We start from the raw sequence: 181,851 nt of genomic DNA, 5'->3' as shown, positions 1-181,851 counted from the left end.
GTGTTGAGAACCTGACGGCTCCCCGCGCACGGCTTTTTTAGGCGTACACCGCGTCTTTCAGCGGAGGGCCTCCTGTCAACGGGCTTGCGACACCCACAGCAGGACCGTGCCCGATCCCACAATCACGACGCCTCGCGAGCGCGCCCCTCAGTGGATCAGGCTGAGGAAGGGTATAGCCAAGATTAGGATCATTGTCAAGAACAAATGCAGAACATAAGAGTGTAGCGGTGTTCCCTCCCCCTTGCGGGGAGGGCCAGGGTGGGGGTGGTCTGGCTGGGCGAGAGATCGAACCAGATTACCCTCACGTCATCACCGGCCTTGTGCCGGTGATCCCGATCATGGTGAGCGCTGCGCTCTTCGCATCGGGATGGCCGGGACAAGCCCGACCATGACATCGTCGGGCTGTTGTGGTGTCTGGATGGCACGAAGTGCTCTGACTTTGCGACCCCCACCCTGACCCTCCCCGCAAGGGGGAGGAAAACATGCGCCTGATCCTGCACCCGATCCCGGATCGGCTCTGCCGTCCGGAATGACAGTCGGGGGGGCCACGCGGTTCAATCCCGCTCCATCTCTCCAAACCCGATGTTGACAGCCCCCTGTCTCTCGCTCATGGCAGAAGCCATGCCGATGATCTCGACCTTCCGATCCTCCGGCGATCTTATCGCCGACCGCCGCTACGATTACGCCAGTGCCGCCTTCGAAGAGCGCGATTTCGAAGCCGCCGCCGATCTGGCCCGGCAGGTGCTGGAGCTTGCGCCTGGCTTCGCTGCGGCCCATGCGATGCTCGGCCGTGCGGCAGCCGAGCTTGGGTTGCGGGAGGAGGCTGTCGGCGCCTTGCGCAAAGCCTTGGAGATCGAGCCCGACGATGCGCTCGGCGTGCGGCTCGACCTCGCCAAGCTCGGAGCGCTCTCTCTCGATGAGGCCATCACCGATGGCTATGTGCGCGCATTGTTTGACGACTACGCCCCCAAATTCGACCGGCATTTAACACAGAACCTCGCCTATCGCGGCCCGGAGCTGATCGCCGATGCGCTACGCCGCGCCAGCTTGAAACAGCGCGGTAATGACCGGTTCGGCCTCACCCTCGATCTCGGCTGCGGCACGGGTTTGATGGCGCAGGCTCTGGAGGGCGTTTGCGCCTCCATCGAAGGCGTCGACCTTTCGCCCCGCATGCTGGAGAAGGCCGAGCAGACGAAGCTTTATGCTGCTCTCCATGAAGGCGAGCTCGTGGGCTTTCTCAGAACGCGACAGGGCAGTGAAGCCGATCTCGTGGTGGCCGCGGACGTGTTCGTCTACATGTCCGGGCTTGATGCTGCCTTCAGCGAAGCGCACCGCGTGCTGAAGCCGGGAGGCTTGTTCGCCTTCACGGTTCAGGCGCACGAGGTCGAAGGCTTCGTTCTCGGCGACGATGCCCGCTATGCCCACAGCGAAGCTTATCTGCGCAATCTTGCGGATGCGGCTGGCTTCGCTGTGGTCGTGCTCGAAAAGGTTTCGACCCGGGAAGATCGCGGCAAGCCGGTTCCCGGGTTTCTCGCCGTCATGCAGCGGTGATTTCCCTCGCATCTCATCACCGGCTTTGTGCCGGTGATCCCGATGCTGTGAGGCGTCGCATTCTTTCAGTCGTCATGGCCGGGACAAGCCCGGCCATGACGGGGAGGCAAGTGCCTTACTCCGCCGGCTTCGTCGGATGCGGCGCGCTCTCGTAGCAGCCCACGACCGATTGATCGAAATCGATCACTGAGCCCGTCATCATGCCGGATTCCGAGCTTGCGAGGAACGCCACCGCGCGCGCCACTTCCTTCGGATCGAGCAGGCGGCCGAAGGGCTGCTCCTTCTCGGCCTTTTCGAGCCAGCCATCCTGAGCGCCGTGGTAGAGCCTGACGATCCGGTCTTCGCCTGGCGTGTTCATCCAGCCGATGTTGAGCGCGTTCACGCGGATGCGCCAGGGCATCAGGCTGAAGGCGGCGTTCTTGCTCAACGTCGCCAGCGCGCCCTTGGAGCCGCAATAGGCCGAGATGAAGGGCTGGCCGCCATGGGCCGACATGGACAGGATGTTGACCATCGTGCCCTCGGTCTTCTCGCGCCGCATGATTTTGGCGGCTTCCTGCATGAGGAAGAACGGCGCGCGGACATTGACCGCGAACATGCGGTCGAACAGCTCCGGCGTGGTGTCGAAGATCGTGCCGCGATCGGTGATGCCGGCGGCATTCACCAGCACATCGACGCGCCCGAACGCGCTGTCGGCCTGTGCAGTGACCTTGCGGGCATCCTCGACCTTTTCGAGATCGGCCTGCACGAATTCCGTGCGGCACCCTTGAGCCGTGATGTCCCGTGCCACGGCCTCGCCGCGCTCCGCATTACGGCCGCAGATCACGAGGCCGGCTGCGCCGCGCTCGGCCAGAGTGCGGGCGATGGTCTCGCCAAGCCCCTGCGTGCCGCCTGTGACCACGGCGATGGCGTTGTGGAACTGGGATGATGGCGTCATGGTTTCCTGCCCTTTGATTATTCCCTGGTTGGGTTGGCCTGAGATGAATCCATCCCGGCACGGATAGCAAGCCGGCAAAGCACTGTTTTCACATCCGAAAACAAGCCCATATGGCGAAACCTTTCCCCTGGCCTTATCTTTAAGGATGTATGTCGAAAGCGCCCGCGTCTCTTCTCCCGCAAATCTTCCGTGACTGGTTCGCAAGCCGTGGCTGGGAGCCGCGCGAGCATCAGTTGCAGCTGCTCGCCAAAGCCAAAAAAGGCAAATCCGTGCTGCTGGTGGCCCCGACAGGCGCAGGAAAAACGCTGGCGGGCTTCCTGCCAAGCCTCGTGGAGCTTTCGGAACGGGCGCCGCGCCGCGGGACAGTGAAGGACAAGCGGGGCCTTCACACGCTCTACATTTCGCCTCTGAAGGCGCTCGCCACCGACATCGCCCGCAATCTCGAAGCGCCGGTGAGCGAGATGGAACTTCCTATCCGCATCGAGACCCGCACCGGCGATACGCCCTCCCACAAGCGCGCAAGGCAGATCGAGCGGCCGCCGGATATTCTCCTGACGACGCCGGAGCAGCTGGCGCTGCTGCTCGCCCATGCGGAAGCGCGGGAATTCTTCAAGGATCTGCGCCGCGTGGTGTTGGACGAACTGCATTCCCTTGTCACCTCGAAGCGCGGCGATTTGCTGTCGCTCGGGCTCGGGCGGTTGTTCACGCTGGCACCCGATGCGACGGCGGTCGGCCTGTCGGCCACGGTGCGCGAGCCGGACGATCTGCGGCGCTATCTCGTGCCGCAGCGCCCATCCTCCCCTGGAGGGGGAGGGTCGGAGCGCATCAGCGCTCCGGGGTGGGGTGGCAGCACTGACATTGCCGAGGTCGCGCTTCCCACCCCCTCCCGCGCCTCTGGCGCGACCTCCCCCCTCAAGGGGGAGGTGAAGAACGCTGCGCTCGCCGACCTCGTCGTCGTGAAAGGCGGCGCGCAGCCTGACATCCGCATGCTCGAACTCGATGAGAGATTGCCGCTCGCGGGCCACACGGCGTCACTCTCAATGCCCGCGATTTACGACCTCATCCGCGAGCACAAGACCACGCTCGTTTTCGTCAATACGCGTCTGCAGGCGGAATACACGTTTCAGGAATTGTGGAAGCTCAACGAGGACGGCCTCGCCATCGCGCTCCATCACGGCTCCCTCGATGTCGCACAAAGGCGGCGCGTCGAGGAGGCTATGGCGGAGGGACGGTTGAAGGCCGTCGTGTGCACCGCGACGCTCGATCTCGGCATCGACTGGGGCGATGTGGATCTCGTGGTGAATGTGGGCGCACCGAAGGGCGCCTCGCGCATCATGCAGCGCATTGGCCGTTCCAATCACCGCATGGATGAGCCCTCGGAGGCTTATCTCGTGCCCGCCAATCGCTTCGAGATTCTGGAATGCCGCGCAGCGCTCGATGCCGTTCATGAGGCGGCGCAGGATACGCCGGATGCGCGCGTCGGCGCGCTTGACGTGCTGTGCCAGCATATCCTCGGCATGGCTTGCGCCGATCCGTTCAGGCTCGAAGACCTTTACGATGAGATCGTCTCAGCAGCGCCTTATGCCGATCTCTCGTGGGAGGATTTCGAGGCCTGCGTCGCGTTCGTCGCGACGGGTGGCTACGCTCTTCGTGCTTATGAGCGGTTCGCCAAAATCGTGAAGGGCAATGATGGCTTGTGGCGTGTTCGCGATGCCAGGATTGCCCAGCAATATCGCCTTAATGTGGGCACCATCGTCGAGGCCACCATGATCAAGGTGCGGCTCGGCAAATCCATGCGCTCGCGGCCCGGAACCGTGCTGCCGCGGGGGCGCATTCTCGGCGAGATCGAGGAATATTTCGCGGAGACGCTGACGCCGGGCGATACGTTTCTGTTCGCGGGCGAAGTGCTGCGGTTCGAGGGCATCGCCGAGGATGAAGTGCTTGCGACGCGCGCGGCCTCCGGCACCGATCCCATGATCCCGTCCTATGAGGGCGGCAAGTTTCCGCTCTCGACATTTCTCGCGGCGCGGGTGCGTGCGATACTGGCCGATCCGTTCGAGTGGGACCGCCTGCCGCCGCAGATGACCGAGTGGCTGTTGCAGCAGCGCCGTCGCTCCATCGTACCGGGGCCACGCGATCTTCTCGTCGAGACATTCCCGCGCGCCAATCGATACTACATGACATGCTTTCCCTTCGAGGGTAGGCTCGCGCATCAGACACTCGGCATGTTGCTGACGCGTCGCCTGGAACGCGCGAAATTGAAGCCTCTTGGATTTGTCGCCAACGACTACGGCATCGCCGTCTATGCCGCCAGCGACATCGCCGCTCGCGCGGCGCGGGATCCGAACTTCTTCGATGACCTGTTTTCCGAGGATATGCTTGGCGACGACCTCGAGGCCTGGCTGGCGGAATCCGCGCTCATGAAGCGCACCTTCCGGCAGGGCGCCGTGATCGCGGGCCTCATCGAGCGCCGCTTTCCCGGCGAGAAGAAGACCGGGCGGCAGGTCACGATCTCCACCGATCTCGTCTATGACGTGCTGCGCAAGCACGAGCCGGACCATGTTCTGCTGCGGGCCGCGCGGGCGGATGCGGCAACTGGACTCCTGGACGTGAAGCGCCTTGGTATGATGCTAGAGCGCATCCGGGGGCGAATCATCCACAAGCCGCTCGACCGGGTTTCTCCCTTAAGCGTGTCCGTCATGCTGGAGATCGGCCGCGAGCGCGTCTATAGCGACAATGCGGACGAGATTCTGGCCGAGGCGGAAGCAGCACTTCTCGACGAGGCTTTGGCGTGACGGCATTGGCGAAGAACAAACAGACAACCCACGAGATCGAGCTCTCCGGGCAGCTGGCGCTGCTCGACTTGACGGGTGCCATGTACCTGCCCGCGCACGATGCGCTGCTCGTGGCCGATCTCCATTTCGAGAAAGGATCGTCCTTCGCCCGGCGCGGCATGATGCTGCCGCCCTATGACACCCGCGAGACGCTGATCGCGCTCACCGATGCGGTGCATCGCTTCAACCCGAAGACCGTCATCGCGCTCGGCGACAGCTTCCATGACATCGGCGGGCCGGAGCGTCTGGGCGATGAAGAACGCGCGACCCTTTCGCGCGCCCAGTCAGGCCGCGATTGGATCTGGGTGACGGGCAACCACGACCGCATCCTGCCCGACAGCATCGGCGGACAGGTTGTCGAGGAGATGATGCTCGGCTCCCTCACCCTGCGCCACGAGCCGCTGGCCGGTGAGCAGGCGGAAGTTGCTGGCCATCTTCATCCGGTAGGCAAGGTGGTGATGCGCGGCCGCACGACCCGCCGCCGCTGCTTCCTGACGGACGGAACCCGCTGCGTCATGCCCGCGCTCGGCGCCTATGCCGGTGGCCTGAACGCTTGCGATGCTGCTTATAAGTCGCTCTTCGCGAAAGGCTTCACCGCCCATCTCATCGGCACGGAACGCATCTTCGCCATCGCGAAGTCGATGCTTTGCAGGGATTGATCTCGTCTGTCGCTAGACCTCCCTATGTCATCACCGGCCTTGTGCCGGTGATCCCGATACTGTTGAGCGCAGCGTCTTTTTGATCGGGATGGCCGGGACAAGTCCGGCCATGACGTGGAGGGCTTGTTCAGTCCCGCCTGAAAATCATGTTCGCCATCCAGCCGAAGAAGAGGGCGATGGCGGCGGTGGCGAGGCCGTAGAACAGGGACCAGTCGCGCGCCACCGAGCCTACCTGCTCCTCGAAGCCGGTTTTCACCAATTCGAAATGGGTGGTCGTTCTCGCCAGGATCACAGTGTCGGCGAAGAGGGCGACCTCCACATTGTACTCGCCGGGTGGCGCGGTGGCGGGAAGTGGGATGCTGGCGCGGAACAGGTCAGCGGTGAGGAAAGTCACGCCGCGCTCTTCTTCGAGATAGAGCCCTTCCTGCGCCTTCAGACGATAGAGCGCCTCGCGGAACTGCCGGTCGGCGCCGCCGCGCTCATTGGTGAAGTCGGTCGCATTGATGATGGCGGCAAGGCCGATCTTCTGGCGCTGGCGCAACTGGGGACTGGTGATCTCGTCGATGGGGCGCGAGGTCATCACGCTCAAATAGGCAGGAGCCGTTGGGAACTTCTGCAGTTCCTGATTGATCCAGACCGGGCCCAGCTTCTCCTTCTCGCGCACCACGAGAAACTGTTTCGGGCCGCGCACCGTCACGACAATGTCGTAGCCGGTGGCGCGCGCAACTGTCTGCGCGTCGCGCTCGATGGCGCCGAACACGGCAATGAACGTGCCGGTATAGTTCGAGTTGATCAGAACCCGATGGTTCGACAGCGACGTGATCAGGTTCTCCGCCCGGGCGGAACAGATCGAGAGCAGCGCGATGAGGATGAGGCCCAGCGTTCTCACTCGCGCACCTCCTGCACCGTGATGGAGAAGGGCTCCTGCGGCTGCAGCACGAGTTCGAGGGCAAAGCGCAGGCCGACCGCGAGCAGAAGGATGGCGAGGAGGAAGCGGAACAGCTCCGCCCTCAAATTGCGCCCGACCCGCGCGCCGAATTGCGCGCCGAACACGCCGCCCACGATGAGCAGGATCGCGAGCACCATGTCGACCGCCTGGTTCGTCACCGCATGGAGGATCAGGGCGACGAGGGTGGTGCAGACGATCTGGAACTGGGACGTGCCCACGACCACGTTGGTGGGTACGCGGAAGATATAAAGCAGGGCAGGCACCACGATAAACCCGCCGCCGATGCCCAGCAGCGCGCCAGCGAAGCCGATGAAGAGGGACAGAAGCAGGATCGGAATGACGCTGATATAGAGCTTCGAACGGTAGAAGCGCATGCGCAAAGGCCAGCCGAGATAGGGCGCATGCTCTCCTGCCTGACGGCGCAGGCGCACCGTTCCGCCCCGTCGCTTGGTCCAGAACTCGCGGATGCTCTCCTTCATCATCAGGCTGCCGACGACGGTGAACAGCGTCACGTAGGAGACGACGATGACGAGGTCGAGCTGGCCCGCGCGCCGTGCCGCGGCAAAGAACCAGACGCCCAGAGCCGAGCCCACGAAGCCGCCCGCCACGAGGATCATCCCCAGTTTCCGGTCGATGGCATCGCGCCTGATCGCGCCGAGCACGCTGGTGGTGGAGGAGGCGACGATCTGCGCCGATTGCGTCGCCACGGCGACGGCGGGGGGAATGCCGAGAAAAATCAAAAGCGGCGTCATGAGGAAGCCGCCGCCGATGCCGAACAGACCAGATATGAAACCGACCGCCGCACCCATCCCCAGGATGAGAAGAACGCTCACGGGCATCTCAGCGATAGGCAGATAGATTTGCAACCTGGTTCCCTTTGCCGGCGTCCCCGCCGGTTCCCACAGCCGGCGCAGCCATGGTGTGGTTATGACATCGCGGAACGCGATTTAAAGGATGGGTTATGAACGCAAGCTGACAGCTTCCGGTCTTTCTTCAACGGCTCTGCCTCAACTCCTTTGGCTCAGCTTCGATCCAGAAACGCCATCTGGCCGGCAGCGGAAGCGGAGATTTCATTGGCTGTCGGATCGATGGGCCGGACGCGCCACTGATCGGCTGAGGCCTTCGCGGCGGCAAGATCGCCCGCATTGAGCCGACCGGCAAGCTCGTCGCGCTTTTTCAAGGCCATGGCGTCACCCTGGGCGGCGGCGAGGGAAAACCATTGATAAGCCTTGGTGAGATCCTGGCGGGTGCCGATGCCGCGCGTCAGCAGGATGCCCATGTTGAACTGGCTGTCGCGTAAGCCCGCCTCCGCAGCCTCGCTGTACCAGCGCAGGGCGGCGGCGTAGTCGGGCTTACCATTGATATTCGATGCGAGAAGCGTCGCCAGATTGTGCATGGCGCGGATGTTGCCGCCCTGCGCCGCCCGCTCGTACCAGATCATGGCCTGCTTGGGATCGCGGGCGGTGCCGATGCCCTTCTCGAGCAGCATGGCGAACCGCTCCTGCGCCGGAGGCAGGCCCGCCTGGGCCGCCCGCTCATAGAGGTGGAGGGCCAGAGCCATATCCTGAGCAAGTCCGCGTCCTTCGGCGGCGCGGGACGCGATTTCATAAAGCGCCGCCGCATCGCCGATCGCCGCCGCCTTGCGAAGGAACGCCGGAGCCTGGGCCGGAATTTCGCCCACCGTTGCAGGATCGATGAGGAACTTTCCTGCCGCCGGCAGCGGAGGCTCCGCCGTCGCTGCGGCCATGCTGGCGGGCTGGAACAGATCGGCATTTCCAGATGCCGGCGTGAGACTTCCCGTCTGCTCGGGGGCTTGTTCGGGCGTCGGCTCAACAGGTACCGCCTGCTGCACCTCAGTGCCGCCGGTCAGCGCCAGGGAGGCCGCGATCTGTCCGTTGGACAGTATCTGCGCGGTGCCCGCCGCGAGGATCAGAAGGCCGATCCCGAAGAGGAGAGGGCGGCGGTGAGCGTCGAAGCTGCGGCGGATGCGCTCGATGAGCGAGGGCGTGGGAGCGGACTGCGGTTCGTCGGAGGTCTCAGGGCTGTTCGGGATGGTCGCCAACAGCCCTCCTCCCCCTTGTGGGGAGGAGTTGGAGGTGGGGGTGTTGGCGACGAACTGGACCAGCGTGCCGCCGCCACCCCCACCCTGGCCCTCCCCACAAGGGGGAGGGGAAGCCGCGTCACATTCTTCATCAATGAGCAATTGCGATACAGCCTCTGGCGTTGCCGCCTGCGCGGCACGGCGTGCCGCCGCGATGAAACCTGCGCGCATGGTGCCGAGATTGACTTCATCGGCCACGGCACTCGGCTCAACCGTCTTCGGTTCCGCAACCGGCGCAGTGAAGGCGACTTCCTCGATTTGGGACAGGGCGGCGGTATGCAGCCGACGCACTGCCGCCTCCAAGCGGTCTGCAGGCGGCATCTGCTCGGGAGCGATAGCAGGCAATGCCTGCGCATTGGTGTGAGCCCGGTGCGCGACGGCGTTCTGCTCGGGGAAGCGCGAGACGAGCGTTTCCAGGGCGGAGGAGACCGTGCGAAGGGTTTCCTGCGTCTTCTTGTCGGAGCGCGTGTGCAGCGCCTTCAACTCGACGAAGCCTTGCTTGAGAGCATCGAGATCGCCTGTATCCGGAAGGCTCGGCTGAATTTCCTTCAAGGCGGCGCGCGCGGCGCGCTCCGCGATTCCGGCGGCCTCGCTCTGGATGTTGCGGAGATGGCCGGTTGCTTCGTCGAGCGTTTTTTGAAGCGTCTCGTCGGACTTGCTGCCGAGCCGCTCGGCCAGGGACATGATCTGCTGTTCGAGCGCATCGAGGCCCGGCGGTTGAGCCGGCGCGCGGTCGAGCTTCTCGTCGATGGAGCGCAGCATCGCCTCGACCTTTTCGGTATCGGCGCGCTGGCCGACATCCTGAAGGCTCTGCTCGATCTTGTCGAACCGCTCCAGCAGCAGCTCGTGGGATGGCGCTTCCTTCTCCGCCACCGCCTGCACCTGCGTGGAAAGCCGCCCGATCATCTCGGTCAGCGCATCCGCCTGCGTGAGGCGGCTGTCCGTGAGGCCCGCCATCTTCTCGGTGAGTACCGCGAGCTGATCCGTGACAGGCGTGAGATCGGTAGGCTCCGGCACCGGCCTGCTGGCGAGCGCGGCGAGGTTCTCGCTGAGGCTATTCAGCCGTTCGGGAACGTCGCTTTCCTCCTGCACGGTGACGCTGCGCTGAAGCGCGGCGCAGACATTTTCGAGCGAGGTCTTCAGCGCCGCGAAATCCGCCCGGCCGACCTGGTGAACACGAAGATCGGCGATCTGGCGACCGAGCGTATTCACTTCCTCGGAAAGACGCTCGATCTGCCGTGGTTCGGCCCTGTTGGCGAGATCCTGGCGCATGTCCACGATCTGGCTGCTGAGAAAATCGACCACCGAGCGGTCAATGCCCACTGCTGCCATGCCGTCGATCTTGGTCTTTAGAATTTCGATCTCGCCGCCGATGCGGCCATGAACGCCTTCATTGACGTCATCGGAAAGAACCTGGACCTGGCGATAGAGCGCTGCCGTCGATTGCGCGAGAACCAGAAGATCCTTGCTGGGTGAGGTCTGTCCGATCTCGCGAACGATGTCCTTCATCGCCTGATCGAGGGCGCCCAATTCGTCGCGCGTGGCAAGGCCGTCGAGGCTCGCGCGCAGGCGCTCGATCTCGATGCGGATATTGCCGATGGCGGGCATCCAGGCGGCATCCGGCTTGTCCATGCGATCAGTGAGCCGCGACACATCCGAGCGCAGGCCTGCGAGCGCGTCCGATACGGCTGACGTGCCGACTTGGTCCTCATGCTCCGTCGCGGCCTGCTGCTCCACGGAATCGAGACGCTCCTTCAGGGTCGAGAGCGCCTGCGAGAGGGCTGTCGCCATGCGGTCCTGATGGTCCGCGGCGGCGCGGGTGGTCTCAACGAGCCGTTCTTCCGTCTGCTCGATCCAGCCGGCCATGGATTGGAGCGCCACATTCGTGCGGGCGGCCTGATCCTGGGATTGGCGCTCGCTCTCGGTTGCGATGGCGGCCATCAGGGTGTCGTAATCCCTGGCAGGCTGCGGGCGCAGATTTCGCGAAAGCCGCGCCACGATGGCATCGAATTCATTCTCGTAGGGCTTTCCGGCCGGGGAAGGCGCGCGGCACTCTTTCGGCGCGGCGAGAATGGAGGCGGCCCATTCCTCCAGGCTTACGCCGGCCCTTTGGGCTGCGGCTGCTGCCAGGTCGCGGGCATCGAGGTCCAGATCGTCAAGGTTCGAAAGGACGTGTCGTCTCATGGCCGTGCCCGCAGGGAATACTAAAACACACTCCGGTGGCCTGGCCCCCGCCCAGCTCCGCCGCACCGGCGCCCTGGACGAGGCGAATCATCATGCCTCCAGGCCAGCGAGCCGATGCGTCAGCTTTTGGCGAACGTAGTAAAAAACCCGTTAAGCTTTGGATATTTAGCTCTCCGTCCGCACCCGGGTGTGAAGGCTTCCTCTGGGTTGCCTCCCCTAGGGAAAGCCTGTCTTCGCATTTCTTAAAGCTGTGCTTTTACGGGGACTTGCAACTACTGACCGAAAGGCATTATCATAACATTACAAAGAGTGCCCTGCTTAGGGCGCTGAGGAAAAAGAGAAAGTCAAAGGGGCAACAATGGATCATTCAGCAGGCGGCACTGCCGACGATACGGCAGAGGGCGCGAAATCGTATACAATCGGGGATCTGGCCCGCGAGTTCAGCGTAACGTTACGTACGCTGCGCTTCTACGAGGATCGCGGGCTTCTCTCCCCACGCCGTGACGGTACGGCCCGCATCTATGATGCCCGCGACCGTGAGCGTCTGTCGGTGATCCTGAAGGGCAAGCAGCTCGGTTTTACCCTCACCGAGATCCGCGCCATGGTGGCTGAGGAACTCTCGGGCAGCGGTCCGGCCATGAACCTCAAGCTGTCGCTGGATCAGGTCGAGGACCAGATCCGCCATCTCGAGCAGCAGAAGAGCGAGATCGAAGAAGCCCTGGCGGAACTCAAGTCCCGCCGTGCCAGCCTCGCCGCAGCCGCCTGATACGCTGCTGGACCAAGTATTTAAGAAAAAGGCCTGCCGGAGGGGGCAGGCCTTTTTCGTTCGAGCGGCCGAAAGTATGCCGCATGAATCCCTCTCCCGTGTGGGAGAGTGGGGCAGGGGTGAGGGAATACCCTCTTCGGATAACGCAGTAACCCCTTACCCACGCCGCTACACTCGTCGGCCTTCCCCTTAAAAGAAGGGAGGCAGCGCCAGACTCACAAGCCTCTTGCCCAGTCCGTCCACTTCGCCCTGGCCCTCCTCGTACAGGGCATGGAGTGAGCGTGGCGCCAATCTACTGCCCTTCGCTACTCTTCCGACCATCCTGAACTTTCGTCGGTTCCGCGCGAGAATTTGCGCCCTACCTCTTCCCTAGCGGAGCATATGGTTTATATGTGAACTATATGGTCGTGGACGGGCCGCATGAGGCCTGTCCGGTTTGGAATAGGGGAGAAGCGCGAATGCCGGTTTACAAGGCTCCTGTCGAAGACGTCATGTTTCTCTTGAATGATGTCTTTCCCATTGAGCGTCACAACAACCTTCCCGGCTTCGGAGACGCGACCCCCGATATGGTGGAGGCGATCCTCGCCGAGGGCGCCAAGCTCTGCGAGGAGGTGTTCGCGCCGCTCAACCGCACCGGCGATCTCGAAGGCTGCACCCGCAACGCGGACGGTTCCGTCACGACGCCGAAAGGTTTCCGGCAAGCCTATGAGGCCTATGCTTCCGGCGGCTGGATGGGTCTGTCGGTTCCGGAAGAATTCGGCGGGCAGGGGCTGCCCTCGGTACTCAACACCATCATGCAGGAATTCGTCTCTGCCGCGAACCTGTCGCTCGGCATGTATCCGGGCCTGACCCAAGGAGCGATCGCCGCGCTTCTGGTGCATGGTACAGAGGCGCAGAAGAAAACCTATCTGCCGAAGATGGTGACCGGCGCCTGGACCGGCACCATGAACCTGACCGAGCCCCATTGCGGCACTGATCTCGGCCTCCTCAAGACCAAGGCCGTGCCGAACGGGGACGGCTCTTACGCGATCTCCGGCACGAAGATTTTCATTTCCGCCGGCGAGCACGACATGGCGGAGAACATCGTTCACCTGGTGCTTGCCCGCATCGAAGGCGCGCCTCAAGGCACCAAGGGCATCTCGCTCTTCGTGGTGCCGAAGTTCATCGTGAAGGATGACAGCACCATCGGCGACGGCAACGGCGTGTCCTGCGGCTCGCTCGAACACAAGATGGGCATTCACGGCAACGCCACCTGCGTCATGAATTACGATGGCGCGAAGGGCTGGCTCGTGGGCGAGGAGAACCGCGGTCTCAACGCCATGTTCGTGATGATGAACGAGGCGCGCCTCGCGGTCGGCGTTCAGGGGCTCTCGCAATCCGAGGTCGCCTATCAGAACGCGGTGGCTTACGCGAAGGACCGGTTGCAGGGCCGTTCGCTGACGGGTGCGAAGTTCCCGGACAAGCCTGCCGATCCGATCATCGTGCATCCGGATGTGCGCCGCACGCTTCTCTCCATCAAGGCATTCAATGAGGCGGCGCGCGCGCTTGTCGTCTGGACGGGCCTCAACAGCGATATCGCGCACCGCTCCTCGGACGATCAGGAACGCCAGACCGCCGAGGACTATATGGGCCTCATGACGCCGGTGGTGAAAGGCGTGCTCACCGACCTCGGCTTCGACAACGCCGTGAAGGCGCAGCAGATGTTCGGTGGTCACGGCTATATCGAGGAATGGGGCATGTCGCAGTTCGTGCGCGATGCCCGCATCGCCATGATCTACGAGGGCGCCAACGGCATCCAGGCCATGGACCTCGTGGGCCGCAAGCTCGGCAAGGATGGCGGGCGCGCCATCATGGCCTTCTTCAACGAAGTCGGCACCTTCTGCCAGGAGAACGAAGGTGACGAAAACCTGAAAGGTTTCACTGCGCCCTTGCAGCAGGGCCTCGGACACCTGCAACAAGCTACCATGTGGTTCATGCAGAACGCCTTGGCGAAACCTGACAACGCGGGTGCCGGCGCCACCGACTATATGCACCTCTTCGGCATCGTCGCCATGGGCTATATGTGGGCCAAGATGGCGAAGGCCGCTCATACGAAGAAGGGGCAAGGCAATGGCGACGCTGAGAAGATGGACGCGAAGCTGTTGACGGGCCGCTTCTTCATGGAGCGCATGATGCCGGAAACGGGAGTACGTCTCGCCCGCATTGCGAGCGGCGCCGATACGACCATGGCGATGCCTGTTGAAGCTTTCTGACGAAGCAATCGTCATCCCGGATGGAATGTAGTGACAATTCGGGATCGCGCGGCAAGTATAATGACGAATTCTGAAAACGATCCCGGGTCGCGCTTCGCTTGCCTGGGATGATCATAACAGTTCTGGGAGGGCCTGATGGCCGAGGCTTTTATCTACGACGCAGTCCGTACGCCACGCGGGCGTGGTAAGCCCGATGGCTCCTTGCATGAAGTGCCCAGCATCGATCTCGCCGTGACGGCGCTCGATGCGATCCGCAAGCGCAACGATCTCGATCCGATGCTGGTTGAGGATGTGGTGCTCGGCTGCGTCGATCCGGTGGGTGAAGCGGGCGGCGACATCGCGCGTGCCGCGGCATTGAAGGCGGGCTTCGGCAAGGAAGTCCCGGGCATCCAGATCAACCGCTTCTGCGCATCCGGCCTCGATGCGGTCAATCTGGCAGCGGCGCAGGTCATGTCCGGCATGAAGGATATCGCCATCGGCGGCGGCGTCGAATCCATGAGCCGCGTCGGCATGGGGGCATCGGGCGGCGCATGGCCGGTCGATCCTGGCGTTGCGATTTCCAGCTACTTTCTCCCGCAGGGCATCTCTGCGGATCTGATCGCCACGAAATACGGTTTCACGCGCGATGACGTCGATGCCTATGCGGTCGAGTCGCAGAAGCGAGCCGCGAAAGCCTGGGACGAGGGACGCTTCTCCAAATCGATGGTGCCGGTGAAGGACGTGAATGGCCTCACCATCCTGGCGGAGGACGAGCATATGCGCCCGAGCACCGATATGCAGTCGCTGGGCCAGCTCAAGGCCGCCTTCGTGCAGATGGGCGAGATGGGCGGCTTCGATGCGGTGGCAATTGCCGCTCATCCTGATGTGGAGTTCATCAATCACGTGCATCACGCGGGCAATTCCTCCGGCATCGTGGATGGTGCGGCGGCGGTTCTCGTGGGCTCGAAGGAGGGCGGCGCGAAGGCGGGCTTGAAGCCGCGTGCGCGGCTCAAAGGATTTGCCTCCATCGGCTCCGATCTCGCGCTCATGCTCACCGGCCCCATCGACGTATCGGAACTGGCGCTCAAGAAAGCCGGCATGACGAAGGACGACATCGACCTCTTCGAGATCAACGAGGCGTTCTCGGCAGTTGTGCTGCGCTACATCCAGGCGCTCGATCTCGATCCCGCGAAAGTCAACGTGAATGGCGGCGCGATTGCCATGGGCCATCCGCTCGGCGCGACGGGCGCGATGATCCTGGGCACGGTGCTCGACGAACTGGAGCGCACGAACAAGCAGACGGCGTTGGTCACGCTTTGCGTCGCCGCGGGCATGGGCACCGCTGCGATTATCGAGCGGGTTTGAGAGAGCGGAAACGGGAGAGCAACATGACGAACTTCACCAATTTCCGCTTCGATGTCGATGCCGACGGTATTGCGCTTGCCACCTGGGATATGCCGGATCGCTCCATGAACGTCATCACTCCGCAGGTGATGGACGAGCTGTCGCAGATCATCGAGAAGGTCGCTACTGACGAGGCCATCAAGGGCTGCGTCATTACATCGGGCAAGGAATCCTTTTCCGGCGGCGCCGACCTCACCATGCTGCAATCCTCCAACACGGAATTCATTCGCGTGGCGAAGGAGAAGGGCGAGGAAGCGGCCAACACGTTCCTCTTTGAACAGTCGCGAAAACTCTCGCTGCTCTATCGCCGCCTCGAGACCTGCGGCAAGCCGTTTGCAATTGCCATTCACGGCGTGTGCCTCGGCGGCGCGTTCGAGCTGGCGCTCGCCTGCCATTTCCGTGTCCTGTCGGATGTGGATTCCACCCGTGTCGGACTGCCCGAAGTGAAGGTCGGTCTCTTCCCCGGCGCCGGCGGCACGCAGCGCGTGGCGCGCCTCATGCAGACGGGCGATGCGTTGCAGATGCTCTTCAAGGGCGAGCAGCTTCGTCCGCTCATGGCGCGCAACATGGGCCTCGTCCATGCCGTCGCGCCGCGTGACGGAATCGTCCAGATGGCGAAGGATTGGATTAAGCAGGGCGGCTCTGCCGTCGCGCCGTGGGACCAGAAGGGCTACAAGCTGCCCTCCAACAAGGTTTACTCCGCCGCAGGCATGCAGATCTGGCCGCCTGCCAACGCCATCTATCGCCGCGAGACGCAGGACAACTATCCGGCGATCCGCGCGATCCTGGAAACGGTCTATCAGGGCCTGCAATTGCCGATGGACCTGGCCTTGAAGGTGGAGTCGCGCTGGTTCGCCAAGATCCTGCGCTCGAAAGAAGCGGCGGCGATGATCCGCACGCTCTTCATCTCCATGCAGGATCTCAACAAGGGTGCACGCCGTCCGAAGGACATTCCGCCCACGAAGCTCAAGAAAGTAGGCGTGGTCGGCGCGGGCTTCATGGGCGCGAGCGTGGCCTATGTCACTGCCAATGCCGGCCTCGAGGTCGTGCTGATCGACCGCGATGTGGAAGCTGCCGAGAAGGGCAAGGCTTATTCGCACAAGCTCATGAGCGACCAGATCATGAAGGGCCGCGCCAAGACGGCGGATCGCGATGCGCTGCTCGCACGGATCAAGGCAACCGCCGATTACAGCGATCTTGCCGATTGCGAACTCGTGATCGAGGCCGTGTTCGAGGATCCCAAGGTGAAGGCTGAGGTGATCGAGAAAGTGGAGGCGGCGATCCGTCCGGATTGCATCTTTGCTTCGAACACCTCGACACTCCCGATCAGCGGATTGGCGAAGTCTTCCAAGAATCCCGGTCAGTTCATCGGCATCCATTTCTTCTCGCCGGTCGAAAAGATGATGCTGGTCGAGATCATCATGGGCAAGGAAACCGGCGACAAGGCACTTGCCACCGCACTCGATTATGTGCGCGCCATCAAGAAGACGCCCATCGTCGTCAACGACGCGCGCGGCTTCTTCGCCAATCGCTGCGTGCTGGCCTATATCCTCGAAGGCCATCTCATGTTCACGGAAGGCCTGCCCGCGGCGATGATCGAGCAGGCGGGCAAGCAGGCCGGTATGCCGGTCGGGCCGCTCTCGCTGAATGATGAGGTCGGCGTCGACCTGGGCCTCAAGATCCTGCGGGCCACCAAGGTGCAGCTCGGCGAGGCTGCAATCGTGCCGCAGCAGGAGGAACTGCTCACCGTGCTCGTGGATAAGGAAGGCCGTCTCGGACGCAAAAACCGCAAGGGCTTCTACGATTACCCCGAAGGCGGGCAGAAGCGTCTCTGGCCCGGATTGAGTGACCTTCAGGAAAAGCATGTGGAACCCGAGCTCGTCGACATGCAGGAGCTGAAGCAGCGCCTTCTCGTCACGCAGGCTCTGGAAGCCGCGCGCACCGTCGAGGAGGGCGTCGTCACCGATCCGCGCGAGGCCGATGTGGGCTCCATTCTCGGCTTCGGCTTCGCGCCCTATACGGGCGGTGCGCTGTCCTATATCGACTTCATGGGCGCGAAGGCTTTCGTGGATCTGTGCAAAAAGCTGCAGGCCAGGCATGGAGACCGCTTCGCTCCGCCGCAGATCGTGGTCGACATGGCGGCATCGGGCGAGACCTTCTATGGTCGTGCCGCTGCGATGAAGGCGGCGTAAGCGCGCTTTTCCTCTGTCATTCCGGGGCCGCGGAGCGGAGCCCGATCCAAAGGGCCGCGCCGCAGGCGTGGAAATCCATAACCACGGCGCCTTTTCATTCTGCGATGGTGGCGGTTATGGATCCTCACCTTCGCGGGGATGATGTGGAATGCGTCGAAGCTGTTACGGAATGATACAGGAAGCCTTTCGATGAATCTCTGGCTGCGCGTCCTTCACCTCATTATCGCGTCGTTCTTCAGGCCAAGGCTCGACCCGGTGCGCGACGTGTCGCGCCTGCGCTTTCGCGTGTGGCCGCACGATCTCGACACGTCGTTCCACATGAACAACGGCCGCTATTGGAGCCTCATGGATCTTGGCCGCAGCGACATCATGATCCGTTCAGGTCTGTGGCGGCCCATTTTCAAGCATGGCTGGGTGCCGGTGGTAAGCGCGGGCCAGATCAGGTTTCGCCGCGAGATGCGCCTGTTCCAGGCCTTTGATCTCGAAACGCGTATTCTCACATGGGGTGAAGGGTATGTGGTGATGGAGCATCGCCTCGTCTCGAAAACGCGGGATGGAAGCCCGGTTCTCAACGCCATCGCGCTCGTGAGGGCAGGGCTTTATGACCGGAAGGCAAAGGGCTTCGTGCCCATGGAGCGTCTTTTCCGTGAAATCGGCCTGCAAGCGCAGCCGCCGGAGGCAGCTCCCGAGGTGCGTGCTTTCCTCGATGCAGAAGAGACGTTGAAGAACGCGGCGTGATGGTCCAAGGTTAGGCCCCTTTTCCTTTGCCTGAACCGTGAAGCTGAAAGCCATGCCCCGGACCATCGACTATTACTTTTCCCTTGTGAGCCCCTGGGCCTATATCGGCCATGCGCCTTTCATGGAGATTGCGCAGAGGCACGGGATCGAGGTGAATTACAAGCCGGTCTTCCTGGGCCGCGTCTTTTCCGAGACCGGCGGCCTTCCGCTGCAACAGCGTCATCCGGCGCGCCAGCGTTATCGCCTGGTGGAACTCCAGCGCTGGCGCGAGAAGCGCGGGCTGGCCTTCAATATCACTCCAAAGCACTGGCCCTTCGACGTAAACCTCGCCGACCGCTTCGTCATCGCCGTGTCGACGACGGGCAAGAGCCCGGACGCTTTCCTGCGCCGGGCGTTCTCCGCCGTGTGGGAGGAGGAGCGCAATCTCGCCGATCCCCTCGTCCTGGCGGAACTGGCCGAACAGGCGGGCCTCGATTCATCGGCCCTCATGGATATCGCCACCGGCAGCACCACGGAGGCGATATATGCGCTGAATCTAGAGAACGCAGTCGGCGGCGACATCTTCGGTTCTCCGGCTTATGTGCTCGATGGTGAGGTATTCTGGGGGCAGGACAGGCTTGAACTGCTCGACGATGCGCTGACGGCCGGCCGCGCGCCCTACACGCCGAATTTCTGAGGGTCCCATGAGTCAGAAGACCATCGGGCTCATCGGCGGCATGAGCTGGGAGAGTTCGGCCGAATATTACCGCATCATCAACCAGGAGACGCAGCGTCGGCTGGGCGGCGTGCATTCCGCGCAGAGCCTTCTGTTCTCGGTCGATTTCGACGAGATCAAGCAGCTGCAGCACGCGGGCGAGTGGGACAGACTTGCAGAGCACATGAAGAGCGCGGCCATCCGGCTTGAGCGGGGAGGGGCGGACTTCATCGTAATCTGCACGAACACGATGCACCGCCTCGCGGATGAAGTCTCTTCGGCCGTGACGATCCCCTTGCTCCATATCGCCGACCCGACCGCCGAGCGCATCAAGGCGGCAGGTCATAAGCGCATCGGCCTGCTCGGCACCGCCTTCACCATGGAGCAGGATTTCTACAAGGGACGTCTCCAGCAGCGCCACGGGCTCGATGTGATCGTGCCCGATGCGGACGACCGGCAGGTGGTGCACGAAGTCATCTACAAAGAGCTGGTCCTCGGCAAGATCAATCCGGAATCCCGGCAGGCCTACCGGAATATCATCGCCCGCCTCATAGAGCGCGGCGCCGGGGCCATCATTCTTGGCTGCACCGAGATCATGCTGCTCGTCTCAGGTGAGGACAGCGCCGTGCCGCTGTTCGACACGACGACCATTCACGCCGTTGCCGCCGTGGATCATGCTTTGAAGGCGTGATCACTCCGCCGCTACGCGTGTCGCCCGCCATTGCGTGAGCAGCGCGCGCAGGGCTGCGGGCTTCAGAGGCTTGTTGAGGACGTGCACGTTCATGCTCGTCGCCAAATCGCGCACGGCAGGCGTGCGGTCGGCGGTGACGAGAACGGCTGGCGTGTCTCCTTGGGTTCGCCACCGCAGGGCCTTGATGAGTTCGAGGCCATCCGTCTCGTCGAGGTGATAATCGGCCACGATGACCTCGGGCAGATTCTTGTGCGAACGCAGCACCTGATGCGCGGTGTCGAGATCGGAGGCGGTCCACACATCGCAGCCCCAGCCGGACAGCAGGAGCCGCATGCCTTCGAGAATGGCCGGCTCGTTGTCGATCACCATCACTCGCAAGCCTGACAAAGCCGTAGGAGGCGCCTTCGGCGGCTCGGGCGCGGCAGCGGTCGCGGGCAGGGCTGCCACGACCGGAACCTCGAAGCGGAAAACCGAGCCGCGTCCCACCTCCGAGTTGAGCGTGATCGGATGCTTGAGCACGCGCCCGATGCGCTCCACGATGGAAAGGCCGAGACCGAGGCCGCGTGCGACCTTCGCGCCTTGGTCGAGGCGCTGGAACTCACGGAACACGATGCGCTGCTTCGAGGGCGGAATGCCGAGGCCCGTATCCCACACCTCCAGCACCAGATGGCCGCCGCGTCGCCGCGCGCCGACAAGCACGCGGCCCTTGGGTGTGTACTTGATGGCGTTGGAGACGAGGTTTTGCAACAGGCGGCGCAGAAGGCGCCGGTCGGAACGCACGGTGAGTGAGGAAGGAACGAAGGTTATCTTCAGCCCTTTCTCGCGCGCGACCGGATCGAATTCCAGCTGCAATTGGCGGAAGAGTTCGTCAATGCGGAAGCTCGACCATTGCGGCTTCATGGCGCCGGTATCGAGGCGCGAGATATCGAGAAGCGCAGTCAGGATTTCCTCGACCGCATCGAGGGATGCGTCGATGTTCTCCGCAAGCTTCGCATCGCCTGCTTCCTTGTCGCGTTCGACAAGCGAGGTTGCATAGAGGCGCGCCGCGTTGAGCGGTTGCAGAATGTCGTGAGAGGCTGCGGCGAGGAAGCGCGTTTTCGAGATGTTCGCCTCGTCCGCTTCCGCCTTCGCACTTCGCAAGGCTTCGTTGAGGCGCGTCAGTTCCTCCGTACGCTCGCGCACGCGCTGCTCCAGCGTCTCGTTGGCGCGGCGGCTTTCCTCTTCGGCCAGAACGGTCTCGGTCACGTCCGTATAGGTGGTCACGTGGCCGCCGTCGGGCAGCGGATTCGAGCGGATCTCGATGACCTTGCCGGAGGGATAAAGCTTGAGGCGCACCGGCTCGATGTCGTGCCGGAACGAATAGATGCGCGCGGCCACCAGCTCGTCGATCCGGCCGGGGCCATAGGAGCCGCGTGCCGCATTGTACTGGACGATGCGATCCATGCCGATGCCCACATGCACGAAGTTGGGCGGCATGTCGTAGAGATCGATGAAGGCCTGGTTCCAGGCGAGCAGACGCAGGTCGCGGTCGAGCACGGTGATGCCCTGCTTGGCGTAGTTCAGCGCGTGCTGCAGCAGGTCGCGGCTGTGCTGGATGGCGGCGGAGGCATCGTCGAGCAGCTTGAGCGCCGCTTCCGTCGAGACGGTGCGGCGGCGCAGCAGAAGCGACAGGGCGAGACGCGAGGAGGCGGTGCCGATGGCCGAGGCCAGCAGGTGCTCCGCATAGCGCAGGAGGTGAATGTCGGCTTCCGCGCGCGGCTCCAGGTTCTGTCCACGGCTGTGGCTGAAGCCTTCGAAGGAACGCGTCGTGCGCTCCTCGCCGAGATAGCGCGAGACTGTGGCGCGCAGCTCGTCCACGGTCACGCTGGCGCGGAACAGGCGGAAGCTCGGTGCGACGGATGTGTTCGGCTCGCCCACGAAGACGGTCGCCTGGATCTGCTCCATCGCCGTGGCCGGGCGCCAGAGCGAAAAGCCGATATAGCAGAGAATATTGAGCGTCAGGCTCCAGACGACGCCATGCGTGAGCTGCGGCAGGTCCACACCGAACAGGGCCGTGGGCTTGAGCGCCATGATTCCGAAGGGGCCGGAGATCACCACATCCGACCAGAACACGCCGTCCCAGACGAGGCTGGGGAGAAGAAGCGTGTAGAGCCATGTTCCGAAGCCGACGATGAGGCCGACACTCGCGCCGAGCGCCGTGCCGCGCGACCAGATCAGCCCGCCGAGGAAGGCGGGCGCAACCTGCGCGATAGCGGCGAAGGACAAGAGGCCGATGGCGGCGAGAGCCGCCTCCCCGGAGGCGCGGTAATAGGCATAGCCCAGCAGGATCACGAAGATGATCGAGAGGCGGCGCACGGTGATGACGAAGTTGCCGGGATCGACGCCCGCGAAAGCGCGGCGACGCAGCACGATGGGCATGACGAGATGGTTCGAGATCATCACCGCCACGGCTACGGAATCCACAATCACCATCGCGGTCGCGGCCGAGAAACCGCCGAGGAAGGTGATCACCGCGATCGTTCCGGCCTGATCGGCGAGCGGCAGCGCGAGCACGGTCATATCCCGGTCGATGCCGCCCGGGAAGGTCGCAAGGCCCGCGAGCGCGATGGGGATCACGAAGAGATTGATGAGAACGAGATAGAGTGGAAACATCCAGGCCGCGCGTTTCAGGTCGCCGATAGCGTGGTTCTCAACCACCGTCACATGGAACTGGCGCGGCAGGAGCAGCGCGGCGCAGCTCGACAGCAAGATGAGCGTCATGAAGCTGCCGAAGCCCGAGGTCCGCTCGAACAGGTCCGCGCTCGCGCCTTGGCTGTTGACGCGCTCGACGATGGAGTCGAACCCGTCGAACATGTAGAAGGTCACATAGCTGCCGACGAGCAGGAACGCGACCAGCTTCACGATCGACTCCACCGAGATCGCCATGATCAACCCATCCTGATGCTCGGTGGCATCGGGATGGCGTGTGCCGAATGCAACCGCGAATCCCGCCAGCACGAGGGCGACGATGAGCGCGAGGTCGCCGAAGAAGAGCAGGTCGGCTGGGAGCGCGCCGTCGGTTTTCGCCAGGAAGACGTTGAGAGACGACGAGACGGCCTTCAGCTGTAGCGCGATGTAGGGAATGGAGCCCACGAGCGCGATGATGCTGACGATGGCGGCAACGCGCTCGCTCTTGCCGTAGCGCGCGGCGACGAAGTCGGCGATGGAGGAAATGTTCTGCGTCTTGGCCACGCGGATCACGCGGGCCACGAGCACATGGCCGACGGTGATGACCAGGATGGGGCCGATATAAATTGCCAGGAAGTCGAGGCCGGAATGGCTGGCAAGCCCGACCGATCCGAAGAAGGTCCAGGATGTGCAATAGACCGCGAGCGCAAGGGCCGAGATCGTGGCGCGCCAGGGCCCTTGTACGAAGCGCCTGCCGGCATTGTCGCCCCAATAGGCTACAGTGAACAGGAAGCAGAGGTAAACCAGCGCCGATAAGACAACCGCCCAGGTGGCGACCATATTCGAAAACCCTCGGAGACTACTCGTGGACAGCTTTACTCCCTGGAGGAAGGGAATGCCACTGGTGGGGAGGGATGCCTCCTGTCGTCATGGCCGGGCTTGTCCCGGCTATCCCGATCAGAAGAGCGAAACGTTTCAAACAATCGGGATCACCGGCATGAGGCCGTGATGATGGCGTCTGAGCAGCGCAATCGCTTATCTCGCTCTCATAGTGTGAATTGATATTCCATTTAAAGTATTATCATCCTCTCAGAACGAGATCATATGAGGGCCACCCAATAGGAGACTTCCATGATCGATATCCGCACCGCCCCCTATGCCGCCTTCATCCTGCGCGTGACGCTTGGCGTCATGTTCTTGGCTCATGCCGGGCTGAAGATTTTCGTCTTCACCCCCGCCGGCGCCGCTCAGTTCTTCGGCAGCCTCGGTCTGCCGCCCTTCCTTGCCTATGTGACGATCCTCGCCGAGGTGGCCGGCGGCGTCGCGCTCATCGCCGGCTTTCTGACCCGCTGGGCCGCTCTTGCGCTCATTCCGATCCTGCTCGGCGCCATCGTGACCGTGCATGGTCCGGCAGGCTTCTTCTTCAACAATCCCAATGGCGGTTGGGAATATCTGGCGTTCTGGATCGCCGCACTCGTCGTTCAGGCTCTTCTCGGCGATGGCGCCTTTGCCCTGCGCGACGGCTCCTCTAAGCTTTCTCCCGCGATGAAGATCCGTTCGGCCTAAGGGGAAACCATGCTCAAGCCCATTTCACCCAATGCCTCCGGCGCGCCTGCGGCGCGCGCCATCGATCCCGGCGTGCGGATCGGCCATGTCCACCTCAAGGTGGCAGATCTCGACCGGGCGCTCGCTTTCTATTGCGGCGTTCTCGGCTTCGAGCTGATCCAGCGCTACGGCACGCAGGCCGCCTTCGTGTCGGCAGGCGGATATCACCACCATATCGGCCTCAACACCTGGGAAAGCAAAGGCGGTTCGCCGCCGCCTCCCGGCACCACGGGGCTCTACCACGTAGCGATCCTCTATCCCACGCGGGCGGCCCTGGCCGATGCTCTCTACCGCCTCGCCGAGGCCGGTATCCAGCTTGATGGCGCGAGCGATCATGGCGTGAGCGAAGCCCTCTACCTGCGGGACCCGGATGGCAACGGGATCGAGCTCTATGTGGATCGTCCGCAGGAGCAGTGGCCGATAGGCCCCAACGGCGAACTCCAGATGGTCACAGAGCGCCTGGACCTGCAGGCTCTCCTCACTGCAAGAGAGACTTGACGATTTTCCTGAACCGGACACCTTTAAGCTTGGCGCACAAGCACAAGGAGTCCGGTCATGTGGAATGAATTCAAGCAATTCGCCTTACGCGGCAATGTGGTCGATCTCGCCATCGGCATCATCATCGGCGCGGCTTTCGGCAGGATCGTCGACTCCCTCGTCGGCGATGTCTTCATGCCGATCGTCGGCGCCGTCACCGGTGGCCTCGATTTCTCGAACTATTTCACGGCACTCTCCGGCAATGTCACCTCCACGGCGCTGAACGAGGCCAAGAACCAGGGCGCGGTTCTGGCGTGGGGCAACTTCATCACCGTCGCCATCAACTTCGTCATCATCGCCTGGATATTGTTTCTCCTGGTCAAGGGCATGAACCGCCTGCGCCGCGCGGAGGACGCCAAGACCGGCACGGCGGAGAAGCCCCCGGAAATTCCCGCCGACGTGAAGCTTCTCACGGAAATCCGCGACCTGTTGAAGACCGGGCGGACGCTCTGATCCATCACGGGATTCGATCGGATTCTTTGCTTGTTTTCATGAGTGCTTCGGCAGGTCTTGCCTTGAGCCGGTGAACAGGCCATGCCTGTTCGTCCGTCTGCAAGGAAATTCCCATGAACGCATCCGCACCGGTTCCGTCCGTTCTCAATCTGCGCCCCGAGGCGGAGCAGGCTCCCACGAGCGGCATCGTCGATGTGTTCAGCTATGGACGCAACAAGCCCGGCATCATTCCGCTCTGGGTGGGCGAGGGCGATCTGAAGACGCCGTCCTTCATCTGCGAGGCGGCGGCCCGATCTTTGAGCGAGGGCGAAACTTTCTACACTTATCAGCGCGGCATTCCGGAACTGCGCCAGGCCATCGCCGCCTATCACGAGCGGGTCTACCGCAAGCCGTTCGACCCCGAGCGCTTCTTCGTCACCTCAGGCGGCATGCCCGCGATGCAGATCGTCTTCCGCATGATCTCCGGCACCGGCGACGAAGTGCTCATACCCACGCCCGCTTGGCCGAACTTCGCGGGCGCGATCACCATTTCCGGCGCGCGGCCCGTGGGCGTGCCCATGACTATCGACGCGAAGGGCTGGCATCTGGATTTCGAGCGGCTCGAACAATCGATCACGCCGCGCACCCGCGCCATCGTCATCAACTCGCCGTCGAACCCCACGGGCTGGACAGCAAGCCATGAGGATCTGCGCCTCGTCCTGAGCATGGCGCGGCGGCATGGGCTCTGGATCGTCGCCGACGAGATCTACAGCCGCTTCGTCCACGATCCCGCATTCGACATCGAGGGACGCACGCCGTCCTTCCGCGATGTGATGGAGCATGAGGACAAGGTGCTGTTCGTGCAGACCTTCTCCAAGAACTGGGCCATGACCGGCTGGCGTCTCGGCTGGCTGGAGGCGCCGCCGGCTCTGGGCCAGGTGATCGAGAACCTCGTTCAGTATCAGACATCGGGAACGCCGGTCTTCATCCAGCGCGGCGGCGTGGCTGCCATGGAGCAGGGCGAGGATTTCATCGCCGATCAGATCGCCCGCGCCAAGCGCGGTCGCGAGATCGTGGCATCTCTGACCGAGACGGGCCTCGTGGAACTGCCGCTTCCCGCAGGCGCCTTCTACGCTTTCCTCAAGATCAAGGGCGCGACCAGCTCCAAGGACATCGCGTTCAGGCTCATCGACGAGGCGAATGTCGGGCTTGCTCCCGGTTCCGCCTTCGGCGAGGCGGGCGAGGGGTATTTGCGTCTGTGCTATCTGCGCAAGCACGAAGACCTGGTGGAAGCCGTGCGCCGCATCAGCGAGGCGTTGCCCCGGCTGGTCGGCTGAGCTGCGTGAAACGCTGCCGAGACAGACCGCATTCGCATGGCCAATGCGCATCAGCCGCATTTGACCAAAGCGTCGCCGGCGTTCATTGAAGCGTTCTCGTCATGCGCCTCATATTCGCTCACCTCACCCAAATCCTCGTGGCAGGCCTCGGCGGCCTCGTCTTCCATTCGCTCGGGCTTCCGGCAGCATGGCTGTCGGGCGCGGCCATCGCGGCTATCCTCTGGGGAATGACACCCTGGGCAGTGCCGATGCCGCGCGGGCTGGTGGATATCGCGATGCTGATCTCGGGATGCGCCATGGGCGCGGCGGTGACGCCTGAGGCCATCGCCGCCATCGGGCGCTATCCGGGAAGCCTGATTCTGCTAGTGATCGGCGTCATCGCGATTTCTGGCGCATCCTCGCTCTGGCTCATGCGCATCTCAGGCTGGCGGAAGGCCGATGCCGTTCTGGCCTCCGCGCCCGGCGCGCTTTCGACGGTGATGGCGGTTGCGGCCGACCAGAAGGCGGATGTGCCTTCCGTCGCCATCGTCCAGAATGTCCGCCTGTTGTTCCTGGTCGTGCTGCTCCCCGCCCTAGTGGTGCTGACGGGAGAAACCGGCACCGGAAGCATGCTCGTGGGTGTCGGGATGCCGATTGCCGGCGCCGCCAGCATAGGCATCATGCTTCTTCTCGGCCTGAGCGTGGGAGAGATCCTCAACAGACTGAATGTGGCTGCGCCCCTTTTGTTGGGCGGCACCATCGTGAGCGCCCTGGGGCATGGGACGGGTGCCATCGACGGCGTCATGCCGCCCGCCATCGCCACCTGCGGCCTCGTGCTGATCGGGCTGTTCATCGCCGGGCGGTTCCGCAACATCCAGCGCTCGGCCCTGAAAAAGGCGCTGGTCGCCTCCATCGGGTCCTTCGCCATGGGCATGACGGTCGCCGCCGTCTTCGCGGCTGTCGCGGCCTGGGTCGCCGGCGTCAGCTTCGCCAACGGCCTCGTCGCCTTCGCGCCGGGCGGCCTTGAGGCCATGACCGTTCTCGCCCTCGTGCTCGGTCTCGATCCGCTCTATGTGGGCATTCACCACCTAGTCCGCTTCCTCGGCATCGCCTTCGCGCTGCCGTTCATGGTGGCGTGGCTGCAGCGAGAGAAGGTTTAAGGAGCGCCGCTCCGCAGCCGCTCGACCGCTTCCATGCGCGGCTTGGCCGTCTCCCACAGGCGCTTGGTGACCGCCGCCACGAGGGCTTCGGTGAGAAGCAGCATGCCGGCGGATGAATCCCAGTTCGACGGCACCACGATATGCGCCGGCAGCACATGGCGCGCGACGCGGGCGATGGGAGACAGCCAGGGGTCGGTGAGCAGGACCACGGTCGCTCCTTGCTTGGCGGCCGTTTCGCAAAGGGCCGTCACATCCTCCTGATACCGGCGGATATCGAAGGCGACGATCACGTCCTTCTTGCCAATCTCGATCACCCGGTCGCGCCAGAGGGCCGGCTGGCCTTCGATGAAATCCACTTGGCTGCGCACGATACGCAGATGGCTCTCCGCATAGCGCGCGAGCGCGCCGGTAAAGCGCCCACCCGTGAAATGGATCGACCGACGCGGATCGCTCAACAGGGCGACGACGGCCTCGAACTCGGCGGGCGCGATGTTTTCCACCGTCGCGCTGAGGTTGCCGATCACCGCATCCGCGAAGGAGGCGAGGGGGGAATCGCCCTGCGTTTTGTCGGTGGGGGCTGCCTTGGCGAGGGGCGACAGGAGTTGTGCTTCCAGTTCCTCGCGCAGGTGTTTCTGGAAGTCCGGAAAGCCGCTGAACCCGAGTCGCGTGACGAACCGCAGGGCCGAGGGCGCGGAAATTCCGGCCCGCGAGGCAAATTCCGCCACGGTATCGAGGCCCGCGAAGGGGTAGTGGCTCAGAAGCAGGTGCGCGGCCCGTTTTTCGCTTGGCGTAAAGGATTCCATCTCCTGGCGGATGCGCTCGGCGAGGCTTGGGGGATCACCGGCACGAATGGCGCTGTGCTCTTTCATGTTGGATTGTTTCACTCTCCCGGCTTGACGGCTTGGAAATCATGTACCAGAAATTTCAGAAGAAGGAAAAAGACCAAGAAACGTATCAAGCGTTCAATCGGGGCTTCACCTGCCTTTAAGGCAGGATAACGGAGGACCGCATGGTGCATGCGAGTCGGATGGCTGCCGGTCTTGATGCCGCCTCAGGGGCGGCGGAGCCCGTTGCCATTGTGGAGAACCCGAACGGGCGTTCCCCGATCCTCCTCATCTGCGAACATGCCTCCAACCATCTGCCAGGTCGCTACGGCACGCTCGGGCTCGATGCGGAACAGCTCGAAAGCCATATTGCCTGGGATCCCGGCGCGCTCGGCGTGGCGCAGGCCTTGTCCCGGCTACTCGATGCTCCGCTGATCCATGCCGGCGTGTCGCGCCTCGTGCTCGATCTCAACCGCGAGCCATCGGCGCCGGATTCGATCTGGACGCTCAGCGAGCGCACCTCCATCCCCGGTAATCAAAACCTTGCTGCGGATGAGCGGGCTTATCGCGTTCGCGAGGTCTACGAGGCCTTCCATAATGCGGTGGAAGACTTCGCCGATGAGCGCAAGGCCGCCGGGACGCTCGCGGCTGTCGTCTCCATTCATTCCTTCACGCCCGTTTATCGCGATGTGCCGCGCCCCTGGCAGATCGGCCTCATTTTCGACGAGGACGAGCGACTGGCGCGCTTTGCCGAAGCCAGCCTGCGCAAAGACGCTTCGCTGAACGTGGGCATGAACGAACCCTATTCACCAGCGGACCGGGTGTTCCACACCCTGGAGCGCCACGCCGTTCGGCGCGGGCTCGCACCGCTGATGATCGAGATCCGCAACGACCTGATCCGCACGGAAGACGGACAGGTGTCGTGGGCTAACCGTCTCGCGCCGCTTTTGAGGGAGGGCGCGGGGACGTTATGACAAAGGTCGCGACGCATAATGCGCCGTGGCTCCAGAGGCAGACTATTCTTGGAGGAAGAGTCGATGTCAGTCGGACAAGGAAGTTCCGGGGTTCATGCCCCGCCAACCGGTGCACAAAGCGCCGGCGTTACCTACACCACCGTCGATGAGAGCTATTTCGAGGCACGTCGCCTCAAGCGGCATGCCCGCGTCTGGTCGCTCTGGGCGCTCGGCGTCGGCGCGGTGATCTCGGGCCATTATTCCGGCTGGAACCTGGGGCTGGCCAACGGCTTCGGCTCTATGTTCTTCGCCGCGATCATCATCGCCATCATGTATCTGGGCCTGACCTTCTCCATCGCGGAAATGTCGCCGGCCCTGCCGCATACGGGCGGTGCCTATTCCTTCGCGCGTACCTCCATGGGTCCGTGGGCGGGATACATCACCGGCATCGCCGAGAACATCGAGTTCGTGCTCACCCCTGCGGTGATCGTGTTCTTCATCGGCTCGTACCTGTCGGCGATTTTCGGCACCGCGCCGGAGTTCCAGCCCGTCTATTGGGTGCTCTGTTATGCCTTGTTCGTGGGGCTCAACATCATCGGCGTCGAGCTGTCCTTCAAGGTCACCGTGACCGTGACCGTGCTGGCGCTTGCATGCCTCGTGGTGTTCTACGTGTCGGTTCTGCTTTCGGGTCAGTTCGACTTCTCGCGCTGGGCACTGAACATCGGCTCCGACGGCGCCGAGCTGCCGAATGGCGGCGGGCCGTTCCTGCCCATGGGCATCGCCGGCATCTTCGCCACCATGCCGTTCGCCGTGTGGCTCTTCCTCGCCATCGAGCAGCTGCCGCTGGCGGCTGAAGAGACGCACGATCCGCAGCGTGACATGCCCAAGGGCATCATCGCCGGCATCTTCACGCTGATCGCCTCGGCCTTCTGCGTGGTGTTCCTGAACTCGGGCATCGGGCCGGGCGCGTTCGGCGTCGCGAAGTCGGGCGAACCGCTTCTCGACGGTTTCCGTACTCTGTTCGGTTCGGACATCGCCAAGATCCTGGCGGCGGTGGCTGTGATCGGTCTCATCGCCTCGTTCCACACGATCATCTTCGCCTTCGGACGGCAGATCTACTCGCTCTCGCGGGCAGGCTACTTCCCGTCCTTCCTGTCGGTGACGCATGGAACGCGCAAATCGCCTCACGTGGCTCTCGTGACCGGCGCGCTGCTCGGCCTGACGGTGATGCTGATCATCTGGTTCGTGCGCGGCTCGGAAGCAGGCGCCACCGTCATCGGCGGCACGCTTCTCAACATGGCGGTCGCAGGCGCGATGCTGGCCTACTTCATGCAGGGCATGTCCTACATCGTCCTCAAGAAGAAGTTTCCGCATCTGGCCCGGCCCTATAAGAGCCCGTTCGGCATCGCGGGCGCTGCGGTCTGCATGATCATCGCCGCCATCACCCTGTACTTCCAGTTCACGGACCCCGTGTTCCGGGTGGCGGTGATTGGCGTCGCCATCTACTACGCCATCATGATGGCGTACTTCCTGCTGATCGGCCGTCACAAGCTCATCCTCTCGCCTGAGGAAGAGTTCGCGCTCACCAAGGGCGAGGCCGAATACAAGTCCTATTGATCGCAATTGGAGAGCGCGCATGATGTGCGCTCCCTTTCATCTTCTCGTTTGGGGTTTCGAGCATGACAGCTCCCAAGATCAAGAATGCCGCCGATGCCGCGGAGTACGTCCGCAGCCGCGATCTTCCTTTCGTGAAGATCGGCGTCACGGACGTGGACGGCATCATGCGCGGCAAGTACATGGCCCGCGACAAGTTCGAGTCCGCTCTCGAAAAGGGCTTCGGGTTCTGCGACGTGGTGCTGGGCTGGGACTCCAACGATCAGCTCTACGACAACACCAAGCTCACGGGCTGGCATACCGCCTATCCCGATGCGACCGCGCGGATCATCCCTGAATCCATGCGCCTCATCCCATTCGAAAACGACCTACCGTTCTTCCTCGCCGAGTTCGAAGGCTATGCCGAGGAGGCCTGTCCGCGCGGCGTGCTGCGCCGGGTGCTGAAGAAAGCGGAGGACATGGGCTTCGCCGTCTCGGCGGCGGCCGAGTTCGAGTTCTTCGTGTTCGAGGAGACGCCGCATTCCGTGCGCGAAAAAGGTTACAAGAACCTCAAGAACATCACTCCGGGTTACTTCGGCTATTCCGTGCTGCGCTCGGGCGTGCACGCGGATTTCTATCACGAGCTTCTCGAACTCGCGAACAAGATGGATTTCGAGATCGAGGGCCTGCACACCGAAACAGGACCGGGTGTGCTGGAAGCGGCGATCCGCGTCGACGATGCGCTTAAGGCTGCCGACAAGGCCGCGCTCTTCAAGACATATACCAAGATTCTCGCCCAGAAACGCGGCTGGATGGCGACCTTCATGGCCAAGTGGTCGAACGACTGGCCCGGCCAGTCGGGCCATCTTCACACCTCGCTGCGCGACATCAACACCGGCAAGGGCGCGTTCTATGACGCCAATGCCAAGCACAACATGTCGGAGGCCATGCGGTGGTTCGTGGGTGGCCAGCAGCAGCTGATGCCCGAGATGCTGGCGATGGTCGCCTGCACGGTGAACAGCTACACGCGCCTCATTCCCGGTTTCTGGGCACCGACCGATTCCGCCTGGGGCGTTGAGAACCGCACCACGGCGCTTCGCGTCATTCCCGGTTCGGAAAAGTCGCAGCGCGTGGAGTATCGCGTCGCCGCCGCCGACATCAACCCGTATATCGCGCTCGCCGCCGCCATCGGCACCGGCCTCTGGGGCATCGAGAACCGGGTCGATCCGGGTGAGCCGATTCAGGGCAATGCCTATGCGGTCGAACACCCCAAGGAGCGGGCTTTACCGCGCTCACTGGGCGAAGCGGCTGCTCGGTTGAGGGCCTCGCAGCCCGCGCGCCAGCTCTTCGGCGACACCTTCGTCGAGCATTATGCGTCAACGCGCGAATGGGAGGAGAGGGAATCCCGCAAGGCCATCACCGATTGGCAGCTCGCCCGTTACTTCGAAATCATTTAATAGTTTCACGAACTTAAAAGAGGAGAGGACTATGATCCGTGTGGATCATAGTCCTTCGAACATTATCATGACTGATACCGATATCGTCCTTATCTCCCCCATCGATGGACGCGAGCTCGTCCGCCGCCCCATCATGTCTGAATCCGCCATCGACGCGGCCATTACGTCGGCGCGCGCTGCGCAAAAGGCTTGGCGCAACGTGCCGATCGCGGAACGCGCTGCGAAGGTCTCGGCCTTCCTCGATGCGCTGATCGCCATGAACCAGGAGGTGGTGCCGGAAATCGCCCAGATGATGGGCCGTCCGGTACGCTATGGCGGCGAGTTCCGCGGCGTGGAAGAGCGTGCGCGCTACATGATCGGCATCGCCGAAAAGAGCCTGCAGAACATCCCTGCGGAGGAAGAGAAGCCAGGCTTCCACCGTATGATCAAGCGTGAGCCGGTCGGCCTCGTGCTCGTCATCGCGCCATGGAACTACCCTTATCTCACAGCGATCAACACCGTCGTGCCCGCGCTCATGGCGGGCAACGCGGTGCTGCTCAAGCATGCCTCACAGACGGTTCTGGCGGGCGAGCGCTTCCAGATGGCGATGGACCGCGCGGGCATCCCGAAGGGCCTGTTCCAGAACATGCATCTTTCCCATGATCAGACGAGCCGCATCTTGGGTAACGGTCTTGTCGATCACTGTAACTTCACCGGCTCCGTCTCCGGTGGACGCTCCATCGAGCGTGCAGCCGCCGGCAGCTTCACCTCGCTCGGCCTCGAACTCGGCGGCAAGGATCCGGCCTATGTTCGTGAAGACGCGAATATCGACCATGCCATCGAGAACCTCGTCGACGGCGCGTTCTTCAACTCGGGCCAATGCTGCTGCGGCATCGAGCGTATCTATGTGCACGAGAAGCATTACGACCGCTTCGTCGAGGGCGCTGTGAACCTCGTCAACACTTACGTGCTCGGCAACCCGTTGGAGGAAGCGACCACGCTCGGTCCGATGGCGCATAAGCGCTTCGCCGATCTCGTGCGCCAGCAGAATGCGGAAGCGGTAGCGAAGGGCGCGAAGGCGCATATCGACACGAAGAAGTTCGCGGCTGACGTGGGCAGCACCGCTTACCTTGCGCCGCAGGTGCTGACGAATGTCGATCATACCATGAGCGTCATGCGCGAGGAGAGCTTCGGTCCCACCGTCGGCATCATGAAGGTGAAGGGCGACGAGGAGGCGATCCACCTCATGAACGACTCGCCCTATGGCCTTTCCGCCGCGATCTGGACCTCCGACGTCGATGCGGCAGAAGCCATCGGCGAGAAGCTCGAGACCGGCACCGTCTTCATGAACCGCTGCGACTATCTCGATCCCGCGCTCGCCTGGACCGGCGTGAAGGATACGGGTCGTGGCGCAAGCCTGTCGCGTCTCGCCTACGAGTCGCTCACCCGTCCGAAATCCTACCACCTCCGTCAGATCTGATTGAAAGCATCATGACCACGTCTCCCCGCTCCAACTGGAATTATCCCACCGCAATCCGCTTCGGCGCAGGCCGCATCTCGGAATTGGCCGAAGCCTGCAAGTCGGTCGGCATGCAGGCTCCGCTCATCGTGACGGACCCGTTCCTCGCGACGCAACCGATGACGAAGGCCGCGCTCGACCAGCTGCTTTCCGCCGGACTGAAGGCCGCGATCTTCTCCGAGATCAAGCCGAATCCGGTCGAGACGAATGTCTACAAGGGTCTCGAAGCCTTGAAGGCAGGCAAGCATGACGGCGTCGTCGCCTTCGGCGGCGGCTCCGCGCTCGATGCGGGCAAGGTCATCGCCTTCATGGCGGGCCAGACGCGTCCCATGTGGGATTTCGAGGATGTCGGCGATTGGTGGACCCGCGCGGACCCCAAGGGCATCCAGCCGATCATCGCTGTGCCGACAACGGCGGGCACGGGCTCGGAAGTCGGCCGCGCGGGCGTGATCACGCAGGAAGCGACGCACACCAAGAAGGTGATCTTCCATCCGCTCATGATGCCGAAGATCGTGATCTGCGATCCGGAGCTGACGGTCGGCATGCCGCCTCACATCACGGCGGGCACGGGCCTCGATGCGCTGGCTCATTGCATCGAAGCCTATTGCGCACCGGGCTATCACCCGATGGCCGACGGCATCGCGGTCGAAGGCATCCGCCTCGTGAAGGAATACCTGCCGCGCGCTTATAAGGACGGCAAGGATATCGAAGCCCGCGCGCAGATGATGTCGGCAGCCGCCATGGGCGCCACCGCCTTCCAGAAGGGCCTTGGCGCGATCCACGCGCTCTCGCATCCGACCGGCGCGCTCTACGACACCCACCACGGCCTGACCAACGCAGTCTTCATGCCGTATGTTCTGGTCTATAACCGCAAAGCTATCGAGCAGCGGATCGAGCGTCTTGCCGCCTATATCGGGCTTGAGCCGTCGTTCCAGGCATTCCTCGACTGGGTGCTGAAAATCCGCAAGGATCTCGGCGTGCCGCATACGCTGGAAGGCCTGAAGGTCGACGCCGCTCGCTTTGACGAGATGTCGGAGATGGCGCCGAACGATCCCACCGCCGGCGGCAATCCGGTGCCGATCACCAAGGAGAGCTCGCGCAAGCTCTTGGAGGATGCGCTCGCCGGACGGCTCTGATCAGTTCAGCCATCTGACAAAAGAAAAGGCATCGCTGTTATTCGCAGCGATGCCTTTTGCATGTGGGGCGTAGCGATTAAGCAGCTTCCGCCTTGCGCTCCAGCGATGCCTTGTGCTTGGAGCGAACGCCCTTCAGGGCCTCGGCCCAGACATGGAGTTCGTCCAGCATCGCGGCAGCCGAGGTCTTGTAGATGTCGGGAGCGTTGAGCTTGCCGTTCTGCAGGTTCTGGAAAACCATCGGCATCGGCACGCCTTCTGGAACCGGCGTCATCCTGAAGGTGGTGAGAATCTGCTTCGCCAGCTGAACGGCGCGCATGCCGCCTGAGATTCCGCCATAGCTGACGAAACCGGCGGGAGTGTAGTTCCACTCCAGCGACAGATAGTTCAGCGCATTGAGCAGCGATGGCGGCGGAGCGAAATTGTATTCGGGCGTCACGAACACGAAGGCATCTGCTTCGGCGACACTGTCGCTCCAGGCCTTTGTGTGGGCATAATGATAGTTGCGCAGGCGCGGATGCTCAGGCTCGTTGAAGACCGGCAGGTTGAAATCGGCGAGGTCCACCAGCACTGGGTCGAACTTGCCATGCTCGGCGGCAAAATCGTTGAACCATGTGGCGATGCTGGGGCCGATCCGGCCAGGGCGGGTGCTGGCGACGATCGTGTGAAGCTTGAGAGCCATCGTATCTCCTGGATTTGCAAAACAAGGGACCTATATTTAAGTTCCCTTTTGTAACCGAGGCTCATTAAGTAACTTATTGGGCCCAGCGCAAGGAGGCACTTTCATGTCACCCAGTCACATTCATGTGCCCACCAGCTGTCATACGGTCACTGAGATCCTGTCCCGCGTCGGCGACAAGTGGAGCGTCCAGGTCGTCGTGCAGCTTGGCGAAGGATCCAAAAGATTCAATGAGTTACGCCGCATCGTCAGCGGCATTTCCCAGCGTATGCTGACGCTGACCCTGCGCGGCCTGGAGCGCGATGGCCTCGTCACGCGCACCGTTTACCCCACGATTCCGCCTCGTGTGGAGTACGAGCTCACAGGGCTGGGTTGCTCCCTGCTCAAGACTGTACGGGGTCTCGGAGCCTGGGCCATCGAGAACAGGGACGAAATTCTCGAGGCGCGGCGGCGTTTCGATGAGACCGGTTCACCAGAGGGCCGGCGGTCGGATGCCGCCTAAGCCCTGGTTTTAGGCGGCGCTTTTCTGCTTCAGAAGGTTCCATAGACCGGCGTCGTGGAAATCGGCGAGCGTGGCATCCGCGCCGGCCTTCATCATTTCCCCAGCGCTGAGGCCGGTCAGCACGCCGAAGGAATAGATCCCGGCGCCTTTGGCGGCTTTCATGCCCGAGGGCGAATCCTCGAAGGCGATGGCCTCGTCGGCGCGCACGCCGAGGCGCTCAAGCGCAGTCAGGTAGGGCAGGGGATCGGGCTTGCCGCGCTCCACCTGATCGATGGTGATCTGGACCGGAAAATATGAGGCAAGGCCCAGCACATCCAGCATGTGGTCCGCGTTCAGGCGCGGTGCGTTGGTGACGAGCGCGATCTTGATGCCCTGCGCCTTGGCCCAGTCCAGAACCTCCATCAGTCCAGCCAAAGGCTCCAGATCGAGCGCGAGGCGGCGGAAGGCGGCTTCCTTCTCGTCAGCGAAGGCTTCGTGATCCTCGACACCGAGATGCGGCAGGAGGGAGGCGAAGATCGCCGGGTTAGTGCGTCCGATGATGGTGGAGTGATAGATCTCATCGTCGATGGCAACGCCCTGCGGCCCCAGAACCTCGGCGAAGGCCCGCAGGTGGATCGGGTCGCTGTGGACCAGGGTGCCATCCATATCGAAAATTAGAGCCTTGAGCATCGGTAAGTCTCTCGCAAAGTCAGGGTGCGACCGTGTGATACGCTGTTTCGCCTAAAAAGGCACCCTGTTGGAAATGCAGGTCTGCCTTATAGATAATGGTGGGGTCAACCACCAGAGAAAGCATGCTCCCGCCCATGGATCGAGCCTCATCCCGCCAAGCTGAAATGCCATCCCGGCCAAGGATCATCAGGAAAATCCGGGAGCTGTACGAAGGTGATACGGTTGAGGCCCACAGTTTCCGCTATGGGCTGCTCGTCTTCGATATGGTGACGATCTTGTTCATCGTCGTCACATCCTTCCTGCCGCGCTCGCCTTTCATGGAATGGGCCGATGTGGTCATCGGTCTCGCTGTCCTCGCCGATTTCGTGGCGCGCCTCGCCATCAGCCGAACTCCATGGCGAGATCTGGCGCATCCGATCACGATTGCGGATCTTGCCTCCATCGTGTCTTTCCTGGCGCCCATCGTCGGAGAGGGCATCGGGTTCCTGCGCATCCTGCGCACCTTGCGACTCCTGCATACCTATCAGTTGCTGGCGCGGTTGCGAAAGGACAGCACGTTCTTCCGGCGCAACGAGGAGCTGATCATCGCCGCCGTCAATCTCGGCGTGTTCATCTTCGTCATGACGGGCTTCGTCTACGAGACGCAGCGCTGGACGAACAGCCATATCGGCAACTACATCGACGCGCTGTACTTCACCATAGCCGCCCTCACCACCACCGGCTTCGGAGACATCACGCTGACCGGCACGCTGGGCCACCTGATTTCGGTGGTGATCATGATCTTCGGCGTGACGCTTTTCCTGCGTCTCGTTCAGGTTCTGCTCAGGCCCAACAAGGTGCGCCATCCCTGTCCCGTCTGCGGGTTGCAGCGGCATGACAGGGATGCGGTTCATTGCAAGGCCTGCGGCACCACCCTCAATATTCCCGATGAGGGCGCGGTTTAGGCATCACGCATTCGGAATGATGGCCACGCCCCGCTTCTTCGCGAAGGAGATCGAGACGGGCGATCCGATGGCCAAGGGCTCCGGCCGCGCATATTGCACGACGAACAGGTTGCCGATGGGGCTATCCACCTCGTATTCCACCTGTGTGCCGAGATAGGACGCCTTCTTCACCTCGCCGGTAATCGCGCCGGGAGCAGCGTCCTCATTCATCAGGATGGCGTCCGGGCGGACGGCGAGCTTCACGGGGCCTTTGCTCACGTTGCGATGAGGCAGATGAAGGGTCGCGGAACCGATCCGCACATGGGCGTCAGCGCCCACCACATCCACGACTTCGCCGGAAATGATGTTGGCATCGCCGATGAAATCGGCAACGAACAGATCGGCCGGCTGCTCGTAAAGCTCACGGGGCGTACCGGTCTGCGCGATGCGGGCGTTCGACATCACGATGATGTGGTCGGAAACGGCGAGCGCCTCCTCCTGATCGTGCGTGACATAACCGACTGTCAGATTGAGGCTCTGCTGCAATTCGCGAATGTCTTCACGCACGCGGCGGCGGAGCTTGGCGTCGAGATTGGACAAGGGCTCGTCGAAGAGAAGCACCTGCGGCTCCAGCACGAGCGCGCGCGCCACGGCCACACGCTGCTGCTGGCCGCCGGAAAGTTCGGACGGTGCGCGCTTCTCGAGACCTTTGAGGCCGATGAGAGAAAGCTTCTCCATGGCCATCTCGTTGGCGTCCTTCTTCGAGATGCCCTGCACGGTCGGGCCGTACGCGACGTTCTCCAGCACCGACATATGCGGGAAGAGCGCGTAGGACTGGAACACCATGCTCACGTCACGGTCGGCGGCGGAGAGATGAGTGACGTCCTTGCCGCCGATGAGGATCTGGCCTTCGCTCGCCATCTCAAGTCCGGCGATCATGCGCAACGTCGTGGTCTTGCCGCAGCCCGAGGGGCCGAGAAGGGTGACGAGCTGACCGGGCTCGATGGTGAAAGACACGCTGTCGACAGCCGTCACGTTTCCGTAGCGCTTCGTCACGTTGCGGAATTCGACCGACGCCGCCTGCTTCTTGGAGGCCGGGGTGCGGGACAGGGTGCTTAAGGATGACATCTGGTTCATGGGATGGCCTGCACGGCAACGGGAGTGGTGGAGGTGCTTGCGGAGCGGCGCCCGAGACGCCGCTCGCCGACGGCCAGCTGGATCGCCGTGATGGCAACCAGCATGACTACGATGAGCACGGTGGAATAGGCGATGGCGAGGCCGAACTCACCGGCCTCGACGCGGCCGACGATGTAGGTGGTGGCCATGTTGTACTCAGCGGTGACCAGGAAGATCACGGCGCTGACCGCTGTCATCGCACGCACGAAGGAATACACCAATGATGCGACGATGGCGGGGCGCAGCAGCGGCAGCACCACGCGGCGCATGGTGGTGGCCGAGCGCGCGCCGAGGGTGAGGGATGCTTCGTCCAGGCTCTTGTCGATCTGGCTCAACGTTGCGATGCCGGAGCGCACGCCCACCGGCATGTTGCGGAACACGAAGCACATGACCAGCACGAAGCCCGTACCGGTGATCTCGATCGGCGGCACGTTGAAGGCGAGGATGTAGGACACGCCCACGACCGTGCCTGGAATGGCGAAGCTGAGCAGCGTGCCGAACTCGAACGAGCGCTGGCCGGAGAAGCGCTGGCGGGTGAGAAGATAAGCCGTCAGCAGGCCGATGGCGGCGGTGAGCGGAGCGGAGAGAGCCGCCACCTTCACGGTCGCGAAGAACGAGTTCCACGCGGAGCCGGAGAAGTAGAGACCCCAATCGGCACGCTCCACGCGGAAGGCGGTGAGGAAGTGCTCGAGGGTCGGCGTGTAGTCGCGGCCCATGGAACGCACGAAGGCGCCGACGACGATGATCGCATAGACGGCAACCGTGAACAGCGCCCACGGAATGGCCGTGAAGTAGGAGGCCATGGCCACACGGCGGGGAAGGGGCAGCGGAATGCCCGCATCGCCCTTGCCGGTCACCGTGGTGTAGACCTTCTTGCCGAGCCAGGCATGCTGCAGCCAGAACGCACCGAGGGTAAAGGCGAGAAGGATCAGCGACAGCACGGCGGCTCGCCCCTGATCCTGCTGCGCGCCGACGACGGCGAAGAAGATTTTAGTGGAAAGAACCTCGTAATTGCCGCCGAGCACGAGCGGATTGCCGAAATCGGCCAGACTCTCGACGAAGCCGAGAAGGAAGGCATTGGCGAGGCCGGGCCGCATGAGCGGCAGCGTCACGGTGAGGAAGGTGGTCCAGCTCTTGGCGCGTAGAGTCTGCGAGGCTTCCTCGAGTGTCGGGCTGATTCCCTGAACCACGCCGATGAGCACGAGGAAGGCGATGGGCGTGAATGCCAGGAGCTGTGCGATGAACACGCCGGGAAGGCCGTAGATCCAGCGCGTGCGCGGAATGCCGAACCATTCGAACATCACGACGGAGAGTGCGCCCGAACGGCCGAAGAGCAGGATCAGCGCGAGGCCGATCACGAAAGGCGGCGTGATGATGGGCAGCACGCTCATGATGCGCAGGAGCTTCTTGTAGCGGAAAGCCGTGCGCGTTGCGATGAGCGCGAAGGCGAGGCCGAGCGCCGTGGTGCCGAAGGCAACGAGCACTCCGAGGAACAGGGTGTTCCAGGCCACGCCGCAGCGCAGGTCGCCTGTCAGGCAGTCCAGGCCCCAGATCGACCTGTCCATGAACTTCGCCACGAATTCGAGAGGCGCGAAATTGCCGTTATTGTCGGCAAACGCGCTGGCGAGGATCGTGGAAACGGGGAAGAAGACGAAAACGAGAATGAGCGCGATGACGATGCCGATGGAGGACGTGACGAAGGCATCGCCCCGGCACCAGCCGCGCGCCGCAAGGCCATGGCAGAGAATGATGAGGAAAGCGGTTGCCGTGAGCGCCGCGCCATAGCCCATGCCGGCCTGACTCGGCCCGGGTTCACCGAAGGCACCCTTGAGGACATCGAAAGTCCAGCCGTTGAGGCCGATGGCGAAGCCTTGAAGGACGATCAGTGCGAGCCCGAGAGCGCCCGATGCCACAAGCCAATTGCTGTTCGAGGAGAGCGAGGGCAGCGCCACGGGGCGCAGGCTTATGAGCAATGGCACGAGGATCGGCAGAAGCCACCAGGTGCCGCGCATGCTGTGCAGGAGTGCTGATCCGCCCACGAAATAATCGATGAAGGTGGGAGCGGCGGCGCGGTCGAATCCATACCAGGGCAGAAGGGCGTAACCGACCCAGCCTAGAACGATCCAGCCAAGGGTTGCCCGTGACATGTCTGTTCTCGCGTAAAGACTGATGCGGGGCTCTGTCGGAGCCCGGCTTTGACAGTGATCATATGAAAAAGAGTTCCCGGCGGAGCGTATCATCGCTCCGCCGGGCCGCATTCAGGCCGACTATTTCGGCAGATTCTTCACCTCGTTGTCCCACTTGGACAAGAGGCGCTTGCGCTCTTCAGACGAGCCGTACTTCGCGAAGTCGAAGTTGATCAGCTTGATGTCGCCGAGCTTCGGAGCCTCCGGCGGGATCGGCGTGGCCTTGTTGGACGGCACTTGGTACGACTTCGTCTCCGCACCGGTCTTCTGAGCATCGGCGGTCAGGGCCCAGTCATAGAACTTCTTGGCGTTGTCCAAGTTCTTGGCGCCCTTGATGATCGACATGGAGCCGATCTCATATCCAGTGCCTTCGCAGGGAGCCACGACCTTCACAGGCGCCTTGTCCACGACCATCGTGACGATGTCGTGCATGAAGGCGATGCCGGCGGTGGTTTCGCCAAGGGCCATGGCCTTCGCCGGAGCGGCGCCCGACTTGGTGTATTGGTTGATGTTCTTGTGCAGGGCCTTCAGGTACTCGAAGCCCTTATCCTCGCCCATGATCTGGACGATGGTGGCGAGCAGCGTATAGGCCGTGCCGGAGGAGTTCGGGTCGGCGACCTGCACTTCGTCCTTCAGTTCCGGCTTCAGGAGATCGGCCCAGCACTTCGGCTCGCCGACGCCGTTCGACTTGGCGAGGTCCGTGTTGTAGCCGAAGCCCAGAGCGCCCGAATAGATGCCGACAGTGCGCTGCTTGGACTGCTCCCACTGGCGTACGGCCCAGTCCTGAAGCTCGCTCATCTTCGGCGACTTGTACTCGACGGTCAGGCCTTCCTCGGCTGCCTGCATGTGCGGATCGCCCGTGCCGCCCCACCAGATGTCGGCGCGCGGGTTGGCCGATTCCGCCTTCACCTGAGCGAAGACCTCGCCGGCGCTCTTGCGGGTCATGGAGACTTTGATGCCGGATTCACGCTCGAAGGCGTTGACCATGGCGCGGCACCATTCTTCCTGCACGCCGCAATACATGACGAGCGCGCCCTGCGCCTGCGCCGCGCCTGCGGACAGGAACGACAAAGCCGTCATGGAGCCTGCGAGCATGGTGGCCGCAATGAGATTCTTCTTCAGTTTCATCAGTATCCTCCCGGTAGATGATTGTTATGGTTTTTGTTGGTCGGCTAAGCTCTCTCCAATGAAGCCCGTGGTCAAGAGCCTTGCCGCCGATAGTCGTGAATTTTCGGAATAGTGTAGCTGTTACGGCTCTTTAGCGATGCCTGTCGCGGCCATGATGGCTTGAGCAAGCTCGGGCGTGCAGCCTAGAACGGGGTTGCCGCTACGCAAGCCGTCTTTGGCGAGGAAGTTGTTCGTCCAGCCACCGGCTTCCTCGATGATGAGAAGCCCCGCCAAAGCATCCCACGAATTGATGTGAAGCTCGCAATAGCCGTCGATGCGCCCGTCGGCCACGTAAGCCAAGCCAAGCGTGCCGGAGCCCGCGCGGCGCACGTTGCAACCGCTCTTCTTCAATTTCTCCACGGAGGCGATGTAGGGTTCCGGCGGCAGGCGCGACGACCAGCCGGCCTCCACCGTGGCCTGGCGCATGTCGGCGACGCCGCTCACGCGGATAGGCTCGCCGTTCAGAAAAGCCCCGCTTCCGCGCTGGGCTGTATAGAGTTCGGCATGCATGACGTTATAGATCACGCCGATCTCCACCCGGTTGTCGCGCACGAAGGCAATGGAGATCGCGAAATGCGGAATGCCGCGGGCGAAGTTGGCGGTGCCGTCGATGGGATCGACCACCCAGACGTCGCGCTCGAAGGAACCGCCGCCTTCCTCGCCGAAGAAGGAATCGGTGGGGAAGAGAGTGGTCAGGCGGCTGCGGATCAGCTCTTCCACTTCTGCGTCTGTCGCCGTCAGGAAGTCCTGATGACCCTTAAAGTCGGGGCGCTGCGAGCGCGGGCGCTCAAGAAAGCGCTTGCGCGCCAGCACGCCCGCCTCACGCGCGATGGCGCAGGCTGCGGCAAATCTCACATCCAGGTCGTTGGTCGTCATAGCGTCTTGGCGCTCCCCAGGGATCAAAAGTCGGGCCGGTTAGTTATCAGGCGTTCATCCAGATATGTGATAATGAAGAGTCACTTAGCTGTCAGAGAAGGACGATACCCTCAATGTTGCTGAATTGATCCTTTATTAGCCGGCTCAAATCAATTACGTTACAAATTATCTCCCTTGGTATCCTACTCTCGTCGAATGCCCCGCATCCCAAAAGAAGAGCTCAGTCAGATCGCAGCGCTTCCCTTCCGCATCAGGGAGGGGAGGGTCGAAGTATTGCTCGTCACATCCCGCGAGACGAAGCGGTGGCTGATCCCCAAGGGTTGGCCGATGAAGGGCAAGAAGCCCCACAAGGCGGCTGCTCAGGAGGCGGAGGAGGAGGCCGGTGTCAAGGGCGAGATCAGGAACGAGCCCCTGGGTTATTACGATTACTGGAAGCGCCGTGCCTCGCATTTCGACCTGTGTCGCGTGAACGTCTACCCCCTTGAAGTCTCCAAGCAACTCAAGTCCTGGCGGGAGAAAGGGCAGCGGGAGGCACGGTGGTTCGCGGTCGAGGACGCCGCTCATCAGGTGCTGGAGCCGGCGCTCGCGGATCTCATCCGCAGACTTCCCGAGCATGTGGGAGACCTTGCTCCCATGAATGTGTAACCGGAAATTTAGGGCGTAAAAGGGAACGCATCGCTCTCCAAGAAGTATTCCAACGGCAAGACCGGCAAGTTTCAAGGCTTGGCCGTTTCCCAAGAGGCTTGAAGGAGAGTTCGATGAAGGCGCTTGTTTGGCACGGCACCACTGATATCCGCTGCGATTCCGTTCCAGATCCAGAGATCGAGCATCCGCGCGACGCGATCATCAAGGTGACGAGTTGCGCCATCTGCGGCTCGGACCTTCACCTTTACGATCATTTCATGCCCGGCATGAAGAACGGCGACATCATGGGCCATGAGACCATGGGCGAGGTCGTCGAGGTCGGCGCGCAGGCCAAGGGGAAGCTGAAGGTGGGCGATCGCGTGGTGATCCCTTTCACCATCATCTGCGGCGAGTGCGATCAGTGCAAGCGCGGCAACTTCTCCGTCTGCGAGCGCACCAACCGCAACGGCCATATCGCGGCGAAGGCCTTCGGACATTCCACGGCGGGCCTCTTCGGCTACACGCATCTCACTGGCGGCTATCCGGGCGGGCAGGCGGAATATCTGCGCGTTCCTTTCGCCGACACCACGCACATCAAGGTGCCGAACGGCATTCCGGACGAGAAGTTGCTGTTCTTGAGCGATATCTTTCCGACCGGTTGGCAGGCCGCCGTGCAATGCGACATCCAGCCGGACGACACGGTGGCGATCTGGGGCGCGGGCCCCGTCGGCCAGATGACGGTTCGCAGCGCGATCCTGCTCGGCGCGAAGCAGGTCGTCGTGATCGACCGCGTTCCCGAACGCCTTGCCATGGCGCAAGCCGGTGGTGCGATCACCATCAACTTCGATGAGGAAAGCGTCATCGAACGCCTGAACGAGCTCACCAACGGAAAAGGTCCTGAGAAGTGCATCGATGCGGTCGGCATGGAGGCCCACGCGGCGGGAACCATCGACGCGATGTATGACCGCGTGAAGCAGGCAGCGATGATGGAGACGGATCGTCCGCACGTGCTGCGTGAGATGGCTTATGTCTGCCGCCCCGCAGGCGTTCTCTCGATTCCCGGCGTCTATGGCGGACTTCTCGACAAAATCCCCTTCGGTGCGATCATGAACAAGGGGCTGACGATCCGTACCGGACAGACCCATGTAAACCGCTGGACGGACGATCTTCTGCGCCGCATCGAGGATGGCCAGATCGATCCTTCCTTTGTCATCACCCACACGGTTGGCCTCGAAGAAGGGCCCGACATGTACAAAATCTTCCGCGACAAGCAGGACGGCTGCATCAAGGTCGTGCTCAAGCCATAAGAGGTGACACCATGCGATACGAAACCGACAGAACCCGAAGGCAGGGTCACGCCGATACGGCCACCGATACCCTGGCACGAGGCCTCGGTCTCTTCTCCATCGCTCTCGGCATCGCCGAGGTAGTTGCGCCGCGCACGCTTGCCCGTGCGCTCGGCATGAAGGGGCAGGAAGGATTGATCGCGGGCTACGGCGTGCGTGAGATCGCGACCGGCATCGGCATTCTTGCGTCGAAGGATCCGACACCCTGGATTTGGGGGCGCGTGGCGGGCGATGGGCTAGACTTAGCGACCCTCGCCACGGCGCTCGAAGGCGACAATCCGAAAAAGAGCAATGTGGGTATCGCCATGGCGGCGGTTGCCGGCGTGACGGCGCTCGATGTTTATTGTGCGCAGACGTTGAGCCGCGAGACCCCGCATCCACTGCCGCCGCTACAGGATTATTCGGACCGTACGGGCTATCCGAGCGGCATCGAGCAATCGCATGGTGCTGCGAGAGATTTCGAAGTTCCCCGCGACTTCCGGATTCCCGATGCGTTGCGTCCCTATACGCAGCCCGAGCTTCCGCAGCGGCCCATGCCAGGCCTTTGAGGCATGGCGAAGCCGCAGGTCTTTACGATCGGCTATGAGGGAGCGGATGTGGACCGCTTCCTCACCACTCTGAAGGATGCAGGCGCGGCGACGCTTGCCGATGTGCGGGCGGTCGCGCTCTCCCGCAAGCGTGGCTTCTCCAAATCGGCCCTGCGCGATGCCTTGGCGAACCAAGGCATCGGCTACGAGCATTTCATCAAGCTTGGAACGCCGAAAGAGGGCCGCCAGGCTGCAAGGGCAGGGGATGCGGACCTCATGCGCCGCATCTATTGCGATGAGGTGCTCGCGACCGAGGATGCGCAGGTGGCTTTTCGTGATCTGGAGGCGCTTGCCGCATCCCGGCCGATCTGCCTCCTGTGCTTCGAGCGGGACCCCGTCAATTGCCATCGGCGTGTGCTGTCGCAGCGACTGGAGAAGCTGGGATTCGAAGCGGTGGACATAACCGTGCTGTGAAGAGAATGCTTTGAGCAGGCTCCGCTTCCGAGTGGTGTCTTACGTTACGGTATTAAATTGCACTTTTTGGAGCTGCGAGTTATTGCTTTGCCCTGATTTAAAAGTTTTGCCCGGATTAGTGATCGCCGGTGCAGCAAATTTATTCGGGGGACTTTGATGAGCGCTAAGGTATTAACTGGTCTGATCTTTTCCCTGCTACTGGGGACGGGGCCCGTTCATTCCGCGGAATTGAAGCCCTATCAGAAGGACGCTCTCGAGCAACTGGAAGAAACCCACGGTAATATGTGGCCCATGCTCAAGCCGCATTTCGAGGGCGTGATCCGGAAATCCTCCGAAGAGGAAGTTAAAGCTCTCGTCAAGGCGGTCACCGAAACAAAGGGTAATGACGGCGCTCCTGGCGGTTCTAAAGCTCCTGCTCCTGCCGATTCCAATGAAGAGGAAACAGCAGACTCTGACGCTCCAGACGCTTGGGAAATGGCCGAGGCAGCCCGCGAGGATCTCAAGATGCAGATCGATAAGCCTTACGAGGCCTTTATCGCGCACGTTGCAAAACTAGACATCGCGCGACGCATGATCAGCGATCAGTCTCGCGACGGAATCTACAATGCCGAAAAGAGTTTTCGCCTGAACGGGGTGACCGACGCCTTCCGGAACAGCAAGTTCATCAGCAGCAAATCCATCGCTGATGGATTGGAAGAGGTTCGCTTGGTACGGGAAAAGCTGGTGGCCAGTAAGAAATACTACAAGGTCAGTCTCCCCACGGGAAATCCGCCTGACAACACAAACGCCATCCGCAGCATCGTCTCCGATGCGACTGCACGGATTACGACTCTCAACAACCAGTACGGCAAGATTGCCGCCACTTTGCAAAAGCAGATGAATGTGAGCTATGTCGATCAGATCAACAAGCTTCTGGCCGAGCGGGAGCGGCACAACAAATCGCTGAGTGCAGAGGTGGCTAAGATCGTGGCCGATATGAACACCAAGATTGCCGAGCAAGACATTGCCCTGTTCAACTGGATGATCAAACCTCTGAAAGAAGCGCAGCCGCAAGCAGGGCCATCCGCGAAACCATAAAGCCGACGCTGTTCTCACCCATCGGTCGCATTGCAGCGGGCTAGTGCTTTCTGGACCCTTAGTCGTGGCCTGCAGGCCTGAAGCCTATCACGACTTCGAGGACTCCTTTCTTGGGTAAGGAGCCTTTTTTCATGCGGCAAGGTTGCTCAAGCTCTGCCTCTCCCCTCTGGACAAGCGGACATAGGGCCCATAAGTGAATCTCATGTTCGAGGCAAAACCGCTCCCGCAGACCGACAGCAAACGCGACTTGTATGCGTCGCTGGCCCAGCAAATGGCCGCCCTTCTGGATGGCGAGCCGGATGCAATCGCCAACGCGGCCAACATGTCGGCGTTGATCTATCAGTTCCTGCCCGATCTCAACTGGGCTGGATTCTATTTCATGCGCGGGCCCGAGCTCGTGCTGGGGCCTTTCCAGGGTAAAGCAGCCTGCGTGCGCATTGCCGTCGGCCGAGGCGTGTGCGGTACGGCCGTGGAGCGGCGGGAATCCATCGTGGTACCGGACGTTCATGCTTTCCCGGGCCACATCGCCTGCGACAGCGCCTCTCGGTCCGAACTCGTGGTGCCGTTGATCCGGGATGGGCGGGTTCTCGGCGTGCTCGATCTCGACAGTCCCAATCCCAACCGGTTCGACGATGAAGACCGCGAGGGCTGCGAGAAACTGGTGCAGATCTATCTCGACGCATGCGAGCTATCCTTCTGAGGCCGGACAGGAGCAATCTCGTGACCGTTGCCGAAGTCACCGCATGACCGCTCCGTCTTCCTCCGGCTACATCGACACCTATTACCGGCGCACGCTGACCTCGTCCGAGGATTATCCTCGCGCGACAGGACACATCGAGGCCGATATCTGCATCGTCGGCGGCGGGCTTGCCGGTCTGACGGCTGCCCTCAAACTTGCGCGGCTCGGGCGTTCCGTCGTTTTGCTCGAGGAGAACCGTATTGCCTGGGGCGCATCGGGCCGCAATGGCGGCTTCGTGGCGGCCGGCTATGCAACGGGGCTCGACAGCATTGCCCGTCATGTCGGTCAGCATCAAGCGCACGAGCTCTACAGGCTTTCCATGGAAGGCGTGGAGATCATGCGGACACATATCGACATGCTGGGGATACGCGAGGCATCGCCTGTTTCCGGCATCGCCAAGGCCTTGCGCTATCACTCCGGTGGTGCGCTGAAAGCTTCATCCGAGAAGCAACGGCGCGATTTTGGGATGCAACTCCGATACCTGAAACGTGATGAGGTGAGGGCGCTGTACAACTCGCCCAAATACCAAGAGGCAGTGCTGGACGAAGATGCCTTCCACTTTCACCCTCTGAACTATGCGCGGGCGCTCGCGCGCGAGGCTGCAAAGCAAGGCTCATCCATCTATGAACAGTCCGCCGCCGTCTCGGCGGAACTGGACGGGGCTCGCAAACGGATTCGAACGAAAGAAGCGATGATCGAAGCCGGGCAAGTACTGTTTGCGACGGGCGGTTATACCGGCCGTGTCGTGCCGGCTTTGCGCCGGGCCTTCCTGCCCATCTCAACTTACGTTCTGCTTACGGAAGAAGCTCCCGATCTGGTTCGCGATGCAATTCGCACCGATGCGGCCATTCTCGACGACAGAAGGGCAGGGGATTATTACCGCGTCGTCGATGAGGGAAGGCGGATCCTTTGGGGTGGGCGGATCACCACGCGCGTCGGCGATCCCCGCAACATCGCGACCCTGCTCCAGCGCGAGATGGTGACGACCTATCCGCAACTGGAACCGCTGAAGGTGGAGGTCGGCTGGTCGGGGCTGATGTCCTATGCCCGCCATCTGATGCCGCAGATCGGGCAGCTGCAACCGGGCGTCTGGTATTGCACGGCGTTCGGTGGGCACGGGATGAACACGACTGCCATCGGCGGAACGATCATCGCGGAGGGCATGGCCGGGGAGAGCGACCGCTATCGTCTTTTCGCGCCTTTCGGTCTATCCTGGAATGGCGGAATCCTCGGAAAGGCTGCGGCGCAGCTCACCTACTGGGCCTATCAGGCAACCGACGCGATCCGCGAGTTCGGTCAGAGATAGAAGTCGGTCCGCACGAGCCGCGAAATACCGGCTAGGACGATCTCAAGATCAGCGATGCCGTCTCCATTTACGTCTCCGGCCACAATGCCGCCTGCAAACCTCAACTCGCCCGCCCTGTCGCCGAACGCATTCTGCCCGATGAATATGAACGCCTGATTGCCGCTCTGACTGACATCGGCATCGATCCTGCGCAGATCGATGTGATCGATCCCACTCAGAAAATCGCGGATAACATCTTTCTCCGCGCCGTAGGAATCGCTGGTGCTCCTGAACACGAAAGTGTCCGCGTCTTTGCCGCCGATGAGCACATCCGCTCCACCCTGTCCGAACAGCTTGTCGTTCCCGCTTCCGCCATAGAGCTTGTCGTTGCCACCACGTCCGTAAAGTGTGTCGTTGCCCGAGCCGCTCTGCAGGATATTCGCCGCAGCGTTGCCCTTGATGACATCGCGTCCCGAACCGCCGATGGCCTTCTCGATAAAGGAGCGTGGGTCATCGTTGTAAAGAAGGGCATTGGCAATGTTGCCGGCCGCGATTTTCCGGCCGCCTTCCTCGAGATTCGCGCGCTGCGCAACCGAGGCTTTTGTCCAGGCGCCTGGATTAAGGTCGATGGAAAGCGCGGTCGCGTAACGCGAGAAATCGTAAGTGTCGACGCCGTTGCCGTCCCACACCGACTGGAAGATCCGGTTCCCTCCGGGCTTCCCCTGAGAGTGCCCATTGATGAGCATTTCGCCTGTCGCCGGCAGCCAGGCGTAGGTGGTGTTACCGCTATTCGTCGCGTAGTTCGCGCCGTACATGTGCTGGATGGCGGCGATGTCGTACATCATCAGGGATTGCGGATAACTCAGTTCCTCGTTGACATATCCCTTGCTGACTGAGGCTCCTGCATATGAGCGATAGCTCATCACCGTGTATTCCAATGAGTCGCGAGCCCACGGCATGATGCTCAAGCCTTCATGCGGGTGCTCGAGGCCGAGCGCGTGTCCCGTCTCGTGGACGATGGTCATGAAGGCATAGGTGCCTTTGATGGGATCGTCGTATTTCCGGCCCGCCTTATTGAGCCAGACATCGCCACCGAAGTCGAAGGAAGAGGGGGAATAGGCCCATGCCGTATAGGGCTCATTCGACAGGGCATAGCGCAACTCCGCATGCTGTGAGCCCGTTTCAGTAACCCTCTGGAAGGTAAGGTTGCTGACTGACGTATAAAGCTTCAAAGCTGCGAATGCCGCGGCTTTGTGGTCCGTATTGAAGGCGCCAAACCCATTCGCGGGCTCCTCACCATAAAAGGCGCCGTATTGGCTCGCGGATGTAGGAAAGCTGTAGGTCAGCCTGTTCGTCGCCCATTTCACGTCGCTGAGGAGCGCATCGACATAGGCGCTGCCGGAACGGCTGAGTGTCGAAGTGTCGGGCATGGGCGTTATCTCTACACGTGTTTCTTCGAGCCGCTCAGAGTATTGCAGACCTGGCGTGAAGAGTGTGTGAGCATGGGCCGCGATGATGCGAGCAATCCCGTAGTGTTCGCCACCAGGCGGCACTACTCATAACTCGCTGTAAGTCTTACATTGCCCCAAAGCTCAGGCGCCTTCAGCGGCCTGCTCTCATTGTGTTTTGTTTGGTCGTTACTTGATGGGTAAAGGAAAACATTTTTCCTTACAGAGGACAAAACGTCGCTTTCGCAGGACATCATTCTCGACTGAGAGCACCTTGGATAGCGGCACGGGCCTCAATACTCTCAAGGGTGGTGCGGGCAGAGCATCTCCCGGTCAACGATGGCAGTCTCGCCCAGCGAAAGAGCTTTGACACTATCGCCGACTTTCAATGTGAAGCGTGATTTCGTCTTGCTCGACAACAGCATGTTCAGGAAGCTGGATCGGGACCCTACGCGAAGACTGCCGTGCATCGCCAAAGTGTCGAAGAACATGACAGTGACGCATCACGACATCTTCGTCGTGTAAGCCGAGCATCAACGACCAGAACCGATCTCCTCGGACCCGGGCCGGGGAGATCCATGTCGATTGTGTCGGCGCAGGAGTTAGTCGATGAGCGCGCCTGACTTCGGCTCATTGCGAAGACGTGCCAGAGAACAAAGGGCGCCACGCACCGCAGGCGACTATCGCCTGCAAGTCTGATTTTTATTGTCTTGAAAGGGTGGTCGCCGACGTGATGAACGGTCGGCCCGGCCTCATGCATTCATGAGGAAGTTCGATGGTGCTGCCAGAGAGGATCGAACTCTCGACCTCTCCCTTACCAAGGGAGTGCTCTACCACTGAGCTACGGCAGCGCGCCAACGAAGAGGGCCGCTTACTGCCACAGCGCGGCCCCATGCGCAAGCTTGAAAAATTATCTTTATTCGGCGGCCTGCACTTTCGGCTCGAGAGGAAGCCTCAAAGCGGTCCAAACTTCCACAAGCGCGGCCCCCAGGACATTGATATGGGCGTCCGAATGGAAGGGGCCGGGTGTGATGCGCAGGCGCTCCGTGCCGCGGGCAACGGTGGGGTAGTTGATCGGCTGGATGTAGATGCCGTGCTTCTCCAGCAGGCGGTCCGAGGCGGCCTTGCAGGCCTCCGCATCCCCCACCATCACCGGAACGATGTGAGTCACCGTGTCCATGACCGGCAGGCCGAGGCCGCTCAGCACCTGCTTGGTCTTGGCCACCTGGCGCTGCTGCTTCTGCCGCTCGGCCGAGGAGTTCTTCAGGTAGCGGATCGAGGCTGTCGCCGCCGCCGCCACAGCCGGGGGGAGGGCCGTGGTGAAGATGAAGCCGTTCGCGAAGCTGCGCACGGCATCGATGACGGCTCTGGTACCGGTCAGATAGCCGCCCATGACGCCGAAGGCCTTGCCCAGGGTGCCCTCGATCACGTCGAGCCGGTGCATGGCGCCGTCCCGCTCGGCGATGCCGCCGCCACGGGGGCCGTACATGCCCACCGCATGGACCTCGTCGATATAGGTCATGGCGTTATAGCGCTCGGCCAGGTCGCAGATCGCGTGGATGGGGGAGATATCCCCGTCCATGGAATAGACGCTCTCAAAAACGATCAGCTTGGGCCGGTCGCCCGCCGCTTTCAGCAGCTCTTCCAGGTGATCGAGGTCGTTGTGGCGGAAAACAACCTTGTCGCAGCCGGAGTGCCGCACACCTTCGATCATCGAATTGTGGTTGAGCGCGTCCGACAGGATCAGGCAGTTGGGAATGAGCTTGGCCAGGGTGGCGATGCCGGTCTGATTCGAGACATAGCCTGAGGTGAAGACGAGGGCCGCCTCCTTGCCATGGAGATCGGCAAGTTCGGCCTCCAGCTCCACAATGGGGTGGCTGGTGCCGGAAATGTTGCGGGTGCCGCCGGCGCCGGTGCCGAGCCGCCAGGCGGCCTCCACCATGGCGCGGGTCACGTCACGGTTCTGGCCCATGCCGAGATAATCGTTGGAGCACCACACGGTGATAGGCCTGGGTCCCTCGGGGCTGTGCCAGAGGGCCTGGGGGAACTGGCCCGCCTTGCGTTCGATATCGGCGAAAACGCGGTAGCGGCGCTCGCTCTGGAGGCGGTCGAGGGCTGACGTAAAGAAGCTCTGATAATCCATCATCTCACCGGGTGGGCAATGTATGCCCGGGGATTGTGCATTGATTATGCCAGACGACATTGATCCCGGTCAAAGCCCGGAACCCTGATATTGCGGTTGAGACCCGCTTGCGAAGCCTCTATTTGATGAAGGCGACGATGGGTCGCGTGAACCATGACTGACGTGAAATCGCAAGCAAAAGCTGACCGGCTCAAGGCCGCTTTGAAGGAAAACCTGAAAAAGCGTAAGGCTCAGGCCCGAGGCCGACAGGCGGCCAAGGCCGTTCCGGGCCCTTCCGATGACGAAAACGGGTCTCCTGAGCGCGACAAGCCGTCCGACTAGCCTATAAAGCTCAAGACGCGCATAAGCTTAAGCTCGCTGAAAGCACAAGGAAAAACGAATAATGGATCGCATTCGCATCAGGGGCGGCGCGCCTCTCAACGGGTTGATTCCGATCTCCGGCGCCAAGAATGCGGCCCTGCCCCTCATGATCGCGAGCCTGCTCACAGAAGATACGCTGGAACTCGGCAATGTGCCGAGGCTCGCGGATATTTCCTCGCTTCTGCGGATCATGAGCAATTTTGGTGTGGATCATTCCATCGCCGGCCGCCGTCCGGGCCAGTCCACCGAGACCGGGCAGACGATCCGCCTGTCGGCCAAGAACATCATCGATACCAGCGCGCCCTATGAACTGGTCTCGACCATGCGCGCCAGCTTCTGGGTCATCGCGCCGCTTCTCGCCCGCTTCGGCCATGCGAAGGTGTCCATGCCCGGCGGCTGCGCCATCGGCACCCGCCCGGTGGACCTGCTGATCATGGCGCTGGCTAAGCTGGGCGCTGCCATTGAGATAGACGCAGGCTATGTTGTTGCGAGTGCCCCCAAGGGCCTCCAGGGCGCCGAGATCGATTTTTCGAAGGTAACGGTCGGCGGCACCCATGTGGCGCTCATGGCGGCGACGCTCGCCAACGGCACCTCCGTGATCCGCAACGCCGCCCGCGAGCCGGAAGTGGTGGATCTCGCCGAATGCCTCATCAAGATGGGCGCCAAGATCCAGGGTCACGGCACCTCCGAGATCGTGGTGGAGGGCGTCGCCAAGCTCAACGGTGCATCCCATGACGTGATGCCCGACCGCATCGAGACCGGCACCTACGCTATGGCGGTCGCCATGACAGGTGGCGATCTGGTGCTGGAGAATACCCGTCCCGAGTATCTCCAGGCAGCCCTCGACGTTCTGGCTCAGGCCGGCGCCGAGGTCTCCTCGACCCATAGCGGTATCCGTGTCCGCCGCAACGGCAACGGCATCCAGGCGGTCGATATCACGACCGACCCGTTCCCCGGCTTCCCGACCGACCTGCAGGCGCAGTTCATGGCTCTCATGACCCGCGCCAGCGGCACGTCCCGCATCCGCGAGACCATCTTCGAGAACCGCTTCATGCACGTGCAGGAGCTGGCGCGCCTGGGCGCCCAGATCCGCCTCGACGGCGACAGCGCCTATGTGGACGGCGTGCCGGGCCTGAAAGGGGCCCCGGTCATGGCGACCGACCTCCGCGCCTCGGTGTCGCTCGTGATCGCCGGCCTCGTGGCCGATGGCGAAACCACCATCAACCGTGTCTATCACCTCGATCGCGGCTTCGAGGCGCTGGAGGCGAAGCTCGCCCGCTGCGGTGCCGAGATCGAGCGCCTGCGGGGCTGAAGTATCGGCCCCCAAAGTGGACACCACTTTTGGGGTCTCATTGATGCATTTCTTAAAAGAAGCGGAGGCCTTGGCCTCCGCTTCTTGCATTATCGCTGAATATTGCCGCGCTTGACCCCGAAGCCCGGGATTTCGCAGGTGCAATTGGCGCCGTTCGACATGGTTTGCGGGTACTGGCAGCTGCCGCGCGAGGTCACGCAGATGCTGCCGCCCTGGGCCCGGCGCTGCCGGTCACCACGAGGCTGCGCATAGCGATAGTCTTGGCGATACTCCTCGCGATAGCCCCGCCGGGGCTCATAGCCGTATCGGGACTCGGGCCTGTATCCGTAATCGGGCCGGCGCTCGTAATAGCGTGGGGCCGGCTCGCGCTCGACCCATTCTTCCTCATAAGGCTGCGAATAGGGATTGCCGTAATACTGCGCCGCAGCGGGCGCGGTGAGGGTGAGAGCCGCCATGGCGGCGAGCAATAGGCGTTTCATCGACCGTTCCTTTATGAGGTCAAGCATCATGGCCATTGAAAGATGAACCGAGCCTGAGCCGAAAGGTTGCGCAGGGCCGGGGTGCTCTCTACCTAAAGCTTAAAGTTCAACAATAGGTTGGCAGACCATGGATCTCCTGAGACTCGTTGCGTTCGACCCCGAAGATCTGGCCGTCATCTCGGCCCACCTGCAGGATTCGCTCCTGCGGCTCGGCGATATCGCCTATCTTCCCAAGGAACGCCGCTTCGCCATCCAGGTGCGCCGGTACGATTGGGAGGCGGCAACGCCCCAGCGCCGGCTTACCTGCATGCATTTCGAGAACGTCACGGGCGTGCGCGTCCGCGGCATCGACCAGACCAGCAAGGATGCTGTTCTTAACCTTCTCGCCATTACGTTCGAGGAGCACGATGCCCCATCGGGCACAGCCACCTTGATCTTTGCCGAAGGCGGAGCCATCCAAGTGGATCTGGAGTGCGTCGAGATGCAGATGAAAGACACAGGCCCCGTCTGGGCCGCCGAGAGCCGCCCGTTGCATGAGGAGCAGCAGCAGGCGGAGCGCCTGTGATGGTGCAAAGGCTCGATGCGCGGGACGCCTCGTTCCCGCTTGCCTTCGCCGCCCTCCTGTCGGCGAAGCGCGAGGTGTCCGAGGATGTGGACCAAGTCGTCCGCGCCATCATCGAGGATGTGGTGGCGAAGGGCGACGAGGCCCTGATCGACTACACCTACCGGTTCGACGGGCTGGCCCTTCAGCCCGAGACCCTGCGCATCTCCGATGCGGAGATCGACGCGGCGGAAGCCCAGTGCTCCAAGGAAGCCTTGGAAGCGCTGGCACTCGCGAAGGAGCGCATCGAAGTCTATCATCGTGCGCAGCGCCCGCAGGATTCCATGACGACCGATGCGCTCGGCGTCACGCTGGGCTGGCGCTGGACCGCGATTGAATCCGTCGGGCTCTATGTGCCGGGCGGACGTGCAAGCTATCCCTCGTCCGTTCTCATGAATGCCGTGCCTGCGAAGGTCGCCGGTGTCCCCCGCATTGCGATGGTAGTGCCGACGCCGCGTGGAGAGACCAATCCGCTCGTGCTCGCCGCCGCGCGTCTTGCCGGGGTGGATGAAGTCTTCCGCATCGGCGGCGCCCAGGCCGTCGCGGCCCTGGCCTATGGCACCCATGCGGTGCAGCCGGTGGCGAAGATCGTGGGCCCCGGCAATGCCTATGTGGCTGCCGCCAAGCGCCGGGTGTTCGGCCAGGTCGGCATCGACATGATCGCCGGCCCCTCCGAGGTGCTAATCCTCGCAGATTCCCATGCCAATCCGGACTGGATCGCCGCCGATCTTCTGGCGCAGGCCGAGCACGATCCCGCAGCCCAGTCGATCCTCATCACGGACAGCGCCTCCCTCGCCGATGCGGTCGAGCAGGCGGTTGAGCGCCAGCTCAAGACCTTGCCGAAGGCCGAGATCGCTCGGGCGAGCTGGCAGGATTACGGCGCCATCATCCTGATCGACACGCTCGAAAACGCGATTCCCCTCGTGGACCGGCTGGCGCCGGAACATCTCGAGATCGAGACGGAGAAAGCCGAGGAATTGGCGGCCAAAGTGCGCAATGCAGGTGCGATCTTCCTCGGCAGCCACACGCCCGAAGCTATCGGCGATTATGTGGGCGGTCCGAACCACGTGCTGCCTACGGCCCGCTCGGCTCGCTTCTCATCCGGTTTGGGCGTACTTGACTTCATGAAGCGAACCTCGATCCTGAAATGCGATCCGGGCTCCTTGAGGGCGCTCGGCCCCGCAGCCATCGCTCTTGGGCGGTCCGAGGGGTTGGAGGGTCACGCGCGATCGATCGCGATCCGCCTGAACCTGTAAGGATTGAGTGGAGAGGGGATGTCGAGCGAAGGGAAAGAGCGGTGCCGGCTGGTCGCAGTCACCCTCGACGAGGCATCCATCGGCCGTGGCAACCCCGATCAGGAGCATGAGCGGGCGATTGCCATCTACGACATCATCGAGGAGAATAGCTTCGCGCTGCCGAACTATGACGGCGGCCCCTATGCCTTGCGCATCTCCCTCATCGAGAAGAAGCTCTGCCTCGAGGTGACGGCGCGGGATGGTGCGCCTCTTATCTCGCATCATCTGTCGCTCACGCCGTTTCGCAAGGCGATCCGTGAATACGAGATGATCTGCGACAGCTATTACCAGGCCATCCGCTCAGCATCGCCTGCGCAGATCGAGGCCATCGATATGGGGCGCAGAGGGTTGCACAACGAGGCCGCCGAGCTTCTGCGCGAGCGCCTCGACGGCAAGATCGTCGTCGATTTCGATACCGCGCGCCGTCTGTTCACGCTCATCTTCGCGCTGCACTGGAGGGGCTGACGCTTGGACGCGGCCCCGAAGAAAATCCACTCCGTTCTGTTCGTCTGTGCGATGAATGCGGTGCGCTCCCCCATGGCGGAGGCTATCGCCCGGCATTACTTCGGCAAGTCGATCTATGTGCAGTCCGCAGGCGTGCGCAAAGGCGAAACCGATGGATTTATGACGACCGCCTTGTCCGAGATCGGCATAGACGGTTCCAAGCACAAGCCGCGCACGCTGGAAGAGCTCGAAGAGTGGGAAGGACTGAACTTCGACCTCATCATCTCGCTGTCGCCCGAGGCTCATCACGCGGCGCTCGAATTGACACGGACCATCGCGGCCGATGTGGAATATTGGCCGACACCCGATCCGACGATCACGCAGGGCTCGCGCGAGCAGATGCTCGATGCCTATCGCAACATTCGCGATGGCCTGACATACCGCATCCGCATGCGGCTCAAGCAGGGATCACAGAAGGGCCCTGATGGCGGAGAGGGCGCCTAGGCCCGTCAGCAGCCCGAGAAGATCGATCCGCGTGATCGCCATCACGGTGATGGCCGCCGTCACGCCGATGATCGCGGGTAACCCATTGTCGATCACGACCGGCAGGATCGTCGCGAGAATGATGGAACCCGGCAGGGCGCGAAGGCCCCGCTCGACCCTAGGCGTGATCCGCACGCGGCTCATGAGCACCACTCCGCCGATACGGCACAGGAAGGTGATGAGTGCCATGCCCGCGATGGCGATAGCGGTGCCCCAGGGCGTGGCGATGAACGCGCTCAATCCGCTCATTCGATCAGCATCCCTGCAATGACGCCCGCGAGCGCGCCGGCGATGATGAAGAGATAGCCCGGCACGAGGGCGTGCACGATGAGCGAGACGAGGCCGGCAATGAGCCAGGGCAGGGCGACGCGCGGACCTTTCCAGAGCGGTACGAGCATGACGCCGAAGAAAATCGGCATGACGAGATCGAGACCGAAGCGCTGCGGCTCCGGCACAAGTCCGCCCGCGAGGTATCCGACAAATGTCGCGATGAGCCAGACGATCCAGAGGACGACGCCCGAGCCCAACAGCACGCCGACATCGCGGCCACCCTCGTTGTGATATCGCGTGGACACGATCCATCCCGCTTCCGTAATGAGGAAGAGATTGAGGGCGCTTCGGGGAAGGGGTTCGTAGCGCAGCCACGGTTGGAGCGTCGCGCCGAGCAGGATCATCCGGGAGTTGACGACGGCAGTGACGGTCATGACCGTAAGGATTGTCGAGGGCGACCAGACCTCCTGCCAGATTTCCATCGCCACCATCTGCGACGCGCCGGCATAGACGAAGGCCGTCAGGCTCATGGCTTCGGCTAGCGACAGGCCCTTCTGGGCCGCGGCGGTGCCGAAGGCTGCCGCGAACATGATGAACCCGGGAAAAGCCGGCAGCGAAGCGCGGGCGCCGTACTTGAAGCCGAGGTAGGAAAAATAGGGGCGGGGCAAGGAGGACATGCGGGAAAATTCTCTGCCTCTCCTCAACTCTTCCGTCAATCGCGAAAGTCTGAGAAATGCGGCATGACAAAGAAAAGGGCCGGCTCCACTTTCGTAGGGCCGGCCCTGAACGCCTTAAGTGACGAGAGGCTTGCTTAGCCCGCCACGCCATTCATCAAGGGATAGATCTCCATGAAGCCCTCGTAGATCATCTTGAGAGACACGTAGAGAATGATCGCCAGGCCCACATAGGCGATCCAGCGGTAGCGCTGGAGCAGGCGGGCTATGTAGGACGCGGCAAGACCCATCAATGCGATGGAGAGCAGCAGGCCGAAAGCCAGGATGTAGGGATGCTCGCGAGCAGCACCCGCGACCGCAAGCACGTTGTCCAGGGACATCGACACGTCCGCGATGACGATCTGCCAGGCGGCTTGCGAGAAGGTCTTGCGAGGAGCGCCGCCGGCAATGGTGCCGTCCTGGTTCAGGTCCTTGCCTTCGAGCGCCTCTTCAGCGGCCTCTTCCTCAGCATGGGTGGTGCGCAGCTCGCGCCACATCTTCCAGCAGACCCACAGGAGCAGCACGCCACCGGCGAGCAGCAGGCCTACGATCGCCAGAAGCTGGGTCGTGACCAGGGCGAAGATGATACGAAGGACAGTGGCGGCAAGAACGCCGAGCAGGATGGCCTTGTTGCGCTGTTCCTTGGGCAGGCCTGCGGCGGCGAGGCCGATGACGATGGCATTGTCGCCGGCCAGTGCGAGATCGATGCCCACCACCATCAGGAAGGCGACAACCTCAGGGCCGAAAAAGTTGGAGAGTTCAAACATGTGATGCCTCAGTTGTCGGGTCGAGGGCAGCACATGCAATACGCTCAAGAAGACACTTGTCCGGCATCACGGGCCCGGACTCCGTTTTAAGTCCGGCGAGGCCTTCAGATGCGGGCAAACGTCTTCTCGAACGAATCCAGGGGCCGCCCTGGTCTTCATCCAGTCCGACATCGCCGCTCCTTGAAGGAGCGACCAGAGGGGCCCGGCCTGGCTACGGGGGATCATCTAGACAACCTGAAGCAACGGATCAAGTGAGCATTGTTGCTGAATAGGTCAGCTCGGTCCTGGAGTTACTGTCCTATAGTCGAATAGACGGTTCGTCGCAGCCTATTCACAGATGACGCCCCTGGCTGCCTGGAGGAGGGTTTGTTGAGAACTTCGGCTCCCCTGGAGCGGCGGCTTGATCCAAACCCGGCCTTAGGCACATATCGGTCTGAATGAACTCAGGCGCTTGAAAGCGCTCTTCGGGAGGTCGTCCATGTCCAATCCTCACGAACGCCTTGCGCCAGCGGGGCGCCACGGACCGGTTCGCGCACCGCAAAGCGTTGCAGGAGGCCTCCTTCTCATCGCTCTGGCCGCCCTGGCCCTGTGGCTGACGCGCGATCTGGACCAGGGCACCCTGAATTCCATGGGGCCCGCCATGCTGCCGCGCTGGCTTGCGGTCGGCGTCGGCCTTTCCGGCCTGACCCTTCTCGTCACCGGCCTCACGAAGGATGGCGACCCTCTCGAAGGATGGAGCCTGCGCGGCCCCTTCTTCATCATCGTGGCGATCCTGGCCTTCGCCGTCACGATCCGCCCCTTCTCGTTTGGAAGCCTCACGATCCCCGGCCTCGGCCTCGTGGTGGCAGGGCCGCTCGCCATCATCATCGGCGGCTTCGCGACGCCTGAGGCGCGCCTGCGCGATCTGGTGCTGCTCTCGTTGAGTCTCACGCCTTTCTGCATGCTGCTTTTCGGTGATCTGCTGAACCTGCCGATCCCGATCTTCCCGCAGCAGCTCACGAGCCTTTTCCCGAGCGACTGGTCGCAGAAGGCGGTCATGCGGGCCACCGCCGCCATCCTCGTGGCAGGGGCCGTCGTCGTGTTTTTCGCAACGCGCGGGCGTCGGACAACGGCCATTGATGTCGCCGATCACAGCGGGAGAATTTGATGGGTGATCTTTTCTCCAACCTAGCCCTCGGCTTTTCCGTCGCGCTGACGTTTCAGAACCTCGGCTTGGCCTTTCTCGGTTGCCTCGTCGGCACTCTGATTGGCGTTCTGCCGGGCGTTGGCCCCATCGCGACCATCGCGATGCTTTTGCCCATCACCTTCGGCCTCGATCCGACAGGCGCGCTGATCATGCTCGCCGGCATCTATTACGGCGCCCAATACGGCGGCTCGACCACGGCGATCCTCGTCAACATCCCCGGCGAGGCGACATCGGTCGTCACTGCACTCGACGGCCACCAGATGGCACGTCAGGGCCGCGCCGGCGTGGCGCTCGGTATTGCGGCCATCGGCTCGTTCTTCGCCGGCACCGTGGCGACGCTCGTGATCGCGGCGCTCGGTGCACCGCTCACCAAGCTTGCGCTCATCTTCGGGCCGACCGAATATTTCTCCCTCATGGTGATGGGCCTCGTCTTTGCGGTCGTGCTGGCGCGCGGCTCGATCCTGAAGGCGATCGCGATGATCCTCCTCGGCGTGCTTCTCTCGACTGTCGGTCTCGATCTCGAGACGGGCGAGGAGCGCATGACCTTCGGTCTCGCCTTCCTGTCCGACGGCATCGATTTCGCCGTGCTCGCCATGGGCATCTTCGGCATCGCCGAGGTCATGCGCAATCTCGATCACACCGAGCATCGCGACGTGGTGCGCCAAGCCATCGGCCGCCTCCTGCCGAACAGGGACGACTTCAAGCAATCCTACAAGCCGGTTCTGCGCGGCACGTTCATCGGCGCGATCCTCGGCATCCTGCCGGGCAACGGCGCGGTGCTCGGCCCGTTCGCGTCCTACACGCTCGAGAAGAAGATCGCCAAGGATCCGCGCCGCTTTGGCCGTGGCGCCATCGAGGGCGTGGCAGGACCTGAATCCGCCAACAATGCCGGCGCGCAGACCTCGTTCATTCCGCTGCTCACGCTGGGCATTCCGCCGAATGCGGTCATGGCGCTCATGGTCGGCGCCATGACCATTCACGGCATCATTCCCGGTCCGCAGGTGATGACCAAGAACCCGAACCTGTTCTGGGGCATGATCGCCTCCATGTGGGTCGGCAATCTCATGCTGCTCATCATCAACCTGCCGCTGGTGGGCATGTGGGTGCGCCTCCTGAAGGTGCCTTACCGTCTGCTGTTCCCGGCCATCCTGATGTTCTGCTGCATCGGCATCTACTCCATCAACTCGCTGCCGACGGACGTGATGTTCATCGCGCTCTTCGGCTTCGTCGGCTACACGCTGATGAAGCTCGGCTTCGAACCCGCTCCCATGCTGCTCGGCTTCGTGCTCGGCAAGCTGATGGAAGAGAACCTGCGGCGCGCCCTCATCCTGTCGCGCGGCTCGATGGAGACCTTCATCGAGCGTCCTGTCAGCGCCGTTCTGCTCGCGGTTGCCGCGATCCTGCTCATCGTTGCGCTCTTGCCCTCCATACGAAAGGGGAGGGACGAGGTGTTTACCGAATAGCTTGCCTTCAGCCTCATCATGACCAAATGTAAGGCGATAACTTTCCTAGGGAGGAAGACAATGAAGAAAGTCGCACTGGCCCTCGCCGCGGTCGCGGGCCTCGCCGCCACCAGCGCTCAGGCTCAGAATTATCCGACCCGTCCGATCACGATGATCGTACCCTTCGCAGCCGGCGGCCCGACCGATGTTGTGGCCCGTATCGTCACGGACAACATGTCCCGCACGCTCGGCCAGCAGATCGTGATCGAGAACGTGGCAGGCGCCGGCGGCACCACGGGCATCACCCGCGCCTCGCAATCGCAGCCGGATGGCTACACCATCATGATGGGCCACATGGGCACCCACGGCGCCGCGCCAGCCCTCTATCCGAACCTGAAATACGATCCGGCGAAGGATTTCGCGCCCATCGGCCTCGCCGCTGGCACGCCGATCGTGATCGTGGCGAAGAAGGACTTTCCGGCCAATGATCTGAAGGGCTTCCTCGAGTACATGAAGGCCAATGGCGAGAAGGTGAACATGGCCCATGCGGGCGTGGGCTCGGTCTCGCACTCGACCGGCATCTTCTTCAACTCGGTCATCAAGGCGAAGCCCACCATGGTCGCCTATCGCGGCACGGGCCCGGCGCTGAACGACCTCATGGCCAACACGGTCGATTACATGACCGACCAGATCGTCAACGTCGCTCCGCAGATCCAAGGCGGAAACATCAAGGCCTTCGCCATCGCGACGCCTGAGCGCTCGCCCGTTCTGCCGAACGTGCCGACCACCAAGGAAGCCGGCCTCGAGGGCTACGAAGTCAGCGCCTGGAATGCAGTCTTCGCACCCAAGGGCACTCCTCCGGATGTGGTCAAGAAGCTCAGCGACGCCTTGGCCAAGTCCCTCGACGACGAGAACACCAAGAAGCGCCTCCTGGAGCTTGGCGGCGTGATCCCGAGCGCCTCCGAGCGCACGCCGGAAGCCCTCCAGAAGCTCGTGGAAAGCGAAGTGGCCCGCTGGACCCCGGTCCTCAAAGCCGCCGGCGCCACCGCCGAGTAAGCTTTTTCAAGCCTAACCCTTTGAAACGGCGGGCCCTTTGGTCCGCCGTTGTCTTTTCAGGGCCTGCGAGCGCAAAGAAGCCTTGAAATTGATCGCCGGCGCGATTACACCCTGCCTCACGTGCAGCCGTAGCTCAGTTGGTTAGAGCACCAGATTGTGGATCTGGGGGTCCCCCGTTCAAGCCGGGGCGGCTGTACCATTTAAATTCAATGACTTAACTCTCGCAGGTTCGAGGGCTGCTTACCAGAAAGACGCTCTGGTAAGCGCGTGGTAAGCAAGCTTACTCAATTGCTTCATGCAGCGCGCAGAATTTCTTGTCGCCATCAAGCCTAGAGATTCGGTTAGCTTCCGATTGACCTCTCGCAGGCCTCAGGCTGTGGCACGACGGCGTACATCCTCTAGGATAGAGATTACCTGAGTGACATCGCCCTCAGCAAAGATGCCGGCAACGCCGAGATCGTCGAGGTCAGTGAAGGGGCTTTCGTAGAGAAGTCGTGGGTCCATCGCGCCACGTTCGGTAAGATGGTCAATGACCATGTTGAGGAACTCAATCTGATCTGCGGAAAAGTTCTTGCCTGCGAGAAATGTTTCAAATGCCCGCTTGGCTGCGTCTCGCTCCAATCCGACGAGTGAACGCACGAATAAGCCCAAACCGCCGTCGGTCTGGAGTTGCTCGATCTCGGCCGGGGCTGCGACACCGGCATCGAGGAGCATGCGTTCCAACTCGGTCAAGTCAGTTGCCGCCAACGGTTCATTCCGGCGTAGCTTTAGGATCGCGATGTGACTCTCGTTGGCACGCACGAAATGACGGGCCTTGATTCGGAAGCGGTCCATGTCCGTGCCAACGGTTATGCCCTCGAGTTCGATCGTTGTGCCTGCCCTGATCTCATCTTCGAAATCCCTATAGACGATAGGCCGACGCTTCAGCTCAATGAGCTTGACTAAGTCGCGGAGACGACGGCGGACGCCTTCTAGAATCGGAACTGTAATATCCTGCCAAAACTCATCCGCCTTAATGTCGAGGATCAGCGGTAGCTCCTGCGCCACCATGGGGACGTTCGAAAGCTCTTCGAGCAAGCTGGCGATCTGCGAAATCTTGTTCCGCAGACCTTCAAAGACCTTTTCCATGGCGTAAGGCCGCAAGCTGGATCTTGAGGATGAGCAGGTCGAACTGCTTGGCCTCCATATCCTCGTCCACCAAGCTCGACGGGAGACCGGCGACGTTGTCGATTAGCTCCGTGCGTTCATCAAGACCCAGCTTCCCCAAACCTCGCCCTGCGCGTATTTTTCTACCAGCCGTCGCTTGGGACGCACGAGGAAATTGTCTAGGCTCATGCCTTCAACCTCTTCTCGCAGGCGTTTCGCCAAATCCTCGCGCAACAGGCTGTACTGCGCTTCCAGATCAACGCTGGAGCCGGGCTCACCCAGATTGGCTATGGGTGTGGGCAAGTGTGTGTAGCCGCTTGGCAGAGATTGAGGCGTCTTGCGGTTTACTAGACCGTCTAGCTCTCCGATAAGTTCCATGCGCGACGCAAAGAGGCACTTGGAGAGTGAATCTCCAAGAGAGCCCTCGGCCAGAGCAGGGTTCTGATTAAAGAACTCGAAATTCTGGCAATAGTCGAAGACGTAGAAGAATTCCTTGTGCTGTCCTGGTCCAAGCAGGTTCGGGCACAGGCACGTGCCGCGCCCGATCATCTGCCAGAACTTGGTCTTTGAGCGCACGATCTTGAAAAAAACGAGGTTGACGACTTCCGGCACGTCGATGCCGGTGTCGAGCATGTCGACCGAGACCGCGATATGCGGCGCCTTGTGGGCTTGGCTGAAATCGTCAATCAGCGACTGAGCGTACTCGGTCTTGAAGTCGATCACGCGGGCAAACGACCCCTTCAAGTGTGGGTAATTCTCATCGAATCTGGAGGCAATGAACTGCGCATGATCGTGGTTTTTGGCGAAGATGATCGTTTTTGCGATGCGTTCGCCATCCGCCACCTTGAGGCCATGGGTCATGAGGTGCTCAAGCACCTTGTCGACCGTATCCTTGTTGAATAGCCATTTGTGGACGGCTGCAGCCTCAACCCGGCCTGGTACGGTGCCTTCCTCATCCCACTCGATCGCGTCCCAGGCGTCCTTCTCCTCGTCGGCGAGGTCGTCATAGGAGATGCCCTCCCACTGAAACTTGAGCGGCACGGAGACAGCTTTCGGCGGTACGAGAAAGCCGTCCTGCACGGCCTCATCAAGAGTATAAGCATCGGTCGGTACGCCACGCTGCAGATTGAACAGGCGATAGGTGTCGCGATCAATCTCGTCCTTAGGCGTCGCCGTAAGACCGACCAGAAGGCTGTCAAAATAATCGAAGATCGCTCCGTACTTACGATATACGGACCGGTGAGCCTCATCGATAACGATGAGGTCGAAGTGGCCGGGGCCGAAACGACGCTTGCCGTCCCGCGCCTCGTCGATCAGGCCCATCATTATCGGATAGGTTGAGACATAGACCCGCCCGGTCGCTTCCTTGTCCGTGACGAGGTTCACGGGAGAGGCGGCAGGCAGGAATGTCTTGAAGGCGTTTACTGATTGGTTCACCAGTGCTACGCGGTCGGCCAAGAACAGGATGCGCCGCGCCCAGTTCGCCTTCATCAGAAGATCAGCGAGAGCAATGGAAATGCTCGATGTAAACGCCGCTTTTCTTAAGCCGGAAATCCGGGCAGTAGATCCGCCGACCCGTGTCAGGAAGCTTGTGTTCGTAGTCCGGCTCGTACTCATACTCGATCCCGCTTTCGAAGTGCCAGTTCGCGATCATCAGCTATTCAAAGCTCTTCACTTTCTCACCCTGCAGGGTCCGGAGGTCTGCCTTTTCGATAAAGGTGTAATACTCGTGCTTCTGTTCGAAGTCCCACTCGCTTTTCTCTTCGAGGTGCGTGTAAGAAAACCAACGGATGATCGCCCGCGAGACATCGGAGTCTGTTGCAACGAGTGCTCTCAAGATGTCCTTGATCAGCGCTAGAAATGCCTTGTCATCCGTCGCGTGCGCGGCTAGCGCCGGCTTGGTGCCTTCGACAGCTCCGATGATGTCATAAGCCAAAGCATGGAAGGTTCGAGCCTCGAGTGGCTCGCCGCAACGTTCCTCAATGCGCTCGGACATCTCTCGCGCCGCATCCCGAGCGAAAGCCAGCAATAGGATCTGGTCGGGCTTTTGGATGCCGGCCTTCACCAGATATCCCGCCTTCGCCGTGATGACACTTGTCTTTCCAGAGCCAGCACCGGCCAGCACAAGTGTTGCATCCTCATCCGCAACGATCGATAGCTGCTGTTCTGGTGTGAGCGGATTCTTCTCGAAGGTATCGAAGAAGCTTTCCCACCGGGCAAGCTCCTCTGTCTCAAAACGAGCAATCGCCTGATCTCGCCGACGGTTGGGGTTGTGGACGAAACTCCGGATCTTCCGGATTTGCTCGTGATTAGTCTCTCCAATTGCTTCCGTTGGAAGTTTTGGGAACAGGGTTGTCTCAAGCGAGCGTGATTCCTCAAGAATTGGCGAAAGAACACAAGCGGCCGGATAACGGTCGGCTCGCCAAGTTTACGCCCCTCCCTCTGTTTGCCGCTGCCGATGAGCRGGAAGAGCAGATAAACCCTGAAGCCGTTGAGCCTCACGTCTCGCTCACGCCGCTGACGGAGGGTGGCGAGGTCGTTGCGGATTATCGCTCACAGGGTCTGACCTTGCGCCAGCATCCGGTCACCTTCCTCCGGGGTGATCTGGAGCGGCGGGGCATCATTCGTGCTGCCGAACTCTAGCATGTGAGGAACAACCAGATTGTGACGGTCGCGGGGCTCATTCTCGTGCGCCAGAAGCCAGGATCGGCCAAGGGGGTTACGTTCATGACCATCGAAGACGAAACCGATGTTGCCAATCTTGTGATTTGGCCGTCGCTCTTCGAGCAGCAGCGCCGCTTAATTCTCTCTGCAGGTATGCTTGCCTGCCGAGGAAGGGTGCAGAAACAGGGACTGGTAATCCATGTCGTGGCCGATGGGTTCGCAGACTTGTCCGGCCTTCTCAGGTCAGTAGGATCGCGGGGTGGGGCATTACCTACGACAGGCAACATGCCCAACCGCTCTCTCGTACCAGATCAGGCGATCACAGTGAAAACGAGAGATTTCCGATAAAAGGCCAAGGCACGATTGCTAATTGAGCAAAAGGGAGAACTCGCCGGAACCCGGTTAGCAAGAGGTGTCTATTCTAGTTGACCATCCCTACACTGTGTCTGCCGTTGCTGGACATCATTTAGACTGTGCGAGTTCCTTCAGCGCCCGGTTGCGGCTGAGCAGAGCGTCGACCTTCGCCTTCTCAGAAGCGGATAGGTCGATAAAGGACAGTTCCGGAAGCAACAGCGTCATAGCGGCTTGGCCCACCGCATTCTTGGTCTCGTTGGCACTTCTCTCGCCCGCAGCTGCCACGATCTGGCGTTCGTTGGCAGCAAGTTCCTGAGACAAAGCTGCGCAATCCAATCCGGTTTCGGTTGCACTGAGTTCATGCGTGCCCTGACTGACGCATCCACCCAGGGACAGAGTCAGTACGATGATAAACAGAGGTTTGGCTGACTTAGACAACGAAGAGGTCCCTGTAGGTGATCGTGAGGTTCGTGAGGAGAGTGGCGATCTGGATCTGAACGGATGAGCCCATACCGAGCTTCATACCCACCTATCTGGGGGGTGGCCCACCCGGCTGACCGAGCGAGAAGACCACGCCCTGAGGATTTGAATGCAAAGTTACTGCTTTGAGCTTCCGTCGGGATAGAGTACGCCATCAGCGATGGCTTTCCGCCTGATGGCCTCGATCTTGGCGAGCTCTGCTTGAGGGTTCGGAGCCGGGTTTTGGGCCTGCCAAGCCTTCAGGTTCGCATTGACCTCAGCTTTGTAGACGGGGCCTACGGCCATGGCGCTGATACCGGTGGGATCAGCGCCCGTAGCGGCTGCGATGCCGAGAGCTGTCGACGCCGGTCCTGGCGCCAAGCGCGAGAGGCCAAACTAGCGTCCCAATTAAAGGCACTATCTTAAACAACGAAAAAATCCTTTTCGGTCAGCTTGAGGTTCTTACCCACCTTTGCGATCTGGATCTGCGCGGCCGATCCCGTACCGTCGGCATCGTAGTACAGCGCGCCGGTCTTCTTGTTGTAGATCAGGTAGTCCTTCGCATCGGCCGCTTTCGTGCCTATGGTGAAAAAGTCCTTCGAGAGCTTGGCAGGCTTCTTCTCAGACCCCGCCTTGCCGAGCTTCTTGAACACGGCATTATCCAACCAGATCGTATCATCCTTGACGCTGAAATCCTTGATCGTATCGACGTTGGTTTTCTTGTTCGTCTTGGTGTTGAACACAAAGATGTCTTTGCCCTTGCGACCTTCCAAAGTGTCGTTGCCGAGACCGCCATAGAGCCGGTCCATGCCAAGGCCGCCCGAGCCTACGAGAACGTCGTTGCCATCTGAACCTTTGATGATCTCGTGAACAACGTCCCACACCTCGATCTTGAAGATCTCATCGCGCACGAGCCCGTGAGCGTCTTTGACCCGCAGCGTGATATCGTGAGAGGTGGCCTGCTCATAGTCGAGGCGCACACCATCCTTGACCACCAACGTGTTACCCGACACTGCGAAGCGGCCCGCTGCATCACCGATAATCTCGAAGCTCAAGGATTCTGGTAAGTTCTTGTCCGTGGCAGATATGGTTGCCACCACCGAGCCGGAGGCTGTGTTCTCGAAAACGAAATTACGGCTCAGGCTTAGCGAGTCGGGCGCAATATTTGCAACAGCTGATTCAACGAACGTCTTCCCTTCGTCTAATACATGACTGAAGCCATCACTGACTCTCACAGTGAACGTCGTCTTGGTTGTGCTGCCAATAGCGCCATTGTCGGAGGGATCGAAAGCCAAGTCCTGTAGGGCCTTCTCAACAACGGCCGCCGTGCCCGTGATCGAAAAAAGACCAAGAGACTCTTGATAGATACCGCCAGCATTGGAGATCAGCTTGCCGTTGGCAGGGTTGTTGATCATCACAGTAGCGGTAACCTCCGCTCCGTATGCAACTTCAATTGATAGGCCTTTCGCGAACGGCTTGACCGGAGCATCGGAAGTTGTCTTGATCGTGCCGCCTTCATTCGTCAGCTCAATCGGAACGCGTCCGTAACTCACACCGTTACTATCGGTAACCTTTTCAATCCCCTGGTTGAAGAGTTGCAAGATCCGGGCATTGGTCACTGCGTCGATAGCCAAGATCACTTCATCCGTGACCCCTTCCGCCCCGGAACCATATGCAAGCTTGGCTTGGTCCCAAAGGTTGAAGCGTACCGTCGAGCCCGTCGCGTTGAACTGAATCTTCTCGATCCCCGAGAGCGTTACCATACTCAGATCCGTGGTGCCCTCTTGCACTTGCAATACATCATTGCCGCCCTCGCCGTTGATGACCGAGAAACCAGGATTGAGACCATGCTTGAGGATAAAGGTATCGTCGCCTTCCGATCCCCGTAAAACTTCGATGCTTGAAGTCGTGCCATTTCGGAGATCGAGGGTTCCGGCCGAGAGCATTTGCAGGGTGTCGAGACCATCCCCGCCGTGCACCTCATCGCTGTGATCAAGGCCTCCGAGGGCAACCTTGATCACATCATTGCCAGCCGAGCCTATAACATAATCCTTCCCTGCCGTGAGGGTGAGGTCTTCCGGCTGCGAGAACACACGCTGATAGACGCCGTAGCCGTCGCCATCCTGTCCATTGGAATCCCAGGATACAACCCAGCCACCACCCGCAAGCGCTGTTACTGTTGCACTGTTTTGGCTGCCTTCTGTCGTCTGATTGACGAGGATTTCGCCGCCGATCTTCTCGCCGGTAGCCGAGAACATTTGCTGATAAATACCGTCGCTTGAGCCATCGCGATCACGCTCCGCCCAGGTGACAACATAGTTGCCATCATCCAGGAGGGTTGATTGGACGTTGGAGCGCGTGGCGCGCACATCGGCATTGACGAGGGTTTCCCCGCCAACCTTAGCGCCTGTGGCATCATAGTGCTGTTGATAGAAGTTCACCCCATTGCCGGTATCGCTAGACCAGAACGCCACCCAGCCGCCATCTGTCAGGCCCATGACGTGAGAGTCGCGCTGTATGCCGGCGGTCGTCACGTTGACGGGCTGCACGGTCCCGATCTTGTTGCCCTCATGATCGAAGGCTTGTTGGAAAATGCCATCACCATCCGCGTCCCTTCCGGTCCAAGTGACAACCCATCCTGTCGTGGTCAGTGTTACGCTCGAAGTCCCATAGTCCGCAGTGCCTCCATCAATGCGGGTCTCGGGGCCAACCGCAGCGCCCTCAGCGTCGTAACGCTTTTGGTAATAGCCCCATTGGTTTCCAAGCTGTGAAATGTAAGTAACGATCCAGCCGCCGTCCGCCGTAAGTGTCACACTCGGGTTTGTCTGAGTCCCGCCTGTAATGCCGTTGACTTGAGTTTCCGCGCCGACCTTCTCGCCGTTCACGTCATAGCGCTGAAGAAACACGCCCTCGCTGGAGCCGTCCTGCCCAACCGACTCCCAAGCAACTACCCAACCGCCGTCAACAAGGCCGGTCGCCGCCGCCGTCGATTGGAAGTTCTGCATCGTCGTGTTGACGACGAACTCGGTTCCGACCTTTGCACCTGTCGCGTCAAAACGCTGCTGCATGACATCGGACTCTGTGCCTTCAGCATTGCTCGTTGTCCAGGTAGCAACCCAGCCACCGTCCGCAAGAGCGGTGATGTAGTTGGTTCCTTGGCTTCCAGCCGTGGCAGTGTTTACGCGAGCTTCATCGCCAAATCGGATATGTGTTGCAGGCATGTCGCATCTCCCTAGATGAGACTTCATGACATCCGTCCCACCAGAGCGTCCCTCGTCGAACAACTAGGTTCTCATGGTCAGATCAGCACAGGGTGCGCTGGAACACTTCGTGCAGAGGCCCCTTTCCTAGCTCGTCAAATAAGCCGATCCTGCCTTATGCCCGCTTCAGTTATACATTGATCTAGCACCCGATAGACTTGCATTCTTGAGCATCCGACAGTCCTTGCAATCTCCGCTGGTCCATGACCTGCTTCGTGCAATGCAAGCCACCTTTGCAGTCGAGGCGGCGCTTACCGCCGCGATAAGAACCATGGGCCTTGGCTTTCTCGATGCCGTCCCTCTGTCGCTCCTTGATGAAGCGCCGCTCCATTTGTGCGACCATGCCGAGCACGGTAAGCACGATGTGGCCCATTTCGCCACGTGTGGAGACATGGGGGGCAAGGGCTGTGACGAAGGCCTCTTTTTGCTCGCACTCATAGATTAGGTTCAGGACGTCGCGAGTATCCCTGCCGAGACGGTCGAGCCGGGTCACATAAAGTCGAGGATGATTGCTAGTTCGGTGCGACCATCACGGCTCGGCCCTGAAACTTTCTCGGAACGAATGACCTCGCACCCTTCGGCTTTGAGCCTTGCAAGCTGGGTATCGAGATCTTGGTCGGTCGTGCTGACGCGGGCGTAACCGATGCGGGCCATGTGTCACTTTAGGGTTTAGGCCTGACCGTAGCATTGCAACAAATAGGCCCGTCAACCCAGATGTGACGTGAAAGCCGCTACTTTAAGTGACGTCACCTCAGGTTATACCCTAGTGATATATAGGCACTCAACTAAGGTCGCTCGGCGCTGCTATTTTAGTACTAGCTCTTATCCTGCTCAGGCGATCCAGGCGCAAAAGTGAGGTGCTTGACGATGAGCGCTGCTGAATCTCACGAGAATACTATTTTAAGTTGAGATTGATGTAGGTTTCACCCTTAATGATTGAATGAAATGGGTTATTTCCCGACTAATGCGCAAAGTGACGTAGGGAAGCTATCTGTCCTTAGAGTTCCACAGGCCGGGTTCCATGCCATAGCGATAGATCGGGAATTGAAACAGTCCAGTCGAGGCGAGCATGGTTCAGGTTGTGAAGTGGGGTTCTGAGACCAAGGTCAGCAACTCCGGGACATTTCTATCGTCGACCTCGGCGGTCAGTTCACAGACTGGCACGACGGTCACAGCCTATGTATCTCCAACGGACAATTCAGTTCGGATTTCAGTGCATGATTTCCGCGGCTCGCCGGTTGGGAGCGCTGATCAGTTAGTTGGCACCGGAGGGCTGGCTGGGAACAATCCTGCTCCGACTTTGACGGCCTTGTCCAATGGCCAGTTTCTGGTCACATGGCATGTCCTGGGAGCGCAGACGAGTGAAGTTCGAGCCCAGTTGATCTATGCCGATGGCACACTGAGCAGTTCTTCCAGGATCATTTCGGGGACAATAGGCGCGGCTCAGAAGGTAATGAGTGTGACAGCGCTGGATGACGCGCTTGATCCTGGTCGGTTCGAGGTAGCTTGGAGCAATAAAAGTGTTTCCACATTCAGCGCCTCCCTGTTTCGTGTCGGCTCAGATTTCAGTTGGAACACTGGCTCAACCGCGATACCCGGCGCAGCAGAGATTGTGGCCTTAACGAGCGGTAAAAGCGTCGTTGCCTATAGCAACTACATTCCTGGATCGCTCAATATTCCCCCCTTCTACGGCATCACGATCAACTTCATGGACAATGTAGGGCGCCAAGCATCCGCGCCCATGAATGTGATCTCCTCGACTGGGCCCGTCAGCGAAATCAGCATTTCTGCCTTGCTCTCTGACCGGTTCGTCATCACGTGGCGCACAAGCAGTGGCGAATTGCGCGGCCAGGTCTTCAACAGTTCGGGAGGCAAGGCGGCAAGCGAGTTCCTCATCGGAACGACGGGTCCCTGGCAACAGAGCGATCCTGAAACGACAGTTCTGTCCGACGGGCGCTTCGTAGTGACTTGGGTCGACACGAGCCTGACGGGCGGCGACACATCCGGCACGGCCATTCGGGCGCAAGTTTTCTATGCCGATGGCCGCAAATATGGCGCGGAGCTTCTGGTCAACACCTCGACTACCGGCAGTCAGGTCGATCCTCACGTCTCGGCTTTCCAAGACGGCAGATTCGTCATCAGCTGGACCGACAAGGCTGGAGATGCCAACGGCGCATCGATCATCCGTTCACAGATCTTCGATCCACGCGAGCCGCGCCCTGGCGATAACTTCGTTCGCTGGACGGGATCCGATAAGGCAGAAGCATATGCCGGACATGAGGGTGACGATTACCTTCAGGGGCAAGGCGGAAACGACAAGCTGTCGGGCGAAGGTGGGAACGACAAGCTTGTCGCCGGTAATGGACTCGACACGCTCCTAGGCGGTAGCGGCGATGACGTCCTCGTTGTGGAAGATTCGGGATATAACGATGTTCTGGATGGCGGCGAAGGTTTCGATATTGTCGAAATTCACCACCAAGGAAATTCTTCGCTTGTCGTCGACTTGATGACAGGCAACAACAATTTCTACGGGACCCTGATTTCTATCGAAGGCTTTATTGGCGGCGACTCTAGCAACGACAAGATAAGCGGAAGCGATGTTGCTAACGATCTTCGCGGGCGCGGCGGTAATGACACGCTGACTGGCCTTCTGGGCAACGACACGCTCGACGGCGGTGACGGAGACGACATCATTGACGGCGGTGCCGGTAGGGACCGCATGGATGGCGGGTTCGGTGACGACGTCTATTACGTGGACGATTTCACCGACATCGTGGTGGAGGAGATCGGCGCGGGCAAAGATACCGTTTATGCGAGCTCCAGCTATGACATGACTTACAGGGATAATATCGAATATCTCATTGGAGTTGGAAGTGACGATATCGCGCTGACTGGCAATGTCCTCGATAATGTCATCAAAGGAAATGCGGGCAACAATCGCTTGGATGGAACTTTCGGCTCAGACACTTTGATAGGTGGTGCTGGAAACGACACATATGTCGTAAGAGATAGCTATCTCTTCCCCATTCCTCTGGACCCTAAGGATGCCTATATCACGATACGCGAGGACGCAGACAACGGTATCGACACGATCTTGACTGAGTTGGGCGGTTATCTACCCGACCATGTTGAGAACATGCGTGCTCTGAACCCCCGCTCGACCCTTCCGATGGAACTCATGGGTAATAATCTGTCGAACCACCTCGTTGGGAACGATGGCGATAATTACCTTTTTACAGGCAGGGACAGTACCTTCACTAGTCAGGACACGTTGGAAGGGGGCAAAGGAAACGATGTCTATTATGTCGTTTACCCGAATAATGCCATCATCGTTGAGAAACGCGGTGAAGGGACCGATACAGTCCAAATCGAACTTGGAACTTTCACGCTAAATGAGGGAGCTGAGATAGAGCTTATACGTGTTACGGGGGCTTATTCTGAAAAGTATAAACCAGTAGTTACAGGAAATAGCTGGAATCAGACCATAGAGGGCACTAATGGGGCAGATATTCTGGACGGCGGTGGCGGAAGAGATACGCTGATCGGCAGCTGGGGAGCTGATACCTATCATGTGCGTTCCTTGGATGACGTGATTGTTGAGATCGATCCATATCCTCAAGAGGCCTATCGTGAGATCGACACGATCATCGCTCATTTAGATTACACTCTCAGGTCTGAGGTCTCGATAGAGATCCTCCGCGCTGATGACGAAGCCGGTTCTCTCTCGCTCACGGGTAACTTCAATGCCAACACGCTGGTCGGCAACGATTCCGGTAACACGCTCGCCGGTGGCGGTGGTCTTGATACGCTCAAGGGCGGCGAGGGGAACGACCGCTTCGAGGTCGACACCGACGACGTAGTGGAAGATGCGGGAGGCCGCGATACTCTCGTGGCAATGGTGTCGGGCGTTTACACGCTTGCCGGTGGGATCGAGAATGGCGTTGCTGGCGCCGGCATCGATGGGATCCAGCTGATTGGCAATGGTAGTGCCAATCTTTTAGCAGGCAATATTCTGTCGAACGCTCTCTCGGGAGAGAGCGGCGATGATGATCTGCGCGGACGGGAAGGTGACGACGTCCTCAGCGGTGGCGAGGGTGATGATGTCCTCGAGGGTGGCGCGGGTGCTGATCAATTGATTGGCGGTGCCGGTATCGATACAGCCGTTTACGCGGATGCCAAGACGAAGCTGACCATCAGTCTCGATGATACGACACGGAATACAGGTGAAGCTGCAGGCGACACGTTCTCGTCGATCGAGAACATTATCGGGTCCGACTATGATGACGTGCTTATCGGATCGAACGGCGCGGCCAATACCCTTTCCGGCGGCCTCGGTGACGATACGCTGATCGGCATGGGCGGCAACGACGTGCTGAAAGGCGGCGGCGGCCAGAACACGGCCGTGTATGAGGGTAGTTTCTCTAGCTATACCATCGTCGCTCAAGCTGATGGATCGCTGCGCGTCTCCGATAGTGTGAAGTCACGCGGTGGCACGGACATTCTCGTGGATGTCCAAGAGCTCAAGTTCGCCGATCAGATGTTCCGAACCGCCAATCGCGAGCCGACGGCGCTGGCTCTGTCGGCCAGCATGATCAAGGAGAATGCCTTGGCCTCCACCATCGTCGCCACGTTGTCGGCCGACGATAAGGACGGAGACGCCATCCGCTACACACTTGTCTCCTCGGATGGTCCTTTCCGGATCGACGGCAACAATCTCGTTCTGACGGGAGGCCTCGACTACGAATCCAAGACACAACACACCGTCACGATTAAAGCTCATAACGGGTATGGGGCCGGAACGACTCAAACCTTCACCTTCGATATTCTCGACGTGTTCGAGCCGGCTACAGTCAGTGGGGCTGATGCGCAGGGCAATCAAATCCTACGAGGCCGCTCGGCAGACGATCGCCTCAAAGGAGGCGATGGCAATGACAAGTTATATGGCGGCGCAGGCAAAGATGTGCTCACCGGAGGCTTGGGCCAGGACATCTTCGTGTTCGACACCAAACCCGGAAAAAAGAATGTGGACCGGATTGCCGACTTCAAGGTGAAAGACGATACGATCCATCTTGCCAAGTCTGTGTTCAAAAAGATGGCCAAGAAGGGCGTGATCAAAACGAACGAATTCTATCAAGGCACAAAGGCTAACGATAAGGACGATCACGTCATCTACAACAAAAAGACGGGGGCACTATACTACGATGCCGACGGTACGGGATCGCAGGCACAGGTTCAGATCGCAACCCTCTCCAAGAACCTCAAGATGACCTACAAGGACTTCTTCGTGATCTAGTGCCTTCGCAAAAAAGCGCGACAGCACGATGCGAAAGGGCTGCGCGAGCAGCCCTTTTTCGTTGTGATAAGCACCTGCACCGCGGGGCAAACGATTATGCTTTTTTGGAAAGACTGTAACGATCTTCATAGCGGCTGGACAATCGGCATCGCCGGCGGTTTCCGACGACTGATGGGGCAAGGGAGGGCTACAATACCCTTTGGGTTCTCTATCCTCGCAGCCGTCGAACGCGTCCAGGGTCTCGATGCCTGCTAGATGAGCGATTCAGCATGAAAGCGGGCGGCTCAAGATACTGAGTCTGGCCCATAGGCGGATCTCCTTCAATCCGACCACCAAAGCAAACGCTGCTACGAAGCCACCCTGATCAGGCGAAGGCCCTTTCTCGCTCTCGTCTCAAATAATCGCGCCTAGACCGCCGGCGGCGGCTGTTGTCAGGCCCTTCGCCCGCAGGGTTCATCTCAAGTGCCCAAGAGAACTACCTCAGAAGGTTGCCTAACATCGCGGGGAAGCTGCGGCTAAAATATGAGCCTCGCGGGTAAAGCGGACGAAGGCGAAAATGCCTCGCTTGGTAGATCGGAATCCAGAGCGGCTCAGGGGCGTCATACGGCAGGTTGCGGCCATTGCAAGGGAGATCACGATGACGCTCGCTCTTCAAGCGAATGCAGCGCCAGTTTATCCAGATCCCATTCTCCTTCAAAGATCGAATAAAGAAGATGCGTTGGCTGACCTCGCATCGATCGAGGTCGAGGATGCTGACCTCTTCCTCGGTGCTATGGAGGAGGCGCGGGTCAAGGCGGCCTTTTATTTCTTTCCCCATCTGTATTTTGCCGGACGGACGAGTACACGGTCGCTGCTCTGGGAGCGGCATGCCGGGTCCATTCTCATCTACCAAGTCCGCCGGCAGAAGGGCGGCTCGGAGATGAGATTGTATTGCCCGCCGCTTCCCTTCGATGCCTCTGCATTGCGGCATGCAATGCAGAGGATGCAGGAATTCAACAGCAGCCGGTCGAGCCGGATTTCCTACGTGCCGGAGGAGCAGGCGCTCCAGGTCATGCGGGAGGGCTTCTCGATCGAGCTCAAGTCGGAAGACTTCATCTATGACCGTGCGGCTGTCGTGGCCCTCGAGGGTGCGAGATTTGCCAAGTTGCGGCAGGAGCTGGCGCGCGCCCTCAGGCAAGGGCAGGTCGAGACACGGCCTTATACTTCTGCGGATCGCCCTGGCTGCGTTGCCCTCACGGAGGCATGGAGGGAGAGGCTCGTTGCCCGCGGCATGAAGGTCGGTGCTGCATATGGCGTTACCTCTGCCTGTCTGACCAGCAGTCATCGTTTCCAGTCGCCACTGCTCACCGGAATGGTCGTGGAAGTCGACGGCAAGCTTTGCGGTTTCGGCTTCTCAGGACAACTGACCTCCGGCATGGGTTGCAACTATGCTTGTGTCACCGACCTCGCTTACCCGGGATTGACCCTCGTTCTGCGTCGAAGTGTCATGGGCGCATTTCCGCATCTCGCTCACTTCAACGATGCGGATGACGCCAAGCGGCCCGAGCTGCACGCTTCGAAACAGCGTTTCCAACCGGTGGAGATGCATGGAGTCTTCAAAGCAACGTTGCAGTGAAAAGCCTTTAGACTGAAGTCTCATGCTTTATGCGGCACCGGCCTTCTTCCAAATCGCTGCGGCGAACTAAATGTTTTTTGATCCCAGTTTTGAGCAAAGCCGGGTCGATCACGCCGCTTCGCGAGGGGGACGATGACAGGGGATGAAGTCGAGGCCGTAGCCCGCGCTTTATATGAAACCTTGGAGGATGCGCGCGGGTGGGCCCGGGAGCCTGAGCGTCTCAAGCAGCAATTCCGCAAATGTGCCCGCGCTGCGATCGGCGCCATCGATGAGGATGAAGCGCCGATTCCACCCGTGATAGAGCCGCTTCGTGTATCAGGGCCCTTGGAGGCGTTTCTCGGTTATTTGATGGAAGCGCAAGAGATCAGCATTCTCCCAGTCTCAAGCTTTAGAGCCGTACTTCGAGGCCCGGAGCACATCTACGAAGCTGCCAATGACGATTACTTCAAATTCGTCGGTCATCGGGACCTGTTCGATATGTCGGTTCGGGATGCGTTTCCGGATCTTGCGGGGCAGGGCTATTTCGAGTTGCTGGACCACGTCTTCGCAACGAAACAGGCTTTCATCGGCGAAATGATGCCGCTCACATTTCAATCAAAGCCGGGCGGTCTCCTGGAAGAGCGTTACATCGATCTGGTCTACCGCCCGATTGAAGGAGCGAACGGTGAGGCGCTCGGCCTGTTCGTCGAGGGCTGCGATAGAACCCGATGGGCGCGGACATAAGAAATTCAGCCAGCGTATTCGTAGAAAACCCCGCCGGATCTTTTGGATCCGGCGGGGTTTCGCATCAACAAAGGTACACTTAATAAGTGCCGAATTTGAAGTTCAGCTTGGCACGCGCAACCCAGAAGTCGTTATCGTTTCCACCGCTCACCGGACGGAAGACATCGACGGCTCCGCCGGCTGCCGGTAGGAAGGTGCCGGCACGGCGGTCGCCATTGTTATTGTCATCGTCGAAGCTGAGCCACAGGGCTTCCACGCCGAAGGTGACGGCCGAGGAGCCGAGCCAGTTCACAGGCAGCGCCCACTCGACACCACCACCGAGCGCCCAGCCCGTAGTGTCGTCCGTATAAGCAAGACCGCCGGTGCCGTAGATCAGGACGCGATCAATCGCGAAGCCGAGGCGGGCACGCAACGAACCCCACCATTCCGGAGCATTGCTCTCGAACACGCCGGGCGTGAATGTGCCGACGAATCCGGGACCCGGGACGAACGCAACATTCTGGTTTTGATTGGTATCGGCCCATTGAATGTCGGTCTCGAGGCCGATCACGAAGGAACCGATCTGGTAGTTGTAGCCGATCTGAGCGCCGCCGGTGAAACCGCCGTCATCGTTGTTGTTGAAGAGCAACGTGCCGGCAAGACCCGGAGTGCCGGGGCCCGGAGTCAGGACCACGGATTGCGAGTCATCATTGCGCCAGCCCCAGCCGGCATTCACACCGGCATAGAAGCCCGTCCAGGTGAAGACCGGAACGGCGGCAATGATGGGAGCCGGAGGCGCTGGCCTTGGCAGATCCGCCGCATTGGCGGCCGATAGCGCGAGAGTTGAAATGGCGCTGCCGGCTAGAAGGTAAAGAAGAGGTTTTCTCATGCTGACCACCCTTGTGCAGAGATGAACCAGCGCAGCTTAGGGCGAGTTACTAGACATCTCCTATAGCAAACAGGCAACACGCTGTAATTATCGTTCAGCGAATACATACCACCATAGAGGTAGGTATGAATAACCAATAGGAATATATAAACAAACGGGTGACATTGTCTCAGTATTCGATGGGGAAATCTAAATCATATATTGACGTCGACTAGGATGCGTGGCCTACTCAGTGCGCTTTCGGGAAGTGACCGAGGCGAGGAAAGCAGACTGACCCTGCCCTGAAAGGGGCAGGGTATTTTTATGCGCGCCAGGCCTTTCCGATGCGGGCCTTCAGCAATGCGTCTCGTCGGCTCTCTGGCCTAGTCCATCCGGCTGAATGGCTGGCATCCAAGCGCGATGCTAAGACCCTGATAGCAGCATCAATTTTCAGAGCAGCCGTCCCTTGTTTCCGTACTGGAGAAGATCCTTCCTGCGCGACCGGTTGCCGAGGGATGGCGCTCGCCTCGACCGCATGGTCCGGAAGGTGCGGGCTTTGCTCGGCGACGAGAAAGGCTCGGTCGCTCAGATCTTTGCGGTGACGCTCATCCCGCTAGCCGGGTTCTCCGGACTTGCTCTGGACTATGCGCGCGTTTCCCTGGCGAAGGCGGAGTTGCAGACCGCAATCGATTCCGCAGGTCTCGCCGTGGCCCACCTGCCGCGCAATGCGTCAGTCGCGACGGTGGAGAAAAAGGCGCAGGATTGGGTGAATGTGCGGCTCGCCGGCAAGGGGTTCGGCCCGATCACCATCAAGGCGCAACGCGAGGCCAACGGCATCTCATTCGCGGCGTCCACGACGATGGGCCTTACTCTGTTCAAGCTCCTTCGTGAGGAACCCGTCGACCTGACGGCGCGCAGCGAAGTGAACTGGAGCATCGGCAAAGTCGAGATCGCGCTCGTTCTCGATAATACGGGCTCGATGACCAACAACAACAAGCTCAAGAATTTGAAGACAGCGTCGACTTCGCTCATCGATCAGCTTGAGCAGGCCACGGCCGAGCCCGGACAGGTGAAAGTTGGCATCGTACCGTTCTCAATGGCGGTCAATATTGGGGAAGGTTACAAAGACCAGCCCTGGATGACAGGCGTATCGCCGGCAACGCCTGATATCTTCACGAACAATACGACGAACAAGAGCCGCTTCACCTTATTCAATAGCATGGGCGTCAACTGGGCTGGATGTGTTGAAAGCCGACCGTCGCCTTACGACGTGCAGGATACGGCACCTGCTGCGGGCGTGCCTTCGACGTTGTTCGTTCCCTTTTTTGCTCCCGATGAGCCAGGAAGTGCCGATGGCAATAGCTCGTATTCCAATGACTACATTGGCGACAAAAAGCCGAATAATGTGAGCTGGACCTGGAAAGAGCTCCAAGGCAACGTCAATAAATACGACCAGAAGCCGCGGACCGGCAAAGCCAAAGGGTCATTGTATCAGCTAGGGCCAAACGCCGGTTGCGAACTCCAATCACTCCTGCGGCTCACATCGAATATGACAGATGTGCGGACTAAGGTTGCGAGCCTAACCGCCATTGGCGACACCAATATCCCGATCGGGCTTGCTTGGGGCTGGCATGTTCTCTCACCTAACCTGCCATTTAGTGACGGCGTTCCCTACGGAACGCCGGATCTCACCAAATATATTATTCTCATGACGGACGGCGACAACAGCAACACCGATAGCACCAACAACAACGAATCTTACTATTCTGGCATCGGCTATATCTGGCAGAAACGACTTGGGATCACGAGCGGCACGACCACGCAGCGCCAGCAGGTGATGAACAGCCGGTTATCGACACTCTGCACGAACATCAAGGCATCCGGCATTCAGATCTTCACGGTGCGCGTGGAGGTGAACACGAACAGCAGCAGCCTTCTCGAAAGCTGCGCTTCGGATAAGGAGATGTTCTTCAACGTCTCCAACTCTGCGGATCTAGGCGAGATCTTCGGTCGCATCGGCGAGAAGATCACCAAGTTGCATCTTTCGAAATGATCCGCAAAGCCCTTCGCGCCTCACTTTTGAAAACATTGCATCGGTTCCGGCGACATCAGGCCGGGAGCGCGGCGGTCGAATTCGCGATCATCCTGCCTGTCTTCCTGCTGATGCTGGTGGCGATGGTGCAGATCCCATTGGTGTTCGTTGCGGGGCAGCATCTGGAAAGCGCAACGACAGGAGTAGGGCGGCTGATCCAAACCGGCCAGGTGCAGTCGCAAGGTATGACCCCGGCCCAGTTCCGATCCGCGCTTTGTAACCAGATGGGAGTGTTCCTGAAATGCAGCGGTACGAACCTTCGTGTAGAGGTTCGCAGGCTTTCCGGTTTCGCCTCGGTCCCTCGCGGAATTCCGCTCGATGAAGAGGGGAAGTTCGAGGACGAAGTCGTCTATCAGCCGGGCAATGCCGGAGAAGTCGTCGTCGTGCGGGTCTTCTACCAGTTTCCCGTCTGGCTATCGGCGTTCCTCCCGACGCTGGCTAATTTGCCCAACGGCAACCGCCTGCTGATGTCCAGCGTCGTCTTCCAGAACGAGCCGTTCTACCAATCGCAAGCGGCAGGTTCATGAAGTCTCCCGTAGCCCGCTTTCTCAGCAACGACGACGGCGTGGCTGCCATCGAGTTCGCGATCATCCTTCCGGTGATGCTGCTGCTCTCGATGGGAGCCATCGAGCTGACCGATGCGCTTGCCGCGCGCAGGAAGGTCACGCTGGCATCGAGCGCCCTATCCGATCTCATTGCGCAGCAGCGCGACGTGGACGGAACTTATGCGAGCAATGCCCTTACTGCCGTGTCGATGATCATGGAGCCGTTTTCGAGCGAAGGTCTGGGCTCCGTGGTGTCGAGCATCGTGGTCGACAAGGACGGCAAAGCCAAGGTCGCCTGGAGCCTTGCGCGCGGCAAAACCTCGCTTCGTAAGGGCGATCCTTACATCCTGCCGAATGACTTGAAAGTCGCGAACAGCAGCGTGGTGATTGCCCAGGTCGGTTACAGCCACAGCCCCATGATCGGCTATGCCCTGACCGGTACGATCAATATGTCTGAAATAACCTATGCCCGCCCGCGCGTCGCATCACAGATAAGCGGCGTCACCTGCTCGGCGAGCGGCTGCTGAGGGCGGATCAGCGTGAAGCCGACATGCCTGCGGCTTCAGGAACAGGGCTCTTCGTCAGCATCATCTGGTTATCACTGCGGCTGCAGGAGACAGTGACGAAGCCGTCGGAGGCTGGAATGCGGACAGTTGTCTGATCGCTGGTATCGACAAGGCGCACCGGCTGCTCGTCGATCTCGCCGGAAGCCTCGGCGATAATGGCAAGGCAATCGGCATAAGGCATGGATGCGATGCGCGTATTGGCTTCCTGTGCATGAACAGCCGCGCTCAAGGACAGGATTCCCAAAGCGCCGGAGATGATGGAAACAAATGTGAGTCGCATCGATCGTCCTCCTAACGCTCGGAAGATCAGCACGACCGAGGCTTTATCGCTGTGTCCTATCACACAAGGCATGAACGTTCCCCTATCGCAGGACGTTCCTGACAGGATTGTCGCAGGGAAGGCTACCTTGTTCACAGCAAGAAAGCTTAGCCGCTCGACTCCTTTAGGCGAGCCGACACCTCACGCCCGCGGCGCTCCGCCTGCTCCAATGCCTCCGCGATGACACGCAGGCTCTCGGAGGCGGCACCGGTCTTGGCAGCATGCATCCGTGCCAGAATTTTTTCAGCTTCCGCTTCGTATTGCCTTTCCGGCATGAGCCATATCTCCCTTCAAGCTATGCCGATGAAACGGTGAGGCGAAGCTTCCGGTTCCTTTCCCCTCACGACTTCGCGAGAGTGCAGCATGCGGCGTCGTGAACTCCCCTCAAGCCTTGCCATTCCCGAGTGAGTGTAAGAAAGTTCCATTCGTGAGGTGGTGGCGATCTACTCGCGATTCGGCCCCTTCATAGGATCTATTCTTAACGTTTGTGTTTGAGTCCCATATTGCCGACGGCGGACTTTGCGCTCATCGCAGCGCAGCCGCGCCATTCCGCATTCAACATCCAGAGGCGTCCGTCTCGTTTTTTTGATTTTCGTGTTCAGCAATGATTCATCCCAAGACCGTCAGGGGTGGTCCCATGATGTTATCCGGACCTGATCCCTTGCAGGATGCCCTCGAACTCAGGGCGCAGATCCGGGGCCTCAAGGCCCTGCTCGATCTGCAGCGCTGGCAGATCGAGGTGCTCAACGAAAGGCTTTATTCCGCACAGCCCGGCGGCACCGCCGCAAGGCGGCTGCTGGCGCTCAAGCAGAGCGAGGAGCGGGAGAAACACCGGGTCGAAGTCGACAGAGACTGAAGCATCGGACCTAAAAGTGGATCCCGCTTGTAGGATCGATCCGATGCTCTAATGGTGCACGCTTGGGCTTTGATCGCGTGCCAGGGCGTGGTTCCGCTCGAAGAGACCGAAGCGCGTGCCGTTCCAAGTAGAGATCAGATCGGGAATATTCTTGCCGGGAACAGCCCGTCCGAACAGGAAGCCCTGGCCCAGATCGCATCCCTGGCTGCGCAAGAAGGCCGCTTGAACCGATGTCTCCACGCCCTCGGCGACCGTGGTAATTCCGAGATTGCGTCCGAGATTGAGCACCGCCTGCAGGATGGCCGTGTCATTGGAGTTACTCGCCAGATCATGGACGAAAGACCGGTCGATCTTGATGATGTCGACCGGAAACTGCTTCAGGTGAGACAGGGATGCATAGCCCGTGCCGAAATCATCGAGAGCGATCTTGACGCCTGCCTCGCTGAGCGTGCGCAGCGCCTTTTCCACGCCCTCGGATCCGTGCCCGAGGAAGACGGTTTCCGTAACCTCGAGTTCAAGGTGATCGGTCGGGATGTCGGCACTGCGCAGCCGCTCCAGAATCTGCTCGGCGAAGTCGCCCGCCCTGAATTCTGCCGCGGACGCATTGATGGCCACATGGCCGAAGGTGAGGCCGGATTGCAGCCAGCGGCGCATATCGGCGAAGACAATATCGTGCATCTGCCTGCTGAGGCCTATGGCGAGATGCGGATCCTCGAATGCGGCCAGGAGCTTTCCGGGAAGCTCGATGCCATTGCTTGGATTGCGCCAGCGCAGCAGCGCCTCGAAGCCTGCGAGACATCCGGAATCCAGGAGGACCTTAGGTTGATAGAAGGCCTCGATACTCCGATTGTCGATGGCCTCCCGCGCGTTGTTGCGCATCTGTGCCTTCTTCTGTGTCTCGGTGCGCATGGCAGGCTCGAACACCATCACCTTGCTTCGCCCGGTCATCTTGGCGGTCATGAGGGCGATGTCTGCCTGCTTCAGCAGATCGGCAGCCTCCTGCGCATGATCGGGCCATATGCAGACGCCGAAGCTCGCGCGGCAATCCAGAGCGCGGATTCCATAAGCGAGAGGTTTCTGGAGTTCTTCGAGGATCGGCAATACGACGGCATTCACCTCATCCTCGCTCATGACGTCCGGAAGAATGATGGCGAATTCATCGCCGCCATTACGGGCAATGATATCGGTGGGGCTAGCCAACTGGTTGAGCTTGGTCGCGACAGCTTGCAGAACGGCGTCGCCGGCCTCGTGGCCGATGGTGTCGTTGATTTCCTTCAGGTGGTCCACATCGAGAAGCACCAGCCCAACCTTGCGCCCCATGCTCGCGGATTGTTCGAGGGCTTGCGCGAGGCGGGCATGGAACAGCGCGCGGTTCGGCAGCTTCGTGAGAGAATCGTGGTGAGCGGTCCAGAGGATCTGTTCCTCCGCTTCCTTCTGAGCCGTGATGTCGCTGATGATGCCTTCGAGCGCAATGGGTTCCCCTGATGCGTGGTAGACTCCCTGTCCTCGATCGACGACCCAGCGGATCGTGCCGTTTCGGGTGATGATGCGGTAGACGATATCGTAGATGCGCCGCTTCTCCACCCCGTCCCGAACCATTTCCTCCACGAGCGTATGATCGTCGGGGTGAATCACGTCACCCCATGTGACCCTGTGCTCCTCGAAATCACTCACGGGATAACCGGTGAGAACCGCAGCGCCTTCACTGATGAGGGAGAAGGGCCAGGGCGTCTCCGTGCCGCACCTGTAGACGAGACCCGGCAGATTATCGATGAGCGTCGCAAGCTGGCGCCTGCTCTCGCGCAATTCCGCTTCCGCTCCCAGGCGCTCCTCTTCCGCGAGCTTGCGCTCGTGAACATCCTGCACGACCGTGATGATGGAAACGACCTCGCCTGTATCGTCGCGCACGAAAGACACATAGACCGCGCACCAGACGTACGATCCGTCGGGGCGCACATAACGTTTCTCGACCTGAAAGGGCGTACCTGTCCTCCGATTTTCCTGAACGGCGGCCATGTTCGACTCGATGTCGTCGGGATGCGTGAAGGCCTGCAGGGGCAGGCCGTCCAGTTCTTCACGGCTGCGCCCGACGATCTCACAATAACGGTCGTTGACCATCAGCACGCCGAAGTTCAGATCCCGGTGCAGAATGCCGACCATGGTCTGTCCGAAGACCGTGGCAAGCTGGCGCTCGCGGACCCGTAAGGCTTCCGCGGCATTCCTGCGGTCATTGATGTTGCGGAAGATGACGGTCAGCCCCGTATCGACGGGAACGGCGTGAACTTCGTACCATGCGGACAAGGGTTCGAAGTAGGCCTCGAAAACCTGCGGCTTCTTCTCGGTGACGGCCCGGCGATAATAATGCTCGAAGATGGAGTTCAGGGCTCTCGGGAAACTCTCCCATAGAGTCGAGCCGACAAGTGCGGTGTCGGCACCGAGTTCGCGCATGGCCCGCTCGTTGGCATAGATGAAGCGCCACTGCTCATCGAGAAAGAACACGCAATCCGTCGCGCCTTCGACAAAGGCTTGAACATGGCGGAGCGTAGGGGAATAGGCGCAGTCCGCGTTGGCACGCGATGGTTGGCGAATGCCGAGGGAGAGGCGATGCAGCCAGGAGCGGCCCCAATTACGCATTACTGCACTCGTTGTTATGACCGCGGATAATCTCCGCAGCCTCGTTCTTGCTTGGTCAGGTCCAGCGTTCTGTAAAGTCGTCGCAATGAATGACGATAGGATAGGAAAGTATGGTGACCGCTTTACGCGAAAATCAAGCGGAACTTGCCATCACACTTCGATAAATGTGCCAAGATATGAAGTAACGTTTGAGAAGTAGCTTGAGATACAAACGAAAAAGCCCGGCTGGTGAGCCGGGCTTTCGAGGTTGTCTATCGAGGTCGATCAGTTGAACTTGTAGTTTACACCGGCGCGGATCACGCCGAATTCCGTGTCGCGGCGAACGTTGATACGGTCGGCGAGGGCGTAGTTGTCCTTCGTGTCGAGGTTCACGTAGAGTCCTTCGACCTTCGCGGTGAAGTTGTCGGTCACGGCATATTCCATGCCGCCGCCGACGGTCCAGCCGCCGTTGGTGTCATTGCTGCGGTGATTGCCGAGCACGGTGTCGAGGCCCTTGTTGCCGCCGATGTCGCCATAGGCAAAGCCGGCGGTGCCGAACACGAGAGCGCGGTCGAAAGCCACACCGGCGCGGGCGCGGATCGTGCCGAAATAGCCGTCCGAGTCACCGGCGTAGTAGGTGTTGCCGTAGGACGAGCCCTTGTTGCCGACAGCGGCATACTGGATGTCGGTCTCGGCGCCGACCACGAACATGCCCATCTGATAGTTGTAGCCGGCCTGGGCGCCGCCGATGAAGCCGCCCTTGCTGCTGCCGCCAGCCACGCCGAAGGCGGGGTCGTAGTAGCGGCTCGTGCCCGAGCTCCAGCCATAACCGGCGTTCACACCAGCGTAGAAGCCGCTCCAGGTGAAGATCGGCATGGCGTTATAGGCCGGGGCAGGCGAGTAGCGGGACGGCAGGTCGGCAGCGTGAGCGGTCGAAGCGGCAATCGCGAGAGCGGCGGTTGCGGCAAGCAGTCCGAAAGCAGAGGTACGCATTACATAAATTCCCTTGTTGGACGCGAATGATGGTAGGCATTTATTGCCTGTGCGATCAGTAATAAAGGCCAATGTGAGGTAATTGCAATATGATTACGGTTGATCGTTGTCTTTATGATTGACGATTTATGAACGTTTACTTTTCATCAACCATGATAGGGCGCTGTCATTGACGCCGCTTTCTTGATGGTGTGCAGATGGTCCCATCAATTTGGCCTTGCGGCACAAAGTTAGAGACAAACTTCAACCCTGCCTTTCGCGAGGCAGGGTTTTTTCTTACTCAGCGCCAATCAGCCGATTATCGCCTCGGCGCGACGGGCAATCGCATCCACATCGGCACTCATCGGAAGCGCCTCGGGACGAAGACCATCGAGCGCGAACCAGCCTGCTTCGAGCGCATCATCCGCGGCGACGGGCTCGCCGGAAAGCCAACGGCAGAGAACCGCGATCAGGATGTAATGCTGCGTGACCGCGCCGTCCTCGGCGCGCACCACGATGTCGAGGGTCGTGATGATGCTCCGGGCCTCGGCCTCGACACCGGTTTCCTCCCGCAATTCACGGATAGCGGCCTCGTAAACCGTCTCGCCATATTCGATCTTGCCGCCCGGATAGCCCCAAAGCCCCGCATCCGGCGGGTTGGCGCGGCGCACGAGCAAGGCTCTGCCATTCTCGATGACGACGGCGATCACGGCCGGAACAGGGGAGGGCGCATGAAAAAAGGCTTGGCTCATGGAGCCAAGCCTTATCGCATATCGGTCGATCCCGACAGGGATCAGCGCGGACGATGGAGCGCGGATCGAAGCGGTTCGAAGCTCTTCGTCATCCAATGCGCTGTGGTTTCGGCGATGTCCTTCCACTGCGCGGAAGCGGTTTCGAAAACATCCCGGGCGGCCTGCGTCTGTGTCTTGAGGGCCGTCTGCAGGTCCTTGTTGTCGAGAGCGGTGCGCCACAACTCGATGGCCGCATGGCCCTGGCTGTGCAACGCCTCGATGATCTTGCCGTTCACTTCCAGGGCGCCCTTGGCCGAGACGGTCGCGGATTCGCGCATGGCATGGCGGAAAGCATCGCCCTGGCTGCGAACGGTGGAGAACGCCTCTTCGGCCTTCTTCACCGTTTCGACGATCACAGGAGCGGGGAGAGTTGCGGTCGGGGCCACGGGCGTTGCCTCGATCACTTCCACATTTTCTGCAACCGGTGCTGCCGCCAGTTCGACGAGATCAGCCTTGGGAGCGCTTTTCGGGCTCCGGGTTCTGGTCTTCTTCACTTCCGCCATGGGGACGTCCTTTCGGAAGGTTTCAGAATTACTTCTTCGACGTGGGCTGCTTCATCGCCGACTGGGCGAGGGAGCCGAATTCCTTCATCTGGGTCTGCATCGCCTCGAATTGCGAGCGGACGAACTCGGCCTGGATCTGCATGGCCTCCTGCATGTCCTTCGCGCGCACCATGCGCTGGGCGAGGTCGAAGGCGGCCGTGAGGTTCTGCTCGGCATAAGTGAAGGTCTTGCGGGTGGCATCCGTGGCGCTGGCCTGAACCGTGTTGGCTGAGCCTTCGAAGGTACTCACCGTCTTCTGGGCGGCACTCATGAAGCCGTCGATGGCCTTGCGGGCCTGCTCGACGCTTTTCTCGGCGAAGTCGCGCATCTCGGCAGGAACTTCGTAGTTCTGGTTCGGGTTCGTCGCCATGTCTCACTCCTCTCAAGGTTGGTATTTGTGCAGTGCAATATCACATTGTGCAGTGCAAAATCAACAGGCTTTTGCTGCTTTCATTAAGGTTACCTCGAAGTAAAAGGATTCAAGACCTCCATGCCTCATGCCACCTTGCCAACAATAGTCTAAAACCTCTTCAATAAGATGACTCCCAAAAGAGGTGAAGGCGAGGCTTTCCATGATCCGGGCTCCGGACCAGTACGAGGCGATGATAGAGCGGCTTGCCGCTGAACCCGGCTTGGGCGTGATGGCTCAGCCGGGCGCTGTTGTCTTGGTATGGGACCGGGCCATCGACAGGCTGCTCTGGGCTTCCCCTGCCGCGCACGGTCTTCGGGATGCTTTGACGATCGAGGCCGGGTGGGTCACGTCGGATTTGCGGGCGAAGGACCGCCTGAGGGACCTGGCGGCCGGCGCTGCACCGGCTGAGGGTGCTCGTACCGAGCGGCTGCGCATCAATCCCGTCCGGCCATGGCAATCCATCGCCTGCCTCTGCCGCATCGCTAAGCTCGACAATGGCGAAACCGTTCTGGTGACAGCAGTCACAGGTTCTATCCCAAAGCTTCCAGCCCGGCAGAACGAGGCCCTCCAACAGGCCGTGCAGCCTGAGCCTGCCCCCCAGTCGATCGATGGGGCGGAGGCGGCTCAGGAAAAGCCGCGCGGGCCGATCCGTTTCATCTGGCAGGCGGATGCCGGGATGCGCTTCACCCAAATTTCAGCGGGCCTTGCCCAGGCGGTCGGTAATCGCACCGGCGACGTCGTCGGCCGGACATGGGATGAGCTCACCCGTTCCATCGTCCATGACCCTGAGGACAGCATAGCGGCTCTCACCGAACGAGGGGAGACCTGGAGCGGACGGACGGTTTTCTGGGCCTTGGAAGATGCTTCTCAGGAAGTGCCCGTGGATCTCGCCGGCATGGCTGTGTTCGGGGCTGATCGAGAGATCATCGGCTATCGCGGCTTCGGCCTTCTGCGGATGGATGACCTGCGCAAACGGGACGTTCCTTCTGAGAACCCCGTAGAGCTACAGCAGGAAGTCGAGGAAGAATTCTTCCAAGACGACATTGAGAAAGTCTCGGAGGATGTGGAGATGCCACCGGCATCGGCGGTCGATCCCGATGTCGAGGCTTTCCTGACGGATGCTGCCCTGCCTTTCGCTCCGCCCGAGGAGGCGCAGGCCGAGGAGCCCGCTCTCGCGGAAGAAGAAAACTGGTTCGCAAACCTGCGCGACCGCGTGTCGGAAGCTCTCTCGACCACGAAGCCTCCGGGGGCGACTGCGCCACGGGCTCCCAGCGAGGAAGATACCCAGCCGGCCAAGATCGAGGCACCGGCTTCGAGCCTCTCCAATGCCGAGCGTCACGCCTTTCGCGAAATCGCTCGCGCCCTCGGCGCACGCCTGGAGAGCGAGGAGAAGCCTCAGGCCTCACCCGCCGCTCCCGCTTCCAGCGCTGCGGAGGAGCAACCAGCCAGCATCCTCCAGCCCGTTTCGCAGATGTCCCTGCCTCGGGCGGAAGAGTTCACGATCCTGCCTGGAGCGCATGTCGAGCAGGCTGAGGAGGTGGCGCCGGAGCCGCACGCCTCCGACGACCGGGTTCTCGACAGATTGCCCATCGGCATCCTCGTGCATCGCGGCGAGCGTATCCTGTTCGCGAACCGCTTCCTTCTCGATCTCACGGGTTATGCCGGTGCCGACCAGCTCGCCAATGAGGGCGGTCTGGTCCAGCTGTTCCGGGATTCGCCCGCGCTCACTGGATCGGATGAGGACGATACCGGCCTCTCGCTTACGATGCGAATAGGCGACACCATCGCCGTTACCGTGCGTACGACGGAAACAGAATGGGAGGACGAAACCGCACAGCTGATGCTCATTCGCCGGGCACTCAGCCAGGAAGCGGCGCAACGCACCCGCGACAGCCGCGTGCTGGAGTTGGAAGCCATTCTCGATACCGCAACGGATGGCGTGATCCTGTTCGATGAAGCGGGTCGCATCCTCTCGCTCAACCGCTCGGCGGAAGCACTTTTCGGATATCATCAGCGCGAGGTCGTCGGCAGCGCCATCACGGTGCTGTTGGCGCCCGAGAGCCATATGATGGCGCTCGATTATCTCGAAGGCCTGCGCTCGCCGGGAGTGGCGAGCCTGCTCAATGACGGACGCGAGGTTCTGGGCCGCGAGCGGCAGGGCGGCACTATCCCGCTCTTCATGACCATGGGCTCCGTGAGTGACGGCGCGAACCGCAAGTTCTGCGCGGTCCTGCGCGACATGACCACCTTTAAGAAGGCGGAAGGCGAACTCGTCGGCGCCAAGCGCGCGGCGGAAGAGGCGAGCGCGCAGAAATCGGATCTTCTCGCCAAGATCAGCCATGAGATCCGCACGCCCCTCAACGCGATCCTCGGTTTCGCCGAGGTGATGCTGGAGGAGCGCTTCGGCCCCATCGGCAATGATCGTTACAAGGAATACCTGCGCGACGTTCACGCTTCCGGCTCCCATGTGATCAGCCTCGTCAACGATCTTCTCGATCTCGCGAAGGTCGAGGCGGGCCGTCTGGAGCTGTCCTTTACGGGCGTGAACCTGAACGATCTCGTCTCGTCCTGCGTCACGCTGCTTCAGCCGCAGGCGGCGCGTGACCGCATCGTGATGCGCATGAGCTTCGCGCCCAAGCTGCCGCCGGTGGTGGCCGATGAGCGGTCCGTGCGTCAGATCGTGCTCAACCTCGTGTCTAACGCCATCAAGTTTACCGATGCCGGCGGACAGGTGATCGTCTCGACGGCGATGACCGATCGCGGCGAGGTCACTTTCCGTGTGCGCGACACAGGCATCGGCATGACGGAGAGCGAGATCGTGGCTGCCCTCGAACCGTTCCGTCAGGTCGCCACTTCCCGCAAGCCTGGCGGCACCGGCCTCGGCCTGCCGTTGACCAAGGCGCTCGTCGAAGCGAACCGGGGCGCCCTGCAGATCGCGAGCAACCCGGACGAGGGCACCCTCGTCGAGGTGATCTTCCCGCCCACCCGCGTGCTGGCCGATTAGGTTCGGCAATCTCCGGAGTTTGATCCCAGACGGATCGGCGCTAGCTTGAAGCTGTGTTGCACCCTCCCGCGAGACGAAGGACCGCTCATGTCTACCTATCGCCTCGATAAGCTGTTCTCGCCTAGGTCCATCGCGGTCGTGGGGGCAAGCCCACGTCCGGGTTCGCTCGGCCTTACCTTCCTGAAAAACCTGGTCGAGGGTGGCTTTGCAGGCATGCTCTACCCCGTCAATCCGCACCACACGGAAATCAAAGGGCGGCCCTGCTACGCTTCCATCGCCACGCTTCCGGAAACTCCCGACCTTGTGATCGTCGCAGTGCCGCCTAACAGGGTGTTGCATGTCATCGAGGAGGCCGGCGAACGGGGTGTCTCGGCGGCCATCATCGCGACGGCAGGACTCGGTTATGGACCAGAGAGCCAATCAGAGGAAGTCAGGCTCTCCGCGAGGCAGCATGGATTGCGCATCGTCGGTCCCAACTGCATCGGCGTGCTCGCACCCCGCGCGAGGATGAATGCGAGCTTTGCGGCGCATCATGCCAAGCCCGGCGATCTTGCTCTCATTTCTCAATCCGGCGCGGTCGCGGTGGGACTTGTCGAATGGGCGGCGCAGCGTCAGGTGGGTTTTTCGGCCATCGTGTCGCTCGGCGACAAGGTCGACGTGGATTTCAGCGATTGCCTCGACTTCTTTTCCGCCGATGCGGGTACGCGTGCGATTCTGCTTTACATCGAGTCCATCGACAACGCGAAGAAGTTCATGTCGGCGGCGCGCGCCGCCGCGCGCATCAAGCCGGTCGTGGTGATCAAAGCTGGCCGTCATGCGTTAGGGGCCAAGGCTGCGGCGACCCACACAGGCGCTCTCGCGGGGTCCGATGCCGTTTATGACGCCGCCTTCCGGCGCGCCGGGTTGCTGCGCGTGCTCGATCTGGACCAGCTCTTCTCCGCTGCCGAGACGCTTGGGCGCCAAAAGCCATTTCCCGGCTCTCGCCTTGCGGTTCTCACCAATGGCGGCGGCATCGGTGTGCTCGCCACCGACAGGCTGATGGATCTGGGCGGGACGCTCGCGACGATCTCTGACGCGACACTGGAAAAATTGAATGCGATCCTGCCGCCCACATGGTCCCGCGCGAATCCGGTGGACATCATCGGCGATGCTGATCCGGCCCGTTACGCGGGCGCGCTCGAAACGCTGCTTGAGGATCGCGAGAACGACGCGGTCCTGATCCTCAGCGTGCCTACCGCCGTGGCGGGTGCAACCGATGTAGCGAAAGCCGTCACAGAAGTGATCAAGCGCGAACGCGCGAAGGGGCTGCGGCAGAAGCCGGTCTTTGCCGCATGGATCGGCGAGGACCCGGATTCCGCGCGCGTTTTCGAACAGGCGCGCATTCCGCATTTCGCCAATGAAGCCGATGCGGTGCGCGGCTTTCTTCAGCTCGTGCGCTATCGCGAGGCGCAGGACGAGCTGATGGAAACGCCGGACAGCCTGCCTCACGATTTCGCGCCTGATACGGAAGCGGCCCGCGCCATCATCAGTGGGGTGCTGGCGCAGAACCGCCGCTGGCTCAATCCGCTCGAAGTGGATGGCCTGCTCAAGGCCTACGACATTCCCACCGCTCCGGTCTTCCTTGCCAAGACGCCCGACGAAGCTGCTGCTGCCGCAAAGCCCTTGCTGGAGGAGGGCGGAACGGTCGCGGTGAAAGTCCTCTCTCCCGACATCGTACATAAATCCGATATCGGCGGCGTGCAGCTCGACCTTACGACCGAGGCCGCCGTCCGCAAAGCCGCTGTCGAAATCTTCGAGCGCGCTGCCCGCTTGCGTCCGCAGGCGACGGTTACCGGCGTGACCGTGCAGCCCATGGTGCGGCGCGCGAAGGCGCGCGAGCTGATCGTCGGCTTGGCTGACGATCCGTCCTTCGGGCCCGTCGTGCTGTTCGGACGCGGCGGCACGGCGGTCGAGGTCATCAACGACAAGGCTCTCGCTTTGCCGCCGCTCGATCTCAAGCTGGCGGACGACCTGATCGCACGCACCCGCGTCTCGCGTCGCCTGAAAGCCTATCGCGATGTTCCCGCAGCCGATGAGCGCGCCATCGCGCTGACTCTCGTGAAGCTCGCGCAGCTTGCCGCCGATCTGCCCGAGGTGCGCGAAATCGATATCAATCCGCTGCTGGCCGATCACACCGGCGTCATCGCCGTCGATGCACGTGTGGTTGTCGCGCCGGAAACGCGCAAGGGCGCGGGCCATCCGCGCTTCGCGGTTCGCCCTTATCCGAAGGAATGGGAGCGTACGATCAAGTTGCGCAATGGCCGCACGGCCTTTGTGCGTCCCGTGCGTCCGGAGGATGAAGAGGCTTTCAGAAGCTTCTTCGAAAAGATCACGCCGGAGGACCTACGCCTGCGCTTCTTCGCGCCCGTGCGCGACTTCAGCCACACTTTCCTCGCGAGGCTCACGCAACTCGATTACGCACGTGCCATCGCCTTCGTCGCATTCGATGAGGAAACCGGAGAGATGATGGGCGCCGTGCGCGTGCATGCGGACGCCAACCACGAGACCGGCGAATACGGCATCCTCCTGCGCTCCGACCTGAAGGGCTTAGGACTCGGTTGGACGCTGATGAAGCTCATGGTCGAATGGGCGAAGGTGGAGGGCCTGCACGAGATCGAGGGGCAGGTTTTACGCGAGAACACGACCATGCTCGACATGTGCCGCGATCTCGGCTTCTCCATTCGCATCGATCCGGACGATCATGAGCTGCGGATCGTGACGCTGCCAATCGCGGCGATCGATGAGCCGGGAAAGCTCGCGGAGCCGGCCTGAAACACGACGGGCGACGAATGCAACCGCATCCGCCACCCGTGGAACAAGAATTTCGTGAAGCTCAGTGGCCTTCGTCGAGGCCGCCGATATGCTTCTGTGCGTAAAGCTCAATGCCGACTTGCTCGACGAGGTTGAGCTGGGTCTCGAGGAAGTCGATATGGCCTTCCTCGTCCGCCATCAGCTCCTCGAAGAGTTTCTTGGAGACACGGTCGCCGATGCTGTCGCAATAGGCGGCAGCTTCACCGTAGAGATTGCGGGCATCGTATTCAGCGGCGAGGTCGGCATCCAGAATCTCCTGGATGTTCTGGCCAATGCGCAGCGGGTCGAGCACTTGCAGATTGGCGAAACCGTCTAGGAAGATGATGCGCTCGATGAAGCGATCCGCGTGGTGCATCTCTTCGATGGATTCCTTGCGCCACTGCTTGGCGAGTTCCTTGTAACCCCAATCGTCAAGCAATCGGTAATGGAGCCAGTACTGATTGACCGCCGTCAGCTCGCTGCGCAGGCCGCGATTGAGATACTCGATAACCTTCGGATCGCCCTTCATCATACCCTCACGTCAAGTCGGCGCCGGGAAGCGCCGTGTCTTCTTTAGAGGATTTATGAACTAGAGGGAAAGCCCCTTTATTCAAAGGGTAGGTTCTGCGGCTGCTTTCTCGAAGGAGGCGGGGCAGCAACCGCGCTGGCAGGCGGCGATAGGCTCGACACCTGCATCGAGCAGAGCCTTGTCCATGATGTCCCTGATCGTACGGGCACAACGCCCGCAATTAGGGCTGCAACCGAGGCACCGATAGACCTGCGCCGGGGTGCGCGGGCATTCGGGACCGGGCTTCAGGCACGCTTTCACATCGCCGTCGGAGAGGATGTTGCAGGAGCAGACGATCATCGGGAATCTAGTTTAGAATGATTAAAAACTACTTGTGATATCAGATACTTAGCCCGAATATCCGGTGAGCGCCAGTGCTTTCGGGCGCGCCGAGTTGTCACGCTGATAAATTATCCGTCAGCCGAGGCGCCTGAACAATCCAGGATAATCCCGTACGAACCCATCTTCATCGACCGGCAGGTCCGCCGTGAAGCCGTTGTCCAGGCTCTCGAAACGGTAGAAGGAGGGGCCGAGCGCCATATAGCGCTGCTCCGCGACCGAGACTGTCAGTTCGGGCAAGTCGATGTAACACAGGCGCAGTTCGAGGCTTTTGCCCTCCTTGAGGTCGAGACGGCGGATCGGCAGGGTGTTCGTCAGCGGGGTCGCCTGGATATCGATGTCGATGCAGCCCTGAAGATCGGGCCGTGCGGCGCCATCCACATGCCAATGTCCCTGACCATCGCTTTCCAGATGCAACATCTGGCCCGACGTGGTGCGAAGATGCGCCTCACGGGTATGCCAGGTCGCATCGAGCCTTATCCGGTAGGTGAGCCCGAAACGGGCCTCATCCCCCACGCCGATCACGACGCCCGAAAGGTCGAGGCCGCCATCGGCGGGCCTCACGTCCATATGCTCCATGCCGGCATCGCAGCCTTCCCAGGCCGACCAGCGGATGGTGCGGAAGATCAGGTTCGACAGCGGCATCATCGAGCCTCGCAAAACGTTTTCACGCTTGCCTCATATTCTGGGCAAACCTGAGCCATTGTCGAGGTCGAGCCTTCAGTCTCGCACGACCATCACATGCAATCGGCGCGGTCCGTGGGCGCCGAGCAGGAGTGTCTGCTCGATATCGCCCGAGCGAGACGGACCGGTGATGAAGTTCACCGTTCGCGGCATGGAGCCCTTGCCGAAGGCGAAACGCACCCGGTTCCAAACGGATTCGTAATCGCCCGCGATGTCCTTGGCCGAGACGACGATGATGTGGTTGTCAGGCAGAAAGTTGAGGGTGGAAGGATTCTCCTCACCGGAGACCATGGCGAGCGTGCCGGTCTCGGCCACGCCGCCGAAGGCGTAGCTCACCGCATTGAGATCGCGTCCTTCGCTCGGCCCATGCGAGATTTCGAGAGTCGTATCGGCCCAAGGCATCGCCTTGAGGCGCAGGTCGTCGCCCATGCGCAGCGTTGCCGGCAGGTTGTGGTTGCGCAGAAAGAGGGCAATGGATTGCGGCACGTCGGCCGCGGAGGCCACCTCCGTCACAGTCGCAAGCGAGGCTTCCGCCTGAACCTTGAACAAGGCTATCCGCTCATCACCCGAAACCTGGCCGCGTTTGGGGATCACGCCTTTCGGCGCGCGCTCCAGCCGATCCTGCACGATCTGGCTGCGGATGGTCTCGCCGCCTTTCACGCCGAGCGAGCGGCGGATGTTGCCGATAATGTCGTCGCGGGCGCTCATGCTTTCCGTCCTTTGCGCTCGCGCTGCCAGCGCGCCTGGAACGTCTCGCCCTGCGGGGCTGGGAAGTCGCGATACTTGGTCCAGCCTTTCGACAGCGGCAGCCATGAGAAGCGTCCGCGATGGCGACCGGCAAAGCCGAGCGTTGCCATCGCGGCGCGGGTGGCAAGCCGATAGAGCGCTGGGCGTTTCGCGAAGAAGCTCCAGAGGTTCAGGCCGGAGCGCACGGTCGCGGGCGTGAGGTGACGCTCATATTCCCGCTCGCGCCAATGGCGCATAAGCTTCGGCAGCGGAATGCGCACGGGGCATACGCTCTCGCAACGTCCACAGAAGGTTGAGGCGTTAGGCAAATGGCCCGCCTTGTCGATGCCGATCAGGGAGGGCGTGAGCACCGCGCCCATGGGGCCGGGATAGACCCAGCCATAGGCGTGCCCGCCGACCGCGTGATAGACCGGGCAATGGTTCATGCAGGCGCCGCAGCGGATGCAGCGCAGCATTTCCTCGAAGCTCGTGCCGAGCATGGAGGAGCGCCCGTTATCGATGAGAACCACGTGATAGTTTTCGGGGCCGTCCGCATCGCCGGCGCGGCGCGGGCCGGTTGAGAATGTGGTGTAGACCGACATTTCCTGGCCCGTCGCGGAACGAGCGAGCACGCGCAGAAGCTGGCTTGCGTCTTCGAGCGTCGGCACCAGCTTCTCGAGGGAAGCGAGCACGATATGGGTCTTGGGCAGGATCTGCGTGAGATCGCCGTTGCCCTCGTTGGTCACGATGATGGAGGTGCCGGTTTCCGCCACGAGGAAGTTCGCGCCGGTGATGCCCACATCTGCGGCGAGGAAGCGCTCCCGCAGAACGGCGCGCGCTTCTGTCAGCAACTGCACCGGTTCGGAGAGATCGCGCTTGGCATCGAGATGGGTATGGACGCGCCGGAAATCCTGCTCCACCTGCGTGGCGTTGAGGTGAACGGCGGGCGCGATGATGTGGCTCGGCAGCTCGTTGCGCAGCTGAATGATGTATTCGCCGAGATCGGTCTCGACCGGCGTGATGCCGTTCGCCTGAAGATAGTGATTGACCCCGATTTCCTCGGAGATCATCGACTTGCCCTTGGTGACGGTCTTCGCGTTCGCCTCGCGGCAGATGTCGAGCACGATCTTGCACGCCTCGTCCGCGTTGCGGGCGAAATGCACATGCCCGCCGGAGGCCTTCACCTTCTCCTCATAAGCCTCGAGATAGAGGTCGAGATGTTCGAGCGTATGGTTCTTGATATCCCGCGCGGCGTCGCGCAAGGCCTCGAATTCCGGCAGCTTGTCGGCGGCGGCCTGGCGCTTGTCGATGAAGCCCTGCTTCACATTTCCGAGCGCCTTCTGCAACTGCGCATCGTCGAGCGCGCGCGCCGCGTTCTGCTTGAACTGGGGAGATGTGGAATGAACACTCATGACTGCTTTGCCGCCTGTGCCTTCACCATGCCGATGGGTGGCTCGTCCGTCATGCCTGCCAGCACTTCTGCCACATGGCGCACCTCGATCGGCTTGCCCTCGCGGCTCAAGCGTCCGGCCATGTTCATGAGGCAACCGAGATCGCCCGCGAGCAGGGTGTGGGTCTTAGCGTCTTCGACATTCTTCGTCTTGGCTTCCACGATGGCGCCGGAGATGTCGCTGTATTTTACAGCAAACGTTCCGCCGAACCCGCAGCAGACATCGCTGTCCTTCATCTCCACGAGGGTCAGGCCGTCGATGCTGGAGAGCAGCTTGCGCGGCTGACTCTTCACGCCGAGTTCGCGCAGGCCGGAGCAGGAATCGTGATAGGTTACTGCGCCGTCGAAGGAGGCATCGACCGCCGAGACGCCAAGCACGTCCACCAGAAAGCTCGTGAGCTCATGGGTTTTGCCCGCGAGCGAATCCGCTTTCATGCGCCAGTTCGGATCTTCCTCGAAGAGTTCCGGGTAATGCTTCCTGATCATGCCCGCGCATGAACCGGAAGGGGCGACCACGTAGTCATAGCCTTGAAAGGTCTCGATCATCCGCATCGCGAGATCGCGGGTGGTGCCCCGGTCGCCGGAATTATAGGCCGGCTGTCCGCAGCAGGTCTGCACGGGCGCTTCGACGATACACACAGCATCCTCCAGCAGCTTCACGGCCGCGAAGCCTACGGATGGGCGCATCAGATCGACGAGGCATGTCACGAAAAGACCGATGCGAGGGCGGCCGTTGCGTTCAGGATTCACGGGTAAAACCACTCCAAAGACTGGCTACACCATCATCGTTCTTTGGGATTGGTCAAGAGGACGAGGGGAGCGGTTCATCGACAACAGGCTCAAGGCCATGCACCGGAACAGAGGATGCGACAGAGCGGAAAGGTCTCCGGCTCATAACGATCTTATGTTTCATCACGCTGAATGGGTTTGAGGGACCTTCCTCGGGCTTATGGACCTGCCGAACAGGCTCCCTGAAATCCCCAAGGCCGCCTCAGAAGGCGGCCTTTCCCATGGTGAGGCTTTCCTGCTTACTGCGCCTTCTGCCCTTGGGCATCGAACTGCTTCAGGTAGGCGACGAGGTCGTTGACGCGCTGCTCGTCCTTCAGTCCGACATAGATCATCTTGGTCCCTGGAATCTTGGCCTTCGGATCCTTGATATACTCCCGGAAGGTCGCCTCATCCCAGGTGATGCCGGAATTCTTGTTGGCGGCAGAATAGCTATAGCCTTCTACGGATCCCGAATGTCGTCCGAAGAGGCCATTGAGCTCCGGTCCAACGGCATTCTTCGCTGTCGGGCCGATCTGGTGGCATGCCCGGCACTGGGTAAACACCTTCTCGCCGGCAGCGGCATCCTGGGCCTGTGCCTGGCTGAAACCCGTGAGGAGCAGGGCGGCAGTGAGGACGACGGTACGCATCGAAAACTCCTTTGCTGGACGAGGCTGTCTTTTTTCAACAGCGCATCGGCGGAAGAACAAAATGAGGTCCCATTTTCCGCGCGATAGGCTAGAGAGATTCTACATTATTGGAAAACTGCTCCAAGGCCAGCTATCTTATCGAGAGAGGCAGCCATGCCGAGAAAGCAGCCTATAACCGCCCAGGGAGGGTGCCATGACGATTGCATTTCCCAAGCCGGATGAAGCGATTCTGTCGCGCCGCAAGGAAATCATCGAGGGGCTGGGGCGACTTGTCCCATCCGAGGCCCTCATCGTATCGGAGGACGAGCGCCGGGCCTTCGAGACGGACGGCCTGACCGCTTATCGCCAGATGCCGCTCGCCGTTGTGCTCCCCTCGACCACCGAGCAGGTCTCCGAGATCATGCGCTTCTGCAACGAGCATGGTGTCAAAGTGGTGGCGCGCGGGGCAGGGACATCGCTCTGCGGCGGTGCCATTCCGCAGGAGGATGCCATCGTGCTCGGTGTCGCCAAAATGAATCAGGTGATCGATGTCGATTTCGAGAACCGCACGGCCAGGGTTCAGTCGGGCATCACCAATCTCGGCATCAGCCAGGCGGTCTCCTATGAGGGCTTCTTCTACGCGCCCGATCCGTCGAGCCAGCTCGCCTGCACGATTGCCGGCAACATCGCCATGAATTCGGGCGGGGCCCATTGCCTGAAATACGGCGTGACCACCAACAACCTCATGGGTGTCACCATGGTGATGCTCGACGGCACGGTCGTGGAGATCGGCGGCGATTATCTCGACAGCGCCGGCTACGATCTGCTCGGCCTCATCTGCGGCTCGGAAGGTCAGCTCGGCATCATCACGGAAGCGGTGGTGCGAATCCTGCGCGCGGCGGAAGGTGCGCGGCCCGCGCTTTTCGGCTTTAGCTCCGTCGAGGATGCGGGTGCCTGCGTCGCTGCGATCATCGGCGCCGGCATCATTCCGGTGGCGCTCGAATACATGGACAAGCCCGCGATCCAGATCTGCGAGGCTTTCGCCCATGCGGGCTATCCGCTCGATGTGGAAGCCATGCTGATCTGCGAGGTGGAAGGGTCGGATCAGGAGATCGAGGACATGCTCCGCCGCATCGTAGCCATCGCGGAGCCGTTCAAGCCGAAGACCATCAAGGTCTCGCAATCGGAGGCCGAGAGCGCGGCGATCTGGAAGGGCCGGAAATCCGCCTTCGGCGCCACGGGGCGCGTAGCCGATTACATCTGCATGGACGGCACTATCCCCACGGGCCAGTTGCCTTACGTGCTCAAGCGCATCGACGAGATTGCCAAGTCTTATGGTCTCGGCGTCGCCAACGTGTTCCATGCGGGCGACGGCAATCTCCATCCGCTCGTCATGTTCGATACCAACAAGCCGGGCGAGATGGAAAAGGCCGAGAAGGCGGGTGAGGATATCCTGCGCCTCTGCGTCGAGGTCGGCGGGTGCCTCACCGGCGAGCACGGCGTCGGCATCGAGAAGCGGGATCTCATGACCGAGCAGTTCAACCCGGTCGATCTCGCGCAGCAGATGCGTGTGCGCGGCGTGTTCGATCCGCTCTGGCTGCTCAACCCCGCAAAAGTGTTCCCTCTGGAAGGAAGGCTCGCCGCGTGATCGTCGATTCCCCTCGCCATACCCCCCGCGACGAGCAGGACGCCTCGATCATCATCCGCGAAGCCTCGGAGAAGGGTACGCTGCTCAGCGTGTCCGGCCGTGGCACCAAGGCCGAGATGGGCCGCCCGAACCAGACGGATGCCTCTATCTCATCCGCTTCCATGAGCGGCGTGACGCTCTATGAGCCTGCGGAAATGGTGATCGCCGCCCATAGCGGCACGCCGGTTTCCGAGGTGGTTCGGACGCTCGCGGCGAAGGGCCAGCAATTGCCCTTCGAGCCGTTGGATTACCGGCCGCTTTTGGGAACGCGAGGTGAGCCCACCATCGGCGCGGTGGCGGCCATGAACATTTCCGGCCCGCGCCGGATCATGGCGGGCGCCGCCCGCGACAGCCTCATCGGCGTGCGCTTCGTCAACGGACGCGGCGAGGTGGTGAAGTCCGGCGGGCGCGTGATGAAGAACGTGACCGGGCTCGATCTCGTGAAGCTCATGTCGGGGTCCTGGGGCACGCTGGGCTTTCTGACCGAAGTAACCTTCAAGGTGCTGCCGAAGCAGGAGCGCATGGCGACCCTCGTCCTGCGCGGCCTCGACGACCGGAAGGCCATCGGTGCCCTGTCTCAGGCTCTCGGCTCTCCCTTCGACGTGACCGGCGCAGCTCACATTCCATCCAAGGACCGGCAGGGCGCCAGCACGCTCATCCGCCTCGAAGGATTTTCGGTTTCGGTCGATTACCGCCTGAACGAAATGAAGCGCCTTTTCAACAAGCGCGTGACCTTCATGGATATCTTGGAGGGCAGGGGCGCGGAGGCCCTGTGGCAATCGGTACGTGATGCCACAATGTTCAATGACATGGATCGGGCTATCTGGCGCGTCTCGACCGCGCCCACGCGCGGCCCGGATTTCGCCGCACATGTCGCGCGCTCCATCGACGCGCAGTGGTTCTACGATTGGGGCGGAGGCCTTATCTGGATCGCGGCTCCGGTCGACGGCGATGCTGGCGCTTCCGTCATCCGTGATGCGACCCGCGAGTACGGCGGTCACGCGACGTTGGTTCGCGCACCGGCCGAAATCCGCTCCATCATCGATGTGTTCGAGCCGCAGACGGAGGCGGTCATGACGCTCACGAGGGGCATCAAGGCATCTTTCGATCCGGCGGGCATTCTCAATCCTGGCCGCATGTATGCGGGAGTTTAGTGTGATTGGCCTATTCTATCGGTTGAGAATTTTGGCGATGGCATGCTGCTTGGTGGGGATGGCCATGCCGCCATCCGAAACGAATGCAGCCTCCTGCACGGAGGACTTGCTTCTGCATCAGGGGGCCGCTGCCCAGTCCCTGCAGACAATTCGGCACACTTCCGAACAAGATCTGCAGGCGAAATGCAATGCTTATCGAAGGTATGTGGCTGATTTGGAAAAGCTCGATCCTATAATCGCACGCTGTGGACCGTCCCAGATGACAAAAAGGTCGGCTTATCCTTCTTACAGTGCCGAATTAGCCTTTTATCGCCGCCTAACCACAGAAAAATGCAGTTGAGCCAGCTGCGGTGTATTAAGGATTTTAGATGACAGGTGCAGCCACCATCCTCCCAAAACAAAGTGAGCAGGCAGGTGGGCGGGTAACTCTATATGCGTGCCTCGCCGTCGCGATCACCGCGCTCATCCTGCTCGCCATGGGCCGCACACCGATCTGCACCTGCGGCACGGTCGAGCTTTGGCATGGAGTCGTGCGCGATTCCGGCAATTCGCAGCACCTGACGGATTGGTATACGCCGTCCCACATCATCCACGGCTTCCTGTTCTATGGGGGCATCTGGCTCGTCGGGCATTTGCGCGGGAAGCATCTGCCCTTCGGTGCGGCGCTCCTGATCGCCATCGGCATCGAGGCCGCGTGGGAGATCGCCGAGAACACCAGCATGGTGATCGACCGCTACCGTGCGACGAATATCGCTCTCGACTATTACGGCGACAGCATCATCAATTCCGTCATGGACATCCTGGCGATGATCGCCGGCTTCACGCTGGCGCGCATCATGCCGGTCTGGGTGACGATCGTTGCGGCCGTTCTGATGGAAGTGATCGTCGGCTACTGGATTCGCGACAATCTCGCGCTCAATATCATCATGCTGATCTATCCCCTCGATGCCATCAACCAATGGCAATCGGCGAGCTGAGTGAAGAACCATGCAAACGAATTTCACGCCCGATCAGCTGAAGGATTCCGCCACCGCTTCATCCGAGAAGATTTTGCGGACCTGCGTCCATTGCGGCTTCTGCACCGCCACCTGCCCGACCTACCTGCTGCTCGGCGACGAACTCGACTCACCGCGCGGGCGCATCTATCTCATCAAGGACATGCTGGAGAGCGGCAAGCCTGCTTCGCCGGAAGTGGTGAAGCATATCGACCGCTGCCTCTCCTGCCTCTCCTGCATGACCACCTGTCCCTCCGGCGTGCATTACATGCACCTCGTCGATCATGCCCGCGCCTATATCGAGGCGACCTACAAGCGCCCCTGGCATGATCGCCTGCTGCGCGCGGTGCTGGCCAAAGTGCTGCCCTATCCCAACCGCTTCCGCTTCGCCATGGGGGCTGCCATCCTGGCAAAGCCCTTCAAAGGCGTTATCGGCGCGCTACCGCTTCTCGGCAATCGCCTCCAGGCGATGATCGAACTGGCGCCGGCGCAGGTGCCGGCGCGCTCGCCCTCAAACCATCCGGGCACCTTCGCACCGGAAGGCGAGCGCCGGGGTCGCGTGGCTATCCTCTCCGGCTGCGCCCAGCCGGTTCTCAAGCCCGGCTTCAACGAGGCGGCCATGCGCCTTCTCAACCGGCACGGGATCGAAGTCGTGCAGGCGAAGGGGGAGGGGTGCTGCGGCGCTCTCGTCCACCATATGGGCCGCGACTCGGAGGGCCATGCCTTCGCCAAGCGCAACATCGATGCCTGGATCGCCGAGATGGACGGCGAGGGCCTGGACACCATCGTCATCACGGCGTCGGGCTGCGGCACGACCATCAAGGATTACGGCTTCATGTTCCGGGACGACCCGGATTACGCCGAGAAGGCCGCCCGGGTCTCAGGGCTAGCCAAGGACATCACGGAATACGCCCTGTCCCTCGACCTCATGGAGCCGGTGCGCGAGACCGACCTCGTGGTGGCCTACCATTCCGCCTGCTCCATGCAGCACGGCCAGGCCATCCGCACCGAGCCCAAGACCTTGCTCAAGCAGGCGGGCTTTACCGTGAAGGACGTGCCGGAAGGTCATATCTGCTGCGGCTCGGCGGGTACCTATAACCTGCTCCAGCCGGAAATTGCCGGGCAGCTTCGGGCCCGCAAGGTGGCCAATATCGAGCGCATAAAGCCTGACCTCATCGCCACCGGCAATATCGGCTGCATGACCCAGATCGGGAAAGGAACCGAGATCCCCATCGTCCATACGGTCGAGCTTCTGGACTGGGCGACCGGCGGGCCGATGCCTGAAACCCTTGAAAAAGCAGGGTTCGAGAGCCGGGTCTCCCCGCCGTTAACCATAGCCGCCGAGTAAATCCGCCACAGGGTTGCGCAACGAAATTTTGTTTTCCTCTCGCCTGACTCTGGGTTAAAAGGCTCTGACAGAGTGAAATTTCAGGCGTGAAGGGGCGGCACCATGTCTTCGGGTTGGACGTCTTTCAAAAACCGTTTCGGTAACAAGAGGCCAGAGGATGAGGTGTTGAACGTTCTGCCCAGGCAGAGCGAGGCCGCCTTGCCGATGTCGGCTGCCGCTGCTCCCTCGGCAAAGAACGAGGTCGTCGTGGCTCGCCACAACGCCCCCCTCGATTCCGTCGGCCAGAAGAACGAGCTGATCCGCGTCCGCTTCGCCAACATGATCGACCGGCTGGAGGAAATCCGCAGCCTCAAGGAAGATTTTGCTCTCCTGAACGAGCCGGTGAACGAGCTGATCCGCAGCTATCCCCAGCTTCAGTCGCGCCTGATGGAGACCGAGGCCGTTCTCAAGCAGGAAACCGAGAACACGACCTCCCTGCGCCGGGAGCTCGGCGACCTCAACGCGGTCCATGCCCGTATGATGGACGACCTGTCGGCCACCGTTTCCCAGCTGCGCAAGGCCGAATCCAAGACCCGCGAGCAGGAATCCTTCATCGAGGACCTGCGCCTGAACGTGAAGGACAAGGAAGCGATCGTCGGCGACCTGGAGAACCAGCTCGCCATCGAGACGGAGCGTGCCCGCAACATCACGGAAGAGAACCAGGCCCTGCGCCTGGAGGCCCAGGAAGCGGACCAGACGGTCGCTCGCGCCGAGCGCGAGCTGATCGAGACCCGCGAACGCAACGGCCTCCTCGATCACGAGGTGAAGCGCCTCCAGAAGGTGGCCGAGGAGCAGAATTACCGCCTCTCAAGCCTCACCAACCGCTACGGCGAGATGGAGTCTCAGCTGGAGGCTACCCGTCAGCGTGCCTCCGAGCTCGAGACCAAGCTCATGTCCGAGCAGGTGCTGCGCCAGCGCCTCGAGACCCAACTCGATTCCGAGCGCTCCTCGCATCAGACCGACCTGTCGGCCCTGGACATGAAGATCGAGGGCCTCAACTCGCGTCTGGCCGCCACGGACAAGATCCTGGCTCATACCCGCGACCAGCTGCGTGACAAGAACGAGGCGCTCCGCGGCGTCGAGCGCGGCCTCAAAGAGACCACCATCGAGAAGAACACCCTCGACCGTCGTCTCGAAGCGACCCAGCAGGAAGTCGAGCGTCAGGTGGCCATGGTCAACGAACTCCAGCGCTCGCGTATCGAGCTGCAGGAGCGCGTGGAAATGCTCAACAAGGCCATCGCCGCCAAGGACTTCCAGATAGAAAGCTCCGATAACAAGCTGGCAAGCCTCACCGAGCGCAATGACCAGCTTAACAAGCGCTTTGACCAGGAACGCAGCACTCTCGAAGCGGCCAATCGCCGCCTCACGGAAGAATTGCAGAACGAGAAAGCCGAGCGCGCGCTCGTGCAGGGCGGCCTGGAGATCGCGCGCGAAAGCCGCATCAAGATCCAGAAGAAGTATATCGCGCTTCGCAAGAAGACTCGCCTCGACGCTCAGGAGGACGATGCCGGACTCATCGACGAGGACGAGGTCGAAACAAATGTCCATCCGCTGAAATCAACGGATGGCGAGTAAGCAAAAAGCCCCGCAATCGCGGGGCTTTTTTCATGTTGGGCTAGGTAGCCCTTACAAGGCTGTGCCGCTTGCGCCCCGCACTCAGCATGATGGCGCCGTCACGCAGATGAGTCCTGGTTGCGAGCGCGTTCTCATCGGTGACCGTATCTCCGTTGAGCTTGGCGCCGCCGCCCTTGATCAGCCGCCGTCCTTCGCTGCGGGAGACAGCAAGACCCGTCTGATGCAGAAGGGTTGCCACCGGAATGCCTGCGTCGAGTTCGGCAGCCGGTACGTCGATGCTTGGCAGACCACCGGCCGATGCACCTTCCGCGAAAGTGTGTCGAGCGGTTTCCATGGCCTCCTGCGCGGCTGCATCACCGTGCGCGAGACGCGTCACTTCTGTCGCGAGGATCTGCTTCGCCTCGTTGATGTCGGTTCCCTGCAGGCGGGCGAGGCGCTGCACTTCATCGAGGGGTAGTTCCGTGAAGAGGCGCAGGAAGCGCGCGACGTCGTCGTCCGCCGTGTTGCGCCAGAATTGCCAGAACTCGTAAGGGGAAAGCCGGTCGCTGTTGAGCCAAATCGCGCCGTTCGCCGTCTTGCCCATCTTGGCTCCGGATGAGGTGGTGAGCAGCGGCGTCGTCAAGCCGAAGAGCTGGTGCTGGTCGATGCGCCGGGCGAGTTCGATGCCGTTGACGATGTTGCCCCATTGATCCGATCCGCCCATTTGCAGCACACAATTCTGTCGGCGCGACAGCTCCAGGAAATCGAAGGCCTGCAGCACCATGTAGTTGAATTCGAGCAGCGTCAGGGGCTGCTCGCGCTCCAACCGCAGGCGTACACTGTCGAAGCTCAGCATGCGGTTGATGGTGAAATGCGTGCCGAAATCGCGCAGGAAAGGCAGGTAGCGCAGCGGATCGAGCCAATCGGCATTGTCCACCATCACCGCATCCGTCGGCCCGTCGCCGAAGGTAAGGTATTGCGAGAAAACCTTCCTGATGCCAGCGCCGTTATGCGCGATCTGCTCATCGCTCAACAGGGGACGGCTGGCATCGCGAAAGCTCGGATCGCCAAGCTGCGTCGTGCCGCCGCCCATCAGGATGATCGGCTTGTGTCCCGACTTTTGCAGCCAGCGCAGAACCATGATCTGCACGAGGCTGCCTGCATGCAGGCTGTCTGCGGTAGCGTCGAAACCGATATAGGCCGCAATGGGCCCGGCTCTCAGCGTTTCGTCGAGCGACGCGAGATCGGTGCATTGATGGATGAAGCCGCGTTCCGTGAGCGTTTTCAGGAAGAGGGATTGTGTCACTGGGGTCTCCTGGGTTTTGGACAAACCGCAGACCGGAGACCGATCCAGAAATGAAAACGCCGCCGGAATGCGGCGGCATGGATCGTGAGGTCGCAACCAAACGCAGCCGCCCTATGGGGACGGCGTATAATAGCTGAAGAAAATGGCGCGGCTCGTGATCATGGCGCGATTGTAAGGCTGACGGCACCTCGCGTCAATCGGCAGACAGGAGGGAGTGCCGTCACAGCCGTAGGATGCCCTTGAGCAGATTGCCGTCGAGAAAGCCGTCATACCAAGCACCGATGGCGACATGCACCGCGATCAGTGCGCCATAGGCAAGGACCACAGCAAAGCCTTGCGCCATGGTCAGCGGGCGTTCGCTCTGCGAGCGCTTCGGCGCGACGCTCCAGAGCAAGGCAGCCAGGATCATCATCACGAGAAACGCCTTCGACCCCATCTGGAGGGCGATGCCTGCGCCCATGAGAATCAGCAATCCCGAAATCGCAAACCATGCCTTGTCGCCCAGCGGCTTCATCAGAACCTGCACGACGCGGCCGCCGTCGAGAGGCGGCACGGGGAGCAGGTTGAAGCCGTTGATCAGAAGCGCCAGAAGGCCCGCGAACAGCAAGGGCTCGCTCGGCGACATCCAGAAGGCAATCGCCAGCGCAATCGCCGGCAGCAACCCGAACAGCGGCCCCAGGAGCAGAACCTCACTCGCCTCCGCATCCGACACATAGGTGCGGCTGCCCATGGCGACGCCGCCGAAGAACGGGATGAGGTAAAAGCGCGCGTCATGCCCATGACGGCGCAGAGCGAATACGTGGCCGTATTCGTGCACGATCAGGGTGGCCATGGCGGCAAGGCCTTGCGTGAAACCTAGCAGGTAAATCATCGCAATGAAGGACAGCGCGGCGAGGACCAGCTGCCTGATGGGGCTGACAGGTTCGGAAACTCTTTTCGCAGGCGTCGCTAGTCTTCTTGCTGTGTGACCTTCGCCGTTCTTCGCCCTCTCGCGCGCAATGTGCCCGCGCACGAGCTTCGCAACGGTTGAGACAAGGGTTGGATAGCCAACTCTGCGCAGGAAGCCGTTGAACAGATGGGCGCGTTCGATGATGTAGGTCAACTCGGCATCGGTGCCACCCTCGACTGCATTGAGACTTACTCTGCAGATCAAACGGTCGCCATATTGATTGGCGCCCTTCCAGCGATAAGTAGCGACGGTTTCCTCGTAGGAGGGCTCTTCTCGGCGGACGATCCTGATATAAGATTCATGCTTATTCTCGTATCGGCAGAGGATGTCGCCCTTGCTCTCATCGAGCCACTCGGTGGTATAGGGCACGGGCATCCATTCCTTGGCTTGCCCAGGAGTAATGCTCAGCAGTTCCCAGGCCTCCTCAATCGGCACGTCGAGGAAGAAACGCCCTGCATAATGCTGGCGCGGGCGGTTGACGTACAGGAGATAGCCAGCCACCGCTGCGCAGAACAGTCCGGCGATGAAGAGATCGGGATCGAGCATGAGAGAATGGACCTTGAACAGTTCTCCTCATAATGCATCAAAGTTACGATTTGAAAGCCTGAATTGAGTTTCCAGGAAGTGCTGCCCATGATGATGTTCGCTCCATCCGCCTTTCGCCGCAACGTTCAGGCCTCTCTTGACACCCATGCGGCTTCCTTCGACATCGAACCCGAGCGTCATGCCCTTTTGCGACACCAGCTTGCGGCGGGCGATGATATCCATTCGCGTCGCACCTTCCCCGGCCACGTCACCACCTCGGCCTTCATTCTCGATGAAGAGGGAAGGCAGGTGCTTCTCATCCACCACCGTTCCCTCGCGCGCTGGCTCCAGCCAGGCGGGCATTACGAACCGCCGGATGACCTCGCGCAATCGGCCCTGCGGGAGGCGTTTGAGGAGACGGGTGTGGAAGGGCTCCGGCTGGACCCCTGGCACGCTTCCTCCGGCATTCCCATCGACATCGACAGCCATCTCATCCCAGCACGCCCGGCGCGCGACGAGCCGAAGCATTGGCATCACGATTTCCGCTATCTGGTGAGAGCCGGGAGAGACAGCCGCATCCGGCCCGATCTGGCGGAGGTGCATGGCGCCGAATGGCGTGATTTGAGGGAGTTGGAGGATCTCGCCCCTCAAACCCTCGTGAACCTGTCGACGCTCGGTATGGTGCACCTCTAACAATTCGGATTGCCGCGCTTACATCCATGACAACCCATTGTCAGGGAGGAGGCTTGCCATGAACGAACAGGAACGCGAGGTCATTTCCGACATCTTCCGACGCCTTGAGCCAGTGGCGAACCAGCCGCGCGATCCGGAGGCCGAGCGCTTCATCGCCGAGAAGCTTCGCCAGCAGCCCTATGCGCCTTATGCAATGGCGCAGGCGGTTTATGTTCAGGAGCAGGCGCTCGCCAATCTCCAGGCCGAGAACGAGCAGCTGCGCGCCGAACTCGATCAGGCCAGCCGGCAGCCGCAGCAGGGCGGCTTTCTGTCCAGCATCTTCGGCGGCGGTGCCCCGCGTCCGCCGGGACCGGCTTATAATGAGCCTCCCGCCCGCCGGGCCTCGCCCTGGGGTGGTTCGCAGCCGCAGCAGCCCATGCAGCAATCCTACGGGACTCCCGGCCCCTGGGGCGGCAGCCCGATGCAGGCGCGTGGCGGCGGCGGCTTTCTTCAGACCGCTTTGTCGACGGCCGCGGGCGTCGCTGGCGGCATGATGATCGCCAATGCCCTGTCCAGCGCCTTTGGCGGCGAGAAGAATCCGCTTGAAGCAGGCCAGCAGGGCCTGGCCGATCTCGGTAATCAGGCGGACAACACCGACATGGCCGGCATCACGGATTCGCTTTACGACAAGCCCGCTGGCGACAATCAGGATTTCTCCGATTTCGGCGGTGACTCCGGCGATGACGGGGATTGGGCATAAAGAGCGCTTCGTACCATGACAAAGCGCCCGCCAATGGCGGGCGCTTTTCGATTTGCAGCGTGCCGTCCGATCAGATCACGATCACATTCGTGCCGACCTTCACGCGGCTGTAGAGATCGACCACGTCCTCGTTGAGCATGCGGATGCAGCCCGAGGAGACGGCTTGGCCGATGGTGTGGGGCTCGTTGGTGCCGTGTATGCGGTAGAGCGACGAACCGAGATAGAGCGCACGCGCGCCGAGCGGATTGTCGGGTCCGCCTTCCATGAAGCGCGGAAGATCAGGGCGGCGGCGCAGCATATCGGCAGGCGGACGCCAGCTCGGCCACTCGCGCTTCATCGAGACGGTCTTACGGCCGGCCCATTCGAAGCCGGGACGTCCCACGCCGATGCCGTAGCGAATAGCGCGGCCACCTTCCTGCACGAGGTAGAGAAACTTGTCGTTGGTATCGATCACGATGGTGCCGGGGCGCTCACCGCCGCGATAGGACACGAGCTGCTTCTGGAACTCCGGCGAGATCGCATAGTCAATGCTGTTGTCGTAGCCGGGGTCCGAATAGGTCTGCGGCAGGGTTGCCACGACCGTATTGCCGCCCACCGAGCCCGTTGCGTAGGGGTAGCCCGCCGCTGTGCGGCGCTCGGCCGGGCGCGTCACCATCGGATAACCGGGATCGTAGCCGTCCTGCGCGCGCGCGTAGGGATAGTTGTATTCGGAGGAGACGTAAGTATTGCCGTAATAAGTCCCACCTCCGCGGGTCTGGGCCGAGGCCGAGGCCGGAATGAGGGCGGCCAAAAGCATTGCTGAGCAAGGGATCCAAGCACGCATCGGAGCATCCTGTCTGGTTGTTTTCCTATTAACGGCAAGCGCGGCTTTTGTTTCCGCCAAGCTGGTTTTGAATTTGCGCTGGCGCACATTTTTCTTCGGCAGCCTTTCTTGTCGACAGAACGAAAGGAGAGATGAAGCGGCCTATAAAGTGCTGTAAGAGCTGTCACCTTCTGCGAGAGCATCCATCCTGGGGTTCCCGCCCCACATCGTCGTGATCCCAATGCAATATGGTCCTGCCCTGAGGGCTGCCGCCGCCATCGCGGTCCTGTCCGTCATGGATGCGTTCATCAAAGGCATGTCCGCCTATTACCCGACCTTCCAGGTCGCCTTCATGCGCTTTGCGTTCGGAGCTCTGGTGATTGGATCGGCGCTCGTGGTCCTGCGCCCCGGATGGCCGAATCGCGAAACCTTCGCGGCCAATGCGGTCCGCGCTGTCGTGGGCGTCGTGACGGCGGTGAGCTTCTTCTACGCGCTCGGCGAGTTGCCATTGGCCGAGACGCTGATCCTGTCGTTCCTGGCGCCCATGTTCGTTGCGCTGCTGGGACTGGTCATTCTCAAGGAGCGGGTCGATCTGCGGATCGTCGGGGCGATCGTCATCGGCTTCTGCGGAACCCTAATCGTTGTGGCTGGACAGACGGAGGAAGCGGGAGCTGTCCGGTCCTGGACGGGTGTCGCCGCAGCCCTCGGCTCGGCTGTGACCTATGCCTTCAGCCTTGTGCTACTCCGGCAGCGCGCGCAGAAGGATAGCCTCCTCCATATCGTCGCCTTCATGAATATCGGCCCCTTCATCCTCGTGGCCCCGTTCGCGGCCATGGTCTGGCAGCCTATTGCCCTGGAGCATCTGCCCTGGTTCGTCCTAATGGGCGTCCTCGCCATCACCGGCCATGTTCTGCTCGTGACAGCCTATGCCAAAGCCGAAGCAGCCCGCCTCGCACCCTTGGAATATACAGCCCTGATCTGGGCCGTCCTCATAGGGTACGGAGCCTTCAGTGAGATTCCGACCTGGGCGACCCTTGGGGGAGGGCTGCTTGTTATCCTGGCGGCCATGCTGACCACGAAGCGGTAATCCCCAATCTTGGCGGCAGCGGGGGAAATCCCTTCAGGGCCAAGATGTAACAAAATTCATGGCACCAGGATCACTTGACTCGGCTCACGCTCCTGCTTATCTCGCCCATCGACGTTGGCACTCGCCTCAAGACAGTGCTAACAGATCGCAGACGAGGGTTCGGCCAGAGGGGCCGTACCTCATAGTCAAAGGGGAAGTTCCATGAAGTTCCGTCCGCTGCACGACCGCGTCGTCGTTCGCCGCATCGAAGCCGAAGAGAAGACGGCCGGTGGCATCATCATCCCGGACACCGCCAAGGAAAAGCCGCAAGAGGGCGAAGTCGTCGCCGTCGGCGCTGGCGCCCGCGACGAGAGCGGCAAGATCGTTGCCCTCGATGTGAAGGCCGGCGACCGCGTCCTGTTCGGCAAGTGGTCCGGCACCGAGGTGCGTATCGATGGCAAGGATCTCCTGATCATGAAGGAATCCGACATCATGGGCATCGTCGGCTAATTCAGCCTTCGACCTATCACAAGATTTCAATTTAACTGGAGGCTAAGCCTATGGCTGCCAAAGACGTTAAGTTTTCTTCCGAAGCCCGCGAAAAGATGCTGCGCGGCGTCGACATCCTTGCCGATGCGGTGAAGGTGACCCTCGGCCCGAAGGGCCGCAACGTCGTGATCGAGAAGTCCTTCGGCGCTCCGCGCATCACGAAGGACGGCGTGTCGGTCGCGAAGGAAATCGAGCTTGCCGACCGTTTCGAGAACATGGGCGCGCAGATGGTGCGCGAAGTGGCCTCGAAGACCAACGACATCGCCGGTGACGGCACCACCACCGCGACGGTTCTGGCCCAGTCCATCGTCCGCGAAGGCGCCAAGGCCGTTGCCGCCGGCATGAACCCCATGGACCTGAAGCGCGGCATCGACCTTGCCACCGCCGAAGCCATCAAGGACATCCAGGCCCGCGCCAAGAAGGTGAAGTCGTCGGATGAGGTTGCCCAGGTCGGCACGATCTCGGCCAACGGCGACAAGGACATCGGCGAGATGATCGCCCATGCCATGCAGAAGGTCGGCAACGAGGGTGTCATCACCGTCGAGGAAGCCAAGACCGCCGAGACCGAGCTCGATGTCGTCGAAGGCATGCAGTTCGACCGCGGCTATCTCTCGCCGTACTTCATCACGAACGCCGAGAAGATGGTTGCCGAGCTCGAGGATCCCTACATCCTCATCCACGAGAAGAAGCTCTCCTCGCTGCAGACCATGCTCCCCATCCTCGAGGCCGTTGTGCAGACCGGCAAGCCGCTGCTCATCATCGCCGAGGACGTGGAAGGTGAGGCTCTCGCCACCCTCGTCGTCAACAAGCTGCGTGGCGGCCTGAAGATCGCCGCCGTGAAGGCTCCCGGCTTCGGCGACCGCCGCAAGGCCATGCTCGAGGACATCGCGATCCTGACCGCCGGTCAGACGATCTCCGAAGACCTCGGCATCAAGCTCGAGTCCGTGACGCTCCCGATGCTCGGCCGCGCCAAGCGCGTACGCATCGAGAAGGAGAACACCACGATCATCGACGGCGCCGGCAAGAAGGAAGACATCGAAGCCCGCGTTGGCCAGATCAAGGCTCAGATCGAAGAGACCACCTCGGACTACGACCGTGAGAAGCTCCAGGAGCGTCTTGCGAAGCTCGCAGGCGGCGTCGCGGTGATCCGCGTCGGCGGCGCGACCGAAGTCGAGGTGAAGGAGAAGAAGGACCGCGTTGACGACGCCCTGAACGCCACCCGCGCTGCGGTGGAAGAAGGCATCGTTCCCGGCGGCGGCGTGGCTCTGCTGCGTGCCAAGGATGCGGTCGCCAAGCTCACCAGCGAAAACGCAGACGTGAAGGCCGGCATCAAGATCGTCCTGCGCGCCCTTGAGGCTCCGATCCGCCAGATCGCCGAAAACGCCGGCGTGGAAGGCTCGATCGTGGTCGGCAAGATCAACGAGAACAAGTCCGCCACCTTCGGCTTCAACGCTCAGACCGAAGAATTCGTGGACATGCTCCAGGCCGGTATCGTCGATCCGGCGAAGGTCGTCCGCACCGCTCTCCAGGACGCCGCGTCGGTGGCGGGCCTCCTCGTGACGACGGAAGCCATGGTCGCCGACGCTCCCAAGCGCGAAAGCGGCGCTCCGGCCATGCCGGGCGGCGGCATGGGCGGCATGGGCGGCATGGACTTCTAAGTCCAAACGCTCAAGCGAACAAAAAGAAGGCCCCGGATCTCTCCGGGGCCTTTTCGTTTTGCAGGAGTTGAAAAATTATGCCGCCTGCTGCAGCCCTTCGGCAATAAGCGCCTCCTGCACTTTGGGGCGCGCAGCCACCCGGGCCTGGAAGGCAGAGAGGCTTTTGAAGGACGAAATGTCCAGTGCGTGGTAGCCAGCCCAATTCATGATCGTGAAGAGATAGGCGTCGGCGACCGTAAAGGTCTCGCCCATCAGGAAGGCCTGCTTTCCAAAGGTCTCGTCGAGATAGGCGAAGCGAGTGGCGAGGCGGTCCTTCGCGGCGATCTTCAAGGAATCCGGCGTGGCGGGATTCCAAAGCGGGCTGAAGCCCTTGTGGAGCTCGGAGCTGATGAAGGTCAGCCACTCGATCAGGCGGTAGCGCTCCGTCGTGCCATTGGCCGGGGCAAGGCCGGACTCAGGTTGTTGGTCGGCGAGATATTGGATAATCGCGGCCGTCTCGGTGAGCAGAAAGCCGTCCTGAAGGACAATTGCAGGCACATAGCCCTTGGGATTGATGGCACGGAATTTTTCGCCCGTCTCGGTAAGGTTCTTGGGAATGTCCACTTTGACCAAAGAGATCGGCAGGCCGGCCTCGCGGGCAACGATGTGCGGAGCGAGCGAACAGGCGCCAGGGGCGTAGTAAAGCTTCATTCGGTGTTCCTTTCGAGGTGAAGATCATCACAGACCGAGCTTCTACGCGGCATTAGTATCTAATGCTGTAGCAAGCACGACCCAGTATTGCATGCAATTGCATGCAATACACATATCTACTTGCATGAATATGTCAAACATGATGCAGTTGCATAGAAAACGGAGCCCATTTGCCGAGATGCAAGAAATTCAGGATCCATCCAATGCGGTAAGCGATGCCTGGGTGCGCCTCATCAGGGCCGAGAAGGCGGTTGTCGGGCGCATTGAGGCCGAGCTGAAGAGCGCTGGTTTTCCACCGCTGTCTTGGTACGGTGTTCTCCTGCATCTCAAACGCAGGCCTGATGGTTGCTCCTCCCCAAAGGAGATTGAGCAGACATTGCTGTTCGAGCAGTACAATCTCTCGCGCCACCTGGACCGCATGGAGGCGGAAGGCCTCGTCCGCCGCATACCCTTTCCCGGCGACAAGCGGCGTCAGCTCGTGGAGATCACGGCGGAGGGCAGGGCGCTTCAGAAGCGCATGTGGGGGGTCTACGGTCCCGCCATCAACCGCTTCATCGGTGACCCTTTGACCGAAGCCGAGGCCGCGCAGCTGGCGGCCCTGTTGCTCAAGCTGATGCAGCCCAGGGACGATTTGCCCTGAAGAGCTCGCGGCCCTGAAGAACGATTCGTCCTGATCCGCGTTCATGAGATAAGGCGGCTAAGTTCCGGTTTGGCCTCATGAGGGATGAGTTGTGAAAGCGCGCGCTTCTTTTGAGCCGTTGCGATATGCCGTAATGGGCGCCCTCGTGGCCATGTCGCTCGCTGCCTCGCTCGATGGGGCCCCGCCTGCTTTCGCGCAGCCATCGTCCGAGCGCCACCCCAGTTCGGTCGCGATCCGCACGCCCGATTTCGACGAGAGCGTGAAATGGTATCAGGACAAGCTCGGCTTCCGCCTGATCGGCACGCAGAGCCTCGTGCCGGGGCGGACGGCGGTTCTGGAGCGAGCCGGTGCGCTCATCGAGGTGACTGAGGTGGATCATGTTTTGACCCCGCTCCAGGAGCCGCATGCCACAGGTGGTGTCGAAGTCACGTCCGTGCCCGTCATCAGCCTGATCGTTCCCGATGTGGACGAGGAAGTCGAGCAGCTGAGCAAAGCAGGCGTGGAGATTCTGCAGATGCCGCAGGACGATATCGAGGGCAGCTATCGCACCGCACAGATCCGGGACAATGGCCGCCATAGGATCGAATTGCGCGAGCCGCTGGGGGATGGAGGCGGCTTCAATCCTACCGGACGCTGACATATTTTCTGGCCAATGGAATAAAACGTTTCAGGCGCATGTCTCTAAGGTCGTGACGATCACGGTCCCAAGGAGGAATTACCCATGAAGCTTTTGTCTCGCCAAACCATTATCGCCGGCCTTCTCGTTGCCGCCACCGGCGCGCTCGCGCAGACGGCCATGCCCGCCAAGGTCGCCGATACCAGCAAGGGTAAATCCCTTGTCGATGCCAAGGGCATGACCCTCTACATCTTCGACAAGGACAGCACGGGCAAGTCGGCCTGCAACGGCCAATGCGCCCAGAACTGGCCGCCGCTCATGGCGCCTGCCAATGCGGCAGCGTCGGGCAGCTGGAGCGTGATCACCCGCGATGACGGTGCCAAGCAATGGGCCTACAAGGGCAAGCCGCTTTATACCTGGGTAAAGGACACAAAGCCTGGTGACGCGACCGGCGAAGGGGTCGCCAACAACACCTGGCACATAGCGGCACCATAAGGCTTGCCGACGAGGCAGGTTCGTCGTTGAATGATCCCTGTCGGGTGAGTGTCTGAGCTTGGACGAGATCGCATCCCTTCTCGAACCGCAGATACCGGGCTTGCGCCGCTATGCCTGGGCGCTTCTGCGCGACAACGAGGCGGCCGACGATCTCGTTCAGGACACTCTGGAGAAGGCGATCCGCCATTGGGGCCAGCGCCACCGAGAAGGCGAGCTGCGTGCATGGCTCTTCGCGATCCAGCGCAATCTTTTCATCGATGACCTGCGCCGCCGCAAAGGGCGCGGCACGAAGGTGGGCGTCGAGGCGCTGGACAGCGTGCCGGCATCGGGAGACGCAACGGATGGACATGCGGGCATGCGCGATCTGCTGGCAGGGCTCGACGCGCTGTCCGAAGAGCATCGCGCGGTTCTACTCCTCGTCGGCGTCGAGGATTTTTCCTACGAGCAGGCAGCGCAGGTTCTGGGTGTGCCGCTCGGCACGGTGATGTCGCGGCTCAGCCGCGCGCGCAAGCACTTGCGGGAATTCATGGAGGGCGGACGCATTCCCTCGTTAAGGAGAGTGAAGTGACGGGTGACGGACCCATCGGAGAGGACGATCTGCAGGCCTTCGTCGATGGCAGGCTTAGCTCCACGCGTCTCGAGACCGTGAAGGTCTTCCTCGCGTCCAATCCGCCTCTGGCGTCTCAGGTCCAACGCGAGATAGAACAGCGCGAAGCCTTGCGCGCACGTTTGGCGTTCAAGGCACAAGAGCCGATTCCCGCGCGGTTGCGTGTTTCCAATCTCATGGCCGCTCCACGCCGTACGTCGCGCATCAACCGCGCTTCGATCGCCGCTGCCGTCGCGTTGCTTGTGGTGGGCGGCGCCTTGGGCGCTGCGGGGAGCTCATGGTGGTTCTCGCGGACCATGCAGGATACGAGCGTTGCCGACAATGCGATTGCCGCGCATCGCATCTATGTGAGCGAGCGTGTGCATCCGGTCGAGGTGCCTGCCGAGCAGGAGGCGCATCTCGTGCAATGGCTGTCCCGGCGCGTGGGCAAGCCGCTGACGGCGCCGAACCTCAACGCGCAGGGCTATCGGCTCATCGGCGGCAGACTTCTGCCTTCCAATGGCGAAGCGGCGGCGCAGTTCATGTATGAGAATGCAGGCGGCAACCGCCTGACGATCTATGCCCGCTCCGGCGGATCGGAAGCGCAGACCGCATTCCGTTTCGAGGAGCAGGATGGTATTTCGGCCTTCTCGTGGATCGAGAACGGCCTGTCCTATGTCGTGTCCGCGAAAGCAGATCGCGCGCAGTTGCTGCCTATTGCGGAGAGCATCTACAAACAGTTCGAAGCCCCAGGCGGCGCCACGCGGGGCCGCCTGTAGCCTTTGCGTTTGTCAGCCGAAGACTGCGGGGTTGGGTCCGACGCGCCCGCCCTTGTCGTCCATACGCTCGATGATGCGCACATCTTCCGCATCGAGCTCGAAATCGAACACGTCGAGATTCTCGCGGATGCGCGAGGGCGTGACGGATTTCGGAATTGCGATGAGACCGTGATCGAGGTGCCAGCGCAGGATGACCTGAGCGGGCGTCTTGCCGTATTTGCGGCCGATAGTGGCAAGCTCTTCATTGGCGACCAGCGATCCCTGTCCGAGTGGCCCCCAGGATTCCGTCGCGATGCCGTTGGCGGCATGGAACTCGCGCAGCTCGCGCTGCTGGAAACGCGGATGCACCTCGATCTGGTTGACGGCGGGCGTCACGCCGGTCTCGGCGATGATCCGTTGCAGATGCGGGATGTTGAAATTCGACACGCCGATGGACTTCGCGCGTCCCTCTTCACGCAAGCGGATCAGAACACGCCAAGCATCGGGATAGGCCTCGCTGCCGGCAACCGGCCAATGGATCAGGTAGAGATCGACGAAATCGAGACGCAGCCGCGCAAGGCTCTCGTCGAAGGCTTTGAGCGCGGCATCCGGGCTATGGCTGTTGTTCCAAAGCTTGGTGGTGATGAACAGTTCGTCACGCGGGATATCTGCTGCGGCGATGGCCTTGCCGACGCCTTCTTCGTTCTCGTAGATCGAGGCCGTGTCGATGGAACGGTATCCGGCCTTTAGCGCTTCGCCGACGCTGGTGGACGCCTCATCGTTCGAAACCCGCCACACGCCGTAGCCGAGCTGCGGCATCGTGCGATCATCGTTCAGGCGAAGGGTCGGTGTCGTCGGCATAGGCTGCTCCTATGGGAGGGATAGATACAGGTTTGCCTAAGTTAGGCACGACTCGACCGTAAACCAACCGTGACGTCGAGATTTTCGCACACGCGGAACCGGCAAAGTGTCAGGGGCGTTCAGGGCTTAGCATTGTTACATTCGTGAGGGAGCGTCTGTTGTCGATTCCGGAAGCACGAACAGGCACGCCAGATCCCACACTCGACGAAGCCGAGTTCCGCAGGCGCTACCTGCAGCAATTCCAGGACCCCGCCTTCGATGCGCTGAAGAGCGAGCTCCAGCGCATCACGGATGCGGCCTGGGATGCCTATAGCAACCATCGCAAGAGCCCGCATACGCGCAAGGCGGGGCCTGGTTTCGCAGATCCCGATTACGATCTCTCGGTCGATTGGATTGCCGCAAAAGAGGCCATTGACGAAGCGCAGAGGAAGCATGAGGACGGCAACGGTCCGGCCCGCTTCCTGCTGATCGCGGCCTCATCGCGCAGCGAGCATACATGTCCCGGCGAGATGTCGAAGAGCTATCGCCTCACCGAGATTGCGCGGCAGGTGCTCGGCAGTGCCGAGAATGTTGAGGTGGAGGTTCTCGAGCTCAGCCGCCTCACGTCGGAATACGGCCGCCATATTCATCCGTGCAAGGCCTGCTTCTCCACGGCTTCGGCTTTGTGCCATTGGCCATGTTCCTGCTATCCGAATTTCTCGCTCGGCCAAACCCACGACTGGATGAACGAGATCTATCCCAAATGGGTCGCGGCGCATGGTGTCATGATCGTCACGCCGGTGAATTGGTACCAGGTCTCGTCGCCCCTCAAGCTGATGATGGACCGACTCGTCTGCGCCGACGGCGGCAATCCCGATCCTACCTCCACCCATGGCAAGAAGGTCGAGCAGGCCAAGGAGCTCGAGCTGAAGGGCTGGGATTATCCGAAGCATCTCTCGGGCCGCCTGTTCTCCGTCATCGTCCATGGCGATGCGGAAGGCGCGGGCGATGTGCGCCGCAGCGTGTCGGATTGGCTGCGCGCGATGGACCTTCATCCCGCCGGCAATCTCGCGGAGATCGATCGCTATATCGGCTACTGGAAGCCCTATGCGACAAGCCATGAGGAACTCGACCGCGATACCGATGTGCAGGAAGAAGTACGCAACGCTGCTTTGACACTGCTCGATGCAGTGAAGGCGAAGAGGGCAGGGCAGTGGAAAGATGCAGGCGAGCACCTGCAGGAGCCGCGCATGAAATAAAAAGGCCGAGCGCAAGCCCGGCCTTTCATGATCTGGAACTTGTCGAATCCGCTTATTTCGGCGCGGACTTGACGTCGGTATCCCACTTCTTGAGCAGGCGCGTACGTTCGGCTACGGAGCCGTATTTGGCTGTGTCGTAATTGATCAGCTTCATCTCGGAAAGCTTCGGCGCGCTCGGCGAAATCGGAGCGGTCTTGTTGGACGGGATCGAATAGATCTTGAGGTCCGCACCGACGAGCTTCTGCGCTTCTGCTGTTAGAGCCCAATCGACGAACTTCTTCGCCGCTTCGGGGTTCTTGCCTTTGACGACTGAGACCGATCCCGTTTCGTAGCCGGTCCCCTCGCAGGGAGCGATAGTCTTCACGGGCGCGCCGTCGGCGATCATCGTCACCATGTCGTGCATGAAGGCGATGCCGATGGCGGTCTCGCCCAAGGCTGTTGCCTTCACTGGAGCGGCGCCCGACTTGGTGTATTGATTGATGTTCTTGTGCAGGGCCTTCATGTAGTCGAAGGCCTTGTCCTCACCCATCAATTGCACGAGCGATGCCAGGAAGACGTAAGCGGTGCCCGAGGAGTTCGGGTCCGAGACCTGTACTTCGTCCTTGTATTTGGGATCCAGCAGATCGGCCCAGCATTTCGGCTCCGGGAGTCCGCGGCTTTTGAGAACATCTGTATTGTATCCGATGCCGAGCGCGCCGAGATAGGTGGCCGTGGCGCGGTTGCCCGATTGCTCGGAGAAGCGCTGTGCCCAATCGTACAGCTCCGGCAGGTTGGGCGACTTATACGCGACTGTCAGGCCTTCCTCGGCAGCCTGAATGTGGGAATCGCCGGGGCCGCCCCACCATACGTCGGCGCGCGGGTTGGAGGACTCGGCGCGGATCTGCGCCAGGGTTTCGCCGGTGCTCTTACGCACCATCGTCACCTTGATGCCGGAAGCCTTCTCGAAGGCAGCGACGCCGACGCGGCACTGCTCTTCGAGGATCGAGCAATAGATTGTGAGTTGTTCCTGAGCCTGTGCCGCGAAGGGGGCGGCGCAGAGCGTAGCGGCCAAAGCCACGCCGGCGAGTAGATGGCGCATGGGGCTGTCCTCCTGAAATGCCGGGCTCTTCGTCCCGGTTTATCGATTACCAAATGAGACGGTGACATGAAGAAGCTTAGCCGGCTTTTCTGTCAAGGTGCAGCCAACGAAAAAGGCCGGGCTTCCACCCGACCTTTTCCAGAACTGATTGCGGATCTTACCAGCTGGTGAGAACTGCGCCCTTGAACTTCTCTTCCACGAATTTCTTCACTTCGGGAGAATGGTAGGACTCGACGAGTGCCTTCACCCACGGCTTGTCCTTGTCCTCGGTGCGCACGGCGATGACGTTCACGTAAGGACCCTTCGGGTTTTCACGGGTCAGCGCGTCCTTCACCGGATCGAGACCGGCTTGGGTGGCGTAGTTGGTGTTGATGACGGCGGCGTCCACGTCATCGAGCACGCGCGGCGCTTGTGCGGCGTCGATTTCCGTGAACTTCAGGTTTTTGGTGTTGGCGGTGATGTCGAGGATCGTCGGCTTGAAGCCCACGCCATCCTTCAGCTTGATCAGGCCCTTATCCTGGAGAAGCAGCAGGGCGCGGCCGCCATTGGTCGGATCGTTCGGGATCGCGACGCTCGCGCCGTTCGGCAGGGCATCGAAGGCCTTGTGCTTCTTCGAATAGACGCCGATCGGGAAATTCACCGTCTGGGCCACTGTCTCGATCTTGTAGCCGCGGTCAGCCACCTGATTGTCGAGATAGGGCTGGTGCTGGAAGGAGTTCGCCTCAAGCTCGCCCGAGGAGAGAGCCTCGTTCGGCACCACGTAGTCGGAGAACTCGACGATCTTGATGTCGAGGCCCTTCTGTGCAGCGATGGGCTTCACCACTTCAAGGATCTGCGCGTGCGGGCCCGGCGTCACGCCGATGCGAACCGTTTGCGTTTGCGCCAAGGCGGGAAGGGTTGCGAGCGAGAGAAGGGCGGCAAAGCCCAGTTGCTTGAGGGACATGATGATACTCCTTATCCATGCCTTCGGAAGTAACGAAAATGCCGGGCATGAAGCCCGGCATTTTCAAAAGATGAAGAGGCGGGCTTACCAGCTGATGAGCACGGAGCCCTTGAACTTCTCTTCGATGAACTGCTTCACCTCGGGGGTGTGGTAGGACTCGATGAGCGCCTTCACCCAGGGCTTGTCCTTGTCCTCGCTGCGCACGGCGATGAGGTTCACATAGGGACCCTTCGGGTTCTCGCGGGTGATGGGATCCTTCACCGGGTCGAGGCCGCCTGCGGTCGCATAGTTGGTGTTGATGATCGATGCATCGACATCCTCGAGAACGCGGGGGCCCTGAGCGGCTTCGATCTCGACGAACTTGATCTTCTTCGGGTTGTCGGTGACATCCATCGGGGTCGGCTTGAAGCTCACGCCGTCCTTCAGCTTGATCAGGCCCTTATCCTGGAGCAGCAGAAGCGCGCGGCCGCCATTGGTCGGATCGTTCGGGATCGAGATTGTCGCGCCGTTCGGCAGGGCTTCGAGGCTCTTGTGCTTCTTCGAATAGACGCCGATCGGGAAGTTTACCGTCAGCCCGACGCTTTCGATCTTGAAGCCACGGTCGGCCACTTGGTTGTCGAGGTACGGCTGGTTCTGGAACGAGTTGGCCTCGATGTCGCCCGAAGCGAGGGCCGCGTTCGGCACCACATAATCGGAGAACTCGATGATCTTGATGTCGAGGCCTTTCTTGGCGGCAATCGGCTTCACGGCTTCGAGGATCTGCGCGTGCGGGCCGGGCGTTGCGCCGATACGGACGACTTGCGTCTGCGCCAAGGCAGGAAGAGCGGCGAGGGAGAGGAGAGCGGCTAAGCTTAGGGTCTTCAGGGACATGCGGATACTCCTTGTGCGAGGTTCTGAAAGTTAAGATCAACCGTGGCGGATGCGCTTGTTGAGATGCCGCGCGAGGCGGTCGCCGATGCTCTGCACGGCCTGTACGAGCACGATGAGAACGAGCACCACGGCCAGCATCATTTCAGGCATGAAGCGCTGGTAGCCGTAGCGGATACCGAGATCGCCGAGACCGCCGCCGCCAACCGCGCCGACCATGGCCGAGAAGCCGAGGAGCGAAACGACGGCGAGCGTGAGGCCGAGCACGATGCCGGGCAGGGCTTCCGGGATGAGAACCTTCAGCACGATCTGCAGCGGCGTTGCGCCGAAGGCGCGGGCTGCCTCGACGAGACCCTGATCGACCTCGCGGATCGCGCCTTCGATTAGGCGCGCGATGAAGGGTGTCGCGGCAATCGTCAGCGGCACGATGGCGGCGTTGGTGCCGATGGATGTGCCGGCGATCAGACGCGTGAAGGGAATGATCGCGACGACGAGAATAATGAAGGGAGTGGAGCGCGTGGCATTGACGACGACGCCGAGCACGCGGTTAACCCAGGGCGCCGCGAACAGCTCACCCTTGCCGCTGGTGGCGAGAAACACGCCGAGCGGCAGGCCGAGAATAGTGGCGATCAGCGCCGCGACGCCGACCATGTAGAGCGTTTCGCCGGTAGAATTGGCGATGAGGCGGATCATCTCAGGCGACATGGCCGAGCACCTCCGTATCGAGACCGTGCTTGTTCAAAAAATCGAGCGTCTTCAGCGAGGCTGCTTCGGGAACGCCGATGACGAGAGTGCCGAAGGGGCGGCCCGCGATCTCATCCACCGCGCCGCAGAGGATATTCGCCTCGACCCCGAGATCGCGAGCGAGCCGCGCCAGGACCGGGTCCGTCGCGTGGGGACCACGGAAGCCGATGCGGATCACCGCCTGGCCATTGGGCGTTGCATCCCGCGTGAGGCGCTTTTCCACATAAGGCGGCAGCGCGCGGCCCGCCTCGTCACCGAGGAAGGAACGCGTCACTTCGTGCTGCGGCCGGGTGAACACCTCGAACACGTCGCCCTGCTCGACGATGCGTCCGCCCTCGATCACGGCGACTTCGCGCGCGATGTTGCGGATCACCGACATCTCGTGGGTGATGAGCAGGATGGTGAGGCCGAGCTCGTCGTTGATCTTGGCCAGAAGATCGAGAATGGAGCGCGTGGTTTCCGGATCGAGCGCGGAGGTCGCCTCGTCCGAGAGCAGCACCTTCGGCTTCGTGGCGAGCGCGCGGGCGATGCCGACACGCTGCTTCTGGCCGCCGGACAATTCGGACGGATAACGGTTGCGCTTGTCGGTCAGGCCTACAAGCGCCAGAAGTTCATCGACCCGCGCCTTGATGGCAGCCTTGTCGAAGCCGGCGACCTCCAGGGGCAGTGCGATATTCTGCGCCGCCGTGCGGGAGGAGAGCAGGTTGAAGTGCTGGAAGATCATGCCGATGGAGCGGCGGGCATGGCGCAGCGCGCCTTCGGGAAGCGCGGCGACATTCGCGCCGTCCACGATTACCTTGCCGGCGGTGGGCTTTTCCAGGCCGTTCACGAGGCGGATCAGGGTGGACTTGCCGGCCCCCGAGCGACCGATGACGCCGAGGATCGAGCCCTGCTGAACGGAGAGGTCAACCTCGCGAAGCGCAGTGACCGGCTGCCCATCCCGGCCCGGGAATGTCTTCGAGATCTGCTCCAGGCGGATGATCGGCTCCGCCGGGATCAGCCGTTGTGTCGGCAGGTCGCCGAAATATCCAAGGGGGGCGTTCATAGGCTCGCCTTCAGGGTTTGATGTTGCAATGAGACATGAGACACGTTGTTCTCTATGTCAACTGAAATGTTCGATAAACAGGATTATATGTTCTGAAGAACGGGCAATTGTCGTCATGGGCTGATCCTGTGACACGAAGATCCCCCTACAGCCTTGGGAAGGTGGAACTTTCTCCTTTCTTTTGCCACGAGGCCAGTTGATCGCCCTCTCTTCATCCTACTAAACAGTGTGTTGTGATTGTAAGGAACACATCCATGGTCAAAGCCGGTATCGGAATTGCGGTTGCAGGCCTCGCGCTCCTCATGCTGCACTTCAATAACCCCGAGCTTTCAATTCTTTTGCCGGTTGCCGTTTTGGGTCTGGCGATTGCTCTATTCCTGTCTCGGGACATGGCGAAGTTCCTCAAGGTCTTCCTCATGGTTCTGGCATGGGTAGAGGGCATTCTCGTCGTAATGAACCTTGCCGCAACTTTTGGAGCTATGCCCGAAGCTCTGGCTGATTACGTGCCCCCGGCCTACATGCCTGTCGGCGCAACGATCTTCGCCTTTGTGATCTATGGAATTTCCCGAATTCCCGTCATTCGGACGATCATGCAGATCGCCGATCGCTATTTCACGTCACATGCTCGCAGTGAGATCGAAATACCCTTTATCGGTCGCATCAGGGCATCCGAAGGTACCATCGGTACGACGCTTCTTGCCTTCCTGATTTTGATTAACTTCGGTCAGGTCGCGCTAAGCGTGCGTCTCAGCTTCTTCAGTCGCGATCTCTACAACGCGCTGCAAGAGAAGAATTCTGGAGAATTCTGGTATCAGCTTCTTTGGGTCTTCGTTCCATTCGTCACGATCTATGTGCTGATCGCGATGGTTGAAATCGGGTCGCAATACGTATTGCGTATCCGCTGGCGCGCCTTCCTCAACGGGCTATACGTCAAGGAATGGCTAAGTGACGGCGCTCATTATCGCATGCAGCTATTGGGACGCGAAGCCGACAACCCGGATCAGCGCATCGCCAACGACCTGCATAGCTATGTCGACCAGACCTATAGCCTCTCAATCGGCTTGCTGAACCAGTGCGCAACTCTTGTCTCGTTTGTTGCTGTTCTGTGGGTTCTGTCCAGCGGGTTCACGTTGCCGGGGACAGATACTCCCATCCCGGGACTGCTGGTGTGGGTCTGTATCGCTTATGCTGTTCTGGGGACAGTGCTCACCCACCTCATCGGACGCCCCTTGATCCGCCTCTACTTCCAGCAGGAACGCGTTGAGGCAGATTATCGATTTTCGCTTGCGCGACTTCGCGAATACACGGAACAGGTCGCCCTGTTGGGGGGAGAGGAAGCCGAGCAGGAAGCTCTGCGGAACCGTTTCGCGATGATCGTGCAGAATTTCATGCAGATCGTTCGTCGCGTCATGCGCCTGACGGTTTTTCAGTCAACGTACTTCCAGGCAAATGTCGTTGTCCCTCTCATTTTTACCGCTCCCTATTTCTTCCTGGGTAAGATCACTCTCGGGCAGCTCCAACAGACAGTTGGCGCATTCTCCAACGTGCAGGGTGCGCTCGACTTCTTCGTGACGTCATATTCCAGCATCGCAAGCTACAAGGCTGTTATCGACCGTCTGACTTCGTTTGAGAGAGCGATCAAATCCGTCCAGCGGAGCAACAGCGCGGAGCATGTGTCGCTCAGCGAAACCTCGCATGCGAATATTGCCCTTTCCAACCTCAGGGTGGATTTGCCTGAAGGGCGTACTTTGATTCAGGCGGACGATCTCGTATTCCGGCGTGGCGAAACGACTTTGCTCACAGGACCTTCAGGCTCCGGCAAGTCCACCTTGTTCCGAGCGATCTCGGGTATTTGGCCTTTCGGTGGCGGCGAGATCATGACGCCACATGGCAAGAGTATGATGCTTCTTCCTCAGCGGCCGTACATTCCCATCGGCTCCCTCCGTGCCGCAGTGAGCTATCCAGGAACGCATGGGGCATACAGCGATGCCGCCATCGTGGATGCCCTGCGCGTCGCCAAGCTCCCGCAGATCGCAGATCGGCTCGACGAGGAGCGGGCCTGGGGGCAGACCCTGTCGCTCGGCGAACAGCAGCGCCTCGCGGTTGCCCGCGCGCTTCTGGCCAAGCCCGACTGGCTGTTCTTGGACGAGGCGACCGCCGCGCTCGACGAGCCGACAGAGGCCGAGATCTACAAGATCATCAAGGAGAAGCTGCCGGAGACCACCGTGATATCCATCGGCCACCGCTCGACCCTGCTCGACTATCACGACCGGCGCATCGACCTGAAGCGGGGAGAAAACGGTCTCTCGACCCCCGTGGACATGATGCAGCCACAGCCGGCGGAGTAACCTTTTCCTGTCATCCCGGATCTTCGTTTCGCTCCGTCCGGGATGGCGCTCTTTCCCCACAACGAAAAAGGCCGGCATCTCTGCCGGCCTTTTCACGTTCAGAAGCTTGTGTCTTACAGAACGCGCTCGAAGCGCAGTTCGCCGCTCTGGCTCTTGATGGTCAGGGTTTGGCCCTTGATGTCCCATTTGCCTGCGGTGCGCAGGGCCATGAGGAAGGCCTGTTCGATCCCCATGGCGGCCTTGTCGCAGGACTTTTTCGTCAGCGCGAAGGGAGCGACGGCCAAGCCCTGGTCCCGCAGGGGATAAGCAGTGGTGGAATAGGTATTGCAGCCGGCAAAGCCCGTGGCGCGCAGCTGGGTGTCGAGCTTGAAGCTCGGGCGTTCGCCGCCAAAGGGCTTTCCGTTCAGGCTGACTGCCGTCCAGGCCGAGCCGAGGGGGAAGATCTGGTCTCGCTCCAGGGGCTGCGGAACCTTGGGGTCTACCTGCCGGGTGGGGCCGGCGGGCCGGCCAAGAGTCGCGGCGGACTGAGCGTGAGCCACGGACACGGTGGTGGCGAGAGCCGCCAGGATTGTCGCAAGTCGAAGCGCGTTCATCGGAACCTCTTCATCGTCTAAAAAACGCCGGAACCATAAAAGGCGTTGGCCGTGAGGGCAACGTCTTGGTGATATTGTCCTATCGCCTCTTGTTCACCATAGGCAAGCTGAAGCTTTGATGAAGGCTAATAGGTTTAGAGTCTTCAACCGGTCCGCCGCAACAGCCGCTCGGTGAGGGCATTGGTGGGCCGGAAGAGATAATCGAAGGTTCGAACTGTAATGTCCTGTGCTCCGATGTCCTGTAGCGCGGCCACGATTTCGAATACCGAGCCCGCCCGGCAATGGAGCACGATTTCGCGACCGAGCGCATTGCCGTAGGGCTGGCTTACCCCGAAGCTTTGCACGACGGAGGCCAATGCCTGGGCGCTGGCCGGGTCGAGGGCGGCGCGGATCTCGCGGCTCGAGCGGGCCTCTTCCTCGGCTGCGATGCGGGTCAGAACGGCGGTCGCCGCAGCGCGGGTCTGGTCGGTCCAGGGCGCGCGGGTGGAGGCCACGAGATTGGCCTCGGAGCGCAGCATCACGCCGTCGTCGAGGATCTTGAGCGCATTGGCGGCAAGCGTCGCGCCGGTCGTGGTGATGTCCACGATCAGCTCGGCGGAGCCGGCACCCGGCGCGCCTTCGGTGGCGCCGAGGCTTTCCACGATGCGGTAATCGGCGATGCCCTTCTCCGCGAAGAAGCGTCGCGTCAGGTTCACGTATTTCGTAGCGACCCGCATCTTCTGCCCGTGGCGGGCGCGAAGATCGGCGGCGACCTCGTCGAGATCGGCCATGTTGCGCACATCGATCCAGGCCTGCGGCACGGCCACCACCACATTGGCGTTGCCGAAGCCCAGCGGCGTCAGAAGCTCCACGGCCTCGTCCGCATCCGGGATCTGCTCGCGGACCAGGTCCTCGCCGGTGATGCCGAGATGCGCGATGCCGGTCGCGAGCTGGTTCACGATCTCCGAGGCCGACAGGAAGGCCACTTCCACGTTCGGTACGCCCTTGAGTGTCCCGCGATAATCGCGGGCTCCGCGCGACTGCGTGAAGACGAGGCCGGCGCGGGCGAAGAACGCGGCTGCGTTCTCCTGCAGGCGGCCCTTGGAGGGCACCGCCAGAATGAGAGGGGAATCGGACATCAGGGACTTCCCACGATACGGTCGAGCCAGAACGAGCACCCGACCGCCGGGATCGTGGTGTCGGCTCCCAGGTGTTCGAGCAACCGGTCATAACGCCCGCCGCCCACGACGGGCTTACTGTTGCTGCGGCGCGGGTCCTGAACCTCGAAGATGAAGCCGGTGTAGTAGTCGAGATTGCGCGCGAACGCGGCGGAGAAGGCGAAGGCGCTCACATCGAGGCCACGCGCCGCCATGAAGCCGGTGCGCTCCTCGAAGGTGCCGATGGCCGGGCCGAGATCGAGCCCCGCTTCGCGGGCGAGCGAGCGGATCGCATAGGCCGCGTGATCGGGATCGCCGGTGATGGAAAGGTAGCGTTCCAGAACCTGCCGCGCCTCGTCCGTGAGGCCTGTCCGGTTGGCGGCGCGCGCCAGGAAACGTTCGGCGATCTCGCCCGCGCTGCGGCCGCCGACGGTCGCGATGCCTGCAATGGAGAGAATGTCTTCGACGAAGGCCTTGGCCGCTTGGGGCGCCTGGCCCTCGATAGCGGCGAGCAGCCCCGCATGTTCCTGAGCGCTCGGTCCATCCTGCTCGGCAAGGCTCGCAAGCCCCTGGCCCGAGACGATGGCGCGAAGCGCGCGGCGCTTGGCGGCCGGCGTGATGCCGAGCGCATCGATAAGGGCATGGAGCAGACCTATGTCGCCGAGCTTCACGACGGGCGCGACATATCCGAGCTGAGCGAGACCGTCGAGGGCAAGGCCGAGGATTTCGGCATCGGTCGCCGAGACGTCGTTGCGTCCGATGGATTCGAGGCCTGCCTGAAGGAACTCTCCGCTCTCGCCGGGGCGCATGCGGAAGACCGGGCCGCCATAGGAATAGCCGGAGGGCCGGGCGCCGTGGGAGCTCAGATGCTGAAGGCAGACGGGAATGGTGTATTCGGGCCTGAGGCAAAGCTCCTGGCCCGAGGCATCCTGCGTCACGAACATGCGCCGCCGAATGTCCTCGCCCGACAGGTCGATGAACACATCGGCCGGCTGCAGAACCTGCGGCTCGACCCGCGCATAGCCCTCGCGCTCGAAAAGCGCGATCAGCGCGACAATGGCATCCGTCTCCGTCACGGCGTCCCAATTCCCCTTTGTTCGCATGCTCTCTAGCAATGCCGGGCCGGGAAGGCGACCGTTTTCGACGGGAAGGGTGAACGGAGGGGGAGCAAAGGCTCGGCGGGCGCCAAGAATGACGAAGCCGATCCGGAAGGATCCCGCCATCAGGGCTCATGACGACATGAGAGGAGGGGCCGGAATTAGTCTGTCAAAGAACATGTGGGAATGGCCTCGCGGCGTGTTTCGCCCGAGGTTTGTTCAGTCGAGGGAGGGCGCGAGGAGGCGTCCGGCTCGTTTGTGTGTTTGTGTTGAGAACCTGACGGCTCCCCGCGCACGGCTTTTTTAGGCGTACACCGCGTCTTTCAGCGGAGGGCCTCCCGTCAGCGGGCTTGCGACGCCCACAGCAGGACCGTGCCCGATCCCACAATCACGACGCCTCGCGAGCGCGCCCCTCGGTGGATCAGGCTGTGCCAACCATAGCCAAGCTTAGGAGGATTGTCAAGAACAAAGAATGAACATAACGTTGCGCCGGTGTTCCCTCCCCCTTGCGGGGAGGGTCAGGGTGGGGGTGGTTCGACCGGGTGAGCCCTTTCAAAGTAAAGCGCAGGACCAGCCTCTCCCACACGGGAGAGGTCGACGCGCGGTAGCGCGGCGGGTGAGGGAATGCCCTCTGCCCTCTCCGGAAATGGCATTCCCTCACCCCTGCCCCTCTCCCACACGGGAGAGGGGATGCCGGTAGAACTCGACGTGTTCACTGGACACAGCGAAGCGCTCTGAATTTGCGACCCCCACCCTGACCCTCCCCGCAAGGGGGAGGGAACACGCGCCACATCCTGCGCACGATTCCGGCTAGGCTCACGCTGCCCGGGGATAACGTTTATGGAGATCGAGAACTTACCGCTTTTCAGCCGTATCGCTCTTGGCCTTCGTCGTCTTGCGCTTGCTGTGGTTGCTGGAGCGGTTGACGTATTTGACCTTCTTGGGCTCTTCCTTACCGCGGTCCTGGCCTTCGCGGGCTTCACCGACCAGGTTTGCGGGCAGGAAGTGGCGGGCGGCTTCCGACATGACGCCGGCGACAGCGCCTGCGGCGGTCTGGGTCAGGTCCACGCCTTTCGCACCCGTATTGGCTGCGGCAGAACCCGCTCTCTTGGCGGCACGGGTCTTGGTGAGGGCGGCAGCGGCCGCGCCGGCGGCTGCAATCAGTGCATCCGCCAGGATTTCACGGCCTAGATCCGTATTGATCAGGTCCATCAGGCCCGATTTCTTGGCGGTTTTCGCCAATTTCGAGCCTGTGGCTTTCTTGTTGCTCTTCTTGTCCTTGGCCTTCGCCATGATCGTCTCCTGTAGTCAAGCTTTAGGAGACAACACGGAGAGAAGTGAAGCGGTTCCCGCTGTCGGATCAGCCGTAATGCCGCGCCAGAACTTCGCGCACCGCCTCGACGAGCTTGCCCTCCGCCACGGAGAACTGGGCCGGACGGGAGGCTTTCCATTCCTCGTTGGAGGAAATGGCCGCCGCCGCCTTGGCGCCCTCGATCAAATCCTTGATCTCGACCTCGCCGCGCTCGCGCTCGTTGGAGCCCTGGATGATCACGCAGGGGCTCTGGCGCCGGTCCGCGTACTTCATCTGCGCCTTCATGCCGGACGAACCGAGATAGAGCTCGGAGCGAATACCCGCCCGGCGAAGCGTCGAGACCATGCCCTGGTAGGCGGCGATCTGGTCCTTGTCCATGACGAGCACCACCACCGGGCCGGGCTTTTCGGAACCGGAAACGATGGGGCTCTTGATCATCTGGAGCGCCGAGAGAAGACGCGATACGCCGATGGAGAAGCCGGTGGCCGGAACGGGCTCGGAGCGGAAGCGGCCCACGAGGCCGTCATAGCGTCCGCCGCCGCCGACGGAGCCGAAGCGCACGGGGCGCCCGTCCTCGTCCTGCACCTGGAAGGTCAGCTCGGCCTCGTAAACGGGGCCGGTATAGTATTCGAGGCCGCGCACGACGGAGGTATCGAAAACTATCCTCCTGCTGCCGTAGCCAGCAGCTTCCGCAATTGAGATTATCTCGGCAATCTCATCTAGCCCTTTGTTGGCTAGCTCATTTGATCCAACGAGTGCTCTAATCTCCGCTATACGCTCAAGATTATCGATATAATAGTTCATAGACTCCATATCGGGGTCCATGAAATCAGAATCCGAGACCACGTGCATGTCAGAGCCGGGACGCGGGCTTAGCCAGGATCCGAGCAAATCAGGCGAAAGCTCACCCAGAACTATGCCGCTTTCGGTGCTTAGCGAGGTTGCATTCTTAGCTGTTCGGAGAAACCCGATAAGAATTTGAGCCTGAGTGAAGTCTAGGCCAGCTCCTGTTGTGAAATCACCGGATTCGTCTCGTCGCCCAGACATTAAGAGGTCTTGAACTCCATCAATTCCTAACCGGTCAAATTTATCGAGTGCTCGCAATGCTGTTAAGCGCTGACCAGCTTTATGATCTCCTCCAAGACCAATGGATTCCAGAATACCGTCTAAGATCTTACGATTATTGATCTTAATCACGTACTCGCCGCGCTTCAGCCCAAGCTTTTCGAGCGTATCGGCGGCCATCATGCAGATTTCCGCATCCGCCGCGACGGAGGCCGCGCCCACCGTGTCGGCGTCGAACTGCATGAACTGGCGGAAGCGGCCCGGTCCCGGTTTCTCGTTACGGAACACCCAGCCCGCGCGATAGCTGCGATAGGGCTTGGGCAGCGCGTCGAAATTCTCGGCCACGTAGCGGGCGAGCGGCGCCGTCAGGTCGTAGCGCAGCGATAGCCATTGCTCGTCATCGTCCTGGAACGAGAATACGCCCTCGTTCGGGCGGTCCTGATCGGGCAGGAACTTGCCGAGGGAATCCGTGTATTCGACGAAGGGCGTCTCGACGCCCTCGAAGCCGTAGAGCTCATAGGAATCCCGGATCGCCGCCAGCATGCGCTCGGTGGCGGCGAGGTCGGCGGGGGTGCGGTCGGCAAAGCCGCGCGGGGCGCGAGCCTTGATCTTGTCGGCCTTGGACATGGTTTAACAACAGCCGTTGCAAAGAGAAAAACGTGCTGCGTCCTAAACCCTGCGGGCATGAGGGGCAAGGGTTGTTGCCATATTCGCTACACCGCTCGTCATTCCGGACGGCGTGAGCCGATCCAGGAGCTTCATCCGAGTCGAGCGCTTACCTCTGTCATTCCGGGGCCGCGCAGCGGAGCCCGGAACCCATAACCACGACGCTCTATAATTTAGCGAGGACCGTCTCGCCTCTTTCTTCGATGGTAGTGGTTATGGGTTCCGTGCTCTCGCTATCACTCGCCCCGGAATGACAAGGGGTATGCCTCATTCTGCTGGCGATCCCGGATCGGCTTTTGCCGTCCGGGATGACATTTGTGGGAGGTGCCTTAAGCGACTGCCTTGATCACCTTCGTCAGCTTGTCGACGATCTCGCCGATCTGCTCCTCTGTGATGATCAGCGGCGGGGAGAGGGCGATGGTGTCGCCGGTGATGCGCATCATCAGGCCGTATTCCTGGAAGGCGCGGTCCATGGCCTCGAAGGCACGCTTGCCGACGGCGTCGGGGCGCGAGGCGAGGTCAATGGCGCCAACAAGCCCGATGGTGCGGATGTCGAGCACGTTCGGCAGGTCCTTTAGGCCGTGGATCGCATCGGCCCAGTCGGGCTCCAGGGCCTTGGCGCGCTCGAACAGCTTTTCGTCGCGGTAGATGTCCTGGGTGGCGAGCGCCGCCGCGCAGGCGAGCGGGTGGCCGGAATAGGTGTAGCCGTGGAACAGCTCGATCACGTGCTCGGGGCCGTTCATGAAGGTATCGTAGATGCCCTCGCGCACCAGCACGCCGCCCATGGGCACGGTGCCGGAATTCACGCCCTTGGCGAAGGTGATCATGTCCGGGATGACGCCGTAGCGCTCGGCGGCAAAGGCGGTGCCGAGGCGGCCGAAGCCGGTGATGACCTCGTCGAAGATCAGCAGGATATTGTATTTGTCGCAAAGCTCGCGCAGGCGCTTGAGGTAACCCTTCGGCGGCGCGAGCACGCCGGTGGAGCCGGACATCGGCTCGACGATCACGGCGGCGATGGTCGAAGCGTCGTGGAGCGCGACGATGCGCTCGAGATCGTCGGCCAGATGCGCGCCCCATTCCGGCTCGCCGCGCGAAAACGCCTGCTCGGCGCGGTTATAGGTGTGGGGCAGGTGGTCGACGCCGACGAGCAGGGAACCGAAGAACTGACGGTTCTTCACGATGCCGCCGACCGAGATGCCGCCGAAGCCGACGCCGTGATAGCCGCGCTCGCGGCCGATGAGGCGGGTTTTGCTGCCCTGGCCCTTCACGTTCCAATAAGCGAGAGCGACCTTCAGCGCCGTGTCCACAGCCTCGGAGCCCGAGTTGCAGAAGAAGACGTGGTTCAGGTCGCCCGGCGCGAGCTGGGCGATGCGGGAAGCAGCCGCGAAGCCCTTCGCGTGGCCATACTGGAAGGCGGGCGAGTAATCGAGCTCCTCCGCCTGGGCCTTGATTGCGGCGGTGATCTCGTCCCGGTTATGGCCAGCGTTGCAGCACCACAGGCCCGCCGCGCCGTCGATCACTTCCTTTCCCTCAGGGGTATAGTAATACATGCCCTTGGCGCGGGCGATCATGCGCGGGCGCTGCTTGAAGGAGCGGTTCGCCGTGAACGGAAGCCACCAGGCATCCAGATCGTTGGGTGCATTGAGATCGTTGGCGGCGCGCGACGTCTGAGCGGTCATGAAAATCCCCGGAACCGAAATATCCGGAGAAACCTATCAGCCGTTTCAGCGGGCCGCAAAAAGAACTTTGGGCGAAGCTATGTATGGGGCGCAGCCCTGCCGTCAGCCGGTCATGGCGTGGGCTTCATAACCGGCGGCATCCAGGGCGCGGGCCACTTCGATGCTCTGCGCGCAGGTCATCACATGCACCCGCCCATGCTCCAGGTCCACATCGACCGTGGCCGAGGGATCGAGGCGCTGAATGGCCTTGGTGACCGCTTTCACGCAGCCGTCGCAGGTCATGCCGTCGACCTGCATGAGCAGGTCTTTCTGGGGCTCTTCCATCGAATGTCCTTTCATTGTGCAGAATGACGTGATTTCGGCGCGAACAAAGGAAATTTCCGGTTGCGGCAATGTTGTTGTTGCCGTTTAGGTCGCAACTATACAACATCATCACGTTACTGATTCGCGTTTCATGCGGAACCAGGGGAGCGAGGGGCACCCATGGTAACCCACAGGGTTCATATCGATAAAGAAATGAAGGCGAAATTGTTCGTCTTCGCGCTCGCTGGCGTGTCCGCCATCGGCACGGCCGCGACATCCATTCCGGCGCCTTTCGCTGTGCCGGCGCTCACCTTCGTCAGCGTGGCGGCCCTGGGCGGCCTGCTCGTGGCCTGGGCACAGGCCGAGGCTGCCTCGAAAGCCGCGCAGCAGGCCATGGAGAACGGCCTCGATATTGCGGACCGGCTGATGCGGGTCGAACAGGGGCTCCAGGTCCCGGTGATCAGCCCTACAATCCGCACCACCATGGCGGAAGTGACCGGCACCGTGAGCCTCCTCGGCGGTGTCGTGCGGGAGCTTGCGAAGAACGTCTCCCCTCAGAACCGTGACGTCACCCATCTGCGGGATAGCCTCAAGACCGCGCCCGCAGCGCAGGCTGTTCCGATCCCGCAGACCATATCGGTTCCTCAGGCTGCACCGGCCATCGAGCGCAAACCTGCTGCGCAGCCCGCGCCCCGCAAGACGGCGGAGAATGACCTTCGCCGCATGCGGCTGGTCACCCAGGCTTTCGAGGCCGATGGAATCGAACTCGCCCTCCAGCCCATCGTCGCGCTCCCGCAGCGCAAGATCCGGTTCTACGAGGCGCTGGCACGGCTGCGCCTGGCCGACGGCACCCTTCTCGGGCCGTCCGAGTTCCTGAGCATCATCGAACGCCTGGGCCGCGCGCCGGAATTCGACCGCCGCGTCCTGAACCGCACCATGATGGTGGCGCGCCACCTGATCTCGCGCGGCAGCGAGGCCATCGTCGGCGTGAACCTGTCGGCCCATTCCGTGCGCGATCCGGGCTTCCTCTGGTCGCTGACCGGCATGTTCGACGCCGCCCCCGAGATCATCGGCAAGGTGGTGCTCGAACTCTCTCAGAATTGCTGGCGCAGTCTCGACGCGGATGCCGCCTCTGCCCTTGGCGCCTTGAGCGGCAAGGGCGTACCGCTCTCCCTCGATACCGCAAGCGATCTCCGCTTCGATGCCCGAGCCCTGGCCGATATGGGCGTGCGTTTCGTGAAGCTTCCGGCGGAGATGCTGGTGGCCGCCGAGCAGGATGAGCGGCAGCATCTCAGCGCCGAACTCGGGGTGCGGGATTTCGCCTCGTCCCTGCGGCGCGAGGGCATCAAGCTCATCGCCGAGCATGTGGAGCGCGAGGACATGGTGCCTACGCTCGCCGAAATCGGCGTGCCGCTTGCCCAGGGCTTCGTCTTCGCCGCGCCTCGCGCCGGCAAGGCGGAGGTGCTGGGAGGGCAGGCGCAGCCCGCATCCTTCGAAGAAGGCGGGACCCTGCTGCGTCGCGCCGGTTAAGTGTCACCGGTTGACTTGCGGGCCTCAAAAGCCTACCCGCCGGTCTCGCAACCAGTGAGACCCCATGCCAGCCTCCGACCGTCCCGCTCTCATCAACGGCCTGCAACCCCTTGCCGACCGCTACGACCTCATCTTCTGCGATGTGTGGGGGGTGCTGCATAACGGTGTGAAGGCCTACGAGGCCGCGGGCGATGCGCTCACGCGGTTTCGTGCCGGAGGAGGGCGGGTCGTTTTGGTCTCGAACGCGCCGCGCCCCGGCGCGTCGGTCGGCAAGCAGCTCGACCATTTCCAGGTTCCCCGCACGGCCTACGACGCCATCGTCACCTCCGGCGACCTGACGCGGCTCGCTATTCAAGAGCGGATCGAGAAGGTGGTGCACCATATCGGCCCGCCGCGCGACATGCCGATCTATAAAGGCCTCGATGCCCGCTTCGGCTCCATCGAGGAGGCGGAATACGTGGTCTGCTCCGGCTTCGATGACGACGAGAACGAGACCGTCGAGAATTACCGCGCCCGCCTTGAGGCCATGTTGCGCCGCGACCTGCTCATGGTCTGCGCCAATCCCGATCTCATCGTCGAGCGCGGCCACATGATCCTGCCCTGCGCGGGCGCGATCGCACTCGCTTACGAGGAGATGGGCGGCAAGGTGTTCTACGCGGGCAAGCCGCATGCGCCTGTCTACGACAAGGCGCTGGCCATCGCTGCTGAGATTAACAGCAAGCCGATCCTGAAGGAGAGGGTGCTCGGCGTGGGCGATGCCATCCGCACCGACATCGCGGGCGCCGTCGGGTTCGGCATCGATTCCCTGCTCGTCGCGCGCGGCATCCATGCGGAAGAACTCGGCCTCCACCACGGGGACCTCGTGTCCGATCACGTACAGGATTGGGTGGACCGCCAACCGGTCGTGCCGACGGCGATCATGGATGCGCTGACCTGGTGAGACGAAACTACCAAGGGTCATCCCTGACGAAGCGCAGCGAAGATCCGGGATCGTTGGCCATTTCAAGCTCACCCCTCTGTCATTCCGGGGCGAGCAAGAGCGAGAGCCCGGAACCCATAAACACGACGATGCCAAGAAAAGTGCTTCGATCCAAACCGCTTTATCCTGCGTCTTCAGTGGTTATGGGTTTCCACACCTACGGCGCAGCCCTTCGGGTCGGGCTCCGCTGCGCTGCCCCGGAATGACAGTGCCATATCCTGCACCTGATCCCGGATCGGCTTTCGCCCTCCGGGATGACGCAGTGAGGAACAGGCAGCCTCCCTTGACCCCGGCGTCGGTTGCGGTAGAGACCCGCCATGTCCTTCAATAAGCCCTCAGCATCCCTCTCGCCCAGCTTCGTGGTCTGCCGCGATGGCGAGCCTGTGCCTGAATCGCTGAAAGGCTCCATGGCCGCCATCGGCAATTTCGACGGGGTGCACCGGGGGCACCGCTACCTGCTGGACATGGCGATGAAGTCGTCCAGGCCCGCCACGGTCCTGACCTTCGAGCCGCATCCGCGCAGCTTCTTCCAGCCCGACAAACCGCTTTTCCGGCTCACGCCCGAGCCGGTGAAGCTCGCGATCTTCAAGCGCCTTGGTCTGGCGGGCGTGTTCGTGAAGCAGTTCAATGCGGCGCTGGCGGCTCTCTCGGCGGACGAGTTCGTTCAATCGCTGGCGCGGGAATTGCAGGTGGCCGGCGTAGTGATCGGCCACGATTTCCATTTCGGACGCGGTCGCGAAGGCAATCCGGAGCGCATGGCCGAGCTTTGCATCAAGCACGGGCTCGAATGCCATATCGCGCCGGCAATCGTCGAAGGCTCCGATCCGGTTTCATCGAGCGCGATCCGCGCGGCGCTGGAGACGGGCGGCATCGACACCGCCAACCGTCTCCTCGGTTATCGCTGGTTCGTCCGCTCCGAGGTGCGTCACGGAGACAAGCGCGGGCGTGATCTGGGTTATCCGACCGCCAATATGCGCCTGCCCGATGATTGCCGCCTGCGCCATGGCATCTATGCGGTGCGCGCCGCTGTCGGCGGCAGGATGATCGATGGCGTCGCCAGTTTCGGTCGCCGCCCGACCTTCGACAACGGGGCGCCATTGCTTGAGACGCATCTGTTCGATTTTTCCGGCGATCTCTATGGCCAGACCATCGACGTGGAACTCGTCGGCTGGATCAGGGGCGAGGAGAAGTTCGACGATATCGATGCGCTGATCGCACAGATGGATCGGGATTCGGTGGAAGCGAAGCGCATGCTGGCGGAAGACCGCACGCCTTCAATGATCGGGTAAATTTAAAGCCTCAACCCACAGGTTTCAGCGCCCGCGCCGCCATCGCATAACCACCCATAGCCCCATCAACGAAATGGATGTGGTCGGCGCGTGTCGGCGAGGGCACGAAGCAGGTCATGAGGGCGGCGTCCTGGCGGTGCAATCCATAGCGGGCCGTTCCCTCTTTGTCGGCATCGCTCAGCAGCGCCTCCAGGCGGTCGGCGAGGGCGAGGGTGCAATCGAGTGTCATGTGCAGGCCGTCGTCGAATTTGCGGAAATCGGTGTTTTCCACGAGTTGGTGTCGGTACTTAGCTGGATTGAAGCCGCCGACGGGCAGGCCGAGGCCGAGGATGACGAAGGACATTAATCGATAAACGATGAGGCGAAGATAGGCGAAAGGTTGCTTCCCGCTGCCGCCCATCGCCTTGGCTTCGATCTCTAACCCGTTGAACGGTGAAGTTAGGCTTGGACCGCGCTCGGGGAGCGGCCGCCCGGATTCCTGCCTGTCCTCGGTCAGCGCCAGCACCTTGCCGATGAGCGCGTGAAAGGCGGTGGGCTCCGCGCCTGCGCCGGGCAGGACGATCATGGACAGGATGACCCCGCGCTCGGGAATGATCGTGTCGAATTGGCAGGACAACCCTGAGAGATCCGGCATGGTGCCGGGCGCGGCGGGCGGAATGGCGTATTCGCCTTCCTTCATGCGCCGTTCCGCATGGGCCAGCCCGCCTCCCGCGAACATGGCATAGGTCACGTCGGGCGATACCGCGAAGCGGGCGATGCGCACGTCATGGCCCTTGGCTCTGACCTCGGAAACGGGAACGAGCGCGATGCGCAGTTCGAGCCCGAATGCATCTCGCACCCAGGCCGCAACGGCGGCAAGCGCCTCGCGGGCCATGTCAGCTTTCGAGGCCGGAAGCGCGAAGCTCGCGCCGTCACCGCCGAACACGAAGGGAAAGTCGCTCGATCCGAGCTTGTTGGATAAGGTCGCGATCACTGAGGCGGCAGCCGTGTTCACTTCCTTGTAGCGCCCGGCCTGGATGGCATCGGTCGACCGCACGATGTCGCTGAGGCCCAGCACCCAGTCATCCGGTACGGGCGTGTAGACAGCGGGGTCCGAGAGTTGGGAGAACCGGTCATAGAGGGGCAGGCGGGCATAGAAGCCCGCCGCATCGATGGGAGAAGCCTTTTGTCCACCGGCTTCCATGGCGCTTCAACCCACCACTTCACCTTCGGGCGCGCCGCGTCCCAACTCGTCCGGTAGCGGATCGCCTTCCGCGACGAAGCGCATGGAGACCGAATTCATGCAGTAGCGCTCGCCGGTCGGGGGAGGGCCGTCCGGGAACACGTGGCCGAGATGGCCTTCGCAGCGGGCGCAGCGGATCTCGGTGCGGACCATGCCGTAGCTCGCATCCCGCACGAAGGCGACGTGGTCGCGGTCGATGGGGTTGAAGAAGCTTGGCCAGCCGGTGCCGGATTCGAACTTGGTGCCCGCGCTGAACAGGGGCAGCCCGCAGAGACGGCAGCAATAGGTGCCTTTCTCCTTGGCTTCGTTGAAGATGCCGCAGAAGGGGCGCTCGGTTCCGTGCTCCAGCAGGACGCGCCGCTCCTCGTCGTCGAGGTTGTCCACGAGGGCGCGGAACAGCTCGGGCGACGGGGGAGTGAGATCGAACCCGGCCTGGGAGCGCTTGCCTGCCGTGGTGGTCATGTCTGCCATGGGTCAATCCTATCTGTCTGTGGTTCCGGCCCCTTAAATAAGGGGCGTGGGGCGAAATCACCACGCTTTATTATCCGTGGCGGCGCTGCTAAAAGGCTCCCATGTCCATGGATTTTCAGGCTCAAGCGTCCGCCCGCATAGGCGGATTGCGAATTATCGGCCCGGCTTTCGCATAGCCTGCGAGGGTCCGGGATTGCAGCCGTTTTGCCCTGAACGAAGCCTGATGCGCCCCGCCAAGCGGCGGGCCAGATAGACCGATTGACCGTCATGACCGATAGACCTGAGAGCACCGCTCGCGACTATTCCGAAACCTTGTTCCTGCCGCAGACCGAGTTCCCCATGCGGGCGGGCCTGCCTCAGCGCGAGCCGCAATTCCTGCAGCGCTGGAACGAGATGAAGCTCTATGAACGCCTGCGCGAGGTGCAGAAGGGCCGTGACCGTTTCGTGCTGCACGACGGCCCTCCCTATGCCAACGGCAACATCCATATCGGCCACGCCCTCAACAAGATCCTGAAGGACCTCATCGTCCGTTCGCAGGGTATGCTCGGCTTCGATTCCAACTACGTGCCGGGCTGGGACTGCCACGGCCTTCCCATCGAGTGGAAGATCGAGGAGGAGTATCGCGCCAAGGGCAAGAACAAGGACGAGGTTCCGATCGTCGAGTTCCGCCGCGAGTGCCGCGCCTTCGCCGAGAAGTGGATCGACGTGCAGCGCGAGGAGTTCAAGCGCCTTGGCGTCGGCGGCGACTGGTCGAACCCGTATCTGACCATGTCGTATGATGCGGAAGCGCAGATCGCCCGCGAGATCATCAAGTTCGCGACGAGCGACCAGCTCTATCGCGGCTCGAAGCCGGTGATGTGGTCCTCCGTCGAGAAGACCGCGCTCGCTGAAGCCGAGGTCGAGTATCACGAGAAAACCTCCCACACGATCTGGGTGAAGTTCAAGATCACAAACACCCTCGACGGCGATCTCGACGGCGCGTCGGTGGTGATCTGGACGACGACTCCTTGGACGATTCCGGCCAACCGCGCCATCGCCTTCGGCTCCGACATCTCCTACGGCCTCTTCAAGGTCACGGAAGCGGCAGACGACAACTGGGCGAAGGTGGGTGACCGACTCGTGCTGGCCGACAAGCTCGCAGCCGACGTGTTCGCCGCCGCGCGCGTTGCCGGTTACGAGCGCGTGAAGGACGTGCTGCCCGTGATGATCGAGCGCTGCGCGCATCCGTTCCGCGGCCTTGCCGGTGCGAACGGCTATTGGGATTTCGCGGTGCCGATGCTGCCCGCCGATTACGTGACCGCCGATGCCGGCACGGGCTTCGTGCACACGGCACCGGGCCATGGCGCGGACGACTACAACACGTATATCAAGCACCGCGACGTATTCGCCGCCTGCGGCACGAAAGAGGTTCCGCACACGGTGTCTCCCGACTCGTCCTACTTCCCCGATGTGCCGTTCTTCGCGGGCGAGCGCATTTATGACGACAAGGGCAAGGACGCAGGCGCTAATGAGGCGGTCATCAAGAAGCTTATTGAAGTCGGCGCGCTGATCGCGCGTGGCCGCCTCAAGCACCAGTACCCGCATTCCTGGCGCTCGAAAGGGCCGCTGATCTTCCGCAATACGCCGCAATGGTTCATCTCGATGGACAAGCCGCTCGACGGCAAGGGCGACACGCTGCGTCAGCGCGCGCTCAATGCCATCGAGAAAACCGAGTGGGTGCCGGAATCGGGCGAGAACCGCATCAACGGCATGATCGCGAACCGTCCTGATTGGGTGGTGTCGCGTCAGCGCGCCTGGGGCGTGCCGATTGCCGTCTTCGTGAAGAAGGGCACCAACGAGATCCTCAAGGACGAACGCGTCAACGAGGCCATCGCCGATGCCTTCGAGAAGGAAGGCGCGGATGCGTGGTATGCCGGTGACGGCTCACGCTTCCTCAAGGCGGGTGGCTACGATCTCAACGATTTCGAGAAGGTGAACGACATTCTCGACGTGTGGTTCGATTCAGGCTGCACCCACGCCTTCGCGCTCGAAAAGCGCCCCGATCTGCAGGTGAAGCGCAAGGTCGATGGCGGACCCGATCAGGTCATGTACCTGGAAGGCTCGGACCAGCATCGCGGCTGGTTCCACTCGTCGCTGCTGGAAAGCTGCGGCACGCGCGGACGCGCACCCTACGACGTCGTCGTCACGCACGGTTTTACGCTCGACGAGCAGGGCCGCAAGATGTCGAAGTCGCTCGGCAACACGGTCGCGCCGCAAACAATCATCAAGGATTACGGCGCGGACATCCTGCGTCTGTGGACGGCCTCCGTCGATTACTGGGACGATCAGCGCATCGGCCCCGAGATCATCAAGACGACGGCCGAAACCTATCGCAAGCTGCGCAACACGATCCGCTGGATGCTGGGTTCGCTCGGCCATTTCCGTGACTCGGACAAGGTCGAAGTCAGCGCGATGCCGGAGCTGGAGCGCTTCGTGCTGCATCGCCTCGTCGAACTCGACGGCGAGATGCGCGAAGCCTACAGCACCTACGATTACAAGCGCGTGGTTGCCCTGCTTAACTCGTTCATGACCACGGACCTGTCGGCGTTCTATTTCGACATCCGCAAGGACACGCTGTATTGTGATCCGATCTCCAGCACCGCCCGCAAGAGCGCGCTGACCGTGATCGACCAGACCTTCCGCTGCGTGGCCACATGGATCGCGCCGATCCTCGCCTTCACGGCGGAAGAGGCGTGGCTCGAGCGCTATCCGAATGCGGAATCGGTGCATCTCGAAACCTTCCCCAAGGTGCCTGCAGAGTGGCGCAACGATGCGCTCGCCGAGCGTTGGGCGAAGGTGCGCCGGGTGCGTCGCGTCGTGACCGGCGCGCTGGAGATCGAGCGCGCGCAGAAGCGCATCGGTGCAAGCCTTGAGGCTGCTCCCATCGTGCATATCGCGGATGAGAGCCTGTTCCAGGCGGTGCAGGGTCTCGACCTCGCCGAGATCTGCATCACCTCGGCCATCCAGGTGCAGCAGAACGAGGGTCCGGTGGATGCCTTCCGTCTCGAAGACGTGAAGGGTGTCGCCGTCGTTTCCGCGCTGGCGCAGGGCCGCAAATGCGCCCGTTCGTGGAAGGTCACGACGGATATCGGCAGCGATCCGGATTATCCGGATGTGACGCCGCGCGATGCGGCAGCACTTCGCGAATGGGATCAGTTGAAGGCGGCGGCGGAATGATGAAGAGCGACGGTTCCGAGGCGTCGATCACCGGCGCGACCGCTCCCGAGGCAAACCCGCAGCGCACCCGCGCTGCGCGCGCCCCATCCGCGAAAGGGGGAGGGCGTTCGCGCTCCTCCAAAACGGCTCGCGGCAATGGCTGGTCGTTGGCCTCGATCCTGGGCTTCGCGGTGGCCTTGATCATCCTTGTGCTCGATCAGGCGACGAAGCTCTACACGCTCTTCGTCTACGATCTGCCGATGAAGGAGCCGGTGGAGCTCAACCCCTTCGTCAACCTGATCGTGGTGTGGAACCGGGGCATCTCCTACGGGCTATTCCAGCAGGATGGCGATCTGGGGCGCTGGGTGCTGATCATCGTCTCGATCATCGCGGCCATCGGCCTGTCCTTCTGGATCAGGCGGACCTCGGCCAAGCTTCTGGCGGTGTCGCTGGGGCTGATCGTGGGCGGGGCCATCGGCAACGTGATCGACCGCTTACGTTACGGAGCCGTGTTCGATTTCATCCAGCTCCACATCGGAACCTGGGATTGGTACGTGTTCAATGTGGCCGATGCCGCCATCGTTGCGGGGGTGGTCGGTTTGCTCTATGACTCCTTCGTGCTGGAAGGCAGGCGGGCACGATAATCCAGTATATCGCTGGTCCTCCGCCATATGTTCGCCCCATTGAGCGATCAGGCGTTCCAGCCACAATGAGAAACAATGGTGGGTGTGCCATGAAGGGAATGACAGTACTTTGCCGCGCGGGAGGCTTGGTTCTTGCGGGAACCTTGGCGCTGATGTTCGCCGCCTCGTCCGCTTCGGCGCAGGAAGGCGAGGTCGTGAAAAGCCTGCTCGGCAGCATCGGCATCATTCCCAAGGAAAAAGAGCCGATCATCTACAATGAGCGCGCTCCGCTCGTTCTGCCGCCCAAGATGGACCTGCGTCCGCCTGCTCCTGGTGGCGGCGCCGAAGCCCGTAACGCCGATTGGCCCAAGGATCCGGACGTTGCGGCCCGCCGCAAGGCCGCCATCGAGGCCAAGACGCCCTATACGAGCTCCGAGTTCTACAAGAACACCGAGGGCAAGCCCCTCTCCATCGATGAGATGCGCGCGGGCCGCAACCCGAACAACCGCGTCACAACTCCCGGTCTGGTCGGCGGACAGGCAGAAAACAGCCGCATGACCCCGGATGAGCTGCGCTCCTACGCGACGGACAAGCAGGCTGAGCTTCAAGGCGACGGCCTCGAGCGCCGCTATCTCAGCGATCCTCCGAGCGGTCTTCTGAAGTCCGCCGGCGGCGGACCGCTGCCACGCGCCACGCGCGAGCCGGTGCCGGATGGAGATCCCGACAGCCCGGCGGCCTTCATCCGCCAGCAGCAGAAAAGGTAAATATCCGCTGCAATTTGCTTTCCTTTCAGGCGAACGGGCCCCCCCGATTCGCCTGAAACCGTTCTGGGGGTAGGAAAAGCCAAGCCTGCCCTCAAGCTTCGGAAGCCTGCTCTCACGTTTCGGGCGCGAACCAAGTCGCACCATTAAAGGTGTCCTGCCTCGCTTGCGTGCCCGCCCGATTGGACTATTCCGGTAGGAGAAGTCCTACATCTGTTTCGATGTTGCCAAGGTAAAAGTCATGGATACTGCCTCTAAGCCCCTTCTTCGAACCGACTCGTCCTCCTTCGGGCGAACGGAAGGCAGTGGTCCCAATCTGTCCTCCTTCACTCTCGACAATGGTCTCGACGTGGTAGTGATTCCCGATCACCGCGCCCCTGTCGCCACGCATATGATGTGGTACCGTAACGGCTCGGCGGATGATCCGCTCGGCCAGTCCGGCATCGCGCATTTCCTCGAACACCTGATGTTCAAGGGCACCGAGAAGCACCCCGCTGGCGAGTTCTCGAAAATCGTCTCCGGCCTCGGCGGCCAGGAGAACGCCTTCACCTCCTTCGACTACACGGCCTATTTTCAGCGTGTCGCGCGCGAGAATCTGAAGGTCATGATGGAGTTCGAAGCGGACCGCATGACCAATCTTCTGCTGGAAGAGGCGGTGATCGCGCCCGAGCGTGACGTTGTGCTGGAAGAGCGCCGCATGCGTGTCGAGACTGATCCTTCGGCGCAGTTGTCCGAAGCTATGGCCGCATCGCTCTTCGTGCATCATCCCTATGGCATCCCGATCATCGGCTGGATGCACGAGATCGAGACGCTGAACCGTGAGCACGCGCTCGATTACTACAAGCGTTTCTACACACCGGAGAACGGCATTCTCGTCGTGGCCGGCGATGTGACGGAAGACGAAGTGCGCCGCCTGGCTGACAGCACCTATGGCCGCATCACCCCGCAGGGCAAGCGGCCGGTCCGTGTGCGCCCGCGCGAGCCGGAGCCTGTCGCCGCGCGTCACATCACGGTGGCCGATCCGAAGGTCGAGCAGCCGACCCTGCAGCGGCTCTACCTCGTTCCATCCTGCCGCACGGCCACGCAGCGCGACTGCTATGCGCTCGAGCTTCTCGCCGAAGTCATCGGCGGCGGTCCGACATCCTATCTCTACCGCAAGCTCGTGATGGAGCGCGGAATCGCCGTGAATGCGGGTGCCTGGTACATGTCCTCCGCCATGGAAGACACACGCTTCTGCGTCTATGCGGTTCCCGCGGAAGGCGTCTCGCTTCACGCGCTCGAAGAAGCGGTGGATCAGGTGCTCAAGACCATCGCCGACGAGGCGCTGGATTCCGACGCCATCGAGCGCGCCAAGACGCGCCTCGTCGCCGAGACGATCTATTCCACCGACAGCCAATCCTCGCTCGCCCGCATCTACGGCTCTGCGCTCGCCATCGGCGAGACCATCGAGGAAGTGCGCCGCTGGCCGGTGGAAATCGAAACCGTCCTCAAGGAGGACCTTGCCTCTGCCGCTGAGCGCTATCTGGTCGCCCGCCGTTCCGTGACGGGCTATCTCCAGAAGTCGGCCGCGTAAGAACTGAGGAAATGATGACTGCTTCCGTCCAAACCCTGTCCTCGTCTCCGACCAATGTGAAGGCTCTCACGTCTGCTGGCGGCGTCGAGGTCTGGCATGTTGAATCCGATGTGGTGCCGCTGATTGCGGTCTCCTTCATCTTCGAGGGCGGCTCCGCTCATGATACGCACGACAAGCCGGGCGTCGCGCAGATGCTCGCGCGTCTGCTCGACGAGGGCGCGGGCGAATACGATTCCGATGCCTTTCAGGAGCGCCTTGCTGCGCGTGCCATCGAGCTCTCGTTCAATGCGGGCAACGACGCCATCGGCGGTTCGCTGAAGACGCTGGTCAAGCATGCGGACGAGGCCTTCGAGCTACTGCGCCTCGCGCTCGTCGAGCCGCGCTTCGATCAGGATTCCATCGAGCGCGTGCGCGCTCAGACCATCGCGGGCCTCAAGTACCAGCAGAACGATCCCGGCGTCATGGCGACCCGCCGCTTCTTCGAAGAAGGCTTCGCCGGTCACCCCTACGGACGCCCGACCTCGGGCACGCCGGAGAGCGTGGCGGCGATCACACGCGACGATCTCATCGCCATGCACCGCGCCATGATCGCGCGTGGCCGCGTCAAGATCGCGGTCGTCGGTGCCATTGGTGCCGACAATCTTTCCGTGCTCCTCGACAAGGTGTTCGGCGCGCTGCCGGAGGCAAAGCCGCTTTCGGTCATCGAGCACGCGACCTTGCAGAAGGTCGGCTCGCGCATCGTCGTCGATCTCGACGTGCCGCAATCGGTGATCCGCTTCGGCACGCACGGCATTGCATGGAAGGAGCCCGGCTTCATTCCGGCCTATGTGCTCAACCACATCCTCGGTGGTGGTGCCTTCACCTCGCGTCTCTTCCAGGAAGTGCGCGAGAAGCGCGGCCTCGCCTACAGTGTCGGCACCTCCCTCGTAAGCTACCGCGCAGCCGCCATGACCTGGGGCTATACGGCCACCAAGAACGAGCGAGTCGTGGAATGCCTCGACGTGATCGCCGGCGAGATGGCGCGCCTCAAGGAAGAGGGGCCTTCCGACGAAGAGTTGCAGAAGGCCAAGGACTATCTCATCGGGTCCTATGCGTTGGGTTTCGACACTTCCACGAAGATCGCACACACCCTGTCGCAGATCGCCTTCGAAGGCCTCGGCATCGACTACATCGCCCGCCGCAACGCGCTTGTGGGCGGCGTGACGCAAGCCGACATTCGAGGCGCCGCGGAGCGTATCATCGGTGATGGAAAGATGCTTACCGTGATCGCCGGACGGCCGACGGGGTTGTGATCCAGCATCGAATAGCAAAGGGGGCCCACGGCCCCCTTTTTCGTATCTGCGCCGGAGAGCACAACACTTTTAGGCCGCCCCTAGCCGCCACCCCATCTCTGCCCTAAAGTTCCGCTTCTTTAAGAAAGAGTCGGAGTATCCGCATGGCCCTGCAGCAATCGATCGACCTGGCATTCGAAACCGCAATCGGCGAGGGCGGCCTGCAACAGGCGGCTTACGATTCAGCCCTGGACTCGGTCGCCAAAGCCATGTCGCGGCTGGCGGAGGACGATTCGTCGGGTCGTCTGCCCTTGCTGCACATGCCGCGCATGACGGACGACCTGGAGGCCGTGAAGGAAGCAGCCGCCTGGCTTCGGCGTGATGCGACGGATGTGGTGTTCCTCGGCACGGGCGGTTCGAGCCTCGGCGGCCAGACGCTCGCGCAATTACGGGATTACGCGGTACCCGGCGCTGGACGTTTCACGGAAAGCCCGCGCGTCCATTTCCTCGACAATCTCGACCCCATCACCTTCGACCATATCCTGCACAAGCTGCCACTCTCCTCGACGCGCTTCGTGTCGATCTCGAAATCGGGCGGAACGGGCGAAACCTTGATGCAGACCATCGCAGTGCTCTCGGCCTTGGAAAAGGCCGGCATGCGCGCGCAGCCGAAGGACGTTTTCCTGGGCCTCTCCGAGCCCCGCAAGCCGGGCGGCAGGAACGCTCTGCGCGATCTTCTGGAGCCCGAGGGCGTGCGCTTCCTGGAGCATCACACCGGTATCGGCGGGCGCTATTCGGTGCTGACCAATGTGGGCCTTCTGCCCGCCGCCGTTCTCGGCCTCGACATCGCCGCCATCCGCCAGGGCGCAGCGGATGCTTATGAACCTTTCCGCTCCGGAAAAGCCGCCAAGGATGCGCCCGCCGCCGTCGGCGCCGCGCTCAATGTGGCGATGGCGAAGGACGGCAAGGGCATCTCCGTCACCATGGCCTATGCGGACCGGCTGGAGCGTTTCACCCGTTGGTGGGTGCAGCTCTGGGCCGAGAGCGTGGGCAAGAACGGCAACGGCACCCAGCCGGTCGCCGCCATCGGTCCCGTGGATCAGCACAGCCAACTCCAACTCTATCTAGCGGGCCCCAACGACAAGCTCTTCACGGTCATGACCACCGGGGTGGCGGGGCAAGGGCCGATCATGGACGAAAAGCTCGCCAAGCGCGCCGGGGAGCCCGGCTTCGGCGGCAAGCGCATCGGTGATCTCGTGGCAGCCCAAGGCCGCGCCACCGCCGATACCCTCGCCAAGAACGGCCGCCCGACAAGGCGCATCCACGTTGAGAAGCTCGATGAGCGCGCGGTGGGCGAACTCCTCATGCATTTCATGCTGGAAACGATCCTCGCCGGCTACGCGCTCGGCGTCGATCCGTTCGATCAGCCCGCCGTGGAAGAGGGCAAGATCCTGGCGAAGGAATATCTGGCGCAGGGGTAAATCAAGGTGTCATCCCGGACGGCAGAGCCGATCCGGGATCGCGGGCAGGATGAGGCGCAGGTTTCCCTCCCCCTTGTGGGGAGGGCTAGGGTGGGGGTGTTGGCGCCGGACCTTTAGAGGTTATCGCCGCCACCCCCACCTCCAACTCCTCCCCACAAGGGGGAGGAGAGTTCCAGTGTCATTCTTGTCTGACGATTTCGCAGCTGCTGCTCAAGGAATACCCCCAAACGGGCAGGGGAATAACGTCGCCCCGGCTGGCATCCGGGCGCTTGAAACCCTATCTTCCCTGTTCCCGAATCCTTTCAACGCGAAGCACCCATGTTCGTCCGCCGCCTCGATCCCATCCTCGTCGACCGCATCGCTGCGGGCGAGGTTGTCGAGCGTCCGGCGGCGGCCGTGAAGGAGCTCGTGGAGAACGCGGTCGATGCGGGCGCGACATCCATCGACATCACCGTGGAGGCGGGCGGCCGCAGGCTGATCCGCATCGTTGATGACGGGCAGGGCATGAGCCCGGACGATCTGGAGCTTGCGGTCGAGCGCCACGCCACCTCCAAGATCCCGGATGGCGACCTGTTCTCCATCAACACGCTGGGTTTTCGCGGCGAGGCCTTGCCCTCCATTGGCGCGGTGGCGCGGCTCGCCATCACCACCCGCAATGCGGATGCCGAGACCGGCTCCATGATCGTGGTGGAAGCGGGCGTGAAGCATCCCGTAAAGCCTGCCTCCGCGCCCAAGGGCACTCGCGTTGAGGTGACGGATCTGTTTGCTGCCACTCCCGCGCGCCTGAAGTTTTTGAAGAGCGACCGCTCCGAGGCGCAGGCAGTTGCCGAGATCGTCAAGCGTCTCGCCATCGCGCATCCTACCGTGCGCTTCACCCTGTCGGGCGAGCACATCACCGCCTTTACTTATCCGCCGGAGGAACCCGGCGAGCATGGCTTCCTGCGCCGCCTGTCGCGCGTGCTTGGGCATGAGTTCAACGACAACGCCATGTCCATCGGCGTCGAGCGCGAAGGCGTGCGTCTGTCGGGTTTCGCGAGCCTGCCGACCTATCATCGCGGCACCTCCACCGCGGTCCACTTCGTGGTCAATGGGCGTCCGGTGCGCGACAAGCTGCTGCTCGGCGCGGTGCGCGGCGCCTACGCGGATGTGATGGCTTCCGACCGTCATCCGGTGCTGGCGCTGATGATCGAGATCGATCCGCGCTCCGTGGATGTGAACGTGCATCCGGCGAAAACGGAAGTGCGCTTCCGCGATCCCGCTTTCGTGCGTGGCTTCGTTGTGGCCGCGATCAAGGAGGCGATCACGCGCTACGGCATGCGCGCGTCGTCGACAGGCGGTACGCGTACGCTGGAGAGCTTGCGTCCTCAAGGCGCGCCGCTGATGCGCGGCTCTTATGGACAACACCGTCCGTCCATCATTCGCCCGTCGAGTGCTTTTGCGAACTGGCAGGCCCCGCTCGATCAGCCTGCGTCATCCTATGCGCCGCCCAGTGGACTGGCGGAAGCGCAGGCGAGCCTGCCCGATCTCGCCATGCCCTCCGCCGACAGCCGCGCCACATTGGCCGAGATCGAGCCCGAGACGGAAGCATCACCCTTGGGCGCAGCCCGTGCGCAGGTGCACGGCACCTATATCGTCGCGCAGACGCAGGACGGCATCGTCATCGTCGATCAGCATGCCGCGCACGAACGCCTCGTCTATGAGCGCCTGAAACGCGAGCGCGCATCGTCGGGCATCGCGCGCCAATTGCTGCTGATCCCCGAGGTCGTCGATCTCGATCCCGTGGATGCGGACCGCGTGCTTGCGGAAGCCGCCATGCTGGAAAGCCTCGGTCTTGCCGTAGAGCCATTCGGTCATGGCGCGCTGCTCGTGCGCGAGGTGCCCTCGGCGCTGGCCGGTGGGAGTATCAAGGAGCTGGTGCAGGACGTGGCCGACGCGCTTGCCGAATGGGGGCAGGGCGCATCGAACCCGTTGGGGGAACGTCTCGATGCGGTGCTCTCGCGCATGTCCTGCCACGGCTCCATCCGCGCGGGCCGCCGCATGCGGCCGGAAGAGATGAACGCGCTTTTGCGCGAGATGGAAGCAACGCCTTTGTCGGGCCAGTGCAATCATGGACGGCCCACTTACGTGGAATTGAAGCTCACCGATATCGAGCGATTGTTCGGGCGGCGATAGACGCTCAAAAGTCCGGGAGGACCTGATGACGGTGATGAATGTCAAACTGCGCAGCATCCCGGGTACACAGGCCAGCATCGGATGGGCAGGCGCGCATTCCATCGTCGTCGACAGACCCGACGGGAAAGCAGGCGGTCAGGGCCTCGGCTTCAACGGCGGACAATTGCTCGCGCTGGCCATCGGCGGGTGCTTCTGCAACGATCTGCATTATGTAGCGCATGAAATGGGAATCGAGTTGCGCTCCGTGTCGGTCGATGTGAGCTTGACACTCGACGGCGCGCCATTGCTGGCGACATCCGCTGCATTGCAGGTGTCCGTCGAGGCGGCGAGCGATGATGTCGACATTGCGGCACTCATCAAACGCGCGGAAGAAACATCGACAATCAGCAGCTCATTGCGGCAGGGCGTTCCCGTAACTGTTTCCTCTGCGTTGCCGCCTTAGCGCTGGCGCGAAGGTCCCTCACGTTCCGCCGAGGCGGCCCAGATGTTCACGTTGCCTTCCGCGGCGAACTGATCGATCTCCGTCAACTCCTCCGGCGTGAACGCAAGGTTCTGCAGGGCGCCGACGCATTCCACCACCTGTTCCGGACGGCTCGCGCCGATGAGCGCGGAGGTCACGCGTCCGCCACGCAGCACCCAGGCGAGCGCCATCTGCGCCAGGGTCTGTCCGCGCCGCGCCGCGATGTCGTTGAGGCTGCGGATGCGCGCGAGGTTTTCTTCGTTCAGGAATTTCTGCTGCAGAGATTTGCTCTCGAATGCCCGGCTGCCGTCTGGAATGCCGTTCAGATACTTCTTCGTCAGCATGCCTTGCGCCAGCGGCGAGAATACGATGGAGCCCATGCCGAGTTCACTGAGCGTATCGAGCAGCCGGTCTTCCTCGACCCAGCGATTGAGCATGGAATAGCTCGGCTGATGGATGATGCAGGGTGTCTTGAGTTCGCGCAGGATCTCGACCGCCTCGCGGGTGCGTGCGCTGTTGTATGATGAGAGCCCCACATAAAGCGCCTTGCCCTGCCGCACAACGGAATCGAGCGCCATCATCGTCTCTTCCAGCGGCGTCTCCGGATCGAAGCGGTGGGAGTAGAAGATGTCGACGTAGTCGAGCCCCATGCGCTTCAGGCTCTGGTCGAGGCTGGAGAGCACATATTTGCGGCTGCCCCATTCGCCGTAAGGCCCCGGCCACATGCGGTAGCCTGCTTTGGTGGAAATCACGAGCTCGTCGCGAAGCCCCTGAAAATCGCTGCGCAGGATCTCGCCGAACAAGGATTCCGCACTACCGGGCGGCGGGCCGTAATTGTTGGCGAGATCGAAATGCGTAATGCCGAGATCGAACGCCGTGCGACAGATTTCCCGCGCATTCGCCGCCGACTTGGTCTCCCCGAAATTCTGCCAGAGACCCAGCGAGATTGCCGGCAGCATTAACCCGCTGCGGCCGCAGCGGTTGTAGAACATGGAATCGTAGCGGTTGTCGGCAGGCCGGTAAACCATGGCGTCCTCCGGGGGTGATCGGCACGGCAGGCTGGCACAGGAAGCATGGCCGTGTCGAGACGGGGTCTGGTCCTAGTTCACAATTGCTCCAGTCCGGTTCGAAAAGCTTCGCTGCAAGTGAGCAGTTCATGGCTCCTATGCAATGCCGAAGGAAGGGTTCAGAATTGCGTGATCACGCTGATGCCCAGCCCTTCGAAACTGTCCATGTTCATGAGGGCAGCCGGCGCTTCCTCCAGGCTGATCCTTTTGCCGACGAGCTTATGGGGGCTGAGCTTGCCGGTCTCGATCATGTCCATCATGGCCTGATAGCGGAATGCCTGCATGCCGTGGCTGCCGAGGATTTCGAGTTCCCAGGCGATCACGCGATCCATCGGAATTGCCGGCCGCGCATGATCGCCGAGCATCAGCCCGACCTGCACATGGCGTCCGCGACGGCGCAGGTTGGCAATCGAGTTGAAGCAGGTGACAGGGTTGCCCAGCGCATCGATGGAAACATTCGCGCCGCCCTTCGTGATCTCGCGCACGGCTTCGACCACGTTGGCGACCTCGCCTGCATTGATCGTCGCCACCGCGCCCATCTGCCTGGCGAAGTCGAGCTTCTCTTGCGTGAGATCGATCGCAACCACGTTCGCACCCATGGCGCTGGCGATCATGATGGCGGATAAGCCGACGCCGCCGCAGCCATGCACGGCGACCCATTCGCCCGGCTTCACGCGCCCCTGATCGACGATGGCGCGGAACGAGGTGACAAAGCGGCAGCCAAGGCTGGCCGCCGTTGCGAAATCAAGGCTCTCCGGCAGAGCAACGAGGTTCGTATCCGCGTAATCGACCGCCACATATTCGGCGAAGGAGCCCCAGGCTGTGAAACCCGGCTGGAACTGCTGCTCGCAGACCTGATGATTGCCGGAATTGCATTCACGGCAATGTCCGCACCCGCCGACGAACGGCACCGTGACGCGGTCGCCTTTCTTCCAGCGTGTCACCTGCTTGCCCGTGGCGAGAACCGTGCCCGCCAGCTCATGCCCCGGTACATGCGGCAGCACCACATCGGAATCGTGCCCCATCCAGCCGTGCCAGTCGCTCCGGCACAACCCCGTCGCCTCCACCTTGATGACGACACCTTCCGATGAGGGTGTCGGATCCGGCACGTTCTGCACGCGGGGCGGTTGACCGAATTGCTCGAACAGGACGGCTTTCATGGCGAGCCTTTCATGCATGGCGAATGTTGAAAGGGCGGTATAGCGGGCGGATGACGGTGGGGCAAATGGGGGTCGTGTTATGAAACACGTGCTGCCATATGATGACCGAGTGATATTCTGTTGCTATAACCGGTGCATGAAATGGATCCCCATACTCGTTCTGATACTGGTCGGCATTATCTCCGGAAGTGCTCCTGCATGGGCACATCGCCCTTATTTTACGCAGGTTGAGAAAGTCCGGCTTCCAGATGGAGAGATGGGAGAAGCGCGGCTTCTTAACGGTGATGGCATCTTAGGGCCTGACCCTATCCGTGCGATAATCGTGACTGCTGAGGGTCGATTGCTGGCACGCAGTCATAAGTCGCATTCGATGACGATCATTTGTCGTGAGGAAGGGCAATGCCTGATCTTTGACTTCGCGGCAGAGAAAATCCTTGAGCCTGTTCCCTCGTCTTTTCGGCAGGGACCTCTCGTCCCAGGACTTGCAGATAGTGATCGCGATGAGTTGTGGGAGCTGGAGGATGGTTTAGAGAACTGGGGCTTTGCATCCCGTGATCTCAGCACCGGAGAAATGTTCTTAGGCTATAAGGCGCTCGTATCGAGCCGGTGGCCAATCATGGCTTTCAACTTCGTTATCGGAGCTTTGTGCGCGCTGCTGTTAGCATTTGCCATTACCATCCTGAAGGAGACCATTGTCGCGATCAAAGAAAAAGGAAATTGGTTTTTCCTCATTTTCATGACGTCTCTTGCAATTTTGATAATTGCTGCGATGGCGCTGTTCCTTGCGCTCGTATCAGGTTTTTTCAGTTTATTAGGTGGGCTGCCGCTTGGACTGTGGCTCGCCTCACTTTGTTTAGGTGGAGTTTTTGTCCCTGTCTGTTTCCAGTTTAGGAAAGGAAGTCGAATGAGATCGGGCTTGGAGCAAGAGGCTTCATTCGCTGAACCGCCCGAAAACCGCTTTTAGTGGAGGATGATCAAACGGCAAATGGGCGATAGAGGGAGCAGTCTCCGCAATCTTCATTTAGCCTGTGGTTAGGCAGGTTTTCTCAGATCACGAAGAAGTCTTTGTAGGTGAGCTTGAGGTTCTTGTTGAGCGTCGCAATCTTGACCTGCGCGGACGAACCCGTGCCGTCCTTGTCGTAATAGAGCGCGCCGGTTTTGTCGTCATAGATGACGCGGTCTTCCCGGTCCCGGGCGTGCGGGCCTTTGACGAACATGTCCGATTTGAACTTCACGCCGGCAACAGAGCCTTTGCCGAGCTTGGTGAAGACCTTGTTCTCCAGATGGATCGAGTCATCCTTCGGATTGAAATCGTAGATGCGATCCACATTGGATTTCTTGTTCGGCTTCGTATCGAACACGAAGATGTCCTTGCCGCGCCCACCATAAAGCTTGTCGTTGCCGCCTCCGCCAAAAATCATATCGTCTCCACCCTGGCCCTTCAGGGTGTTGGTGCCCGCATGCCCATGGATCTCGTTGGCAATGTCGGACCCCGTGAGATGGGCCGGTGCTTTGGAGGAGACGCCGGACAGCTTCAGAATTTCGATCTGCGCATTCGCCGCCAACGCATAGCTGCCGCCGACGATGACCGTATCCCGGCCTCCGTTGACCGCTTCCTCGAAAACATCTCCCGCTTTGACGTGGTATGTATCGTTGCCGAGACCGCCTTTCAGGATCGCGGAGCCGTTGCCGAAGAACACGTCATCGAAGGCGGAACCGACGAGGCCTTCGATGCCGATATAGGTGTCACCCGCCGCATCGCCTCCGCTGCCACTGGTGAGGCTTGCGATTACGCCTGACTTCGCATGGGCGAAGGACACGAAGTCGATGCCGCTGCCGCCATTCAGGATGTCGGCGCCTGCGCTGCCTTCGAACGTATCGTTGAAAGCCGTGCCGATGTACTGGTCGCTCCCGGCGGTCCCTGTCATGAAGATCGCCTTGTCGCGTGGATCGACGATCTGGATGCCATTCGACATCAGCACGGCGAGGCGCCCGTCCGGCAGAAGGGACAGGCCTTCGAGGGAGATCAAGCTTCCAGCCGCCTGTTTGCTGACCAGAAGCTTCTCGCTCACGCGCGCGCCTGCCGCATCGAAAATGGACAGGCGAACTTCCCCTGTGTTGCTCGATGCGTTCGTGACGACCTGGGCGGCGAGGGCAAAGCCGCCGCCGGGAAGGGCGACCACGCCGGGAGTGCCCAAAGCGTCCGCTTCCGCGGAGGTTGAGTAGAACGACAAAGGCGCGGTGACGCTCGCTCCTTCCGCGTCGAAGACTTGGTATCGAACCGTGACGACGGGCTCTGCACCGCTCGCATCGATCCGGCCTGCCTCCGTCCACGTCACGACGAAGCCGCCGTTTGCCAGGGTCGTCACCTCGATCGGCATCATGCCCGTATCTGCAACGATGGGGATCGTGACTTCGTGCAGGATGGCAGAGCCGTCGTCAGCAGGTAGGTCCAGAGCAGACGGGTCGATCACATAAACCTTGTTCGCGGTTCCGCTCGAGCGCAGCACGGCGACAACTTTGCCGCCCGGCAGCACAGCGAGATCAGCCACGGACCCGAAGCCCTCGTCATACGCGGTGGCTAAAGTCGGCCCGAGCTCCAAGGGCGTCGAGAGAGTACCATCAGGGCGCAGTATACGCAGGAAGGCTTCGCCGCTCAGAGAACGATAGGCGGTGATGATGCTTCCATCGGCCAGGCCGATCGCATCGTCTCCTTTGAAGGACCCGTTCACGCTGCGGGGATCGCCCGAGAGACCGGCAACAGGGATCGGCTTTCCGAACGGCGTGAGATCGCTCCCGTAAATCCCCATCCAAGCTCCACGATGCCCAGGAGCATTGCTTGCGATCGACCATGTCAGAGCGATGCGGCCATCCGGGAGTTCCACGGCTGAAGGCGCGCTCGATCTGGCTGTCAGGGGGGTGTCGTAGAAGGGAGGGCCGAAATCCAGCGAGCCGACGATCTTCGCTTCCTTCAGGGACCCATCGGCATTGTAGATCCAGGCCCTCAACTTTTCGTTCGGGGTCTCTGTCTCGGTCTTGCCGATGACCACGAACGTGCCGTTCCTGAGGGCTAGCATGCTGGCGTCCGTGACGCCCGCCGGATGAGATATCTGCGATCCCCAGAGAAACGGTTGAGACATGGCGAGCCCAAGGTACGGTCAGAAGAGGTGATTTCGATGGGCAATGTTATAGAAATCTAACGTTCGGACAACCTTCTTGCCGGGGCGTGGCAAGGGAATGTGTGCTCAGCCAGTGAACCGCCCGAACACCACCGTCGTCTCCCCATAATCCCGCCGCTCGATCTCTTCGAAACCTTCCGGGAGCGTCACCTCGACGCCTTGCGCTTCCTCCACGATCACGAGCGCGTCCGGCGTCAGCCATCCGCCTTCCGCGCAGGAGCGCAGTGCTTTCGGGGCGAGGTCCTTGCCGTAGGGCGGGTCGCACAGCACGACGGAGAAGGGGGCGTTGGGGGCGGCTTCGCCCATCTTCGTCGCGTCGCGGCGAAAGAGGCGGCTGGTGCCGCCGGCGCCGAGGGCTTCCACGTTCTCGCGGATGATGCCGCGTGCCTGCGCGCCGTCATCGACGAAGAGCGCGAAGGCCGCGCCGCGTGAGAGAGCTTCGAGGCCGAGCGCGCCGGTGCCGGCAAAGAGATCGAGCACGCGCGTGCCCTCGACGGGATCGTCGTAGGAATGCTGAAGGATATTGAAGAGCGTCTCGCGCAGGCGGTCCGATGTCGGGCGGATGGAATCCGAGCTCGGCCCCTTGAGCGAACGGCCGCGCCAGCGCCCGCCGACAATTCTCATGGTTTGATCCTTACTTACGAAGCTCTCATCATCAAAGTGAGTCTCTTAAACGATTCCAGCGCATGTTTTCCCTCCCTCGTGCGGGGAGGGATCAAGGGTGGAGTCGCAAAGTCAAAGCGCTTCGCGCCATCCAGACAGCACAACAGTCCTACAATGTCATGGTCGGGCTTGTCCCGGCCATCCCGATCCGAAAAGCGCGGCGTTTCAAGCCATCGGGATCACCGGCACAGGGCCGGTGATGACGTGGGAGCGGACTGATTCCAGCGCTCACCCAGCCGCACCAGCCCCCTGGCTCTCCCCGCAAGGGGGAGGGAAGAAGGGCGGCGCTTCATGAGCCAGGCTCTCAGGACGAGAGCCGGATTATTGCTGGACGTTGCTCAGCGGCGCCCGCGAGGTCCGCCCTTGGAACCGCCGCCGGGACCCTTCTTGAAGCCGCCCTTGGACGCACCCCGAGGGCCGCCTTTGAAGCCGCCGCCACGTGGACCGCCACGGGAGGGACCATCGCCACGCGGCGGGCCGCGACGGGGGCGCTCGTCCCCACCTTCGCTACGGGCGCGGAACGGGCGGTCTCCCTGCGGCTTGCGCGGACGATCCTCGCCACCCTCGCGCGAACGGAAGGGGCGGTCGCCTGCCTCACGGCGCGGACGGTCGCCCTCGTCGCGGCGGCTGCGAGCCGGACCGGCTGTGCGTCCCGCACCGGCTTCGCGGCCACGACGGGCGGGTGCAGCATCGCGGTCGCCACGGCGCGGACGCTCGTCATCGCCGCGACCCCTGCGCGGTGCAGGAGCTTCCTCTTCCTGAGGCTTGCGCACCAGGCGCTCGACCAGGACCTTGTTGCCCTTGCGGGCCGAGATCGCGCCGACGCGCTCGCGCGGCAATTCTCCGCTGGCGGTGCGCGCCTCGCGCGGATCGGCGCCACGGCGGGGAGCCTTCCGGCGCGATGCATCCTCGTCGCTCTCGCTCGCGCGCCAGATGCTCTTCTTCATTTCAAGACGGGAAGGGTGCTTTCTCGGCTCCTCATCACGCTCGAAACGATCTTTTCCGCGACCAGTGAAGGGCTTTTCGTCGTCGCGACGGCGCGGGCGGTCGTCTCCGCCACGGCTGCGGAAGGAGCGCTCCTCACGGTCTTCGCGTTCGCCACGCTCCTTTTTCGCCGAGCCGAAGGACGCGATGGGCTCGCGCACCGGACTTTCGAAATCGACGCCCGCTTCCACGGCAAGGGCTGCGCCGAGCTGATCCTTCAGCACCTTGGTGCGCACTTCCTCGACAAGCCCCTGCTCGAGATCGCCGAGCTGGAACGGGCCGAAGGACATGCGGATCAGGCGGTTCACCTGCATCCCGAGATGTTCGAGAATGCGCTTGATTTCGCGGTTCTTGCCCTCGCGCAGGCCCATCGTGATCCACACGTTGTCGCCCTGCACGCGATCGAGGCGCGCCTCGATGGGGCCGTAGTCGATGCCATCGATGCTGATGCCGTCGCGCAAGCCGTCGAGATCGGCCTGTGTGAGATCGCCATGCGCGCGCACCTTGTAGCGGCGCAGCCAGCCCGTATCGGGATGGGCGATCACACGGGCAAGGCCGCCGTCATTGGTGAGCAGCAGTAGGCCTTCGGTGTTGATGTCGAGCCGGCCGATGGCGACCACCCGGGGCAGCTCCTCAGGCAGGTTGTCGAACACGGTCGCGCGGCCTTCCGGGTCGCGGGCCGTGGTCACGAGGCCGCGCGGCTTGTGGTAGAGCCACAGGCGCGTGCGCTCCTTGGTGGGCAGGGGCTCGCCGTCCACGGTGATGGTATCGGCAGAGGTCACGTTGATGGCCGGGCTCTCCAGCACCTTGCCGTTGAGGGTCACGCGGCCTTCAGCGATCATCGCTTCCACGTCGCGGCGGGAGGCGATTCCGGCCCGCGCGATCACCTTGGCGATGCGGTCCTCGACCGGCTCCTGTGGGACGGCGGCCTCGATCTCGGGGCGTTCTTCGCGGGGGCGGCGCGGACGGTCCTCGGCCGGGCGGTCGAAGCGGCGAGGGCGGTCATCGCCGCCACGGCCCCGGAACGGCTTGTCGCCTTCAGGGCGGGCGCGGAACGGACGGTCGCCATCCTTGCTGCGGCCACGGAATGGCTTGTCGCCACCTTCGCCACGGGGCCGGAAAGGCCGGTCGCCATCCTCACGGCGCGGGCGGAAGGGCTTGTCGCCGCCTTCACCGCGCGGACGGAACGGACGGTCGCCATCCTCGCGACGTGGGCGGAAAGGCTTATCGCCTCCTTCACTGCGCGCACGGAAGGGACGGTCGCCTCCTTCACCGCGTGCCTTGAAAGGCTTGTCGCCACCCGCCCGGGGGCGGCTGGGCCGCTCGTCGTTGCTTCGGCTGCGGAAGGGCTTGTCGCCTGCTTCGCGAGGCTTACGCGGGCGCTCGTCGTCCCCACGGGCGCGGAAGGGGCGTTCGCCGCCTTCGCGGGGCTTGCGGAAGGGCTTCTTATCCCCTGAAGTGCGGCCACGGTCGGAGCGTCCTGGAGGACGGCCCTTGCGATTATCGTCGTTGCTGTCGGTCATGGGAGCCTGATAGCAGAGGAAACGAAGAGAAGCGAGAGACATGAAAAGCCAAGGGCATAGATAAGAACATGGATAACGCCGATCCCGATCCCAAAGCCGATCCGATGAGCGTGGCTTTCACTGAGGCCCGTGCCGCCGCCGCGCGCGGGGAGGTGCCCGTGGGGGCCGCCATCGTCAAGGATGGCCGGATCGTCGCCACGGCGGGCAACCGACCGCGCGAGCTGCGGGACCCATCCGCCCATGCGGAAATGCTCGCTATCCGCCGCGCCTGCGAGGCCCTGGACGATGAGCGCCTCTCCGGCTGCGATCTCTATGTGACGCTGGAGCCCTGCACCATGTGCGCGGCCGCGATCTCGTTCGCCCGCATCCGGCGGGTCTATTATGCCGCCCATGATCCGAAGGGAGGGGCCGTGGACAGCGGCGTGCGCTTCTTCCACCAGCCCACCTGCCACCACGCGCCGGAAGTCTATGGCGGCATCCGCGAGAGCGAGGCGGCGCAGCTCCTGAAGGAATTCTTCGAGGAGAGGCGGTAGGGGCTGCTCTTTAGCCCGTCAGAAATCCCAGCAGCGCATCCAGCGTCGCGTCGGGGTTCTCCTCGGCCACGAAATGGCCGGAGCTGATGCCCGTGCCGTGGGCCTTGGGAGCAAAGCTTCGGCGCCAGATCTCCACGGGCTGCTGTTCGTGGCCCATCGGCCCGCTGACGAGATAGAAGTCGCTCCAGATCACATAGGTCGGACACTGGATCGTTTTGCCGATGGCAAGGTCGGCCTCGTCTGCTTCCACGTCGCGCGTCGCGCCGGCACGGTAATCCTCGCAGAAGGCATGGATGCGGGTAGGCTCGTTGCAGCTCTGGCGATAGGCTTCGAGAGCGCGCGGATCGAAGGCATCGAGATCGCCCGACGCCGACCACTTGCGCAGCAATCCCTCGAAATAGGGGATCGGGTCGCGGCCGATTTCTTCTTCGGGTTTCGGGTAAGGCTGCGAGAGGTAGCCCCAATGCGCTTCGGGCACTTTGCCCGCGTGCATCTGCTCCCACACATGATAGGTCGGCAGGATGTCGAGCAACGCGAGACGTTCCACGCGGCCCGGATGATCGAGCGCAAGACGATAGCCGACGCGCGCGCCGCGATCATGCCCAACCACGGCGAAATGCACATGGCCTAGAGCCTCCATGACTCGGATCACATCCTTCGCCATGGCGCGTTTGGAATAGGTCTCGTGTTTTGCATCGCCCTTCGGTGCGGTGGACCAGCCATAGCCGCGCATGTCCATGCACACGACCCTGTGCGTTTGAGCGAGCGTCGGAGCGATACGATGCCACATCGCATGCGTCTGCGGAAAACCATGCAGCAGCACCACCGGAGGACCGTCGCCCTTCGAGCGGGCGAAGATGCGTCCGATATCCGTATCGATCCAGTGGCTTTCGAAACCGTCGAAAAGATCGTTGCTCATGGAAGGCCGCTCATGGGTTTGCGAAGGGACCTTCCTGAACTTAGGAAGGAGGTTTGTTTTGTCAGCCCCGCTCGCGCTCGACTGCGCGCCAGCCGATATCGCGACGGCAGAAGCCTTCGGGCCAGTCGATCTTCGAGACTGCCTCGTAAGCTTTCACCTGCGCATCCGAAATAGTCTTGCCGAGCGCGGTGACGTTGAGTACGCGCCCGCCATTGGCGAGAATTTTCTCGCCATCCTGCTTCGTGCCCGCATGAAAGACGATGACGTCATTCAGATTTTCCGCCGCATCGATGCCGCGGATCTCGGAACCCTTCTCCACCGCACCGGGATAACCGCGCGCGGCCATGACGACAGTGAGGGCGGCCTCATCGGAAAAGCGCAGCGACAGGTTTTTCAATTGTCCGTCGCATGCTGCGAGGAAGGCAGCGACGAGATCGGAGCGGAGACGCGGCAGCAGCACCTGCGTTTCGGGATCGCCGAGGCGTGCATTGTATTCGATCAGCTGCGGGCCATCCTTCGTGAGCATCAGGCCCGCATAGAGAATGCCAGTATAGGGGATGCCACGCGCCTTCATGCCCGCAAGCGTCGGCTCGATGATCTCGCGGATCGCGCGCGCCTGCAATTCGGGCGTCAGCACTGCCGCGGGCGAATAGGCGCCCATGCCGCCGGTATTCGGGCCCTCGTCACCGTCGAACACGCGCTTGTGGTCCTGCGCCGTACCGAAGGGGATGGCCGTGGTGCCGTCGCACAGGGCGAAGAAGCTCGCCTCCTCGCCTTCGAGAAAGGCCTCGATCACCACTTCCGCGCCGGCAGCGCCCAGGCCGCCGCCGATCATCATCTCGACGGCTTCTTCAGCCTCCTCGAAAGAGGTGGCGACCACCACGCCCTTGCCGGCCGCAAGACCATCGGCCTTCACGACGATGGGCACGCCGTAGCCGCGGATATAGGCTTTTGCTGCCTCCGCATCGGTGAAGCGGCGATATGCGGCGGTGGGGATGTTGAATTCCGCGCAGAGATCCTTGGTGAACGCCTTCGAACCTTCGAGCTGCGCCGCTGCCTTTGTCGGCCCGAAGGCCTTGATGCCGGCCTTCGTCAGGTCGTCCACGAGGCCTGCCACGAGGGGCGCCTCAGGCCCGACCACCACGAAGTTGATCGCCATGGTGCGGCAGAAATCGATGACGGCCTGATGGTTGGTCACATCCAGCACCACATTGGTGCCGTGCTGCGCCGTGCCCGGATTGCCGGGGGCGATGAGCAGCCGGTTGCAGAGGGAACTGGCCGAAAGGGACCGGGCAAGAGCATGCTCGCGGCCGCCGGAACCGATCAGAAGAATGTTCATGCCTCAAGCCCTCTCATACTGCTGCCGCGCTCTTAGAACATCGGGCCTGAAAGGGGAATGGACTTTCAGGGGTTATGCCATGCAATCCTTGGCTTTGGGGCTGATGATGAGAGAGGTTTCGGGCACTTCCAGAAGTTGGCTTAGACGAGCCGAAATTTCTGTAATTTAGTTGCGCAATGGTCAAAGCAGTCCGGTGTGGTGAGCCGAGACTGACAGGTTGTCCTCAAGCAAAGGGTCGCAGCTCCTGGCTTATCCAAACCTGATGCGCAGCCCGCCCTTGGCACAGGTGGGGGCGACCGATTAGGTTCTCATCATGTTCGCGGAAAAAGCTCCCTCCAACGCCCAGGAATGGTCCGTATCGGATCTCGCGGGCGCTCTCAAGCGCACCCTTGAGGATGCCTTCGGCTTCGTGCGCCTGCGCGGCGAGGTCTCGGGCTATCGCGGGCCCCATTCCTCGGGTCATGCCTATTTCTGCATCAAGGACCAGAATGCCCGTATCGATGCGGTGATCTGGAAGGGCGCTTTCGCCAAGCTCAAGATCCGCCCCGAGGAAGGGATGGAGGTCATCGCCACTGGGCGTATCACCACCTTCCCGGGTTCGTCCAAGTACCAGATCGTCGTCGACACCCTGGAGCCCGCCGGTGTCGGCGCGCTCATGGCGCTGCTCGAAGAGCGCCGCCGCAAGCTGACCGCCGAGGGGCTGTTCGCCGCCGAGCGCAAGCGCCGCCTGCCTTACCTGCCGCGCGTGGTCGGCGTCATCACCTCGCCCACGGGCGCGGTGATCCGCGATATCCTCCACCGGCTCGAGGATCGCTTTCCCCGTCATGTTCTGGTCTGGCCGGTGCGCGTGCAGGGCGATACCTGCGCGGCGGAAGTGGCCGCCGCCATTCGCGGCTTCAACGCGCTTGAGCCGAATGGGCGCATCCCGCGCCCCGATGTGCTGATCGTCGCGCGCGGCGGCGGCTCCATCGAGGATCTGTGGGGCTTCAACGAGGAAATCGTGGTACGCGCCGCGGCCGAGAGCGACATTCCGCTCGTCTCGGCGGTCGGCCACGAGACCGATACGACGCTCATCGATTACGCCGCCGACATGCGCGCGCCGACGCCCACGGGCGCCGCCGAAATGGTGGTTCCGGTGCGCATCGAGCTGATGGCCGGCGTCAACGATCTCGCCCGCCGTCATACGGAAGCGACGCTTCGCCTCATCGAGCGCCGCCGCTCGGACCTGCGGGCCACGGCCCGCGCCCTGCCGACGCCGGAGGCCCTATTCTCGCCCAAGCGTCAGCGGCTCGATCTCGCTGCCACCAAGCTCTACCCGGCCCTGTCCCGCAACGCGCGCGGCCATGAGGAGCGGCTGCTGAAAGTGGCCCGCCAGCTCGCCCATGTGTCGCCGGTCGCCAATGTGGCGCGCATGCGCGCCCGTCTCGATGCGGTGGGGCCGCGGCCCTACAACGCGGTCTGCCGCTCGGTCGTGCTGCGCGAGGAAAGCCTCAAGCAGATCGGCCGCCGCCTCGTCGTTTCCCGCGAAACGCTGCTGCGCGCCGAGCGCACGCGCATCGCCCAGTCCACCGAAGTGACACAGCGCGTGGCCGAGCGTCTCATGCCCGCGCTTCAGGGCCAGATCGCCCGCAAGGCCGATCGGCTGGAGGCGGTGTCCAAGCTCTTCGACAGCCTGAATTACAAGTCGGTGCTCAAGCGCGGATTCGCCCTCGTGCGAGATGCGGACGGCCAGCCCCTGCGCTCTGCGGATGCGGTGCTCGACGGGCAGGCGCTGGTGCTGGAATTCGCCGACGGCAAGACCGATGCCACCGGCGGACGCATCGGATCGCGGCCCAAGCCTGCGAAGTCGAAGCTCGTTGTCGCGGAAGAGCAGGGCGCGCTGTTCTAGCCACTATTGAAAACAGGGTCACCGCGCGCTTATGTGAAGCTCGGCGACTGGACAGGATGTGATGGCATCGATGTTGAACAAACTGGAGCGCAGCAGCGGCGAAGCCGTGGTGCAATATCTCGACAGCAACCTGCGGATCATGAAGCCGGGAGCTTACGTGCGCTGCGCCGTCACCGGTCAGGAAATCCCTCTCGACGAGCTGAAGTACTGGAGCGTCGAGCTGCAGGAGCCCTATGCATCGCCGGAAGCGGTGATGCAGCGGATTAGCGGCAAGGCTGCGCGCTAAAATTTTCTGAATATTGTCATCAAGCGCAGCGCTTATTTCCTCCCGCGGCCTGTCCTTCCTTGGAATGACATCCTCCACGTCATCACCGGCCTTGTGCCGGTGATCCCGATGCTCTGAAACGCAGCGCCCTTCCAATCGGGATAGCCGGGACAAGCCCGGCCATGACATTGTTGGGCCGTCGTGCCCATTGGATTCAGCGAAGTGGTCTGACTTTCCGCCATGCTAAATTTCCCCGCAAGGGGGAGGGAAGTACCGCCATATCCATTGCGGCTAAACCTTCAAACGCCGGTCGTTGATGCTGCGTAGGAGATAGTTGCGCAGGCCCGCCGCGTCCTCGATCTTCAGGCGTACCGGCAGCACGGACAGGCTTGTCCAGGCCTCCGATTGAGATGCGGCCGCGATACGCACAAAGTCCTTCTCCGTCGTGATCGGCATCAGGTCGCGCAGGCGCGCTTCCTGCCGCAAGCTGTCGAGATCGGCCGCGTTGTAGGGGTGATGATCGGGAAAAGCTTTCGCCTCTTCGACGATGGCGCCGCATTCGCGCAAGGTATCGAAAAATTTCTCCGGCCGCCCGATGCCGGCGAAAGCCATCACCCGCTTGCCCTCAAGGGATCTGGCGATGGTCGGATCGGGTATGAGGCTGCCCCTGAAAACGCGCTTTCCCAGTAGGGCCGCCTTGCGGGCGAGCGCCTCGCCCCGCGCGCCGTCTCCGATCAGGAGGAGGGCATCGATCGCGGGCCATTGCGCATCCATGAAGGCGCGCAAGGGGCCCGCGGGCAGGGGCAGGCCGTTGCCGATTCCGGTCGCGGCATCGACGACGGCGATGCCGCAATCCTTTTGAAGCGATGCGTTCTGCAGCCCGTCATCCATGATGACGACCGTAGCGCCCATCTCGTAAGCGAGGTTCGCGCCGGCTGGGCGCTTGCGCGAAACGACCGTGGGAGCCATGCCGGCCAGAAGGATCGGCTCGTCACCCACGTCAGTGGGTGAATGATGCGGCTGTACCTGGAGGGGACCGCGTAGGCGTCCGCCATAGCCGCGCGACAGGAAGGCCGGGCTTTCGCCGGCACCGTCGAGCAATTCGGCAATGGCGAGGGCCGTCGGCGTCTTGCCTGCGCCGCCCGCCGTGAAATTGCCGATGCAGACGATGGGAAGATTGGCCCGCTCGCCCCTGCAGCCCATTCGGCGTCCGGCAATGGCGCCGTAGACGACGCTGATCGGGCGAAGCAGGTTTGCCAGAACGGAGGGGCTTTGCGCCCACCAGAAGCCGGGCGCGCGCATCAGCGTTGAGCCCCCAGTTTGGCCTGTACGATGAAGGGCTCGATGGATTGCATCGTACGCTCCACCGCGCCGCCGAGGGATTGCACCGCATCGCCCGCCGCGCGGGCCATGTCGCGGGTCAGCGCCGTATTGCTCAGAAGCTCGCTCACCGCGCGGGCAAGCGCCGCGCTGTCGTTCACCGTCAGGGCGCCGCGCGCGAGATCGATGGCGGCATAGACATCCTCGAAATTGTGAACATGCGGGCCGTGCAGAATGGCCGCGCCGAGCTTCGCCGGCTCGATGGGGTTCTGCCCGCCATGGGCCACCAGGGAGCCGCCCATCACCACGATGGGAGAGAGACGGTAGAACAGCCCCATCTCGCCCACGGTATCGGCCACATAGACATCGGTGGCGCGGTCCGGATGGATGCCCTCCGAGCGGCGGCTGGCGCGCAGGCCTCCTTGAGCGGCGATGGAAGCCACTTCGGGGCCACGATGGGGATGCCGAGGCGCGATGATGGTGAGCAGATGCGGATGGCGCTTGGCGAGCGCCCGATGCACGGCGACGATCGCGCTCTCCTCGCCCGCATGGGTGCTGGCGGCAAGCCAGACCGGGCGGCCCGCGATGAGGCCGGACATATGGGCCACCACGCGCGGATCGGCAGGAGGAGGGGCCGCGTCGAATTTAAGGTTTCCGGTCATCACCACGCGGGGCGCGCCGAGGCGGGCAAGGCGCTCCGCATCGTCCTGCGTCTGCGCCATGCATAGGGCGAAGCGCTCCAGCAGGGACTTGATGATTCCGGGCATCTTCTGCCAGCGGTGGAACGAGCGGTCCGACATCCGCCCGTTCACGAGAACGAGAGGGATGTGACGCTCATCGAGAGCCATGATCGTATTGGGCCAGATCTCGGATTCGGCCACGAGCGCGAGATCGGGCTGCCAGTGATCGAGGAAGCGGCGCACATAGCGCGGGACGTCCAGAGGCACGAATTGATGCACCGCGCCCGGCGGCAGCCGCCGCGCGATGAGAGATGCGGAGGTGCGCGTGCCCGAGGTCACGAGAACCGCGAGGCCGCGCTGAGTCAGCCGCTCCACGATGGGGAGCAGCGACAGGGTTTCGCCAATGCTGGCCCCATGCACCCAGACCAGATGGCCCTTGGGGCGCGGACGGCTGGGATAGCCCTGGCGCTCGCCAAGGCGCGTCCTGTCCTCGCGGCCCTTGTGCCGCCGCCAGTAGAGCAGGCCCAGCACCGCCGGTTCCAGAACGGCGGTCGCGGTGCGGTAAGCCTTGAACAAAACCGGAGTGCTCATGCCTGCGAGCCTCCTGCCAGGGCTGGGCTTGATGGTTTCTTCGCGCCGGGATCCTTCGACCCTACAAGGGCATAGGCCCTCTCATGGATCCTGTCGAGTTCCCGCTCGACGGCCAGGCGCAAGTCTTCGAGGGCTGCTGCATCCGCCTCGCGCGGCACATGGACGGGCTCGCCCAGAACGATGGCGCCTCGGCCGAAGGGCAGGCCGATGCTGGCCCTGTCCCAGCTTTTGAAATCGATCCGCCTGCTTGTGACCACGGCGACGGGCACGATGGGCCGGCCCGACATCTGCGCCAGGGTCACGATGCCGACACCGCAGACACGGGAGATTTTCGGGATGTCGGCGGTCATGACGACCATCTCGCCGTCATGCAGGGCTTTGAGCATGCCGCGCATGGCCTGGACGCCGCCTTTCTTGCGGATGTCGCGGCCCCGCGCGCCGGAACCCCGGATCGCGCGGATGCCGAGATGGCGAAGGGCGATGGCGTTGAACTCGCCATCCGCCGAGCGTGAGACGAGGCTCGCCGCGCGGTCCTGGGGGCGCTTGGCGAAATGGATCATGAAATGCTGCCCGTGCCACATGGCGGCGATCACGGGCATCTGCGGTCCGATGCGGTCATAGGCATCCGCCGGCTCGAAGACGAACCGGTTCGTGCGGTGCACGAATTTGAGATAGCCCGCAACGATGAGGCCCAGGGTTTCCTGGACCGCCCGTGAGCGGATGACGCGCTTGAACAGACCCATCGTTGCTTAGTAGATCAGGATTTCTGCGGATCCAGCAGGCGGTGCAGGTGGACGACGAAGTAGCGCATCTGCGCATTGTCCACGGTGGCCTGCGCCTTCGCCTTCCAGGCCGCATGGGCCGAGGCGTAGTTCGGGAAGATGCCGACAATATCGAGCTTGGAAAGATCCTTGAAATCAACGGATTCGAGATTCTCGAGCTCGCCGCCGAAAACCAGGTGGAGAAGCTGCTTGCCAGTCGTGTCAGTCATGGATTCGAAACTCTTCTGACGGGTGTGACGGGAATGGTTATTGCTATGCAAATTCGTTCAGGTCCTCATGGCTTCAATAGCCCGAGGATGCAACCGTGACGTAGCGGCAATCATCTCGCCGTGCCTCGGTTCGGGTCTGTTATAGACAGGCTGCCCTCCTGCCAAGTCCGTCAGAAGGCCCCCGGCTTCGCGCAGAATCAGGTCGGCCGCGGCGATGTCCCAGTCCTGCGCATTGACGGAAACGAGAGCCACATCGATGGAGCCGTCCGCAACACGCGCCAGACGCAAGGCGAGCGACGGCACTTTGGGCAGGCGGTCGACCATTTCCGTGCCGCGCTCGAAGCGGTCCACGAGAGGTTTGGGGCCCGCCACGCGGGCCGGACGAGGCGGGTTTTCCCCGGAAAGCACAAGTGTCTCGCCGTTGCGCGTTGCGCCGCCACCATATGTGGCGACGTAAAGGTGCTCATGGATCGGGGCGTGAAGGATGCCGAGCACCGGCTCGCCATCGGTCACGAGCGCGATGGAGATCGCCCAGTCGGGGTGGCCCGAGGCGAAGGCGCGGGTGCCGTCGATGGGGTCCACGACCCACACATGCCGCCGCTTCAGGCGCTCCGGGTTATCCGTCGTCTCCTCGGACAGCCATCCGGCCTCCGGCAGCAGGGTCAGAAGCTGATCCTTGAGAAAGGTGTCGAGCGCAATGTCCGCCTCGGTGACGGGGGAGCTATGCCCCTTGTACCAGAGCTTGGCCGCCGTCTGCTCGCCGGCGCGAAAATAGGGGTGTGCGAGAGCGCCCGCCCGGCGTGCAATGTCGCTGACGGATCGGGTAAGTGCGGCAAGATCGAGAGGAGATACCATCGCACTCAAGATGGGGCGGATCAGCGGAAGTTACCAGATGGAACTGGAGCCTGTTCCTAAAGCGCCGAAGTGCTCTCCTCCCCCTTGTGGGGAGGAGGTGGGGGTGGCGGCGATAGCCTATCAAGGTTCGCCGCCAACATCCCCACCCTTAATCCCTCCCCGCAAGGGGGAGGGAAACTCGCGCCCGAGAGCCAAACGCTCAGATGTTAGAGCAAACAGTCGAAGACCATGAAAGCGAACAAGATCAGGCCCGCATCGCGGTTCGAGCGGAACAGGCGCAGCGCGCCAGCCCCATCGTTCCGGTCGATCCGCGCCACCTGCCAGCCCAGGTGAAGGGCGAAGAGGCCGAGGCTGATGAAGGCGGGAATTCCCGCTCCGGCCAGGATGAAGGCCGGGATCAGCAGGGCCACGGTCAGGCCGTAGCAGATGGCGACGCCGAGCTTGACCTGCTCGCCGAAAAACCGGGCGGAGGATTTGATGCCGACGACCTCATCGTCCTCGATGTCCTGCAGGGCATAGATCGTATCGTAGCCCACCACCCAACTGATGCTGCCCGCATAGAGAAGGATCGGGGCTAAGCTCAAAGAGCCGAAGGCGACGGCCCAGCCCATCAGCGCGCCCCAGGCGAAGGCCAGCCCCAGCACGATCTGCGGCATCCAGAAGAAGCGCTTCATGAACGGGTAAAGCGCGACGACGCCGAGCGAGGCGAAGCCCGTGGCGATAGTGAAGACGTTGAATTGCAGAAGAACGACAAGGCCCACGATGCCCTGAAGGGCCAGGAAGGCCAGCGCGCCTTTCAGGCTCACCTGGCCGGAGGGCAGGGGGCGGCCACGGGTGCGCTCGACCCGCGTGTCGAGATCCCGGTCCACGACGTCGTTATAGGTGCAGCCCGCACCCCGCATGGCCACGGCGCCGATCAGGAAGAGCAGGCAATGGACCGGGTTCGGCCAAGGCTGGCCGCCCGCGATGGCGGCGAGCGCCGCCGACCACCAGCAGGGCAGCAGCAGAAGCCACCAGCCGATGGGGCGCTCGATGCGGGCCAGGCGTAAGAATGGACGAAGGCCGGCCGGGGCTAACCGGTCGGCCCAATGGCCCCGCACTGCATCGGGAAGGGAGGACGCCGCCTGGCGTTCCATGCTGAAGGATCGCTGGTTAGAGCGCGCCCTTCGGCACGCTCAGCGTGCCGGTCAGGCCACCGCCCATGCGGGGACCGCCCTGCTGTTGCTGCTGGGCTGCCTGCTGCTTGGCGCGCTTTTCCATCTCGGCCATCTTGGCTGCGGCACCGCAGGCTTGGCCCTTGAAGTCCTGGGCGCGCTTATGATCCTGCCCGAAATTCTCGACCACCTGATCGGGGATCTGGCACCAGTCCTTGTTGTCGGTCATCCACTTGGTGCCGGCAGCGCCGTTGGTCACGAGCTTGGTGAAGACCGTGCAGGCCGCGCGAGGATCGACCTGCTTCTTCTTCCCGCCGCCGGTAAGGCTTTGGACCTGCTTGATGAGATTCTGGCGCTCCATCAGGATCTTCTGACCATCCTGGCAGGCGCTCGACTGCGCGAAGGCAGGAGCGGCCGTGAACATGCCAGCGGCGGCAAGCGCGGCCATAAGGTACGGACGGATGTGCGTCATGGCAAAACCCTTCAATTGGCCCGCGACGTCTCGCAAGCCCGCGTTCTGTTAACAGGTAACGGCGCCCCAGGCCAAGGGGCGATTGGTCGCCTGTAGCTCGGAATGTGTTATTGCGTACCTGAATGTCAGGTGAGCGCAGCAAAAATTAGGCGCTCTCCCCCTAAATAGAAGAAGTTTACAAAGGCTTTTCTCCACTTCTCCCAGGTTCTCCATGGCCGAATACGATTTCAACGCTCCCCGTCTTTTCCTCGATGCGCCCCTTCACAAAGGCGAGAGGATCGCCCTCGACCGGGGGCAGGCCAACTACCTGCTCAACGTGCTGCGCCTGAAGGCGGAGGACACGGTGCTCGTCTTCAACGGGCGCGACGGCGAGTGGCGGGCGAAGGTCTCGGTGGAAGGCCGCAAGGCGGCGGACCTCGTCTGCGTGGAGCAGGTGAGGGAGCAGAGCCCGGCCCCCGACCTGATCTATGCCTTCGCACCGCTCAAGCATGCCCGGCTGGACTACATGGTCCAGAAGGCCGTGGAGATGGGGGCAGGCGTTCTCCAGCCCGTCCTGACCCGCCGCACCCAGAGCACGCGGGTGAACCTGGAACGCATGCGCGCCAACGTTGTCGAGGCCGCCGAGCAATGCGGCATCCTGACGATCCCAGAGGTCCGCGAGGAGGAGAATCTGGAGCGCTTCATCGCCGGTCTCGACAAGGGCCGGACCCTGATTTTCTGCGACGAGGATGCTCCGGTTTCGAACCCTGTGGAGGCTCTGGCCAAGCTTGGGAACAAAGAACCCTCTCTCGCCGTTGTTGTGGGCCCCGAAGGGGGGTTTACCGATCAGGAGAGAGCGCTTGTCGCCGCCCACGAAAGTTGTGTCCGCGTATCGTTGGGACCGCGAATCCTGCGTGCTGATACAGCCGCCGTTGCCGCGCTCGCTGTCGTCCAATCCGTGCTCGGCGACTGGAGTTAGGCCGCACGGCCGAAAACGACTTAAGCCGATCTACCTGTAGCCTCAGAAGCTTAGCAGTTTTATCCCGAACCGCCCCACTCGCGCCCTATTCCGGGCGAGTTTGGTGCAGGTGCGGTAAGCCGCATACACGCGCAAGGTCGTTCAAAACAATAATCAGAAGGACGTCTGGGAAATGAGCTGGGATTTCAAGTTCGGCATCGAGGAAGAGTACTTCGTCAACGATGCCGCCAAGCGCGATGTCGCGCGGGGAAAGATCAAGGAATTCTTTGCCTCCTGCCGTGAGCAGGTGTCCGAGAGCATCCAGCCCGAAATGCTCGAGCCGCAGATCGAGATCGCCACCAAACCGCTGGTCGATTTCTCGGAAGCTCGTTCGCAGCTCGCCGGGCTTCGTGCCTCCGTCGGCGCGGTCGCGCGCGACTACAATCTGTCCATCATGGCGTCCGGCACCCATCCGCTCGCCGTGTGGTCGCGGGTGCGCCCCAATGCGCAGCCGCGCTACGGCAAGGTGATGCACGACCTGCAAATGCTCGGCAGCCGCACGGTCCTGTGCGGCATGCACGTGCATGTGGAAGTGCCGGACCTGTCGACCCGTGTCGATATTATGAACCGTATTCAGCCGTTCCTGCCTCTGTTACTGGCGCTCTCGACCTCTTCGCCATTCTGGCAGGCCCAGCGCACGGGCCTGCTCGGCTACCGGCTCGCCGCCTATCGCGAACTGCCGCGCACGGGCTTCCCCGACCTGTTCGAGGGACCCGAGGATTACAAGCGCTACATCGACACCCTGGTCGCCGCCCGCGCCATCGAGAATTCGAGCTATGTCTGGTGGGTGATCCGCCCGTCCCTCAAGCACCCGACCCTCGAGCTGCGCGTGGCTGATAGCTGCACGCGGGTGGACGACACCATCGCAATCGCCGCCATCTATCGCTGCCTCGTGCGCCGCCTGAGCCTCGATACCTCGCTTAATGCGGGCCAGACCGGCGCTTCGCGGGCGATCAACGACGAGAACGGATGGCGCGCCCAGCGCTATGGCATCCATGGCAGCTTCGTGGACGAGAAGACCCGCAGCGCCAAGCCGGTCCGCGAGATTCTCGACGATGTCCTGGACCTGGTGGCGGAGGACGCCCGGGAGCTCGGCTGCGAGCGCGAGATCGACCTCGCGCGCTGGATCGTGGCGCGGGGCACCAGCGCCGATCAGCAGCTGACCCTCTACACGGAAGCCCTTGGCCGGGGCCTGTCGAGCCGGGATGCCCTTGCCGGCGTGATCGATTGGCTGAGTGCCGAGACGATGGGGGAGCCCGCGCACCGGCATTGAGGGGTCGCAGAACTGCAAAGAGGGCATGCACCGGCAGCGTGCTGCTTTGTGCCATGCCCTCATTGCAGCTTGACCGCAACCCGCCTATTTAGACCCGATCCCTGAGTCGGCGCGCCTTGAACGCGCTTTTTGGATGATGAGGTGATCTATGGCGCGGGACGTATCCGATACGACCCCTATTGGCGCGCGGTCGGAGCTCGTGGAATGGATCGCATCCGGCGAAAAGCCGCGCGATGCGTGGCGGCTCGGCACGGAGCATGAGAAAGTCCCGTTCTACAAGGCGGATGCTTCCCCCGTTCCCTATGAGAACGGCAAGGGTATCCATGCTCTGCTCGACGGCATACAGGAACGCACCGGCTGGGCGCCCATCGTGGAGAACGGTAATCCCATCGGCCTCTTCGACGAGGCCGGCGGCGGGGCGATCTCGCTGGAGCCCGGCGGACAGTTCGAATTGTCGGGCGCGCCGCTGAAAACGTTGCACGAAACCGCCGCCGAGACCGCGCAGCACATCGCGGATGCGAAGGCAATCAGTGAAAAACTCGGCATCGAATTCCTGACGCTCGGCATGAGCCCGCTCTGGACGCGCGCCCAGACGCCGGTGATGCCGAAATCGCGCTACCGCATCATGACGGACTACATGCCGAAGGTCGGCTCACTTGGCCTCGACATGATGTACCGCACGTCCACCGTGCAGGTGAACATGGACTTTGCGTCCGAAGCCGACATGGTGAAGAAGCTGCGCGTGTCGCTGGCGCTTCAGCCGGTCGCCACCGCGATCTTCGCCAATTCGCCTTTCACGGACGGCAAGCCCAACGGCTACCTCTCCATGCGCTCGAACATCTGGCTGGATACGGATCGTAACCGGACGGGCATGATGGCTTTCGCGTTCGAGGACGGTTTCGGCTACGAGTCTTACGTGGAATGGGCGCTCGACGTGCCGATGTATTTCGTCAAGCGCGATGAGACATACCATGACGTGGCGGGCGCCTCCTTCCGCGATCTTCTCGCCGGAAAGCTCGCGCAGCTGCCGGGTGAATTCGCTACCCATTCCGATTGGGCGAACCACGTCTCGACCCTGTTCCCGGAAGTGCGCATGAAGCGCTATCTCGAAATGCGCGGCGCCGATGTTGGCGGACCGGAGCAGATCGTGGCCTTGTCCGCGTTCTGGGCCGGCTTGCTGTATGACGAGACCGCGCTCGACGATGCGTGGGAGCTGGTGAAAGGCTGGAGCGCGGAGGAGCGCGAGCAACTGCGCGCCGACGTGCCGAAGCTCGCGCTGAAAGCAACCATCGCAGGACGTTCCGTGCAGGACGTCGCGCGCGATGCGCTCGCCATCTCGCATGCAGGTCTCAAGCGTCGCGGCTATCGCGATGTATGCGGTCAGGACGAGACGAAGCATCTCGCCTACGCCGAAGAGATCGCTGCTTCCGGCCGCACGCCTGCCGAGAGATTGCTGGAGCTGTATCACGGCGCATGGAATGGCTCGGTGCTTCCGGCCTTCAAGGAATGCGTGTTCTGAGGCGCGATTGACGAAGCAATCCGCATTCGCGTCATGGCCGGGTTCGTCCCGGCCATTTCATTTTATGGGGGCTCTAACCTATAAGTTGCAATGCAACTTGTAACTGCGTTTCATAGAGTCTAAACATCGTCCTGTTCGATCGCCGCAAGCTCAACACAGGGTGTTTCACGATGTCCAGAACCCGCCTCACTCCGCATTCGGCCATGGAGGTGAACTCCATCGCAACGGCTGGCGCGGCTCCCGTGGTGACCGGGCTTCAGGGAGACAGAATCCGCACATCTGCCGGTGGAAGCGTCCTGATCGATGCTGGGGGAGACGTCGAGATCGCCGATGCCGACAACGATCTCTTCTATATGCAGATCGGTCTGCAGAGCAGTTATGGATTGACGCATTCGAGCCTGGAGATCCGGGAGGCCGATGGCGTTACGCTTGGAGCCGGCATGGAAACTGACAGTGTGATCTCGGTCGATGGAATTGAAGTCGGCATGATCACCCATTGGTCGGATCAATGGTTGCTCGACATCGAGTTCCTCGACGGTGCAACGCCCGCGTTGGTCGCCCGCATCATCAAGGCTGTCGCCTATAAAAATGTCCTTGTCGATGATGCGCCAGTCATCCGTGACAAGATCTTTGTCTATGTGGAGGACGATGGCGGGAACTACCATGAATCCACAATCGACCTCACCGTCGCTCCTGACGACTTATTCTTTTTCACGAGCGATGACGACACGCTGACAGGCACCGCAGAGGATGAGACCTTCCAAGCGAGCGGCCTGGAAATCGGTGCGGGCGATTCCATCGATGCGGGCGGCGGCACCGACACGTTGCAGGTGGACGGCATCGTGGATCTTCGCCTGCCGGTGCGTCTGGCCGGATTCGAAATCCTGCGGGGAGGGATCGGTAACGACGTCATCATGACGAATGCCGCGCGGCTCGCCGGCTTCACCACGATCCAGGGCGGATCGGGATATGACGATTTGCGGCTGATGCAAGCCGGCGACTACGATCTGCGCGGGAAAACGATCGTAGGTATCGAGGCCATCTCCGCACAGGTGGATGCGCACCTGATCTTCGACGACCTGGGAACGGCTCTACTGGCGCGGGCTGCATCTGGCGTTGCGACGACTGTCACATTGCAAGGCCACGCCTTCACCAGTGTGCAGCGGGCGCAACTCTTCCGGCAGGGGATCAAGACGATCAAGGATGGGAGCGGCACTCATACCAATGCGCCGCCGGAGAACATCACTCTCAGCAGGGTCGGCGTGAAGGAAGCGTCCGTTGCGGGAACCGTGGTCGGTGTGCTTTCTGCCGACGATCCGAATCCCGGCGATACCTTCGTCTTCACCCTGACGAATGACGCCGCCGGCCGGTTCGCGCTCGGTGCCGATGGCAGGTCCATCGTCGTTGCAGATGGCGTGCAGCTCGATCATGAGCAGGCGGGCTCCCACACGATCTCGGTCGCCGTGCGTGACCAGGGCGGCAGCGGTCTCACCTATCGCCGCGACTTCACGATCATTGTGGAAGACGTCAGTCCCGAGCATGCTGTCGGAAGCCCTAGGAATGATGTTCTCGTGGGCGGCGTGGGCAAGGACGTCCTGAACGGCGGGGCGGGCCACGATACGATGGCAGGCGGCCTCGGCAACGATGTGCTCATCGGCGGCGCGGGGAAGGACGTGTTCGTGTTCGACACCAAGCCGCATGCCCGCGCGAACAAGGACAAGATCGAGACCTGGAGTTCCCGCGACGACACGATCCGGCTCGACAAGGCGATCTTCAAGAAGCTGCCGAAGAGCAAGCTGAAGAGCAAGCATTTCACGATCAGTGACAAGGCGAAGGACAAGGACGATTATATCGGCGTCAACAAGAAGACGGGCGACGTGTGGTACGATTCCAACGGCGACAAGGCGGGCGGTCAGGTGATCTTCGCCAATATCGGCGCGAAGAAAGCCGTCTCAGCATCCGACTTCTTCGTCTTCTGACGAGGCGGGTTCAAGCCGCCTTCGCGGTCGCGACGCAGTTGCGGCCGCTTTGCTTGGCGCGGTAGAGCGCCTTGTCGGCGAGGCTTATGAGATCTGCCGGGATCATGCGCGAGCGTTCGCGCGCGGGCGAGCGGGTGACGCTGCCGATGCTTATCGTGAGAATGAAGTTAGGCGGGTTCGCATCGTGGCGAAGCTTCGCGGTCTCGACATTCCGGCGCAGGCTTTCCGCGACCGCCGCCGCGCCTGCTTCCGCGGTATCGGGCAGGAGCACGACGATTTCCTCGCCGCCATAGCGCGCCACGAGGTCGCCCGGCCGATTGACGTTTTCCGACAGGATCTTGGCGATATTGCGCAGGCATTCGTCGCCGGCTTGGTGTCCGTAGACGTCGTTGAAGGCCTTGAACTGATCCACGTCGATGAGAAGAAGCGAGAGAGCCGTGCCGTCGCGGGATGCGCGGAGCCATTCGGTTTCGAGCTGCCGGTCGAAGGCGCGGCGGTTGGCGAGGCCTGTCAGCCCGTCCGTGGTGGCGAGAATCGCGAGCTCCGCTTCCATCTGCTCGCGCCGCTGGAGTTCGCCTACAAGCCGCCAGCCGAGAATGCCGATGATCGCCACGAGGAACGTGACGCCTAGAATGCGTGACTGGAGTTCATGGGACCAACGCGCAAGAGCCTGATCCTCGCTCACGGCGGTGAGCAGGGTCACCGGGTAGACGTGGTTCTTCTGATAGCCGCTCAGGCGCGTTATGCCATCGATCGGCGATTGATAGATGTAGGTGCCGCTCGGCACGCCGCTGCCGATCCACGGCGCTCTCGATTGCCGCACGCCGACCACGCTGTCGACATAGGGATAGCGCGCAAGGATGGAGCCGTCGATGGAGTTGAACAGAACCACCGCGCCTTGCGAGCCCAGGTCGAGGCGGCTGAAGAAATTCGCAAAATAGCGGGGCGGGATGCTGGCCAGAACCACGCCGCCGAACGAGCCGTCCTGCTTGTTGATGCGCCGCGACATGGTCATCACCCAGTCGCCGCCGAGCGGGTCGCGAATGATGGGGCCGAAGAACCATCGGCGGTCGGGCGATCTCTGATGGTGCAGGAAGAACGTTTCCTGGTTCCTGTTGATCTTGTTGCTGTGCCCGGGCAGCGAGGAGCTGAGGATGAATCCATCCTCCCCGTAGATCGAGAGCGACTTCAGCGATTGCAGAGTCTGGATGCGCTCGGCGAGGAAACTGTCCATGCGCGCGATGGTCTGCGCCGTTGCGCCCTCGCGCTCCACCCGGTCCACCATGTCCACCACGATGGCATCGGCGAGATTGAAGGTGTCCTCCGCATGCTGGGCGAGAGACTTGGCGAGGTTCTGCGTCTCGGCCGAGACACGGCGGTATTCCTCGTCGCGTTCGCCCCAATCGCGCCAGGCCTCCAGGCCGACGATGACGAAGCACACCACCGCGACGAAGAGTTTGAGCCATCGGGCCGAGGATTGGGATTTGGTCGCGCTGGAGATCATCGGCCGTCGTTGCTTCTCACATGGGAGCGCGTTTGAGGCCGAGGGTATCGGCGACGATCAGGCCGATGGTCCAGACGATCTCCAAAAGACCGCCCAGCACGAGATATGTCCACGCCATGAAAGGGCCCCCCGCCACCCACCGGCGGCTTCCATCATTCGATGGGCTCGCGCAAGTTCGCCTTGCGTCCCCTCAGATATACAAGGGGTCGTTGCATGGCTCAATAGCGCGTCCGGCCTAGAGTGGGGTGATTCCCGGCTGCGAAAGCTCTTGTTTTTCTTAAACTTCAGTCTTCCGCGGACACGGAGGGCCGGGCAGAGGGCGCAAGTGACGCATAGGGATTGAAGGGGGCGTAGATCTGGTGCTTCCAGGAGTCGCCGCAATTCACGCAGATCGAGCGGACCATGTGGTCGCTCTGCTCCATGCGCTTGAGCAGCCGCTCCTGCCGCTGTTGGGTCTCACTGGGGGCGGGCTCGAAGCCGGAGGGGCGGACGCGGAGCTGCAAGGCTTTGCTGTTGCCAGCGTCCTGAGCGAGAGCGGGAGCCGACAGGCTGGCAAGCAAGGTGGCGAAAAGGAAAAAGCGCATCAGGGTCCTCGACCAATCTGGAATTTCCCGACTGGAATCCATGCAATAGTGTTCGTCAATCATTTTATATGGATCAGGGCATTTGAAAGCATCAGCCAGTGCCAGGATGCTTATGGGCAGAGCGATTTTAAGGCAGATCACAAAATGAAAAGAGCGCAGGGTTTCGCCTGCGCCCTCCAAAAATCTTACGTGCAATTCAGGATCAACTCAGATCTGCCGCACGGCGCCCTTGGCGGCGCTGGTGGCGAGCAGGGCGTAGGCCTTGAGCGCCGCAGAAATCTTGCGCTTGCGCGGCTGGGCAGGCTGCCAGCCCTTGGCTTCCTGCGCCTCGCGGCGCTGGGCCAGCTCGGCATCGTCCACGGCGAGGTTGATGGTGCGGTTCGGAATGTCGATCTCGATCCGGTCGCCGTCCTGCACCAGGCCGATGGTGCCGCCCTCGGCCGCTTCCGGCGAGGCGTGGCCGATGGAGAGGCCCGATGTGCCGCCGGAGAAGCGGCCGTCGGTGATCAGCGCGCAGGCTTTGCCCAGGCCCTTCGACTTCAGGTAGCTGGTCGGGTAGAGCATTTCCTGCATGCCGGGGCCGCCGCGCGGACCCTCGTAGCGGATGACGACCACGTCACCGGCCTTGACCTTGCCGTTGAGAATACCGTCCACCGCCGCGTCCTGGCTCTCGAACACGATGGCAGGGCCCGAGAACTTCAGAATGCTCTCGTCCACGCCCGCCGTCTTCACGATGCAGCCGTCCAGCGCGAGGTTGCCGAAGAGAACGGCGAGGCCGCCATCCTTCGAGAAAGCATGCTCCGCATCGCGAATGACGCCGCCTTCGCGATCCGTGTCCACGCTGTCGTAGCGGCTCGACTGGCTGAAGGCCACCTGGGTCGGCACGCCGCCGGGGGCTGCCGAGAAGAACTCGTGCACGGACTGGCTCTTGCTGCGCTTCACGTCCCAGCGGTCGAGCGCGTCCTTCATGGTCGCGGCATGGACCATGGGAACCGAGGTGTCGAGCAGGCCCGCGCGGTCGAGCTCACCGAGAATGCCCATGATGCCGCCGGCGCGGTGCACGTCTTCCATGTGGACGTTGGCGAT

General features: G+C 61.8%; 159 protein-coding genes, 2 tRNA genes and 1 pseudogene (1 of these 162 running past the window's edge). 85 read left to right on the top strand and 77 right to left on the bottom strand.

The window, feature by feature from the left end; genetic code table 11:
* Window positions 1-627: 627 nt before the first annotated feature.
* Window positions 628-1,551 (top strand): methyltransferase domain-containing protein, encoded by a 924-nt coding sequence (locus tag AB4Y85_RS07955; protein WP_441984332.1) that lies wholly within the window; start codon window positions 628-630, stop codon window positions 1,549-1,551.
* Between the two features lie 115 nt (window positions 1,552-1,666).
* On the opposite strand, the gene AB4Y85_RS07950 is transcribed toward AB4Y85_RS07955, so the two are convergent.
* Entirely contained in the window at window positions 1,667-2,485 is an 819-nt protein-coding gene (locus tag AB4Y85_RS07950) for an SDR family oxidoreductase (protein ID WP_441984331.1), read from the bottom strand.
* 149 nt (window positions 2,486-2,634) lie between these two features.
* On the opposite strand from AB4Y85_RS07950, the gene AB4Y85_RS07945 reads away from it, so the two are divergent.
* Both AB4Y85_RS07945 and pdeM read left to right on the top strand, forming a co-directional pair.
* Complete coding sequence (locus AB4Y85_RS07945) at window positions 2,635-5,280, top strand: ligase-associated DNA damage response DEXH box helicase (RefSeq protein ID WP_441984330.1); 2,646 nt, start codon at window positions 2,635-2,637, stop codon at window positions 5,278-5,280.
* On the top strand, window positions 5,277-5,978 hold the full coding sequence (gene pdeM, locus AB4Y85_RS07940; protein WP_441984329.1) for a ligase-associated DNA damage response endonuclease PdeM: 702 nt from the start codon (window positions 5,277-5,279) through the stop codon (window positions 5,976-5,978). Before AB4Y85_RS07945 ends, pdeM begins: the two co-directional genes overlap by 4 nt.
* Before the next feature lie 127 nt (window positions 5,979-6,105).
* Here pdeM and AB4Y85_RS07935 read toward each other — a convergent pair whose 3' ends face one another.
* The 3 genes from AB4Y85_RS07935 to AB4Y85_RS07925 all read right to left on the bottom strand — a co-directional run bounded on the left by AB4Y85_RS07935 (window position 6,106) and on the right by AB4Y85_RS07925 (window position 11,212).
* Window positions 6,106-6,867 (bottom strand): TIGR02186 family protein, encoded by a 762-nt coding sequence (locus tag AB4Y85_RS07935; protein ID WP_441984328.1) that lies wholly within the window; start codon window positions 6,865-6,867, stop codon window positions 6,106-6,108.
* Complete coding sequence (locus AB4Y85_RS07930; RefSeq protein WP_441984327.1) at window positions 6,864-7,793, bottom strand: sulfite exporter TauE/SafE family protein; 930 nt, start codon at window positions 7,791-7,793, stop codon at window positions 6,864-6,866. Before AB4Y85_RS07930 ends, AB4Y85_RS07935 begins: the two co-directional genes overlap by 4 nt.
* A gap of 155 nt (window positions 7,794-7,948) precedes the next feature.
* Entirely contained in the window at window positions 7,949-11,212 is a 3,264-nt protein-coding gene (locus tag AB4Y85_RS07925; RefSeq protein ID WP_441984326.1) for a hypothetical protein, read from the bottom strand.
* Window positions 11,213-11,570: 358 nt separating this feature from the next.
* Between AB4Y85_RS07925 and AB4Y85_RS07920 the strand changes: the two genes are divergently transcribed.
* The 7 genes from AB4Y85_RS07920 to AB4Y85_RS07890 all read left to right on the top strand — a co-directional run bounded on the left by AB4Y85_RS07920 (window position 11,571) and on the right by AB4Y85_RS07890 (window position 19,928).
* Entirely contained in the window at window positions 11,571-11,978 is a 408-nt protein-coding gene (locus tag AB4Y85_RS07920; protein WP_441984325.1) for a MerR family transcriptional regulator, read from the top strand.
* A gap of 458 nt (window positions 11,979-12,436) precedes the next feature.
* Entirely contained in the window at window positions 12,437-14,230 is a 1,794-nt protein-coding gene (locus AB4Y85_RS07915; protein WP_441984324.1) for an acyl-CoA dehydrogenase C-terminal domain-containing protein, read from the top strand.
* A gap of 135 nt (window positions 14,231-14,365) precedes the next feature.
* Window positions 14,366-15,574 carry an acetyl-CoA C-acetyltransferase gene (locus AB4Y85_RS07910; protein WP_441984323.1) on the top strand — a complete coding sequence of 403 codons (1,209 nt, stop codon included), beginning with the start codon at window positions 14,366-14,368 and terminating at the stop codon, window positions 15,572-15,574.
* 23 nt (window positions 15,575-15,597) lie between these two features.
* Window positions 15,598-17,805: an FAD-dependent oxidoreductase gene (locus AB4Y85_RS07905; protein ID WP_441984322.1), complete on the top strand. Its 2,208-nt coding sequence runs from the start codon at window positions 15,598-15,600 to the stop codon at window positions 17,803-17,805.
* A gap of 189 nt (window positions 17,806-17,994) precedes the next feature.
* A complete protein-coding gene (locus AB4Y85_RS07900) occupies window positions 17,995-18,543 on the top strand; it encodes an acyl-CoA thioesterase (protein WP_441984321.1) in 549 nt (182 codons plus the stop codon).
* A gap of 52 nt (window positions 18,544-18,595) precedes the next feature.
* Entirely contained in the window at window positions 18,596-19,219 is a 624-nt protein-coding gene (locus tag AB4Y85_RS07895) for a 2-hydroxychromene-2-carboxylate isomerase (protein WP_441984320.1), read from the top strand.
* A gap of 7 nt (window positions 19,220-19,226) precedes the next feature.
* Window positions 19,227-19,928 (top strand): aspartate/glutamate racemase family protein, encoded by a 702-nt coding sequence (locus tag AB4Y85_RS07890; protein ID WP_441984319.1) that lies wholly within the window; start codon window positions 19,227-19,229, stop codon window positions 19,926-19,928.
* On the opposite strand, the gene AB4Y85_RS07885 is transcribed toward AB4Y85_RS07890, so the two are convergent.
* Window positions 19,929-23,435 carry a hybrid sensor histidine kinase/response regulator gene (locus tag AB4Y85_RS07885; RefSeq protein ID WP_441984318.1) on the bottom strand — a complete coding sequence of 1,169 codons (3,507 nt, stop codon included), beginning with the start codon at window positions 23,433-23,435 and terminating at the stop codon, window positions 19,929-19,931.
* Window positions 23,436-23,726: 291 nt separating this feature from the next.
* On the opposite strand from AB4Y85_RS07885, the gene AB4Y85_RS07880 reads away from it, so the two are divergent.
* The 5 genes from AB4Y85_RS07880 to AB4Y85_RS07860 all read left to right on the top strand — a co-directional run bounded on the left by AB4Y85_RS07880 (window position 23,727) and on the right by AB4Y85_RS07860 (window position 27,645).
* Window positions 23,727-24,161 (top strand): DoxX family protein, encoded by a 435-nt coding sequence (locus tag AB4Y85_RS07880; protein WP_441984317.1) that lies wholly within the window; start codon window positions 23,727-23,729, stop codon window positions 24,159-24,161.
* Window positions 24,162-24,170: 9 nt separating this feature from the next.
* The gene (locus AB4Y85_RS07875; RefSeq protein WP_441984316.1) at window positions 24,171-24,698 is read left to right on the top strand and encodes a VOC family protein; all 528 of its coding nucleotides are present in this window, start codon (window positions 24,171-24,173) and stop codon (window positions 24,696-24,698) included.
* A gap of 57 nt (window positions 24,699-24,755) precedes the next feature.
* A complete protein-coding gene (gene mscL, locus AB4Y85_RS07870) occupies window positions 24,756-25,190 on the top strand; it encodes a large conductance mechanosensitive channel protein MscL (RefSeq protein WP_441984315.1) in 435 nt (144 codons plus the stop codon).
* Window positions 25,191-25,303: 113 nt separating this feature from the next.
* A complete protein-coding gene (locus AB4Y85_RS07865) occupies window positions 25,304-26,506 on the top strand; it encodes a pyridoxal phosphate-dependent aminotransferase (RefSeq protein WP_441984314.1) in 1,203 nt (400 codons plus the stop codon).
* 101 nt (window positions 26,507-26,607) lie between these two features.
* On the top strand, window positions 26,608-27,645 hold the full coding sequence (locus AB4Y85_RS07860; RefSeq protein ID WP_441984313.1) for an AbrB family transcriptional regulator: 1,038 nt from the start codon (window positions 26,608-26,610) through the stop codon (window positions 27,643-27,645).
* On the opposite strand, the gene AB4Y85_RS07855 is transcribed toward AB4Y85_RS07860, so the two are convergent.
* Complete coding sequence (locus AB4Y85_RS07855; RefSeq protein ID WP_441984312.1) at window positions 27,642-28,514, bottom strand: MurR/RpiR family transcriptional regulator; 873 nt, start codon at window positions 28,512-28,514, stop codon at window positions 27,642-27,644. The genes AB4Y85_RS07860 and AB4Y85_RS07855 overlap by 4 nt on opposite strands.
* 158 nt (window positions 28,515-28,672) lie before the next feature.
* On the opposite strand from AB4Y85_RS07855, the gene AB4Y85_RS07850 reads away from it, so the two are divergent.
* The 5 genes from AB4Y85_RS07850 to AB4Y85_RS07830 all read left to right on the top strand — a co-directional run bounded on the left by AB4Y85_RS07850 (window position 28,673) and on the right by AB4Y85_RS07830 (window position 35,106).
* Complete coding sequence (locus tag AB4Y85_RS07850; RefSeq protein WP_441984344.1) at window positions 28,673-29,443, top strand: N-formylglutamate amidohydrolase; 771 nt, start codon at window positions 28,673-28,675, stop codon at window positions 29,441-29,443.
* 63 nt (window positions 29,444-29,506) lie between these two features.
* Complete coding sequence (locus tag AB4Y85_RS07845; RefSeq protein ID WP_441984311.1) at window positions 29,507-31,039, top strand: amino acid permease; 1,533 nt, start codon at window positions 29,507-29,509, stop codon at window positions 31,037-31,039.
* 62 nt (window positions 31,040-31,101) lie between these two features.
* A complete protein-coding gene (locus AB4Y85_RS07840) occupies window positions 31,102-32,472 on the top strand; it encodes a glutamine synthetase family protein (protein WP_441984310.1) in 1,371 nt (456 codons plus the stop codon).
* 67 nt (window positions 32,473-32,539) lie between these two features.
* Window positions 32,540-33,931, top strand: coding sequence for an aldehyde dehydrogenase family protein (locus tag AB4Y85_RS07835; protein WP_441984309.1), 1,392 nt, complete (start codon window positions 32,540-32,542; stop codon window positions 33,929-33,931).
* Between the two features lie 11 nt (window positions 33,932-33,942).
* Window positions 33,943-35,106, top strand: a complete 1,164-nt coding sequence (locus tag AB4Y85_RS07830; protein WP_441984308.1) for an iron-containing alcohol dehydrogenase — start codon at window positions 33,943-33,945, stop codon at window positions 35,104-35,106.
* Between the two features lie 76 nt (window positions 35,107-35,182).
* Here AB4Y85_RS07830 and AB4Y85_RS07825 read toward each other — a convergent pair whose 3' ends face one another.
* Window positions 35,183-35,785, bottom strand: a complete 603-nt coding sequence (locus AB4Y85_RS07825; RefSeq protein ID WP_441984307.1) for an NADPH-dependent FMN reductase — start codon at window positions 35,783-35,785, stop codon at window positions 35,183-35,185.
* A 103-nt stretch (window positions 35,786-35,888) separates the two neighbouring features.
* Between AB4Y85_RS07825 and AB4Y85_RS07820 the strand changes: the two genes are divergently transcribed.
* Window positions 35,889-36,284 carry a winged helix-turn-helix transcriptional regulator gene (locus tag AB4Y85_RS07820; protein ID WP_441984306.1) on the top strand — a complete coding sequence of 132 codons (396 nt, stop codon included), beginning with the start codon at window positions 35,889-35,891 and terminating at the stop codon, window positions 36,282-36,284.
* A 9-nt stretch (window positions 36,285-36,293) separates the two neighbouring features.
* Here AB4Y85_RS07820 and AB4Y85_RS07815 read toward each other — a convergent pair whose 3' ends face one another.
* Window positions 36,294-36,953 (bottom strand): HAD family hydrolase, encoded by a 660-nt coding sequence (locus tag AB4Y85_RS07815; protein ID WP_441984305.1) that lies wholly within the window; start codon window positions 36,951-36,953, stop codon window positions 36,294-36,296.
* Between the two features lie 164 nt (window positions 36,954-37,117).
* On the opposite strand from AB4Y85_RS07815, the gene AB4Y85_RS07810 reads away from it, so the two are divergent.
* Window positions 37,118-37,897 carry an ion transporter gene (locus tag AB4Y85_RS07810; protein ID WP_441984304.1) on the top strand — a complete coding sequence of 260 codons (780 nt, stop codon included), beginning with the start codon at window positions 37,118-37,120 and terminating at the stop codon, window positions 37,895-37,897.
* A 3-nt stretch (window positions 37,898-37,900) separates the two neighbouring features.
* Here AB4Y85_RS07810 and AB4Y85_RS07805 read toward each other — a convergent pair whose 3' ends face one another.
* The 4 genes from AB4Y85_RS07805 to AB4Y85_RS07790 all read right to left on the bottom strand — a co-directional run bounded on the left by AB4Y85_RS07805 (window position 37,901) and on the right by AB4Y85_RS07790 (window position 43,281).
* Window positions 37,901-39,004 carry an ABC transporter ATP-binding protein gene (locus AB4Y85_RS07805; protein WP_441984343.1) on the bottom strand — a complete coding sequence of 368 codons (1,104 nt, stop codon included), beginning with the start codon at window positions 39,002-39,004 and terminating at the stop codon, window positions 37,901-37,903.
* Between the two features lie 5 nt (window positions 39,005-39,009).
* Window positions 39,010-41,199, bottom strand: a complete 2,190-nt coding sequence (locus AB4Y85_RS07800) for an ABC transporter permease (RefSeq protein WP_441984303.1) — start codon at window positions 41,197-41,199, stop codon at window positions 39,010-39,012.
* A 120-nt stretch (window positions 41,200-41,319) separates the two neighbouring features.
* The gene (locus AB4Y85_RS07795; protein WP_441984302.1) at window positions 41,320-42,366 is read right to left on the bottom strand and encodes an ABC transporter substrate-binding protein; all 1,047 of its coding nucleotides are present in this window, start codon (window positions 42,364-42,366) and stop codon (window positions 41,320-41,322) included.
* 120 nt (window positions 42,367-42,486) lie between these two features.
* Window positions 42,487-43,281 (bottom strand): inositol monophosphatase family protein, encoded by a 795-nt coding sequence (locus AB4Y85_RS07790; RefSeq protein WP_441984301.1) that lies wholly within the window; start codon window positions 43,279-43,281, stop codon window positions 42,487-42,489.
* Window positions 43,282-43,476: 195 nt separating this feature from the next.
* Here AB4Y85_RS07790 and AB4Y85_RS07785 point away from each other — a divergent pair, with 195 nt between their 5' ends.
* From AB4Y85_RS07785 to AB4Y85_RS07755, 7 genes are all read left to right on the top strand, one after another.
* The gene (locus AB4Y85_RS07785) at window positions 43,477-43,926 is read left to right on the top strand and encodes an NUDIX hydrolase (RefSeq protein ID WP_441984300.1); all 450 of its coding nucleotides are present in this window, start codon (window positions 43,477-43,479) and stop codon (window positions 43,924-43,926) included.
* A 113-nt stretch (window positions 43,927-44,039) separates the two neighbouring features.
* Window positions 44,040-45,212: a zinc-dependent alcohol dehydrogenase gene (locus tag AB4Y85_RS07780; RefSeq protein WP_441984299.1), complete on the top strand. Its 1,173-nt coding sequence runs from the start codon at window positions 44,040-44,042 to the stop codon at window positions 45,210-45,212.
* Between the two features lie 11 nt (window positions 45,213-45,223).
* On the top strand, window positions 45,224-45,799 hold the full coding sequence (locus AB4Y85_RS07775) for a cyclase dehydrase (protein ID WP_441984298.1): 576 nt from the start codon (window positions 45,224-45,226) through the stop codon (window positions 45,797-45,799).
* Window positions 45,800-45,802: 3 nt separating this feature from the next.
* The gene (locus tag AB4Y85_RS07770; protein WP_441984297.1) at window positions 45,803-46,252 is read left to right on the top strand and encodes a DUF488 domain-containing protein; all 450 of its coding nucleotides are present in this window, start codon (window positions 45,803-45,805) and stop codon (window positions 46,250-46,252) included.
* Window positions 46,253-46,408: 156 nt separating this feature from the next.
* The gene (locus tag AB4Y85_RS07765) at window positions 46,409-47,329 is read left to right on the top strand and encodes a hypothetical protein (protein ID WP_441984296.1); all 921 of its coding nucleotides are present in this window, start codon (window positions 46,409-46,411) and stop codon (window positions 47,327-47,329) included.
* 202 nt (window positions 47,330-47,531) lie between these two features.
* Window positions 47,532-48,029 carry a GAF domain-containing protein gene (locus tag AB4Y85_RS07760; protein ID WP_441984295.1) on the top strand — a complete coding sequence of 166 codons (498 nt, stop codon included), beginning with the start codon at window positions 47,532-47,534 and terminating at the stop codon, window positions 48,027-48,029.
* A 43-nt stretch (window positions 48,030-48,072) separates the two neighbouring features.
* On the top strand, window positions 48,073-49,374 hold the full coding sequence (locus tag AB4Y85_RS07755) for an NAD(P)/FAD-dependent oxidoreductase (protein WP_441984294.1): 1,302 nt from the start codon (window positions 48,073-48,075) through the stop codon (window positions 49,372-49,374).
* Here the strand turns inward: AB4Y85_RS07755 and AB4Y85_RS07750 are convergent.
* The 3 genes from AB4Y85_RS07750 to hemA form a co-directional block, all read right to left on the bottom strand.
* Entirely contained in the window at window positions 49,365-50,783 is a 1,419-nt protein-coding gene (locus AB4Y85_RS07750) for a M10 family metallopeptidase (protein WP_441984293.1), read from the bottom strand. The genes AB4Y85_RS07755 and AB4Y85_RS07750 overlap by 10 nt on opposite strands.
* A gap of 794 nt (window positions 50,784-51,577) precedes the next feature.
* Window positions 51,578-51,652: transfer RNA gene (locus AB4Y85_RS07745), tRNA-Thr, on the bottom strand.
* A 65-nt stretch (window positions 51,653-51,717) separates the two neighbouring features.
* The gene (gene hemA, locus AB4Y85_RS07740) at window positions 51,718-52,944 is read right to left on the bottom strand and encodes a 5-aminolevulinate synthase (RefSeq protein ID WP_441984342.1); all 1,227 of its coding nucleotides are present in this window, start codon (window positions 52,942-52,944) and stop codon (window positions 51,718-51,720) included.
* Window positions 52,945-53,326: 382 nt separating this feature from the next.
* On the opposite strand from hemA, the gene murA reads away from it, so the two are divergent.
* Entirely contained in the window at window positions 53,327-54,616 is a 1,290-nt protein-coding gene (gene murA, locus AB4Y85_RS07735; protein WP_441984292.1) for a UDP-N-acetylglucosamine 1-carboxyvinyltransferase, read from the top strand.
* An 89-nt stretch (window positions 54,617-54,705) separates the two neighbouring features.
* Here murA and AB4Y85_RS07730 read toward each other — a convergent pair whose 3' ends face one another.
* Window positions 54,706-55,095 (bottom strand): hypothetical protein, encoded by a 390-nt coding sequence (locus AB4Y85_RS07730; protein ID WP_441984291.1) that lies wholly within the window; start codon window positions 55,093-55,095, stop codon window positions 54,706-54,708.
* Window positions 55,096-55,222: 127 nt separating this feature from the next.
* On the opposite strand from AB4Y85_RS07730, the gene AB4Y85_RS07725 reads away from it, so the two are divergent.
* Genes AB4Y85_RS07725 through AB4Y85_RS07710 form a run of 4 tightly spaced genes read left to right on the top strand, consistent with a single transcriptional unit; the run spans window position 55,223 to window position 57,939 of the window.
* Window positions 55,223-55,660, top strand: a complete 438-nt coding sequence (locus AB4Y85_RS07725) for a DUF2948 family protein (protein WP_441984290.1) — start codon at window positions 55,223-55,225, stop codon at window positions 55,658-55,660.
* Window positions 55,660-56,952 carry a histidinol dehydrogenase gene (gene hisD / locus AB4Y85_RS07720; protein ID WP_441984289.1) on the top strand — a complete coding sequence of 431 codons (1,293 nt, stop codon included), beginning with the start codon at window positions 55,660-55,662 and terminating at the stop codon, window positions 56,950-56,952. Before AB4Y85_RS07725 ends, hisD begins: the two co-directional genes overlap by 1 nt.
* Window positions 56,953-56,970: 18 nt before the next feature.
* Window positions 56,971-57,456: a UPF0262 family protein gene (locus AB4Y85_RS07715; protein WP_441984288.1), complete on the top strand. Its 486-nt coding sequence runs from the start codon at window positions 56,971-56,973 to the stop codon at window positions 57,454-57,456.
* A 3-nt stretch (window positions 57,457-57,459) separates the two neighbouring features.
* Complete coding sequence (locus AB4Y85_RS07710) at window positions 57,460-57,939, top strand: arsenate-mycothiol transferase ArsC (protein ID WP_441984287.1); 480 nt, start codon at window positions 57,460-57,462, stop codon at window positions 57,937-57,939.
* Here AB4Y85_RS07710 and AB4Y85_RS07705 read toward each other — a convergent pair.
* From AB4Y85_RS07705 to AB4Y85_RS07695, 3 genes are all read right to left on the bottom strand, one after another.
* Window positions 57,904-58,227, bottom strand: coding sequence for an AzlD family protein (locus AB4Y85_RS07705; RefSeq protein WP_441984286.1), 324 nt, complete (start codon window positions 58,225-58,227; stop codon window positions 57,904-57,906). The two genes, AB4Y85_RS07710 and AB4Y85_RS07705, sit on opposite strands and share 36 nt — an antisense overlap.
* Window positions 58,224-58,925 (bottom strand): AzlC family ABC transporter permease, encoded by a 702-nt coding sequence (locus AB4Y85_RS07700; RefSeq protein ID WP_441984285.1) that lies wholly within the window; start codon window positions 58,923-58,925, stop codon window positions 58,224-58,226. The genes AB4Y85_RS07705 and AB4Y85_RS07700 overlap by 4 nt, the downstream gene beginning before the upstream one ends.
* A gap of 134 nt (window positions 58,926-59,059) precedes the next feature.
* Window positions 59,060-59,728, bottom strand: a complete 669-nt coding sequence (locus AB4Y85_RS07695; RefSeq protein ID WP_441984284.1) for a TerC family protein — start codon at window positions 59,726-59,728, stop codon at window positions 59,060-59,062.
* Between the two features lie 478 nt (window positions 59,729-60,206).
* On the opposite strand from AB4Y85_RS07695, the gene AB4Y85_RS07690 reads away from it, so the two are divergent.
* From AB4Y85_RS07690 to AB4Y85_RS07675, 4 genes are all read left to right on the top strand, one after another.
* Window positions 60,207-60,875 carry a tripartite tricarboxylate transporter TctB family protein gene (locus AB4Y85_RS07690; RefSeq protein ID WP_441984283.1) on the top strand — a complete coding sequence of 223 codons (669 nt, stop codon included), beginning with the start codon at window positions 60,207-60,209 and terminating at the stop codon, window positions 60,873-60,875.
* Window positions 60,875-62,377 carry a tripartite tricarboxylate transporter permease gene (locus AB4Y85_RS07685; RefSeq protein ID WP_441984282.1) on the top strand — a complete coding sequence of 501 codons (1,503 nt, stop codon included), beginning with the start codon at window positions 60,875-60,877 and terminating at the stop codon, window positions 62,375-62,377. The genes AB4Y85_RS07690 and AB4Y85_RS07685 overlap by 1 nt, the downstream gene beginning before the upstream one ends.
* A 60-nt stretch (window positions 62,378-62,437) precedes the next feature.
* Window positions 62,438-63,412 carry a tripartite tricarboxylate transporter substrate-binding protein gene (locus tag AB4Y85_RS07680; protein ID WP_441984281.1) on the top strand — a complete coding sequence of 325 codons (975 nt, stop codon included), beginning with the start codon at window positions 62,438-62,440 and terminating at the stop codon, window positions 63,410-63,412.
* Window positions 63,413-63,534: 122 nt separating this feature from the next.
* Window positions 63,535-63,611: transfer RNA gene (locus AB4Y85_RS07675), tRNA-His, on the top strand.
* 170 nt (window positions 63,612-63,781) lie between these two features.
* On the opposite strand, the gene AB4Y85_RS07670 is transcribed toward AB4Y85_RS07675, so the two are convergent.
* From AB4Y85_RS07670 to AB4Y85_RS07660, 3 genes are all read right to left on the bottom strand, one after another.
* Window positions 63,782-64,555, bottom strand: coding sequence for a type I restriction-modification enzyme R subunit C-terminal domain-containing protein (locus AB4Y85_RS07670; protein ID WP_441984280.1), 774 nt, complete (start codon window positions 64,553-64,555; stop codon window positions 63,782-63,784).
* A gap of 87 nt (window positions 64,556-64,642) precedes the next feature.
* Complete coding sequence (locus AB4Y85_RS07665; protein WP_441984341.1) at window positions 64,643-66,049, bottom strand: DEAD/DEAH box helicase family protein; 1,407 nt, start codon at window positions 66,047-66,049, stop codon at window positions 64,643-64,645.
* A gap of 166 nt (window positions 66,050-66,215) precedes the next feature.
* Entirely contained in the window at window positions 66,216-66,803 is a 588-nt protein-coding gene (locus AB4Y85_RS07660; protein WP_441984340.1) for a UvrD-helicase domain-containing protein, read from the bottom strand.
* A gap of 137 nt (window positions 66,804-66,940) precedes the next feature.
* On the opposite strand from AB4Y85_RS07660, the gene AB4Y85_RS07655 reads away from it, so the two are divergent.
* Window positions 66,941-67,201, top strand: coding sequence for a hypothetical protein (locus AB4Y85_RS07655; RefSeq protein ID WP_441984279.1), 261 nt, complete (start codon window positions 66,941-66,943; stop codon window positions 67,199-67,201).
* A gap of 3 nt (window positions 67,202-67,204) precedes the next feature.
* Window positions 67,205-67,570, top strand: a complete 366-nt coding sequence (locus AB4Y85_RS07650) for an OB-fold nucleic acid binding domain-containing protein (protein WP_441984278.1) — start codon at window positions 67,205-67,207, stop codon at window positions 67,568-67,570.
* Between the two features lie 114 nt (window positions 67,571-67,684).
* Here AB4Y85_RS07650 and AB4Y85_RS07645 read toward each other — a convergent pair whose 3' ends face one another.
* From AB4Y85_RS07645 to AB4Y85_RS07630, 4 genes and pseudogenes are all read right to left on the bottom strand, one after another.
* Window positions 67,685-68,014 carry a hypothetical protein gene (locus AB4Y85_RS07645; protein ID WP_441984277.1) on the bottom strand — a complete coding sequence of 110 codons (330 nt, stop codon included), beginning with the start codon at window positions 68,012-68,014 and terminating at the stop codon, window positions 67,685-67,687.
* A 159-nt stretch (window positions 68,015-68,173) separates the two neighbouring features.
* A complete protein-coding gene (locus AB4Y85_RS07640) occupies window positions 68,174-68,416 on the bottom strand; it encodes a hypothetical protein (RefSeq protein ID WP_441984276.1) in 243 nt (80 codons plus the stop codon).
* A gap of 41 nt (window positions 68,417-68,457) precedes the next feature.
* Complete coding sequence (locus tag AB4Y85_RS07635) at window positions 68,458-71,256, bottom strand: hypothetical protein (RefSeq protein ID WP_441984275.1); 2,799 nt, start codon at window positions 71,254-71,256, stop codon at window positions 68,458-68,460.
* Window positions 71,257-71,390: 134 nt separating this feature from the next.
* A pseudogene (locus AB4Y85_RS07630) lies at window positions 71,391-71,949 on the bottom strand (recombinase family protein).
* Between the two features lie 415 nt (window positions 71,950-72,364).
* Between AB4Y85_RS07630 and AB4Y85_RS07625 the strand changes: the two are divergent.
* The 3 genes from AB4Y85_RS07625 (at window position 72,365) to AB4Y85_RS07615 (ending at window position 78,926) form a co-directional block, all read left to right on the top strand.
* Complete coding sequence (locus AB4Y85_RS07625; protein WP_441984274.1) at window positions 72,365-76,588, top strand: cadherin domain-containing protein; 4,224 nt, start codon at window positions 72,365-72,367, stop codon at window positions 76,586-76,588.
* A 718-nt stretch (window positions 76,589-77,306) separates the two neighbouring features.
* Window positions 77,307-78,203, top strand: coding sequence for a phosphatidylglycerol lysyltransferase domain-containing protein (locus tag AB4Y85_RS07620; RefSeq protein WP_441984273.1), 897 nt, complete (start codon window positions 77,307-77,309; stop codon window positions 78,201-78,203).
* A gap of 132 nt (window positions 78,204-78,335) precedes the next feature.
* Window positions 78,336-78,926, top strand: coding sequence for a hypothetical protein (locus AB4Y85_RS07615; RefSeq protein WP_441984272.1), 591 nt, complete (start codon window positions 78,336-78,338; stop codon window positions 78,924-78,926).
* A 79-nt stretch (window positions 78,927-79,005) separates the two neighbouring features.
* On the opposite strand, the gene AB4Y85_RS07610 is transcribed toward AB4Y85_RS07615, so the two are convergent.
* Window positions 79,006-79,794 carry an outer membrane protein gene (locus tag AB4Y85_RS07610; protein ID WP_441984271.1) on the bottom strand — a complete coding sequence of 263 codons (789 nt, stop codon included), beginning with the start codon at window positions 79,792-79,794 and terminating at the stop codon, window positions 79,006-79,008.
* Window positions 79,795-80,239: 445 nt separating this feature from the next.
* On the opposite strand from AB4Y85_RS07610, the gene AB4Y85_RS07605 reads away from it, so the two are divergent.
* From AB4Y85_RS07605 to AB4Y85_RS07595, 3 genes are read left to right on the top strand one after another with little or no spacing between them, the layout of a single operon-like run.
* Complete coding sequence (locus AB4Y85_RS07605; protein WP_441984270.1) at window positions 80,240-81,826, top strand: Tad domain-containing protein; 1,587 nt, start codon at window positions 80,240-80,242, stop codon at window positions 81,824-81,826.
* Entirely contained in the window at window positions 81,823-82,392 is a 570-nt protein-coding gene (locus tag AB4Y85_RS07600; protein ID WP_441984269.1) for a TadE/TadG family type IV pilus assembly protein, read from the top strand. Before AB4Y85_RS07605 ends, AB4Y85_RS07600 begins: the two co-directional genes overlap by 4 nt.
* On the top strand, window positions 82,389-82,937 hold the full coding sequence (locus tag AB4Y85_RS07595) for a TadE/TadG family type IV pilus assembly protein (RefSeq protein ID WP_441984268.1): 549 nt from the start codon (window positions 82,389-82,391) through the stop codon (window positions 82,935-82,937). Before AB4Y85_RS07600 ends, AB4Y85_RS07595 begins: the two co-directional genes overlap by 4 nt.
* Window positions 82,938-82,944: 7 nt before the next feature.
* On the opposite strand, the gene AB4Y85_RS07590 is transcribed toward AB4Y85_RS07595, so the two are convergent.
* Together AB4Y85_RS07590 and AB4Y85_RS07585 are read right to left on the bottom strand one after the other, a co-directional pair.
* Complete coding sequence (locus tag AB4Y85_RS07590) at window positions 82,945-83,256, bottom strand: hypothetical protein (protein WP_441984267.1); 312 nt, start codon at window positions 83,254-83,256, stop codon at window positions 82,945-82,947.
* Window positions 83,257-83,402: 146 nt separating this feature from the next.
* On the bottom strand, window positions 83,403-83,570 hold the full coding sequence (locus tag AB4Y85_RS07585) for a hypothetical protein (protein ID WP_441984266.1): 168 nt from the start codon (window positions 83,568-83,570) through the stop codon (window positions 83,403-83,405).
* Between the two features lie 362 nt (window positions 83,571-83,932).
* On the opposite strand from AB4Y85_RS07585, the gene AB4Y85_RS07580 reads away from it, so the two are divergent.
* Entirely contained in the window at window positions 83,933-84,151 is a 219-nt protein-coding gene (locus AB4Y85_RS07580) for a hypothetical protein (RefSeq protein WP_441984265.1), read from the top strand.
* Between the two features lie 48 nt (window positions 84,152-84,199).
* Here the strand turns inward: AB4Y85_RS07580 and AB4Y85_RS07575 are convergent, their stop codons facing one another.
* The 5 genes from AB4Y85_RS07575 to AB4Y85_RS07555 form a co-directional block, all read right to left on the bottom strand.
* A complete protein-coding gene (locus AB4Y85_RS07575; RefSeq protein ID WP_441984264.1) occupies window positions 84,200-86,785 on the bottom strand; it encodes a sensor domain-containing protein in 2,586 nt (861 codons plus the stop codon).
* 264 nt (window positions 86,786-87,049) lie between these two features.
* Complete coding sequence (locus tag AB4Y85_RS07570) at window positions 87,050-87,757, bottom strand: outer membrane protein (RefSeq protein ID WP_441984263.1); 708 nt, start codon at window positions 87,755-87,757, stop codon at window positions 87,050-87,052.
* A gap of 290 nt (window positions 87,758-88,047) precedes the next feature.
* Complete coding sequence (locus AB4Y85_RS07565) at window positions 88,048-88,488, bottom strand: NUDIX hydrolase (RefSeq protein WP_441984262.1); 441 nt, start codon at window positions 88,486-88,488, stop codon at window positions 88,048-88,050.
* Between the two features lie 41 nt (window positions 88,489-88,529).
* On the bottom strand, window positions 88,530-89,030 hold the full coding sequence (locus tag AB4Y85_RS07560; RefSeq protein ID WP_441984261.1) for a phasin family protein: 501 nt from the start codon (window positions 89,028-89,030) through the stop codon (window positions 88,530-88,532).
* Between the two features lie 28 nt (window positions 89,031-89,058).
* The gene (locus AB4Y85_RS07555; protein ID WP_441984260.1) at window positions 89,059-89,439 is read right to left on the bottom strand and encodes a phasin; all 381 of its coding nucleotides are present in this window, start codon (window positions 89,437-89,439) and stop codon (window positions 89,059-89,061) included.
* 202 nt (window positions 89,440-89,641) lie between these two features.
* Here AB4Y85_RS07555 and AB4Y85_RS07550 point away from each other — a divergent pair, with 202 nt between their 5' ends.
* Window positions 89,642-92,485 (top strand): PAS domain-containing sensor histidine kinase, encoded by a 2,844-nt coding sequence (locus tag AB4Y85_RS07550; protein ID WP_441984259.1) that lies wholly within the window; start codon window positions 89,642-89,644, stop codon window positions 92,483-92,485.
* An 87-nt stretch (window positions 92,486-92,572) separates the two neighbouring features.
* Window positions 92,573-95,296 carry a bifunctional acetate--CoA ligase family protein/GNAT family N-acetyltransferase gene (locus AB4Y85_RS07545; RefSeq protein WP_441984258.1) on the top strand — a complete coding sequence of 908 codons (2,724 nt, stop codon included), beginning with the start codon at window positions 92,573-92,575 and terminating at the stop codon, window positions 95,294-95,296.
* Between the two features lie 61 nt (window positions 95,297-95,357).
* Here the strand turns inward: AB4Y85_RS07545 and bfr are convergent, their stop codons facing one another.
* The 7 genes from bfr to AB4Y85_RS07510 all read right to left on the bottom strand — a co-directional run bounded on the left by bfr (window position 95,358) and on the right by AB4Y85_RS07510 (window position 100,496).
* Entirely contained in the window at window positions 95,358-95,843 is a 486-nt protein-coding gene (bfr, locus tag AB4Y85_RS07540) for a bacterioferritin (RefSeq protein WP_441984339.1), read from the bottom strand.
* An 81-nt stretch (window positions 95,844-95,924) separates the two neighbouring features.
* Window positions 95,925-96,182, bottom strand: coding sequence for a (2Fe-2S)-binding protein (locus AB4Y85_RS07535; RefSeq protein ID WP_441984257.1), 258 nt, complete (start codon window positions 96,180-96,182; stop codon window positions 95,925-95,927).
* A 117-nt stretch (window positions 96,183-96,299) separates the two neighbouring features.
* Window positions 96,300-96,869 (bottom strand): putative glycolipid-binding domain-containing protein, encoded by a 570-nt coding sequence (locus tag AB4Y85_RS07530; protein WP_441984256.1) that lies wholly within the window; start codon window positions 96,867-96,869, stop codon window positions 96,300-96,302.
* A 72-nt stretch (window positions 96,870-96,941) separates the two neighbouring features.
* Entirely contained in the window at window positions 96,942-97,613 is a 672-nt protein-coding gene (locus tag AB4Y85_RS07525; protein ID WP_441984255.1) for a LutC/YkgG family protein, read from the bottom strand.
* On the bottom strand, window positions 97,610-99,043 hold the full coding sequence (locus AB4Y85_RS07520) for a LutB/LldF family L-lactate oxidation iron-sulfur protein (RefSeq protein WP_441984254.1): 1,434 nt from the start codon (window positions 99,041-99,043) through the stop codon (window positions 97,610-97,612). The genes AB4Y85_RS07525 and AB4Y85_RS07520 overlap by 4 nt, the downstream gene beginning before the upstream one ends.
* Window positions 99,040-99,831: a (Fe-S)-binding protein gene (locus AB4Y85_RS07515; protein ID WP_441984253.1), complete on the bottom strand. Its 792-nt coding sequence runs from the start codon at window positions 99,829-99,831 to the stop codon at window positions 99,040-99,042. The genes AB4Y85_RS07520 and AB4Y85_RS07515 overlap by 4 nt, the downstream gene beginning before the upstream one ends.
* A gap of 278 nt (window positions 99,832-100,109) precedes the next feature.
* Window positions 100,110-100,496, bottom strand: a complete 387-nt coding sequence (locus AB4Y85_RS07510; RefSeq protein WP_441984252.1) for a c-type cytochrome — start codon at window positions 100,494-100,496, stop codon at window positions 100,110-100,112.
* A gap of 193 nt (window positions 100,497-100,689) precedes the next feature.
* On the opposite strand from AB4Y85_RS07510, the gene AB4Y85_RS07505 reads away from it, so the two are divergent.
* From AB4Y85_RS07505 to AB4Y85_RS07485, 5 genes are all read left to right on the top strand, one after another.
* Window positions 100,690-102,123 (top strand): FAD-linked oxidase C-terminal domain-containing protein, encoded by a 1,434-nt coding sequence (locus tag AB4Y85_RS07505; RefSeq protein ID WP_441984251.1) that lies wholly within the window; start codon window positions 100,690-100,692, stop codon window positions 102,121-102,123.
* A complete protein-coding gene (locus AB4Y85_RS07500; protein ID WP_441984250.1) occupies window positions 102,120-103,316 on the top strand; it encodes an FAD-binding protein in 1,197 nt (398 codons plus the stop codon). Before AB4Y85_RS07505 ends, AB4Y85_RS07500 begins: the two co-directional genes overlap by 4 nt.
* 368 nt (window positions 103,317-103,684) lie before the next feature.
* Window positions 103,685-104,293: a DUF2585 domain-containing protein gene (locus tag AB4Y85_RS07495; protein WP_441984249.1), complete on the top strand. Its 609-nt coding sequence runs from the start codon at window positions 103,685-103,687 to the stop codon at window positions 104,291-104,293.
* A 10-nt stretch (window positions 104,294-104,303) separates the two neighbouring features.
* The gene (gene glcF, locus AB4Y85_RS07490) at window positions 104,304-105,659 is read left to right on the top strand and encodes a glycolate oxidase subunit GlcF (RefSeq protein ID WP_441984248.1); all 1,356 of its coding nucleotides are present in this window, start codon (window positions 104,304-104,306) and stop codon (window positions 105,657-105,659) included.
* 165 nt (window positions 105,660-105,824) lie between these two features.
* On the top strand, window positions 105,825-107,273 hold the full coding sequence (locus tag AB4Y85_RS07485) for a chromosome partitioning protein ParA (protein WP_441984247.1): 1,449 nt from the start codon (window positions 105,825-105,827) through the stop codon (window positions 107,271-107,273).
* 40 nt (window positions 107,274-107,313) lie between these two features.
* Here AB4Y85_RS07485 and tyrS read toward each other — a convergent pair whose 3' ends face one another.
* A complete protein-coding gene (gene tyrS / locus AB4Y85_RS07480; protein WP_441984246.1) occupies window positions 107,314-108,558 on the bottom strand; it encodes a tyrosine--tRNA ligase in 1,245 nt (414 codons plus the stop codon).
* 220 nt (window positions 108,559-108,778) lie between these two features.
* The gene (locus AB4Y85_RS07475; RefSeq protein ID WP_441984245.1) at window positions 108,779-110,053 is read right to left on the bottom strand and encodes a hypothetical protein; all 1,275 of its coding nucleotides are present in this window, start codon (window positions 110,051-110,053) and stop codon (window positions 108,779-108,781) included.
* Window positions 110,054-110,140: 87 nt separating this feature from the next.
* Between AB4Y85_RS07475 and AB4Y85_RS07470 the strand changes: the two genes are divergently transcribed.
* Window positions 110,141-110,725, top strand: coding sequence for an NUDIX hydrolase (locus tag AB4Y85_RS07470; RefSeq protein ID WP_441984244.1), 585 nt, complete (start codon window positions 110,141-110,143; stop codon window positions 110,723-110,725).
* A gap of 58 nt (window positions 110,726-110,783) precedes the next feature.
* Entirely contained in the window at window positions 110,784-111,464 is a 681-nt protein-coding gene (locus tag AB4Y85_RS07465; protein ID WP_441984243.1) for a DUF2076 domain-containing protein, read from the top strand.
* Window positions 111,465-111,534: 70 nt separating this feature from the next.
* Here AB4Y85_RS07465 and AB4Y85_RS07460 read toward each other — a convergent pair whose 3' ends face one another.
* The gene (locus AB4Y85_RS07460) at window positions 111,535-112,287 is read right to left on the bottom strand and encodes a L,D-transpeptidase (protein WP_441984242.1); all 753 of its coding nucleotides are present in this window, start codon (window positions 112,285-112,287) and stop codon (window positions 111,535-111,537) included.
* 220 nt (window positions 112,288-112,507) lie between these two features.
* On the opposite strand from AB4Y85_RS07460, the gene AB4Y85_RS07455 reads away from it, so the two are divergent.
* From AB4Y85_RS07455 to groL, 3 genes are all read left to right on the top strand, one after another.
* Complete coding sequence (locus AB4Y85_RS07455) at window positions 112,508-113,353, top strand: DMT family transporter (protein ID WP_441984241.1); 846 nt, start codon at window positions 112,508-112,510, stop codon at window positions 113,351-113,353.
* 201 nt (window positions 113,354-113,554) lie between these two features.
* Window positions 113,555-113,842 (top strand): co-chaperone GroES, encoded by a 288-nt coding sequence (gene groES / locus AB4Y85_RS07450; protein ID WP_243373032.1) that lies wholly within the window; start codon window positions 113,555-113,557, stop codon window positions 113,840-113,842.
* 50 nt (window positions 113,843-113,892) lie between these two features.
* Complete coding sequence (gene groL, locus AB4Y85_RS07445; protein WP_441984240.1) at window positions 113,893-115,539, top strand: chaperonin GroEL; 1,647 nt, start codon at window positions 113,893-113,895, stop codon at window positions 115,537-115,539.
* A gap of 75 nt (window positions 115,540-115,614) precedes the next feature.
* On the opposite strand, the gene gstA is transcribed toward groL, so the two are convergent.
* The gene (gstA, locus tag AB4Y85_RS07440) at window positions 115,615-116,229 is read right to left on the bottom strand and encodes a glutathione transferase GstA (protein ID WP_441984239.1); all 615 of its coding nucleotides are present in this window, start codon (window positions 116,227-116,229) and stop codon (window positions 115,615-115,617) included.
* 178 nt (window positions 116,230-116,407) lie between these two features.
* On the opposite strand from gstA, the gene AB4Y85_RS07435 reads away from it, so the two are divergent.
* From AB4Y85_RS07435 to AB4Y85_RS07415, 5 genes are all read left to right on the top strand, one after another.
* Window positions 116,408-116,869, top strand: coding sequence for a MarR family winged helix-turn-helix transcriptional regulator (locus AB4Y85_RS07435; protein WP_441984238.1), 462 nt, complete (start codon window positions 116,408-116,410; stop codon window positions 116,867-116,869).
* Between the two features lie 91 nt (window positions 116,870-116,960).
* Window positions 116,961-117,506, top strand: a complete 546-nt coding sequence (locus AB4Y85_RS07430; RefSeq protein ID WP_441984237.1) for a VOC family protein — start codon at window positions 116,961-116,963, stop codon at window positions 117,504-117,506.
* An 84-nt stretch (window positions 117,507-117,590) separates the two neighbouring features.
* Window positions 117,591-117,980 carry a COG4315 family predicted lipoprotein gene (locus AB4Y85_RS07425; protein ID WP_441984236.1) on the top strand — a complete coding sequence of 130 codons (390 nt, stop codon included), beginning with the start codon at window positions 117,591-117,593 and terminating at the stop codon, window positions 117,978-117,980.
* 58 nt (window positions 117,981-118,038) lie between these two features.
* Complete coding sequence (locus AB4Y85_RS07420) at window positions 118,039-118,548, top strand: RNA polymerase sigma factor (protein WP_441984235.1); 510 nt, start codon at window positions 118,039-118,041, stop codon at window positions 118,546-118,548.
* Window positions 118,545-119,345 carry an anti-sigma factor family protein gene (locus AB4Y85_RS07415; protein ID WP_441984234.1) on the top strand — a complete coding sequence of 267 codons (801 nt, stop codon included), beginning with the start codon at window positions 118,545-118,547 and terminating at the stop codon, window positions 119,343-119,345. Before AB4Y85_RS07420 ends, AB4Y85_RS07415 begins: the two co-directional genes overlap by 4 nt.
* Before the next feature lie 12 nt (window positions 119,346-119,357).
* Here the strand turns inward: AB4Y85_RS07415 and AB4Y85_RS07410 are convergent, their stop codons facing one another.
* Window positions 119,358-120,185 (bottom strand): aldo/keto reductase, encoded by an 828-nt coding sequence (locus AB4Y85_RS07410; RefSeq protein ID WP_441984233.1) that lies wholly within the window; start codon window positions 120,183-120,185, stop codon window positions 119,358-119,360.
* Window positions 120,186-120,343: 158 nt separating this feature from the next.
* On the opposite strand from AB4Y85_RS07410, the gene AB4Y85_RS07405 reads away from it, so the two are divergent.
* Window positions 120,344-121,423 (top strand): flavodoxin family protein, encoded by a 1,080-nt coding sequence (locus AB4Y85_RS07405; RefSeq protein ID WP_441984232.1) that lies wholly within the window; start codon window positions 120,344-120,346, stop codon window positions 121,421-121,423.
* A gap of 52 nt (window positions 121,424-121,475) precedes the next feature.
* Here the strand turns inward: AB4Y85_RS07405 and AB4Y85_RS07400 are convergent, their stop codons facing one another.
* The 5 genes from AB4Y85_RS07400 to AB4Y85_RS07380 all read right to left on the bottom strand — a co-directional run bounded on the left by AB4Y85_RS07400 (window position 121,476) and on the right by AB4Y85_RS07380 (window position 126,100).
* Window positions 121,476-122,501 carry an ABC transporter substrate-binding protein gene (locus tag AB4Y85_RS07400; RefSeq protein WP_441984231.1) on the bottom strand — a complete coding sequence of 342 codons (1,026 nt, stop codon included), beginning with the start codon at window positions 122,499-122,501 and terminating at the stop codon, window positions 121,476-121,478.
* A gap of 157 nt (window positions 122,502-122,658) precedes the next feature.
* Window positions 122,659-123,444 (bottom strand): MetQ/NlpA family ABC transporter substrate-binding protein, encoded by a 786-nt coding sequence (locus tag AB4Y85_RS07395; protein ID WP_441984230.1) that lies wholly within the window; start codon window positions 123,442-123,444, stop codon window positions 122,659-122,661.
* Between the two features lie 84 nt (window positions 123,445-123,528).
* Window positions 123,529-124,314 (bottom strand): MetQ/NlpA family ABC transporter substrate-binding protein, encoded by a 786-nt coding sequence (locus AB4Y85_RS07390; RefSeq protein ID WP_441984229.1) that lies wholly within the window; start codon window positions 124,312-124,314, stop codon window positions 123,529-123,531.
* 36 nt (window positions 124,315-124,350) lie between these two features.
* Complete coding sequence (locus AB4Y85_RS07385) at window positions 124,351-125,016, bottom strand: methionine ABC transporter permease (RefSeq protein WP_441984228.1); 666 nt, start codon at window positions 125,014-125,016, stop codon at window positions 124,351-124,353.
* Complete coding sequence (locus AB4Y85_RS07380; protein ID WP_441984227.1) at window positions 125,006-126,100, bottom strand: methionine ABC transporter ATP-binding protein; 1,095 nt, start codon at window positions 126,098-126,100, stop codon at window positions 125,006-125,008. Before AB4Y85_RS07380 ends, AB4Y85_RS07385 begins: the two co-directional genes overlap by 11 nt.
* Before the next feature lie 254 nt (window positions 126,101-126,354).
* Between AB4Y85_RS07380 and AB4Y85_RS07375 the strand changes: the two genes are divergently transcribed.
* On the top strand, window positions 126,355-128,448 hold the full coding sequence (locus AB4Y85_RS07375) for an ABC transporter ATP-binding protein/permease (RefSeq protein ID WP_441984226.1): 2,094 nt from the start codon (window positions 126,355-126,357) through the stop codon (window positions 128,446-128,448).
* Between the two features lie 113 nt (window positions 128,449-128,561).
* Here AB4Y85_RS07375 and AB4Y85_RS07370 read toward each other — a convergent pair whose 3' ends face one another.
* The 7 genes from AB4Y85_RS07370 to AB4Y85_RS07340 all read right to left on the bottom strand — a co-directional run bounded on the left by AB4Y85_RS07370 (window position 128,562) and on the right by AB4Y85_RS07340 (window position 136,320).
* On the bottom strand, window positions 128,562-129,041 hold the full coding sequence (locus AB4Y85_RS07370; protein WP_441984225.1) for an META domain-containing protein: 480 nt from the start codon (window positions 129,039-129,041) through the stop codon (window positions 128,562-128,564).
* Between the two features lie 143 nt (window positions 129,042-129,184).
* Window positions 129,185-130,159, bottom strand: a complete 975-nt coding sequence (gene hisG, locus AB4Y85_RS07365; protein WP_441984224.1) for an ATP phosphoribosyltransferase — start codon at window positions 130,157-130,159, stop codon at window positions 129,185-129,187.
* On the bottom strand, window positions 130,159-131,280 hold the full coding sequence (locus tag AB4Y85_RS07360) for an ATP phosphoribosyltransferase regulatory subunit (protein WP_441984338.1): 1,122 nt from the start codon (window positions 131,278-131,280) through the stop codon (window positions 130,159-130,161). Before AB4Y85_RS07360 ends, hisG begins: the two co-directional genes overlap by 1 nt.
* 849 nt (window positions 131,281-132,129) lie before the next feature.
* Window positions 132,130-132,567 (bottom strand): hypothetical protein, encoded by a 438-nt coding sequence (locus AB4Y85_RS07355; protein ID WP_441984223.1) that lies wholly within the window; start codon window positions 132,565-132,567, stop codon window positions 132,130-132,132.
* 67 nt (window positions 132,568-132,634) lie between these two features.
* Window positions 132,635-134,278 (bottom strand): histidine--tRNA ligase, encoded by a 1,644-nt coding sequence (locus tag AB4Y85_RS07350; protein ID WP_441984222.1) that lies wholly within the window; start codon window positions 134,276-134,278, stop codon window positions 132,635-132,637.
* A gap of 368 nt (window positions 134,279-134,646) precedes the next feature.
* A complete protein-coding gene (locus AB4Y85_RS07345) occupies window positions 134,647-135,996 on the bottom strand; it encodes an aspartate aminotransferase family protein (RefSeq protein WP_441984221.1) in 1,350 nt (449 codons plus the stop codon).
* A gap of 102 nt (window positions 135,997-136,098) precedes the next feature.
* Window positions 136,099-136,320 carry a heavy-metal-associated domain-containing protein gene (locus AB4Y85_RS07340; protein ID WP_441984220.1) on the bottom strand — a complete coding sequence of 74 codons (222 nt, stop codon included), beginning with the start codon at window positions 136,318-136,320 and terminating at the stop codon, window positions 136,099-136,101.
* Between the two features lie 192 nt (window positions 136,321-136,512).
* Here AB4Y85_RS07340 and AB4Y85_RS07335 point away from each other — a divergent pair, with 192 nt between their 5' ends.
* The 3 genes from AB4Y85_RS07335 to AB4Y85_RS07325 all read left to right on the top strand — a co-directional run bounded on the left by AB4Y85_RS07335 (window position 136,513) and on the right by AB4Y85_RS07325 (window position 140,097).
* Complete coding sequence (locus AB4Y85_RS07335) at window positions 136,513-137,829, top strand: EAL domain-containing protein (RefSeq protein ID WP_441984219.1); 1,317 nt, start codon at window positions 136,513-136,515, stop codon at window positions 137,827-137,829.
* A 64-nt stretch (window positions 137,830-137,893) separates the two neighbouring features.
* On the top strand, window positions 137,894-138,769 hold the full coding sequence (locus AB4Y85_RS07330; RefSeq protein ID WP_441984218.1) for a TIGR01459 family HAD-type hydrolase: 876 nt from the start codon (window positions 137,894-137,896) through the stop codon (window positions 138,767-138,769).
* 356 nt (window positions 138,770-139,125) lie between these two features.
* Window positions 139,126-140,097 carry a bifunctional riboflavin kinase/FAD synthetase gene (locus AB4Y85_RS07325; RefSeq protein WP_441984217.1) on the top strand — a complete coding sequence of 324 codons (972 nt, stop codon included), beginning with the start codon at window positions 139,126-139,128 and terminating at the stop codon, window positions 140,095-140,097.
* 10 nt (window positions 140,098-140,107) lie between these two features.
* Here the strand turns inward: AB4Y85_RS07325 and AB4Y85_RS07320 are convergent, their stop codons facing one another.
* Both AB4Y85_RS07320 and msrB read right to left on the bottom strand, forming a co-directional pair.
* Window positions 140,108-141,280, bottom strand: a complete 1,173-nt coding sequence (locus tag AB4Y85_RS07320) for a DUF3095 domain-containing protein (protein ID WP_441984216.1) — start codon at window positions 141,278-141,280, stop codon at window positions 140,108-140,110.
* A gap of 6 nt (window positions 141,281-141,286) precedes the next feature.
* Window positions 141,287-141,790 carry a peptide-methionine (R)-S-oxide reductase MsrB gene (gene msrB / locus AB4Y85_RS07315; protein WP_441984215.1) on the bottom strand — a complete coding sequence of 168 codons (504 nt, stop codon included), beginning with the start codon at window positions 141,788-141,790 and terminating at the stop codon, window positions 141,287-141,289.
* A gap of 267 nt (window positions 141,791-142,057) precedes the next feature.
* Here msrB and ileS point away from each other — a divergent pair, with 267 nt between their 5' ends.
* From ileS to AB4Y85_RS07275, 8 genes are all read left to right on the top strand, one after another.
* A complete protein-coding gene (gene ileS, locus AB4Y85_RS07310; protein WP_441984214.1) occupies window positions 142,058-145,006 on the top strand; it encodes an isoleucine--tRNA ligase in 2,949 nt (982 codons plus the stop codon).
* A 146-nt stretch (window positions 145,007-145,152) separates the two neighbouring features.
* The gene (gene lspA / locus AB4Y85_RS07305) at window positions 145,153-145,629 is read left to right on the top strand and encodes a signal peptidase II (protein WP_441984337.1); all 477 of its coding nucleotides are present in this window, start codon (window positions 145,153-145,155) and stop codon (window positions 145,627-145,629) included.
* An 89-nt stretch (window positions 145,630-145,718) separates the two neighbouring features.
* A complete protein-coding gene (locus AB4Y85_RS07300) occupies window positions 145,719-146,372 on the top strand; it encodes a hypothetical protein (protein WP_441984213.1) in 654 nt (217 codons plus the stop codon).
* A 238-nt stretch (window positions 146,373-146,610) separates the two neighbouring features.
* Window positions 146,611-147,942, top strand: coding sequence for a M16 family metallopeptidase (locus AB4Y85_RS07295; RefSeq protein WP_441984212.1), 1,332 nt, complete (start codon window positions 146,611-146,613; stop codon window positions 147,940-147,942).
* Window positions 147,943-147,956: 14 nt separating this feature from the next.
* Window positions 147,957-149,234: a M16 family metallopeptidase gene (locus AB4Y85_RS07290; protein ID WP_441984211.1), complete on the top strand. Its 1,278-nt coding sequence runs from the start codon at window positions 147,957-147,959 to the stop codon at window positions 149,232-149,234.
* A gap of 143 nt (window positions 149,235-149,377) precedes the next feature.
* Window positions 149,378-150,694: a glucose-6-phosphate isomerase gene (locus AB4Y85_RS07285; protein ID WP_441984210.1), complete on the top strand. Its 1,317-nt coding sequence runs from the start codon at window positions 149,378-149,380 to the stop codon at window positions 150,692-150,694.
* A gap of 318 nt (window positions 150,695-151,012) precedes the next feature.
* Entirely contained in the window at window positions 151,013-152,866 is a 1,854-nt protein-coding gene (gene mutL, locus AB4Y85_RS07280; protein WP_441984209.1) for a DNA mismatch repair endonuclease MutL, read from the top strand.
* A gap of 25 nt (window positions 152,867-152,891) precedes the next feature.
* Window positions 152,892-153,308 (top strand): OsmC family protein, encoded by a 417-nt coding sequence (locus tag AB4Y85_RS07275; RefSeq protein ID WP_441984208.1) that lies wholly within the window; start codon window positions 152,892-152,894, stop codon window positions 153,306-153,308.
* On the opposite strand, the gene mgrA is transcribed toward AB4Y85_RS07275, so the two are convergent.
* Both mgrA and AB4Y85_RS07265 read right to left on the bottom strand, forming a co-directional pair.
* A complete protein-coding gene (gene mgrA, locus AB4Y85_RS07270; RefSeq protein WP_441984207.1) occupies window positions 153,305-154,354 on the bottom strand; it encodes an L-glyceraldehyde 3-phosphate reductase in 1,050 nt (349 codons plus the stop codon). The two genes, AB4Y85_RS07275 and mgrA, sit on opposite strands and share 4 nt — an antisense overlap.
* A 158-nt stretch (window positions 154,355-154,512) precedes the next feature.
* Window positions 154,513-155,553: a zinc-dependent alcohol dehydrogenase family protein gene (locus tag AB4Y85_RS07265; protein WP_441984206.1), complete on the bottom strand. Its 1,041-nt coding sequence runs from the start codon at window positions 155,551-155,553 to the stop codon at window positions 154,513-154,515.
* 136 nt (window positions 155,554-155,689) lie between these two features.
* Here AB4Y85_RS07265 and AB4Y85_RS07260 point away from each other — a divergent pair, with 136 nt between their 5' ends.
* On the top strand, window positions 155,690-156,517 hold the full coding sequence (locus AB4Y85_RS07260) for a hypothetical protein (protein ID WP_441984205.1): 828 nt from the start codon (window positions 155,690-155,692) through the stop codon (window positions 156,515-156,517).
* Window positions 156,518-156,599: 82 nt separating this feature from the next.
* Here AB4Y85_RS07260 and AB4Y85_RS07255 read toward each other — a convergent pair whose 3' ends face one another.
* The 3 genes from AB4Y85_RS07255 to AB4Y85_RS07245 form a co-directional block, all read right to left on the bottom strand.
* A complete protein-coding gene (locus AB4Y85_RS07255; RefSeq protein ID WP_441984204.1) occupies window positions 156,600-158,693 on the bottom strand; it encodes a calcium-binding protein in 2,094 nt (697 codons plus the stop codon).
* A 105-nt stretch (window positions 158,694-158,798) separates the two neighbouring features.
* Window positions 158,799-159,356, bottom strand: a complete 558-nt coding sequence (gene rsmD / locus AB4Y85_RS07250) for a 16S rRNA (guanine(966)-N(2))-methyltransferase RsmD (protein WP_441984203.1) — start codon at window positions 159,354-159,356, stop codon at window positions 158,799-158,801.
* 377 nt (window positions 159,357-159,733) lie between these two features.
* Window positions 159,734-161,314, bottom strand: a complete 1,581-nt coding sequence (locus AB4Y85_RS07245; protein ID WP_441984336.1) for a pseudouridine synthase — start codon at window positions 161,312-161,314, stop codon at window positions 159,734-159,736.
* Between the two features lie 656 nt (window positions 161,315-161,970).
* On the opposite strand from AB4Y85_RS07245, the gene AB4Y85_RS07240 reads away from it, so the two are divergent.
* Window positions 161,971-162,435 (top strand): nucleoside deaminase, encoded by a 465-nt coding sequence (locus tag AB4Y85_RS07240; RefSeq protein ID WP_441984202.1) that lies wholly within the window; start codon window positions 161,971-161,973, stop codon window positions 162,433-162,435.
* A 10-nt stretch (window positions 162,436-162,445) separates the two neighbouring features.
* Here AB4Y85_RS07240 and AB4Y85_RS07235 read toward each other — a convergent pair whose 3' ends face one another.
* Entirely contained in the window at window positions 162,446-163,354 is a 909-nt protein-coding gene (locus AB4Y85_RS07235; RefSeq protein WP_441984201.1) for an alpha/beta fold hydrolase, read from the bottom strand.
* A 61-nt stretch (window positions 163,355-163,415) separates the two neighbouring features.
* Window positions 163,416-164,693, bottom strand: coding sequence for a phosphoribosylamine--glycine ligase (gene purD, locus AB4Y85_RS07230; RefSeq protein ID WP_441984200.1), 1,278 nt, complete (start codon window positions 164,691-164,693; stop codon window positions 163,416-163,418).
* A gap of 313 nt (window positions 164,694-165,006) precedes the next feature.
* Between purD and xseA the strand changes: the two genes are divergently transcribed.
* Together xseA and AB4Y85_RS07220 are read left to right on the top strand one after the other, a co-directional pair.
* Window positions 165,007-166,581, top strand: coding sequence for an exodeoxyribonuclease VII large subunit (gene xseA / locus AB4Y85_RS07225; protein WP_441984199.1), 1,575 nt, complete (start codon window positions 165,007-165,009; stop codon window positions 166,579-166,581).
* A gap of 70 nt (window positions 166,582-166,651) precedes the next feature.
* Window positions 166,652-166,867, top strand: coding sequence for a DUF2093 domain-containing protein (locus AB4Y85_RS07220; protein WP_441984198.1), 216 nt, complete (start codon window positions 166,652-166,654; stop codon window positions 166,865-166,867).
* A gap of 270 nt (window positions 166,868-167,137) precedes the next feature.
* On the opposite strand, the gene lpxK is transcribed toward AB4Y85_RS07220, so the two are convergent.
* The 7 genes from lpxK to AB4Y85_RS07185 form a co-directional block, all read right to left on the bottom strand.
* A complete protein-coding gene (lpxK, locus tag AB4Y85_RS07215) occupies window positions 167,138-168,148 on the bottom strand; it encodes a tetraacyldisaccharide 4'-kinase (protein ID WP_441984197.1) in 1,011 nt (336 codons plus the stop codon).
* Entirely contained in the window at window positions 168,148-169,437 is a 1,290-nt protein-coding gene (locus tag AB4Y85_RS07210; protein WP_441984196.1) for a 3-deoxy-D-manno-octulosonic acid transferase, read from the bottom strand. The genes lpxK and AB4Y85_RS07210 overlap by 1 nt, the downstream gene beginning before the upstream one ends.
* Window positions 169,434-170,180: a lysophospholipid acyltransferase family protein gene (locus AB4Y85_RS07205; RefSeq protein WP_441984195.1), complete on the bottom strand. Its 747-nt coding sequence runs from the start codon at window positions 170,178-170,180 to the stop codon at window positions 169,434-169,436. Before AB4Y85_RS07205 ends, AB4Y85_RS07210 begins: the two co-directional genes overlap by 4 nt.
* A 14-nt stretch (window positions 170,181-170,194) precedes the next feature.
* A complete protein-coding gene (locus tag AB4Y85_RS07200) occupies window positions 170,195-170,428 on the bottom strand; it encodes a DUF4170 domain-containing protein (RefSeq protein WP_441984194.1) in 234 nt (77 codons plus the stop codon).
* 57 nt (window positions 170,429-170,485) lie between these two features.
* Window positions 170,486-171,283 (bottom strand): inositol monophosphatase family protein, encoded by a 798-nt coding sequence (locus AB4Y85_RS07195; RefSeq protein ID WP_441984193.1) that lies wholly within the window; start codon window positions 171,281-171,283, stop codon window positions 170,486-170,488.
* A gap of 206 nt (window positions 171,284-171,489) precedes the next feature.
* Entirely contained in the window at window positions 171,490-172,419 is a 930-nt protein-coding gene (gene ubiA / locus AB4Y85_RS07190; protein WP_441984192.1) for a 4-hydroxybenzoate octaprenyltransferase, read from the bottom strand.
* 16 nt (window positions 172,420-172,435) lie between these two features.
* Window positions 172,436-172,909: a hypothetical protein gene (locus AB4Y85_RS07185; RefSeq protein WP_441984191.1), complete on the bottom strand. Its 474-nt coding sequence runs from the start codon at window positions 172,907-172,909 to the stop codon at window positions 172,436-172,438.
* A gap of 211 nt (window positions 172,910-173,120) precedes the next feature.
* Here AB4Y85_RS07185 and AB4Y85_RS07180 point away from each other — a divergent pair, with 211 nt between their 5' ends.
* The 4 genes from AB4Y85_RS07180 (at window position 173,121) to AB4Y85_RS07165 (ending at window position 178,677) form a co-directional block, all read left to right on the top strand.
* Entirely contained in the window at window positions 173,121-173,867 is a 747-nt protein-coding gene (locus tag AB4Y85_RS07180) for a 16S rRNA (uracil(1498)-N(3))-methyltransferase (protein WP_441984190.1), read from the top strand.
* Window positions 173,868-174,039: 172 nt separating this feature from the next.
* Window positions 174,040-175,179, top strand: a complete 1,140-nt coding sequence (locus tag AB4Y85_RS07175; RefSeq protein WP_441984189.1) for a carboxylate-amine ligase — start codon at window positions 174,040-174,042, stop codon at window positions 175,177-175,179.
* A 148-nt stretch (window positions 175,180-175,327) separates the two neighbouring features.
* Window positions 175,328-176,698 (top strand): glutamate--cysteine ligase, encoded by a 1,371-nt coding sequence (locus tag AB4Y85_RS07170; RefSeq protein ID WP_441984188.1) that lies wholly within the window; start codon window positions 175,328-175,330, stop codon window positions 176,696-176,698.
* Window positions 176,699-176,868: 170 nt separating this feature from the next.
* On the top strand, window positions 176,869-178,677 hold the full coding sequence (locus AB4Y85_RS07165) for a hypothetical protein (RefSeq protein ID WP_441984187.1): 1,809 nt from the start codon (window positions 176,869-176,871) through the stop codon (window positions 178,675-178,677).
* A 10-nt stretch (window positions 178,678-178,687) separates the two neighbouring features.
* Here the strand turns inward: AB4Y85_RS07165 and AB4Y85_RS07160 are convergent, their stop codons facing one another.
* From AB4Y85_RS07160 to ilvD, 3 genes are all read right to left on the bottom strand, one after another.
* Window positions 178,688-180,181 (bottom strand): sensor domain-containing diguanylate cyclase, encoded by a 1,494-nt coding sequence (locus AB4Y85_RS07160; protein WP_441984186.1) that lies wholly within the window; start codon window positions 180,179-180,181, stop codon window positions 178,688-178,690.
* A gap of 284 nt (window positions 180,182-180,465) precedes the next feature.
* Entirely contained in the window at window positions 180,466-180,765 is a 300-nt protein-coding gene (locus tag AB4Y85_RS07155) for a hypothetical protein (protein WP_441984185.1), read from the bottom strand.
* A 207-nt stretch (window positions 180,766-180,972) separates the two neighbouring features.
* A protein-coding gene (gene ilvD, locus AB4Y85_RS07150) for a dihydroxy-acid dehydratase (protein ID WP_441984184.1) crosses the window boundary here: on the bottom strand, window positions 180,973-181,851 show its end. 951 nt of this gene lie beyond the right edge of the window; 879 of the gene's 1,830 nt are visible here — the last part of the coding sequence; its start codon lies beyond the right edge, outside the window; it ends in the stop codon at window positions 180,973-180,975.

This window comes from Microvirga sp. 2YAF29, from assembly GCF_052114605.1.
Lineage (GTDB): Bacteria > Pseudomonadota > Alphaproteobacteria > Rhizobiales > Beijerinckiaceae > Microvirga.
The sequence above is the reverse complement of the archived record's forward strand: the minus strand, read 5'-3'. Positions and strand labels throughout refer to the sequence as shown.

Coding starts and splice junctions, on each gene's coding strand:
- AB4Y85_RS07955 (WP_441984332.1), top strand. CDS start 628: ATGATCTCGACCTTCCGATCCTCCGGCGATCTTATCGCCGACCGCCGC.
- AB4Y85_RS07950 (WP_441984331.1), bottom strand. CDS start 2,485: ATGACGCCATCATCCCAGTTCCACAACGCCATCGCCGTGGTCACAGGC.
- AB4Y85_RS07945 (WP_441984330.1), top strand. CDS start 2,635: ATGTCGAAAGCGCCCGCGTCTCTTCTCCCGCAAATCTTCCGTGACTGG.
- AB4Y85_RS07925 (WP_441984326.1), bottom strand. CDS start 11,212: ATGAGACGACACGTCCTTTCGAACCTTGACGATCTGGACCTCGATGCC.
- AB4Y85_RS07920 (WP_441984325.1), top strand. CDS start 11,571: ATGGATCATTCAGCAGGCGGCACTGCCGACGATACGGCAGAGGGCGCG.
- AB4Y85_RS07915 (WP_441984324.1), top strand. CDS start 12,437: ATGCCGGTTTACAAGGCTCCTGTCGAAGACGTCATGTTTCTCTTGAAT.
- AB4Y85_RS07910 (WP_441984323.1), top strand. CDS start 14,366: ATGGCCGAGGCTTTTATCTACGACGCAGTCCGTACGCCACGCGGGCGT.
- AB4Y85_RS07905 (WP_441984322.1), top strand. CDS start 15,598: ATGACGAACTTCACCAATTTCCGCTTCGATGTCGATGCCGACGGTATT.
- AB4Y85_RS07900 (WP_441984321.1), top strand. CDS start 17,995: ATGAATCTCTGGCTGCGCGTCCTTCACCTCATTATCGCGTCGTTCTTC.
- AB4Y85_RS07895 (WP_441984320.1), top strand. CDS start 18,596: ATGCCCCGGACCATCGACTATTACTTTTCCCTTGTGAGCCCCTGGGCC.
- AB4Y85_RS07890 (WP_441984319.1), top strand. CDS start 19,227: ATGAGTCAGAAGACCATCGGGCTCATCGGCGGCATGAGCTGGGAGAGT.
- AB4Y85_RS07885 (WP_441984318.1), bottom strand. CDS start 23,435: ATGGTCGCCACCTGGGCGGTTGTCTTATCGGCGCTGGTTTACCTCTGC.
- AB4Y85_RS07880 (WP_441984317.1), top strand. CDS start 23,727: ATGATCGATATCCGCACCGCCCCCTATGCCGCCTTCATCCTGCGCGTG.
- AB4Y85_RS07875 (WP_441984316.1), top strand. CDS start 24,171: ATGCTCAAGCCCATTTCACCCAATGCCTCCGGCGCGCCTGCGGCGCGC.
- mscL (WP_441984315.1), top strand. CDS start 24,756: ATGTGGAATGAATTCAAGCAATTCGCCTTACGCGGCAATGTGGTCGAT.
- AB4Y85_RS07865 (WP_441984314.1), top strand. CDS start 25,304: ATGAACGCATCCGCACCGGTTCCGTCCGTTCTCAATCTGCGCCCCGAG.
- AB4Y85_RS07860 (WP_441984313.1), top strand. CDS start 26,608: ATGCGCCTCATATTCGCTCACCTCACCCAAATCCTCGTGGCAGGCCTC.
- AB4Y85_RS07855 (WP_441984312.1), bottom strand. CDS start 28,514: ATGAAAGAGCACAGCGCCATTCGTGCCGGTGATCCCCCAAGCCTCGCC.
- AB4Y85_RS07850 (WP_441984344.1), top strand. CDS start 28,673: ATGGCTGCCGGTCTTGATGCCGCCTCAGGGGCGGCGGAGCCCGTTGCC.
- AB4Y85_RS07845 (WP_441984311.1), top strand. CDS start 29,507: ATGTCAGTCGGACAAGGAAGTTCCGGGGTTCATGCCCCGCCAACCGGT.
- AB4Y85_RS07840 (WP_441984310.1), top strand. CDS start 31,102: ATGACAGCTCCCAAGATCAAGAATGCCGCCGATGCCGCGGAGTACGTC.
- AB4Y85_RS07835 (WP_441984309.1), top strand. CDS start 32,540: ATGACTGATACCGATATCGTCCTTATCTCCCCCATCGATGGACGCGAG.
- AB4Y85_RS07830 (WP_441984308.1), top strand. CDS start 33,943: ATGACCACGTCTCCCCGCTCCAACTGGAATTATCCCACCGCAATCCGC.
- AB4Y85_RS07825 (WP_441984307.1), bottom strand. CDS start 35,785: ATGGCTCTCAAGCTTCACACGATCGTCGCCAGCACCCGCCCTGGCCGG.
- AB4Y85_RS07820 (WP_441984306.1), top strand. CDS start 35,889: ATGTCACCCAGTCACATTCATGTGCCCACCAGCTGTCATACGGTCACT.
- AB4Y85_RS07815 (WP_441984305.1), bottom strand. CDS start 36,953: ATGCTCAAGGCTCTAATTTTCGATATGGATGGCACCCTGGTCCACAGC.
- AB4Y85_RS07810 (WP_441984304.1), top strand. CDS start 37,118: ATGCCATCCCGGCCAAGGATCATCAGGAAAATCCGGGAGCTGTACGAA.
- AB4Y85_RS07805 (WP_441984343.1), bottom strand. CDS start 39,004: ATGTCATCCTTAAGCACCCTGTCCCGCACCCCGGCCTCCAAGAAGCAG.
- AB4Y85_RS07800 (WP_441984303.1), bottom strand. CDS start 41,199: ATGTCACGGGCAACCCTTGGCTGGATCGTTCTAGGCTGGGTCGGTTAC.
- AB4Y85_RS07795 (WP_441984302.1), bottom strand. CDS start 42,366: ATGAAACTGAAGAAGAATCTCATTGCGGCCACCATGCTCGCAGGCTCC.
- AB4Y85_RS07790 (WP_441984301.1), bottom strand. CDS start 43,281: ATGACGACCAACGACCTGGATGTGAGATTTGCCGCAGCCTGCGCCATC.
- AB4Y85_RS07785 (WP_441984300.1), top strand. CDS start 43,477: ATGCCCCGCATCCCAAAAGAAGAGCTCAGTCAGATCGCAGCGCTTCCC.
- AB4Y85_RS07780 (WP_441984299.1), top strand. CDS start 44,040: ATGAAGGCGCTTGTTTGGCACGGCACCACTGATATCCGCTGCGATTCC.
- AB4Y85_RS07775 (WP_441984298.1), top strand. CDS start 45,224: ATGCGATACGAAACCGACAGAACCCGAAGGCAGGGTCACGCCGATACG.
- AB4Y85_RS07770 (WP_441984297.1), top strand. CDS start 45,803: ATGGCGAAGCCGCAGGTCTTTACGATCGGCTATGAGGGAGCGGATGTG.
- AB4Y85_RS07765 (WP_441984296.1), top strand. CDS start 46,409: ATGAGCGCTAAGGTATTAACTGGTCTGATCTTTTCCCTGCTACTGGGG.
- AB4Y85_RS07760 (WP_441984295.1), top strand. CDS start 47,532: ATGTTCGAGGCAAAACCGCTCCCGCAGACCGACAGCAAACGCGACTTG.
- AB4Y85_RS07755 (WP_441984294.1), top strand. CDS start 48,073: ATGACCGCTCCGTCTTCCTCCGGCTACATCGACACCTATTACCGGCGC.
- AB4Y85_RS07750 (WP_441984293.1), bottom strand. CDS start 50,783: ATGCCCGACACTTCGACACTCAGCCGTTCCGGCAGCGCCTATGTCGAT.
- hemA (WP_441984342.1), bottom strand. CDS start 52,944: ATGGATTATCAGAGCTTCTTTACGTCAGCCCTCGACCGCCTCCAGAGC.
- murA (WP_441984292.1), top strand. CDS start 53,327: ATGGATCGCATTCGCATCAGGGGCGGCGCGCCTCTCAACGGGTTGATT.
- AB4Y85_RS07730 (WP_441984291.1), bottom strand. CDS start 55,095: ATGAAACGCCTATTGCTCGCCGCCATGGCGGCTCTCACCCTCACCGCG.
- AB4Y85_RS07725 (WP_441984290.1), top strand. CDS start 55,223: ATGGATCTCCTGAGACTCGTTGCGTTCGACCCCGAAGATCTGGCCGTC.
- hisD (WP_441984289.1), top strand. CDS start 55,660: ATGGTGCAAAGGCTCGATGCGCGGGACGCCTCGTTCCCGCTTGCCTTC.
- AB4Y85_RS07715 (WP_441984288.1), top strand. CDS start 56,971: ATGTCGAGCGAAGGGAAAGAGCGGTGCCGGCTGGTCGCAGTCACCCTC.
- AB4Y85_RS07705 (WP_441984286.1), bottom strand. CDS start 58,227: ATGAGCGGATTGAGCGCGTTCATCGCCACGCCCTGGGGCACCGCTATC.
- AB4Y85_RS07700 (WP_441984285.1), bottom strand. CDS start 58,925: ATGTCCTCCTTGCCCCGCCCCTATTTTTCCTACCTCGGCTTCAAGTAC.
- AB4Y85_RS07695 (WP_441984284.1), bottom strand. CDS start 59,728: ATGTTTGAACTCTCCAACTTTTTCGGCCCTGAGGTTGTCGCCTTCCTG.
- AB4Y85_RS07690 (WP_441984283.1), top strand. CDS start 60,207: ATGTCCAATCCTCACGAACGCCTTGCGCCAGCGGGGCGCCACGGACCG.
- AB4Y85_RS07685 (WP_441984282.1), top strand. CDS start 60,875: ATGGGTGATCTTTTCTCCAACCTAGCCCTCGGCTTTTCCGTCGCGCTG.
- AB4Y85_RS07680 (WP_441984281.1), top strand. CDS start 62,438: ATGAAGAAAGTCGCACTGGCCCTCGCCGCGGTCGCGGGCCTCGCCGCC.
- AB4Y85_RS07665 (WP_441984341.1), bottom strand. CDS start 66,049: ATGAAGGCGAACTGGGCGCGGCGCATCCTGTTCTTGGCCGACCGCGTA.
- AB4Y85_RS07635 (WP_441984275.1), bottom strand. CDS start 71,256: ATGCCTGCAACACATATCCGATTTGGCGATGAAGCTCGCGTAAACACT.
- AB4Y85_RS07625 (WP_441984274.1), top strand. CDS start 72,365: ATGGTTCAGGTTGTGAAGTGGGGTTCTGAGACCAAGGTCAGCAACTCC.
- AB4Y85_RS07615 (WP_441984272.1), top strand. CDS start 78,336: ATGACAGGGGATGAAGTCGAGGCCGTAGCCCGCGCTTTATATGAAACC.
- AB4Y85_RS07610 (WP_441984271.1), bottom strand. CDS start 79,794: ATGAGAAAACCTCTTCTTTACCTTCTAGCCGGCAGCGCCATTTCAACT.
- AB4Y85_RS07600 (WP_441984269.1), top strand. CDS start 81,823: ATGATCCGCAAAGCCCTTCGCGCCTCACTTTTGAAAACATTGCATCGG.
- AB4Y85_RS07595 (WP_441984268.1), top strand. CDS start 82,389: ATGAAGTCTCCCGTAGCCCGCTTTCTCAGCAACGACGACGGCGTGGCT.
- AB4Y85_RS07590 (WP_441984267.1), bottom strand. CDS start 83,256: ATGCGACTCACATTTGTTTCCATCATCTCCGGCGCTTTGGGAATCCTG.
- AB4Y85_RS07585 (WP_441984266.1), bottom strand. CDS start 83,570: ATGCCGGAAAGGCAATACGAAGCGGAAGCTGAAAAAATTCTGGCACGG.
- AB4Y85_RS07580 (WP_441984265.1), top strand. CDS start 83,933: ATGATGTTATCCGGACCTGATCCCTTGCAGGATGCCCTCGAACTCAGG.
- AB4Y85_RS07575 (WP_441984264.1), bottom strand. CDS start 86,785: ATGCGTAATTGGGGCCGCTCCTGGCTGCATCGCCTCTCCCTCGGCATT.
- AB4Y85_RS07570 (WP_441984263.1), bottom strand. CDS start 87,757: ATGCGTACCTCTGCTTTCGGACTGCTTGCCGCAACCGCCGCTCTCGCG.
- AB4Y85_RS07565 (WP_441984262.1), bottom strand. CDS start 88,488: ATGAGCCAAGCCTTTTTTCATGCGCCCTCCCCTGTTCCGGCCGTGATC.
- AB4Y85_RS07560 (WP_441984261.1), bottom strand. CDS start 89,030: ATGGCGGAAGTGAAGAAGACCAGAACCCGGAGCCCGAAAAGCGCTCCC.
- AB4Y85_RS07555 (WP_441984260.1), bottom strand. CDS start 89,439: ATGGCGACGAACCCGAACCAGAACTACGAAGTTCCTGCCGAGATGCGC.
- AB4Y85_RS07550 (WP_441984259.1), top strand. CDS start 89,642: ATGATCCGGGCTCCGGACCAGTACGAGGCGATGATAGAGCGGCTTGCC.
- AB4Y85_RS07545 (WP_441984258.1), top strand. CDS start 92,573: ATGTCTACCTATCGCCTCGATAAGCTGTTCTCGCCTAGGTCCATCGCG.
- bfr (WP_441984339.1), bottom strand. CDS start 95,843: ATGAAGGGCGATCCGAAGGTTATCGAGTATCTCAATCGCGGCCTGCGC.
- AB4Y85_RS07535 (WP_441984257.1), bottom strand. CDS start 96,182: ATGATCGTCTGCTCCTGCAACATCCTCTCCGACGGCGATGTGAAAGCG.
- AB4Y85_RS07530 (WP_441984256.1), bottom strand. CDS start 96,869: ATGATGCCGCTGTCGAACCTGATCTTCCGCACCATCCGCTGGTCGGCC.
- AB4Y85_RS07525 (WP_441984255.1), bottom strand. CDS start 97,613: ATGAGCGCCCGCGACGACATTATCGGCAACATCCGCCGCTCGCTCGGC.
- AB4Y85_RS07520 (WP_441984254.1), bottom strand. CDS start 99,043: ATGAGTGTTCATTCCACATCTCCCCAGTTCAAGCAGAACGCGGCGCGC.
- AB4Y85_RS07510 (WP_441984252.1), bottom strand. CDS start 100,496: ATGCGTACCGTCGTCCTCACTGCCGCCCTGCTCCTCACGGGTTTCAGC.
- AB4Y85_RS07505 (WP_441984251.1), top strand. CDS start 100,690: ATGACGATTGCATTTCCCAAGCCGGATGAAGCGATTCTGTCGCGCCGC.
- AB4Y85_RS07495 (WP_441984249.1), top strand. CDS start 103,685: ATGACAGGTGCAGCCACCATCCTCCCAAAACAAAGTGAGCAGGCAGGT.
- glcF (WP_441984248.1), top strand. CDS start 104,304: ATGCAAACGAATTTCACGCCCGATCAGCTGAAGGATTCCGCCACCGCT.
- AB4Y85_RS07475 (WP_441984245.1), bottom strand. CDS start 110,053: ATGCTCGATCCCGATCTCTTCATCGCCGGACTGTTCTGCGCAGCGGTG.
- AB4Y85_RS07470 (WP_441984244.1), top strand. CDS start 110,141: ATGATGATGTTCGCTCCATCCGCCTTTCGCCGCAACGTTCAGGCCTCT.
- AB4Y85_RS07465 (WP_441984243.1), top strand. CDS start 110,784: ATGAACGAACAGGAACGCGAGGTCATTTCCGACATCTTCCGACGCCTT.
- AB4Y85_RS07460 (WP_441984242.1), bottom strand. CDS start 112,287: ATGCGTGCTTGGATCCCTTGCTCAGCAATGCTTTTGGCCGCCCTCATT.
- AB4Y85_RS07455 (WP_441984241.1), top strand. CDS start 112,508: ATGCAATATGGTCCTGCCCTGAGGGCTGCCGCCGCCATCGCGGTCCTG.
- groES (WP_243373032.1), top strand. CDS start 113,555: ATGAAGTTCCGTCCGCTGCACGACCGCGTCGTCGTTCGCCGCATCGAA.
- groL (WP_441984240.1), top strand. CDS start 113,893: ATGGCTGCCAAAGACGTTAAGTTTTCTTCCGAAGCCCGCGAAAAGATG.
- gstA (WP_441984239.1), bottom strand. CDS start 116,229: ATGAAGCTTTACTACGCCCCTGGCGCCTGTTCGCTCGCTCCGCACATC.
- AB4Y85_RS07435 (WP_441984238.1), top strand. CDS start 116,408: ATGCAAGAAATTCAGGATCCATCCAATGCGGTAAGCGATGCCTGGGTG.
- AB4Y85_RS07425 (WP_441984236.1), top strand. CDS start 117,591: ATGAAGCTTTTGTCTCGCCAAACCATTATCGCCGGCCTTCTCGTTGCC.
- AB4Y85_RS07410 (WP_441984233.1), bottom strand. CDS start 120,185: ATGCCGACGACACCGACCCTTCGCCTGAACGATGATCGCACGATGCCG.
- AB4Y85_RS07400 (WP_441984231.1), bottom strand. CDS start 122,501: ATGCGCCATCTACTCGCCGGCGTGGCTTTGGCCGCTACGCTCTGCGCC.
- AB4Y85_RS07395 (WP_441984230.1), bottom strand. CDS start 123,444: ATGTCCCTCAAGCAACTGGGCTTTGCCGCCCTTCTCTCGCTCGCAACC.
- AB4Y85_RS07390 (WP_441984229.1), bottom strand. CDS start 124,314: ATGTCCCTGAAGACCCTAAGCTTAGCCGCTCTCCTCTCCCTCGCCGCT.
- AB4Y85_RS07385 (WP_441984228.1), bottom strand. CDS start 125,016: ATGTCGCCTGAGATGATCCGCCTCATCGCCAATTCTACCGGCGAAACG.
- AB4Y85_RS07380 (WP_441984227.1), bottom strand. CDS start 126,100: ATGAACGCCCCCCTTGGATATTTCGGCGACCTGCCGACACAACGGCTG.
- AB4Y85_RS07375 (WP_441984226.1), top strand. CDS start 126,355: ATGGTCAAAGCCGGTATCGGAATTGCGGTTGCAGGCCTCGCGCTCCTC.
- AB4Y85_RS07370 (WP_441984225.1), bottom strand. CDS start 129,041: ATGAACGCGCTTCGACTTGCGACAATCCTGGCGGCTCTCGCCACCACC.
- hisG (WP_441984224.1), bottom strand. CDS start 130,159: ATGTCCGATTCCCCTCTCATTCTGGCGGTGCCCTCCAAGGGCCGCCTG.
- AB4Y85_RS07360 (WP_441984338.1), bottom strand. CDS start 131,280: ATGCGAACAAAGGGGAATTGGGACGCCGTGACGGAGACGGATGCCATT.
- AB4Y85_RS07355 (WP_441984223.1), bottom strand. CDS start 132,567: ATGGCGAAGGCCAAGGACAAGAAGAGCAACAAGAAAGCCACAGGCTCG.
- AB4Y85_RS07350 (WP_441984222.1), bottom strand. CDS start 134,278: ATGTCCAAGGCCGACAAGATCAAGGCTCGCGCCCCGCGCGGCTTTGCC.
- AB4Y85_RS07345 (WP_441984221.1), bottom strand. CDS start 135,996: ATGACCGCTCAGACGTCGCGCGCCGCCAACGATCTCAATGCACCCAAC.
- AB4Y85_RS07340 (WP_441984220.1), bottom strand. CDS start 136,320: ATGGAAGAGCCCCAGAAAGACCTGCTCATGCAGGTCGACGGCATGACC.
- AB4Y85_RS07335 (WP_441984219.1), top strand. CDS start 136,513: ATGAAGGCGAAATTGTTCGTCTTCGCGCTCGCTGGCGTGTCCGCCATC.
- AB4Y85_RS07330 (WP_441984218.1), top strand. CDS start 137,894: ATGCCAGCCTCCGACCGTCCCGCTCTCATCAACGGCCTGCAACCCCTT.
- AB4Y85_RS07325 (WP_441984217.1), top strand. CDS start 139,126: ATGTCCTTCAATAAGCCCTCAGCATCCCTCTCGCCCAGCTTCGTGGTC.
- AB4Y85_RS07320 (WP_441984216.1), bottom strand. CDS start 141,280: ATGGAAGCCGGTGGACAAAAGGCTTCTCCCATCGATGCGGCGGGCTTC.
- msrB (WP_441984215.1), bottom strand. CDS start 141,790: ATGGCAGACATGACCACCACGGCAGGCAAGCGCTCCCAGGCCGGGTTC.
- ileS (WP_441984214.1), top strand. CDS start 142,058: ATGACCGATAGACCTGAGAGCACCGCTCGCGACTATTCCGAAACCTTG.
- AB4Y85_RS07300 (WP_441984213.1), top strand. CDS start 145,719: ATGAAGGGAATGACAGTACTTTGCCGCGCGGGAGGCTTGGTTCTTGCG.
- AB4Y85_RS07295 (WP_441984212.1), top strand. CDS start 146,611: ATGGATACTGCCTCTAAGCCCCTTCTTCGAACCGACTCGTCCTCCTTC.
- AB4Y85_RS07290 (WP_441984211.1), top strand. CDS start 147,957: ATGACTGCTTCCGTCCAAACCCTGTCCTCGTCTCCGACCAATGTGAAG.
- AB4Y85_RS07285 (WP_441984210.1), top strand. CDS start 149,378: ATGGCCCTGCAGCAATCGATCGACCTGGCATTCGAAACCGCAATCGGC.
- mutL (WP_441984209.1), top strand. CDS start 151,013: ATGTTCGTCCGCCGCCTCGATCCCATCCTCGTCGACCGCATCGCTGCG.
- AB4Y85_RS07275 (WP_441984208.1), top strand. CDS start 152,892: ATGACGGTGATGAATGTCAAACTGCGCAGCATCCCGGGTACACAGGCC.
- mgrA (WP_441984207.1), bottom strand. CDS start 154,354: ATGGTTTACCGGCCTGCCGACAACCGCTACGATTCCATGTTCTACAAC.
- AB4Y85_RS07265 (WP_441984206.1), bottom strand. CDS start 155,553: ATGAAAGCCGTCCTGTTCGAGCAATTCGGTCAACCGCCCCGCGTGCAG.
- AB4Y85_RS07260 (WP_441984205.1), top strand. CDS start 155,690: ATGAAATGGATCCCCATACTCGTTCTGATACTGGTCGGCATTATCTCC.
- AB4Y85_RS07255 (WP_441984204.1), bottom strand. CDS start 158,693: ATGTCTCAACCGTTTCTCTGGGGATCGCAGATATCTCATCCGGCGGGC.
- rsmD (WP_441984203.1), bottom strand. CDS start 159,356: ATGAGAATTGTCGGCGGGCGCTGGCGCGGCCGTTCGCTCAAGGGGCCG.
- AB4Y85_RS07240 (WP_441984202.1), top strand. CDS start 161,971: ATGGATAACGCCGATCCCGATCCCAAAGCCGATCCGATGAGCGTGGCT.
- AB4Y85_RS07235 (WP_441984201.1), bottom strand. CDS start 163,354: ATGAGCAACGATCTTTTCGACGGTTTCGAAAGCCACTGGATCGATACG.
- purD (WP_441984200.1), bottom strand. CDS start 164,693: ATGAACATTCTTCTGATCGGTTCCGGCGGCCGCGAGCATGCTCTTGCC.
- xseA (WP_441984199.1), top strand. CDS start 165,007: ATGTTCGCGGAAAAAGCTCCCTCCAACGCCCAGGAATGGTCCGTATCG.
- AB4Y85_RS07220 (WP_441984198.1), top strand. CDS start 166,652: ATGTTGAACAAACTGGAGCGCAGCAGCGGCGAAGCCGTGGTGCAATAT.
- lpxK (WP_441984197.1), bottom strand. CDS start 168,148: ATGCGCGCGCCCGGCTTCTGGTGGGCGCAAAGCCCCTCCGTTCTGGCA.
- AB4Y85_RS07210 (WP_441984196.1), bottom strand. CDS start 169,437: ATGAGCACTCCGGTTTTGTTCAAGGCTTACCGCACCGCGACCGCCGTT.
- AB4Y85_RS07205 (WP_441984195.1), bottom strand. CDS start 170,180: ATGGGTCTGTTCAAGCGCGTCATCCGCTCACGGGCGGTCCAGGAAACC.
- AB4Y85_RS07200 (WP_441984194.1), bottom strand. CDS start 170,428: ATGACTGACACGACTGGCAAGCAGCTTCTCCACCTGGTTTTCGGCGGC.
- AB4Y85_RS07195 (WP_441984193.1), bottom strand. CDS start 171,283: ATGGTATCTCCTCTCGATCTTGCCGCACTTACCCGATCCGTCAGCGAC.
- ubiA (WP_441984192.1), bottom strand. CDS start 172,419: ATGGAACGCCAGGCGGCGTCCTCCCTTCCCGATGCAGTGCGGGGCCAT.
- AB4Y85_RS07185 (WP_441984191.1), bottom strand. CDS start 172,909: ATGACGCACATCCGTCCGTACCTTATGGCCGCGCTTGCCGCCGCTGGC.
- AB4Y85_RS07180 (WP_441984190.1), top strand. CDS start 173,121: ATGGCCGAATACGATTTCAACGCTCCCCGTCTTTTCCTCGATGCGCCC.
- AB4Y85_RS07175 (WP_441984189.1), top strand. CDS start 174,040: ATGAGCTGGGATTTCAAGTTCGGCATCGAGGAAGAGTACTTCGTCAAC.
- AB4Y85_RS07170 (WP_441984188.1), top strand. CDS start 175,328: ATGGCGCGGGACGTATCCGATACGACCCCTATTGGCGCGCGGTCGGAG.
- AB4Y85_RS07165 (WP_441984187.1), top strand. CDS start 176,869: ATGTCCAGAACCCGCCTCACTCCGCATTCGGCCATGGAGGTGAACTCC.
- AB4Y85_RS07160 (WP_441984186.1), bottom strand. CDS start 180,181: ATGATCTCCAGCGCGACCAAATCCCAATCCTCGGCCCGATGGCTCAAA.
- AB4Y85_RS07155 (WP_441984185.1), bottom strand. CDS start 180,765: ATGCGCTTTTTCCTTTTCGCCACCTTGCTTGCCAGCCTGTCGGCTCCC.